Below are 223416 nucleotides of genomic sequence, written 5' to 3'. Positions count from 1 at the left end.
ATGGCGCCAGGCGCCGCGTTTCTTTAAGGGTCTTACCGGCTACACCTACAAACGCAGGAACCGGGCCCCTAGAAAAGAGCGCTGCTTTATACCAGAAAGACTAAAGAGCAACAACAAGCAGTGTGATTTGGTGTAATTAATGAAGCCGCCATTTTAACGCCAATCCACGCCGCGTCTATGCCTTGTGGCGTTTTACCGCTCGTCGCTGGGTGAAAGATTTAAGGTGCTAGCGCCATCTTGTAGCCGCTGCCGAAGGCTGCGATCAAGCGTGCAGCGATCGCGTTTTCACGATTATTCAAGGCCCTGCGGGCCTTGTCGCAGCCTTCGGCAGCGACGACAGGATGTCGAATGCCATTAAAAAGTAGTCATTTAGCAATCAGAACACTAGGGTAAGACTTTTCCAGACTGCACTTGCAGATGGGCCTCATCGACTTGTACAGGAAACAGATCATGCGCCTCGCTGCCGTCCCTTTTTTGCTCACCTTTTGCCTGAGCCCGCTGGTACAGGCGGCCACCTTGAGCGTTTGCACCGAGGCCAGCCCTGAAGGGTTCGACGTTGTGCAGTACAACTCGCTCAGCACCACCAATGCTTCGGCAGACGTGCTGATGAACCGCCTGGTGGACTTTGACGCCAAAGCCGCAAAGCTGGTGCCTTCACTGGCGCAAAGCTGGTCAGTGTCCCCTGACGGTCTTGTGTACGACTTCAAGCTGCGCCCCGGGGTCAAGTTCCACAACACGGCCTATTTCACGCCAAGCCGTGAATTGAATGCCGATGACGTGCGTTTCAGCTTCGAGCGCATGCTTGACCCCACCAACCCGTGGCACAAGGTGGCGCAAAGCGGTTTCCCCCATGCGCAGTCCTTGCAACTGCCCGAGCTGATCAAAACGATTGAAACACCCGACCCGCTGACCGTGCGCTTCACCCTCAGCCGCCCTGATTCGACCTTTCTGCCAGCACTGAGCATGGGCTTTGCCTCGATCTACTCAGCCGAATATGCCGACAAACTGATGAAAGCGGGCACGCCCGAGTTGATGAACAGCCAGCCGATCGGCACCGGGCCTTTCATCTTCAACCGTTTCCAGAAAGACGCCGTGGTGCGCTACAAGGCCAACCCAGACTACTTTGCCGGCAAGCCTGCGGTGGATGGGCTGATTTTTGCCATCACCCCTGATGCCAACGTGCGCCTGCAGAAGTTGCGTCGCAATGAATGCCAGATTGCCCTCTCGCCCAAGCCGCTGGACGTTGCAGCTGCCGCCAAGGATCCGGCATTGGCCGTGACACAAACCCCGGCCTTCATGACCGCGTTTGTGGCCATCAATAGCCAGCATCCGCCACTGGATAAACCCGAAGTTCGTCAGGCTATTAATCTGGCTTTCGACAAGGACACTTATCTCAAGGCCGTGTTTGAAAATGGCGCCCAGGCGGCCAACGGGATTTACCCGGCGACCACCTGGAGTTACGCCAAGGACTTGCCGGGGTATGCCCACGACCCGCAAAAAGCCCGTGAGTTGTTGGCCAGGGCGGGGCTGAAAGACGGTTTCAAAACCACGATCTGGACGCGCCCGACAGGCAGCGTGCTCAACCCAAACCCGAGCCTTGGAGCGCAGTTGCTGCAGGCTGACCTGGCCAAGGTGGGCATCCAGGCCGATATCCGCGTAATCGAGTGGGGTGAGTTGATCCGTCGCGCCAAGGCGGGCGAGCATGACCTGCTGTTTATGGGCTGGGCGGGCGATAACGGTGACCCGGACAACTTCCTCACGCCGCAGTTTTCCTGTGCGGCAGTGAAGTCCGGGACCAACTTTGCGCGCTATTGCGACAAGACCCTGGACGGCTTGATCAGCCAGGGCAAAACCCTGACCGACCAGGACAAACGCAGCGCGTTGTATCAAAAGGCGCAAGCGCAGATCCAGCAACAAGCGCTGTGGCTACCGCTGGCCCATCCAACGGCCTACGCACTGACCCGTAAAGACGTACAGGGATATCAGGTAAGTCCGTTTGGGCGTCAGGACTTTTCAACAGTCAGCGTTAAGCCCTGAGCCTTACATCCAGCCGCGTTCGACCATCGAAAGCGGCTGGCCGTCGCCGACTATAAAGTGATCCAGCACCCGCACTTCGATCAGGTCCAGCGCCTGGATCAGACGCCTGGTCAACGTGCGGTCAGCCTGGCTGGGTTCGCTGATGCCGGAGGGATGGTTGTGGCAGAAAATCACCGCTGCGGCATTATGCGCCAGGGCGCGCTTGACCACTTGGCGCGGGTAGACGCTGGCGCTGTCTATCGAGCCCCTGAAAAGCACTTCAAAGGCCAGCATGCGGTGCCGGGTGTCCAGAAACAGGCAGCCAAACACTTCGTGCGGCTCATGACGCAGCAAGGCCTTGAAATAGTCGCGTACGGCTTGTGGGCTCTCTAGCGCGCTTTCGCGGCGCAAGCGTTCGGCCAGATGGCGGCGGCTCATTTCCAGTACGGCCTGCAACTGGCTGAACTTGGCCGGGCCCAGCCCAAGCTGGCGACAGAAGGCACGCAGATCAGCTTCGAGCAAGGCCCGCAGGCTGCCAAACTCGCTGAGCAGATGGCGCGCCAGATCGACTGCACTTTTGCCCGAAACCCCGGTGCGCAAGAAGATTGCCAGCAGTTCGGCGTCGGAAAGACTGCCGGATCCATGTTGCAAAAGCTTCTCCCGCGGACGCTCCGCCGCAGGCCAATCTCGAATGCTCATAACACCTCCTTGTGAGTGGGCGCCGCTGTTCCCTGGCAGGCGCTGTGTTATCTTAGCCCATCATTTTTGCGCGGCATTTGGCCATTTTCTGCGCAGTCATCATCGAACTAAAAGGCAGGCCTATGCAGCGGCTGTATCGAAAACGCATTGTCTTGGGCGTCGGCGGCGGCATCGCGGCTTACAAGAGTGCAGAGCTGGTTCGCCGTCTCCTGGACCAAGGCGCGGAAGTACGGGTTGTCATGACCCGCGGCGGCAGCGAATTCATCACCCCCCTGACCATGCAGGCGTTGTCCGGGCACCCCGTTCACCTGGATTTGCTCGACCCTGCGGCTGAAGCGGCCATGGGGCATATCGAGCTGGCCAAGTGGGCCGACCTGGTACTGATTGCACCTGCAACCGCTGACCTGATCGCCCGCCTGGCCCAGGGCCTGGCCAATGACCTGCTGACCACCCTGGTGCTGGCTACGGACGCCACGGTTGCCATCGCGCCGGCGATGAACCAGGCCATGTGGCGCGACCCGGCCACCCAGGCCAATACCCGACTGCTCGAAAGCCGCGGCCTGCGCGTGTTTGGCCCGGCGTCTGGCAGTCAGGCCTGTGGTGACGTGGGCTTTGGCCGCATGCTCGAAGCCGATGATCTGGTGCACTGCGCCGCCGAGTGTTTCCAGCGCCAGCTGCTGACCGGCAAGCATGTGCTGATTACTGCCGGGCCGACCCAGGAAAACATCGACCCGGTGCGTTACATCACCAACCACAGCTCGGGCAAAATGGGCTTCGCCCTGGCCGAAGCAGCGGTGGAAGCCGGTGCCCGCGTGACCCTGATCACCGGCCCGGTACACCTGCCGACTCCGGATCGCGTCACCCGCATCGACGTGGTAAGCGCCCGTGACATGCTCGCAGCCTGTGAAGCGGCGATCCCCTGTGACGTGTTTATCGCGTCCGCTGCGGTTGCAGACTACCGCCCGGAAGTCGTTGCCCCGCAAAAACTCAAGAAAGACCCTACCAAGGGTGACGGCCTGCTGCTGCAGATGGTGCGCAATCCAGACATTCTGGCCACTATTGCTTCACGCCCTGACCGCCCTTTCAGTGTTGGTTTTGCTGCAGAAACCGAGCACTTGCTCGATTACGCAGCACGCAAGCTCAAAGACAAAAACCTCGACCTGATTGTTGCCAACGATGTGGCCAACCCCAGCATCGGCTTCAACAGCGAAGAGAACGCCTGCAGCGTGATTGATCGCGAACTGCACGCCACCGTATTTGCCCAGACCAGCAAGGGCAAGATTGCCCGCCAGCTGGTCACTTTTATCGCCGAACGTCTGAACCAGGTTTAACTCGTATGCACGCTTTGCAAGCCAAGATCCTCGACCCACGCATTGGTAACGAATTCCCGTTGCCGCAGTACGCCACCCCGGGCTCTGCCGGCCTCGACCTGCGCGCCATGCTTAAAGAAGACACCGTTCTGGAGCCGGGCCAGACCCTGCTGATCCCTACCGGCCTGTCGGTGTACATCGGCGACCCGGGGCTTGCTGCCCTGATCCTGCCGCGTTCGGGCCTGGGCCATAAACATGGCATCGTGCTGGGGAACCTGGTCGGCCTGATCGACTCTGATTACCAGGGCGAGCTGATGGTGTCGTGCTGGAACCGTGGCCAGACCGCCTTCAACATCACCATCGGCGAGCGTATCGCTCAGCTGGTACTGGTGCCGGTGGTACAAGCACACTTTGAACTGGTCGAAGAATTCGACGAAAGCCAGCGCGGCGCTGGCGGTTTTGGTCACTCCGGCAAGCTCTGATTTTGTATTACAAGGCCAGGCGTCCTGCCTGGCCTTTCACGCATACCCGAACCCCTCTGAACATGGAGTCTCCCCTACAATGAGTAGCCCAGCTTCGGTCGCACCGAAATTCCCTGACAGCATTTTTCGCGCCTACGATATTCGTGGCGTGGTGCCGGAAACCTTGACGGCTGAAACCGCGTACTGGATAGGCCGTGCGATTGGCGCCGAGAGCCTGGCCAAGGGCGAGCCTCATGTGTCGGTAGGTCGGGACGGGCGCCTGTCAGGCCCTGAGCTGGTCGAGCGCCTGATCCAGGGTGTGGCAGACAGTGGTTGCCAGGTCAGTGATGTAGGGCTGGTACCTACACCTGCGCTGTATTACGCGGCTAACGTATTGGCCGGCAAGTCGGGGGTAATGCTCACAGGCAGCCATAACCCGTCGAACTACAACGGTTTTAAAATCGTGATCGCGGGCGATACGCTGGCCAACGAACAAATTCAGGCATTGCATACACGCCTGAAAACCAACGACCTGACTTGGGGCGAAGGCAGCATCGAACGCGTGGATATCCTGTCGCGCTACGCCGATGTAATTGCCCGTGATATCAAGCTGGCCAAGCCCTTGAAGGTAGTGGTCGATTGCGGCAACGGCGCTGCAGGCGTGATTGCACCGCAACTGATAGCAGCGCTGGGCTGTGAAGTGATTCCGTTGTTCTGTGAGGTGGACGGCAACTTCCCCAACCATCACCCGGACCCGGGCAAGCCGGAAAACCTCGTGGATCTGATTGCCAAGGTCAAGCAAACCAATGCCGATGTCGGGCTGGCCTTTGATGGTGATGGCGATCGCGTGGGCGTGGTGACCAACACGGGAACCATGGTGTTCCCGGACCGCCTGCTGATGCTGTTCGCCCAGGATGTACTGGAGCGCAACCCGGCCGCCGAGATCATTTTCGATGTGAAATGCACACGTCGCCTGGCCCCCTGGATCGAAGAATGTGGCGGCCGCCCGCTGATGTGGAAAACCGGCCACTCCCTGATCAAGAAAAAGATGAAAGAAACCGGCGCCCTGCTGGCTGGCGAAATGAGCGGACATATCTTTTTCAAAGAGCGCTGGTTCGGTTTTGACGACGGCATCTATAGCGCTGCACGCCTGCTGGAGATCCTCAGCAAGCGCCAGGTAACTGCTGAAGCACTGTTTGAGACCTTCCCGAACGATATTTCCACACCTGAAATCAATATCGATGTGACGGACGAGAGCAAATTCAGCATCATTGAGGCCCTGCACGATGCCCAATGGGGCGAAGCCGCCGAGCTGACGACCATTGATGGCGTGCGGGTTGACTACCCTCATGGCTGGGGCCTGGTTCGCGCCTCCAACACCACCCCGGTGCTGGTACTGCGATTCGAGGCCGAAACCGAGGCCGAACTGCAACGCATCAAGGATGTCTTTCACGCTCAATTGCAGCGTGTGGCACCTGATCTCCAACTACCGTTTTGACCGACTTGTTCTACCGGAGCCCTGAATGACCCTCGAACGTGATGCCGCCTCCAACGTCGCCAAGGTTTTGTCCGAAGCGCTGCCCTATATTCGCCGTTACGTCGGCAAGACGCTGGTGATCAAGTACGGCGGCAACGCTATGGAAAACGATGACCTGAAAACCGGCTTTGCCCGTGACATCGTGCTGATGAAGGCCGTGGGTATCAACCCGGTCGTGGTCCACGGTGGCGGCCCGCAAATCGGTGATCTGCTCAAGCGTTTGTCCATCGAGAGCCATTTTATCGACGGTATGCGCGTGACCGACTCGCAAACCATGGATGTGGTGGAAATGGTGCTGGGCGGCCATGTGAACAAGGAAATCGTCAACCTGATCAACCGTCACGGCGGCAGCGCCATCGGCCTGACCGGTAAGGACGCGACGCTGATTCGTGCCAAAAAAATGGTCGTGACCCGTCAGACGCCAGAAATGACCAAGCCGGAAATCATCGACTTCGGTCATGTGGGCGAGGTCATCGACATCAACACCGACCTGCTGCACATGCTGACCAAGGGTGATTTCATCCCGGTGATTGCGCCGATCGGCGTGGGCGCCAATGGTGAGTCCTACAACATCAACGCCGACTTGGTGGCGGGCAAGGTTGCCGAAGCCCTCAAGGCCGAGAAACTGATGCTGCTGACCAATATCGCCGGTTTGATGGACAAGGAAGGCAAGGTACTGACCGGCCTGACGACCGCTCAGGTGGATGACCTGATCGCCGACGGCACCATTTATGGTGGCATGCTGCCAAAAATCCGCTGCGCGCTGGAAGCTGTGCAAGGTGGCGTGACCACGGCGCATATTGTCGACGGTCGCGTACCAAATGCCGTACTGCTGGAAATCTTCACCGATACCGGTGTAGGTACGCTGATTACCAATAGCAAACCGGCTTAAGCAGAACTAAAAAGCCCCGCCCGGAGTGATCCGGGCGGGGCTTTTTTATGGGCGGGGGATTAAATCCCGTACTGCGCCCGGTACGCCTCAACGGCTGGCAGGTATTGCTTGAGCGTTTCGTCTTCGGCCAGGTATTGCAGCACCTGATTCAACGAAACGATGCTGATTACCGGAATGCCGAAGTCGCGCTCGACTTCCTGGATCGCCGACAGCTCGCCGTTGCCGCGTTCCTGACGGTTGAGGGCAATCATCACGCCGGCCGCCTTGGCGCCCTGGGCCTGGATGATCTGCATCACCTCACGGATAGCGGTACCGGCCGTGATCACGTCGTCGATGATCAGGATATCGCCTTCCAGCGGCGAGCCAACCAGGCTGCCGCCTTCGCCGTGAGCCTTGGCTTCCTTGCGGTTGAAGCACCACGGCAGGTCGCGGTCGTGGTGTTCGGCCAGTGCCACGGCAGTGGTCGCCGCCAGGGGGATGCCCTTGTAGGCCGGGCCAAAGAGCACGTCGAAGGAAATGCCGCTGTCAACGATGGCCGCCGCATAGAAGCGCCCCAGCTGGGCCAGGGCGGAACCGGTGTTGAACAGGCCGGCATTGAAGAAGTAAGGACTGGTGCGCCCGGACTTCAGGGTGAACTCACCGAAGCGCAGTACGCCGCGATCGATGGCAAAACGGATGAAGTCGCGCTGATACGCTTGCATGAAAAAGGCCCCAGATACCACGGATTTAGCTAATTGGTAAGACGGCGTGTATCATACACGCACGAGATTTTTGGGGCCATTTATGCGGATCATCAGTGTGAACGTCAATGGTATTCAGACGGCAGTCGAGCGCGGTTTGCTCAGTTGGCTGCAAGCTCAGAATGCCGACGTTATCTGCCTGCAGGACACCCGTGCCTCCGCCTTTGAACTGGACGATCCAGCCTACCAGCTCGATGGCTACTTTCTTTATGCCTGTGACGCCGAAGTTCCTGCCCAAGGTGGTGTGGCTTTGTACTCGCGGTTGCAGCCGAAAGCAGTCATCACCGGGCTTGGCTTCGAGACGGCCGATCGCTACGGGCGCTACCTGCAAGCCGATTTCGATAAGGTCAGCATCGCGACCTTGCTGCTCCCTTCGGGGCAGAACGGCGATGAAGACTTGAATCAAAAATTCAAGCTAATGGACGACTTTGCGCGCTATCTCGACAAGCAGCGTCGCAAGCGTCGTGAGTACATCTACTGCGGCTCGCTGTATGTGGCGCAGCAGAAACTCGACATTAAAAACTGGCGCGACAGCCAGCAATCGCCTGGCTTCCTGGCGCCTGAACGGGCCTGGATGGATGAGATTGTCGGCAACATGGGCTATGTCGATGCCCTGCGTGAAGTCAGTCGTGAAGGCGACCAGTACAGCTGGTGGCCGGACAACGAACAGGCCGAGATGCTGAATCTGGGCTGGCGTTTCGACTACCAGTTGCTGACACCGGGCCTGCGCCGCTTTGTACGAAGCGCTCGCATGCCGCGTCAGCCACGCTTCTCGCAACACGCGCCATTGATCGTGGACTACGACTGGACACTGACTATCTAAGTGTTTTTTCGCAGTTAAAAAAAGGCCCGTATCGGAAGATACGGGCCTTTTTTGTACACAACCCATTGTGGTGGCGGGTAATGTGGGAGCGGGCTTGCCCGCGATGGCATCAACGCGGATTACCAGACAGACCGCCTCGTTTGCATCGCGAGCAAGCCCGCTCCCACAAGGCAGGTGTGTTACTTGAGCGGCCGCCAGGTGAAGGGGTAACGATAAGCCACCCCGTCATTGGCCTTGACCCCGGCAATCACCACCAGCACCACCGCACCGATCAGCACCAGGCCCAGCAGCGCAAAGCCGATCAGCACGAACATCAGCACATAGCAAATGGCCGAGGCTATCGCCACGGTGATCTGGAAGTTCATCGCTTCCTTGCCCTGATCGTCGATAAAGGGATCGCTCTCGCGCTTTACCTGCCACAGGATCAGCGGGCCGATCAGGCTGCCAAACGGAAACCACATCCCCAGGAACGCCGAGAAATGACAGAACATGGCCCATTTGCGAGCGTCGCGGCTCGGTCCAGGTTTTGAAAGATCCAGTTCGCTCATGAGATTCTCCAAGTGCTAAGCGTTGGTTCAGGCAATCAGTCAGCCAGTGCCGCTTGTTGCAGGGCAAAAATTTCGTTCATGCCTTTCTGCGCCAGTGCCAGCATGGCGTTCAGCTCTTCAGGCTGGAACGGCGCGCCTTCGGCGGTACCCTGAACTTCAATGAAACCGCCACTGCTGGTCATCACCACGTTCAGGTCGGTTTCAGCGGCCGAATCTTCAGGATAGTCCAGGTCAAGGACCGGTACGCCTTGATACATGCCGACCGATACCGCTGCGATCATTTGTTTGATCGGATCGCCGCCCTTGAGGCCGCCACGCTTCTTGATGATTTTCAGGGCGTCGACCAGGGCAACCATTGCACCGGTGATCGAGGCAGTGCGGGTGCCGCCATCAGCCTGGATCACGTCGCAGTCGACGTACAGGGTGATATCGCCCAGCTTGGACATGTCCAGTGCAGCACGCAGGGAGCGGCCGATCAGGCGCTGGATTTCCAGGGTACGCCCGCCTTGCTTGCCACGGCTGGCTTCACGCTGGTTACGGTCGCCGGTGGCGCGTGGCAGCATGCCGTATTCGGCAGTCAGCCAGCCCTGGCCCTGGCCTTTGAGGAAGCGCGGTACGCCATTCTCGACGCTGACGGTGCAGATGACTTTGGTGTCACCGAACTCGACCAGTACAGAACCCTCTGCGTGTTTGGTGTAGTTGCGGGTGATGCGGATCGGGCGGAGCTGATCGGCAACGCGACCACTTGGACGTTTCATGTGGGATACCTGTACGGGACGGAAAACTGCCGAGCATTATAAAGGAAAGGGCATGGCCGCGCAGGGCGCGTCGGTGGACGCCGGCGCGGAACGGCGGTGAAACGTATTTACGACCGACGCCATTTGGGGCAGTTGCCCGCACTGCGTTACAATCTGTCGTCTAACTTGCCGCCAGGCTTAACTCATCCAATCGCGAGGTACCGTCCATGGTGCACAGCATGACCGCCTTTGCCCGCGTAGAAAGCGCCGGCACTCAGGGCACCCTGAGTTGGGAGCTGCGTTCGGTCAACAGCCGCTACCTGGAGCCGCACCTGCGTCTGCCTGAATCTTTCCGTGATCTCGAGGGTGCGGTGCGTGAAGCGCTGCGCCAGGGCATTTCCCGGGGCAAGCTGGAATGCACCTTGCGTTTCACGGAAGAAACCACTGGCAAGCCGCTGCAGGTTGACCGCGAACGTGCCGCACAACTGGTGGCCGCCGCCGAGACCATCGCCAGCCTGATCAAGCAGCCTGCCGCGCTCAACCCGCTGGAAGTACTGGCCTGGCCCGGTGTTCTGGTGGCCGACGCCAGCGACCCGCAAGCCTTGAACACCCAGGCCCTGGCGCTGTTCAAGCAAGGCCTGCAAGAACTGAAAAACGGCCGTGAGCGCGAAGGCGCGGAACTGGCCCGCTTGATCAGCGATCGCTTGACTGCCATTGAAAGCGATGTTGAAACCCTGCGCGAGCTGGTGCCGCAAATGCTCGCCACCCAGCGGCAAAAGGTCCTCGACCGTTTTGCCGACATGAAGGCCGAGCTGGACCCGCAGCGTCTCGAGCAGGAAATGGTCATGCTCGCGCAAAAGAGCGACGTGGCCGAAGAGCTGGACCGCCTGAGCACCCATATTCTTGAAGTACGTCGCGTACTCAAGTCAGGGGGTGCTGCCGGGCGACGTCTGGACTTCCTGATGCAAGAACTGAATCGCGAGGCCAATACCCTGGGCTCCAAGGCATTCGATCCACGCAGCACCCAAGCGGCGGTCAACCTCAAGGTGTTGATCGAGCAGATGCGTGAACAAGTACAGAATATTGAGTAAGGCATCCCCTGACATGACCCACAGCACTGGCACCCTTTATATCGTTTCTGCCCCTTCAGGCGCAGGCAAGACCAGCCTGGTCAAGGCCTTGATCGACGTTGAGCCGCAGATCCGGGTATCGGTTTCGCACACTACCCGCGCCATGCGTCCGGGCGAGGTCAATGGCGTGAACTATCACTTCGTCGAGCGCGAAGAGTTCGTCAAAATGATCGAGCACGGTGACTTCCTGGAACGTGCCGAGGTGTTCGGCAACCTCTACGGCACCTCGCAAAGCCACCTGCAGCAGACCCTGGATGAAGGCCATGACCTGATTCTGGAAATCGACTGGCAAGGTGCCGAGCAGGTACGCAAGCTGATGCCCCAGGCGCGCTCGATCTTTATCCTGCCGCCAAGCCAGGAAGCCTTGCGCCAGCGCCTGGACAACCGTGGCCAGGACAGCGACGAAATCATTGACGCCCGCATGCGCGAAGCCGTGAGCGAAATGAGCCACTATGTGGACTATGACTACCTGATCATCAACGACGATTTCGCCCTGGCCCTTGAAGACCTCAAGGCCATTTTCCGCGCCAATCGCCTGCAGCAAAAGCGCCAGCAACAGCGTTTTGGCAAATTGCTGGCCGAACTGCTTGGTTAATGAACACTTCCCAAAACCCCTGTAAGGGCTTTACATTGGTGCTTACAGAGGTTTTTGGAGCAGTGGCCGAAAAATCAGCGCTTCCCTAATGGCTGGTGATTTTTTAAACTGTTCAGTCCGCTCGCCCATCCGGGCAGCGCGCATATTGCATTTGCTACGAGGAAGACCATGGCCCGCGTAACCGTTGAAGACTGTCTAGAACACGTGGATAACCGCTTTGAGCTGGTCATGCTCTCTACCAAGCGTGCCCGTCAACTGGCCACCGGCGGTAAAGAGCCTCTGGTGCAGTGGGAAAACGACAAGCCTACCGTTGTTGCCCTGCGCGAAATCGCAGAAGGCCTGATGAGCTACGAGTTTATCGCCAACGCTGAAATCGTCGAAGACGAACCGCTGTTCGCAGCGTTCGAGGACGAGTCCAACGAGGCGAACTAAGCCTATGCCCGGTCGACGTAGCACGGCGAAGGGTAAAAAGTTTTGGCAGGAGGTTTCCTCATGCCGAGCATAGACGCCCTCGCCGATCGCTTGTCGGCGTACCTCGGCCCGGACCAGGTCAATCTGGTCCGCCGGGCGTACTTCTACGCAGAACAAGCCCACGACGGCCAACGCCGACGCAGCGGCGAGCCTTATGTCACGCACCCGCTGGCAGTGGCCAATATCCTTGCCGACATGCATATGGACCATCAGAGCCTGATGGCGGCCATGCTGCATGACGTGATTGAAGACACCGGTATTGCCAAGGAAGCGCTGGTAGCGCAGTTCGGCGAAACCGTGGCCGACCTGGTCGATGGCGTCAGCAAGCTGACGCAGATGAACTTCGAAACCAAGGCCGAAGCCCAGGCAGAAAACTTCCAGAAGATGGCCATGGCCATGGCACGCGACATCCGCGTGATCCTGGTGAAGCTGGCTGACCGTCTGCACAACATGCGTACCCTCGAAGTGCTGTCCGGCGAAAAACGCCGACGGATTGCCAAGGAAACCCTGGAAATCTACGCACCCATCGCCAATCGGCTGGGTATGCACAGCATTCGTATCGAATTCGAAGACCTCGGTTTCAAGGCGATGTACCCGATGCGCTCTGCGCGCATTTATCAGGCGGTCAAGCGTGCCCGGGGCAATCGCAAGGAAATCGTCAACAAGATTGAAGAATCGCTCAGCCACTGTCTGGCCATCGACGGCATTCAGGGTGAAGTCAGCGGTCGTCAAAAGCACATCTACGGCATCTACAAGAAGATGCGCGGCAAGCGCCGTGCCTTTAACGAGATCATGGATGTTTACGCATTCCGGATCATCGTCGACAAGGTCGACACCTGCTACCGCGTACTGGGCGCTGTACATAATTTGTACAAACCCCTGCCGGGCCGGTTCAAGGACTACATCGCCATTCCCAAAGCCAACGGCTATCAGTCGTTGCATACCACGTTGTTTGGCATGCATGGCGTACCGATCGAGATCCAGATCCGTACCCGTGAAATGGAAGAAATGGCCAACAACGGCATCGCTGCCCACTGGCTGTACAAATCCAGTGGCGACGAGCAGCACACGGGCACCCATGCCCGGGCGCGGCAATGGGTCAAGGGCGTGCTGGAAATGCAGCAACGCGCCGGCAACTCCCTGGAATTTATCGAAAGCGTGAAGATCGACCTGTTCCCGGACGAGGTCTACGTGTTCACGCCCAAGGGCCGGATCATGGAGCTGCCCAAAGGCTCCACGGCCGTCGACTTTGCCTACGCGGTTCACACCGACGTCGGCAACAGCTGTATCGCCTGCCGGATCAACCGTCGCCTCGCGCCGCTGTCCGAGCCGCTGCAAAGCGGCTCCACGGTCGAGATCGTCAGCGCTCCCGGCGCCCGCCCCAACCCGGCCTGGCTCAACTTTGTGGTCACTGGCAAGGCGCGCACGCACATTCGCCATGCCCTCAAGCTGCAGCGCCGCTCCGAGTCGGTCAACCTGGGCGAACGCCTGCTGAACAAAGTACTCAACGGTTTCAACAGCGCCCTGGACAAGATCCCGGCCGAGCGCGTGCAGGCCATGCTCCAGGAATACCGCCTGGAACAGATCGAAGACCTGCTCGAAGACATCGGCCTGGGCAATCGCATGGCCTATGTGGTGGCTCGACGCCTGTTGGGCGAAGGCGAAGCGTTGCCCAGCCCCGAAGGCCCGCTGGCGATCCGCGGCACCGAAGGCTTGGTGCTCAGCTACGCCAAATGCTGTACGCCGATCCCGGGGGACCCGATCGTCGGCCATTTGTCTGCAGGCAAAGGCATGGTCGTGCACCTGGACAACTGCCGCAATATCAGTGAAATCCGCCACAACCCCGAAAAGTGCATCCAGCTATCGTGGGCCAAGGACGTTACCGGCGAATTCAACGTTGAATTGCGCGTCGAACTGGAACACCAGCGCGGCCTGATTGCGCTGCTGGCCAGCAGCGTCAACGCTGCCGACGGCAACATCGAAAAGATCAGCATGGACGAACGCGATGGTCGCATCAGCGTGGTCCAACTGGTGGTCAGCGTGCACGACCGTGTGCACCTGGCTCGCGTGATCAAAAAACTGCGCGCCCTTACCGGGGTCATACGCATCACTCGCATGCGTGCGTAGCCATCTAATTACAAGGAGTCACCCATGTCCAAGACTGTTATCACCAGCGACAAGGCACCTGCTGCAATCGGTACTTATTCTCAGGCGATCAAAGCTGGCAATACTGTCTACATGTCCGGTCAAATCCCTCTGGACCCAAAAACCATGGAACTGGTTGAAGGCTTTGAAGCCCAGACCATTCAGGTTTTCGAAAACCTGAAGTCGGTTGCTGAAGCCGCAGGTGGTTCGTTCAAGGACATCGTCAAGCTGAACATCTTCCTGACTGACCTGAGCCACTTCGCCAAGGTCAACGAGATCATGGGCACCTACTTCGAACAGCCGTACCCGGCCCGCGCCGCCATCGGCGTTGCAGCCCTGCCAAAGGGTTCGCAGGTAGAGATGGACGCTATCCTGGTTATTGAGTAACACCCCCCGGCGCAGCGTCTTCATGCTGCGCCAACCCCCGCTCTTCCCGGCTTCAAAAGGATCCCACCATGCGCAAAGCGCTCGTGTTGTCACTGCTCGCCATTGTCTTGGGTGGTTGTGCCAGCGAACCCGCCCGCCGCGACATCAGTGGTGTCTGGATCAACCAGGCCGCAATCGATGCAGCTGCCAATGGCGGCAACCTGCGCGAAGCCCTGCTGGCTTATGGGCCGAACCTGGAATGGGACATCGACGTCAAAAACGCCACCGCCCACTACACCAACGGCTTTGAGTCAGTTGAAGGCAAGCTGCTGCCTGCGGATGATGGCATGTGGCAGGTCAGCTTTTATGGCAGCAGTTCCACCGACTTGAGCCTGGAGGGCGAAACGCTGGTCCAGGCCGAAACGGATGCAGAACCGCGCCAGCCTTTTGTGCGCTCGCAGGTCAAGGTTGCAAGCGATGCGCCATTAGGCACGAGCTTTGAAACGGCGCTCAACGCCGCCTACCTGGGTGGCCAGTGGCGTGTGGTCAGCGGTGCGGGCAAGGGCAATCAGGTGACGTTCTCGGCAGACGGCCAGGTGACGGGGCTGACCAACACCCAGAATTATGTGCTGTGCCTGGCGGGCGATTGCGCATCGATGAGCGGCGAGTACGACAGCCTCTGGCTGCAGCAAGGTGAAACGGGTGCGGCGCACATTTTTGTTCGCGATGGCCGCAAGCTGGAAATCTTCCAGGCGCTGGACGCCTCGGCGCCAGACGACATGCCTCAGTTCTACCCGGGCAAGCTTGAATGGTCGCTGGAGAAACTGTAAGCCAACCTAATCCCCTGACCTGTGGGAGCGGGCTTGCTCGCGATAAGATCGCCGCGATTTTTCTTTCAAACCGCGCCGCCTGAATCGCGAGCAAGCCCGCTCCCACAAGACCACTCTCAGGCCTGCTAGCCCAAAACCGCTGCATAGCCCTCACGGTAACTCGAATAGCGCGGCTCCCAGCCCAGCGCCTTGGCGCGGGCGTTGCTGCAGCGCTTGCTGCCTGCCCGCCGCACGCTCGCTTCGGCAGCCCATTCGGTAATGCCCAAACGCTCACGCAACCAGTCCACCACCTCTGCCAAAGGTGCCGGTGCGTTATCCACACCTATATAGCAATCATCCAGCGCCTTGCCCTGGCGATCCGCCTCAAGCAGAAAGGCCAAAAGCCCCGCCGCATCATCGGCATGGATACGGTTGCCATACAGCGGCGGCTCAACCGCCACGCGATAGCCTTTGCGCACTTGCCCCAGCAGCCACTCACGACCCGGCCCGTAGATCCCGGTCAGGCGTACCGCACTGGCAGCAATGCCACTATCCAGCGCCACCCGTTCGGCATCCAGGATGATCCGGCCCGAGTAGTTGGTGCTCAGGGCGGGTGATGTTTCGTCGATCCACTCCCCGTCTTTTTGGGCGTAAACGCCGCTACTGGAGACAAACAACAGGCGCTTGGGCTGTTGGCCATGCTGCTTGAGCCAGGCCAGGGTGTTTTTCAGGCCGTCTACATACGCCGCCTGATAACCCGCTTCGTCATGCTCGGTCGCCGCCGCGCTGTACACCACATAGTCGGTCGGGCCGGTTGGCCATTGTGCCGGGCATTGCTCACTGAACAAGTCGCCCGCCACACCGATAACCCCCGTGGGTAAACGCTCGATGGAGCGGCGCAGGCCATAGACCTGCCAGTGCGCGTCGAGCAGTTGAGTAGCCAGGCGGCTACCGACATCACCGCACCCGACGATCAATACAGAGGCTTTGGACATCGTAAAAATCCTAATGAAAAGTTACAAAACGACGTGATTTGACACGACCAAAGTCGTGACTTTCGAAAAAAACAGATGCTATTGCTTTTGTTAACAAGAATTACTTGCAATAATAACCCATCATTTTGCCCTTGGTCTTACACCGCGTTGTAGGGCATTACCTCATTACTTTCTCAGGTCCGGCTAGCATGACACGCAATCATCCCACCGCTTCGCCAACCCAGCCTTTGAGCCCAACACGCGTCTGGCGTGGGGTTGCGGCGCTGATGTTCAGCTTGATGTTGGCACCTGTCGCGGCCTTTGCCGACGAGCCTGCTACCCCGGCCGTACACGCGGCCACCGAAGCAGCGGCCCCGGCACCTGTCGCTGCACCAGGTGCGACTGATCCTACACTGGTAGAGGGCGCAACCGCTCCCGCCGATGACGCACCGCAAATCGTTGCCGAAGAAGACAACAGCCTGGGCATGGCCCATGACCTGTCGCCTTGGGGCATGTATAAAAACGCAGACATCATCGTCAAAATCGTCATGATCGGCCTGGCTATTGCTTCGATCATCACCTGGACGATCTGGATTGCCAAAGGCTTTGAAGTGCTGGGCGCCAAGCGTCGTCTGCGCAGCGAAATCGCCCAACTGAAAAAAGCCCGCACCTTGAAAGAAGCCAGCGAAACGGCTGGCAAAGAAGGCACCCTGGCCCACCTGCTGGTGCAGGACGCCCTTGAAGAAATGCGCCTGTCGGCCAACAGCCGTGAGAAAGAAGGCATCAAGGAACGTGTGAGCTTCCGTCTTGAGCGTCTGGTTGCAGCGTGCGGTCGCAATATGAGCAGCGGCACCGGCGTACTGGCCACCATCGGTTCCACAGCACCGTTCGTCGGTCTGTTCGGTACCGTATGGGGCATCATGAACAGCTTTATCGGTATCGCCAAAACCCAGACCACCAACCTGGCCGTGGTTGCGCCGGGTATTGCCGAAGCCCTGTTGGCCACGGCATTGGGTCTGGTTGCTGCGATCCCTGCGGTCGTGATTTACAACGTCTTCGCCCGCTCCATCACCGGCTACAAGGCCCAGGTGGCGGATGCGTCTGCTGAAGTGTTGCTGTTGGTTAGCCGTGACCTCGATCACCTGCCGCCCGAGCGCAGCTCGCAACCGCACATGGTGAAAGTGGGGTAATCGGCCATGGGCCTGCATTTAAAAGAAGGCGATGACGATCTCGCCGAGAACCATGAAATCAACGTCACCCCCTTTATTGACGTGATGCTGGTACTGCTGATCATCTTCATGGTGGCAGCACCGCTGGCCACTGTGGATATCAAGGTTGACCTGCCTGCTTCCAGCGCCAAGCCGGCGCCTCGGCCCGAGAAACCCGTGTTTCTCAGCGTCAAGGCTGACCAGCGCCTGTACCTGGGCGAAGAGCCGGTCACGGTTGAAGCCCTGGGCCCGACCCTGGATGCCAGGACCCACAACAACAAAGACACGACGATCTTCTTCCAGGCCGACAAGGGCGTGGACTACGGCGACCTGATGAGCGTGATGGATGCTTTGCGCGCAGCCGGTTACTTGAAGGTAGGTCTGGTCGGACTTGAGACGGCAGCCAAGAAATGACCATAGCGCGCCAAAAGATGACGCGTTACGCAATCAGCCTGGCCGCGGTGTTGGCCATCCATGCAGTAGCAGTGGCTCTTATGCTGCAATGGTCCAACCCGCGGACAATCGAACTTCCGCCGCAAGCGATGATGGTTGATCTGGCACCGTTGCCAGCACCGCCACCGCCAGCGCCGCCCAAAGTGGTGACACCACCACAACCCCCGGCGCCGGTGGAAGAGTTGCCGATACCCAAGCTGGCCGAAGCGCCTAAACCGAAGATTTCTGTACCCAAACCGGTCAAGCCCAAGCAAAAGCCGCAACCGCCCAAGCCTGTGGAAAAACCGGACCCGGTCAAAGAGAAGCCTTCAGAAGAAAAACCGAGCGACGCAACGCCGACCAAGAACACCAGCGAGAAGTCCGCTGCACCGGCCCCCGGGCCGTCGGCGCAACAACTGGCTGCCAAGGCCAGCTGGGAAGGTACGCTGCTCAATCACCTGGGCAAGTACAAGAAGTACCCGCCTGCTGCGCAATCCCGTGGCAAGGAAGGCCTGAACCGTCTGCGCTTCGTGGTGGACGCTGAAGGCAAGGTGCTGTCCTACGAGCTGGTAGGGCGTTCGGGTAACGCTGATCTGGACCGGGCCACCCTGGAAATGATCCGCCGGGCACAACCGTTGCCCAAGCCGCCGCCTGAAATGCTGACCAATGGCAGTATCGAGATCGTGGCACCCTTCGTTTATTCCATCGATAAGCGTCGGCGCTAACACCACAAAAGGCACCCCAGGGTGCCTTTTGTGCATCTGGGGTCTGGATAAAAAACCAGTTATAGCGTGATTGGCGACTGTAGCTCTGAGGGCAATGTCTGATAACGTGCGTCTATCGATTGCTGCCGCTATGCTTGGCCCGCAACCAAAGGGACGCCCGCTATGACGCTTACAGAATTACGCTACATCGTTACCCTCGCCCAAGAGCAGCACTTCGGCCATGCAGCCGAACGTTGCCATGTCAGCCAGCCGACCCTGTCGGTGGGTGTGAAAAAACTGGAAGACGAACTCGGTGTGCTGATTTTCGAGCGCAGCAAAAGCGCGGTGCGCGTCACGCCGGTGGGTGAAGCCATCGTGGCTCAGGCGCAAAAAGTGCTTGAGCAGGCCCAGGGCATTCGTGAACTGGCCCAGGCCGGCAAAAACCAGCTGACGGCTCCGCTCAAAGTGGGGGCGATCTACACCGTAGGCCCGTACCTGTTCCCGCACCTGATCCCGCAACTGCACCGGGTCGCCCCGCAGATGCCGTTGTATATCGAAGAAAACTTCACCCATGTGCTGCGCGACAAACTGCGTAACGGTGAGCTGGACGCGATCATTATCGCCCTGCCGTTCCATGAAGCCGACGTGCTGACCCTGCCGCTGTACGACGAGCCGTTTTATGTGCTGATGCCCAGCGAGCACCCGTGGACCAAAAAAGACACCATCGACGCCAGCCTGCTCAACGACAAGAGCCTGCTGTTGCTGGGTGAAGGCCACTGCTTCCGCGACCAGGTACTGGAAGCCTGCCCGACCGTGGCCAAAGGCAATGATGGCGCCATGCACACCACGGTGGAGTCCAGCTCGCTGGAAACCATCCGTCATATGGTGGCATCTGGCTTGGGTATCTCGATCCTGCCGTTGTCGGCCGTGGACAGCCATCACTATGCCCCGGGCATTCTGGCCGTGCGCCCGCTGACCCCGCCGGTACCGTTTCGCACCGTGGCCATCGCCTGGCGCGCCAGCTTCCCGCGGCCCAAGGCAATTGAAATCCTCGCGGACTCGATCCGCCTGTGCTCGGTGGCCAAGCCACCTGCCGCGACCTAAGTGCCCGTGCGATGACCGAGTTGTCGAACGTGTCGGTCACCGCGCTCAAGGGCGTCGGTGAGGCTATGGCCGAGAAACTGGCCAAGGTCGGGCTGGAGAACGTCCAGGACGTGCTGTTCCATTTGCCCTTGCGTTATCAGGACCGCACCCGCGTGGTGCCGATTGGCGCCTTGCGCCCCGGTCAGGATGCGGTGGTCGAAGGCCGGGTCATTGGTGCCGACGTGGTCATGGGCAAGCGTCGCAGCTTGCTGGTGCGCATCAACGATGGCACCGGCGGCCTGAGCCTGCGCTTCTACCACTTCAGCAATGCGCAAAAGGAAAGCCTCAAGCGCGGCACCGAGGTGCGTTGCTATGGCGAGGCCCGCCCCGGCGCCTCGGGGCTGGAGATCTACCACCCCGAGTACCGCGCCATTACCGGCGATGAGCCACCACCCGTCGACACCACCCTGACGCCGATCTACCCCACCACCGAAGGCCTGACCCAACAGCGTTTGCGCCAGCTCAGCCAGCAGAGCCTGGCCATGCTCGGCCCGCGCAGCCTGCCCGATTGGCTGCCGCCGGAGCTGGCCAAGGACTATCAGCTGGCCCCGCTGGATGCAGCCATCCGCTACCTGCATCAGCCCCCCGCCGATGCCGACGTTGAAGAACTCGCCCTGGGCCATCACTGGGCCCAGCACCGGCTGGCCTTTGAGGAGCTGCTGACGCACCAACTGTCGCAGCAGCGCCTGCGTGAGAGCTTGCGCTCGCAACAAGCCCCGGCGCTGCCCAAGGCAAAGAAATTGCCAGTGCAGTTCCTCGCCAACCTGGGCTTCCCCCCGACGGGCGCACAGACCCGCGTCGGTAACGAGATTGCCTACGACCTCAGCCAGCCCGAACCCATGCTGCGCCTGATCCAGGGCGACGTGGGTTCCGGCAAGACCGTGGTCGCGGCGATGGCGGCCCTGCAGGCGCTTGAAGCGGGCTATCAGGTGGCCCTGATGGCGCCCACGGAAATCCTCGCCGAGCAACACTTCATCAACTTCAAGCGCTGGCTCGAGCCTTTGGGCCTTGAAGTAGCGTGGCTGGCCGGCAAGCTCAAGGGCAAGGCCCGGGTCAGTGCGCTGGAGCAAATCGCCAGCGGCGTGCCGATGGTGGTTGGCACCCACGCCCTGTTCCAGGACAACGTGCAGTTCAAGAACCTGGCGCTGGTGATCATCGACGAGCAGCACCGCTTCGGCGTGCAGCAACGCCTGGCCCTGCGCAACAAGGGCGTCGGCGGAGTGATGTGCCCGCACCAGTTGATCATGACCGCCACGCCGATCCCGCGCACCCTGGCCATGAGCGCCTATGCCGACCTCGACACCTCGATCCTCGACGAGCTGCCGCCGGGCCGTACCCCAGTCAACACAGTGCTGGTGGTCGATACCCGGCGCCTGGAGGTAATTGAACGGGTGCGCGCCGCCTGTGCCGAAGGGCGCCAGGCCTATTGGGTCTGCACCTTGATCGAAGAATCCGAGGAGATGACCTGTCAGGCAGCTGAAACCACCTTTGAGGATCTTTCCAGCGCCTTGGGCGAGCTGCGCGTCGGCCTGATCCACGGGCGCATGAAAGCGGCAGAAAAAGCCGAAGTCATGGCCCGGTTCAAGGCCGGCGAGCTGCAACTGCTGGTGGCCACCACGGTGATTGAAGTGGGGGTCGACGTGCCCAACTCCAGCCTGATGATCATCGAAAACCCCGAGCGCCTCGGCCTGTCCCAGCTGCACCAGTTGCGCGGGCGCGTAGGTCGGGGCAGCGCCGTCAGCCATTGCGTGCTGCTGTATCACCCGCCGCTGTCACAAATCGGCCGTCAGCGCCTGGGCATCATGCGCGAGACCAACGATGGCTTTGTGATCGCCGAAAAAGACCTCGAACTGCGCGGCCCCGGCGAAATGCTCGGCACCCGCCAGACCGGTCTTCTGCAATTCAAGGTCGCCGACCTGATGCGCGACGCCGACCTGCTGCCCGCCGTGCGCGAGGCCGCCCAGGCGTTGATCGAACGCTGGCCCGGCCATGTCAGCCCCCTGCTTGATCGCTGGCTGCGCCACGGTCAGCAATATGGTCAGGTGTAAAAGACCATTCAGTAAATGGCCCGGCGGCCGATCAAGAGCTAATCAAAATCGAGTTGTACAGAACGGATGCAGACCATGACTGAAGTTGCCAGTGCCCTTGCTGCTGCAAGCACGCCATCTGTTATCGGGCGCTTGCTCGGTGACCTGGCTGTTGCCTATCGCAAAGTCCCGGATCACCCGGGGCTCGACCCTGCGCGCAAGGTGCATGCCGTACTGCTCGACGATTCGATCGGCCCCCTGCTGGTGCTGTTCACCCAGAACCATTTACTGGATCTTAACCGCCTGGCCGACTTGACCGGGCGGCGCATGACCGCCGTTGCGCCGGAACGCCTGCAGGTGCTGCTGGACAAGCATGGCCTGAGCCAGCTGCCGGGCTTGCCGGCGCTGGTCAACTCGCCCTGCCTGTACGAAGAACAGTTGCTGCAACAACCCTCACTGCTGATCAGCACGGGCGAACCGGACCTGTGGCTGGAGATTGCCCAGCAAGACTTCAAGCCCCTGCTCAAAAATGCCAGCGCCGGCCGTTTTGGCGAGCCCCTGGGCGCCATCACACCTGATCTCGGCGGGGACGATGGCGAGGCCATTACCCGGGCGGTGCAGGCCTTCACGGCGCGGCGCATCCAGCAACGGCTGGAGGCGACCATCGAACTGCCACCGCTGACCGAGAGCGTGCGCAGAATCATGCGGCTGCGCTCCGACCCTGATGTGACCATCGATGAAATCACCAGCGTGGTCGAAACTGACCCGGCGCTGGCGGCGCAGGTCATGAGTTGGGCATCGTCATCGTTTTACGCCTCGCAGAGCAAGATTCGCTCGGTCGAAGACGCCATTGTGCGCGTGCTGGGGGTTGATCTGGTGATCAACCTGGCACTCAGCCTGTCGCTGGGCAAAACACTGAGCCTGCCCAAGGACCACCCGCAATCGAGTACTCCTTACTGGCAGCAGTCGATCTACACCGCGGCGGTGATTGAAGGGCTGACCCGGGCCATGCCCCGGGAGCAGCGCCCCGAAGTCGGCATGACTTATCTGGGCGGGTTGCTGCACAACTTTGGTTACCTGCTGCTGGCCCATGTGTTCCCGCCACATTTCTCGCTGATCTGCCGTCATCTTGAGGTCAACCCTCATGTCAGCCACAGCCTGATCGAGCAGCATCTGTTGGGTATCAGCCGTGAACAGATGGGCGCCTGGCTGATGCGCTTCTGGGGGATGCCGGATGAGTTGGCGATTGCCGTACGCTATCAACACGACCCGGCTTATGTGGGGGTGGATGCGCAGTATCCGAACCTGGTGTGCGTAGCCCTGGGCTTGTTGCGCAGCCGCGGAATCGGGCACGGGGCTTGTGCGCCGTTGCCGGATGCGTTGTTCGAACGTCTTGGCGTGCCACGAGAAAAGGCTGAGGCGGTGGTGGGCAAAGTATTGGAAGCTGAAGTGCTGCTGCGCGAGATGGCGGCGCAGTTCGGTCAGGCTTGAATCACTGAAAGCCCCTCACCCTGGCCCTCTCCCGGAGGGAGAGGGTTGGGGTGAGGGGCATTTGACCTTAAACCTTGGCCTTTTTACGCGGCTTGAGGTACTTGGTCAGGCCCTGGAACCAGATCACCAGCGCCGGATTGCCCTTGATCTGAATCGACTTGTCCTGAATCCCGGTCATAAACGCCAGTTGCTTGTTTTTTGCCTGCAGCGTGGCGAAGCCGTAGGCGGCATCTTTAAAGGCGATGGCAAACGCCGGCTCCGGGTACAGGCCGCCGTGGCTGGTGATGCGCTGGTCTTTGACCTTGAAATGACGGGCCACTTTGCCGTCGAGGGTTTGCAGCTGGAACACCAGATCCTTGTCCACCAACTGTTGCTGGAAAGCAGGATTGTTGCGGCTGGCTTTGCCCATCAGAAAGCCCAGCATCCAGAGCAGAAAACGAAATTTCATTTACGCGGCCTCGGGGAATTAAAAAATGGCCGGCGCAGTGTAACGATTTGAGCGAAGAACGCCATATTTCTGAATAGATAGGCGCAGATGGGCTGGATTTTGCCACTTATGGCCGCACAATCGACCCGTGCTTTATCAAGAATGGGCTGCTGGCAGGGCCAGCTTGCCCATTCTTCATGCCGCCAGCGCCTTAAGGGTTCACGCTGTCCTTGAGGAACTTGCCCGGCTTGAACGCGACCGTGTTGCTGGCCTTGATGGTGACCGGCTGACCGGTTTGCGGGTTTTGCCCCGTACGGGCACCGCGATGGCGCTGGATAAAGGTGCCAAAGCCGACCAGCGTGACGCTGTCCTTGCGATGCAGGGCCTGGGTGATTTCTTCCAGCACTGCATTAAGAACGCGGTTGGCTTGCTCTTTGGTTAGGTCGGCCTTTTCAGCGATAGCTGCGGCGAGATCGGGTTTACGCATGATGAAGCCTCTTTGACGGTTTTTTGTTGTTATGTCCGTGCTGCTCTCTACGGAACAGCGCCCAAGGCGCCGCAGGCTCTAAACTGCGGCAGACCGGTGTGAGAATGGCACGCGGCCAAGGTCGGCGCCAGCCTCTGCACAGGCTTTGTTGAGTCAAGGCAATGCCATATACGACAGAGTAGGCCGTGCTTACGCCAAAAGTGCAGGCAGCTCTTTGTTTAGCGCCAGTTTTTCGCGAACGGCTTCCCCCGTCAGGGCATAACCGAGCAACTTGCCCTCTGCGTCGCGGCACAGCGCCTTGATATCGCCACCCTGGCCTTCCACGGTCCACACCCCTTCGCAGCCACGCGGCACAGGTGACACCACGAGCGGGCACACCGGGGTCTTCACCGTAATGGGCATGGCCCCGTAACTGACGGCGGTCGGATTGCCTGCCAGGGTTTGCGCCAGTGCCCGGGCGCAACTCATCAGCGGCATCACATACAGCAGGTTAAGGCCATCAACTTCGGCACAATCGCCCAGTGCATAGATATTGGCGTGGGAGGTTTTAAGCTGACGATCCACTTCAACCCCGCGATTGACCTTGATCCCCGCCGCCGCGGCCATATCGATGCGCGGGCGCAGGCCGATGGCCGACACCACCACATCGCACGGCACGACACTAGCATCGGACAAATGCGCCTCCAGCCCGGAGTCAGTGCGTTGCAGGCGGGTCAGCACCGGGCCCAGGTGAAAGCGCGCGCCCAGGCCTTCCAGACCGGCCTGCACCGCCGCTGCGGCAGCAGGGTGCAACAGGGTGGGCATCACTTGCTCGCAGGGCGCGACCAGGTCGACCTCGTAGCCGCCTGCGATCAGGTCATTGGCGAATTCGCAGCCGATCAGCCCGGCCCCAAGGATTAACACGCGGCGCTTGCCGGCCGCTGCAGCGCGAAAGCGTGCGTAATCTTCCAGATCGTTGATCGGGTAGATGGCGTCCTGGGCATCACCCTCCACCGGCACCCGCACCGTTTGCGCGCCCCACGCCAGGATCAGGTCGCGATAGGGCACGGCCTCTTCGCCGATCCACAATTGCTTGTGGCCCGGGTCGATGCCGCTGATGCGGGTATGGGTGCGCACCTGAGCCTTGAGCTGCGTGGCCATTGCCTCGGGCGTGGCCATGCTCAGGCCGTCGGCCTCCTTGTTCTTGCCAAAGCCGGTGGACAGCATGGGCTTGGAATAAGAACGCCCGTCATCGGCCGTGATCAGCAGCAGCGGGGTTTCGCTGTCCAGCTTGCGAAACTCCCGGGCCAGGTTATAGCCAGCCAGCCCGGTGCCAACGATCACGACAGGTGCGTTCATTCCAATCTCCAAGGGTCAATCAGGTTTTAAAAGGGTCGATCAGTTGATTTCAATCATCTCGAAATCCATTTTGCCGACGCCGCAATCCGGGCACAGCCAATCTTCCGGCACGTCTTGCCACAGGGTGCCGGGGGCGATGCCATCATCCGGCCAGCCGTCGGCTTCGTTGTAAATCAGTCCACATACAATGCATTGCCACTTTTTCATCGGGTTAATTCCTACAGGTTCAGGCATGGACGAGGCCGCGAACTTCTCGATGCGGGCCGGGCTGCTCGTCAAATTCAGGGCGTTTTGTACTGATGACCACAGGCAGATGCAAGCACCAATGCTGGCAACAGTCCCTTGGCCGCTCATTCGAGGAGCAGCGTGATAAGCTCGCTGGCCTCAATGGCTGCCAATTATGACCCACCGTGCCGCACATAACGTCTCCGCTTATCTCCCCCGTCTGGCTTGAGCAAGGCCAGTTGCCTGCGTTGCCGGACGCACAGACCCTGGACTGGCTGTTTGACGAAGGTTCGCTAACTCGGCGTCTCACTATAGTTTCAGATAACTCCTTCAGCGTACTTCCGCTATTTGAGGGCTGGCAGGTGTTGCGCCCGGACGAATGCGCAGCGTTGGCCCTGCCACAAGGCGTTCAAGGCTGGGTGCGTGAAGTGTATTTACGCGGACGCGGCGAGCCCTGGGTATTTGCCCGCAGCGTCGCGGGCAAAAGCTCGCTGGAAGATGGCGGGTTGAACATGGACGAATTGGGTACCCGTTCGCTGGGCGAATTGCTGTTCAGCGACCACGCCTTTGAACGCGGCGCGTTGCAGGTCTGCCGCTACCCGCGTGAATGGCTGCCGCCGGCCGATCAGGCCAATCATCTGTGGGCTCGCCGCTCGCGCTTTGTGCGCGCAAAACTGAGCGTGCTGGTGGCCGAAGTGTTTTTACCCAAACTGTGGGCCGCCCTGGGTGCCCGGTCGGAGAACAACTGATGTACACGCGCCTGCTCAAATCCCTGAACCGCCTCAACCCTCGCGCCTGGGACTTTATCCAGCTGACCCGCATGGACAAGCCCATCGGCATCTACCTGCTGCTGTGGCCGACCCTGTGGGCGCTGTGGGTGGCGGCCAAGGGCGTGCCCTCGCTGGCCAACCTGCTGATCTTCGTGCTCGGGGTGATCCTGACCCGCGCCGGGGGTTGTGTGATCAACGACTTTGCCGACCGCAAGGTGGATGGTCACGTCAAACGGACCGAACAACGGCCGATGGCCAGCGGAAAAATCAGCAGTAAAGAAGCGCTGGTGTTCTTTGCGCTGCTGATGGGGGTCAGTTTCCTGCTGGTGCTGTGTACCAATGCCCAGACCGTGTGGCTGTCATTTGGCGCGCTGGCGCTGGCGGCCACCTACCCGTTCATGAAGCGCTACACCTACTACCCGCAAGTGGTACTGGGCGCGGCGTTCTCGTGGGGCATACCGATGGCCTTCACCGCCGAGACCGGCAGCCTGCCGGCTGCGGCGTGGTTGCTGTACATCGCCAACCTGCTGTGGACCGTGGGGTATGACACCTACTACGCCATGACCGACCGCGAAGATGACCTCAAGATCGGCGTCAAATCCACCGCCATCCTGTTTGGCGATGCCGACCGTGTGATTATCCTGAGCTTGCAGGGGCTGGCCCTGGGATGCCTGCTGCTGGCGGGTTCGCACTTTGAACTGGGTGGCTGGTTCCACCTTGGCCTGCTGGCAGCGGCGGGCTGTTTTGTGTGGGAATTCTGGTATACCCGCGACCGCGATCCGCAGCGCTGCTTCAAGGCCTTCCTGCACAACCACTGGGCGGGGTTGGCGATTTTTGTGGGCATCGTGCTCAATTATGCGGTGGCTTGAGCCCCTGCCCCGCGAGTTTTTTCAACGCTGACCCAACCCCTGTGGGAGCGGGCTTGCTCGCGATGCGGACAGCGCGGTGGCGCTGCAAGACCGCGACGATCCAGTCGCGAGCAAGCCCCCTCCCACATCGGCCTTACCCCGCTGGCACCAGCCGCAAGGTGCTGCGGGTATTGAGCTGGATTTCGTTTTCGTCCATATGCGGTTTGTCGTAATCACCCTCGATGTAGGACTCGGCCTGGTCGCGGTAGTGCTTGTCGAACGGCACGCCACTTTGCCCGACCGGGTTGATGGTCAGCCCGTGGGACGGCTCGGCAAAGTCGATCAGACGCCGGGTAGACGGGCCGTAGCTCACTGGCCACGGGGCATTGCCCAGCTTGGCGCTGAGGTTGTTGGGCACTTCGTGGCCGCCGGGGGCGGCGAAGGGGCCGACGTTGAGCAGCCAGTCCAGGGGCTTTTGCCGCCCCAGCGGATGTTCATGGGTCAGGGTGTGGGCCACGCCCCAGCGCCATTGCCCGGGGTCGTCACCCAGGGTGGCCTTCAAATGGGCGATGCTGGCCTGCCACGCCACCTTGACCGTATCGGCGCGGGTTTCTGTGCGCGCGGTGCTACGGTTGTCCCACCACGGTGAATCCGGGCTGGCCGCCAGGCGCGGCAAGGCAGCATCGATCACACGCGTTGTCAGCATGGCATCAAAAAAATTGTCACCCAGTTTGTCGCGCATGGTGGCCTCTGTGAGGCTGTACAAAAACTGGTTGAACAGGGTCGCCGCAGTTGAGTCCAGTGGGTAATCACCCTTCCACTGTGCCAGTTGCTCCACCAGTTTGCGTTCGCCCGGGTCCGTGACCCCTTCGCGCAGCACCGGCAACAGGGGCTTGAGCACACGCTGCGCGTAACCTGTGGCAGTCCCCAACTGCAGGGCCTGGCTGTTTTTCAGGTTCCACTTCACGCTGGCATCGCTGAGCTGGCGATCAAGCTGCTGGCCGCGATCGGCCAGGTTGTAGTAGCCAGGAATCTCGATACCGGCAGGCGACAGCGGCTGAAAGTTGGCCGACACGATATAGCCCCGCGCCGGGTTTTCTTCCTGGGGGTTGGCGCTGAACGGGTAAAAACCGTCTTTGTCGGCCTGTGAGGTGCTGCCATCGAGGATGAATGCCGGGTTGACCCCCGCCGGGCGTTTGGGCAACTGCGCTGCTGCCCACCATCCGATATCCCCCTTGGCGTTTGCCCACACCAGGTTCAGCCCCGGCGCCTGAATAAACGTCGCTGCCGTACGCGCCTTGCTCAGGGTGTCGGCACGGTTGAGCTGGTAGAAGCCTTCGAGGATCGGATTTTTCGTTTCCAGAAAGCCCCACCACATGGCAATCGGCGTGTTGCCCGCCGTGGCGCCCAGCACGTCATTGATAATCGGCCCGTGGGGTGACTGGCGCAGGGTGAGGGTCACCGGCGCCTCGCCCTTGACGGCAATCTGTTGCTCGCTGCGGGTCATGTCGACCCACTGGCCGTGGTACCACACCTGGTTGGGGTTGGCGGGGTTGGTCTTTTCCGCGATCAGGTCCAGGTCGTCGTTCTGGAACATGGTCAGGCTCCAACCAAAGTCGCGGTTGTTACCCAGAAACGCAAACGGCACCAGCGCCTGATGGTAGCCATACAAATCAAAGTCCGGGGCCGAGAGCTGGGCCTCGTACCACACGGATGGCACGGCAAAGCGAATGTGCGGGTCACCCGCCAGCAGCGGCTTACCGCTTTGCGTGCGCTTGCCCGACACCACCCAGGCGTTGCTGCCTTCAAACTGCGGCAAGCCTGCCTGGCTCAAGGCCTGATCGCTCAGTTGCGCCAACGCCCCCAGGGCTTTCCAGTCACTGGCCGCCAGCGCCGGGGCCAATACACCCTGGGGTTGCCAGTCGAGGTCAAAAATCTTCAGGTAATCGCTGCCCAGTTGGTCACGCACATAGGTCAGCAGTGGCTCTGTGCGAAAGGCGGCGGCAAAACTGTAGGCCATGTACCCGGCGACGCTGATGGTGTCTTCGGCCGTAAAGGGCCGTGGCTTGATGCCCAGCAGGTCGAACTCCACGGGCCTGGCGTGGTGGGCCTGGTACTGGTTGATGCCGTCCAGGTACGCCTGCAAGGCCAGGAATGCTGGCGACTGCGGGTCCAGCTCAGCCAGGTAGCTGGCGGCCCGCTCACGGATCCGCAGGCTGCGAAACAGCTTGTCGGTATCGACCAGCTTTGGCCCCAGCACTTCGGCCAGCTCGCCCCGCGCGAGGCGGCGCATGATTTCCATCTGAAACAACCGGTCTTGCGCCTGGACATAGCCCAGGGCGCGGTACATGTCTGCCTGGTTGCCTGCGCGGATATGCGGCACCCCACGCTCGTCATAACGCACCGTCACCGGCCCTTGCAGCGTCGCCAGCGCAACCTGGCCCTGACGCGTGGGCAGCTTGCTTTGCACATACCAGAACCCGCCACCCGCGAGGGCGGCAACGACAACGGCGATAACGGTCAGGCTGCGTTTCATGGAGCAATTCCTTGTTCGGGTCGTGGGCGCCAGGGCGTTATGGCCGGGCAGAGCGCTCGCCCTGCCACGCGCAGTAACAGCCCACCGCCATCGTGTGCGTGGCCTTGACCGGGCGCCCCTCGCTCAGGGCTTGCAGGATCGGCTCGATAAAGCTGTTGCTGGCATTGCAGGTGGCACCTTCGCTGTAAGGGCCGAAGTAGGCCAACTGGCCGCTGCGGTCCCAGATGGCGACCGCCGGGCTGGCGCTCAGGCGCTCGGCGCCGGGCAGGCTGTGCAGGGGTTTGATGGCGCCCAGGGTGGCGGGGAGCTGACCGCGGCTGCCGGGCTTTTGCAGCGAATAGAACTCGACGCCTTGGGGCGCGTAGTGAGCCAGCAGCTCGCTGAGGTGCTGCTGGTTGCCGACGTTGCACGGGCAAGCCGGGTCCCAGAAGTGCACCACGCGGATTGCCCCGGGGCCGGACAGCTCGGCGGGCAGGCTCAGGATGTCCCCGGCAAATACCGCGGTCTGCTCGCTGAAGGCGCGAATGTAGCGGCCCTGGAACCAGTCATAAGCGGCCCACAGCCCCACCGCGCAGATCAGCGCCAGCAGGCAGGCCAGCAGGGTTTTGGGCGTGGGCAGCGGCATGCAAAAGCTCCTTGAAGGCCGCGTAGCTTGCCATGCCTGACCTGACAGATGAATATCGATGGTCTATAAAGCCTGTTTTGCGCGACCGCGCCCTGTCTGGAAGCCCCTATGCCTGCCCCGTTTTCTCCCGATTCCTTGCGTGCCAGCCTGCAGCCGTTGGCCGCCGGGCAGCCGCTATCGAGTGAGGCGCTGGCGTACCAGCGTTTTTACGGGCTGGATTTCCCTCACCGCACGCCAGCTCCCAAGCGCCAGCTGGGGTGCTTCAGTGCGGGCGGCTATCAACTGGTCAGCCAGGTGTGGTGGCCCGACTCGCCGCCCGTGGCAACGCTGTTTGTGATTCACGGTTTTTACGACCATATGGGGCTGTATCGACATGTGATCGAATGGGGGTTGAACCGCGGGTTTGTGGTGATTGCCTGCGACCTGCCAGGGCACGGCCTGTCCAGTGGCGAGCGGGCCAGCATCGACGATTTTGCACAGTATCAGGCGGTGTTGCAGGGGCTGTTTATCGAGGCGCAGTCGCTGCATCTGCCCCAGCCCTGGCACCTGTGCGGGCAAAGCACGGGGGGTGCAATTGTGCTCGATCATCTGTTGCGCTACGGCGAGCGCAGCCCGGCCCAGGGCCAGGCCATTCTGCTCTCGCCGCTGGTGCGGCCCAAAGACTGGGGCTGGTCAAAACTCAGCTACTACCTGCTGCGCCCGTTCGTCAAAGGCATTGCCCGGCGTTTTAGCGAGAACTCCAACGACCCGGCTTTCTTGCCGTTCCTGCAAGCCGACCCGCTGCAACCGCTGCGTTTGCCCACGGCCTGGGTGGGCGCGCTGGCGCGCTGGATCCCGCGAATAGAGAACGCGTCGCCGAGTGCGCGTCAGCCATTGGTGGTTCAGGGCCAGGCCGATAAAACCGTGGATTGGCAACATAACCTTGAAGTGCTCAAAACCCGGTTCAATCAGCCCCGGGTGCTGTTGTTGCCTGAAGCGCGGCACCACCTGGCGAATGAAACGGCCGCAATACGCGAGCAGTATTTCGGCTTTCTGGACCAGTATCTCTGAGACTGACTCTTGCTGCAGGCGCTGGCTTGCCTGCGATGCCATCGCGAGCAAGCCCGCTCCCACATGGGCACCGTAGATTTATGGGTTCAGGTTTGCAGTACTTTGCCCCACCGCCAATCCAGCGCGAACTGCAGCCAGAGCAGCCTGATAATAGATCTTGCCGTCAGGCGACTGGGCGAAGGTGACGAACTCTTCCAGTTCCGGGTCAGACAGGTCGCGATACACATAGAGCAAGGTGTTATCCAGCTCACCGCCGATCTGGTCCATGAGGCGCTGGCGCTGGCTGTTCAACATGCTTTGCGCTTGCCCGCCGCCCAGTAGCCCCGGGATCATCGAACTCAAGCTGTCTGCGGCAACACCGGCAATTGCCAGGCTGACCTCGGCCCCGGCTTCCCGCGCAGGCAGTGCGCGGGACAAATGATTGATCAACAACTGGCGGGTGGCGTCAGCCTCCATGCGCGGCAGGCCCTGGGCGTGCTGGGCCAATTGGTCGCGGCGGGTGGCCAGCAACTCGGCAGAGACAATCTTGCCGCCCAGGGGCGAGCGAAAAAACATCAAGGCCGGCTTTGGGTCAGGCAAGTTGCTGCGCATCTGGTCCCTGGCCCGCTTGTCCATCGCCGCAGCTTCAAAGCGCTGGTTGCTGTTATTGACCAGCGCCTGATAGACCGCAGGCGGCAAATTGTTGCGGTAGCGTTCCTGGGCAGCGCTCAGTGCGTCATTGAAGTGCGCACGTTGTTGTGGCCAGCCGGCGACCGTAAACAGATCATCGAGGTTGTCTGCCCATGCGGGTAACGTACAAAACATCATTAACAGTAAAAACAAGCGGTGCATGAGGGGCTCCTGTCTGCAGGGCGCTATTGTCCGGGTGTGGCGTAGGACTTGTCGAGAATTCCTCTCGCTCTTGTAGGCTTAAAATGCCCAAGTGTTTTTTTTCGACGTTGGCAGCCAGACGGAGCTGTCAGATTTTGAGGCGGCTCGATACTATGCGCGCCATGCACATACCCTCTGATCACCCGCTGTTGCTACGCATCGTCGACGACCTGTATACGCAGGGATGGTCACAGCAAACTATCTTCCTGCCCGAGGCTCTGACCCTCGAACTGGCGGCTGAGTGCCATAAACGTTCTGCCGAGGGTGAACTGACCCCGGCAGCGGTAGGGCGCGGCGTGACGCAGGAGGTCCGCGAAGGTATTCGCGGGGACCATATTCAATGGTTGGAGCCGGGTGAGGCTTTGGCCTGCGACAGTTACCTGGGGTTGATGGAAAGCCTGCGAATCGCCATGAATCGCAGGCTTTTTTTGGGCCTGGAGGACTTTGAAAGCCACTTTGCCCTGTACCCGCCGGGGGCTTTCTACCTCAAGCATCTGGACCGTTTCCGTGATGATGACCGGCGCATGGTTTCGGCCGTGGTCTATCTCAACCAGGGCTGGCTGCCTGAGCACGGTGGGCATTTGCGCATGTACCTGGACGGCAATGTCGACTATGACGTGTTGCCAACGGGTGGTTGCCTTGTAGTATTTCTTTCGGGCGAAATCCCCCACGAAGTCATGCCTGCGACTCGTGACCGCCTGTCGTTGACCGGCTGGTTCCGCCGTCGCGCCACCGAGGTGTTTGTATGAGCCCCAAAGTATTGGTCAGCCGTTGCCTGCTGGGCCACCGTGTGCGTTACGACGGCGGCGCCAGCGGCCCCTATGCACAACTGGCGCAATGGCAGGCCGAAGGCCGGGTGATTGCCCTGTGCCCGGAAGTCGCGGGCGGCTTGCCCACGCCGCGCGCCGCAGCAGAAATCCCTGGTGGCCAGGGCGTCGAAGTGCTCGCGGGCAAGGCTGCGGTCATCACCACCGAAGGCGAGGACGTGACCGAGGCGTTTGTATCCGGGGCGCGCCAGGCACTGGCGCTGGTTGAGCGTCATGGCATCCGCCTTGCTATTCTCAAGGCCAACAGCCCGTCCTGCGGCAACCGGCTAACCTATGACGGCAGCTTTAGTGGGGTAAAAGTCGAAGGGCAAGGCGTAACTGCGGCCTTGTTGACCCGTGCCGGGGTACAGGTATTCAGTGAACTGGAGCTGGAAGAAGCGGCCAAAGCACTGGGTATTTTGACGGAGAAATGACTTCAGGTAACATCCGCTACCACTTTTGCCCAGGGATACAACGATGACTGACAAGCCTAAACCACAGGCCTCGGCCGCGGCCGAAAGTGCCGACACAGCACTGCACCATATCGTTGATGGCTTTTTGCACTTTCATCACGAAATCTTCCCTGAACAAGAAGCTTTTTTCAAAAAACTCGCCACGGCGCAAAACCCGCGGGCGATGTTTATCGCCTGCGCCGATTCGCGCATCGTGCCGGAGCTGATCACCCAGAGCGCACCGGGTGACCTGTTCGTGACCCGTAACGTGGGCAACGTTGTACCGCCTTACGGCCAGATGAACGGTGGTGTTTCCACGGCCATCGAGTACGCAGTCCTGGCACTTGGTGTGCAGCACATCATCATTTGCGGGCATTCCGATTGTGGCGCGATGCGCGCCGTGCTCAACCCCGCCAGCCTGAAAAAAATGCCGACGGTAAAAGCCTGGTTGCACCATGTGGAAGTGGCCAAGACGATGGTGCAGGACAACTGCAACTGCGCGAATGAATCGGAAAGCATGCATGTGCTGACCGAAGAAAACGTGATCGCCCAACTGCAGCATTTGCGCACCCACCCGTCGGTGGCGTCACGCATGGCCAACGGGCATCTGTTTATTCATGGCTGGGTGTACGACATCGAAACCAGCGCCATCAAGGCCTACGATGCCGACAAGGGCGCCTTCCTGCCGCTGGACGGCACCAGCCCGATCCCGAGCGCGACGCCCAAAGCGCGGTTTTAAGCGGCATGATCGGTGGGAGCGGGCTTGCTCGCGATGGCTTCAGCACGGTCTGTCAGTTAAACCTCAGCGACTGCTTCGCAGGCAAGCCAGCTCCCACAAAAAGCCTGCAAAAATCTTACAACGCCAGGCCAACGCCCAATTGCTTGGACAGGCACGGCCAGCGCTTCCAGGCAGCGCCGGTCTCGGGGCTGGTCAGGCGCTCGCGGTAGGCCTCGACCGACTCCAGGGCAAAGCTCTCTTCGTTGAGCATCATGTCAACGGCGTGATGCACGGCGGCGTCCAGCTGGTTGGCGAAGTCTTCGCCGATCAACTGGTGGGCAATCAGGTTGGCCACGGTCATGTCCAGCGGTATCAGCGGCTGCTGGAAGTGCTTGATATAAAGATCGTTGACCTCTTCAACCAGGCGGTGCGCCAGGTAAGCCTCGTCCAGCAAACCCTCCAGCCCTTCGTGGCCATCGAGCAGCGGCAGTGGCTGGGCAAAAAACTGCTCGGCGATTTTCAGGATCGGCGTGATCTGCGATTCGATACCGGCCTCGCGAGCGACCTCATTGGCCGCATCAAGCAAGTCGGGCACCTGGTCGATATAGGCGCTGACAAAACGCGTCATCACCACATTACGGTCGACTTCAGGCAGTTGGATTGCAGTGTGAAGGTGTGGCAATTGAGCGGCCAGATGCTTGGCGAGCAGGCCCGTGCTGGCCTCATGCTCTTGGGCACGCGAGATCTGCACGCGGATGGCGGCGGTGTTCATGGGAACTCCAGGGGGGGTGTCAGGCAGGGAGGTACTTTAAAAGTAGCCCTCTCAAGTCAAGGAGAGGGCTTTTTCAGGGGGAGTATTGTTATTCATTTTATGACCGGGCAGTGAGTGCCATTTGTCGATGCCCCCTTATTTCATTGTTTTGGCCCCTCGTATGGCGGGGTTGGGCCGGGTGTCTATACTCGTTTTTGTAACCGTTATTTGATGACGCCCGACTGCTTGAGCAGACGAGGCTCGGCGGTAAGAGACAGCTGGTTTGAACACCGCCCCCTTGTAGCGCTGCCCGTGTACCGATGCAGACCGGCGCAATAACAAGAAAAACAAAGGGGAACACCGCGATGCGACATCCACACCTATGGATGGGCCTGCTGTTGTGGTCAGTGTTCGGCCAGGCACAAGCGGCCTGGACCGTGAATATGGCGCCGGGTGCGACCGAAGTCAGCCACGCGGTCTTCAACCTGCACATGACCATCTTCTGGATCTGTGTGGTGATCGGCATCATCGTCTTCGGGGCCATGTTCTGGTCGATGATCGTTCACCGGCGCTCCACCGGCCAGCAAGCGGCCAAGTTTCATGAAAGCACCAAAGTCGAAATCCTGTGGACGATCATCCCCCTGCTGATCCTGATCGTCATGGCCGTGCCCGCGACCCGTACCCTGATCCATATCTACGACACCAGTGAGTCGGACGTCGATATCCAGATCACCGGCTATCAGTGGAAATGGCATTACAAATACCTGGGCCAGGACGTCGAGTTCTTCAGCAACCTGGCCACCCCCGCTGATCAAATCCATAACCAGGCCCCCAAGGGCGAGCATTACCTGCTTGAAGTCGATGAGCCGCTGGTGTTGCCCATTGGCGCCAAGGTGCGGTTTTTGGTGACGTCGGCCGACGTGATCCACTCCTGGTGGGTGCCGGCCTTCGCGGTCAAGCGTGACGCCATCCCCGGTTTTATCAACGAAGCCTGGACCCGCGTCGAGAAGCCCGGCATCTATCGCGGCCAATGCGCCGAGCTGTGCGGCAAGGACCACGGTTTCATGCCGATTGTGGTCGATGTCAAAACCAGGGCCGATTACGACACCTGGCTAACCGAACGCAAGGCCCAGGCGGCGCAACTCAAGGAGTTGACCAGCAAGGAGTGGACCCTCGACGAACTGGTGGCCCGTGGCGACAAGGTCTACCACACCACTTGCGTGGCCTGTCACCAGGCCCAGGGCCAGGGCCTGCCGCCGATGTTCCCGGCACTCAAGGGGTCGCCGATTGCCACCGGGCCTGCCGCCGATCACCTGCACCGGGTGTTCTTCGGCAAGCCGGGCACGGCAATGGCCGCGTTTGGCAAGCAACTGTCGGAAGTCGACATCGCTGCGGTCGTGACCTACGAGCGCAACGCCTGGGGCAACAACAAGGGCGACATGGTGACGCCAAAAGACGTATTGGCGCTCAAACAGGCGCAAGGCAAATGAGCCGCTCAAGAGTGTGCCCACGCAACGGTCGGGGGCACTGTGCCGCCGGCTTCTTGGTCCAGCTGTTTGCAGGAGTCAGGACATGAGTGCTGTTATCGATGACCACGGCCATGCAGACGGCCAGGCTCACGGCCCGGCCAAAGGCCTGATGCGCTGGGTATTGACCACCAACCACAAGGACATCGGCACCTTGTACCTGTGGTTCAGCTTCTGCATGTTTTTGCTCGGTGGCTCGTTTGCGATGGTGATCCGCGCCGAGCTGTTCCAGCCCGGCCTGCAGATCGTGGCCCCGGCCTTCTTCAACCAGATGACCACCATGCACGGGCTGATCATGGTCTTTGGCGCGGTGATGCCGGCGTTTGTCGGCCTGGCCAACTGGATGATCCCGTTGATGATCGGCGCGCCGGACATGGCCCTGCCGCGCATGAACAACTTCAGCTTCTGGCTGTTGCCCGCGGCGTTCCTGCTGCTGGTTTCAACACTGTTCACCGCCGGGGGCGGACCCAACTTCGGCTGGACGTTCTACGCCCCGCTGTCCACCACCTATGCACCCGAAAGCATGACTTACTTTATTTTTGCCATTCATTTGATGGGCATCAGTTCAATCATGGGGGCCATCAACGTGATCGCCACCATTCTTAATTTGCGCGCCCCCGGCATGACCCTGATGAAAATGCCGCTGTTTGTCTGGACCTGGCTGATCACCGCCTTCCTGCTGATTGCGGTGATGCCGGTACTGGCGGGCGTGGTGACCATGATGTTGATGGACATTCACTTCGGCACCAGTTTTTTCAGCGCCGCGGGTGGTGGTGATCCGGTGCTGTTCCAGCATGTGTTCTGGTTTTTCGGCCATCCCGAGGTGTACATCATGATCCTGCCGGCTTTCGGCGCCGTCAGCTCGATCATCCCGACCTTCTCGCGCAAGCCGCTGTTTGGCTACACCTCAATGGTCTACGCCACGGCCAGCATCGCCTTCCTGTCGTTTATCGTGTGGGCGCACCACATGTTTGTGGTGGGCATTCCGCTGGTGGGCGAGCTGTTCTTTATGTACGCCACGCTGTTGATCGCGGTGCCGACGGGGGTCAAGGTGTTCAACTGGGCCAGCACCATGTGGCAAGGCTCGCTGACCTTTGAAACGCCGATGCTGTTCGCCGTGGCCTTTGTGATTTTGTTCACCATCGGCGGGTTTTCCGGGTTGATGCTGGCCATTGCCCCGGCCGATTTCCAGTACCACGACACCTATTTTGTGGTGGCGCATTTCCACTATGTGCTGGTGCCGGGGGCGATTTTCGGGATCTTTGCTTCGACCTACTACTGGCTGCCGAAATGGACCGGCCACATGTATGACGAAACGCTGGGCAGGCTGCACTTCTGGCTGTCATTCGTGGGTATGAACCTGACGTTTTTTCCGATGCACTTTGTGGGGTTGGCGGGCATGCCGCGGCGAATTCCGGACTACAACCTGCAATTTGCCGATTTCAACATGGTGTCGTCGATTGGCGGGTTCATGTTTGGCACCACGCAGCTTTTGTTCCTGTTTATCGTCATCAAATGCATTCGCGGCGGCCCGCCTGCGCTGGCCAAGCCGTGGGACGGCGCCGAAGGTCTGGAATGGAGCGTGCCTTCGCCCGCGCCGTACCACACCTTTACCACGCCGCCGGAAATTAAATGAACGGCTCACATGAAACTCGTGTAGCCGCTGCCGCAGGCTGCGATCGACCGCGAAGCGGGCGCGCTTTCAAGCAACGTCCTGCGGCCGTTATCGCAGCCTGCGGCAGCGACTACAGGTGTGGAGTGCACTGATGAACAACTCAACCCCCATCAAACGCCTGGTGCTGCGCCTGTTGCTGATGGTGGTAGTGATGTTTGCCTTTGGCTTTGCCCTGGTGCCGATTTACGACGTGATGTGCAAGGCCTTCGGCATCAACGGCAAGACCGCCGGGCAATATGAGGGCGAGCAGGTGGTAGACCCGAGCCGTCAGGTGCGGGTGCAGTTTTTGTCCACCAACGCCATCGACATGGTGTGGGACTTCTACCCCAAGGGGGATCAGTTGGTGGTCAACCCGGGGGCGGTCAATGAGATGGTCTTTGTCGCCTACAACCCCACCGACCACCCCATGTCGGCGCAAGCGGTGCCGAGCATTTCTCCCGCCGAAGCCGCTCAGTATTTTCACAAAACCGAGTGTTTTTGCTTTACCCAACAGGTGCTGCAACCGGGTGAACGGATCGAAATGCCGATGCGCTTCATTGTCGATCGGGCCATGCCCAAGGATGTTAAACACCTGACGCTGGCTTACACGCTGTTCGATATCACCGCTCGCCATCCGCCCGTCGCCGCTGTCGCCGGCAAGGACGCTGACCAGCCTTCCCGATAGGAGAACGCCCCATGGCAACTCACGATCAGTACTACGTCCCGGCACAGAGCAAGTGGCCGATCATTGCCACTATCGGCTTGCTGGTCACGGTGTATGGCCTGGGCACATGGTTTAACGATCTTAAGGCGGCGCGGCCTGAGTCCCACGGGCCGCTGATCTTCTTCGTCGGTGGCTTGATTGTGGCCTACATGATGTTCGGCTGGTTTGGCGCCGTGATCAAAGAGAGCCGCGCCGGGCTCTACAGCTCACAACTGGACCGCTCGTTTCGCTGGGGCATGACCTGGTTTATTTTTTCCGAGGTGATGTTCTTTCTCGCCTTTTTTGGTGCCCTGTTTTATGTGCGTCACTTTGCTGGCCCGTGGCTGGGCGGTGAAGGCAGCAAGGCGGTGGCACACATGCTGTGGCCCGACTTTCAGTTCGCCTGGCCGCTGCTGCACACCCCCGACCCTGCCCTGTACCCGCCACCCAAGGGCACCATCAGCCCCTGGGGCCTGCCGCTGCTCAACACCGTACTGTTGGTCAGTTCCAGTATCACCCTGACCATCGCCCACCACGCGCTGAACAAGGGCCATCGCGGCGCGCTGAAGTTCTGGCTGGGGTTGACGGTGTTGCTGGGGGCCGGGTTTCTGGGGTTCCAGGCCGAGGAGTACGTCCACGCCTACAAAGAGCTGGGCCTGACCCTGGGCTCGGGGATCTATGGCGCGACATTCTTTATGCTCACCGGCTTTCACGGCGCCCACGTCACCATCGGCGCACTGATCTTGTTGATCATGCTGATTCGCATCGTGCGCGGGCATTTCAATGCCGAGCATCAGTTCGGCTTTCAGGCCGCGACCTGGTACTGGCACTTTGTAGACGTGGTGTGGCTCGGTCTGTTCTTGTTTGTTTATGTGCTATGACTCACTTTCGCCCCGGTATCGCGCCCACCCTCATGGTGCTGGCAGTGTTGCCACTGCTGGTGTTTCTGGGCTTCTGGCAGTTGGGCCGCGCAGAGCAAAAACGCGTATTGCTCGACAACTACGCCGAACGCAAGGTGGCCGCACCGGTAGCAGTCGGGCAATTGCTCGGGCTTGCCGACCCGGCCTTTCGCCGCGTGCAGTTGCGCGGCCATTTCGACGGGCAACACAGCCTGTTGCTGGACAACCGCGTGCGTGACGGCCAGGTCGGCGTCGAGTTGCTGCAACCGTTTCAGGATCAGGCCAGCGGCCAGTGGCTGTTGCTCAACCGCGGCTGGTTGCCGTGGCCAAGCCGCCGCACCCCGCCGCAGTTCAGCACCCCCGGGCAAATCCTGGATATTCAGGCCTGGGTCTATGAGTCGCCGGGCACGCCCTTCCAGCTACACGCCGACCCGCTAAACGCCCCCTGGCCTCGGCTGGTGACGGCCGTCATGCCCGCCAAACTGTGGGCCGAACTGGGCCGTGAAGGCTTTGCCGACGAAGTGCGCATCGCCCCCGGCCCGGCGGCGTATCAGGCCGACTGGCCGCTGATTGCCACGGGCATGGGCCCGGAAAAACACACCGCCTATGCCGTGCAATGGTTCGCAATGGCACTGGCGTTGCTCGGCCTCTATCTGTACCTCGGTTGGCACACAGCACAGGAGAAACGCCATGGGAACGGCCATCAATCCGCCTGACTCCGCGCCCGCGCCGTCGCCGGTTACACGCCGGCGCGGGCGGTTGCAGCTGGTCCTTATTTTGCTGCTCACCGTCGGCCCGATGGTGCTGGCCACGGGCATGTACAAACTCAAGTTCTGGCTGCCCGAAAGCCGCAGCTACCACGGCGAGTTGCTCGGCAACGGGCAAAGCCGCGCCGCCCTTGGGGTGACGGCTGATGAACAACGCTGGCAACTGCTGGTGACCGCGCCACAAGCCTGCGCGGCGGACTGCCAGCAACTGGTGTACCTGGCCCGGCAACTGCAAATTGGCCTGGGCCGCGATGCCTCCCGCGCCAGCCACGCCCTGGCGGCCGCACAACCGGTGGATGCCGCCTACGCCGCGACACTGCAACTCGAGTACCCGCAATTGCAGCGCTACACCCTGGATCTGCCGACTTATACACAGGGCGCCGAGGGCAACGGTGCGGCGCAACTGTGGATCATCGACCCCCACGGCAATCTGGTGCTGCGCTACGGCCCCGGAGTGGTCGGCAAGGACGTGCTCAACGACCTGCGCCTGCTGCTGAAGCTGTCCAATATCGGATAGAGGGCTATGTCATGGCCAAAGCCGGATTTCGTCTTGCCCTGCTTGCCACCCTGCTGGCGCTGGTGGTGGTGCTGCTCGGTGCCTATACCCGCCTGACCCACGCCGGGCTCGGCTGCCCGGACTGGCCCGGCTGCTACGGGTTTATCAGCGTGCCCAAGAGTGAGGCGCAACTGGCCCATGCCGAGCTGCATTTTCCCGATACCCCGGTGGAAGCCGACAAGGGCTGGAGCGAGATGACCCACCGTTATTTCGCCGGCTCCCTGGGCCTGTTGATCGTGTTGCTGGCGGCCCGGGCCTGGCGGCAGCGGCACTTGCCCGATCAGCCGCTCAAGCTGCCACTGTTTATCTTGCTGGTGGTGATCGCCCAGGCCGCGTTTGGCATGTGGACGGTGACCCTCAAGCTGTGGCCGCAGGTGGTTACGGGGCATTTACTGGGCGGCTTCGCGACCTTGAGCCTGCTGTTCTTGCTGACGTTGCGCTTATCTGGCGTATTGCCCGCGCTGGCAGTGCCGCGGCGCCTGCAGCGCTGGGCCACCGCCGGGCTGGTGCTGGCGATCCTGCAGATCGCGCTGGGGGGCTGGGTCAGTTCCAACTACGCCGCCGTAGCCTGTGTTGATGTACCGACCTGTCATGGCCAATGGTGGCCTGAGGCCGATTTCGCCAATGGCTTTCATCTGACCCAGCACATCGGCCCCAACTACCTGGGCGGGCAACTGGACAGCGAGGCCCGCACGGCGATTCACCTCACCCATCGTTTGGGCGCCGTGCTGCTGACCGGGGTGTTGCTGGGCCTGGCGTGGCAGTTGCGCAAGGTCGGCATGACCCGGTTGGCGGGGTTGCTGCTGGTGGCGCTGGCAGCGCAGATCAGCCTGGGCCTGAGCAATGTACTGTTGGGGTTACCACTGGCCGTGGCGGTGGCCCACAACGCCGGGGGCGCGGCGTTGCTGCTGACCCTGGTGCTGGTCAATTACCACACGCGTACAGTCCTGGTGCGGGTCAAGGCCCCGCGCTTTGCCCGCTGGAGCTACAGCCTTAAAGGAGAGCAGCCGTGGCGACCGTAATGGGCGAGCACGTACAGCGGGCGTTGTGGCGCGATTATCTGGAGCTGACCAAGCCCAAAGTGCTGGCCCTGATGTTGATCACTTCGCTGATAGGCATGTTTCTCGCGACCCGCGCCGGCGTGCCCTGGCCCGTGCTGATCTTCGGCAATCTGGGTATTGGCCTGTGTGCCGGGGCCGCGGCGGTGGTCAATCATGTGGTGGACCGGCGCATTGACGCCGTCATGGCGCGTACCCACAAGCGCCCGCTGGCCCGGGGGCGGGTGTCACCGCTGGCTGCGCTGGCCTTCGCCCTGCTGCTGGCGCTGGCGGGCATGGCATTGCTGCTGGTATTTACCAACCCGCTGACGGCCTGGCTGACGCTGGCATCGTTGCTCGGCTATGCGGTGATCTACACCGGGTTTTTGAAGCGGGCCACGCCGCAGAATATCGTCATTGGCGGGCTGGCCGGGGCAGCACCACCACTGCTGGGCTGGGTGGCCGTCACCGGGCAGGTCACCGCCGAGCCGCTGCTGCTGGTGCTGATTATCTTCGCCTGGACCCCGCCGCATTTCTGGGCGCTGGCCATTTATCGCAAGGAGGAATACGCCAAGGCCGATATCCCGATGTTGCCGGTCACCCACGGCGAGCACTACACCAAGGTGCATATCCTGCTGTACACCTTAGTCCTGCTGGCAGTGAGCCTGCTGCCGTTTGTGATCCACATGAGCGGCTTGCTCTATCTGGGCTGTGCGCTAGGGTTGGGCGCACGCTTTCTGCATTGGGCGTGGGTGCTGTACCGTGGCACCCAGCCGCACGCGGCGATCAACACGTTCAAGTACTCTATCTACTACCTGTTCCTGCTGTTTATCGCGCTGCTTGTCGACCACTATCTGATGTTGAACCTATGACTAAAATTCAAAAAACCGTCTTTATTCTCGTTGCGCTAGTGGCGTTGGTCATGGGCCTGACGTTTAACAAAATGATGTCGGGCAAGAGCCAGGGTGACAACACGTCGCTGATCGATGCCGGGATCATCTTGCTGCCGCAAAGCCGCCAGTTGCCGGACGTGACGATGACCAACCAGGACGGTCAGCCGGTGGTGATGAATGAATTGAAAGGCAAGTGGAGCATGCTGTTTTTTGGCTACACCTTCTGCCCGGACATTTGCCCGACCACCCTCGCCCAGCTGCGCCAGATCAAAAGCGAGCTGCCCAAGCAGGTGCAGGACAAGCTGCAGATTGTACTGGTCAGCGTTGATCCCCATCGCGACACGCCGCAGCAGCTCAAGCAGTACCTGGGCTACTTTGACCCGCAGTTTGTGGGCCTGACGCCGGGCTCCATCGATGAGCTGCAAACATTGGCCAACGCGGTGAGCATCCCGTTTATTCCGGCCGATACCAGCAAGGCGAACTACACCGTGGATCACAGTGGCAATCTTGCGCTGATCGGCCCGGACGGCACTCAGCGAGGTTTTATCCGCGCACCGTTCAACAACCAGAAGATGGTTGCCCAGTTGCCGGGGTTGGTTGAGCGCAAGTAAGAGGGAGAGGGGCAGATTAATCTGTAGGAGCTGGCTTGCCTGCGATACAGGCGACACGGTCTCTCAGGAAAACCGCAATGATGCCATCGCGAGCAAGCCCGCTCCCACAGAGGGGCGGGTTTGCTCCGACAGTCGGTGTTAGAACGCCGGTACGATGGCGCCTTTGTACTTCTCAAGAATAAACGCTTTCACTTCCGGGGTGTGCAGGGCTGCAACCAGCTTTTGCATGTCAGCCGAGTCTTTGTCATCCGGGCGTGCAACCAGAATGTTCACGTAAGGCGAATCGCTGCCTTCGATGACCAGTGCGTCTTTTTCCGGGTTCAGCTTGGCTTCCAGCGCGTAGTTGGTGTTGATCAGCGCCAGATCAACCTGGGTCAGCACCCGTGGAATGGTGGCCGCTTCCAGCTCGCGGAACTTCAGGTTCTTGGGGTTGGCGGTAATGTCTTTGGGGGTCGACAGGATGTTGGTCTTGTCCTTGAGCGTAATCAGCCCGGCCTTATCCAGCAACAACAGCGCACGGCCGCCGTTAGTGGCGTCATTCGGGATCACCACGGTAGAACCGTCTTTGATTTCATCCAGCTTTTTGTACTTGCTCGAGTAAGCGCCCAGCGGCTCCAGGTGAACAGCGGCAACGCTGACCAAATGGGTGCCCTTGGCCTTGTTGAACTCATCCAGGTACGGCTGGTGCTGGAAGAAGTTGGCGTCCAGGCGCTTTTCAGCCACTTGTACGTTTGGCTGGATGTAGTCGGTGAACACCTTGACCTTGAGGTTGACGCCCTCCTTGGCCAGTGCAGGCTTCACGAATTCCAGGATCTCCGCGTGGGGCACCGGGGTGGCCGCAACCGACAGATCGCCCGCGTGGGCCGAGAACGCCGCAACAGCGGCCACAGCAGCAAATAACTTCTTCATCCAGCAACTCCTTGTGAATACCTGATCTCAGGTATCTGCCAGCCGGAGCTGGCGGTTACGTTTATAGAATCGGCTTGCGTTTACTTGCGCGAAAAGTGAACCACCAGCCTGTCGCCAAGGGTTTGCAGAATCTGCACCAGAATCAGCAACAGCACCACTGTGACGATCATCACGTCAGTCTGGAAGCGCTGGTAACCAAAGCGGATCGCCAGGTCACCCAGGCCACCGGCGCCGACCACACCGGCCATCGCGGTGTAGCTCACCAGGGTAATGGCGGTCACGGTGATCGCGGCGAAAATACCGGGGCGCGCCTCAGGCAACAGGGCACTGGTGATGATCTGACGGGTGCTGGCGCCCATCGCCTGGGTCGCCTCGATGATGCCACGGTCCACCTCACGCAAGGCGGTCTCCACCAGACGGGCGAAGAACGGCGTGGCACCGACCACCAGTGGCGGAATGGCGCCCGCCACGCCCAGCGAGGTACCGGTAATCAGCACCGTGAAAGGAATCATCACAATCAACAGGATGATAAATGGCAGCGAACGCAGAATGTTCACCGCCAGCGACAGAAAGGCGTACACGGCCTTTTGCTCAAACAGTTGGCGCGGGCTGCACAAAAACAGCAACACACCCAGCGGCAGGCCCAGCACGATGGTGAACAGCAGCGAACCGCCGAGCATCATCAAGGTGTCGCCGGTGGCCAGCCAGATTTCCAGCCAGTCGATATTGGAGAAAAAACTCAGGAAAGCGTCCATTAGCGCAGCACCTCCATATGAACGTCAGCGGCAACGAAGCGGGAAAACGCCGCTTCCATATCGCCACCGGTGATGGCGAGGGTCAGTTGCCCATAAGGGGTGTCTTTGATGCGGTCGATGCGACCGGCCAGGATGCTGTAGTCCACACCCGTTTCACGAGCGATGGTACCCAGCAAAGGTGCGTAGGTAGCTTCACCCTGGAAGGTCAGGCGCACGATGCGGCCAGGCACATGAGCGAAATCGTCGCGCTGCTCGCTCTCGTCAATCTGCTCGTCTTCCTGCACAAAACGCTTGGTGGTCGGGTGCTTGGGGTGCAGGAACACATCGGCCACCGGGCCTTGCTCGACGATCACACCTGCGTCCATCACGGCCACTTCGTCACACACACGACGGATCACATCCATCTCGTGGGTGATCAGCACGATGGTCAGCTTCAGCTCGCGGTTGATCTCGGCCAGCAGTTGCAGCACCGAGGCCGTGGTCTGCGGGTCGAGGGCGCTGGTGGCTTCGTCGCACAGCAGCACTTTGGGCTTGGTGGCCAGGGCACGGGCAATGCCCACGCGCTGTTTCTGGCCGCCCGACAGTTGCGCCGGGTATTTTTTGGCGTGATCTGACAGGCCCACGCGCTCGAGCAACTCAGCAACGCGCTTATCAATGGCACTGCGGGACAATTCACCTGCCAGTGTCAGAGGCATCGCGACGTTATCGGCCACGGTCTTGGAGGCCAGCAGGTTGAAGTGCTGGAAAATCATGCCGACCTGCTGACGGAAACGGCGCAGGCCGTTGGCGTCCATTGCGGTCACGTCTTCGTTATCGACGATGATCTGGCCGCCGCTCGGGGTTTCGAGGCGGTTAATCAGGCGCAGCAATGTACTTTTACCCGCACCGGAGTGGCCAATCAGGCCGAACACCTGGCCGCTCTCAACACGCAAACTGGTGGAGTGCAGCGCGGGAATGTCCTTACCGGCAACCCGGTAAGTTTTATGAACATTATGAAACTCAATCACGTAGCGAACCTTGTGGGCGCGTAAATAGAAGTACAGCGGTAAGCCGGGCGCGCATTTTAGCCTGTCCGTATAGATGCACTTAGCATTTATTTGCGCGCAAACCTTTGATTTGGCAATAAGACGACTAAAGGTCAGAAAAAAGGAACGACGGTAGAGGCCAGGCGTCAGTACTTAGGCAACTCGCATCCACCTCGGCGGTAATTGTCGACAAGGCCTGATGCACAGGGCTTCGCAAACAAGGAGTTTAGTCTGATGAGCAGCAAAAAACCGTCTTCCAACAAGAGCCAGATGGCCGGCACCGACACCCTGGATCGTGGCAACACCAACGTCAAATTGCAAAGCCTTGAAACCTTTCGCGATGACGCCACGGACCAGGCATTAAGAACCAACCAGGGGGTGAAGATTGCTGATAATCAAAACACCCTCAAGGCCGGTTCCCGCGGTCCGTCGTTGCTCGAAGACTTCATCATGCGCGAGAAAATCACGCATTTTGACCACGAGCGGATTCCCGAGCGCATCGTGCACGCGCGAGGCACCGGGGCGCATGGCTATTTTCAGGCTTACAAGTCCCACAGCGCCCTGACCAAGGCGGGCTTTCTGCAGGATCCGGGCAAGCAAACCCCCGTGTTTGTGCGTTTCTCCACCGTGCAAGGCCCGAGGGGCTCCGGGGATACAGTGCGTGACGTTCGCGGTTTTGCGGTCAAGTTTTTCACCGACGAAGGCAACTTCGATCTGGTAGGCAACAATATGCCGGTCTTTTTCATACAAGACGCGGTCAAGTTTCCTGACTTTGTTCATGCCGTAAAACCTGAGCCGCACAATGAAATCCCTACCGGGGGCTCGGCTCATGACACCTTCTGGGACTTTGTCTCACTAGTGCCGGAATCTGCTCACATGGTTATTTGGGCCATGTCCGACCGGGCCATTCCGAAAAGCCTGAGAAGCATGCAAGGCTTCGGCGTGCATACCTTTCGCTTTATCAACGCTGAAGGCCAGGCGAACTTCGTCAAGTTCCACTGGCGGCCGAGCGCAGGTACTTGCTGGCTGGTGTGGGACGAAGCGCAAAAGCTCGCAGGCAAAGACACTGACTTCCATCGCCGTGATCTGTGGGACGCCATCGAAACGGGCGATTACCCGGAGTGGGAATTCGGGGTGCAGATCATCCCGGAGGAAGACGAACACAAGTTCGATTTTGACATTCTTGACCCCACCAAGCTGATTCCCGAAGAACTGATACCCATCACGCCCTTGGGCAAAATGGTGCTCAACCGCAACCCGGACAATTTTTTCGCAGAAACCGAGCAGGTTGCGTTCTGCCCGGGGCATATCGTGCCGGGGATCGATTTTTCCAACGATCCGTTGCTGCAAGGGCGCCTGTTTTCCTACACAGACACGCAGATCAGCCGTCTTGGCGGGCCGAACTTTCATGAAATCCCGATCAACCGTCCGGTCGCGCCGTTCCACAACAACCAGCGCGATGCCCAGCACCGCAGCACGATCCACAAGGGCCGTGCGGCTTACGAACCCAACTCCATTGACGGGGGCTGGCCAAAAGAAACGCCACCCGCCGCCAGGGACGGCGGTTTCGAGAGCTACCCGGAGCGTATCGATGCCAACAAAATCCGTCAGCGCAGCGAGTCGTTCAGCGATCATTTCTCCCAGGCGCGGCTGTTTTTCAACAGCATGAGCAAACACGAGCAAGAGCACATCATCGCCGCCTACAGTTTCGAGTTGGGCAAGGTGGAGCGCGAGCATATCCGGGCGCGCCAAGTGGACGAAATCCTGGCCAATATCGATTTAGGCCTGGCCGGGCGCGTAGCGCAGAACCTGGGGTTGCCTGCGCCCAAGGCCGGCACAGTGGCCGAGCGCAAGACCAGTATCGCCAAGTCCCCGGCCTTGAGTCAGGCCAATCTGTTGCCGGGCAATATCAAAACCCGCAAGGTCGCGATTCTGGCCGCCAACGGGGTGGATGGCAAAGCGATCGATGCCCTGAAACAGGCGCTGGCCGCCGAGGGTGCCCACGGCAAATTACTGGGGCCGACCTCGGCACCGGTCAAGACAGCTGAAGGCAATTTGCTCGCAGTGGATGCCTCGATGGAAGGCTTGCCTTCAGTGGCGTTCGACGCAGTGTATGTGCCGGGCGGCGCAGCGTCGATCAAGGCCTTGAGCGGCGACGGCGTGGCTTTGCACTACCTGCTGGAAGCCTACAAGCACCTCAAGGCCATCGCCTTGCACGGCGAAGCCGGACAGCTGCTGGACGTGCTGCATTTGCAGGCGGATGAAGGGCTGCTGGTGATCAAGGAGGCCAAGGACCTGAAGGGCTTCTTTGCGGCAATCGGGCAACATCGTGTATGGGCGCGTGAGGCCAGGGCCAAGGCAATACCGGCCTAGTCATCAATAAAAAACCCGTAGCAGCCGGTGGCTACTACGGGTTTTTTTGTGCCCGGGCGATTTACTCCGCCTTGGCAGGGATCAGCACCATTTGTGCAGGCACATGGCGAATGATTTGACGTTCCAGCTTGAGGTCAAACCCGGGATCGAGCTTCTTGACCCGCTTGCTGATCAGTGTGGCCAGCCAGGGGTAGTCCGCGGTACGCGGCACCTGCAGGCTGACAGCACACTGGTAATTGACGATATCTTGCGCGATCAAATCCAGTTGATGGCGAAGTTTTGCAATATCGGCGATGTTCAGTGCAACGGTAGTGCTTTCGGCCGCCGGGTCGATCACCTTGGCTGGCGGTCGGGCTTCGGCAGCCTTGAGCGCCGCTTCGGCCTTGTCCAGCTCGGCCTTGCGGGCCTGGGTGATGGCGCTGTTGACGCCACCGGTCAGCGCAGGCGCCTTGGGCATCAACGCACGGGCACGGCTCAGGGCAGTGGCTGCAGCGTTGACATCACCCTTTTGCAGAACGATCTGGCTGCGTTGCAGGTAGGCCTCGGCCAGTTGGCGCTGGTACTGCACCAATTGCGGATCATCCGGGGTTTGAGCCTGCAAGGCACTCAGTTGGTCTTCGGCGGTCGCGAGTTCGCTGCTGGCCAGGTTTTGCTCCAGCTGTGCGATGGCCGTAGCGCGAGCGTCGGCGGCAGTAGTGTCGGCCGACGGCGTGCTTTGGCAGGCGCCCAGCAGCAAGGAAAATGCGGCCAGGAGCAAGTAACGGGAGTTGAACAGCTTCATTCCTGCGGCTCTCTAAGTGCGCAAAAAACAAGCAAGTCTACACCCCTCGACGGGGCAGAACAAAACTCAGCAAAAACAGTGCAGCGGCACACACCACAATCGACGGCCCTGCCGGCGTGTCCTTGAACCATGACAGTGCCAGGCCACCACACACGGCCAGTATGCCCAGCGCGCTGGCACCCAGTGCCATTTGCTCCGGAGAGCGGGCATGGCGCTGGGCCGCCGCCGCCGGAATGATCAGCAAGGACGTGATCAGCAGCACGCCAACGATTTTCATCGCCACGGCAATCACCACCGCGATCAACAGCATCAAGGCCAAGCGTAACGCCGCCACGGGCAGGCCTTCAACCATCGCCAGCTCTTCATGCACGGTAATCGCCAGCAATGGCCGCCACAGGGCAACCAGCAAGGCCAATACTGCCGCGCTGCCGCCCAGGATCCACATCAGGTCGGTTGGGCTGATGGCCAGCAGGTCACCAAACAAATACGCCATCAGGTCGATCCGCACTTCATGCATGAAGCTTAGTACGACCAGCCCGAGGGACAAGGTGCTGGGGGCGAGAATTCCGAGCAAAGTGTCGGATGCCAGCGACTGGCGCTGCTGCAGCGTAACCAGCAACACAGCCAGCAACAGGCAGCCTACAGTGACGGCAATAGTCGGGCTCACATCCAGCAAAAAGCCCATCGCCACGCCCAGCAAAGCCGCGTGTGACAAGGTGTCGCCAAAGTAGGCCATGCGGCGCCACACCACAAAGGACCCCAGAGGGCCTGCAACGATTGCCAGAGCCAGACCTGCCAGCAGGGCGTAAAGCAGAAAATCAGCCATGCTTGCAGCCTTCTCCATGTACATGAGTGTGTGCAGCCGGGGTGTCTTCACTGACCACCGCGCCATGCAAGTCATGGGCATGGTCGTGATGGTGGTGATAAATCGCCAGGCTTTGTGCATTTTTGCCAAACAGCTCAACAAAGGCCGGGTCGCCGCTCACCTGCTCAGGGTGCCCGGAGCAGCAGACGTGGCGGTTGAGGCACACCACCTGGTCGGTGGTGCTCATCACCAGATGCAAGTCGTGGGACACCATCAGCACGCCACAGCCGTGGCGGTCGCGCAAACGGGTGATCAGGGCATACAGCTCCGACTGGCCGGCCACGTCCACGCCCTGTACCGGCTCGTCGAGCACCAGCAATTGAGGTTTGCGCAGCAGTGCGCGGGCCAGCAGCACGCGCTGCATTTCCCCGCCGGACACGCTTTGCACCGGGCTGTCGATGACCTTTTCGGCGCCCACCTCCTTGAGTGCGTCAAGGGCCTGGGCACGGTCCACGCCGGGCACCAGACGCAAAAAGCGCAGCACCGACAGCGGCAACGTCGGGTCGACGTGCAATTTTTGCGGCATATAGCCCACCCGCAGCTTGGGCTTGCGCCAGACACTGCCGCGGGTAGGCTTGAGCAGGCCGAGCACGGCCTTGACCAGCGTGGTCTTGCCGGCGCCATTGGGGCCGATCAGGGTCACGATCTGGCCCGGTTCAACGCTCAACTCAATATTGTCGAGGACGTTTTGCCCGTCATACGTCACCGTGACGTGTTGCAGGCGAATCAATGCTGCGCTCATCAGGCCTCCCGGCAACCCGAACACAAACCGACCACTTCGACGGTCTGGCCTTCGACAGTAAAGCCGACATCGCGGGCGCTCTGCACAATCGCGTCGCTGATAGCTTTTTGCTCAAGCTCGATGGCCGCATGACAGTTGCGGCAAATCAGGAACTGGCCCTGGTGCGGATGTTCAGGGTGGCTGCAGCCGACGAAGGCATTGAGCGACGAAATACGATGCACCAGGCCATTATCGAGCAGGAAGTCCAGTGCCCGATAAACGGTCGGTGGCGCGGCGCGGCGGCCGTCCTGCTCGCTCAGCACCGCCAAAATGTCGTAGGCGCCCAGCGGCTTGTGGCTCTGCCACACCAGCTCCAGCACCCGACGACGCAATGCGGTCAGGCGCAGGCCCTTTTGTGCGCACAAGGTATCGGCCTCGGTCAGCGCACTGTGGACACAATGAGAGTGGTCATGGGGACGGCTGGCAAGCGGTGTAATAGGCATGGGCGGCGACGATTATTGAGAGAGACGTTATTATGTTACCTGTTTCAGCCCACATGAGTGCTCATCGTGCCCCGTTTTTTGTCTCTTTTTCTTGCTCTAAGCGCCAGTTTGCTTGTGATCAGCCCGGCCCGGGCCGAGGTCAACGTGCTGACCAGCATCAAACCCCTGCAACTGATTGCTGCTGCCGTGCAGGACGGCGTGGGGCATCCGGAGGTGCTTTTGCCGCCCAATGCCTCGCCGCATAACTATGCACTGCGCCCATCCGACGTACGGCGTGTGCAGTCGGCGGACCTGTTGTACTGGATCGGCCCGGACATGGAAGGGTTTCTGCCACGGGTGATCAAGGGCCGGACCCTGCCATCGGTGACGGTCCAGACCCTGCCGGGCTTGAAACTGCGTCATTTCGCCGAAGATAGCCATTCGCACGAAGAAGATGCCGCCGAACATGACCACGATCATCGCCCCGGCACCCTGGATGCGCATTTGTGGCTGGCACCGGACAATGCCCGGGTGATTGCGGCAAAAATGGCCGCTGACCTGAGCGAAAAAGACCCTGCCAACGCAGGCAAATACCAGAGCAACCTCAAGGCTTTCAATGAGCGCCTGGATGCCCTGGATGCGCGCCTCAAGCAGCGTATGGCCGGGATTGCCGGCAAGCCGTTCTTCGTGTTCCACGAAGGCTACGACTATTTTGAAAGTGCTTACGGCCTCAAGCACACCGGAACCTTCAGTGTGGCTTCGGAAGTGCAGCCGGGCGCCCAGCATGTAGCGGCCATGCGCAAGCGTTTGCAGGAAGTGGGCAAGACCTGTGTATTCAGCGACCCGCCGCTGCGTCCGCGCCTGGCGGACACCCTGACTGCCGGGTTGCCGGTCAAGTTGGCGGAACTGGATGCCCTGGGCGGCTACACCCCGGCGACAGCACAGGGGTATGAGCAGTTGTTGGAAAAGCTGGGCAACGACCTGGCGGGTTGCCTGGAGAGTTTGTAAACCAGCTCCGCTGGCATTGCGCTGTACTGCATGCCAGAACTTCTGTGGGAGCGGGCTTGCTCGCGATTGGATCGACGCGGTTGTTCAGATACACCGCGTCGCTACCATCGCGAGCAAGCCCGCTCCCACCGTTGATTTCAGCGTTTGTTACAACGCGAACGGCAGCTGTACGGTTACCGTCTGGCGCAAAGCCAGGCGCTTTTCGAACTCGCCCGGATCGTGAATCAGCACGTCCTGACCGGCAAAGGTCTGGGCTGCGATCAGGCGCGACAACCAGAACCGCACGCAGGCAATGCGCAGCATGGTCGGCCACAACTCGGCTTCAGCGGCAGTGAACGGGCGCAACGCGGCATAGGCGCCCAGCAGCGCACGGGCGCGAGGCGCGTCGATCTGGCCGTCTTCGTCGGCACACCAGTCATTCAGGGCAATGGCCACGTCGTACAGCATCGGGCCCGAACAGGCGTTGTAAAAGTCGATCAGCCCGGTCAGGTGAGTGCCTTCGAACATCGCGTTATCACGAAACAGATCGCCGTGCAGGTTGGCCCGGGGCAACGCCAGAATCTGTGCCTTGCGCTCGGTAATTTCCTGCAATGCCTTTTGCAGCAATTGTGCCGAATCAGGCGACAAACCGGCCATCAGGGCTGGCCCTTCTGTCAGCATCCAGTCCAGGCCGCGGTCGGTCTTGCGCTCCAGCACCTTGTGGCGGGTGGCGGTGTGCAAGTGGCCGAGCAAGTCACCCACCTGGGCGCAATGCTGGGCGTTGGCTTCACGAATATGCTTGCCCGCCAGGCGCGGCTGCAGCAGCGCCGGCTTGCCCTTGAGCTCGCGCAGGGCCTGGCCGTCAACGGTGCGCAAGGCGAAAGGCACCGGCAGATCGGCGTCATGCAGCACATCCAGCAGCTCGATAAAGAACGGCATTTCCTTGACCGGGCCGCGTTCAACCAGGGTCAGGACAAACTCACCCTGCTCCAGGCTGATGAAGTAGTTGGTATTTTCGCTGCCCGCAGCAATCCCCTGGAAATCGAGCAAACGCCCGAGTTCATAAGGCGCAAGGAAGGTTTCCAACTCGCTGCGAGTCAGTGGGGTGAATACAGACATGATTTAAATTGCCAGTACGGGCGCCGCCCCAGGCGGCGCCAATTAAAGTTAAGACGCTACTTCCATTCGAAGATTTTCCACGAAGGAATCAGCATATCCGGCTGGTCGGAACGGATGTAATTGGCATCAGTACCATCAGCGCGTACCAGGAAGTACGGTTTGCCCCCTTTTGGGGTGACCTTGATGGCGTACAGGAAACCGTTTTGACGGTACTCCTGAATGGTTTTATCGCCTTCCGTGCGAATGGTTACATCTGGATCGGCGGTGACTGCTTCATCTGCTGCGAAGGTTACCAGCGGAGTGAGTGCAAACAAACCGGTCAGCAACAGGCGATTGAGTGTGCGCATGATAACCTTGTCCCTTTGTCGTCATTGGTCCGGACATTCTAGCGCCGGACTCGCCGAAAAGGTTGATCCTGCTCATGAGCCAAGCTCCCCTCGTCCTGGTGGACGGTTCTTCATATCTGTACCGCGCCTTTCACGCGCTGCCGCCGCTGACTACGTCCAAGGGGCTGCCGACCGGCGCCGTAAAGGGCGTGTTGAACATGCTCAAAAGCCTGCGCAAGCAGTACCCGGACAGCCCGTTCGCGGTAGTTTTCGACGCCAAGGGCGGGACATTTCGCGATGACATGTACGCCGAGTACAAGGCCAATCGCCCGAGCATGCCCGATGACATGCGCGTACAAATCGAGCCCTTGCACGCCAGCGTGATCGCGCTGGGCTTCCCTTTGCTGTGCGTTGAAGGGGTCGAGGCGGATGATGTGATCGGCACGCTGGCACGCAGCAGTGCGGCAGCAGACCGACCAGTGGTCATCTCCACCGGTGACAAGGACATGGCCCAACTGGTCGATGGCCACATCACCCTGGTCAACACCATGACCGGCAGCGTGATGGACGTCGAAGGCGTCAAAGAGAAATTCGGCGTTTCGCCCGAGCAGATCATCGACTACCTCGCGTTGATGGGCGATTCGTCCGACAACATTCCAGGCGTACCGGGCATTGGTCCGAAGACTGCGTCCGGCTTGCTGGTGGGTGTAGGCGGTGGTTTGGTCGATCTGTACGAAAAGCTCGATATCGTGCCGACCCTGCCCATCCGTGGCGCCAAAAACTTGCCTGCCAAACTCGAAGAACACCGGGAAATGGCGTTTTTGTCCTATCAATTGGCGACGATCAAGATCGATGTGCCGCTGGATATCGGCCTGGAAGACTTGCACCTCAAGGCGCCTGACTGCGAAAAACTGATCGAGCTGTACACCGAGCTGGAGTTCAAAAGCTGGATTGCCGAGGTCGAGCGCGAGGCCAAGCGTGCTGGCCAGGTGATCGTACACGAAGCCCCCGAGGCGCCTGCCGAGGCCGAGCAGCAATACGAAACCATCCTCGATCAGGCGCGGTTTGACGTATGGCTGAAAAAGCTCAATGACGCCAAGCTGATTGCCTTTGACACCGAAACCACCGGCCTGGACGCGCAGCAAGCGCAGTTGGTGGGTTTGTCGTTCGCGGTCAAACCCGGCGAAGCGGCCTACATCCCGTTGACCCACTCCTATATGGGCGTGCCGGAGCAACTGGACCGCGACACCGTTTTGCGTGCCCTCAAGCCGCTGCTGGAAGACCCGAGCAAAGCCAAGGTCGGACAACACGCCAAGTACGACATGAATATTCTGGCCAACTGCGCCATCGGTGGTGATCAAGCGTGCGGGATCATGGTGCAGGGCGTTGCCTACGACACCATGCTGGAGTCCTATGTGCTCGACTCCACGGGCAGCCGCCACGATATGGACAGCCTGGCGCTCAAGTACCTGGGCCACACCACCACCAGCTTCCAGGACATTGCCGGCAAGGGCGTCAAGCAACTGACCTTTGACCAGATTTCCCTGGAGCAGGCCGGGCCGTATGCGGCCGAAGATGCCGATGTGACCTTGCGCCTGCACCATGTGCTGCACGAAAAACTGGCAGCCATCCCCAGCCTCAACAGCGTGCTGACGGACATCGAGATGCCGCTGGTGCCTGTATTGGCGCGCATTGAACGCCAGGGCGCGCTGGTGGATGCCAACCTGCTGGGCATCCAGAGTGTTGAACTGGGTGACAAGCTGGTTGCGCTTGAGCGTGAGGCTTTTGCCATTGCCGGTGAAGAATTCAACCTGAGCTCACCCAAGCAACTGGGTGTGATCCTGTACGAAAAACTCGGTTTGCCGATTATCAGCAAAACGGCCAAGGGCCAGCCTTCGACGGCCGAAGCCGTGCTGGCGGAGTTGGCCGAGCAGGACTTCCCGCTGCCCAAGGTGCTGATGCAGTACCGCTCGATGAGCAAGCTGAAGAGCACTTATACCGATCGCCTGCCGGAGCAGATCAACCCTCGTACTGGGCGGATTCATACGTCCTACCATCAGGCGGTGACGGCTACCGGGCGTTTGTCCTCCAGTGACCCGAACTTGCAGAACATTCCGATCCGTACTGCAGAAGGTCGCCGAATTCGTCAGGCATTCGTAGCCCCAAAAGGCTACAAACTGCTGGCGGCCGACTACTCGCAAATCGAACTACGGATCATGGCCCACCTGGCCAAGGACGAAGGCTTGCTGCATGCCTTCCGCAACAACCTGGACGTGCACAGCGCCACGGCCGCCGAGGTCTTCGGGGTTGAGCTGGCGGACGTGACTACCGACCAGCGGCGCAGTGCCAAGGCGATCAACTTCGGCCTGATCTACGGCATGAGCGCCTTTGGCCTGGCCAAACAGATTGGCGTCGATCGCAAACAGTCACAGGCCTATATCGACCGTTATTTCGCACGTTACCCGGGCGTGCTGGACTACATGGAGCGCACGCGCACCCAGGCTGCCGAGCAAGGCTATGTCGAGACCATTTTCGGTCGTCGCTTGTACCTGCCGGAAATCAACGCGAAAAACCCGGCCCTGCGCAAAGGTGCAGAACGCACGGCGATCAACGCCCCGATGCAGGGCACGGCGGCCGATATCATCAAGAAAGCGATGGTGGCTGTGGATAACTGGCTCAGCGCATCAGGCCTCGATGCCCGTGTCATCCTGCAAGTACACGATGAATTGGTGCTGGAAGTGCGCGAAGACCTGGTGGACCAGGTGCGTGATGAAGTACGGGTACACATGAGCGAAGCGGCGAAGCTGGATGTGCCGCTAGTGGTTGAAGTAGGCGTGGGCAACAACTGGGATGAAGCGCACTAAAGCGGGGATGTGGGAGCGGGCTTGCTCGCGATGCAGGCGACGCGGCCTGTCTAAATGGCCGCGTTGATGCCATCGCGAGCAAGCCCGCTCCCACACTAAAAATTTATTGCTGCTTCAGAGACCGGGCTTATTCCAAAGAGTTTTTAGGCTCCCGGAACTAAATCTGCCAACACCACTCAGATTTATTGAATGGGTGGTGAAGCCCTTCAAAGCTCCTAATGTTGTGTTAAGTGTTGGCAGATATCTGAACCACGCCCTAGCGGTTCAGTACTTGAACCCCGGACCTCCTTCCCCCCATGCGAAGTCCGGGTTTTTTTTTGCCTGCGATGTGTTACTCGTCAGCCTCGACCAGCTCTTCGCCTTTGTTCGGCAGTTCCATCCAGCGCGCCAGCACGGTGTACGCCTCTTCCAGGCCCATGCGCTTGGGCGTGGAGAACAACTGGATGGTGACGGCATCGCCCCATTGCTTGCGAATATCCGACTGGATTTTAAGCAATGTATTTTTTGCAGCGCCGTACGTCAGTTTGTCGGCTTTGGTCAGCAAAATATGCATCGGCATGCCGCTGGACACGGTCCAGTCCAGCATCAAAAGGTCGAAATCGGTCATTGGATGACGGATATCCATCATCAAGATCACGCCTTTAAGGCTTTCACGGCTGCCGAAATACGCCTCAAGGTGACGCTGCCAGTGCAATTTCAGCGGGATCGGCACCTTGGCATAACCGTAACCCGGCAGGTCGACCAGACGACGTTCTTCGTCCAGTTTGAAGAAGTTCAGCAGTTGGGTACGGCCCGGAGTTTTCGACGTGCGCGCCAGGCTGGCGTGGGTCAAAGTGTTGAGGGCACTGGACTTGCCGGCGTTGGAGCGCCCGGCAAACGCGACTTCGTAGCCTTCGTCATCGGGGCATTGATCGACTTTGGCAGCGCTGAGCATGAAGGTGGCCTGTTGGCACAGACCGAGAATGGGGTTCTTGAGTTGCATGGGATTTCCGATGTGAGCGGCGTCAGGAATGGACGCGGCGAGCGTGTCGTTTCCGTTTCAGTGACGCCAGTATATAATGCCGCAGATTTTGTGTGCGCTTTGTCCCAGCGTAGGATGAAGAACACGGGAGCGAAAAACCCAGGTTGCGCATTAGAACGCAGCAGGCTCCCAACCCTGAAAAGGTCGTTTTATGACTGCTGGTGCCGGTGTCTTGATGCCACGTTACAGCATTCAGGCTACACAGGATCCGGAAGCCGTGTACAACCGCGTTTGTATTGTCTGCCATGCAGGTCAGCTTATCGGCCAAGGTTAGAGCAAGGTATGGAGGCGCTGGTGCAACACGTGACCCAGGGTTTCAAGGCGATGCCGCCGCGTGGTTTGTGCATGGACTGCAGTGTCGAGGATCACCGAACTGTCCTACAGTGGATAAGCGAGTGAGCCCGGCCCAGAACTCTTTAACCCTTAGCCGTAGTTGGATTAGCTGATGAACAAATTACTCGTGAGTCTGCTGTTGACCTTGGGCGTCAGCGGTATTGCCCAGGCTGCAGGCGCCGTTGTGGTAGGTGATGCTGCTGCAGGTCAGGCAAAAACCGCTGTATGTGGCGCTTGTCACGGTCCGGACGGCAATAGCATGGCCCCAAACTTCCCCAAGCTGGCCGGGCAAGGTGATCGTTACCTGCTCAAGCAGTTGCATGAAATCAAGGACGGCAAGCGTCAGGTGCTGGAAATGACCGGCCTGCTGGCGAACCTGAACGATCAGGACCTTGCCGACATCGCTGCCTACTACTCCAGCCAGAAAGGCTCGGTCGGCGCTGCTGACCCGGCACTGGTTGCCCAGGGTGAAGCCCTGTTCCGTGGTGGCAACCTTGAGAAAGGCATGCCTGCGTGCATCGGCTGCCACTCGCCAGACGGCCAGGGCCTTGCCGCTGCCGGCTTCCCGCACCTGGGCGGCCAACATGCCAGCTATATCGAGAAACAGCTGACAGACTTCCGCGAAGGCGATCGTACCAACGATGGCGACTCGATGATCATGCGCGGCATCGCGGCCAAAATGAGCAACAAGGACATCAAAGCGCTGGCCAGCTATATTCAAGGCCTGCACTAAGGTCAGCACGGTCGGCGGGGCCGGGTCTTGAAACCCGTGGCCACGTTAACGATCGTTTAATCCTTGAATGTGAACCTCAAAGGGCAGCTTCGGCTGCCCTTTTGCATAGCGTCTACAGTTACACTATCGAACTCAAGCCAGCATGGACCTGTCTGAATACAGGTCACGTTGATATGACCTTATCTGTCCAGGAGTAAAGCATGCGTAATCTGATTCTCAGCGCCGCTCTCGTCAGTGCCAGCCTGTTTGGCATGACCGCTCAAGCTGCCGAGCCGCTTGAAGCGGGCAAACAATATGTAGAGCTGAGCAGCGCCGTTCCGGTTGCCGTGCCTGGCAAGATCGAAGTCGTCGAACTGTTCTGGTATGGCTGCCCGCATTGCTTCGCCTTCGAGCCAACCATCAACCCGTGGGCAGAAAAACTGCCGGCCGACGTGAGCTTCGTACGTATCCCTGCCATGTTTGGCGGGATCTGGAATGTTCATGGCCAATTGTTCATCACCCTTGAAGCAATGGGCGTTGAAAACAAGGTTCACAAAGCCGTGTTCCAGGCCATCCACGACGGCAAGAAGCTGGCTACCCCAGAGGAAATGGCTGATTTCCTGGCCGGTGAAGGCATCGACAAAGACAAGTTCCTGAGCACTTACAACTCGTTCGCCGTCAAAGGCAAGGTTGAAGACGCCAAGAAAAAGGCCCAGGCCTATCAAATCTCCGGTGTACCGACGATGGTCGTCAACGGCAAATACCGCTTCGACCTGGGCACTGCCGGTGGCCCTGAAGGCGCTTTGAGCGTGGCTGACCAGCTGATCGCCAAAGAGCGTGCAGCGGGCGCAAAAAACTAAGCGGCGCCCTCGCCCATGCTCCGCTGGAAAGGCGAGCGAACCGTTGGTCTGCATGAGCCGCAGATCAACGAAGATCATCTGGCGTCCTGCGGGATGCCGGATGATCGGCGTTTACGACTGCTCAGTTTCAATATCCAGGTGGGTAACAGCACCCAGGGTTACCGGCATTACCTGACCCGCAGCTGGCAGCATGTACTGCCTCACAAAGGCCGGGCCGGTAACCTGGAGCGCATTGGCGACTTGCTCGGCGACTTTGACCTGGTTGCCCTGCAAGAAGCCGATGGTGGTAGTCATCGTTCCGGCTACATCAATCAGGTCAAGTATCTTGCCCAGCAGGGCGAATTTCCCTACTGGTATCAACAACTCAATCGCAATCTCGGCCGTCTGGCCCAGCACAGCAATGGCTTGCTCAGCCGACTGCGCCCTGCCGTGATTGAGGATCATCCCTTGCCCGGGCCTGCGGGTCGCGGTGCGATTCTGGTACGTTTTGGCGAAGGCCCTGACGCACTGGTGGTGGTAATCATGCATCTGGCGCTGGGGACAAAAACCCGTACTCGCCAGTTGGCCTACATTCGCGAGTTGATTGGTGGCTATCAGCATCAGGTGCTGATGGGCGACATGAACACCCACGCCAACGACCTGCTGCAGACCTCGCCACTGCGTGACCTCGGGTTGCTGGCCCCGCAAATGGAGGCCACCTTCCCCAGTTGGCGTCCGCAACGTTGCCTTGATCATATTTTGCTCAGCCCAAGCCTGACCCTCGAACGCGTGCAGGTACTGGACCAGCCAATCTCGGACCATCTGCCGGTGGCTGTGGATATCCGCCTGCCAGGTTCTGTCGGCGTCGACTCACAGCTAGCGTTACGTGCGCCTGACAACGAGCCGCAGGCATGACAGACGAGGCCGCGCGCTGGAAAGAGAAATACCTTAAAAGCGTTGAGCTGCAAGACAAGCTTGAGCGCCGCTGGAATGCCCGCCTCGACTTGCTGCGCCGTGGCCTTGTGCGCAGCACCCTGGCCGCTGAGGGTAGCGATCGCACGGTCGACCAGTGCATGAAAGAGATGCGCGAAGTGGTGCGCACCAATGAGATGGACGCCGCCCTTGCCGCCCTGCTGCCGCGCCTTGAAAAAGCCGTGCTCGACTCTGAGCAACGGCGTGAAACCCGGGTTGAGCAAGTCAGCGTGGCACTCAATACCTTGGTCGCGCAGTTGCAGGCCCTGCCCTTGCCCCGCGAGGTCAGCAAGCCGCTCAAAGCCTATGCCAAGCAGCTCGACAACCGGGTGTCCCATGCCCGGGAAATACCGCTGCTGCTCGATGAGCTAAGCCATTTACAGGGACAGGCGCTGGCACCACAACTCAAGGAAGCCGAGCCGTCCAAACCGGGTTTGTTGCAGCGCCTGTTCGGCACCCAGGACAGCGACCCCCCACCCACAGAAACCGCACCGCAGCCGCAACCCGCGGCGGAAAAACCCGTAGCTGCAGCGGTTGTGGTCAAACCGGCCGTGATCATCGCGCCGGCTGAGCCTGTGATCGCCGAAGTCGCGCCGCAGCCCTCGCCGCAGCCCCCGCCTGCCTTGCACGATGCTCAGGCGCCAGCGCTGGTCGCACCAGAAGTGGTAGCCATCAACGTGCCTGATGAGCAGGCATCCAGTGGTGCGCTAGAGTCCGTGGTAGCGCTGGTCGAGGCAGAGAATGACCAGGCCCGGCTCCCTGAAAGTCCCGAGCCTGAACCGGGGCCTGAGCCCGAGCCCGAGCCTGAGCCCGCCGAGATGGATGCCGTCTACGCCCTGCCCGAGGCCCCCGAGCCCACCTACAGCAGCGTTGCGGAGCATATTGAATCCACCCTGCTCGGCCTGCTGAACGACCTGTCGTTGCCCGAACATCATCGGCCCCAGGCCGAGGCCATGCGCAAACGTCTGGAAAAGGGGTTGAACTGGTACGAGCTGCTGCCGATACTCGACGATCTTGCGGTTTTGATGCTGGCCATTACCGACAGCGGCCAGCATGAGTTCGGGGCTTATCTCAAACAGCTCAATGAACGTCTTGAGGCCTTCCAGAACAATCTTCAGGCCGCCAGCGAAGGCCATGCCGAAGGTCGCAGCGCCGCCGACGACCTGCACAGCCAACTGCGCGAACACGTCGACGGCCTGCAAAACAGCGTGCAAGACGCCGTCGACCTCAACAGCCTCAAGCACCTGCTGGAAAACCGCCTCGAAGGGCTGCTGGGTGCGATGGATCAACACCAGCAGCAGCGCAATGCCCGCGAACAGGAGGTTTCAGCCCACCTGCAAGGGCTGGCCGAGCGCATTGCGCAGATGGAACAGCAGGCCCAGGACTATCGCGAGCACCTTGAAGAACAGCGCCAGAAAGCCCTGATCGACCCCCTGACCGGCCTGCCAAACCGGGCGGCCTGGGGCGAACGTCTGCAGCATGAAGTCGAACAGTGGCAAAACCACGGCAAACCGCTGCTGATTGCCATGCTCGACCTTGATCACTTCAAGCGTATCAATGATGGTTATGGGCATCTGGCGGGCGACAAGGTGCTCAAGATCATTGCCGCGCAGTTACGCAAGCACCTGCGCCCGGTCGATTTTATTGCCCGTTTTGGTGGCGAAGAATTTGTCCTGCTGATGCCCGACACACCGCTGGCGGCGGGTGTGCAGGGGGTCGAGAGACTGCGGGCGGCGATTGAAGCCTGCCCGTTCCACTTCAAGGGCGAACCGGTGACCATCACCCTGTCCATAGGGGTGTCGGCGTTCAGGCCGGGGGATCGCAGTGATCAGGTACTCAAGCGCGCGGATGAAGCGCTGTACCAGGCCAAGCACCGTGGGCGCAATTGCGTGGAGACAGCGCCGCTGTAACGACGACATAATTCGTCCGTCCCGCTGCACAACAAGGCCCGTAAGGTATGCTTGCTGATTAACTGTTCAGTCGTGTTGTGCCTGCCCATGAAATTTTCCGCCCTGATCGTGTCCCTTGCCCTGCTGGCCGGTTGCAGCAACGGCCTGCGCATGGATACCAACCATCCTTCGGTCAACCACGACAGCCGCGTGCAGTTTGTGGTGTTGCACTACACGTCGACCTCGCTGGAGCGCTCCCTGGAGCTGTTGACCCACGGCCCGGTCAGCAGCCATTACCTGGTGGGCGATACCCCGCCGACCATTTATAAACTGGTGGATGAGAACCAGCGCGCCTGGCACGCCGGTGAAAGCCAGTGGAAGGGCCGCACCTGGCTCAATTCCAGCTCCATCGGCATTGAAATCGTCAACAAGGGCTTTCGCGATACGCCAGAAGGCCGAGTCTGGTACCCCTACACTGAAGGCCAGATCCAGTCCGTTATTGCATTGCTCAAGGACATTTCCACACGCTACAAGATCGACCCGCGCAATATCATTGGCCACAGCGATATCGCCCCCTTGCGCAAGCTTGACCCCGGCCCGTTGTTTCCCTGGAAGCGCCTGGCCGATGCCGGCTTTGGCATCTGGCCAAACGCCCAGGCCGTTGCCCGCGAGCAAGCGCTGTACGCCAGCAACTTGCCAAGCATTACCTGGTTCCAGCAGCAACTGGCGCTACTGGGCTACGAGACCCCGCAAACCGGCGAGCTGGATGTAGCCACTCGCCATGTTCTGGCCGCCTTCCAGATGCATTTCAGGCCATCGCGGTTCGATGGCACCCCCGATGCTGAAAGTGCGGCCATTTTGAAAGTGCTGAACACGCAAAAGCACTGACGGGCTAGAGCAACGGCAAGGCCATGTAAAATTGCGTGCCTTGCCCGGGGCGTGAATACACCCCGATACGCCCACCATGCAGTTGCACAATCTCCTTGCACAGCGCCAGTCCAAGGCCGGCGCCGCCCTTTTTGCGCCCCACTTGTACAAAGGGTTCAAAAATCCGCCCCTGCTGGCTATAGGCAATGCCCTCGCCATTGTCCTCGATGCTGATGATCACCCGCTCGCCATGACGCCGGGCCTGCAGGCGGATTTGCCCGCCGCTGGCGGTGTGGCGCAAGGCATTGTCCAGCAGGTTGTCCAGCACCCGCTCCAGCTGCACCTGATCGGCCCGCAGCTCGGGTAGCGGCTGCTGCAGTTCCACCAGCAGCTCGATATTTTTCGCCGCCGCACGCTCTGCGAAGCGGGTGCGGGCGTCTTCAAGCATGTGCTCGACGCTGCAAGGGGCCAGCGTCAGTTTTTGCATGCCGTTTTGATAGCGGGAGAAATTCAGCAGGTCATTGATCAACTGCATCAGACGCTGCATTTCTTCGTTGACGGTGTTGAGCAGGTCGGTTTCCCGCGACTGCGGGTCAAAGCGCGAACGCTCCAGAAACAGCCCGAACGCCATATGCATGCCGGTGACAGGGGTGCGCAATTCATGGGAAGCGCGCAGCACGAATTCGCTGCGTACCCGCTCAAAGGCGCGCTGCTCGGTAACGTCATGCAACACCATCACGGCGCCGAGGATCGGCCCCTTGGGCTGGCTGACGGGGGTCAGGCTGTAGGTCAGCAGGCGGGTTTCACCCTCGATATCGACGCTCAGATCCTCCGGCAGGCGCTCAAGGCTGCCGCCGCGCAAGACCGTCTGCAGCTGCTGGTCGAGTTCGGGCCGGTGCATCACATCCCCCAGCGACTGGCCCAGGCGGCTCTCGTCCCAGCCCAGCTGGCGCTGCGCGACAGGGTTCAAGTGCTCAAGGCGGCCCTGCTGGTCGATCATCAATAGCCCGTCATCGATGCTGTCGAGCACGGCCTGCAGCCGTTGCTGGCCCGCCAGCAGCTCGTCGATATTGGTGGCCTGATGCTGACGCAAAGCCTCGGCCATAATGCCAAAGCGCCGCGTCAGCAGGTTCATCTCCGTGGCCGAAGAGAGCGGCAACACCACCTCGAAGTTACCCTTGCCTATATTGTCGGCGGCTTTGGCCAAGGCTTCGATCGGCGCGCCAAAACGCCTGGCAATACCGTGGGCAGTAATAAAGCCGATGATCAACACGGCAAGACCGACCAGGCCGAGCAAAGCGGCAATGACCAGGGCGCGATCCCGGGCTGCAGCCTGGGCGGCATAGATGGTATCGAGCGCGCGGCGGTGCTCGGTAATCAGGCCGTTGCGCAGCTGATTGAATCGGCTGGTCAGCTCCTTGTCATTGCTCAGGTTCAGTTGCGCGTCGTGGGCCTTGTTGAAGGCCAGCAAAAAGCTGCTGTAATCCTCCCGGGCCTGGGCAAAACCGCTGTGCAGATCGTTTTTGCGCTCATGCTCAATGCCCTCGTCGAGCAGCTTCAGATACTGCTGGGCCGATGCCTGCAGCGCCTGGGGGTCTGGCTGGTTGTGCAACATCATGACCAATTGGTCGCCCAGGGACTGGCGCAGCTTAAGGCCAAGGTCGAGGGTAATGAAGTTGTTGCGAATCAGCGCTTCCTGGGTTTTGGCCATTTGCATCACGCTGACGACGCCAAGCAGCAAGCCGAGCAGCGCCACCGTAATCAGCGCCGAAATGCTCAGGAACAAACGGGTACGCAGCTTGATCGCAAGTTTCATCGGCTACTCACAGGTTGTACTGCTTGCGTTTGCGGTACAGCGTCGAAGCATCGATGCCCAGGGTCTTGGCTGCCTGGTCCAGGGTTTCGCTGGTGGCCAGAACGGCGCCGATATGGGCTTTTTCCAGTTGATCCAGGCTCAGTGCCGCACCAATGCGCGGGGCGTTGGGCGTGGCTTGCTCGGCCATCCCCAGATGGCTGACCTCGACCACTTCCTGGGGGCAGATGATACTCGCTCGCTCGACCACGTTACGCAGTTCGCGAATATTGCCCGGCCAACGGTAATTGGCCAGCGCGCGGCGGGCTTCTTCGCTGAAACCACGGGCAGGGCGAGCATATTCCTTGACGAAACGGGCCAGGAACCGGTCGGCCAGGGTCAGGATATCTTCACTGCGCTCGCGCAGCGGCGGCAGATGCAGGGTGATCACGTTGAGGCGGTAGAGCAGGTCTTCACGGAAGCGGCCATCGCGCACCATGTCCTCGAGGTTGAGGTTGGTGGCGGCCAGAATCCGTACATCGGCGCGGCGGGTGACGGGGTCGCCGACGCGTTCGTATTCCTTGTCCTGGATAAAACGCAGCAGTTTTGGCTGCAGGGCCAGCGGGAAATCGCCGATTTCATCGAGGAACAAGGTACCGCCGTCGGCCTGGTTGACCCGGCCCAAGGTGCTTTCACTGGCGCCGGTAAAGGCGCCACGGGTGTGGCCGAACAACTCGCTTTCCATCAGCTCGGCCGTCAATGACGGGCAGTTGATCGTCACGCAGGACTTTTTCGCCCGCTTGCTCCAGCCGTGTATGGCCCGGGCCAGTTCGCCTTTACCGGTACCCGACTCGCCCAAAATCAGGATATTGGCATCGGTGCCGGCAACCTGGCGGGCGGTTTCCAGCACCGCCATCATGGCCGGGCTATGGGAGTCGAGGCCTTCCTTGGGTTTGCGCACCTCACCTTCAAGGGCTTCAAGGCGGGCGGACAACTGGCGCACTTCCAGTTGCTTGGCGGTGGCCAGGCGCAGCTGGTCGGGGCTGCACGGCTTGACCAGATAATCTGCTGCACCGGCCTGAATCGCATCCACGGCGGTATCCACGGCCGAGTGGGCGGTGACGATCACCACCCGCATCCACGGCGCCTGAATGCGCATCTGGGCCAGCACATCCAGGCCGTTGTCTTCACCCAGGCGCAGATCAAGGAAGCACAGGTCGAACACCTGGCGTTGCAACAACGCGTCGGCCTGCGCTGCGCTGTTGGCGGTGGCGACGGTGTAACCCTCGTCTTCGAGGCAATAGCGGAATGTACGCAGGATGGCGGACTCATCGTCGACCAGCAGAATGCGGCCCTGTTGCTCTTTGGCTGACTCCATTTCCTACGTTCCTTTATATGTGGTCTTGGTTAGTGTCGGAATAATCGGGCAAGTTGCATGATTTTTCGGATTGATTCCGAGGCTAGCACCGAAGACTCCGGGCTGCATTGAGTAACTGGCTGATTTTGCAGCTGTTTAGGCTGGAAATCAGGTCTTGATCAATCGTGGGAATTTACCCTCGTAGCAGCTGACTCGCGGAGCGAGGCTGCGTTCGGCGGCGTAGCCGTCGTAAATCCTGAGTCAACGGTTCTCCTGGTACACCATAGAGCTCCGGTTCTACGACGGCTACGCCGCCGAACGCAGCCTCGTTCCTTCGGCAGCTGCTACGGGGTGGACGTGGCTGCGTGATCGTGCAGAACGCACGACAGCCTTGCAGGGCATCGTGCAGGATGCGTGCAAAATCTGTTTTCATATATTTATAAGTTATTGATTTATAAGGATTTTATTCGACTAAAGAAAGTGGCACGACCCCTGCAATTACCCTTGTACAGAGCGTCGCAACACGCGGCACAACCTCACATTGACCACCGGGTGGCAGGAGTTTGAACATGAATCGTCAAGAATTCTCCAACATGCGTGTTACGTCATTGCATCTGCAACAGGGCCTGTTTGCCAGCCTGGCGTTGTCGGTGACCTTGATCGGTGGTCAGCAGTGGGCACGCTGGGAGACTGCAGCGCAGCCCGTTGCCACGGTGGTGCATGCCGCTGCCCCGCAACAGCATTTCCAGGCATTGGGCGCGGTCATTGAAGGCACTGGCCATTACGCACTGGCCGCTTCCGACGACACCCAGATAGCCAACACCCAGCCCCTGCCGGAACGCTGGGTGTTTTAAGTGTTCACAGCCTTGAAGCCCTGATGGGCGTCAAGCACCACCCTGTTTCACACTGTAATAAGGAGAATCACCATGTTGAGTTGGGCCATTACCTTCCTGATTATCGCCATCATCGCTGCAGTCCTGGGCTTCGGTGGTATTGCGGGCACCGCTACCGGTATCGCCAAGATTCTCTTTGTCGTGTTCCTGGTGATGTTTGTGGTGTCGTTTATCTTCGGTCGTCGCGGTCGAGGCTAGCCATGTTCGCCCCCTCCTTTAAGGCAGCGGTTGCTACCCCTTTATCGGGTGGCGACCGCGGGGCATGAAACCGGTTACATCGCGTGTTGCGGCCAAGGTTTTACCTTGGTTTTTTTACGCCTGAAGAAAATCACCCGGCATGCGTAATGCCTTATCAGGGTTCATTTTTTTAAAAACAAATGTGGCCTGAACGGTGCTTCGGAGCGTCGACCGTATATCGACTTGTAGAAAAATAGCCGGGACTTATATCTGATTTGTGTTGTCGGATATTTCTTGGATATAGGCGGCTTTATGCCACCCCCTACCTGACCAAAATGACCTTGAAACAGCCGGTCTACGGCACTTATGTCGTCTATTCTGTGGAATCTCAGAAGGGGCGATTTGAGGTCTTGTCGGACAAAACCCATGCCGATTCGGCATAGGGTAGGCGTTTACGGCATTAGACGGCCACCTCCTGCATGGGAATAGTTGCGCCTTTTTTCGCCTGCCAAAGAGCCTTTCGGGCTCGGTTTGGGCGACCTTCTACGGGGGTGCAGGTTTCTCTCTTTTGCGCTTTCGAGCGCTCTAGCCTGAGCCTGCGCCCGAGTCCACTTGAAGTAAGGGTAATGACATGAAGAAGGCAAAACTTAGCCTCGCCTGGCAGATCCTGATTGGTCTGGTCCTCGGGATTGCAATCGGCGCGCTGCTCAACCATTTCAGTGCTGAAAAGGCCTGGTGGATCAGTAACGTTCTGCAACCTGCCGGCGATATCTTTATCCGTCTGATCAAGATGATCGTAATCCCAATCGTGATTTCTTCACTGGTTGTCGGGATTGCAGGCGTGGGGGATGCGAAGAAACTCGGTCGTATCGGTTTTAAAACCATCATTTACTTCGAGGTGGTCACCACCATCGCGATCCTGGTCGGCCTGGTGCTGGCCAACGTGTTCCAACCCGGTGCCGGGATCGACATGAGCACCCTGGGCACGGTCGATATCTCCAAGTACGCGGCCACTGCTGCCGAAGTAACGCATGAGCATGCGTTTATCGAGACCATCCTCAACCTGATTCCATCGAACATCTTCGCAGCCATGGCGCGCGGTGAGATGTTGCCGATCATCTTCTTCTCGGTGCTCTTCGGTCTCGGTTTGTCGAGCCTGAACGCCGAACTGCGCGACCCGCTGGTGAAAACCTTCCAGGGCGTGTCCGAGTCGATGTTCAAAGTCACCCACATGATCATGAACTACGCGCCAATCGGTGTGTTTGCCCTGATCGCCGTGACCGTCGCCAACTTCGGTTTCGCTTCGCTGGTGCCACTGGCCAAGCTGGTGCTGCTGGTTTACGGCGCCATCCTGTTCTTCGCCGTGGCGGTGCTGGGCCTGATCGCCAAGCTGTTCGGCTTCTCGGTGTTCAAGCTGATCCGCATCTTCAAGGATGAACTGGTGCTGGCGTACTCCACCGCCAGCTCCGAAACCGTGCTACCGCGCGTGATCGAGAAGATGGAAGCCTACGGCTGCCCGAAAGCGATCTGCAGCTTTGTGGTACCGACCGGCTACTCGTTCAACCTTGACGGTTCGACCCTGTACCAGAGCATCGCGGCAATCTTTATTGCCCAGCTGTATGGCATCGACCTGTCGATCAGCCAGCAACTGCTGCTGGTCCTGACCCTGATGGTGACCTCCAAAGGCATCGCCGGTGTACCGGGCGTGTCCTTCGTGGTACTGCTGGCCACCCTGGGCAGCGTGGGTATCCCGCTGGAAGGCCTGGCCTTTATCGCCGGTGTTGACCGTGTGATGGACATGGCCCGTACGGCCCTCAACGTGATCGGTAACGCCCTGGCGGTACTGGTGATCTCCCGTTGGGAAGGCATGTACGACAGCGCCAAGGGCGAGCGCTACTGGAACTCGCTGCCGCACTGGCGCAGCAAGGAAGCCCTGCCAAAAGGTGAGTAACCTCGCCTGGTAGCGCAACGCCCACAAACCCCGGCCTTGGCCGGGGTTTGTTGTTTCTGGGGGTTGGCCGCTATCATTCGCACCATCTTCCAGGAGTTTTCTTGATGCTCAACGGCCTATGGCTCAGCTTTTTCGTCGTCGCTACGGTGTCGGCGCTCGCCCAATGGCTGGTGGGGGGCAACGCGGGGATCTTCTCGGCGATCGTGGAAAGCATCTTCGCCATGGCCAAGCTGTCGGTCGAAGTGATGATTTTGCTCTTCGGCACCCTGACGTTATGGCTGGGTTTTCTGCGCATTGCCGAAAAAGCCGGCATCGTCGACTGGCTGGGCAGGGCGCTGGGGCCGCTGTTCAAGCGCCTGATGCCGGAAGTCCCGCCCGGTCACCCGGCGCTGGGCTTTATCACCCTGAACTTCGCGGCAAACGGCCTGGGCCTGGACAACGCCGCCACGCCCATCGGCCTCAAGGCCATGCGTGCCCTGCAAGAGCTCAACCCCAGCCCGACCAGCGCGAGCAATGCGCAGATCCTGTTTCTGGTACTCAACGCCTCGTCCCTGACCCTGTTGCCGGTCACCATCTTTATGTACCGCGCCCAGCAGGGAGCGCCGGACCCGACCCTGGTGTTCCTGCCGATCCTGCTGGCCACCAGCGCCTCGACCCTGGTCGGCCTGCTCTCGGTGGCCATTGTGCAGCGCCTGCGCCTGTGGGACCCGGTGGTGCTGGCGTACCTGGTGCCTGGCGCGTTGATCCTGGGCGGCTTCATGGCGTTGCTGGCGACCCTGTCGGCCACGGCGCTGGCCAGCTTGTCGTCGATCCTGGGCAACCTCACGTTGTTCGGCCTGATCATGCTGTTTCTGGTGATCGGCGCGCTGCGCAAGGTCAAGGTCTACGAAGCGTTTGTCGAAGGGGCCAAGGAAGGCTTCGACGTGGCGAAAAACCTGCTGCCATACCTGGTGGCGATGCTCTGTGCGGTGGGCGTGTTGCGAGCATCCGGAGCACTGGATTTTGGCCTGGACGGCATTCGCCATGTGGTTGAGTGGCTGGGTTGGGACACGCGCTTCGTCGACGCGCTGCCGACGGCGATGGTCAAACCCTTTTCGGGCAGTGCGGCGCGGGCTTTGTTGATCGAGACCATGCAGACCCAGGGCGTAGACAGCTTCCCGGCGCTGGTGGCGGCCACGGTGCAGGGCAGCACGGAAACCACGTTCTATGTGCTGGCGGTGTACTTCGGCGCCGTGGGCATCCAGCGCGCCCGGCATGCGGTGGGTTGCGCCCTGCTGGCGGAACTGGCGGGGGTCGTGGCGGCGATACTGGTGTGCTACTGGTTCTTCGGTTAATCCGGGGGCCTTTGTGGGAGCGGGCTTGCTCCCACAGTTGAAGTTTTTTTAAGACCTTGTAGTCGCTGCCGTAGGCTGCGATGAGGGTCGCGAAAAATTCAGAATAACGGGTTGCTCCGCAACCCTTCGCAGCCTTCGGCAGCGACTACAGGGCTTGGGGGGCTTTACGCCACACACTCACCAGCCACGGTTGCTGGTCACGGGGCAAGCCAGCCGGGCGGTAATAGTGCTCCAGCTCGGCAAACCCTGCAGCCGTGAGCATCGACCGCCAGTGCTCCAGGTCGTGATACGCCCCATACCGCTCACCGTTCCAGCCTTCACGGTTGTCGCCGCGTGGGTTGGAGCTGAGCAGTACGCCGCCGGGTTTCAAGGCCGCGTGCAGTTTGCTCAAGACCTGGCCCAGTTCCTGGGTCGGCACATGGAACAGCGAGGCGTTGGCAAAGATCCCGTCGAAGCGTTCAGCGGGCAAGTCGAGCTTGAGAAAGTCCTGGTGCCACACTTCACAGCCGCTGTCTTCACGCGCCATTTGGGTGAAGCGCTCGGTGCCGTCCAGGCCAATGGCCACATGACCCAGGCGGGTGAAGGCCTGCAGGTCGCGCCCCGGCCCGCAGCCAAAATCCAGAATCGTGAACGGTGCCGTGCCCGGGATATGGCGCAGCAGGGCATCGATGTTCTGGCTTACATCGTGGTCGCGGGTGCCTTCACGGAAGCCTTCTGCACTTTGTTGATAGTGGCCCAGCGTGATGGCGGCAATCTGTTCGAGGGTTTTAGTATCGAGGGTCATGGCAGGTTCAGTCGGCGGCGGGGCGGGCCGCCGACTATACCTCAGCGTTTGTTCAGTGCCAGGGCCAGGCGGTCACCGCCCAGCTGAATCACGGCCACCAGGATCACCAGCAGGACGATCACCGTGAGCATCACCTGCGAGTCAAAACGCTGGTAACCGTAACGGTACGCGATGTCGCCCAGCCCGCCAGCACCAATCGCACCGGCCATCGCCGACGAGTTGATCATCGTCACCAGGGTGATGGTGAAACCGCCGACAATCCCCGGTAAAGCTTCGGGCAGCAGCACATGCCAGATGATGTGATGGCGCTTGCAGCCCATTGCCTGGGCGGCTTCGATCAGGCCGTGATCCACCTCGCGCAGGCTGACTTCGGCGATGCGCGCAAAGAACGGGGTGGCAGCGATGGTCAGCGGTACGACCGCGGCCCATACGCCGTAGGTCGTGCCCACGATCAGGCGGGTAAACGGGATCAATGCCACCATCAAAATCAGAAACGGGATCGAGCGAAACAGGTTCACGAACGCGCCCAGTGCCTTGTTCAGTTTCGGGGCCTCGTAGATTCCGCCCTTGCCGCTGGTCACCAGGATCACCGCCAGCGGAATGCCCAGCACCAGCGCAATCAGCGACGACACGCCGACCATCAGGAAGGTGTCGATCACCCCCTGCCACAAACGATCAAACCCCATAGCCCACCACCTCGACCTGTTGCGCCCATTGTCCGGCGCGTTTACGCAGCTCTTCAGCGCCCAGCGAAGTGCTGGTCACGCTAAGCAGCAGTTGGCCCAGGGCATGGCCCTGGATATGTTCGACCCCGCCGTGCAGCAGCCGCACCTGCCCCCCCAGTGCGCTGAACAGCGCACCCAGGTCGGGTTCGTGTGCCTGGCTGCCGGTAAAGCGCAAGCGCAGGACCACGCTGGCCTGCGCCGACAGGGGCTGGGCCGTGATGCGGCTTTGCAGCGCGGCGGGCAGGGTGTCTTGCAAGGGCGCGAGCAGGGTTTTGCTGACGTCATGTTGCGGGTCACCGAACACTTGCCATACCGGACCTTGCTCGACCACGCGGCCTTGCTCCAGCACTACCACGCGCTGGCAGATATCGCGGATCACGGCCATTTCATGGGTGATCAGGATGATGGTCAGGCCCAGGCGCTGATTGATTTCGCGCAGCAGGCCGAGGATCGACTGCGTGGTTTCGGGGTCCAGCGCCGAGGTGGCTTCATCGCACAGCAAAATCGCCGGATCGTGAACCAGAGCGCGGGCAATGCCTACGCGCTGTTTCTGCCCGCCCGACAATTGCGCCGGATAAGCCGTGTGCTTGCCTTGCAGGCCGACCAGTTCCAGCAGCTCGCGCACTTTTTGCTCGCGCTGCAGCTTGGGCACGCCCGCCACCTTGAGCGGCAGTTCAACGTTCTGCCATACGGTTTTGGCCGACATCAGGTTGAAGTGCTGGAAGATCATGCCGATCTTGCGCCGCAGCGCCACCAACTGGTCTTCGTCAAAACCGGCGATATCCACCTGATCAATCAGCACGCGCCCGCTGCTGGGCTGCTCAAGGCGGTTGATGGTGCGAATCAGCGACGATTTGCCTGCGCCGCTGCGGCCAATAATGCCGAAGATTTCGCCGCGCTGGATCGCCAGATCGATGCCCTTGAGGGCGTCTACCGGGCCCTGGCGACCGTCATAGGTTTTGCCGATGCCGATAAAACGCACATGGGCGTGGCTCAGCCCGGGGTGCAGCTCGGTGTGATTGGCGCCGGGCTGCGGCTGGTCGAGCCGCTCGCGAGCAATAGCCACATTCATGGTCAGCCTCCCCAGCCAGGCTGGTACAGGGTGCCGTAGGTCTTATCCAGCGAAGCCTTCACGACAGGCGAGTGCTGATAGATATCGATGAACTTGGCCAGACGCGGGTCGTCCTTGTTCTTGGGCTGGATCACGAACTGAATCACATACTCGGGGTGGTCAATGCCGTCGAACAGCAGCGCCGACTCGGCATCGAAGGTTTTGGACAGGCGGATGTAGGCCGGGTAGCCCTGCACCAGGTCGGCATCGTCGTAGGCGCGTACCAGTTGCACGGCCTCAACCTGCAGGATCTTGATGTTTTTCGGGTTGGCGATGATGTCTTCTTCGGTGGCCTTGTAGCCGACGCCCGGTTTGAGGGTGATCAGCCCGGCCTTGGCCAGCAGTTGCAGGCCGCGCCCGCTGTTGATCGGGTCGTTGGCGATGGCCACGGTGGCGCCTTCAGGCAGGGCATCGAGGCTTTTGTATTTTTTCGAATACAGGCCCACGTTGTTGATGATGCCTTTGGCGTAGGGCGCCAGATCAAAGCCGGCGGCGGCCTTGGCGTTTTCCAGGAAGGGGATGTGCTGGAAGTAGTTCACGTCGATATCGCCGCTGGCGAGGCTGACGTTTGGCGCGATCCAGTCGGTGAACTCCACCAGCTCGACCTTGAGCCCTTGCTTGTCGGCCTCGGCCACGGCGGTTTCCAGGGGGATGGCGAAAGCGGCGGTAGTGCCAACCTTGAGCGGCTTGTCAGCCGCGTGGAGCAAACCGCTAAACAGCCCGAGGGCCAGCACCAGTGCGTGTTTTTTGTTCATGGTGTTTTCTCAGTCAAATAGTCGGAATTCGAACCCTGTGGGAGCGGGCTTGCTCGCGATGGCAGCGCTGCGGCTTGCCTGACAGATCGCGTCGCCAGTATCGCGAGCAAGCCCGCTCCCACAAAAAAGCAGTTATGCGCTGTGCCTGAAGGCCGCGCCCGTATGCCGTTGTGGCAAGTGCGCGTCACCATCGGCAAACAGCTTTTGCCGCAGGCTGCCGGTGTCATAAGCCGTCTTGTAGGAACCCCGGCGCTGCAGTTCGGGGACCACCAGGTCGATAAAATCGACGTAGCTTTCAGGGGTGACGATGCGGGTCAGGTTGAACCCGTCCAGGCCCGTTTCTGCAATCCAGGATTCCAGCTCATCGGCCACTTGCTCAGGTGACCCCACCAAGGTGATGTAACGCCCGCCCAGGGCGTGCTGCTCCAACAGCTTGCGCCGGGTCCAGTCGTTGTTTTGCAGCACTTTGGTGGCCGACTGGATCGCGTTGCTCTTCACGTACTGAATCGGTTCGTCCAGTTCGTAATCGGCAAAATCGATACCCGTGGAACTGGAAAAGTGCGCCACGCCGGCTTCGGCACTGGCGTAGCTCAAATACTCATCACGCTTGGCCAGTGCCTCGGCCTCGGTGGGCGCCACGATCACGTTCAGGCCCATAAACAGCTTGATGTCGTCCGGGTTGCGGCCCGCCGCCACGGCGCTGGCACGCACCTTGTCGACCTGGGCTTTGGTCGCGGCCTTGGTCTGCCCGCTGATAAACACGCACTCGGCATGGCGCCCGGCAAACACCAGGCCGCGGTCCGAACTGCCGGCCTGAAACAGTACCGGGGTGCGTTGCGGTGACGGTTCGCTGAGGTGATAACCCTCCACCTGATAGAACTCACCTTCGTGTTTGACCTTGTGCACCTTGTCGGGCCGGGCGTAGATGCGTTGTACCGGGTCGTTGAGCACGGCGTCGTTTTCCCAGCTGCCTTCCCAGAGCTTGTAGAGCACTTGCAGGTACTCATCGGCCTGATCGTAGCGCCGGTCATGCTCGACCTGCTCGGTCAGGCCCATGGCCTTGGCGGCGCTGTCGAGGTAGCCGGTGACGATATTCCAGCCCACACGACCACGGGTCAGGTGGTCCAGGGTCGACATGCGTCGTGCGAACAGATACGGCGTTTCGTAGGTCAGGTTGGCGGTCAGGCCAAAGCCGAGGTTTTTGGTGACGGCAGCCATCGCCGAAACCAGCAGCAGCGGGTCGTTGACCGGCAACTGGATGGCCTCTTTGAGTGGCACATCAACCGATTGTTGATACACGTCGTAGACACCCACGATGTCGGCGATAAACAGCCCGTCAAACAGCCCGCGCTCCAGCAGCTGCGCCAGCTCCGTCCAGTACTCCAGGGTGTTGAAGCGGGTCGAGTTGTCCCGTGGATGGGTCCACAACCCGTGGTTGATATGGCCAATGCAGTTCATGTTGAAGGCATTGATGAGGATTTTCTTTTTGCTCATCAGATGGTCCCCCGCAACGGCGGGTTGGCATCGTTGAGGTAGTAATTGCCCACCGCGTGATACTTCCAGCGCACCGGGTCGTGCAGGGTGTGGACCCGGGCATTGCGCCAGTGGCGGTCAAGGCCGTGCTCGGCCAGGGTGGCCTGGCTGCCCGCCAGTTCAAACAGGGTGCTGCCGGCGGCCAGGGAAATCTCGGTGCTCAGGGCCCGCGCTTCGGCAACGGCAATCGAGGCCGCAGCCACGGTGCTGGCATTGGGGTTGGCCTGGGCAATGTCGAGGAACTCGCCGGCACGCTCCAGCAGGGCCTCGGCGGCATGCAAACGTAAGCTCAAGTGGCCGAAGCTTTTGAGGGTCAGCGGGTCTTCGCTGGCGATATCCGTGGTGGCGTCGATCCAGGGCCGGGTTTTTGTGCGCACAAAGTGCAGGGCGTCTTCAAAGGCGGCGCGGGCGATACCGGTGTCGATGGCCGCGTGCAGAATCTGCGCCAGCGGCCCCACCGGGGTCGGGCGCTCGAAGGCGGTCTGGAAGGGGATCACGTCCTGCGCGGCGACCAGTACATTGTCGAACACCACCGAGCCACTGCCCGTGGTGCGCTGGCCAAACCCGCTCCAGTCGTCGATCACGTTCAGGCCGTCGCTGTCGCGGCGCACAAACGCCAGATGCTGGATACCGTCATCGTCTACGACCGAGGTAGGAATCCGCTGCGCATACAGTGCGCCGGTGGCGTAGAACTTGCGGCCGGTGATGCGGTAACCGTGTTCGGCCCTGGCCAGGTGAGTGGTGCGGTCGTGGGCGGTTTTAGTGCCGATTTCAGCCAGGGCATTGCCGAAGCGCTCCCCGGCCAGCACTTCGGCATACAGCCGCTGTTTTTGCTCGTGGCTGCCATTGACCCGCAGCACTTCGAGTGCATAAAAGTGGTTTTGCGGGATTTGCCCCAGTGAGGCATCAGCCGCAGCGATCAGCGCGATCACGTGTGCCAGGGTGACGTTGGACACGCCCGCGCCGCCATAGGCCTTGGGCACGCTGATGCCCCACAGGCCGGTGTGGGAAAACAGCTCCAGTTCATCATAAGGCAGGCGCCGTTCGCGATCGCGCAGGGCGCTGTCGCGCTTGAAATGTGCCGCGAGTTCACGGGCTACGCTCAGGGCCTCGGCATCGCTGTGGATAACCGGGACCTGTTTGGATATCAGTGACATGGGTGTCTCCAGGGTCAGATCCAGGAATGCCGGGCAGGCAGGGTGCCGTTGAGGCGATAGGCGCCAATGGCGTGGTACTTCCAGCGCACCGGGTCGTGCAGGGTGTGCACCCGGGCATTGCGCCAGTGGCGGTCGAGGTTGAATTCGGCCAGGCTGGCGCGGCTACCGGCCAGTTCGAAAAGCTTTTCGCTGGCCAGCAGCGACAGCTCGGTGCTCAGTACCTTGGCTTCAGCTACCGCAATCGAGGCGCGGGCAGCGCCAGCAGCGTCAATCGGTGCAGCGCTGACTTCATCCAGCACGCGGCCGGCCTTGCGCAGCAAGGCTTCGGCTGCATGCAGCTCAATGTGCAGCTTGCCGATGTCGGCGATCACATAGGGGTCATCACTGTTGCGTTCGACCTTGGCGTCGATCCACGGGCGCGAGCGTTCGCGCACAAAGCTGAGGGTGTCGGCAATGGCGCCGCGTGCAATGCCCAGATCGATGGCGGCCTGGATCAGTTGCGATACGGCGCCCTGAATGTTCGGAGCATCGTTGAGGCGCGAACTGTCGACCACCAGCTCGGCCTCCACCCGCACATTGTTGAGCAGCACGGTGCCGCTGGCGGTGGTGCGCTGGCCAAAGCCGGACCAGTCATCCACTACCCGCAGGCCGGGCGTACCGCGACGCACGAAGGCCATGACCTGCTTGCCGTTATCGTCGAGCGCCTTGACCGCGATCCAGTGGGCAAACAGGGCGCCGGTGGAGTAAAACTTCTGACCGTTTATGACGAAATCATCGCCATCGGCGGTGATCAGCGCTTTCAATTCCAGGGTGTTTTTACTGCCGCGTTCGGGGCCTGCATTGCCGATGCGCCAGCCTTGCAGCACGCTGGCGAACAGGTGTTCTTTTTGCGCCGGGGTGGCCGTGGCAGCAATCAGGCTGAGAATGCCCACCTGGTTCTGCGGGATCTGCCCCAGCGCAGGGTCGGCCGCCGAGATAATGGCGAACACTTCAGCCAGGGTCACGAATGACACCTGGGGCCCGCCAAATTCCCGGGCAATGGACAGGCTGCCCAGCCCGCTACGGGTGAATTCTTCTACCAGCGACCAGGGCAACTTGCGCTGCAGGTCGCGCTTGCCGGCGTGTTCGCGGGCGTTGGCCGCCAGGCTGCGCGCAGCTTCAAGGGCTTCGTTGTCGGTGCGCAGAACCTGCGCTGCGAGCAACAGAGGCGCGACATCCTGGTCGCTTTGCAGGTGTGCATTGGCCAAGTTGGACATTAGTTGCGCTCCTTGGCTGCACTCAATGCCCTGGCGTTATGCACAAGGGTGATTGTGTTACGGACCATACCTACCTCACGTTTCATGGGGGCGCCGCTTGTGCGGCGCAGATAAAAGCCGAGAGTCCGGTGGTCCGGTGCATATACCCTAATCGAGTATAAAAATTTAAAGAACTAACTTTTAGGAATATGAATAGACGATTCCATCGCCCGCCCGGCCCTAGTTGCGCCAGTTGGGCCGCGGCTCTGCAGCCAGCAGTACCTCCCTTGGAGCGGGGTTGAGGTAGCGTTTTGGGGCGCCGACCTTGAGTACCCGCGCCGGGGCCCAGCGCGAGTTGTTGCCCACGCGGTCGATCACGCAGTAAGTCACCTCCAGCCTGGCGTCTTCGCCGGCCTCCTGGATGATATGCGGGGGCACAAACACGCTGACGGGCTTGTCGATATCCACCTTGCGCAGTTTCGGCACGTCCAGGCGTACATCGCCCCAGAGCAGGGTGATTGCGTCATCGCAGGCCATGTTGCGATAGGGTTCGATCGTCAGCGGCACGCCACGCTTCATCTGGCTGGGGTTTACCCCATAACGCTGGATCGGCAGCGGAATCACCAGCGGCGCAAGGCCCTGGTTTTCCTCGCCAATGGCTTCGCCGCCCGGGCAGTCAAGTTTGACAAAGATTTTAAGTTGCGCAGAAAGAGCCGGGCTGCTGCCGATATGCATTACCCGGTAATAGAGGCGCGCCGTACCATTTTGAATAAAACTGTGCGGCACTCTTAACAGGACAGGCTGGCCAATATCGGCCTTGATAATCTGTTGCGAGGCGACATAACAACCGTCCCAGAACAACTCGACCAGGTCGCCTTCTTCCATGTTCGTGTAAGGGTTTATTGTAATAAGCAAGTGCTCGGCGGCGCGCGCGCAAACAGTATGCCTGGCAGGGTTCGACAGTGCAGGGGCGGCCAGTTTGTTGATGCATGAAGTAAAGGGCATATTTAAAGATTCCTTTCCAGTATGTAAGGGAACGCTACACGTCTGCGCAGGCCAGCCCTCGCGCGCAGTCACGCGTGCTGGCTGCACATTGATAACGCGATAAATATTGACTTGAAGAAGTGGCTGGGTGGCTTTGTATTTATTAGATAAGAGTCCGCGAGGATGGGTGTCAAGGGCGAACAGGGCTAATATAAATGTCCCTGTATTATTCAGAAAGTTCCTACTGATAGAGCGCTTTAACATTGCACTTCAAGTTACGCGGGTACAGGGTTGTCGAATCATCCGTCGTATAAGTGTGTCGCATGCTTAATGGCCTGCTATCGCCGAGCGCCTGGAGGGGCTGAATCACTCAGGGCCTGGGGCATGATGAGTTTTTTTGCGTTTTTGCCATTTATTTCACACTCCGTCTGCATAATCGCCAACGGCGAGGCAGCCGGTTTGCCCGCTTTGTGATATTTAGTTCTGGCCCAACCTTTCGGAAGCCCACTCAAATGGCAACAAACCCACAGTTGATACCGCCTGTTCCCCGGCCCTCACGTTTCAGCCTGCGCTGGTACTCCTGGGTGTTGCTGGCGGGCGCATTGCTCTATGGGCTCGCATGGATCATGCATTGGGATGACCGCGGTGCGCTGTGGGTACTGGAGCGGTTTGAAAGCCAGTCCGAGCAGAATGAGAGCATTTGGCTACCCGACTATCGGGCGGTGATTGATGCCAAGGCGTTGCCGGGGATGGAAAAGGACGAAGCGTCGGACCTGGCCTATAACCCGCTGACCAAAACACTGTTTTCGGTGATGGGCAAAAACCCGTTTCTCGTGGAGCTGACCCTCAATGGCGACGTGCTGCGCAAAATCCCGCTGGTGGGCTGGAGCAACCCGGAAGGCCTGACCGTCATGGAGAATGGCCTGCTGGCCATTGTCGATGAGCGTGAGCATATGCTGAGCATCGTCAATATCGATGCCAACACCAAAAGCCTGAACATTGCCGACTTCCCCAAGTACGACCTGGGGCCTTCGAAAAACCAGAACAAGGCCTTCGAAGCCATTGCCTGGGACCCGCGCCGCCAGCAGCTGTTGCTGGGCGAGGAGCGCCCGCCGCAGTTGTTTGTATGGAAGAGCGACGGCAGCCAGGTGCTCACCGGCAGCAAGCAGAAAGTGCCCAGCGATGAGCTGGACCTGCGCAACCTGTCGGCCCTGAGCGTTGATCCGCGTACGGGCCATACGCTGGTGCTGTCGGCCGATTCGCATATGCTGCTGGAACTGGACGAACTGGGTGAGCAAGTCAGCTTCATTACCTTGCTCGGCGGCTTCAATGGGCTGAAGAACACCATCCCCCGGGCCGAGGGTGTTGCGATTGATGAACACGGTACGTTGTATATGGTGAGCGAGCCGAACCTGTTTTATCGTTTTGAAAAGATAGTGAAGTGATTTTCTTTAAATCAAGTAGGAAAAGGCTTTAACGCTAGTTTCTATCTATTTGCGCATTGGGGATTAAGTTTAAATTCAGGCACTGCTGGTATTTAAGCCGCCTGTTAAATTTAGAGTTATTCCCAATGCGTCCTGTCAGCCGCTCTGCTGTTTTTATTATGTGTATCTTGCTGGTGTTACTTATGGTGTGTAGCGTTGCTGCGCAGCATTATCGTTTGCCGGCCCGCCTGTGGTTTAACGCCAGCCAGTTGTGGCAACCCGTCGAACCAGATGCGATCAAACTGGGCGAATACCGCGCCGTATTGCAAGGCAAAGAGATTAAGGGGATTGAAGACGATGCTTCGTCTCTGACCTTCGATCCCATTCGCCAAACCCTGTTTACCGTGACCAATAAAGATGCCGAACTTTTTGAACTGTCCCTGGATGGTCGGATTTTGCGGCGTATAAAGCTGATCGGCTTTGGCGATGCCGAGGCAGTCGAGTTTGTTGGCGAAAATACCTACGTCATTGCCGACGAGCGTGAACATCGGCTGTTTAAAGTCAAGGTTGATGACAACACCCGGGTCCTGGATGCCCGTGATGCTGAACAATTGACGCTGGGGCTCCATAAACCCAGCAACAAGGGTTTCGAAGGCCTGGCCTACGACCCGGTAGGCAAGCGCATGTTTGTGGCCAAAGAGCGCGACCCGATGCTGATTTATGAAGTGAGAGGTTTCCCCATGGACAATTCCAGGCAACCGTCTGCCATTCATGTGGCGACTCATCCACAACGGGATGCGGGCTTGTTTGTACGGGATTTGTCGGATCTGGAGTATGACAAGCGCACCGGGCATTTGCTGGCGCTGTCGGACGAGTCGAAATTGCTGCTTGAGCTGGGCCTGGACGGGAAGCCGATCAGCACACTGTCGCTGAAAAAGGGTCAGCACGGTTTGACCCGCTCAGTGCCACAGGCAGAAGGCGTGGCGATGGACGATGAAGGGACTATTTATGTGGTGAGCGAGCCGAACCTGTTTTACGTGTTCAAAAAACCGTAGGGCCCGTGGGAGCGGGCTTGCTCGCGATGCAAACGACGCGGTGTACCTGTCACACCACAGCGATTCAATCGCGGGCAAGCCCGCTCCCACACGTGTAAGGCGGGGTTACTTGCTCAGGGTTTTCACGCCTTCAGGGGTGCCCAGCAACAGCAGGTCGGCCGGGCGGGCCGCGAACAGGCCATTGGTTACAACGCCGACAATGGCGTTGATCTGACGCTCCAGCTCAACCGGGTTGGTGATCTGCATGTTGAACACGTCGATGATGATATTGCCGTTGTCCGTCACCACACCTTCGCGGTAAACCGGGTCGCCGCCCAGTTTGACCAGCTCGCGGGCCACATGGCTGCGCGCCATCGGGATCACTTCAACCGGCAGCGGAAATGCGCCCAGCACCGGTACCAGCTTGCTGGCGTCGGCGATGCAGATAAAGGTCTTGGCCACGGCCGCGACGATCTTCTCGCGGGTCAGGGCTGCGCCACCGCCTTTGATCAGGTTGAGGTTTTCGTCGCTTTCATCGGCGCCATCAACATAGAACTCCAGGTCGCTGACCGTGTTCAGTTCATACACCGGAATACCGTGGCCCTTGAGGCGCGCGGCGGTGGCTTCGGAACTGGCCACGGCGCCGTCGAAGGCACCCTTGTGCAGGGCCAGGGCGTCGATAAAGCAGTTGGCAGTGGAGCCGGTGCCGACCCCGACGATGCTCTTGTCATCCAGTTTTGGAAGGATGAAGTCGACAGCAGCCTGGGCTACGGCCTGTTTGAGTTGATCCTGGGTCATGCGGGCTCCGGGGCGGGAAGGGTAAACAGAAAGGCGCTGAGTATAACCCAAGCCTTTAAAACCTTTGGATTCGTATGGTCGCCTGCGTAAACGCTGGGGTAGACTCCTTGGTCCCTGCCAACCCGCCCAGAGAAGCTTTCCGATGCTCGAACAGTACGTTAAGAAGGTCCTCACCTCGCGCGTTTATGACGTTGCCGTAGAAACCCCCTTGCAAGCTGCCAACCAGCTCACCGAGCGCCTGGGCAACCAGATTTTGCTCAAGCGCGAAGATTTGCAGCCGGTGTACTCGTTCAAGATTCGTGGCGCTTACAACAAGCTGATGCACCTGACCGACGCCGAGCGCGCGTGCGGCGTGGTCACGGCGTCTGCGGGCAATCATGCCCAGGGCCTGGCGCTGGCAGCCAAGGTGCTGGGGGTCAAGGCCACTATCGTGATGCCCAAGACCACCCCCGAGATCAAGGTTGAAGGCGTGCGTTCCCGGGGCGGCATTGTGGTGCTGCACGGTGACTCCTTCCCCGAGGCGCTGGCCTACTCCCTGCAATTGGTCGAGAAAGAAGGCTACGTCTACGTTCACCCCTACGATGACCCGCACACCATTGCCGGGCAGGGCACCGTGGCAATGGAAATTCTGCGCCAGCACCCGGCGCCGTTGGATGCGATCTTCGTACCGGTGGGCGGCGGCGGGCTGATTGCCGGTATTGCGGCGTATGTGAAGTACCTGCGCCCGGACATCAAGATCATCGGCGTCGAGCCCGATGACTCCAACTGCCTGCAAGCCGCGATGGCGGCGGGCGAGCGCGTGGTGCTGCCAACCGTGGGGATTTTCGCCGACGGCGTGGCCGTGGCGCAGATTGGCCAGCACACGTTCGATATCTGCAAGGACTATGTAGATGAAGTGATCACCGTCAGCACTGACGAGATCTGTGCTGCCATCAAGGATATCTTCGACGATACCCGCTCGATCACCGAACCTGCCGGCGCGTTGGGCGTGGCCGGGATCAAAAAGTACGTCGAGCAGCGCGGCGTGCGCGGCCAGACCCTGGTGGCAATCGACTCCGGTGCCAACGTCAACTTCGACCGCCTGCGCCATGTAGCCGAGCGCGCCGAGTTGGGTGAAGGCCGCGAAGCCATTATCGCCGTGACCATCCCGGAAGTGCCGGGCAGCTTCAAGGCGTTCTGCCAGGCAGTGGGCAAGCGTCAGATCACTGAATTCAACTATCGCTACCACACCGGCAGCGAAGCGCACATTTTCGTTGGCGTGCAGACACACCCCGAGAACGACCCGCGCAGCGCGCTGCTGGCCAGCCTGACTGAGCAGGGCTTCCCGGTGGTCGACCTGACCGAGAACGAGCTGGCCAAGCTGCATATTCGTCATATGGTCGGCGGGCATGCGGCCAAGGTCAGCGACGAGCTGCTGTTTCGTTTCGAGTTCCCGGAGCGCCCGGGGGCGCTGTTCAACTTCCTCAACAAGCTGGGCGGGCGCTGGAATATCTCGATGTTCCATTACCGCAATCACGGCGCGGCGGATGGCCGGGTCATGGCCGGGCTGCAAGTGCCGGCCGATGAGCGCCATCTGGTGCCGGCGGCGCTGGCTGAAATCGGTTATCCGTACTGGGATGAGAGCGATAACCCGGCCTACCAGCTGTTTCTTGGCCGATAGGCGCTACGCTGATTGAACGGCTCAAGGGATTAATCAAATGGAAACGTTCACAGCGTTAAAACTGCTGCATGGCGCAGCGACACTGCTGTTGTTTGTCAGCGCCGTTACCTTGCTGGTGGTGGCTGTCCGCCGTTGGCGGGCTGGGGATAAAAACCTGGCGGGCGGGGTCGTGCAGCGGCCCTGGAGCTTTGTCTGGGCGCTGATGGGCCTGTGTTTGCTGGCGTTGCCGGTCAGTGGCTGGTTTTTGGTGCATCTGGCCGGTTGGCCGCTGAGCCAGATGTGGCTGCTGGCGGGCAGCTGTTTGTATCTGCTGGGCAGCCTGAGCTGGCTGTGGCTGGTGGTGCGGCTCAATCGCCTGCGGTTGGGGCGAGTGGCCAGGTACCCGTGGCTCACTCTGGTGCTGGCGATTTTTTGTGCAGTCTGCTTTATCGCCATCGCCGGGTTGATGGGCGCCAAGCCGGTTTAAGCACACTTGTTTGTGTGGGAGCGGCGGTGCGACGATTCGACTTGCTCGCGATGGCGTCACTGCGGTCTTGCAGAAAAACCGCGGCGATCTTATCGCGAGCAAGCCCGCTCCCACAGGTTGTGTGTCAGTCGCGCAGCGAGATGACTTCCCAGCCACGCTTGATGGCCTCGGCCCGCAAGTTCGGATCCGGGTCGACCGCCACCGGGTGGTCAACCTGCTCCAGCAGCGGCAGGTCGTTCATCGAGTCGCTGTAGAAGTAGCTGTCTTCCAGGCTGTAGCCGTTTTCTTCGATCCAGCGGTTCAGGCGTGTCACCTTGCCTTCACGGAAGCACGGCACGTCCGTGCTGCGACCGGTGTAGCGGCCATCGACGATTTCGCATTCGGTGGCAATCAAGTGTTCCACGCCGAGTTTTTCGGCAATGGGGGCTGTGATCACACGGTTGGTGGCCGTAATGATCACCAGGGTGTCGCCCGCTTCCCGGTGCTTGGCCAGCAGGGCCTGGGCCTTGGGCAGCATCAGGCTATCGATGCAGTCGCGCATGAATTCGCGGTGCCACTGATCCAGTTGCGCCATGTCATGGCGGCCAAAGATTTCCATGCTGAAATTAAGGTAGGCAGCGTTGTCGAGCTTGCCGGCCAGGTAGTCCTGGTAGAACGCGTCGTTGCGCGCCTTGTAGGCGTCGCCGTCGAGAATGCCCCGGCGGCACAGGTAATCGCCCCAGGCGTGATCGCTGTCACCGCCCAGAAGGGTGTTGTCCAAGTCGAATAAAGCCAGACGCATTGAGGTTACCCGTTGAGTTGCCTTAAAAAAGGCCACCAGAATACGGTCTTTTAACAAGAGTGCACATAAGGCAGGCAGGCGCGTTGCTGCTTTAACAACCTTTGTGGAACAATGCGATGACATGCGTTTGCGAGGTTGTTGCCGTGATCGACCCCGATGGTTTCCGCCCTAATGTCGGGATTATTCTGACAAATGACGCTGGTCAGGTACTTTGGGCTCGCCGTATCAATCAAGACGCCTGGCAGTTTCCACAGGGGGGCATCAACCCTGATGAAACGCCGGAAGACGCCTTGTACCGTGAGCTGAACGAAGAAGTTGGCCTTGAACGCGAAGATGTAGAAATACTCGCCTGCACGCGAGGCTGGTTGCGTTATCGTTTGCCGCAACGCCTGGTTCGTACCCACAGCCAACCGCTGTGCATCGGCCAGAAGCAAAAGTGGTTTTTGCTGCGCCTGGTCTCCAACGAGCAACGGGTGCGGATGGATTTGACCGGTAAACCGGAGTTCGATGGCTGGCGTTGGGTCAGTTATTGGTACCCGTTGGGCCAGGTGGTGACATTCAAGCGCGAGGTCTACCGTCGCGCTCTCAAAGAGCTTGCCCCGCGCCTTTTAACGCGCGCCTGACACGGAGTTCGACCCCGAGCCATGCTCAATACGCTGCGCAAGATCGTCCAGGAAGTTAACTCCGCCAAGGATCTCAAGGCGGCGTTGGGGATTATTGTGTTGCGCGTCAAAGAGGCCATGAGCAGCCAGGTCTGCTCGGTCTATTTGCTTGATCCAGAGACAAACCGCTTTGTCCTGATGGCCACCGAGGGCTTGAACAAGCGCTCGATCGGCAAAGTCAGCATGGCGCCCAACGAAGGCCTTGTGGGCCTTGTGGGCACCCGTGAAGAGCCTCTGAACCTCGAAAACGCCGCCGATCACCCGCGCTATCGCTACTTTGCCGAAACCGGTGAGGAGCGCTATGCCTCCTTCCTGGGTGCGCCGATCATCCACCACCGGCGCGTGGTCGGGGTTCTGGTCATCCAGCAGAAAGAACGCCGTCAGTTCGACGAGGGCGAAGAAGCCTTCCTGGTCACCATGAGCGCCCAGCTGGCCGGGGTTATTGCCCACGCGGAAGCCACGGGCTCGATTCGTGGCCTGGGCCGTCAGGGCAAGGGTATCCAGGAAGCCAAGTTCGTCGGCGTGCCGGGTTCGCCGGGTGCTGCCGTGGGTACCGCCGTGGTGATGCTGCCACCCGCGGATCTGGACGTGGTGCCCGACAAGGCCATCACCGATATCCCGGCCGAAATTGCGCTGTTCAAGACCGCCCTCGAGGGCGTGCGCAACGACATGCGCGCGGTGTCGAAAAAGCTCGCCACCCAACTGCGCCCTGAAGAACAGGCGCTGTTCGACGTGTACCTGATGATGCTCGACGATGCGTCGCTGGGCAGCGAAGTCAAAAATGTGATCAAGACCGGTCAATGGGCCCAGGGCGCGCTGCGCCAGGTCGTGACCGATCACGTCAACCGATTCGAATTGATGGACGACGACTACCTGCGCGAGCGGGCGTCGGATGTGCGCGACCTTGGCCGGCGCCTGCTGGCCTATTTGCAGCATGATCGCCAGCAAACCATGGTCTACCCCGACAACACCATCCTGGTCAGCGAAGAGCTGACCGCCACCATGCTCGGCGAAGTGCCCGAGGGCAAGCTGGCGGGTCTGGTGTCGGTACTGGGGTCGGGCAACTCCCACGTCGCGATCCTGGCGCGGGCGATGGGCATTCCAACCGTGATGGGTGTGGTTGACCTGCCGTACTCCAAGGTCGACGGCATCCAGATGATCGTCGACGGCTACCACGGCGAGGTTTATACCAACCCCAGCGAAGTGTTGCGCAAGCAATACGCTGAAGTGGTCGAAGAAGAACGCCAGCTGTCCCAGGGGCTCGATGCCCTGCGCGAGCTGCCGTGCATCACCCCGGACGGCCATCGCATGCCGCTGTGGGTCAACACCGGCCTGCTGGCCGATGTGGCGCGGGCGCAGCAGCGTGGCGCCGAAGGCGTAGGCCTGTACCGCACCGAAGTGCCGTTCATGATCAACCAGCGCTTCCCGAGTGAAAAGGAGCAGCTGGCGATTTATCGCGAGCAACTGTCCGCCTTCCATCCGCAACCGGTGACCATGCGCAGCCTGGACATTGGCGGCGACAAGTCACTGTCGTACTTCCCGATCAAGGAAGACAACCCGTTCCTGGGTTGGCGCGGAATCCGCGTCACCCTCGACCACCCGGAAATCTTCCTGGTGCAGGCCCGGGCCATGCTCAAGGCCAGCGAAGGCCTGAACAACCTGCGCATCCTGCTGCCGATGATCTCCGGCACCCACGAACTCGAAGAAGCCCTGCACCTGCTGCACCGTGCCTGGGGCGAAGTGCGCGACGAAGGCACCGACGTGCCCATGCCGCCGATTGGCGTGATGATCGAAATCCCGGCGGCGGTTTATCAGACCAAGGAGCTGGCGCGCCAGGTCGACTTCCTGTCGGTGGGTTCCAACGACCTGACCCAGTACCTGCTGGCTGTAGACCGCAACAACCCGCGGGTGGCGGATTTGTACGACTACCTGCACCCGGCGGTGCTGCAGGCCCTGCAGTCGGTGGTGCGCGATGCCCATGCCGAAGGCAAGCCGGCGAGCATCTGCGGTGAAATGGCCGGTGACCCGGCGGCGGCGATCCTGTTGATGGCGATGGGCTTTGACAGCCTGTCGATGAACGCCACCAACTTGCCGAAAGTGAAATGGATGCTGCGCCAGGTCAGTTTAAGTCGCGCCAAGGAACTGCTGGCCGAAGTCATGACCATCGACAACCCGCAGGTTATTCGCAGCACCATTCAACTGGCGCTGAAGAACATGGGCCTGACCCGCATGATGAACCCGGCGGCGATCAAGCCGTATTAATAAATGGTCACGTGCGGGAGCGGGCTTGCTCGCAATAGATTCAACCCGGTCAATCTGTCAGACCGTGGTGCTTGCATCGCGAGCAAGCCCGCTCCCACAAAGGATCCTGGCAAGCCGCGAATTCTGCTGCCCATGCATGACCTGTGGGAGCTGGCTTGCCTGCGATGCAGGCGACACGGTCTGGCAGGCACACCGTGTTCATGCCTCTATCCTTACCTCTCCCAACCGCCCCCCATGCGGCCCGAAGCTGTGCTCCACCATCACCCTTGAACCGTCTGCATTCACAATCAGCGCGGTACTGGCACGAGTGCCATAACTTGGGCTGGCGATAAACACACTCGACAGCAAACTCTCCGTGGCCAGCCCCACGCCGGTGTCCGGCAGTTCGCTGAACGGGGCCGTCTGCGCATCCTTGAGCAACGCCAACAGCGCTTGTGGCTGTGGGTTGGCCAGCACTTCGGCCAGCGCAGCCTTGGCCTTGAGCAACTTGGGCCAGGGCGTGTCCAGCCCACCGTTGGACACACCATAAATCCCCGCGCTCAGCGGCTGCGGCGCCAGGTCCCTGGAATTGAAATGCCAGAGCTGATCTGCAGTGCCCAACAACAAATTAAAACCGGCATAGTCGACGGAACGTCGGCCAACGTGCGCGAAATACTCGGCAATAGACTGGTTGCCAGTGAGAAAGTCTGCCACCAGTTCGCCCCGCGAGCGCCGTGACGGCGGCTTGTGCGGCTCACGGATATTGGTCAGGGCCGCAAACCGTCCATCGGCACCGATGCCCAGCCAGGCACCTCCCGCTTCAAGGTCGCGCCCGGCATACACCTGTGGCGCATTGGCCCACTGCGCCAGGGGTTTGGCAGGCCGTGCATAGAATTCATCGCGGTTGGCCGCAACGACCAAAGGCTGTGCATGGCCGGGGCGCCAAGCGAAGACAATCAGACACATGGGCAGTCCTTAATGTTTTTTTAACCACACTACTTATAGATTGCTCGGGCGGCTCGCGCCATACCGTGCAGCGCAGTGGAGCCAAAGCCCTTGCTCCGTTACCATGCGGGTCAAATTTGGGGGGGGCGTCATGGAATTTCTGCTCTATCTGGTACTGGGAGGTTTTGCGGGGGTGCTGGCCGGGCTGTTCGGGGTCGGCGGCGGGCTTATCATCGTGCCGGTGCTGGTGTTCAGCTTCACCTTGCAGGGTTTTGACAGCGGGGTACTGACCCATCTGGCCGTCGGCACGTCATTGGCCACGATCATCTTTACCTCGATCAACTCGATCCGCGAACACCATCGCAAAGGCGCCGTGCGCTGGCCGCTGGTGCTCTGGATGACCCTCGGTATCCTGATCGGCGCCGGCATCGGCGCGTTGACCGCAGAAGCCATTGCCGGCCCCCACTTGCAGAAAATCATCGGCGTGTTCGCCGTGGTGATCGCCCTCCAGATGGCCCTGGGCTTGCAGCCCAAAGCCACTGGCACAGTACCCGGCAAGGTCGGGCTGACCCTGGCCGGGACCGTCATTGGCTGGGCATCGGCGATTTTCGGCATCGGCGGCGGCTCGCTGACCGTGCCGTTCCTGAGCTGGCGCAGCGTGCCGATGCAACAGGCTGTAGCCACGTCGTCGGCCTGCGGGTTGCCGATTGCACTGGCAGGTGCATTAAGTTTCATGATCATAGGCTGGCATAACCCCGACCTGCCCGCGCATAGTCTGGGGTTTGTCTACTTGCCCGCGCTGCTCGGGATTGCCCTGACCAGCATGTTTTTCGCCCGTTTCGGTGCGCGACTGGCCCACAAGCTCTCGCCACGCCTGCTGAAACGGCTGTTTGCCGCACTGTTGTTCTGTGTCGGTTTGAGTTTCCTGATCTAACAAGGAGTCGCAATGCTGCCTTACCCGCAGATTGACCCGGTGGCACTGGCCATCGGCCCGCTGAAAATCCATTGGTACGGCCTGATGTACCTGATCGGCATTGGCGCTGCCTGGCTGATCCTGTCGCGACGCCTTAACCGCTTCGACCCGACCTGGACCAAGGAGAAGCTCTCCGACCTGGTGTTCTGGGTGGCGATGGGCGTGATTGTCGGCGGCCGTTTGGGTTATGTGCTGTTTTACGACCTGAGCGCCTACATCGCCAACCCGCTGCTGATTTTTGAAGTGTGGAAGGGCGGCATGGCGTTCCACGGCGGCCTGATCGGCGTGATGCTGGCGGTGTGGGGCTTTGGCAAGCGCAACGGCAAGTCGTTCTTCCAGATCATGGACTTTATCGCCCCTGTCGTGCCGATTGGCCTGGGTGCGGGGCGCATTGGCAACTTTATCAACGCCGAACTGTGGGGCAAGGCCAGCGATGTGCCGTGGGCGATGATTTTCCCGACAGACCCACAACAACTGGCGCGTCATCCGTCGCAGCTTTACCAGTTCGCCCTCGAAGGTGTGGCACTCTTCCTGATTCTTTGGCTGTACTCGCGCAAACCACGGCCAACTATGGCGGTTTCCGGGATGTTCGCCCTGTTCTACGGCATCTTCCGCTTTATCGTCGAATTCGTCCGTGTACCGGATGCCCAGCTGGGCTATCTGGCGTTCGGCTGGGTGACGATGGGGCAAATCCTCTGCATCCCGATGATCGCGGGCGGCCTGTTCCTTATCTGGTGGGCTTATAACCGCGATCCGGCGGCTCAAAAAGCTGCGTAATACATTCGAATGGCGGGGCTTACAAAGCCCCGCATTCAAACGGTAGGAAAACCATGAAGCAATATCTCGACCTCGTTGCCAACGTCATCAAAAACGGCACCCTGCAAGCCAACCGCACCGGCGTGAAGACCATCAGCCTGCCCGGCGCCATGTTGCGTTATGACCTCAAGGAAGGCTTCCCGGCCATCACCACCCGGCGCATGGCGTTCAAATCGGCCATTGGCGAGATGTGTGGCTTCTTGCGCCCGGTCAACAGTGCCGCGGACTTCCGTGCATTGGGTTGCAAGGTGTGGGATCAGAATGCCAACGAAAACGCCCAGTGGCTGGCCAACCCGTTCCGTCAGGGCGAAGACGACCTGGGCGAAATCTACGGCGTGCAATGGCGCAAGTGGCCGGCCTACAAGCAAGTCGAGCGCAGCAATACGGCCGCCATCGAACTGTGCCTGAGCCAGGGTTACCGCCAGATTGCCGAAGGCGAAGAAGACGGCCAGGCCTATGTGGTGCTGTACAAGGCCATCGACCAGGTGCGCCAGTGCGTCGACACCATCATCAATGACCCGGGCAGCCGCCGCATCCTGTTCCACGGCTGGAACTGCGCCCAGCTCGACGAAATGGCCCTGCCGCCGTGCCACTTGCTGTACCAGTTCCACCCGAATGTCGAGACGAAGGAAATTTCCCTGACCCTCTACATCCGCTCCAATGACCTGGGCCTGGGTACGCCGTTCAACCTGACCGAAGGCGCGGCACTGCTGAGCCTGATCGGCCGCCTGACCGGCTATACGCCACGCTGGTTCACCTATTTTATTGGCGATGCCCATGTGTATGAAAACCACCTGGACATGCTCAACGAACAGCTGACCCGCGAGCCGTACCCGATGCCAAAACTGGTGATCTCGGACCGCGTGCCGGAATTCGCCAAGACCGGCGTGTACCAGCCAGAGTGGCTGGGCCTGATCGAGCCGAGTGACTTTAGCCTCGAAGGCTACCAGCACCACGCGCCCATGACCGCACCGATGGCGGTGTAATACAACAGCCTGTGGCTGCCACAGGCTGTATCAACGCGTCAGGCCGAGCTAGCGAACGATACTCTCGAAGCGGCTCACGCCTGTCAGCTCCAGCACCAGCTCATCCCTCACATTCAGCGGGCCTACGCCTACCGGTGTGCCGGTCATGATCACGTCACCGGCTTGCAGTGAGAAGCATGCGGCCATGTGCTGGATCATCGGCACAATCGGATTGAGCATCAGGGCGCTATTGCCGTCCTGACGCACTTCGCCATTGATGGTCAAACGAATGCCGATATCGGCCAGGTCAGCAAAGGCGCTGCTCTGGACGAAAGGGGCCAGCACACAGGCGCCATCAAACGACTTGGCAATTTCCCACGGCAAGCCCTTGCTCTTGAGCTCGGCCTGTTTGTCACGCAGGGTCAGGTCCAGGCCGGGGGCAAAACCGGAGATCGCGTCCAGCACTTCCTCGGCGCTCGGGTTGTTCGACAGGGGCTTGCCGATCAGCACCGAAATTTCGGCTTCGTAATGCACCGAACCGCGTTCGGTGGGGATCGCAAAGCCGCCTTCCAGAGGCACGACACAACTGCCCGGCTTGATGAAAAGCAGGGGCTCGGTCGGGATCGGGTTATCCAGTTCCTTAGCGTGTTCGGCGTAGTTACGGCCGATGCACACCACCTTACCAATGGGAAAGTGAATCCGGGTACCGTCGACATACTGGTGCTGATAGCTCATGGACCGACTCCGCTGATAACTAATGAACCCGTAGCAGCTGCCGCAGGCTGCGTCCGGCGGCGAAGCCGTCGTAAAGTCGGTGATTACAGTTTGCCAGGCAAACCGCGTATTCAGGATTTACGATCGCTTCGCAATCGGACGCAGCCTGCGGCAGCTGCTACGGGTTATGTGTGGTTAATTAAACCGCAAAAATCTTGCCGGGGTTCATGATGCCTTTAGGGTCGAACACGGCCTTCAGCGCTTTCATGTACTCGATCTCCACCGGCGAGCGGCTGTAGGTCAGGTAGTCGCGCTTGGTCATGCCCACGCCATGCTCGGCCGAGATCGAACCGTTGTACTTCTCGACGGTTTCAAACACCCACTTGTTCACCGTTGCGCACTTGGCAAAGAACTCGTCCTTGCTCAGGTTTTCCGGCTTGAGGATATTCAGGTGCAGGTTGCCGTCGCCAATATGGCCGAACCAGACAATTTCGAAGTCCGGGTAGTGTTCGCCGACGATCGCGTCAATTTCTTTCAAGAATGCCGGGACTTTCGACACAGTGACCGAAATGTCGTTTTTGTACGGCGTCCAGTGGGAGATGGTCTCGGAGATGTACTCGCGCAGTTTCCACAGGTTCTGCAGCTGGGTTTCGCTCTGGCTCATCACACCATCAAGCACCCAGCCTTCTTCCATGCAGTGTTCGAAGGTTTCCAGAGCAGCGTTGGCCACTTCTTCGGTGGTCGCTTCGAATTCCAGCAGGGCGTAGAACGGGCAGTCGGTCTCGAACGGCGAAGGCACGTCGCCACGGTCCATGACCTTGGCCAGCGCCTTGTCGGAGAAGAACTCGAAAGCCGTCAGATCAAGCTTGTTCTGGAAAGCGTGCAGCACCGGCATGATCGAATCGAAATCTGCCGTGCCCAGCACCATCGCCGTCAGATTTTTCGGCGCACGGTCCAGGCGCATGGTGGCTTCCACCACAAAACCCAGGGTGCCTTCGGCGCCGATAAACAGCTGGCGCATGTCGTAGCCGGTGGCGTTCTTGATCAGGTCCTTGTTCAGCTCCAGCACGTCGCCCTTGCCGGTGACCACTTTCATGCCGGCCACCCAGTTGCGGGTCATGCCGTAGCGAATCACCTTGATCCCGCCGGCATTGGTGCCGATATTGCCGCCAATCTGGCTGGAACCTGCCGAAGCAAAGTCCACCGGGTAGTACAGGCCGTTTTCTTCGGCCAGGTTCTGCAGATGTTCAGTTACGACACCTGGCTGGCAAACCACGGTGCGGTCGGTCAGGTTGATGTCCAGCACCTGGTTCATGTAGTCAAACGACACCACCACTTCGCCATTGGCAGCCACGGCTGCAGCGGACAAACCGGTACGGCCACCCGACGGCACCAGCGCCACGTTATGGGCGTTGGCCCACAGCACGATGGCCTGCACTTGCTCGGTGGTTTTCGGGAATACGATGGCCAGCGGGGCCGGGGCGAAATGCTTGGTCCAATCCTTGCCGTAAGCATTAAGGGAGTCGGCGTCGGTCAAAACCTTGCCAGGCTCTACCAGGGTCTTCAGCTCATCAATCAAGGCAGGATGGGTCATCAACAGAACTCTCGAACAATTCATGGTCATCCTGAGAACGCTTCACGTCGCAGGAATGGGTGTTTAGCGGGGCGCTTATGCTAGCATACGACCCCCCCGCAGGATCGAGCCACTGGACGATTCTCGGTGCCGGTCTTCACGCCGGCCAGGTCAGCTCGCGCTGTCCATTCCCTGCCATTTTTTCTCTGGGACACAGGTTTACGCAGATGAGCAAGACTTCTCTCGATAAGAGCAAGATCAAGTTCCTTCTTTTGGAAGGCGTCCACCAATCCGCTGTTGAAGTGCTCAAATCCGCCGGGTACACCAGCATTGAGTACATCACCAGTTCCTTGCCTGAAGCCCAGCTGAAGGAAAAGATCGCTGATGCCCACTTTATCGGCATCCGTTCTCGTACCCAGCTGACCGAAGAAGTGTTCGATTGCGCCAAGAAACTGGTCGCTGTTGGTTGTTTCTGCATCGGCACCAACCAGGTCGACCTCAACGCTGCTCGCGAACGCGGTATCGCTGTTTTCAACGCCCCTTACTCCAACACCCGTTCGGTGGCCGAGCTGGTGCTGGCTGAAGCGATCCTGTTGTTGCGTGGCATCCCTGAGAAAAACGCTTCCTGCCACCGTGGTGGCTGGATCAAAAGCGCGGCCAACTCCTTCGAAATCCGCGGTAAAAAGCTGGGTATCGTGGGTTACGGCTCGATCGGTACCCAACTGTCGGTTCTGGCTGAAGGCCTGGGCATGCAGGTGTTCTTCTACGACACCGTGACCAAGCTGCCATTGGGCAACGCGACTCAGGTGGGCAATCTGCACGAACTGTTGGGCATGTCCGACATCGTCACCTTGCACGTACCGGAAACCGCAGCCACCCAGTGGATGATCGGCGAGAAAGAAATCCGCGCCATCAAAAAGGGCGGCATTCTGATCAACGCTGCGCGTGGCACCGTGGTTGAACTGGACGCCCTGGCTGACGCGATCAAGGACAAGCACCTGATCGGCGCCGCCATCGACGTGTTCCCGGTTGAGCCGCGCTCCAACGACGACGTGTTCGAAAGCCCGCTGCGTGGCCTGGACAACGTGATCCTGACCCCGCACATCGGCGGCTCCACCGCTGAAGCGCAAGCCAACATCGGTCTGGAAGTGGCAGAAAAACTGGTCAAGTACAGCGACAACGGTACTTCGGTATCGTCGGTGAACTTCCCGGAAGTGGCCCTGCCGGCCCACCCTGGCAAGCACCGTCTGCTGCACATCCACCAGAACATCCCGGGCGTGATGAGCGAAATCAACAAGATCTTCGCCGAAAACGGGATCAACATCTCCGGCCAGTTCCTGCAAACCAACGAGAAAGTTGGCTATGTAGTGATCGACGTCGACGCCGAGTCCTCGGACCTGGCGCAAGAGAAGCTGCAGACCATCAACGGCACCATTCGTTGCCGCGTGTTGTTCTAAACGCGCTTCACTAAAAAGGGAGACCCTCGGGTCTCCCTTTTTTATGCGTCGAAAACGCTTATTTCACATTAACCGTGATTTTTTCCGACACGATGCTTGGCTTGAACGGCACATGCACCTGGTTGCCCAGCACCAGTTGCAAGGTGTGCTTGCCAGGTGGCAGGGTGACCTGGGTTTCGGTCTGGGCCTTACCGAAGTGGATATGGTTGGCATCGGCAGGGATCGGTGCGTTCTCGGCCGGCAACTGGTCGACATCGATCAGCAGGTGGTGATGGCCCGCATGTGGCGTGGCCTCGGTGATAGGCGCCAGCGGCATGCCTTCGATGCCGAATTTAACGGTGAAGGTTTGATCAACGGTGGCACCGTCTTTAGGTTCGACGATAAACACTTTGGCACCTTTTGGAGCCGCTTCCGACTCCAGGCCGGCCGCCGTGGCCATGACCGAAGCGCCCATCAACACAGAAGCCAACGCAACACGAGACAGTAGAGCTTTCATTTTTTTCTCCGGTTTTTTGCAAAAATCTTCAGGCTCGGACAACTTTGAGCCAACGCGTTGTCCAACGCCGCAAGTGACCAACATAAAGCAAAGCGAACGTTAAATGCGATTCGCTTGCATCCCAACCAAAGGAGTGACCATGCGTTTATTGCCGGGCCTGATGCTTTTACTGCCACTGGTGAGCCCTTTTGCTCAAGCCGAACTGATCGACGACGTGAATGACCGTGGCGAACTGCGCATCGCCCTTGAAGCCGATATGCCACCGTTCAGCTTCAAACAGGACGGGCGCCTGACAGGCTTTGACGTCGAGTTGGGTGAGTTGCTGGCCCAGGAACTGGAAGTGCATGCCTCCATTCTAGTCACCGACAGCGATGACCTGCTGTCAGGGGTTGAGAGCGGCAAATACGATGTCGCCATCAATCATGTGGCTTTGACCCCTGCGCTGCAGGATCGGTTCGATTTCAGCGAGCCTTACAGCCACCTGCAAGCGCAGGCGATAGCCCGGCAGGAACAGCCGCGCTCACCCAGCAGCCTTGCCATGTTGCAGGGCCAGACGTTAGGCGTAGCTCAGGGCAACACGTTTGTCGACCGCGGGCCATTGGTGACCGTGGCGCAGAAAGCGCCAGATACCGATGAGGAGGTTGCCCTGGCGATCCCCTTCCAGAAAGGCAACCCGGCGTTCCAGGCCAGCCTGGACAAGGCGTTGCAGCGGATCAAGGCAGACGGGAGGCTGGAGGCGTTGTCGCAGAAATGGTTCGGGGCGGCTGCAAGACAGCCCTGAATACCCAATGTGGGAGCGGGCTTGCTCGCGATGGGAGCGACTCGGTCATTCAGGCATACCGAGCCGTTTGCATCGCGAGCAAGCCCGCTCCCACCGAATACTCAGGGTTGACGAATCGCCTTCACATCCCCGGCCTTCACCTCAGCCGCCTGGTTGCCCCAACTGGTGCGGATAAAATTGACCACATCGGCCACTTCCTGATCCGACAAGCGCCAGTCAAAAGCTGGCATGGTGAACGTTGACGGCGCCGTATGCGTCGCAGGCAATGTCCCACCCTTAAGCACGATATGGATCAGCGACGTCGGGTCGGCCGACTGCAACACCGGGTTACCCGCCAATGCCGGGAACACGCGGGTATAGCCGTGACCGTCAGTGCGATGGCAGGCCGCGCAGTTGTCAATGTACACCGCCGCGCCGCGCTTGCTGTCGTCACCGTTCCACAGGGCATCCGCTACAGCCGGATCGTACTGATGGGGTTTGTCCGCCGGATTCACTGCCGGCAACGACTTCAGGTAACGGGCGATAGCCGTCAGGTCTGCGTCAGACATGTACTGCATGCTGTGTACGATCACATCACTCATGCCGCCAAACACCGCGCTGCGATCACTGCGCCCGGTCTTGAGGAACTGCACCAGTTGCTCTTCGCTCCAGCTGCCCAACCCGTCCTTGTGATCACCGCGCAGGTTCTTCGCGATCCAGCCTTCCAGCGGTGCGCTGCCTGACAGGAATGCCGGGCTGTCACTGGCACTCAGGGCTTTTTCCTGCATGGTCAGGGCGCGCGGCGTATGGCATGCGCCGCAGTGCCCAAGGCCCTCCACCAGATAGGCGCCACGGTTAAGCACCACGTCTTTACCGGCGTCGGGCTTGAAGTCTTCAACCGCCGGGGCAAACAACCAGCGCCAGATGGCCAGCGGCCAGCGCATGCTCAGCGGCCACGGAATATCTGCTTCCTGATTCGCTTGTTCGACGGGTTTTACACCCTTCATAAAGTAGGCATACAAGGCCCGCATATCGGCCTCGTTAACCCGCGCATACGAGGGGTACGGCATGGCCGGGTACAAGGTGCTGCCGTTCTGCGCAACACCGTGGCGCACGGCTTTGTCGAAGTCTTCAAAGCTGTAGGTGCCAATGCCGTTTTTGTCGGGCGTGATATTGGTCGAGTAGATCGTGCCGATCGGGGTTTCCATCGCCAGGCCACCGGCGAACGGCTTGCCGCCCTTGGCGGTGTGGCACGCCACGCAATCACCGGCACGAGCCAGGTACTCACCTTGTTTGATCAAAGCTTGCGGGTCACTCTCTTCAGCCACAGCCGAGAAGCTGGCGAACAAGGCCAGGGTCGCGATAACAAATGCTTTCATGGTCATCGCTCCTTATGCCTGAACCAGCGGGCCGGGGTTTTTCAGGTACTGCTCGCGGATTGCCCGCGCCGACCAGTACGTCAATGCCGCCACGAGGCCTGTGGGGTTGTAGCCCAAACCTTGTGGGAAAGCCGATGCACCCGGCACAAATACGTTGTGAACGTCCCAGCTTTGCAGGTAGCGGTTCAGTGCGCTGGTTTTCGGGTTGGTGCCCATGATCGCGCCACCGTTGAGGTGGGTGGTCTGGTAGGAGGCCGTGTTGAAGTGATCGCCTACCTGCTTGCCGATACGCGCAATGGCCTTGGGATTCATCGCCTCAGCGATCTTGCCCATTTTTTCCATCATGAAGCGGTTCATCTTGATGTCGTTTTCTTGCCAGTCGAACGTCATGCGCAGCAGCGGTTGGCCGTAGGCATCGCGATAAACCGGATCCAGATCAAGGTAGTTGCCACGGTAGGACTGATGCGCACCGTGGGCGTCCATCGACACTTGGTGGGTGTAGTAATCGGCGGTTGCACGCTTCCAGGCGCTGCCCCAGGCCGGCGTACCCGGCGGGTTGGACGTGCCTGCAATCGGCCGGCTACCTGCCTGGTTGACCCACATCGGCGAACCACCGACAAAGCCGTGGGGGCCGTGGTCGAAGTTGTCGGCGTTGAAGTCGTCAATCGCCACGCCATTGCCGCCCGCACCGATAAAGTTGTTGGTGTGAACGTCTTTGTCGAAATAGGCCTTGATGGTGCCCATGTTCTGGTAAGCGAAGTTTTTGCCCACCACGCCTTCACCGGTTTTCGGGTCATACGGCTTACCAATGCCCGACAGCAACATCAGGCGCACATTGTGGAACTGGAACGCACCGAGGATCACCAGATCAGCCTGCTGCTCGATTTCGCGGCCCAGGGCATCGATATAGGTCACACCGGTGGCCTTGGTTTTGGTGCTGTCCAGGTTGACCCGGATCACATGAGCGTTAGGACGCAGCTCGAAGTTGGGCAGCGGCTTGAGCGCCGGCAGGATGTTTACGTTGGGCGATGCCTTGGAATACATGTAGCACACGTAACCGCTGCAAAAACCGCAGAAGTTGCACGGGCCCATCTGCGCGCCGTAGGGGTTGGTGTAAGGCCCCGAGGTGTTGGCCGAAGGCAGGTTGTAAGGCTTGTAGCCCACTTCATTGGCCGCTTTCTGAAACAGCTGTGCGGAGTGGGTGTTCTTCTGCGACACCAGTGGGAAGTGGTCGGAGCGATCCGGCGCATAAGGGTTGCCACCCTTGCCTTCACCGACCCGTTGGCCATTGACGGTCCAGGCCTGGCCCGAAGTGCCAAAGACCTTCTCCGCATAGTCGAAAAACGGCTCCAGTTCTTCGTAGCTGACACCGAAGTCCTGGATGGTCATGTCCTTGGGGATAAAGTTCTTGCCGTAGCGCTCTTCGTAATGGCTGCGCATGCGCAGTTCGATCGGGTCGACCCGAAAGTGTACCCCCGACCAGTGCAAGCCTGCACCGCCCACACCATTACCGGGTAAGAAAGCGCCCAACTGGCGGTTTGGCAAAGCCACGTCATTGACGCTATGGCGGATGGTGACGGTTTCCTTGGAGACGTCCTGGAACAGCTTTTTACGCACGCTGTAGGTGAGTTCGTCGATCACCTGTGGATAGTTACCGTCCGGGTAAGTGTCCTGCATCGGGCCACGTTCAAGGGCCACAACATTCAGGCCAGCTTCGGTCAGTTCTTTGGCCATGATCGCGCCGGTCCAGCCGAATCCGACGATAACTGCATCAACTTTTTTCATAACGGTCGACATGCTCAAGCCCTCTCGCCGCGAATGGAAACTGCCGGGAAGGGGTATTGCTCGTTGCGTTCAACCCAGTCCATGAAATCAGCGCGCGCGCCGGGGAAGCCGATCATGGTCCAGCCGACCATGCCTTTGTTGCCACCGTGAATCGGGTCGCAAAAGAAACCTTCCTTGGTGTTTTGCAGCAAAAAGCTGAAAAACATCTTGGCCGGAACGCTATCGAATTTAGGTGTGCCGGCTTCCAGCTGCTTGAGCACTTCGTCTCGGGTAGCGCTGTCTAGCCCAGCAAATGTTGAGTTATAGGTCTTCTTGCACAGCTCCTCCGTGGCAGCGATGCCCAGGCGGTAGATCTGTTTTGGCACCAGTTTGCTCTGCCAGCCCATTTCAGGTGCTGCGTCGGCATTGAAGGGGCCTTGCATAAACCACAGTGCGCCGCTGGCGTAAGGGGTGTTCATTTGACGGTCGATATATTCCGGCACACCGGCTTCCAGAGCGCCCGCGCCTTGCTCGTCGGCCGGGATCAGGCGCGCGACGGCGGCGTTGACGAACGCCCACTCTTCGGCGGTGAAGTAGGTCGGCTCATAAACCGTGCCTGCTGTAGCAACGGACGGCGCAGGGGCAGGGGCGGCCTGGACGTCAGGCGTGGCCATCAGGACGGAACCACCAAGGCCCGTGCTCGCAACAGTGACCACTGGAATCAGGGTCAGGGTTTTGCGCAAAAACTCACGCCGGGGGTTGTCTTGCTCAGACATGCAGGGGGCACCTCATCAGGCAGTCACGGATTACAGCCGCTCAGGGGCAGCTTTTCGTTTTGGCAGCGGTACAGGGCGTTATCGACCCAGGGAACAGGCACGCATGCAAAGTTTGGTTACAAATACTAACAGGCCGGGCGCGCAGATGAATCGTTTCATGCGTAAATTTGCCGCACTACTGGCACAACGCCATCTACGCTGGCGCCATCACGTTTTTTTGACAATTGAGCGACATAGTTTTGATCCGGCATCACGCAATCTTGCGCCTCACCTTCCCAATACCTTGTTAATGGTCGAACTGACATGCCCAAAGCCCGGTTTTTTCCTGCTCTGTGCCTGACCTTGCTGGCAGCATTTGCACTGCCTCAGGCCCAGGCCGACGAAACCACCCAGGCCCGGCCAGCCCAGTGGGCGCAGCCCATTGCGACCCAGTACAACCTGTATCAAATGTCCCCGACCCTGTACCGCAGCGCGTTGCCTGACAGCGCAGCGCAGCCGTTGCTGGAAAAACTGCATATCGCCACCGTCATCAACTTCCTGCCCGATGCCGACAGCTCCTGGCTCACGACCCCGGGTGTCGCGCAAGTCCAGTTGCCTTATCGCACCAACCATGTGGATGACGCTGATGTGCTGGCCGCTTTGCGCGCCATTCAAAGCGCGCAAGCCCAAGGCCCGGTGTTGATGCATTGCAAGCACGGTTCGGACCGCACCGGGCTGATGGCGGCGATGTACCGCGTGGTGGTGCAGGACTGGAGCAAGGAAGACGCCCTGAAGGAAATGACCCAGGGCGGCTTTGGCGAAAACTCGCACCACAAGGATGGCGAGAGCTACATGATGAAGGCCGATATCCCACAGTTGCGTGCAGCCTTGAGCAGCGGGGCGTGCAGCACCAGCCCGTTTGCAACCTGCGTGGTAAAAAACTGGCTCAAATCTGCCAAGTCCTGATTAACGGTCAAATACCCGCTGGTGGTCGCCCCATAAACAATGCGAACGACTCTGACAGCGGGTATTCACTGCCCGGTGCATGAAACGCTTCGCGGTAGGCCATGCCCGCTTGCGGGCTGAACACACCCTCCTGCTCGAATCGCGCAAAAACCTGCTCGGCCAGCGCTGCGGCCTGCTCGCGCAGGTAGTAGCTGGCGTCATGCCCCGCGACCATATAGTCAAACGTATTGGCAAAACGCTCATGTTCAGCCTGGGGTAAAGGCTGGACCTCATTTTGTGCGCTACGCCAAACCGCCTCCACGCTGCGACCATCGCCCCAGGTCCGGTGCAGTTCAAAATCAAACAGCGAACGCGACAGTTCCTGCACCTCTTCCAGCCAACGCTCGGTATCACGGGCCCTCAAGGCCTGGTCAACCTGCTCATAGATCAGGTCACTGTCGTGTTGATGGTGCCGGGCAAACCAGCGCAGGCTGTCCCGCGACCAGCACCATTGTTCTGCACACTTGCCTGCAAACCGCGAGGCTGCAGAGCCCAGGCTGTCCACCCGGGAAAAGGCACTGTAGGGGCTGCGGGTCAGCAGCAACTTCAGGCAATGGCCCAGCTCATGGAACAAGGTGCCCATCTGCACATGGGTCAGCAGCGCAGGTGCGCCCTCGGCTTCGGGGGTAAAGTTGCCATGCACAATGGCCACCGGGGTGGTCAGTTCCCCCTGTGCATTGATTCGACGGCTGCGTGCCGACTGCATCCAGCAGCCATTGATTTTAGGCTCGCGCATATAAGGGTCGATAAAAAGATGCCCCAGCAACACACCGGCTTCGCTTACCTCAAACAGGCGAACATCCGGGTGCCAGGTGCTGAAGGACGTTTGCTCCACCAGATCGACCGCAAACAGGCGCTTGACGACCAGCACAATGCCCTCGAAAACGCGATTGAAAGGGAACCAGGCGCGCAACTGATCGTTGCTCAGTGCGCCAGGCTGCCGGCCATGCCTGCGGGCCAGAAACAAAAGGTCCCAGGGTTGAAGCCGGTCGTACCCCAGCGTGGCCGCCAGATCATGTAACGCCGCCGTTTGCGTTGCAAAATGCGCTGACTTTTGTGCAATGCGGGTGCGCAGCATACCCAGCACTGCATCGGTCGAGGCCGCCTGGTTCTGAATGCTCAGCTCGGCATGGTTACCGTAACCCAACAGCAAGGCCTTGTGATGGCGCAAGCTGAGCAGATCGTTGAGCACCGGGCCATTGTCATATTGCCCACCCGCGGGGCCCAGCTCGGAAGCCCGCGTGTGGTAGGCGGTGAACAGTTCTTCGCGCAACGCCCTGTTCTGGCAACAGCTCATGATTTCAGTGTAAGTGACACGCTCTTCGAGGGTTATCAGCCAGCCCTCAAGACCGGCGGCCCTGGCCGTCTGCGCCAGCTGTGCCTTGAGTGCAGCGGGCAGGCCCGCCAGCATGGACTCATCGTGAACCAGCCGCCGCCAGGCCTTTCGGGATTGCCGGGCATTTTCGAAAAACACCCATTCCAGCCTGGAAATTTCACGGTTGAGCCGGGCCAGTTCCCCCCGGTCTGCGGCGGGCAGCTCACTCCCGGCCAACCGGTAGTCGAGCAGGATCTTGTGCAGCAACGCCTGCTGGGCTCGATCCAGCTCCAGGGCCTCGGGGCTGTGGGCCAGCGCCTTGCAGGCAAGGTAAAGACTGCGATTTTGCAGCACCTGGCTCTTGTAGTCGTAGGCCGCGCGAAAACAATCGCCGATGGTGGTATCCCAGGGCACGTCCCGGGGTACCTGCCCCAGCGTCATGATGACGCCTATGGTGTCGTCCAGCCGCGCCGTCAGGGTTTCCATCGGCAAAATCAGTCCAGACCAGGTGGGTTGTCGGGACTGGGTGGCGACGATATGGCTGATTGCCTGCAGGTTGTCGGCAACTATGTGTTCAATGGCCGGTTTGAGGTGTTCGAGACGCACCTCGCTGTAAAGGGGCAGGAGGGTAGTGCTCAACAGCGGGTTGGTTGGCTCCATAGCTGCATTCCTTGAGAGTTCTGCTTCATTTCGGGCTGAGTAGCTGTGGGGCCTCAGCCTAATGAAGCAGAATTTTCAAGGGCACTATCTATGTAGTACCGCAGGTCAAACCTCAGCGATCAGCCCATTGCTGCAAGGCGGCCTTGCGCTGCCCGGGGGGCAGTTTGCCCAGCTGTTCGACTTCGGCATAAAACCTTGGCCAGTCATTGCCGACGTGCTTGTACAAGGCCGCGAAGGCGGGCACCCATTGATCGTACAGGCCAAAGGGCAGCAGTTTGGCGTTATTCAGCGGGCCATTGACCCACGCGTCATAGCGCGGATTTCCCGCCCATTGCTGATCCCGTAACTGACGATAATCACGGCGCATTCGTTCAAATTCCGCGGCTTTACGCTGCTGCATCTCGGCTGCTGGCAACGACTGTGCATAAAGCGTTTTCAAGCGTTGGCGAGTGTCGAGCACCAAGGCGATAAATTGCTCGCGTTGCTGCAGATTGCTGCTGCCGGAGGGTGGCAAGCCTTGCCTGGCGCGCCATTGGCGGGTGCCTTCCTGTTCCACGAAACTGGCGAAAGACTCATTGAACTCCGTGTCGTCCTTCACATAAAACCGCTGGTGGGCCAGTTCGTGAAAGATCAGCGTGGCCAAACGCTCATCACCCCAATTGAGCATGCTGTTGAGGATCGGGTCATCAAACCAGCCCAGGGTGGAATAGGCTTCGACGCCGCTGACAAATACATCCATGCCTTGCTGGCGTTGCAGGGCCGCTTCACCTCGCGCCGCGCCCTGGGTGTAAAAACCGCGGTAAGCTACGCACCCCGCGATGGGAAAGCAATGAGTCACGGGGTCTAGGGAAAACGCCGGAGTGGCGAACACATTCCAAACGACATAAGGCCGCTTCAGGTCAGCGTACAGGCGATAGCTCTGGTTATCCGGCAAGTGCAAATGCTGACTGGCGAAGTTTCGTGCGGCCTGGGCTTTTACCAATTGGTCTCGCAGTTCAACCGGGCGCTGCGGGTCGGCAATGACCGTGCTCACTTGCTCGCGGGCCTGCAATAACTGCCACTGCCCTCCCGCCAGTTGCGAGTAATACGAAGCACTGGAACAGCCATTGATCAGCGGTATCAGGGCTATGGCAAGCAGGCAGCGAACACGCGGCGTCATAAAGCGATCCCGGCGGCAAAGTGACAATGGTGTGGGAGCGGGCTTGCTCGCGATACAGCCAGCACAGTCCTTCAGACAAGCCGCATCGATGCCATCGCGGGCAAGCCCGGCTCCCACAGAGGGCTGAGCTGCGAAGCGGCATTGCGCGCTATGCTTGTGTAACAAATTATCTGGTAATCATCATGCGCACTTTTTTGCTTGTGTTGACCGTGTGCCTGCTCAGCGCCTGCGCCAGCACGCCGATCCCCCCGGCGAACCCCAGCATGGCCTGGGTCGACCTTGAAACCCAAACCGGCAAGCTGGTGATGGCAGAGCGCCTGGACAACCAACGCCTGACCGACGGCCGCTATTTTCAGGTGCCGCCGGGCAGCCACGAGTTGATGGTGCGTTTTGATTTCGAGGTGTTTGTCGGCGGCATGGGCATGTTCAGCGATCCCCAGGAGCGCTTGTGCTACATCACGCTCAATTATCCGGGCTTCGAGGCCGGCCAGCGTTACCGTCTGCAAGCCCGCTCTCTGGGCTTCAATGCCTACGCCCGGCTGTACAACGCAACGGGCAAGGTGGTGGCCGAGGAGCGGCTGGTCAACTGCTTACCGTGATGCCTGGCGGTCATTATTTTGGTAGATGATTTTTTTGCTACCGAATTCGCACGAACCTACCACCATGTTCTCATCGTGAACTTCTTCATTACTCACGATTTCGAGCGTGTAGGACGACACGTTATTGGCCTGGATCTTGGCCTCAATTTCGGCCTTCAGTTCTTCACAGGGCTTGGGGGCTGCCAGTGCCGAGGTGGCCATGGCGCAGCAAACAACAGCTAGAGCGAAACGTTTCATGGTGAGACTCCCTTGAGGCAGAACGCAAAGTCATGATCTGACGCCAGTGGCAACCATTCGATCACATTTGGCGCAGCGCAGGACTGATCTGTCGCAGCCGGGCATCAACTGTACCCCGCTTGCGGCAAGCGGGGTACACGGGTGTCGTCAGCTCACCAGCGTAGCGTCGAGGGTGATTTTGGCGTTCAACACCTTGGACACCGGGCAGCCTTCTTTGGCTTGGGTGGTCAGTTCGTCAAATTGCGCCTGGGTGGCACCGGGCACCTTGGCCTTGAGCACCAGATGCACGGCAGTGATGGCAAAGCCACCCTCCACTTGATCCAGGGTTACTTCAGCCGTGGTGTCGATACTGTCAGCCTTGAGCCCGGCATCACCGAGAATCATCGACAAGGCCATTGAGAAACAGCCTGCGTGGGCTGCGCCAATCAGCTCTTCGGGGTTGGTGCCCTTACCGCCTTCGAACCTCGCCTTGAAGCCATACGGCGCTTCACGCAGTACCCCGGTTTCAGTGGAGATGGAGCCGATACCGGTTTTAAGGTCGCCTGCCCAATGAGCCGATGCTTTCTTTTTGATACTCATGCGTGCCTCCTGAAGAACGGCGCGAAGGGTTCACGCCTTGAATGAACTAGTGAGGGTAGTTCGTTCCACAAAGTTCACCCTTTCGGACCAATCGTCATTTTTAGTCGCTCAATTCCCAGCCAACCATTGAAACTCGGGTATATGCCCATATTGCAGTAATCACTGGCAGGTCATGCGAGCACCCTGACCTGCATCCCACCTGGAGTAGCCGGCTGATGAAACGACTGTCTGACATCAAATTCTCGACCCTCGACCTGGTCCCTGTGCGCGAAAATGGCAGCGCAGCCCAGTCGTTGCGCAACTCGCTGGATCTGGCACAGCACGTGGAAAAGTTCGGCTACAACCGTTTTTGGGTCGCGGAACACCACAATATGGACGGCATCGCCAGCTCGGCGACCTCGGTGTTGATCGGCTATCTCGCCGGCGGCACTTCGACCATCCGTGTCGGTTCGGGCGGCGTGATGCTGCCCAACCATGCGCCTTTGGTGATCGCCGAACAGTTCGGCACCCTCGAAAGCCTGTACCCCGGTCGTATTGACCTGGGCCTGGGCCGCGCGCCCGGTTCGGACCAGATGACCGCCCGCGCCCTGCGCCGCGAGCGCTCGGGCAGTGCCGATGACTTTCCGCAGGATGTGGCCGAATTGCTGCGCTATCTGGGCCCACGCACCCCCGACCAACGGATCATCGCCATGCCGGGCACCGGTACCCAGGTTCCGGTCTGGCTGCTGGGCTCCAGCCTGTTCAGTGCGCAACTGGCCGGTGAAATGGGGTTGCCTTACGCCTTTGCTTCACATTTCGCACCGCGCCTGATGCACGAAGCGATTCGTGTCTATCGCAACCACTTCAAGCCTTCGGCGGTGCTGGACAAGCCTTATGTGATGCTTGGCGTGCCATTGGTCGCCGCTGACACCGATGAGCAGGCCGAGTACCTGGCCACTTCGGTGTACCAGCGCATTCTGGCGCTGATGCGCGGGCAGAGCCTGGTACAGCGCCCGCCGGTGGAGACAATGGACGGTTTGTGGCTACCCCATGAAAAAGAGGCCGTCATGAGCTTTCTGGGCCTGGCGATGGTGGGCAGCCCGCAGAAAATCAAGGCCAAGCTGGACGTGCTGGTTGAGCAGACCCAGGCTGACGAGCTGATTTTTACCTGTGATTTGTATGAGCACGCAGACCGCATTCATTCGTATGAATTGCTGTCGCAGGTGATGAAAGGGGCCTGACGCAAAGGGAAGTGTGGGAGCGGGCTTGCGCGCGATGGTATCGACGCGATTGATCTGAAACACCGCGGCGTGCACATCGCGAGCAAGCCCGCTCCCACAAGATTTACTACTGCGCTGGACTTATCCGCGCTTGTAGACGATTTCTTTGGTGCCGGCCTCGCAAGAGCCCACTACTTTGCCGTCAGCGGCAGCACCTTTTTCCACGACAGTCAGCGAATAATGCTTGGCACCATTGGCTTCAATCTTCGCCGCGATTTCGCTCTTCAGTTCTTCGCATGGCTTGCCCGCTGCGAACGCCGTTCCTGCCAGACTCAGCAAACCTACAGCCAATAAAATCTTTTTCATCGGTCACATTCCCCGGTCAAAACAAAAAGGGTGCAATGCGTACATGCCGCATTGCACCCAGACGGTGTAGCGGACTTTATGGCAAACGGCCAGTCCGCGGGTCAAAAGCCTTGCGTCAGATCAGCTGCTGGCGATGCGAAAGCCGACTTTGAGTGTCACTTGATAGTGCGCCACCTTGCCGTCCTTGATGTGCCCGCGCGTATCAACCACCTCGAACCACTCCAGATGCTTGATGCTTTTGTTGGCCTCGGCCAGTGCATTACTGATGGCGTCTTCTATGCTGGTCGGGGACGAGCCTACCAGTTCAACTTTCTTGTAGGTGTGATGGTCAGACATAACGTTCTCCTTTGTCGTAAATCAAAGCCTAGCAGCGATTGTGCTAAATACTTTGTAGGCAATTTGAAAGGAAAAGTTCAGGCCAACTGCACTTTCTGGAAACCGCGGAGTCGGACTTAACAAGCACCTCACTCACCAATGCAGGAGAGCCCTAATGGCTAGCAACTCTTTACGTAAAGCCTCATTGCAAAGCATGGAAGCAGAGATCGAGAGCCTGCTCAAGTCTCTGGAAAGCCTCAAGCACGACGCTTCTGACGAGTCCAAAAAGACCCTTGGCATCCTCAAGAACAACGCCGAGAACGCGCTCAAGCATTCGCGTCACCTGCTCAGCGATGCGCTGGAAGAAGTGAAGGACAAAACCCGCGAAACCGCGATCGCTACCCGCGAATACGCGCAAGAGCACCCGTACGCCACCGCTGGCGTTGCCATCGGCGCACTGGGTCTGCTGGCAGCCTTTCTGTTGTGCAAGCGCGGTAATTAATCTGCGCTGCGCGCAAGCTCTGCCTTGAGCCATTGCGCCAGTTGCCCGGCGCGCGCGTCTGCGGCGCGCTTGGGCAGCCATAACGTCAGCTGCGCCGGGGTTTCATTGAAGCCCCAGGGCGCAGCCAGGCGTCCGGCTTGCAGGTCTTGCGCCACCAGTGGCTCGGGCGCAATCGCCACACCCAGCCCCGCAACGGCGGCTTCAAGCAAGTAGTACAAGTGCTCAAACCCCTGCCCGTATTGTAAATCCTTCGCCTCGATTGCGTTTTTTTGCGCCCAGCTTGGCCACGCCTGGGGCCGTGACGCGGTGTGCAGCAAGGGTTCGCCAAGCAAGGCACTGGCCGGAGCGTTGCGCAATTGTTCGTAGTGCGCGTAGCGCGGGCTGACCACCGGGCCGATGCGCTCGCTGGCCAGTTCGTACACCTGCATGTCGGCGGGCCACGGCGGCTCGGCAAACACCAGCAAAGCGTCCAGCCCGGGGCGACGCGGGTCCAGGTCGCCTTCACCGGCCGAGAGGTGCAGGCGCAAGTCCGGCAAGTCGGCATTCAAGCGGCCCAGGCGCGGAATAAACCAGCGCGCCAGCAAACTGCCCGAACAGCCGAGCACGAAAGGGGCGTCAACCTGGCTTTGCGTGAGTTCAGCGCATACGTTGCGCAAACGCTCAAAGGCTTCGCCGCTGGCATCACGCAGACGGATACCGGCCTCGGTGAGCTTTAGCCCGCGCCCTTCCTTGACGAACAGGCTCACCCCCAAGTGCTCTTCCAGCACTTTCAATTGCCGACTGACGGCACCGTGGGTGACGTGCAACTGCTCGGCCGCCTGGCTGACGCTGCTCAGGCGGGCGGTGGCTTCAAAAGCGCGCAGGGCATTGAGGGGCGGGAGGTCGCGGCTCATGATATGTGTGAGTTTTCCTGACAGGTTGTGGCGATCTTATCGGTTTTCATCCCGGGCTGTCACGGGTACAGTCAGGCCCATAGACCTTCGTAACTTTTTATCTGGAGCGTCACATGACTCAATCCACCTTGCGTACCGGCCCTGATGCCAATGGCCTGTTTGGCTCATTCGGCGGCCGTTATGTGGCTGAAACCCTGATGCCGCTGATCCTTGACCTGGATCGCGAGTACGAGCTGGCGAAAAAAGACCCTGAGTTCATCAAGGAACTGGCCTACTTCCAGCGCGATTATGTGGGCCGCCCAAGCCCGCTGTACTTCGCCGAGCGGCTGACCGAGTTCTGTGGCGGCGCCAAGATCTACCTCAAGCGCGAAGAGCTGAACCACACCGGCGCGCACAAGATCAACAACTGCATCGGCCAGATCCTGCTGGCACGACGCATGGGCAAAAAACGCATCATCGCCGAGACCGGCGCCGGCATGCACGGCGTGGCCACTGCCACCGTCGCGGCCCGCTTTGGCCTGCAGTGCGTGATCTACATGGGCACCACCGACATCGAGCGCCAGCAGGCCAACGTGTTCCGCATGAAGCTGCTGGGCGCTGAAGTGATCCCGGTGGTGGCCGGCACCGGCACCCTGAAAGACGCGATGAACGAAGCCCTGCGCGACTGGGTAACCAACGTCGACAGCACCTTCTACCTGATCGGCACCGTGGCCGGCCCGCACCCGTATCCGGCGATGGTGCGCGATTTCCAGGCCGTGATCGGCAAGGAAACCCGCGACCAGATGCAAGCCCAGGAAGGCCGCCTGCCGGACAGCCTGGTGGCGTGCATCGGCGGTGGTTCCAACGCGATGGGCCTGTTCCACCCGTTCCTGGATGACACCAGCGTTGAAATCATCGGCGTGGAAGCGGCCGGCTACGGCATCGAGACCGGCAAGCACGCCGCCAGCCTCAATGGCGGCGAGCCGGGCGTGCTGCACGGCAACCGCACCTTCCTGCTGCAGGACGACGATGGCCAGATCATCGACGCCCACTCGATTTCCGCCGGCCTGGACTACCCCGGCATCGGCCCTGAGCACGCCTGGTTGCATGACATCGGTCGCGTCGAATACACCTCGGTGACCGACGCCGAAGCCCTGGATGCCTTCCACAAATGCTGCCGCCTTGAAGGCATCATCCCGGCCCTGGAAAGCGCCCACGCGCTGGCCGAAGTGTTCAAGCGCGCACCGACCCTGCCAGCCGATCACCTGATGGTGGTCAACCTTTCAGGCCGTGGCGACAAAGACATGCAAACCGTGATGCACCACATGGAACAGTCTCAACAGGAGCAACACTGATGAGCCGCCTGCAAACGCGCTTTACCGCACTCAAGGAACAAAACCGCGCAGCGCTGGTGACCTTTGTCACGGCCGGTGACCCGGATTACGACACCTCGCTGGCCATCCTCAAGGGCTTGCCGGCAGCGGGCGCCGACGTGATCGAACTGGGCATGCCCTTCACCGATCCGATGGCCGACGGCCCGGCGATTCAACTGGCCAACATCCGTGCGTTGGGCGCCAAGCAAAACCTGGCGAAAACCCTGCAGATGGTTCGTGAGTTTCGTACCGGTAACAACGACACCCCGCTGGTGCTGATGGGCTATTTCAACCCAATCCACCACTATGGCGTGGCGCGTTTTATCGCTGAGGCCAAAGAATCGGGCGTCGATGGCCTGATCGTGGTCGACATGCCGCCCGAGCACAACGGCGAGCTGTGCGACCCGGCGCAGGCTGCCGGCCTGGACTTTATCCGCCTGACCACGCCGACCACAGACGACGTGCGCCTGCCGACCGTATTGGCTGGCAGCTCGGGCTTTGTGTATTACGTTTCGGTGGCGGGCGTGACCGGTGCCGGTTCGGCTACCACTGAACAGGTGAGCGCGGCCATTGAGCGCCTGCGTCGCCATACCGATCTGCCGATCAGCGTAGGCTTTGGTATCCGTACCCCTGAACAGGCTGCGGCAATTGCCCGCCTGGCAGATGGCGTGGTGGTGGGTTCGGCATTGATCGACAAGATCGAAAATGCGGCAACGCCTGAGCAGGCGGTGGATGGTGTACTGAGCTTGTGTGCAGCGCTGGCTGAAGGCGTGCGCAGCGCTCGCTAGGTCAAGAGCGCCCTCACCCTAACCCTCTCCCGGAGGGAGAGGCCTGGGGTGAGGGCAAAAGGCCTACGCGGTCTTACTTCTGTGTCCCGTCATCATGCAGCAGGTTGGCCTGGGTCAGGTTGCTGCCGGCCGGTACGCTGCGGGTCAGCCATACATTGCCACCAATGGTCGAACCCTGACCAATGGTGATACGCCCCAAAATCGTCGCGCCCGCATAAATCACCACATCATCCTCAACGATCGGATGGCGTGGATGGCCTTTCTGCAATTGCCCCGACTCATCCGCCGGAAAGCGCTTGGCACCCAGGGTCACAGCCTGATAGATCCGCACACGTTCGCCGATGATCGCGGTTTCTCCTATCACCACACCCGTGCCGTGATCGATAAAGAAACTGCGGCCAATCTGCGCGCCGGGGTGGATATCAATGCCGGTGGCCGAGTGTGCAATCTCTGCGCTGATGCGCGCCAACAACGGCAGCCCTGCACGGTACAGGTGATGGGCCAACCGGTGATGAATCACCGCCAGAATCCCCGGATAGCACAACAGCACCTCATCCACACTGCGCGCCGCCGGGTCACCGTGATAAGCCGCCAGCACGTCCGTATCGAGAATGCTGCGCAAAACCGGCAAGGCCAGGGCAAAGTCCTGAATCAGCAGGGTCGCGGTTGCATCTACGCCTTCATCGGGCAAGCCGCCCTGGCGGGCCACATAACGCAGCTCCAGGCGGGCCTGTTTGAGCAGCGCATTGAGCGCCACATCCAGCGTGTGGCCGACGTAAAAATCTTCGCTCTCTTCACGCAGATCCACCGGGCCCAAACGCATCGGGAACAAGGCACCACACAGGGCCTCAAGAATCTCGGCCATTGCCGCACGGGACGGCAGCTCACGGCCTCCCTGCTCACCACTGACCCGCCCGTTCTGCGTGCGCCACTGGTTTCGCGCCGTGCGCAGCTGGCAGACGATGGCTTGCAATTGCCAAGGATTGGAACGATCACTCACGATGAATACTCCGCACGCTGGCGGCTGGATCGACCAGCCGCGAATTGGCAATGATTTTACGGTATCAAAACGTTTACGACTCGGGCAATCAACGCTTGGTCCGACGCCAGATGCGCCAACTCACCACGGCGATAATCAGCAACGCCAGCCCACTCAGAATGGCCAGGCTCATGCTGTGGTAACTGAACAGCGGTTTTTCGATGCGTACATAGCCCGGCTCGGCCAACAGCTCGCGCAGCGCTACGTTGGCCTGCTTGAGGCTGATGGCTTGCAACTGCCTGGCAGGGTCGGCGAAACGGCCCTCATCGTAGTCACCCAGGGATGCCCAGTAGTAGTCGGCCAACGCGCTGCTGCCTTGCACTGTCCAGGCCTGGCGGGAGATGGCGGTGTTTTTGAGCCGGGCAAAAATCTGCGGGTCCAGCCCGTCCTTGAGCAAACGCGCCTTGAGTTGCTCCATCACCTGCCGGGCTTGCGCCACGTTCTCGCGCTCAAGGTCGGCATTGAGGCTTAAAAAGCTCACGCCACCAAACACTTCCCGCTCGGCCCAGGGACCGTAAGACAAGCCATGCTTGAGCCGCAGTTCGCTGTAGAGCGCCCACTCCAGGTAATCACGCAGCAGGATCCAGGTTTCGTCGGACTGCCCCTCGATCACAGGCTCAGGGAACAGCCAATGCAAGGTCGCGGTATTCCCCACCACGCCCCGCACCAGTTCGCGCTCGGCCTCAGCCTTGGCATCAATCCCGGCCAGTGGCCGGTGCTCGCTGGGCTCAACCGGCTCAAGAGCGCCGTAAGTGCGCTCCAGATAGGCGGGCAGCAGCCGGTCAAGGTCGCCGACGATAATCAGCGTCATATTGTTGGGCGCATACCAGTTCTGGCGCACGGCCTCCAGTTGCTGGCGCGTAAGGTCATGGACTTCGGCCCGCTCGGCGCATTTAAGGCCCAGCTCGACGGCCAGTTGGTTGCTGGCACTGTGGCCAAGGTCCTGGCGGTCGAGCCAGCGCTGCAAATGCGAATAATGGCCACCGTCTTCACGCTCGACCACTTGCTTGGCATCGTTGATGCGTTGTTCGGTCAATTGCGTGCGGGTCAGCAGCCCTAGCAGCAGGTCGAGGATCTTGCGTTGGTTTTTGGCCGGGGCTTCGATCACAAAGGTGGTGTCGGCGCTGCTGGTAAAGGCGTTCCATTCGCCACCCAGGGCCTGCATGCGCTCCTCCAGGCCACCTTCGCCGGTGTCATCGATACCGCTGAAAAGCAGATGCTCCAGCAGATGGGGCAATTGCTGATCGGCACACGAAAAGTCGTCCAGGCCAACCCCCACCACCAAACGGATGGCCACATGTCCGCGATCGTTGTTGGGCTTGAGGATCAGTTGCAGGCCATTGGGCAGTTGGTAGCCCTCGACGCTGTAACGATCCAGGGCAAAACCCTGGGCAGCGCCAAGCAACAAACAGATAAACAGCAGGCAACGCATAAAAAATCCCTGAATTCTCGAATCCCTGAGCCCGTGCAGCTTAGTCGCTGCATAACGGCTGACAACAGCCCAACGTACAACGTTCAAGGCGAATGTTGCGTGTCGGCTGCGTCGTCCAGCTCCAGGGCCCCGGTTTCAGAGGTCTCCAGCACCACGTAAGCGCTGCCGCAAAACAGCGAGTTGAGGCGTTTCATGTCCGCGATCAGCTCCAGGTGCATGGAACTGGTCTCGATACTTTGTGTGACTTTACGCTGCAGACGGCTCACATGGGCGTGGGCCAAACGCCGCTCCTGGGCGCGAAAACGGCGTTTTTCACGCAGCAACTGGCGAGCGCTTTGCACGTCGGAGCTGAGAAAGACCGTGAGCCCAAGGCGCAGGTTTTCGATCAACTGGGTTTGCAGGCCCACCAGCTCCTCCAGCCCTGTTTCTGAAAACGAGCGGCGCTGCGAGGTTTTCTGCTGCTGGACTTTGCGCAGCATGCGCTCGATCACATCGCTGGCAAGCTTGAGGTTGATCGCCAATTCGATGATTTCGGCCCAGCGTCGACTGTCCTGTTCGCTCAGGTCCTCTCGCGGCATTTGCGCCAGATACAGTTTGACCGCGCTGTAGAGTATTTCGACTTCATCACTCAAGGTGCGCATTTCCTGGGTGATGGCGGTTTGCTTGCCGCGCAGAACGTCGAGCATATTGACCAACATGGTATCGATCAGGTCGCCAATGCGCAGGGTTTCGCGTACCGCGTTGGTCAGGGCCAGGCTCGGTGTATCAAGAGCAGCAGGGTCCAGATGGCGCGGTTTGGCAACGCCGTTGGCTTGCTCGCGCTCGGGCAGCAGCCAGGCGCAAATACGCGCCATCAGGCCGACTGTGGGCAACATCAGGAAACAGCGGGCGGTGTTGTAGAGCAGGTGAAAGCCGATCACCAGCTCCTGGGCGCTGTAGCTCAGGCTGTCCATCCAGGCCACCAGCGGGTCGAGCACGGGCATGATCAGCAGCAGGCCGATCAGCTTGTACAGCAGGCTGCCCAAGGCCACCTGGCGGCCTGCCGCGTTCTGCATATTGGTGCTGAGAAACGCCAGCACGCCGCTGCCGATATTGGCGCCAATCACCAGGCCGATGGCGACATGCAGGCTGATAACACCCGCACCGGCCAGTGTGGCGGTCAGCAGCACGGCCGCCAGGCTGGAGTAGGACACCATTGCGAACAGGGCGCCGACCAGAGCATCGAGCAGGATATCGCCGGTCAACGAAGCAAAAATCACCTTCACGCCCTGGGCATGGGTGATGGGCGTGGCGGCTTCGACGATCAGTTGCAGCGCCAGGATGATCAGGCCCAGGCCAATGCCTACCCGCCCCAGTTGCCCGGCGCGGGTTTGCTTGCGGGTCAAAAAGAAAATCACGCCCAGGAAAATCAACAGCGGCGACAGCCATGACAGGTCAAAGGTCAGCACCCGGGCCATCAAGGCGGTCCCGACATCGGCGCCGAGCATGGTGGCCAAGGCAGGGGTCAGTGCCATCAACCCCTGGCCGACAAAGGACGTGACCAGCATGGCCGTGGCGTTGCTGCTTTGCACCATGGCCGTGACCACGATCCCGGCGACAAAGGCGAACATGCGCCGGGAGACGTTTTGCCCGATGACATGGCGCAGGTTGGTACCGTAGACCCGCAGGATGCCGGTTCGGACGATGTGCGTGCCCCAGATGAGCAAGGTCACGGCGGAAAGCAGATTGAGCAGGGTCAGCATGCTGGCTCCCTGTATTGGATGTGTCTAAGGATCAGATAGCTGCGGGCCGTTCCTACAGATGTTTCTTAAGATGTAGTCGGCAAATGAGCAGAGCGCCAGCATCGCATAGCTGGCGGAGGGTTGAAACACTTCTGGACAATGCTGAACCTGTGGGAGCGGGCTTGCCCGCGATGGCTTCGACACGGTTTAACTCAAACACCGCGTCGTTTGCATCGCGAGCAAGCCCACTCCCACACCGGAGGGGGTTACAGCGTGCTGAACACCGGGAACGTCCCCAGCAGCAGCGCCGCAACCATGATGACCAGGCACACCAGGATCGCCCACTTGAGGGTGAAACGCTGGTGGTCGCCAAACTCGATGCCGGCCAAGGCCACCAGCAGGTAGGTGGAAGGCACCAACGGGCTGAGCAAATGCACCGGCTGGCCCACAATCGAGGCACGGGCCATTTCGGCGGCGGTGATGCCATAGTGGCTGGCAGCTTCGGCCAATACAGGCAGTACGCCGTAGTAGAACGCATCATTGGACATGAAGAAGGTGAACGGCATGCTCACCAGCGCGGTAATCACCGCCAGATACGGCCCGAGCGCAGGCGGAATCACCGCCAGCAGGCTTTTGGACATGGCATCGACCATGCCGGTGCCCGACAGGATGCCGGTAAAGATACCCGCCGCAAAAATCAGCCCGACCACCGCCAGCACGCTGCCCGCGTGGGCCGCTACGCGGTCTTTTTGCTGCTGCAGGCACGGGTAGTTGACGATCATCGCGATACTGAACGCGACCATGAACAACACGGGTAAAGGCAGCAGGCCAGCAATGAGCGCAACCATCAGGGCCAGGGTCAACGCACCGTTGAACCAGATCAGTTTTGGTCGACGGGCATCCGGGTATTGGGAAACGCTGATCTCGCTGTGGTCGATTTCGTCACCGTGCAGGTGCAATTCGCCCAGGCGCGCACGCTCGCGTTTGCCGTAGAACCACGCGATGACCAGGATCGCCGCGCAGCCTGCGAGCATGGCCGGGATCATCGGCACAAAGATGTCCGACGGGTCGACATGCAGCGCACTCGCCGCGCGGGCGGTCGGGCCGCCCCAGGGCGTCATGTTCATCACGCCACCCGCCAGGATGATCAAGCCGGCCATAATCCGCGGGCTCATGCCGATGCGGCTGTAGAGCGGCAGCATGGCGGCCACGCAAATCATGTAGGTGGTCGCGCCGTCGCCATCCAGGGACACCACCAGCGCCAGCACCGCCGTGCCCACCGAGATTTTCAGCGGGTCGCCCTTAACCAGCTTGAGGATCTTGCGCACCGCCGGGTCAAACAGGCCGGAGTCGATCATCAAGGCAAAGTAGAGGATGGCGAACATCAGCATCACCCCGGTCGGGGCCAGCTTGGTGATGCCTTCGAGCATCATCGGGCCGATTTTCGGGGCGAAACCGCCGAACACGGCAAACAGGATGGGCACCAGGATCAGGGCGATCAGGGCAGACAGGCGCTTGGTCATGATCAAATACATAAAGGTAATGACCATGGCAAAGCCAAGGAAGGTCAGCATAACAGTCACCATTATTGTTGTAGTAGGGCTCTGACCGCGTGTTTACGCGTGGCAGGCCAACCGGTCTGTTGCCGGCAATGACGTGATGCTAGAGGGGAATGCTTTCAGCCAGCTTTCGCTGGTAAAAGTTCTTACAGGAGAGGGAGGGGAGATTTGCATTACCCCTGTGGGAGCGGGCTTGCTCGCGATGGTGTCGACGCGGTTCAACGGCTGGACCGCATCGTTTGTATCGCGAGCAAGCCCGCTCCCACAGGTTGTGTGGCGGTCAGTCCAGCTTCAGGACTTTGGCCAGGACGATTTTCGGGCCTTTCATCTTTTTGATGATGATGCGCAGGCCTTCAACTTCCAGTTGTTCTTCTTCTGCAGGCACCCGCTTGAGGGTGTCGTAGATCAGGCCTGCGACGGTTTCGGCTTCAACGTGGTCCAGGTCTACACCCAGCAGGCGTTCGATCTTGAACAACGGCGTGTCGCCGCGTACCAGCAGCTTGCCCGGCTGATACGAGAGGATGCCGCGCTCGGCCTTGCGGTGTTCGTCCTGGATATCACCCACCAGCACTTCCAGCACGTCTTCCATCGTCAGGTAACCCACCACCTTGCCGTCAGCCTCTTCAACCAGGGCAAAGTGCGCGCCGCCCTTGCGGAACTGCTCCAGCAACTGGCTCAGCGGCATGTGCCGCGACACACGCTCCAGCGGCCGGGTCAGTTCTTCAAGGTTGAAGGTTTCGGGCAGGTGATCGAGGTCGGCCAGCTCCAGCAGCAGGTCCTTAATATGCAACAAACCGACGAACGTGTTGGTGTCGGCATCGTAGACCGGGTAGCGGCTGAACTTGTGGCGACGGAACAGCGCGAGGATTTCCTTGAGCGGTGCCTTGGAGTCCAGGGTCACCAGGTCTTCGCGGGAATTGGCCCAGTCGACCACTTCCAGCTCGCCCATTTCCACGGCCGACGCCAAAACACGCATGCCCTGGTCACTCGGGTCCTGGCCACGGCTGGAGTGCAGGATCAGCTTGAGTTCTTCACGGCTGTAAGCGTGATCATGATGGGCACCGGGCTCGCCCTGGCCGGCAATACGCAAGATCGCGTTGGCGCTGGCGTTAAGCAGGTAAATCGCCGGGTACATGGCCCAGTAGAACAGGTACAGCGGCACGGCGGTCCACAGCGACAGGGTCTCGGGCTTGCGGATGGCCCACGACTTGGGTGCCAGCTCACCGACCACGATATGCAGGTAGGAAATGATAAAGAAGGCGGTAAAGAACGATACGCCCTTGATCACTTCCGGCGACGACACGCCGATGGCGCCCAGCAGCGGCTCCAGGATGTGCGCAAACGCCGGCTCGCCGACCCAGCCAAGGCCCAGCGAGGCCAGGGTAATACCCAGCTGGCAGGCAGACAGGTAGGCGTCGAGCTGACTGTGTACGGTGCGCAGGATCTGCCCGCGCCAGCCGTTGTCTTCGGCAATTGCCTCAACCCGGGTGGAACGCAATTTGACCATGGCAAATTCCGCCGCAACGAAAAAACCGTTGAGCAGTACCAGGATCAGAGCAAAAAGAATCATGCCGAAGTCGGCGAAGAGTGTCGCGAGGGTCAAGCCAGGGGAAGGGTCCATGATGGAGTTTTACGGGTTCCGTCGTTACAGATAGGGAGATATGGCCAAACAATGTAACGGCTGATGTAGCCCTTGCCTAGTGGGAAAGGGCTACAGGGCCTAGTCAACCAGCGACTTTTGCTGAGGTTTTGCCACCTGAACGGGTGGGAAATGGCAGGTGAACGTACTGCCGTGCCCCAACACACTGCTGATCTCCAGCCGCGCACGGTGGCGCAGCAGCACATGCTTGACGATGGCCAGCCCCAGCCCGGTGCCGCCGGTGTTGGCGTTGCGGCTGGAATCGACGCGGTAGAAGCGTTCGGTCAGGCGCGGCAAGTGCTTGTTGTCGATCCCCACCCCCGAGTCCTGCACGCTCAGGTGCGCGCCCGCGCTGTCTGCCCACCAGCGAATGCGCACGCTTCCGCCATCGGGGGTGTATTTGACAGCGTTGAACACCAGGTTGGAAAACGCGCTGCGCAATTCGCCTTCGCTGCCCTTGAGCGCGCAATCGGCTTCGACGTCGAGGGTGATGGTCTGGTTGCGCTGGCCGGACAACGCCTGGGCGTCACTCTTGATCGAGCGCAGCAAGCTGTCGACGGCCACCGGCTGGTTGTCCGAGGGGTAATCGGTGGCCTCCAGCTTGGCCAGCAACAGCAAGTCGTTGAGCAGGGTCTGCATACGCTCGCCCTGTTGCTGCATCTGCGACAGCGGGCGCTTCCAGCGCGGGTTCACGTCGTCGACGTTATCGAGCAGGGTTTCGAGATAACCACAGATCACCGTCAACGGCGTACGCAGTTCGTGGGACACGTTGGCGATAAAGTCTTTGCGCATCTGCTCCAGCTGATGAATGCGCGTCACGTCGCGCACCAGCATCAGGTGCTCGTTGTTGCCGTAGCGGGTGATGTAGAGCTGGATGCGCAAGTGATCGTTGACCGGCGAGGGGATATCCAGCGGTTCGCCGTAATTACCTTGCTCGAAGTATTCCTTGAAGCGCGGGTGGCGCACCAGGTTGGTCACTGGCTGGCCGCTGTCCTGCGGTGTCTTGAGGCCCAACAGGGTCTCTGCGGCGAGGTTCCACCACTCCAGGTTGCCGTCGCTGTCGAGCATGATGACCGCGTCCTTGAGCGCGGCCGTGGACTCCTGCACGCGATCGATCACCGCTTGCAGCCGCCCGCGCACCCGCTGGTCGCGGCGCTGCAGGTGGTAGATGCTGTCGAATACCTCACCCCACAGACCGTAGCCATCGGGCGGCGCTTCGTCGGGTTTGTGCTGACGCAGCCATTCGTGCAGGCGCAGCAATTGCTTGAGGGTCCAGCCCAGATAGAACGCCAGGCCAATGGCCAGGCTCCAGCCGTAATAACCACTGATCAGGCCGACCACCAGGCAGGCAGCAACCAGAAGCAACAAATGGCGAATCAGAGTGCCATGCCAATTTTGATTCACGTCGCGCGGGTCCTTGCTTGCCGTTGAGTCAGAAAAAGCCGGTATCAGGCCTTGGTCGAAAACCGGTAACCGGTGCCACGCACGGTTTGTACCAGATTTTCGTAAGCCTCACCGAGGGCTTTGCGCAGGCGGCGGATATGCACGTCCACGGTGCGCTCCTCCACATACACATTGCCGCCCCAGACCTGATCGAGCAACTGGCCGCGGGTGTAGGCACGCTCCTGGTGGGTCATGAAGAATTGCAGCAGGCGGTATTCGGTAGGTCCCATTTCGGCCGGGGTGCCGTCGATGGTCACGCGGTGGCTGATGGGGTCGAGCAGCAGGCCGCCGATCTCGATCGGCGACTCGGCATCGGCGGGGCCGGCACGGCGCAGCACGGCCTTGAGGCGAGCCACCAGCTCACGCGGCGAAAACGGTTTGGTGATGTAGTCATCAGCGCCCACTTCCAGGCCCTGAATCTTGTTGTCCTCCTCACCTTTGGCCGTAAGCATGATGATGGGAATATCACTGGTCAGCTCTTCGCGCTTGAGGCGACGGGCCAGTTCGATGCCCGAAGTGCCGCCAGGCAGCATCCAGTCGAGCAGGATCAGGTCCGGTTTACGGTCCACGATAATGGCATGGGCATCCTGGGCATTATCGGCTTCAAGACAATCGTAGCCCGCCATTTCCAGGGCCACGGCGATCATCTCGCGAATTGGCGCCTCGTCATCAACGATCAAAATGCTCCTGCCAACCATGCCGTAATCCTCTCGTCATTAAACTGTCTTGTGGCGCATTAGATAACGCAATTATTGCAGTCGTGTGACAGCTTTGGGGATTGGCCGCGCACTAACGGTTAGTGAACTACGCTTTAGGTTCAAATCGTACAACCACAAAAAGGACGATTCCGATGACCTCTAGCTCGTTTTCCCTAAAGACATTGCTGTTGGCCGCAGCTTTTGCCTTGCCAGGACTGGCGTATGCGGCTGAACCGGCAATGACCAAGGACGGCATGCTCGTTGACCACAAAGGCATGACGCTCTACACCTTCGCCAAGGATGCGGGCGGCAAATCCATGTGCAATGACAAGTGCGCAGCCAACTGGCCGCCACTGGCCGCCGAGAGCACGGCGATGGACATGGGCAAGTGGACGGCCATCAAGCGCGATGACGGCCATATGCAATGGGCCTATGACGGCAAGCCGCTGTACACCTTCGTGATGGATAAAAAGGCTGGCGACAAAACCGGCGACGGCAAAATGGACGGGGCGTGGAAGGTGGCCAAGCCTTAGGAAGATCAAAAAACCTCACCCTGACCCTCTCCCAAAGGGAGAGGGTTGGGGTGAGGGGCTCAGGATCTCAGGCATAAAAAAACCTCGCCTCCCGGTCACGGGGGGCGAGGTTTTTTATGACGCTGCTTTAAACGGCGCTGGTCGACTGCGGACGACGCACGTCCGGCTGCTTCCAGGACTCGGCCGCCGATTCGTCGATGGCCTGCTGGATGGCTTTTTTACGGTGCTCTTCGGCACGACGGCTGAAGAACCACACCATAAAGGTCACCAGCGATACTGCCAGCAAGATCAGGCTGGCCACGGCGTTGATCTCGGGTTTGACCCCCAGGCGCACCGCCGAGAACACTTCCATCGGCAAGGTCGTCGACCCCGGCCCCGACACAAAGCTGGCCAGTACCAGGTCGTCCAGCGACAGGGCAAAGGACATCATCGCGCCCGCCGCCAAGGACGGCGCAATCATCGGGATGGTGATCAAAAAGAACACCTTCCACGGCTTGGCACCCAGGTCCATTGCCGCTTCTTCGATCGACAGGTCCAGCTCGCGCAGGCGCGACGACACCACCACCGCCACATAGGCCGAGCAGAACGTCGTGTGGGCGATCCAGATGGTCACCAGGCCACGTTCCTGTGGCCAGCCAATCATCTGCGCCATCGCCACGAACAGCAGCAACAGCGACAGACCGGTAATCACCTCGGGCATCACCAGCGGCGCCGTCACCAGGCCGCCAAACAGCGTGCGGCCCTTGAAGCGGCTGATACGGGTCAGCACGAAGGCCGCCAACGTGCCCAGTGCCACCGCAGCAATCGCCGTGTACAGGGCGATTTCCAGCGAGCGCATCACCGAGCCCATCAGTTGCGTGTTGTCCAGCAGGCCCACGTACCACTTCAGCGACCAGCCACCCCACACCGTCACCAGCTTGGAGGCGTTGAACGAGTAGATCACCAGGATCAGCATCGGCAGGTAGATAAACAACAGCCCCGCGACCAACATGAAGCTAGAAAAACGGAAGCGATTCATATCTTGCCCTCCAGCTCTTTAGCCTGGCTGCGGTTGAACAGAATGATGGGCACGATCAGGATCGCCAGCATGACCACGGCAAGCGCAGACGCTACCGGCCAGTCACGGTTGTTGAAGAACTCTTGCCACAACACTTTACCGATCATCAGGGTTTCCGGGCCGCCGAGCAGTTCGGGGATCACGAACTCGCCCACCACCGGGATAAACACCAGCATGCAGCCGGCGATAATGCCGTTTTTCGACAGCGGCACGGTGATCTTCCAGAAGCTGTTAAACGTGCTCGAACCCAGGTCAGACGCGGCTTCCAGCAGGCTGGTGTCGTGCTTCACAAGGTTGGCGTACAGCGGCAGGATCATAAACGGCAGGTACGAATACACAATGCCGATATACACCGCAATATTGGTGTTGAGGATCTGCAGGGGTTCACTGATCCAGCCCATCGACATCAGGAAGCCATTGAGCAGGCCGTTGTTGCTGAGGATGCCCATCCACGCGTAAACGCGGATCAGGATTGCGGTCCAGGTCGGCATCATGATCAGCAGCACCAGCACGGTCTGCATCTCTTTGCGCGCATTGGCGATGGCATAGGCCATCGGGTAGCCGATCAGCAGGCACAGCAGCGTGCTGAAGAACGCCATCTTCAGCGAGCCCAGGTAGGCGGCGATGTACAGCTCGTCGTCGCCCAGCATGGCGTAGTTGCCCAGATTCAGCAGTACCTGAATCTTCTGGTCAACGTAGCTGTAGATCTCGGTGTACGGCGGAATCGCGACGTCCGCTTCGGCAAAGCTGATCTTCAGGACGATGAAGAACGGCAGCATGAAAAACAGAAACAGCCACAGGAATGGAATCCCGATGACCATATGGCGGCCACCGGGGGTTATTCGTTGCAGTCGGCGTTTAAGCTTTCGCATGTTCATGAGCGCAGTACCACGCCGCTGTCGTCTTCCCACCACACATACACTTCGTCGTCCCAGGTCGGACGGGCGCCACGGCGTTCGGCGTTGGCCACGAACGACTGCACCAGCTTGCCGCTCGGCAGCTCGACGTAGAACACCGAGTGCCCGCCCAGGTAGGCAATGTCATGCACCTTGCCGCGCGACCAGTTGTATTCGCAGGTCGGCTTTTCGGTGGTAACCAGCATTTTTTCCGGGCGAATGGCGTAGGTGGTGTGCTTGTCTTCCACCGAGGTGCTCACGCCGTGACCGACGTAGATGTCGTTCTCCAGCTCCGGGCACTTGATGCGCGCATAGCCTTCAGCGTCATCGACCACTTCACCGTCGAACAGGTTGACGTTGCCGATGAACTCGCACACCAGACGGCTGACCGGGGTTTCGTAAATATCGATCGGGCTGCCGATCTGGGCAATCCAGCCCAGGTGCATGATCGCGATGCGCTGGGCCATGGTCATGGCCTCTTCCTGGTCGTGGGTCACCATCACGCAGGTCACGCCCACGCGCTCGATGATTTCCACCAGTTCGAGCTGCATTTGCGAACGCAGTTTTTTGTCCAGCGCGCCCATCGGCTCATCGAGCAGCAGCAGTTTCGGGCGCTTGGCCAGCGAACGGGCCAGGGCCACACGCTGACGCTGGCCACCGGACAACTGATGCGGTTTGCGCTTGGCGTACTGGCTCATGTGGACCAGCTTGAGCATCTCGCCCACGCGGGCATCGATCTCGGCGGTCGACATCTTGTCCTGCTTGAGGCCGAAGGCGATGTTTTGCGCCACCGTCATATGCGGGAACAGGGCATAGGACTGGAACATCATATTGATCGGCCGCTCATAAGGCGGCATATCCGTAATGTCCACGCCATCGAGGAAAATACGGCCCTCAGTCGGGCGCTCGAAACCGGCGAGCATGCGCAGCAAGGTGGACTTGCCCGATCCCGATCCGCCGAGCAGGGCGAAGATTTCGCCCTTGTTGATTTCCAGGGACACATCGTCCACCGCAATCGTCTCGTCGAATTTCTTCGTGACCCGGTCGATTTTGACCAGCACCTGCTTAGGTGTCTGGTCGCCCTCGAGGGCTTTCTTATAGGCGCCGGAGGCAACAGCCATTACGTAACTCCCAACAAATTTAGCAGCCCGGCCTTGATGGACGGGCCTTGGATAGGTGGTCTTGCGAGATTACTTGCCCGTTTTGACCTTGGTCCATGTACGCGTCATCAGACGCTGGATCTTGGGGGGCAACTCGGTTGAGACGTATGTCTTGTCCAGCACCGCCTGGGTTGGGTAAACCGCTTCGTCGGTACGAATGGACTCATCCATCACCTTGTCGGCTGCCGGGTTAGGGTTGGCATAGCCGACATAGTCACTGACCTGAGCGATCACTTCAGGCTTGAGCAGGTAGTTGATGAACGTGTGGGCCTCCTTGACGTTGCTGGAATCCTTGGGGATGGCCAGCATGTCAAACCACAGGGCGCCGCCCTCCTTGGGCACGATATAGGCGATATTCACGCCTTTTTTTGCATCCTCGGCACGCGCCTTGGCCTGGAACACATCACCGGAAAAGCCAATCGCAACGCAGATGTTGCCGTTGGCCAGGTCGGAAATGTATTTGGAAGAGTGGAAGTAGGTGACGTATGGACGCACCGACATCAGGACTTCTTCAGCTTTCTTGTAGTCCTTTGGGTTGGTGCTGTTGGCATCCAGGCCCAAGTAGTTAAGGACAGTAGGCAGCATCTCGTCAGCCGAATCCAGGAAGGCCACACCGCACTTGGTCAGCTTCTTCATGTTCTCGGGTTTGAATACGACATCCCAGGAGTCGATGCTGTCGACACCCAGTACTTCTTTGACTTTGTCGACGTTGTAGCCAATCCCGTTGGTGCCCCACAGGTACGGTACGGCGTACTGGTTGCCCGGATCGTTGGCCTGCAGGCGCTTGAGCAGGGCAGGGTCGAGGTTGGAATAGTTCGGCAGTTGCGAAAGGTCGAGCTTCTGGAACGCACCCGCCTTGATCTGCTTGCCCAGGAAGTGGTTAGACGGAACGACCACGTCATAACCGGTACGCCCGGCCAGCAGTTTGCCTTCCAGGGTTTCGTTGGAATCGAAAACGTCATAGATCGGCTTGATGCCGGTCGCGGCTTCAAAGTCAGCCAGCGTGTTCGGCGCAATGTAGTCCGACCAGTTGTAAATATGCACCGTGGGCGCCGCTTGTACGCTGACGGCAAGCGTCAAACCAGCTCCGACCAGCAAGGTCTTGCGAAACAGAGATATAGACACGTGATGGTCCTCTAAATAGTTGGGCCTGAGTTGCCCGCGTCATACGGCAGTCGAACCGCCAAAGACAAAACCGGCGCGCAACTTACCCTCGATAAACCTGCACAGCAAAGTTTTCCGCGAATAATTGCCTTAAAGCCCCGATTTGTATCTGCTCGAGCCCAATTCCGTAGTCGCTGCCGCAGGCTGCGAAGGGGATCGCGGGGCCTTGCGGACAACGGGTTGCTACGCAACCCTTCGCAGCCTTCGGCAGCGACTACAGCGTTTGGTTATTTACCAGACTTGATTTTGGTCCAGCTGCGCGTCAACAACCGCAGGGTGGTCGGCGGCAAATCGCTGATGGCGTACAACTTGGCCTTCACTTCATCGGACGGGTAAATGCTCGGGTCACCCGAGATATCCTTATTCACCAGCGGCGTTGCAGCCTTGTTACCGTTGGGGAAGCGCACGCTGTTGGTGATTTCGGCCATCACTTCAGGCTGCATCAGATAATTCATCCAGGCATAGGCGGCGTCGACGTTCTCGGCATCCTTGGGAATGGCGACCATGTCGTAGAAGCTGCCAGCACCTTCTTTAGGGATTGCATACTTGAGCTTGACCTTGTCACCGGCCTCTTTGGCGCGGGAAATGGACTGCTCAAGGTCACCCGAGTAACCCACGGCCACGCAGATGTTGCCGTTGGCCAGGTCGGAGATGTACTTGGAAGAGTGGAAGTAGCCCACCGACGGGCGAATCTTCAGGAACAGCGCTTCGGCTTCAGCCAGTTGTTTCTTGTCTTGCGAATTGGTCGGGTAGCCCAGGTAGTGCAGGGCAGCCGGGATCATTTCGGTCGGCGAGTCGAGGAAGCTTATGCCGCAGCTCTTGAGCTTGGCAGCGTTCTCCGGCTTGAACAGCACGTCCCAGGAATCGATGGTATCGACGCCCAGCGCGGCCTTGACCTTCTCCGGGTTGTAGCCGATGCCGATGGTGCCCCACATGTACGGGAAGGCATGCTTGTTGTCTTTGTCGCTGGCATCGCCAACGGCCTTGAGCAACGCCGGGTCGAGGTTTTTCCAGTTAGGCAGCTTGGACTTGTCCAGCTCCTGGTAAACCCCGGCCTTGATCTGCTTGGCCAGGAAATTGTTGGATGGCACGACGATGTCGTAACCGGACTTGCCCGCCAGCAGCTTGGCCTCAAGGGTCTCGTTGCTGTCGAACACGTCGTAGACCACCTTGATACCGGTCTGGTCTTCGAATTTTTTAACGGTGTCAGGTGCGATGTAATCGGACCAGTTGTAGATGTGCAGTACTTTATCTGCTGCTTGAGCTGCCCCGGCCATCACACCCATCAAGGAGAGGGCGAGAAGGGTCTTGCCAGCTTTTTTAAAACCTGATGCCTTCATCTGTAATGCTCCAATTGTTCTTTTAAACCACCGATTCAGCGACCTGATCTCAAGGTGACTAAAGCCGGCGGCTAGTCTGGCAAGATCCGGGGCAGGCTTTCAAGGGAAGAGCCTTGATTCTTAAGGCTCTGAGCGCAATTGCCTACTTCAAAACCGCAGTTTTCTTGCGCTCAAAGCCTAGCAGTTAACCTTGCAACGTTTCCAAGGTCAGATCCAGGCACTTACGGGCCTTGGCCACCAGCTCGTCGATCTCGTCTTTGCTGATCACCAAGGGTGGCGAAATGATCATGGTGTCGCCTACTGCGCGCATGATCAGACCGTTATCGAAACAGAACTGCCGGCAGATCATGCCGACACCACGGCCCTCATAACGCTTGCGCGTGGCTTTGTCCTGTACCAGTTCAATGGCACCCAGCATGCCCACACCGCGCACTTCGCCCACCAACGGGTGATCGTTCAGTTCACGCAGACGCTTTTGCAAATACGGTGCCGTTTCGGCGTGGACCTTCTCGACAATTTTTTCTTCGCGCAGGATTCGGATGTTTTCCAGCGCCACGGCGGCGGCTACCGGGTGACCCGAGTAGGTGAAACCGTGGTTGAAATCGCCGCCTTCATTCAGCACCGCGACCACTTCGTCGCGCACGATCAGGCCGCCCATCGGGATATAGCCCGAGGTCAGACCCTTGGCGATGGTCATCATGTCCGGCTTGAGGCCGTAGAAATCGCTACCGAACCACTCGCCAGTGCGACCGAAGCCACAAATCACTTCATCGGCCACGAACAGGATGTCGTACTTGGCCAGGATTTCCTTGATGCGCGGCCAGTAGGTAGCGGGCGGCACAATCACGCCGCCTGCGCCCTGGATCGGCTCGGCAATAAAGGCACCGACATTGTCGACGCCCAGTTCGAGGATTTTTTCTTCCAGCTGGTTGGCCGCCCAGATGCCGAACTCTTCCGGGGACATGTCGCCACCTTCACCGAACCAGTACGGCTGCGGGATGTGGGTGATACCCGGGATCGGCAAGTCGCCCTGTTCGTGCATGTAGGTCATGCCGCCCAGGCTGGCGCCGGCCACGGTGGAGCCGTGGTAGCCGTTCTTGCGGCTGATGATGGTCTTTTTATTCGGCTGGCCCTTGATCGCCCAGTAATGGCGAACCATGCGCAGCATGGTGTCGTTGCCTTCAGAGCCTGAGCCGGTGAAGAACACATGGTTCATGCCTTCAGGCGCGATCTCGGCGATGGCTTTGGACAGTTCAAGCACCGGCGGGTGGGCGGTCATGAAAAACAGGTTGTAGTACGGCAGTTCACGCATTTGCTTGCTGGCCGCTTCGGCCAGCTCGTCACGGCCATAGCCGATGGCAACACACCACAGGCCGGCCATGCCGTCGAGAATCTTGTGGCCTTCGCTGTCCCACAGGTACACGCCCTTGGCGTGAGTGATGATGCGTGGGCCGACTTCTTTCAACTGTTTGAAGTCACTGAACGGTGCCAGGTGGTGATCGTTGCTCAGTTGTTGCCATTCGAGGGTTTGCGGGTTCTTGTTGGTCATACGGCTCTCCTTTAGTCAGTAGAGGAGGGGCGGCGCCTTCCTGGCTCGCCCCTCCAGCGTGTCAGACGGCGAACAGCAGGAATTCCCGCTCCCACGAACTGATGACGCGCTTGAAGTTTTCATGCTCGGCACGTTTGACGGCCACGTAACCGGTAATGAACTTGGTGCCCAGGTACTTCTCGACCGTCTTGCTGTTTTCCATGCGCTCCAGGGCGTCTTCGATGGTCAACGGCAAGCGCAGGTTGCGACGCTCATAACCGCGGCCCACCACAGGTGCGCTCGGGTTGATGCCTTCAACCATGCCGATATAGCCACACAGCAGGCTGGCGGCAATCGCCAGGTACGGGTTGGCATCGGCGCCCGGCAGGCGGTTCTCGACACGACGGTTTTGCGGCCCGGCATCCGGTACGCGCAAGCCCACGGTGCGGTTCTCCTCGCCCCACTCCACGTTTACCGGTGCCGAGGTATCAGGCAAGAACCGGCGGAACGAGTTCACGTTCGGCGCGAACAGCGGCAACAGCTCCGGAATGAACTTCTGCAAGCCGCCGATATGGTTGAGGAACAGCTGGCTCATGCTGCCATCGTCATTGGAGAACACGTTCTTGCCGGTCTCGATGTCGATGATGCTCTGGTGCAGGTGCATGGCGCTGCCTGGCTCGCCGGTCATGGGCTTGGCCATGAAGGTGGCGGCCACATCGTGCTTGAGCGCGGCTTCGCGCATGGTGCGCTTGAACACCAGGATCTGGTCAGCCAGCGACAGGGCGTCACCGTGACGGAAGTTGATTTCCATCTGCGCCGTGCCGTCTTCGTGGATCAGCGTGTCCAGATCCAGCTCCTGCAGCTCGCACCAGTCGTAGACGTCCTCGAACAGCGGGTCGAATTCGTTGGCCGCTTCAATGGAGAAGGACTGACGACCGGTTTCCGGGCGACCGGAGCGGCCCACAGGGGGCTGCAACGGGTAATCCGGGTCGTCACTGCGCTTGGTCAGGTAAAACTCCATCTCCGGCGCCACGATCGGCTGCCAGCCGTGGTCGGCGTAGAGCTTGAGCACCTTTTTAAGCACGTTGCGCGGCGACAGCTCGATCGGGTTGCCCTGCTTGTCGTAGGTGTCGTGGATCACCTGAGCGGTTGGCTCAATCGCCCACGGCACCACAAATACTGCGTTCTGGTCGGGACGGCAGACCATATCGATGTCTGCCGGATCGAGGAGCTCGTAATAGATGTCGTCTTCGACATAGTCGCCCGTAACGGTTTGCAGCAATACGCTCTCGGGCAGGCGCATGCCTTTTTCGGCAATGAACTTGTTGGTCGGCGAAATCTTGCCGCGAGTAATCCCGGTAAGGTCGGCGATCATGCATTCGACTTCTGTGATCTTGTGGTCTTTCAACCAATCGGTGAGCTGGTCGAGGTTGTTACTCATAAATGCCTCTGGGCTGAGTGTCCTGAATTGAATAAGTCAGGCGTTTACTGACGCGTGTGCGTCGCGTTGTGTTGCGCGCCGTCTGCAGGCATCGCCAAATGCCTGGAAGATGGCGAGGTAAATCGGGTTAGAGCTTACCTGCCATTCGGGGTGCCACTGAACCGCCAAAGCAAAAGCCTTGCCGTCTTTGACCGATACGGCTTCGACCAGGCCGTCCGGAGCAATGGCTTCTGCGCGTAAACCGGGGGCCAACTGATCAACGCCCTGGGTGTGAATCGAGTTGACCTCGAACTCCGCCGGCAAGCCCAAGCCGGCCAATACACCGCCAGGCTGGACGCGCATGGCGTGGCTGGGTGCGTATTGCACGTCAACAGGCGCGCTGGGGTCTTCGCGGTGCTCGATATAGCCTTCGACTTCGTGCAATTTCTGGTGAAGTGAGCCACCCAGAGCTACATTCAATTCCTGAAAGCCGCGGCAAATGCCAAGCACCGGAACGCCCGCTGCCAATGCAGCACGGATCAGGGGAAGGGTCGTGCGATCACGGTCGGGATCATGCAGCGTGCCTGGCGCGCTGGCGGGGCCGTGATACAAATGGGGTTCTATATTGGAAGGTGACCCGGTAAAGAGCAGGCCGTCCAGACCGTCAAGAATATCGGTCGGATCAATCAGTTCCGCCAATGACGGAATGATCAGAGGCAAGCCTTTGGCGGCCACCGCAACAGCCCGCACATACTTATCGCCAGTGATGTGATAAGGGTGCAAACCGATCTGCTTGGTGCAGGCGGTGACGCCGATTAACGGCAGGCGTGACATGTAACACCCCGGTATTATTGCTGTTATGGGTTTGAATCGAGCTTAGCCTTGTTCATTTTTTTACACAACACCCCCGTAAAAAATACAACACGGCCCGCTCAAGCCTGCGGGCGGCACGATTTAAAAAGGGTTAATGGCGCCCTAAAAAGCGTCAAAAATGGCCTTTCCGCGCTTTTTGAGGGCAAAAAACAGGCTGCTTGACTTCGGTATGCCGTTCGGGTTGACTGAATCCCGTAGCGCTCAATGATTGATATTTTTAACAACAAAGGTGTTGCATCATGTCGGTACCCCCGCGTGCCGTTCAGCTTAATGAAGCGAACGCGTTCCTTAAGGATCATCCTGAGGTTCTGTACGTAGACCTTCTCATTGCGGATATGAATGGTGTGGTGCGCGGCAAGCGCATCGAACGCACCAGCCTCCACAAGGTTTACGAGAAAGGCATCAACCTGCCTGCCTCTCTATTTGCTCTGGATATCAATGGCTCAACGGTGGAAAGCACCGGCCTGGGTCTGGATATCGGTGACGCAGACAGAATCTGTTATCCAATCCCCGACACCCTGTGCAACGAACCCTGGCAAAAGCGCCCAACCGCGCAGTTGCTGATGACGATGCACGAACTTGAAGGTGAACCTTTTTTCGCCGACCCGCGCGAAGTACTGCGTCAAGTTGTTACCAAATTTGACGATCTGGGCCTGACCATTTGTGCCGCTTTCGAGCTGGAGTTCTACCTGATCGACCAGGAGAACGTTAACGGTCGCCCACAGCCTCCACGTTCGCCGATCTCTGGCAAACGCCCGCATTCGACTCAGGTTTACCTGATCGATGACCTCGATGAATACGTCGACTGCCTCCAGGACATTCTGGAAGGTGCCAAAGAGCAAGGCATCCCGGCTGACGCCATCGTCAAAGAAAGTGCCCCGGCGCAGTTCGAAGTGAACCTGCACCACGTTGCCGACCCCATCAAGGCCTGCGACTACGCGGTACTGCTCAAGCGTCTGATCAAAAACATCGCCTACGACCATGAGATGGACACCACGTTCATGGCCAAGCCTTACCCAGGCCAGGCGGGCAACGGACTACACGTTCATATTTCGATTCTGGACAAAGAAGGCAAAAATATTTTTGCCAGCGAGGATCCCGAGCAGAACGCCGCATTGCGTCACGCGATCGGCGGTGTGCTGGAGACCCTACCGGCTCAGATGGCGTTCCTTTGCCCTAACGTGAACTCCTACCGTCGTTTTGGCGCCCAGTTCTATGTGCCCAACTCGCCGTGCTGGGGTCTGGACAACCGTACTGTGGCCATTCGCGTACCGACCGGCTCGGCCGACTCGGTGCGTATCGAACACCGGGTTGCCGGTGCCGATGCCAACCCGTACCTGTTGATGGCTTCGGTACTGGCAGGCGTGCACCACGGTCTGACCAACAAGATCGAGCCGGGCGCACCCGTCGAAGGCAACAGCTACGAGCAAAACGAGCAAAGCCTGCCAAACAACCTGCGCGATGCCTTGCGCGAGCTGGATGACAGCGAAGTTATGGCCAAATATATCGACCCGAAATACATCGATATTTTTGTCGCCTGTAAAGAGAGCGAGCTGGAAGAGTTCGAACACTCCATCTCCGACCTCGAATACAACTGGTACCTGCACACCGTGTAAGCGCTAGTAGCCCCAAAAAAACGCCGTCGGCCTTGCAGCCTGCGGCGTTTTTTTATGCACACACGTCTACAATGCCGGCTGCCCTTAGGAGACGCTGATGTCCAGCCGCGCCACCCCCCGAAAGCCACGCGCTCGCAGCCAGGGCCGCATCGACACGATACTCGACGCTGCCCGCACGTTGCTGGCAGCCCAGGGCGTGGCCAGCCTGTCGATTTACAGCGTGGCTGAGCACGCGCAGATTCCGCCGTCGTCGGTCTATCACTTTTTCGCCGGTGTACCCGCCCTGCTCGAAGCCCTGACCGGTGATGTTCACGCCGCGTTTCGCGCCTGCCTGCAGGCGCCGATCGAGCATGAGGCGCTGAGTGGCTGGCGCGACCTGTCGCGCATCATTGAGCTGCGCATGCTGGCGATCTACAACGAAGATGCTGCGGCCCGGCAGTTGATCCTGGCCCAGCATGGCCTGATCGAAGTCACCCGGGCCGACCGCCAGCACGACCTTGAGCTGGGGCAACTGATGCATGCGCTGTTCATGAAGCATTTTGAATTGCCAGTACTGCCACAGGACGTGGACGTATTTGCTCTGGCGATGGAGCTGGGCGACCGCGTGTATGCGCGCTCAATCCAGTTGCATGAGCGCATCACCCCGCGCATGGCCGAGGAAAGCATGCGGGTGGTGGATGCTTATTTGGGGCTGTATTTGCCGCCGTTTTTGCCGAAACGTGAAAGCCCGTCAAACACCTGAGCGTCAGCCTGCATCAACGCTTGTGAGCTTGCCTTTGTGGGAGCGGGCTTGCTCGCGATTGCATCGACTCGGCTCATCGAGAGACCGCACCGCCTGAATCGCGAGCACGCCCGCTCCCACAGCAGAGGATGAGCGGCTCAGAACGGCGCATCACCCAAAATTGTCGCACGGTGCATCACGCGGCGGTTGGGGCGGTAATCGTCAACGGCGTAATGCTGGGTCACGCGGTTGTCCCAAAATGCCACGTCGTTCTCCTGCCAGCGCCAGCGGATGGTGTATTCCGGGCGGGTGGCGTGGGCAAACAGCAGCTTCAAAATCGCTTCGCTTTCGGCTTCCGACAGCTCGTTGATACGCGTGGTGAAGCCTTCATTGACGAACAACGACTTGCGCCCGCTCACCGGGTGCGTGCGGATCACCGGGTGCGACAGCGGCGGGTTGTTTTTGCGGGTCTGTTCCCAGCGCGCCAGATCTTCCGGGGTCGAGCCAAAGCGCTCCAGCGGGAATGACTTGGTGAAGTCGTGGGTTGCGGTCAGGCCATCGAGCAGCACCTGCAACGGTTTGGACAACCCTTCAAAAGCAGCAATCCCGGCGGCCCACAAGGTGTCGCCACCAAAAGCCGGCAACTGCTTGGCACTCAACACCGCGCCCATCGCCGGGGTCGGCAAAAAGGTGACGTCGGTGTGCCATACCGCGTTGTCGCGCACGTCGGTCACGGCGGTGTCCAGCACCAGTACTTCTGGCTGCTCAGGCACGTTGGGGTAGATCGGGTGAATATGCAGGTCGCCAAAGTTGGCGGCAAAACGGGCTTGCTGCTGCGGGGTGATCGACTGGTTCTTGAAGAACACCACATGGTGCTCAAGCAGCGCTTGCTCAATGGCATCACGGTGCTCAAGGCTCAACGGTTGAGTCAGGTCGACACCATCAATCTGGGCGCCCAGGGCAGAGCTAATCGGGGTAATGGTCAGGCTCATGATCTATCTCTTTATCAGCGCGCCGATTAATCAGCGTCGAGTTCTGTTGTTAGTGAGCCTGGCCGTGCCACGGCACCAGCTTGCGTTGCAGGGCGCGCAGGCCCATTTCCATGGCGAAGGCGATGACGGCGATCACCAGAATCCCCAACACCACCACATCGGTGACCAGAAACTGCGCGGCGGACTGCACCATAAAACCCAGGCCGCTGGTGGCGGCGATCAGCTCGGCGGCCACCAGGGTCGACCAGCCCACGCCCAGGCCGATGCGCACACCGGTCAAGATATCCGGCAAGGCGCTCGGCAAAATCACATGACGAATCAACTGCCAGCGCGTCGCACCCAACGACTGCGCAGCGCGGACCTTGGCCGGGTCGACGGTGCGCACACCCGTGGCGGTAGCAATCGCGATCGGGGCGAAAATCGCCAGGTAGATCAGCAGTACTTTTGACAGTTCGCCAATGCCGCACCAGATCACGATCAGCGGCAAATACGCCAATGGCGGGATAGGCCGGTAGAACTCGATCAGCGGGTCGAAAATCCCCCGGGCAATGCGGTTGTGGCCAATGGCGATGCCCACCGGCACTGCCGTCAGGATCGCAAAACCCAGACCCAGGCCGATACGGCTCAGGCTCGCGCCCAGGTGTTGCCACAACGTGGCGTCCATATAGCCAGTGGTCGCCAGCAGCCAGCCTTTTTGCAGCACCGCAGAGGGTGGCGGCAAAAACAGCGGCTCGATCAAACCTGCGGCGGTCACGGCCCACCACACGGCGAGCAGGGTGACGAGGGTCAGGACACTGATCCAGCGCGTGCTCAGGCTGCGCTTGACCGGGCGCGGGGCGTGGGGGGCAGCAACCGGGGCGGCCGCGACTGCTTCATAACTGCTCATGCGCGCTCCTGCCGCTGGGCGGCGCCGCGTTGTGAAAACACGCGCTCAAGCACGTGCTCACGGGTTTCGATAAAACGAGGGTCGGACTTGATCGAACGGGCCGACTCGCCCGCGTTGTAGCGCCGGCCGAAATCCAGGGTCAGACGCTCAACGATGCGGCCCGGGTTGGGCGCCAGCAAAATCAGGTCAGTGGCCAGAAACACGGCTTCTTCAATGTCGTGGGTAATCAGGAACACCGGTTTGTCGGTGCGCCGGCACACTTGCAGCAACAGTTCCTGCATCTGCTCACGGGTGAACGCGTCGAGGGCACCGAAAGGCTCGTCCATCAGCAATACGCGGGGGTCGGCCGCCAGCGCACGGGCCAGGCCCACGCGCTGTTTTTGACCGCCGGAGAGTTCCCAGACGCGGCGCTTTTCAAAGCCGGACAAATCCACCAGCGCAAGCATTTCACGGGCACGGGCTTCGCGCTTGTCCCGCGCCACACCCGCCAGTTCAAGGCCAAATGCCACGTTGGCCAGTACGTCTTGCCACGGCAGCAACACATCGTCCTGAAACACCACGCCGCGCTCGGCGCTCGGGCCGTGGACAGGCACGTTATCGAGGGTGATTCGCCCAGCGCTGGGTTCGACGAAACCGGCAATCAGATTCAGCAATGAGGTTTTGCCGCTGCCCGAAGGGCCAAGTGCGACCAGCAGTTGTTGAGGCCCGAGGCTGACGGAAATATCCGACAGCACTGGCTCAGCGGCGCCTGGGTACTGTGCGCTGATGCGCTCCAGTGATAACAAGGCCATGACGGTCGACTCCTCAGCGGCGTTGGTTATTGGGTTACAAAAGTGGCGTTGACCGACGGCGCGTAGTCCGGCAGTACCGCGTCGACCTTTTTCTGCTCTTTCAAGAATGCAGCGGTATCAGCCAGGGCCTTGGTGGTAGGAGCGCCCAGCAATACCACCTGGTCAGCGGCCAGCGGGTAGACGTTACCTTGCAACAGCAGCGGGATATCGGCCGCCTTGGCACCCGAAAGCTTCACGACTTTGTCGATATTGCTCTGATTGGCCAGCCAGGCTTTTGGATCCTTGTGGTAGTCCGCGTAGGCATCCAGGGTCACTTTGGCGAACTGTTTAACCACTTCAGGGTGCTTGGCGGCGTAGTCCTTGCGCACGATCCAGGCATCGAAGGTCGGCGCGCCGAGCTTGCCCAGCTCGCCGGAGGTGATCAGCACCTTGCCGTTTTCCTTGGCCGTGCCCAGTGCCGGGTCCCATACATAGGTGGCGTCGATATCACCGCGCTTCCACGCAGCGACGATGGCCGGCGGCGCGAGGTTAAGAATCTGTACTTTCGCAGGGTCGATGTTCCAGTGCTTCAGCGCAGCCAGCAGGCTGTAGTGGCCGGTGGACACAAAGGGCACCGCGACTTTTTTGCCCACCAGGTCCTGCGGGCCGTTGATGCCCGAGCCGTTGCGGGCAACCAGGGCTTCAGAACCGCCCAGCTGGGTGGCGATCAAAAAGGTTTCGACCGGTACGTTGCGGGTGATGGCCGCGGTGAGTGGGCTGGAACCCAGGTAGGCGATCTGCACGTCGCCCGAGGCGATGGCCGCAATGATGTCTGCGCCGTTATCGAATTTGCGCCAGTTGATCTTGGTGTCGGTGGCTTTTTCGTAAGCGCCGTCGGCCTGGGCGACCTTGGCCGGGTCAACGTTGGTCTGGTAGGCAACAGTCACATCCGAGCTGGCAGCCTGCGCAAAGAAGCTGGCACCCGCCAGGGACAAAGCCGCCAAAAGGCGTAGGGGAGAGTGCAGTTTCATCAGGAAGCTCCTCGGCAGGTGGCCGGATATCGGCTGGATGCGAGGTTAAATGATCTAAGAATCAGTAAATAAATAACTTTTAAGCATTAGCTTATGTAGTTCTGCAACATGCAGACACGCGCCCGCGCAATAACTGCTACGGCGATTTATCCGGCAGGTGATCAGGTCGAAGGTTTAAGAACCAAAGGCTATTAAAAGATTCATGAAATTATGTTTAGAAATTAGACAAAAGACCGATAGCATTCCCACGCGCGCGTGTAGGAGAAACCCTTCTTTATGCCTATTTGATCTGAAAAGATCAGAAACAATTCTTTTTAGGTTTATTAAATAGCCATTAATCTGCGCACAAACGACGGATGACTAGACAAAGGTCGTAGACATGATTGGTTACGATTGACTTGCCGGTCACCGTCTGGCGCTAATCGCGCATCTGTAGCACTCGGACATCAGATCCGGGGCTAAAGAACTACAAAAATTAGAAACGCAAAGGAGCAACACATGAACAAGTCCACCTTGGCCATCGCTGTGGCCGTAGGTTTGCTGGCACAACAAGCAAGCGCTGCCGGCTTTATCGAAGACAGCAAGGCCACGCTGAAGCTGCGTAACTTCTATATCAACAACGATAACCGTGATTCTGACGCAGGCTCTGCTGCCAACAAAAAAGCAGGCGTGCAAAGCAAGGTTGAAGAATGGGGCCAGGGCTTCCAACTGGACTTCACCTCCGGTTACACCCAGGGCACCGTCGGTTTTGGTGTGGACGCCATTGGCCTGCTGGGTGTCAAACTTGATTCCAGCGCTGGCAAGCATGGCAACGCACTGGGCACCTCGTCGGGCGGCTCGGTCTTCCCAAGCGACGGCAACCACGCTGTAGACGATTTTTCCAGCCTGGGCCTGACCGCCAAAGCCAAGATTTCCCAGACCGAACTGCGCATCGGTACCCTGCAGCCAAAACTGCCGGTCATCGTGACCAACGACGGTCGCATGCTGCCGCAAACCTTCCAGGGCGGCCAGATCACTTCCAGCGAGTTCAAGGACCTGACCTTCACCGGCGGCCAGATCGAGCACGCCAAGGGTCGTAACTCGAGCAACAACGAAGGCCTGTCGATTGCCGGCGCCAACGGTAGCTCGAACTACGCCAAAGGCGAGTTCGTCAACAAGTTCTACTACGGCGGTGTGGACTACAAGCTGAACAAAGACCTGTTGCTGCAGTACTACTACGGCAACCTGGAAGATTTCTACAAGCAACACTTCCTGGGTCTGGTTCACAACTGGTCCATCGGCCCGGGCGTATTGAAATCTGACCTGCGCTATTTCAACAGCACCGACGACGGCAAAAACGGTCATGATTCTGCGTATTACACCAGTGGTGATTACGCTCACAGCACGCTGGGCAACGGCAAAGGCAAGGTCGACAACAACCTGATCAGCGGCCTGTTCCTGTATACCGTTGAAGGTCACACTTTCGGTGGCGGCTATCAGGTCAGCAACGGCAGCAGCGACTTCCCGTTCCTGAACCAGGGCGACGGCGCGTCGGCGTATATCCCTACCGATATGCAGATCTCGAAATTCGCCCGCGCTGGCGAACGCACCTGGCAGGCACGCTACTCGTATGACTTCGCCAAAGTGGGCGTACCTGGCCTGACAGCGGGCGCGGTTTACCTGCGCGGCGACAATATCGACACCTACAGCGGTGGCAAGCAGACCAGCAATGGCGCTTCCGAGTGGGAACGCGATATCACCGTGGCTTATGTAATCCAGGAAGGCGCGCTGAAAAACCTCGGCTTTATGTGGAAAAACGCCATGTGGCGCAACGATATTGCCAGCCAGCGCGACCAGGACGAAAACCGTCTGATCGTCAGCTACTCGATCCCGTTGTTGTAAGCGTGATCTAGAGCAAAAGTAAGAAAAATCCTGCCCGGCGCAATGCCGGGCAGGGTGTTTACCGAAGACCTGAACGGTCAATTCGCAACACATTAATAGTCGCAGCTCCCTGCCGCTCCCCTTGCCATGCTGAGTTCACAGTGGACCCGGGGCATTGTTGCGTCCAATGAAACTGTTTTTAATATCCCTTTTAGTTCTAACCAAATCGATATTTATTCTTTTTAATTAGCTGGTGACGCAGGCAGAGTGGCTCCATCACGCCCCGCCATTGCCAATAAAAAGGAGCTGCACCATGAGCCTCAGACTCGGCGACATCGCCCCCGATTTCGAACAGGATTCCAGCGCTGGCAAGATCCGTTTCCATGAATGGCTGGGCGACAGCTGGGGCGTGCTGTTCTCGCACCCGGCGGACTTCACCCCGGTGTGCACCACCGAACTGGGCTTCACCGCCAAGCTCAAGGATGAGTTTGCCAAGCGCGGCGTCAAAGCCATCGCGCTGTCGGTAGACCCGGTGGACTCACACCACAAGTGGATCGAGGACATCAACGAAACCCAGAACACCGTGGTTAACTTCCCGATCCTGGCCGATGCCGACCGCAAGGTGTCTGACCTCTACGACCTGATCCACCCCAATGCCAGCGACACCCTGACGGTGCGCTCGTTGTTCGTGATTGATCCGAACAAAAAAATCCGCCTGACCATTACTTACCCGGCCAGCACCGGGCGCAATTTCAACGAAATTTTGCGGGTGATCGACTCGTTGCAACTGACCGACAGCCACAAAGTGGCCACCCCGGCCAACTGGCAAGACGGTGACGAGGTGGTGATCGTGCCGTCGCTCAAGGACGAAGATGAAATCAAGCGTCGCTTCCCCAAAGGCTACCGCGCCGTGAAGCCCTACCTGCGCCTGACGCCACAGCCAAACAAGTAAAACCAACCTCATACCCTGTGGGAGCGGGCTTGCTCGCGATGAAGGCGCCGCGGTTTCTTCTGATACACCGCGCCGATCCCATCGCGAGCAAGCCCGCTCCCACAAACAGGCAACCGTGTCTTCCACAGGGTTTTGGGCCGTTTCGACGGCCTTTTTTTTGCTTTCGATTTAACAAAAAGGCATATGCATTTTAAGAATAAACAAATGAACAAATATGATTTATGGATATATAAATCACCTGTTATGGTCTGTTCACTCAAGCGAAAACGCTGACAGCGAATTGCACATATTCATTCAAGGAAACGCCTAGATGCTGGTCGTGACACTCGGAGGAAGCCCAAGCCAACGTTCCCGCTCAGGAGTGTTGCTGGATCACGCCAAACGCTGGCTCAACCAGCAAGGCGTTGAAGTGGTGAGTTACCAGGTTCGCGACTTTCCGGCCGAGGACTTGCTGCACGCACGCTTCGACAGCCCGAAAATCATCGACCTGCTGCAACAGATCGAAAACGCCGACGGCCTGGTAATTGCCACCCCGGTGTACAAAGCCTCGTTCAGCGGCGCCCTGAAAACCGTGCTCGACCTGCTGCCCGAACGCGCCCTGAGCCACAAAGTGGTACTGCCCATCGCCACCGGCGGCAGCATCGCCCATATGCTGGCCGTGGACTATGCCCTCAAGCCGGTCCTGTCAGCGCTCAAGGCCCAGGAAATGCTCCAGGGTATTTTTGCCGAAGACAGCCAGATTGCTTACGGCGAAGGCAGCGCACAAGCGCAGCTGGTGCCGGTGCTGGAGCAACGCCTGCATGAGTCGCTGGAACAGTTCTACAGCGCCCTGGCGCGCCGCCCCAAGCCACTGGACCCGAGCATCCTCAACGAGCGCCTGGTCACAGCACGCTGGAGCATTTAAACCTAATTTCCCCCTGTAGAAGCGGGCTTGCTCGCGACGGGATCGGCGCGGTGTATCAGAAAAAACCGCCGCGCCTTCATCGCGAGCAAGCCCGCTCCCACAGACAGAAACACGCTTCACCACCTTACTGAACCGCTAACGGCCCAGCAGGTGCTACCCGAATCCCGAACAACAAAAAGGAGAGCGCCATGCGCCCTGTCATTTTGCGTCGTGGTCTGGTCGCGCTGTTAGCTGCGGCTGTTTCCTTTGGCGCTGTTACCCAGGCTCAAGCCGATACCCTGCGCATCGGTTACCAGAAGTACGGCACGCTGATGCTGCTCAAGGCCAAGGGCACGCTGGACAAGCGTCTGGCCGAGCAGGGCGTAGACGTGCAATGGACCGAATTCCCCGGCGGCCCGCAATTGCTGGAGGGCCTGAACGTAGGCTCCATCGACTTCGGCGTGACCGGCGAAACCCCGCCGGTGTTCGCCCAGGCGGCAGGTGCTGACCTGCTCTATGTCGCCTACGAGCCGCCAGCCCCAACCAGCGAAGCGATCCTGGTGCCCAAGGATTCACCGATCAAATCGGTGCAAGACCTCAAGGGCAAAAAAGTCGTGCTCAACAAAGGCTCCAACGTGCACTACCTGCTGGTGCGCGCCCTGGAAGACGCCGGCCTGAAATACAGCGATATCCAGACCGTATTCCTGCCGCCCGCCGATGCCCGTGCCGCTTTCGAGCGTGGCAGTGTCGATGCCTGGGTGATCTGGGACCCGTACCAGGCGGCCGCCGAACAACAGCTGCAAGCGCGCACCCTGCGTGATGCCAGCGGCATCGCCGACAACCATCAGTTCTACCTGGCCACCAAGCCCTATGCCGAACAGCATCCCAAGGTCATCGAAACCCTGGTCGATGAAGTGCGCAATATTGGCGAATGGGCCAAGGCCCACCCTGAAGACGTGACGACACAAGTCGCGCCACTCTTGGGCCTGTCTCCTGAAATCACCCTCACGGCGGTCAAGCGCCAGGGCTACGGCGCGCAGTTTTTGACCCCGGAAGTGGTCAACGCGCAGCAAAAAATCGCCGACAGTTTTTACCAGCTCAAGCTGATCCCCAAGCCGCTGGTTGTGAAAGACGTGATCTGGACGCCCCCGGCCAATCTGGCCAAAGCCAACTAACGCTTGCTGCCCCTAATTAGGAGACCACTCCATGAGCCTCAATATTTTCTGGTTCCTGCCTACCCACGGTGATGGCCATTACCTTGGCACCTCCGAGGGCGCCCGCGCCGTCGACTACGGTTATCTGCAACAAGTCGCACAGGCCGCCGACCGCCTGGGCTTTGGCGGGGTACTGATTCCGACAGGACGTTCGTGCGAAGACTCATGGCTGGTGGCGGCATCGCTGATCCCCGTGACCCAGCGTCTGAAATTTCTGGTGGCCCTGCGCCCCGGTATTGTTTCGCCCACCGTGGCGGCGCGTCAGGCAGCGACCCTGGACCGTTTGTCCGGCGGCCGTGCGTTGTTCAACCTGGTGACTGGCGGCGACCCCGAAGAACTGGCCGGTGATGGCCTGTTCCTCAGCCACGAAGAGCGTTACCAGGCCTCGGTGGAATTCACCCGCATCTGGCGCCGCGTACTTGAAGGCGAAACCGTGGACTACGACGGCGAGCACATCACCGTCAAAGGCGCCAAGCTGCTCTACCCGCCAATCCAGCAACCGCGTCCGCCGCTGTACTTCGGGGGTTCCTCCGAAGCCGCGCAGGATCTGGCCGCCGAGCAAGTGGAAATGGTCCTGACCTGGGGCGAGCCGCCGGCTGCCGTTGCCGAAAAAATCGAGCAGGTACGGGCCAAGGCCGCCAAATTGGGCCGCACCGTGCGCTTCGGCATTCGCTTGCATGTGATTGTGCGTGAAACCAACGAAGAGGCCTGGAAAGCCGCCGACAAACTGATCTCGCACCTGGACGACGACACCATTGCCCGTGCCCAGGCCTCACTGTCGCGCTTTGACTCGGTGGGCCAGCAACGCATGGCCGCCCTGCACGGCGGCAGCCGCGACAACCTCGAAGTCAGCCCCAACCTGTGGGCTGGCGTGGGCCTGGTGCGCGGCGGTGCCGGCACGGCGCTGGTCGGTGATGGCCCGACCGTGGCCGCACGGGTTCAGGAATACGCCGACCTGGGCATCGACACCTTTATCTTCTCCGGCTACCCGCACCTGGAAGAGTCCTATCGCGTGGCCGAGCTGCTGTTCCCGCACCTGGATATCGAACGCCCGGAACTGCCAAAAAGCGCAGGCTATGTGAGCCCGTTCGGCGAAATGGTCGCCAATGACATTCTCCCTAAAGCCGCGTCGCAGAGCTGAGGTCGCCATGAGTACAGGCAAGGCCTCGGGCCTCAAGAACATCGGACACACCCTGGCGCCCTGGGCCTTGCCGGTCTTGCTGCTGGCCGTGTGGCAGCTGTCCGTGTCGGCGGGCTGGCTGTCGACACGCATCCTGCCCGCGCCCAGTGCCGTGATCACGGCCGGGGTCGAGCTGGTACGCAGTGGCGAAATCTGGAAACACCTGGCCATCAGCGGCTGGCGCGCCGGGCTCGGCTTTGTGATCGGTGGCAGCATCGGTCTGGCGCTGGGCTTTATCACCGGCCTTTCGAAATGGGGCGAACGCCTGCTCGACAGCTCGGTGCAAATGATCAGAAACGTGCCGCATTTGGCGCTGATTCCGCTGGTAATCCTGTGGTTCGGTATCGATGAGTCGGCGAAGATTTTTCTGGTGGCCCTGGGGACTTTATTCCCGATCTACCTCAACACTTACCACGGCATCCGCAACGTCGACCCGGCGCTGGTGGAAATGGCGCGCAACTACGGCTTGTCCGGCTTCAGCCTGTTCTGGCAGGTGATTTTGCCAGGCGCGCTGCCGTCGATCCTGGTGGGTGTGCGCTTTGCCCTGGGCTTTATGTGGCTGACGTTGATCGTGGCCGAAACCATCTCCGCCAGCTCCGGCATTGGCTACCTGGCGATGAACGCCCGGGAGTTCCTGCAAACCGACGTGGTGGTGCTGGCGATTGTTCTGTACGCAGTGCTCGGCAAACTGGCCGACACCGCAGCACGGGGGCTGGAGCGCATCTGGTTGCGCTGGCACCCGGCGTATCAAGTGGTTAAAGGCGGTGCAGCATGACAGCTCAACAACCCCCTCGTTTGCGCCAGGGCATCCCGCTGGCCATCAATGGCCTGCAGAAGGCCTTCGGCCAGCGTCTGGTGCTACGTGATATCAACCTGCATATCCCGGCGGGGCAATTCGTCGCCATCGTGGGTCGCAGCGGATGCGGCAAAAGCACCCTGATGCGTTTGCTGGCCGGGCTGGATCAGCCCACCGCTGGCCAGTTGCTGGCGGGCAGCGCGCCCCTGCAAGAGGCCCGCGAAGACACGCGGTTGATGTTTCAGGAAGCGCGCCTGCTGCCCTGGAAAAAAGTCATCGACAACGTAGGCCTTGGCCTTAAAGGCGACTGGCGCCCCAAAGCGCTCAAGGCACTGGAAGAAGTCGGCCTGGCCGAACGCGCCAATGAATGGCCAGCAGCGCTCTCGGGCGGGCAGAAGCAGCGTGTGGCCCTGGCCCGCGCCCTGATCCACCAACCGCGCCTGCTGCTGCTCGACGAGCCGCTGGGCGCGCTGGATGCCCTGACCCGCATCGAAATGCAGCAACTGATTGAACGCCTGTGGCGCCAGCATGGTTTCACCGTGTTGCTGGTGACCCATGACGTGAGCGAAGCGGTGGCGATTGCTGACCGGGTGATTTTGATTGAGGACGGCCAGGTAGGGCTGGACCTCACGGTCGACCTGCAACGCCCACGGGTACGCGGCTCGCATCGCCTGGCTGCACTGGAAACCGAAGTACTGAACCGTGTTCTTGCACTGCCTGGCTCGCCACCTGAGCCGGAACCCGTTGCACCGCTGCCTACGCAACTGCGTTGGGCGCAATAAACCCACTTTCTATCCCAAGACAGGAATCGACACCATGACCATTAAAGCCATCAACGTTCGCAACCAGTTCAAAGGCCACATCAAGGAAATCGTGCTGGGCGACGTGCTGTCGGAAATCGACGTACAGACTGCGTCGGGCATCGTGACTTCGGTGATCACCACCCGCTCGGTCAAGGAGCTGGAACTGGTGGTCGGTAGCGAAGTGATCGCCTTTGTAAAATCCACTGAAGTGTCTATCGCCAAGTTGTAAAGCGTGGGTTATCCACACCCCTTGTGGGAGCCGGGCTTGCCCGCGATGGCTTCACCGCGCTGCAGCTTATGCGCCGCAGTGTCTGCATCGCAGGCAAGCCAGCTCCCACATTTTCGTGGCGTTTCCTGAGTTTTCTATCCGACACAAATCCCGATGGGAGCGGGCTTGCTCGCGATAGCATCGCCGTCAGGCCTCCCGCAGCGCCAGCACCCCCAACACATCGCAGCCTTGCTGCAACAACAACGACGACGCCTCGCACACTGCGCTCAAATCATGGGGGTCATGGCTGTGGCCGCTCATCAGCGACAAACAGCGCAACAAATTCTTGGCCGCCTGAATGCGCTGCTCGGCACAGGCCAGCAGGGCAGAAACAGAGGCGTTGGGATCGATCAATAAGACGTGGGAACCGACGGGATTGTCGGTTTGGGGAACGTGCTGGGACATGCTTTAACTCCTAAGAAAAGGAGCCACCTCAATCAGCTTGCACGCAGAAAGAGGGTGGCAATTGTGCGCGGGTGTGCAAGACCGGTCCCAGATAACCCGGCAGACCCGAAGATCTCCCGCGCACAACCGCCATAACGCCGATTGCAGGCGCAGAGCCTACCAAGCGAAATGAAAAGTTGGAAATCTGAGAGTCAGGCTTGCACGCCTGATCGCTGATGTTCAGCGATGGAGCGGACTATAGGCAGCCCGCCTGGGGCATCACAATGGGGTAACGCGGGTGAAAGCCCGATCCCACATAAGTGCGCGAAAGGTCTGTAGAAATCGCAGCGCCTGCATCGCGAGCAAGCCCGCTCCCACAGTTTTGACGAGGATCCACACATTGTGAGAACACCCAAAACCTGTGGGAGCGGGCTTGCTCGCGATGGCATCAGCCCGGTGACTCAGGCAGTCACAGCAGCCTGAATCACCGCCAAACCCATCAACGCACCAAATGCAAAAACTGCAGATGGCGTTCGTACTGATCAAGGATGTCGTTGATGATCTGCTCCTTGGTGTAGCCCGTCAGGTCGTAGTCCTGGCTGCCTTCGGCCAGATGCACTTCAGCTCGGTAGTAACGGCGGTTACGCAGTTGCTCCTTTTTGCCAAAGCCACCCCGGGCGAAGGACGGCGTGAAGTAGCCACGCATCTGCACCTGGTAGATAAACGGATGCTCATCACCATGACCGATTTCCAGGCTCACATTGTCGTTGGCCGGGTCCGGCTGGGTGACCACGTTCAGGCCTTTTTCCCGGAACACCGCACTCACTTCCTCAATTGCCGGGCGCACGGTGGTGTCCATAAAGCGGTACACCTCGTCCCGCGACGGGAAGTGGACGGCCTGGCTCAAGCGCTGGCGCCAGCCACCACGGCGCGAGTGCGAAACCGGCGCCAGGGAGTGGGTCTGCGCAATCTTCTTCTGCGACTCAAGGTAGAACGCCTTGTGCAGGCCCCACATCATCAGCAGCAGAATCAGTGAGAACGGCAACGAGGTCAGCACCACCGCTGACTTCAGCGCATCGATACTGCCCGAGAACAGCAGCGCACTGGTGACCAGCGCGGTCATCGCACCCCAGAACACCCGCAGCCATTTTGGCCCGTCTTCGTCGGCGTTGTTGCCACGCGCCGAGAGGGTGGACAGCACCACGGTGCCAGAGTCGGCCGAGGTCACGAAGAACACGAAGCTGATAAACACCGTGACCGCGATAACGGTCTTGCTCCACGGGTAGGTTTCAAGCAGCAGGTACAGCGTGCGCGACGGGTCGTCGATGGCCGACTGGCCAAGAGCGACCATGCCGTGGTTGAGCACCTGGTCGATGGCGCTGTTGCCGAAGATCGACATCCACGCCAGGGTGAAGCCCAGCGGGATCAGCAGCACGCCGAACACGAACTCGCGGATGGTTCGGCCACGGGAAATACGCGCAATAAACAGGCCCACAAACGGCGACCATGCAATCCACCAGGCCCAATAGAACACGGTCCAGCCGCCCAGCCAGTCGCTTGGCTTGTCGTAGGCGTACACATCGAAACTCTTGGTGGGCAACGCGCCCAGGTAGTCGCCGATGTTCTGCACCAGGGTGTTGAGCAAGTGCTGGGTGGGCCCGGCGAACAACACAAACAGCAACAGGGCACAGGCCAGCAGCATGTTGATGTCGGACATCACCCGCACGCCCTTGTCGACACCGGCAATGGCCACCAGGATCGCGGCGCCCATCATCAGCGTGATCAGGCCCACTTGCACCCATTGGGTATGGGGCATGCCGAACAGGTAATCGAGGCCGGAGTTGAGGTGCAGCACCCCGAAACCCATGTCGGCGCCCAGGCCGAACACCGTGGCGATAATGCCGAAACCATCCACCGCATAACCGATGGGGCCGTTGATGCGCTTGCCGATCAGCGGGTAAAGCGCCGAACGCAGTGCCAGCGGCAGGTTATGCCGGTAGGCGAAATAGGCCAGTGCCATGCCGACGAACGCGAACACACCCCAACCGTGCAGGCCCCAGTGCAGGAACAACAGCTGCATGCCCTGGCGCGCAGCCTCGGCATTGCCGGCCGGGCCCTGCGGCGGGTTGAGCATATGGGTGAGGGGTTCGGACACACAGAAGAAAAATAGCGTGATGCTGATCCCGGCGGCGAACAACATGCCCGCCCAGGACAGGTAACTGAACTCGGGTTCGTCGTGGTCGGCACCGAGCTTGATCTTGCCGTAGCCGGACAAGGCGGTGACGACCACGAAGATCAGATACAGGGTCATCGCTAGCATGTAGTACCAGCCGACCGTATTGGCCGCCCAGTTTTGTGCGGCCAGCAGCCATTCGCCGGCGGCGGCTGGCATGGCGATTACCACCAGGCCAAAGACCAGAATGAACGCGGCGGCGAAGTAGAACACCGGCGGGTTCATGCGGATCGAGGACGTCTCGGACGTGATCGGTACACTCATTGGATGTGCACCTTATAGAGGTAAAACGGGATCAAAAAGAGCGGATTCGGCAAGGGTTAGCCTCCTGTTGTGAGCGGGCAGCGGACCACCGGTTTAACTTGATTGCGCGTTCAAGTTAAACATGGATGGCCTTTTAGAACTAATCGCTGCCCGCAGCTGCACGCCTGATACGTTAGCTCATGGCAAGGTATGACACATGGCCATGATCATCGTTCAGCCGTTATAGCGTGGGGCTATCAGGGGATGGCGACGGCAAAAGAAAACGGGAATTTCGGGCGCTGAAAAAAAATCAAAAAAAATGTTCGCAGAAGCGCAGTGATCAAAAAATAGACTGATTTAGACGTCGATCAATAGCGCCTCAGGAAGAAAGTACCGACGAATTTATAGCTGAGGGGGGACCCTATTGATTGAAGCGGTCCCAGAGACTTATCTCGTATTGGCGCCCGCAATCTACAAGCACCAATACGAACAAACAGAGATTCACAAAGAACACCTGATAATGTTACCGATTACAGTTATAAAAAATTTTAGACTACAAACACTCTATTTCATGCATCGAAGTTAACAATAGCCCACAGATAGAAATCCATCGACAGATCAAGCATGCTTTCTTTCAACGGACATTTATATCAATTTAACTTTTCAATGTCTCTGCCGATGGCTCATCGGGAGTTATCGTCGAAAAATTAACGGCCACTGCTTCTTTAATTTCACCCTTTTGAGTAAAACCACTGACACCTACAATATCATTACCATTTCGAGCATCTGCTAATGGCCTTGTATAGTTCAGATCAATCTGTGAAATACTTAACTCGTCCAGCGAATGTAACTCGCTTGGACTAGTCGACTCAATGCTGCTTTGGCCATCATGATTGGCATCAACCCAAACCCTCACATCGCCCCAGCGTTCATCCTGGTTATCAAATTTAAGGTCTTTGTTGCTATCCAGGCTGCGCAGTGCATCAAATGCATTATTAAAGGTTTTTTTACTCGGAGAATCACGGCTTCCTTGTTCAGCACCAAAATACTCTGACATCAACTCCGAGACATTATCAATTTTTCCGTTTCCATCAAGGTCCAAAACAACCATACCTTCGTCAGGGCTGTTCCACCCCGTTTGCACCTTCTCGCCATCATTGTTCATGTCGAAATGAACAGGAGAGGTATGAGGGTTGGTGAGTTTTACTCCGGCCCCACCCAGATCCAAAATCAAAGGGTCTACTTTGTTTTCTAAGACGCATTTCATTCTTGCAATTTGTTCTGGCGTTATATAGTTGAGACCTCCAACACTTTCCAAAGAAATATCAACATTAGCAGCTGGCCTTTCGATATTTGTCACAGGTACCCCTCCGCCTGTGCTGTAGCCGTTCGATGCAGAAGTAGCGCCACCTGCCCCCCCACTTCCGCCACTGTCAAGACTACCAGCCGTACTGTTACTTATACCGCCACCTGGAACTACAGGCAGTGAAATATCAACTTCCACACCTTCTACTAATAAATCTTCAAATACTATCTTTATTACAAAAGGTATAATCATTGAGGCATTGCCAAAATGCTTTTCGAAAATCATCCCAATAGCAGCGGCATTTTGTATAAATACCGTGGCATAATTTTCCATTTGCTCTAAAAAAGTACGGCCCGGAATCTCAACGTAATTATGCCCTAGTCCACCCATCCACACAGGAAACTCATCACCGAGCGTCCCGCCCCATTGCCATGGTTCCAAACCTAGGTGGTTTACTGCGGCTTGCACGTCTCTTTCAATAATCTGTTGAATTGGCAAGATACCTTTAGCATGAATAAACTCCGCAATAACTTGATGGGCTAGTTTATCAGACGCATTTTTATACATACGCGAAGTGAATTTTCTTCCGGAGCGCTCAACTGCATATCGCATGGAATTGGAAACCATTTCGCTTACAAAGGTTCCGTCAATATTGTTGATGGATTTTGCAGCAATAAGCCAGTTAGCCGTCATCAACATCTGGTCTCTCACTTCGCCATCGGCCTGGTTGGCAATGGCTTTTTGAGCAACATTATATAAGTAATGGTATCCTCCCGCGTAGTCTTTCACGGCGAGTCTACGTTCCAGGTATTTGATATCCGCGGGTGTAAGAGGTATTTGCACCATATTGGCGCCTCCTTAGTTAATTAAAAAACGATCCAGAAAACTCAACACAAAATTATCGACTTCTTTAAGGTTGGAAATCTCACGCCTAAACAAATAGTCAACCCCAAAAATACTTTTGTACGCTCTCTTTCCCACATAAATAAGGTCCCACTCATATATGTAAGCATTGCTTCCATCACGACCCGCAACTCTATAAGTCTTTTCACTATCCTCTAACAGTTCAACCCCATCAAAAGACGCAATGGTTTTTAATGTTCGGGTGGCTCGATTTATATCAAACGGAGGAACGGATATAGGAAATAGAACTAGCACCATTACATTGTAAGATTTATTTTTATAGTCAACCAACTTCATGGACGGATACTCAACACGGAGAGTGACCACACTTTCACCTTTAAAATCAATAAGCTCACAATCCTCATCCGAAACATCAAAGGAAAAAACACTGATATTCGTTTTTTTATTAACAAACGTGCAAGCTGCATGGCTGGGCATTGAGCCCCAAGCAAACACCAGTGATATAAGCCCACCTAGAAGATATCTACGCACTACCAGCCTCCAATATTACTGATGTATCGCCTTATCCACAGGAGGATTAAATACAGCCACCTGAAACATTTAATCTCCAGAGCACAGCGCGAAAAATGGTTTTGGACGTGTTATTTCCATACACCATCCAAGATTCAATATTAAAAATCTTATTGCCCTGAAAACTTTAGGCCTAGTATCAAAATATGACCACAGCGAAGCCGCCGTACTTACTGTCGGATATTTCCGTAACTAAAAATAGTATGTAGGAGAGGGTTAAACCGGGCGCTGAACTGCGCGCCCCCGTTTAAAAAACAGACAAGTCCAGCGGCCGAATTGCGCCCATCCAGATAGCATGGTCGGTGTGGTCCAGCAGGTCGTTGCCGGTATCGGGATGCAAGAACACCACCAGGCCGTGCCGGTTGAGCGCCAGCCACGGCAGGACGATGCCGATCAGTTCAGGACCGAAGGCCAGCTGGCAGCTCCAGTCCGGGTGCGGGCCCACCGGGCGTTCGTGGACGCGGCCCATGGTCACGCCAAACAGGCGCCTGGCCTCTTCGCCCAAGGCGCGCGCCTGGTCGATGGTCGAGGCGTCGAAATAGAGGTGGGCGTGGTAGCCCTTGATTCGGTGCATAAGTACCTCGTTGAAAATGCCCTCACCCCAGCCCACTCCCGGAGGGAGAGGGCTGGGGTGAGGGTGTGCCTTAAAGCGCCAGCAATCGCCGCAACTCAGCCAGCGCGGGGGCCGTGTCTGGCCGCACCCCGCGCCACAGGTAGAACGCTTCGCCGGCCTGTTCGGCCAGCATGCCCAAACCATCCATCACCTGACCCGCGCCATGCCCGCTGGCCCACACGCAAAACGGCGTCGGCTCCTTACCGTACATCATGTCGTAGCACAGGGTCTTGCCCGGCTCGATCAAGCTGCTGGCAATGGGTGGCAGTTCGCCGCTCAGGCTGGCCGAGGTGGCGTTGATAATCAGGTCGACCGGCTCGTGCAGCCAGTCAAAACCGCTGGCCGCCACCGGGCCCAGGTCGCTGAACAACTCGGCCAGCAACTCGGCTTTTTCAACGGTGCGGTTGGCGATAGTCACCGCGGCCGGCCCTTCAGCCAGCAGCGGCTCCAGCGCACCCCGCACCGCACCGCCCGCGCCCAGCACGAGGATGCGTTTACCCTTGAGGCTGAAACCGGCATTGACCGTCAGGTCGCGCACCAGCCCCGCACCATCGGTGTTGTCCCCCAGCAAGCTGCCATCGGCCAGTTTGCTCAGGGTGTTGACCGCACCTGCCCGTTGCGCCCGTGCGGTCAGGCGGTCGGCCAGGCGGTAGGCGTCTTCCTTGAAGGGCACTGTCACATTGGCGCCACGCCCCTGCAGGAAAAACTCCGTCGCGCAGCCGGCAAAATCATCCAGCGGCGCCAGCAAGGTGTCGTACTGCATGGCCTGGCCGGTTTGTTCGGCAAACAGGCGATGCAACACCGGGGATTTGCTGTGGGCAATCGGGTTACCAAAAACAACGTAACGGTCCATCAGGCAAGCTCCTCGGGCAGTGTCAGGCGTTGGCCAACCAGTCGCGGTCTTGCAGGAAGTAATCCGTCAGACGCGCTTCCGGGCTACCCGGCTCGGCTTTCCAGTCGTAGGCCCAGCGCACTTGCGGTGGCAGGGACATGAGGATCGATTCTGTACGACCGCCCGATTGCAGGCCAAACAGGGTGCCACGGTCATAGACGAGGTTGAATTCGACGTAACGACCCCGGCGGAATTCCTGGAATTCTCGCTGCTGGGCGGTGTATTCGTCGTTTTTACGGCGTTGAACAATCGGCAGGTAGGCGTCGATATAAGCATCGCCAATGGCGCGAATAAACGCAAAGCAGGTGTCGAAATCCCACTCGTTCAGGTCATCGAAAAACAGGCCGCCGATACCGCGCGGCTCGTTGCGATGCTTGATATGGAAGTAAGTGTCGCACCAGGCCTTGTAGCGCGGGTACACATCGGCACCGAATGGTGCGCAGGCCTGCTCGGCCACGCGGTGCCAGTGTATGCAGTCTTCTTCAACACCATAGTAAGGGGTGAGGTCAAAGCCGCCACCGAACCACCAGACCGGCTCTTCACCTTCTTTTTCGGCGATGAAAAAACGCACGTTGGCGTGGGACGTTGGTACATGGGGGTTGTGCGGGTGGATCACCAGCGACACGCCCAGCGCCTCAAAGCCACGGCCCGCCAGTTCAGGACGGTGGGCGCTGGCGGATGGCGGCAAGCCGCTGCCAAATACGTGGGAAAAGTTAACGCCACCTTTCTCGATGACGTGGCCGTTTTCGATCACTCGTGTACGACCGCCACCGCCCGCCGGACGTTGCCAGGCGTCTTCAACGAATTGCGTGCCGCCGTCTTCCGCTTGCAGTGCGTTGCAAATGCGGTCTTGAAGGTCGAGCAGGTAGGCTTTTACAGCCTCGGTGCGAGTAGTCATGACATCACCTTAAATCGGGCAAAGCGACGCGGCGTGCGGGGCCGGCGGCAAAGGGCCGCTAGCATAACACCGCACCCAGCTTCGCCGCAGTTGACGAAGATCACGCTTAGGCGTTGGATGGTGGCTTCGTGAAATGAGCGAGGACAGTGCAGATGGCAAAGCGTATCCAGTTTCGGGCCCACGGCGGCCCCGAAGTACTTGAGTATGTCGACTACCAACCCGCCGAACCGGGCCCGCAGCAGGTGCGGGTACGCAACCAGGCCATCGGCCTGAATTTCATCGATACCTATTACCGCGGCGGCTTGTACCCGTTGCCTGAGCTGCCGTCCGGGCTGGGCAATGAAGGGGCGGGGGTTGTCGATGCCGTGGGCAGCGAGGTGCGCAATGTCAAGGTGGGCGACCGCGTGGCCTATGGCACCGGACCGCTGGGGGCGTACAGCCAGTTGCATGTATTGCCCGCAGCCAATGTGGTGAAGCTGCCCGAGGATATTTCCTTCGAGCAAGCCGCCGCCGTGATGCTCAAGGGCCTGACAACCCAGTACCTGCTGCGTCAGACTTATGAACTCAAAGGGGGTGAAACCATCCTGTTCCACGCTGCGGCAGGGGGCGTCGGCTCGATTGCCTGTCAGTGGGCAAAAGCCTTGGATGTAAAACTGATCGGCACGGTCAGCTCGGCCGAAAAAGCCGCACACGCCAAGGCCCTGGGCGCATGGGCAACCATCGACTACAGCCACGAGGATGTAGCCAAGCGTGTACTGGAATTGACCGACGGCAAGAAGTGCCCGGTGGTTTACGACGGTGTAGGCAAGGACACCTGGTTAACGTCATTGGACTGCGTGGCGCCACGGGGGCTGATGGTCAGCTTTGGCAATGCGTCGGGCGCGGTAACAGGGGTCAATCTGGGGATTTTGTCGCAGAAGGGTTCGCTGTATGTGACTCGGCCGACACTGGCGTCCTACGCCAATAGCGCCGAAAACCTGCAAGCGATGGCCGATGAGCTGTTTGCGATGATCCGCAGCGGCGCCATCCAGGTTGATATCAGTCAGCGGTTTGCGCTGGCTGATGCGGCCAAGGCGCAGACAGAACTGTCGGCACGCCGAACCACGGGATCGACGATTTTGTTGCCTTAAAACAAATGTCCCCCTGTGGGAGCGGGCTTGCTCGCGATGAGATCGCTGTGGTGTACCTGATACACCGCGGCGGTCCCATCGCGAGCAAGCCCGCTCCCACCACTACGCCGGGCGTACCACTTTGCCGGTCGCCAGATCGCGGATCAGGCTCGGGTTTTTGCGCCCGCCCAGGTTGCCGCCCAATACATGGTCGATTTGCCCGCGGAAATACTGCTCGACCTTCAATCGCGTACGCGCCGCCGGTAAGCCCGCCGGGTTGGCGGAGGTGGATACGATCGGCCCCACCAGCGCGCACAGCTCGCGTACCAGTGGGTGATCGCTTACCCGCAGCGCCACCGTGTCGTGTACCCCGGTGATCCACTCGGGCAACAAGCCCTGATGTGGCACCAGCCAGGTGTTCGGCCCCGGCCAGGTGCTGGCCATACGGTCGATCCATTCCTGGGGGAAGTCTTCAAACAGAAAGTCGAATTGGTGGATGTTGTCTGCCACCACAATCAGGCCTTTATCCACAGGCCGCGACTTGATCGCCAGCAACCGCTCGACCGCTTCCTCATCCCAAGGGTCGCAACCCAAACCCCAGACTGCCTCGGTTGGATAGGCAATCACCGCGCCTGCGCGAATGGCTCTTGCAGCTTGTTGGACGCGCCAGGTGCTGATCATTGAATGTCTCCAGATATATGCTGCGCGCAGTGTACTTAGCTGGCGCGAGCAAACCAACGCCCACCCTCGAGTACAACGTGCCCCGCCAGTTCAAGCTCGGTCAAAGTGGCCAGCAATCGGGGCAGATCCCAACCACTGGCGTTGACCAGCGCTTCGCTGGTGCAAGGCGCTGCCTGCAACAATTGCACTAATGGATGACAGCTTGGTGTAAGCGTTTGTGCTGTGGATATCGGCATCGAGCGCCAACCCCGCAAGCCTTCAAGGATGTGCTCGACGGTTTCGACAAGCGTAGCGCCATCACGGATCAGTTGATGGCAGCCACGCGCCCCCGGGTGATGGATGGAACCGGGCATGGCGTAGACCTCGCGCCCCTGCTCGGCGGCGAGCCGGGCAGTAATCAGCGATCCGCTGGACACGCTGGCCTCGACCACCAGCACGCCAAGGGACAAACCGCTGATGATGCGGTTACGCCGGGGGAAGTTGGCGGCTTGCGGCCCGGCGTCCAGGGGAAACTCCGAAACCACCGCGCCAGCGCCGTGAATCATGGCGTCTGCCAGGGCGCGATGGCGCTGTGGATAAAGTTTTTCCAGACCTGTGCCCAGCACCCCCACCGTCTGCCCGCCAACGTCCAGGGCAGCCTGGTGCGCCGCGCCATCAATGCCCAGCGCCAGCCCGCTGGTAATCACAAAACCTGCGCCTGCCAGGCTGCGGGAAAAGGCTGTGGCGGTGTCCAGCCCTGGCCTTGAGGCGCGTCGGCTACCGACCATCGCCAGCTGCGGCTTTTCCAGGATCGATGGCTCGCCCGCCACGAACAACAGCGGCGGGGCATCGCTCAGCTCACTCAACAACGCCGGGTAAGCGGCCTGGTCATGCAGCAGCACATGGTGTCTGGAGCGCTCAAGCCAGCGCAATGCAGCGCTGGCACCCTCGCGAACTTCAGGGCTGCGCCGCGCCTGGGCGCAGGCCTCGGGCAGCCCCAGGGCGCGCCAGGCACTGGCAGGCGCGCTAAGAGCAGAGCTGGCCGAGCCAAAGGCGCTGAACAGGCTGTAGTAGCGCCGTGGCCCGACGTCGGGCAAGCGGTGCAAACGCAAGCGGGCCTCCAGCTCTGCTGGGGATATTTCTGACGGTGGCATAGGATCATCCTTGATCGATTATTCCATCTAGCTGTAAGGAACAAGCTGTGGATAAGTCTGTTGACAAGTTGTTTGGCAAATCATGAAAAGGGCTGGATTGAGTGCCCCGGCAAAACTTGAAACGCCAGCTTCAAACCCAACATTAGTTGAACGTCACCCATAGGCCGGGCGCGTTGGTTTCAAATTAAGACATGCCGTGTGCAGCCCGGCAGCTAGTCGTTTCATCCGCGGGTGAATCCCTTTATTATGTGTACTCGCGTGAAACGCCTGAGCCCGAGCGGGCTCTCTCTGAAGGAGACGTTTTGCACAGGTTGCTCGAGTCCACCGGACCCACCTGACAACCGTTTTTGAATCTTTCACACAGTGCACCAATCAAACTTATGGCTATTTTGAACATCCTCGAATTCCCAGACTCGCGTCTGCGTACCATCGCCAAACCCGTGGCGGTTGTGGACGACGAAGTCCGTCAGTTGATCGATGACATGTTTGAAACCATGTACGAGGCGCCGGGCATCGGCCTGGCCGCCACACAGGTCAACGTACACAAACGCATCGTGGTCATGGACCTGAGCGAAGACCGCAGCGAACCGATGGTGTTTATCAACCCCGAGTTCGAGATCCTCTCCGACGAGATGGGCCAGTACCAGGAAGGCTGCCTGTCGGTCCCGGGTTACTACGAGAACGTTGATCGCCCGCAGCGCGTCAAGATCAAGGCGCTGGACCGTGACGGCAAGCCGTTCGAAATGATCGCCGAAGGCCTGTTGGCCGTGTGCATTCAGCATGAGTGCGACCACCTCAACGGCAAGCTGTTCGTCGATTACCTGTCTACGCTCAAGCGTGACCGGATCAAGAAGAAGCTGGAAAAACTGCACCGCCAGAACGCTTGATCGACATACCGAGCGGCTAACACTTTCGAACATGCAGTGACCCGATGTGGGAGCGGGCTTGCTCGCGATCGGGCCAACGCGATCCTGCTGATACACCGGGTAACCCTCATCGCGAGCAAGCCCGCTCCCACATTAGAAATGAGCCAGCCTGTCCGTTCGCTGGCTCAATGCCGCCAGTTCCTGCGCCCCCCATTCCAAGTGAGTAACCCATGACTGAGCCATTGCGCATCGTCTTTGCCGGCACCCCAGAATTCGCCGCCGAACATCTCAAGGCGCTGCTGAACACGCCTTACGAGATCGTCGCGGTCTACACCCAACCGGACCGTCCGGCAGGGCGCGGGCAAAAGCTGATGCCAAGCCCGGTCAAGCAGCTTGCGCTGGAACACAACATCCCGGTGATGCAGCCACCCACCCTGCGCGCCCCCGAGGCCCAGGCTGAACTGGCCGCACTCAAGCCGGACTTGATGGTGGTGGTAGCGTACGGCCTGATCCTGCCGCAAGTGGTGCTGGATATTCCACGCCTGGGTTGCATCAACAGCCACGCGTCCTTGCTGCCACGCTGGCGCGGGGCGGCGCCGATCCAGCGCGCCATCGAAGCCGGTGACAGCGAAAGCGGTGTGACCGTAATGCGCATGGAGGCGGGCCTGGACACCGGCCCCATGTTGCTCAAGACCGTGACTGCAATCACCGCCGATGACACCGGTGGCAGCCTGCATGACCGCCTCGCCGAACTGGGCCCACCGGCCGTAATCCAGGCCATCGCCGGTCTGGCGGCGGGAACGCTTGAAGGTGAAGTGCAGGATGACAGCCTGGCGACCTACGCCCACAAGCTGAACAAGGACGAAGCGCGTATCGACTGGAGCCGCCCGGCGGTTGAGCTGGAGCGCCTGATTCGCGCCTTTAACCCGTGGCCGATCTGCCACAGCACCCTCAACGGCGAAGCCCTGAAAGTGCTGGCCGCAGGCATGGCTGACGCTCAAGGCCCTGCGGGGCAGATCCTCGCCGCCAGCAAGGAAGGCTTGATCGTGGGTTGCGGTGAAGGCGCCTTGTGCCTGACCCGTCTGCAATTGCCCGGTGGCAAGGCGCTGAACTTCAGCGATTTTTTCAACAGCCGTCGTGAGAAGTTTGCCGTCGGTACAGTATTGGGTGCCGCACAATGAATCCTCGTCTGGCCGCCGCCAAAGCCCTGACTGCCGTGCTCAACGGCAAGGCATCGCTCAACAGTTCGTTGCCGCTGCAACTGGACAAGGTTGAGGCGCGTGACCGCGGCCTGACCCAGGACCTGGCCTTCGGCACAGCCCGCTGGCAACCACGCCTGTCAGCGCTGGCCAACAAGCTGCTGCAAAAACCCTTCAAGGCTGCGGACGCGGATGTTGAAGCACTGCTATTGGTGGGTTTGTACCAACTGCTCTACACCCGCATTCCGGCTCACGCGGCCATCGGCGAAACCGTCGGTTGCGCCGACAAGCTGAAAAAACCCTGGGCCAAGGCCCTGCTCAACGCCGTGCTGCGCAACGCTCAGCGCGAGAGCGAAGCCTTGCTGGCCGAGCTGGAGCATGACCCGGTCGTGCGCACTGCACACCCGCGCTGGCTACAAAAATCCCTGAAGGCCTTTTGGCCACAGCAGTGGGAAGCCATTTGCGCGGCCAACAACGCTCACCCGCCGATGATCTTGCGGGTCAACCGTCGCCATCACAGCCGCGATGCGTACCTGCAATTGCTGGTCGAGGCCGGGATCGAAGCCCAGCCTTGCACCTTTAGCCAGGATGGCATCGTGCTGGCTGAGGCTTGCGATGTGCGCAACCTGCCGGGCTTTGCCGAAGGCTGGATCAGCGTGCAGGACGAAGCCGCGCAACTGGCCGCCGACCTGCTGGACCTGGCCCCGGGCCAACGTGTGCTCGACGCCTGCTGCGCCCCCGGCGGCAAGACCTGCCACATCCTGGAAGTCGAGCCCAAACTGGCCGGCGTGGTAGCTGTGGACCTGGAAGCCAAACGCCTGGTGCGCGTGCGTGAAAACCTCGAGCGTCTGGGCCTGAGCGCCGAGCTGATCGCCGCTGACGGCCGCGACACCGCCACTTGGTGGGACGGCAAGCCGTTCCAGCGCATATTGCTGGATGCGCCTTGCTCGGCAACGGGCGTTATCCGTCGTCATCCGGACATTAAACTGACCCGCCAACCGGACGACATTGCCGCACTCGCCACCTTGCAGGGCGAATTGCTGGACGCGATGTGGCCAACCCTGGAAGTTGGTGGCATCTTGCTCTATGCCACCTGCTCGACGCTGCCAACCGAAAACACCGAAGTGATTGAAGCGTTCCTGGCCCGTACACCGGGTGCCCGAGAGCTGGATATCGCCGGGCAGTTCGGCATCAAGCAACCTCACGGGCGCCAACTGCTGGCGCAAGAGGGCGGGCACGATGGCTTTTATTACGCCAAATTGATCAAGATCGCAGCCGCTCGCGGCTAACGGATTAAGGATTGCAGGCATGAAAATCATCATCCTCGGCGCGGGTCAGGTCGGCGGTACGCTGGCCGAACATCTGGCCAGCGAAGCCAACGACATCACCGTGGTCGACACCGACGGTGAGCGCCTGCGCGACCTCGGTGATCGCCTCGACATCCGCACCGTGCAGGGCCGCGCCTCGCTGCCCAATGTACTGCGCCAGGCAGGTGCGGATGACGCTGACATGCTGGTGGCCGTGACCAACAGCGACGAGACCAATATGGTCGCCTGTCAGGTGGCCTACACGCTGTTTCACACCCCGACCAAAATCGCCCGGGTACGGGAAGCGGCTTATCTGACACGCGGCGAAGAACTGTTCGATAACGACGCCATCCCGGTCGACGTATTGATCAGCCCCGAGCAGGTGGTCACCAACTACATCAAGCGCCTGATCGAACACCCCGGCGCCTTGCAGGTGATCGACTTTGCCGAAGGCAAGGCGCAGCTGGTGGCGGTCAAGGCGTATTACGGTGGCCCGCTGATTGGCCAACAATTGCGCCAGCTGCGCGAGCACATGCCGAATGTGGATACACGAGTGGCGGCGATTTTCCGACGTGATCGGCCGATTACCCCCCGTGGCGATACCATCATCGAGGCTGACGACGAAGTCTTTTTCATCGCCGCCAAGGCCAATATTCGCGCTGTCATGAGCGAAATGCGCCGTCTCGACGAAAGCTACAAACGCATTGTCATTGCCGGCGGCGGGCAGATCGGCGAGCGTCTGGCCGAGGCCATCGAAAGCCGTTATCAGGTCAAGATCATCGAGATGAGCCCGGCGCGTTGCCGCTATCTGTCCGACACCCTGGACAGCACGGTGGTGCTGCAAGGCAGCGCCTCGGACCGTGACCTGATGCTCGAAGAGAACATCGCCGACGCCGACGTGTTCCTGGCCCTGACCAACGATGACGAGGCCAATATCATGTCCTCGCTGCTGGCCAAACGCCTGGGCGCGAAGAAGGTGATGACCATCATCAACAACCCGGCCTATGTAGACCTGATCCAGGGTGGCGAAATCGATATCGCCATCAGCCCGCAGCTGGCCACCATCGGCACCTTGCTGGCCCACGTGCGCCGTGGCGATATCGTCAGCGTGCACTCACTGCGCCGCGGTGCGGCAGAGGCCATCGAGGCGATTGCCCACGGCGATTCGAAGTCGAGCAAGGTCATCGGCCGTAGCATCGGCGAAATCAACTTGCCGCCGGGCACCACGATTGGCGCGATCATTCGTGATGAAGAAGTGTTGATTGCCCACGACTCTACTGTGATCAATGCCGGCGATCACGTGATCCTGTTCCTTGTGGATAAAAAGCATATTCGCGACGTAGAGAAGCTGTTCCACGTGGGTTTGAGTTTTTTCTAAGGAGTCACGGATGCTGGAATCACTGGAAAAAATGCTCGCCAAGGGTGTGGATAACTCATTGCTGCGCTTTGGCCTGGGCAAGGGTTACCTCGACCTTGGGGATAACCTCAAAGCGGCGGAACACCTGCAGCGCTGCGTGGGGTTTGATCCCAAGTATTCGGCGGCCTGGAAGCTGCTGGGCAAGGCGCAATTGGCGGCGGGGGATCGAGCGGCAGCGCGGGCTGCGTGGGAGCAGGGCATAGCTGCAGCGCAGGCCCACGGCGACAAGCAGGCCGAAAAAGAAATGACCGTGTTTTTGAAGAAACTGGATAAAACCTCGTAAGGCTCCCCCTGTGGGAGCGGGCTTGCTCGCGATGCAGGCGCCGCAGTACTCCAGTTGCACCACAGCGATCCCATCGCGGGCAAGCCCGCTCCCACAACAAGCCCGCCCCCACAATGGGAATATGGCCTCAGTACCAGCGCGCCTCACCCGGCGGACGCTTCTTGAAGCGCTTCATGCTCCACATGTACTGGCTCGGATACGCCCGCACATATTTCTCGACCACCTTGCTCATGGCCGCGCACGAAGTGGCCGTGTCAGTGCTGTACATCTCTTCGGGCGCCGCTTCCAGTATCACTTTGAACCCCGACCCGTCCGGCAGGCGCAGTGCGTGCAGGAACACCCCCACCGCCTTGCCGCCCGCCAGCATATTGGGCACAAACTTGCTGGTCAGGGCCATCGTGCCTAGAAATGGCACAAAAATCCCAGCCGACTCAGCGGGCTCCGGATCTGCCGGAATGCCCACCTGGCCACCTTTGCGCACTTCTTTGATAACGCTCAGGATGCCTTCCTTGGTCGACGCAGCCACACGGTTGCCCAGTTGCACCCGCTGCTTTTGCAGCAACTCATCCACAGCCTTGAGCTTGGGCGGACGGTAAAAGATGATCGGTTTGCACTGGCTGCAATAAAAGTGGTTAAGCACTTCCCAGTTGCCCAGGTGGCTGGTGATGCCGACCACGCCCTTGCCAGAAGCCAAAGCGTCCTTGAGCACGTCCAGGCCTTCGACTTCGCGCACCAGGTCAATCGAGCGCTGGGCTGGCCAGATCCAGGCGCAAGCGCTCTCGGTCAGGCTTTTGCCGATGTCCTTGAGGCTTTGGCCCACCAGTTGCTCGCGGGCGACCGGGTCCATTTCGGGGAAGCACTTGGCCAGGTTGATACGCACCACATCGCGTGAGCGATTGGGCAGCTTCCACATCAGCCAGCCGATGGCCGAGCCCACGCGCTGCACCGCGCCCCACGGGAGCATGGCAAACAACCGCAAAGCCCCGACCAGCAAGGCGCCTTTAAACTTTTCCACAGGGTTCTCTCATTCAGAAATCAGACTCTGTGGGAGCGGGCTTGCTCGCGATGCTGACGCAACGGTGTATCAGGTACACCGCGCCAATCCACATCGCGAGCAAGCCCGCTCCCACATCAGATTTTGCAATTGGCCGGTATTCTAACCGCCGTTTGCCAATTCGGCGTAACGGTCGCAGGTGGTGGCGTGGTCCATGACCATGCCGCTGGCCTGCATAAAGGCGTAGCAAATGGTCGGGCCGACGAACGTAAAGCCCGCCTTTTTCAGGCCCTTGCTCATGGCTTCGGCCTCTGGCGTTACCGCCGGGAATTCATGGCGCTCGGTAAAGTGATTGATCTTCGGCTTGCCGCCCACAAACGACCATAAGAACTCCACCGGGTTGTCCAGCGCCAGCCAGGCCTGGGCATTGCGCCGTGCTCCGGCCACCTTGAGACGGTTGCGGATAATCCCCGGGTCTTGCAGCAATGCCTCGATTTCAGCGTCCGTCATGACCGCCAGGCGCTGCACATCAAAGCCAAACATGACCTTGCGATAGTGCTCGCGCTTCTTTAAAACCGTGATCCACGACAAACCCGCCTGGAACCCTTCGAGCAATAACAACTCGAACAGCCCATGCGCATCGCGCAGCGGCACGCCCCACTCTTGATCGTGATAAGCGACATACAGCGGATCTTCTGAACACCAGAAGCAACGTGGCATATAGGCTCCGAGAGGTAGAGGGGCGACCGAATCGGGTATACTCCCGCTCTTTAAATCGCAGCCCAAGAAACAGGTGAATTTGTGAGCCAGCCTACGCCAGCAGTGCGTACCTTCCAAGACTTGATCCTCGCCCTCCAGCAATACTGGGCCGAGCAAGGTTGTGTGGTGCTTCAGCCCTACGATATGGAAGTGGGCGCCGGCACATTCCATACCGCCACGTTTTTGCGCTCTCTGGGCCCGGAAACCTGGAACGCCGCTTATGTGCAGCCCAGTCGTCGCCCGACTGACGGCCGCTACGGCGAAAACCCCAACCGTTTGCAGCACTACTACCAGTTCCAGGTGGTATTGAAGCCGAACCCGCCAAACTTCCAGGAACTGTACCTGGGCTCGCTGAAACACATCGGCCTGGACCCATTGGTCCACGATATCCGTTTCGTCGAAGACAACTGGGAATCGCCAACACTGGGCGCCTGGGGTCTGGGCTGGGAAATTTGGCTCAACGGCATGGAAGTCACCCAGTTCACCTACTTCCAGCAAGTAGGCGGCATTGAGTGCTACCCGGTTACCGGCGAAATCACCTACGGCCTTGAGCGTCTGGCGATGTACCTGCAGGGCGTGGATTCCGTCTACGACCTGGTATGGACTGACGGCCCGTTCGGCAAAGTGACCTACGGCGACGTGTTCCACCAGAACGAAGTCGAGCAGTCGACCTACAACTTCGAACACGCCAACGTCGACAAACTGTTCGAATTGTTCGATTTCTACGAAAGCGAAGCCAAGCGCCTGATCGAACTCGACCAGCCGCTGCCGTTGCCAAGCTACGAGATGGTGCTCAAGGCATCCCACACCTTCAACCTGCTGGATGCCCGTCGCGCGATTTCCGTGACGGCGCGCCAACAGTACATCCTGCGTGTGCGTACCCTGGCCCGTGCCGTGGCTCAGGCCTATCTCGAAGCTCGCGCCAAGCTGGGCTTCCCGATGGCTCCACCTGATTTGCGTGATGAAGTGTTGGCCAAGTTGGAGGCAGTACAATGAGTGCTCAAGATTTTCTGGTTGAACTGGGCACTGAAGAACTGCCGCCAAAAGCCCTCAATACCCTGGCCGATGCATTCCTCGCCGGGATTGAAAAAGGCCTGCAAACAGCCGGTCTGAAATTCAGCGCGAAAAAAGTCTACGCCGCACCGCGTCGTCTGGCCGTGCTGCTGACCCAGCTGGAAACCCAACAGCCGGACCGCAGCATCAATATCGATGGCCCGCCACGCCAGGCCGCTTTCGATGCCGAAGGCAACCCGACCCAGGCAGCCCTTGGCTTTGCCAAAAAATGCGGCGTTGAGCTGAGCGAAATCGACCAGAGCGGCCCTAAACTGCGCTTCAGCCAGGTGATCGTCGGCAAGCCGACCGCCAGCCTGCTGCCGACCATCGTCGAAGACTCGCTCAACGACCTGCCGATCCCCAAGCGCATGCGCTGGGGTGCTCGCAAGGTCGAGTTCGTGCGTCCAACCCAATGGCTGGTCATGCTGCTGGGCGATGAAGTGATTGATTGCACGATCCTGGCGCAAAAAGCCGGTCGTGAATCCCGCGGTCACCGTTTCCACCACCCGGAAAACGTGCGCATCAGCGCACCCGCCAACTACCTCGAAGACCTGCGCAAAGCCTATGTGCTGGCCGACTTCAACGAGCGTCGCGAACTGATTTCCAAGCGTGTAGCCGAGCTGGCGACCATGCAGGAAGGCACTGCCATCGTGCCACCAGCCCTGCTCGACGAAGTGACTGCGCTGGTTGAATGGCCGGTGCCGCTGGTGTGCTCGTTTGAAGAGCGCTTCCTGGATGTACCGCAAGAAGCCCTGATCACCACCATGCAGGACAACCAGAAGTATTTCTGCCTGCTGGACGTTGATGGCAAGTTGCTGCCGCGCTTTATCACCGTGGCCAACATCGAGAGCAAGGACCCGCAGCAGATCATCTCGGGTAACGAGAAAGTGGTTCGCCCGCGTCTGACCGATGCCGAGTTCTTCTTCAAGCAGGACAAAAAACAGACGCTGGAAAGTTTCAACCTGCGCCTGCAAAACGTGGTGTTCCAGGCGCAACTGGGCAGCGTTTACGACAAGGCCGAGCGCGTTTCGAAACTGGCAGCCTTCATTGCCCCGCGCATTGGCGGCGACGCACCGCGTGCAGCCCGTGCCGGCTTGCTGTCCAAGTGTGACCTGGCGACCGAAATGGTCGGCGAGTTCCCGGAGATGCAAGGCATTGCCGGTTACTACTACGCGCTGAACGACGGCGAGCCTGAAGACGTTGCACTGGCATTGAACGAGCAGTACATGCCGCGTGGCGCTGGCGCCGAGTTGCCAAGCACCCTGACCGGCGCTGCGGTGGCCATCGCCGACAAGCTCGACACCCTGGTGGGCATTTTCGGCATTGGCATGTTGCCTACAGGCAGCAAAGACCCGTACGCACTGCGTCGTGCAGCGCTGGGTATCCTGCGCATCCTGATCGACAAGAAACTCGACCTCGACCTGACTGAAGCAGTGAAGTTCGCTGTCAGCGCTTTCGGCGCCAAGATCAAGTCGGCCGGTCTGGCGGATCAGGTACTGGAATTCATCTTCGACCGCCTGCGTGCGCGTTATGAAGATGAAGGCGTGGACGTGGCCACCTACCTCTCGGTGCGTGCCCTCAACCCGACGTCGGCACTGGACTTCGATCAGCGCGTGCAAGCCGTACAAGCGTTCCGTCAATTGCCGGAGGCCGCTGCACTGGCTGCCGTGAACAAGCGTGTATCGAACCTGTTGAGCAAGGTTGAAGGCACGGTTTCGACTCACGTTGAAGCCCGTTATTTCGACAATGCCTGTGAGTTCTCGCTGTTCTCGGCTATCCAGAAGGCCGACGAAGCCGTACAGCCAATGGCTGCTGCCCGTCAGTACAACGAAGCACTGACCCGTCTGGCCTCGCTGCGCGAGCCAGTGGATGCGTTCTTCGAAGCCGTGATGATCAACGCAGAAGACCCGAGCGTGCGGGCTAACCGTTACGCATTGCTGGCTCGTCTGCGTGGCCTGTTCCTGGGCGTTGCCGATATTTCACTGCTGAGCTGAGGGGTTGCCGTTGAAACTGCTGATTCTCGATCGGGACGGGGTGATCAATTTTGACTCCGACGCTTACATCAAGTCAGTCGAGGAGTGGATTCCACTGCCCGGCGCGATTGAGGCCATTGCGCAGTTGAGCAAGGCCGGCTGGACGGTCGCCATCGCGACCAACCAGTCCGGCATTGCCCGCGGCTACTATGATGTCGCCACCCTGGACGCCATGCACGCCCGTTTACGGGCGCTGGTGGCCGAGCAGGGTGGCGAGGTCGGATTGATTGTCTATTGCCCACACGGGCCCGACGAGGGGTGCGCGTGCCGCAAGCCCAAACCGGGCATGTTGCAAACGATTGCCAAGCATTACGGCGCTGATTTGGCCCAATGTTGGTTCGTAGGTGACAGTTTGGGTGACTTGCAGGCTGCACAAGCCGTCGATTCTCAGCCAGTTTTGGTAAAAACCGGAAAGGGCCTACAAACATTGGCCAAGTCATTGCCGGTTAATACCCTAATATTTGACGATCTGGCGGCAGTTGCCGCAGAACTTATCCACAAATAGAGCATCTTCGAACACCAGCCTGCCCCCTGTGCGCAGGCCTGTCAGGTGATGCTTTATCCGCAACGGTAAAAGTCGCTATGTCGATACTGCAGGCCATCAGAACCTTCTTCTTTTACCTGCTGCTGGGCACCAGCTCTCTGCTGTGGTGCTCGCTGAGTTTTTTTGTCGCTCCGTTTTTGCCGTTCCGTGCGCGCTACCGGTTTATCAACGTTTACTGGTGCCGCTGCGCACTGTGGCTGACACGGGTGTTCCTGAACATTGACGTGCGGGTTACGGGCGCGGAAAACATCCCGCAACGACCCTGCGTGATTCTGGCCAACCACCAAAGTACCTGGGAGACATTTTTTCTCTCGGCCTACTTTCAGCCGTTAAGCCAGGTGCTCAAGCGTGAGCTGCTGTATGTGCCTTTCTTTGGTTGGGCGATGGCGATGCTGCGTCCGATTGCCATCGACCGCGATAACCCGAAGGCGGCGCTCAAGCACATTGCCAAAAAGGGTGATGAGCTGCTCAAGGACAACATCTGGGTGCTGATCTTCCCGGAAGGCACCCGCGTGCCCTTTGGCCAGGTGGGCAAGTTTTCCCGGGGTGGCACGGCTCTGGCGGTCAACGCCGAGCTGCCGGTACTGCCGATTGCCCACAACGCGGGCAAGTTCTGGCCAAAGACCGGCTGGGCCAAAAAGCCCGGCACCATTGAGCTGGTGATTGGCGAACCGATGTACGCCAACGGTACAGGCCCACGGGCCATTGCCGAGCTGAATGACCGGGTACAGGCCTGGAACGAACAGGCTCAGCGTGACATGGGTTCGCTGCCTCCAGTGACTGAACCTGCTGAAACGATTGGCAGCTAAGAAAATGTGGATAACTTGTGCACAAGTTTTTGTTTTTTGCTGAAAAACAGACGTAAGCTTATGATTTGCATGCTTATTTCAGACTGTTACTTTTCACCAAAAAACGTGCATAAGTTTTTCTAAGCACACAAAAAAACCGGCTTATATCAGCCGGTTTTTTTGTGTCTTATACAAAGCTGTGGGGCGTGCTGTTTAGACTTTATTGATATCCACGTTCCTGGTTTCCTTGAGGCACAGCATACCCACCACCAGGCTGACCCCGGTAATCACCACCGGGTACCACAGGCCATAGAAGATATCCCCGGTGTACACCACCAGCGCAAACGACACGGTGGGCAGGAAACCACCGAACCAGCCGTTACCGATATGGTAGGGCAGGGACATCGAGGTGTAGCGGATACGGGTCGGGAACAGCTCGACCATCACGGCAGCCAATGGGCCATAGGTCATGGTGGCAATCAGGGTCAGCAGTACCATCATCAGCACCACCATCGGCTGGTTCACCGAACTTGGGTCTGCCTTGGCCGGGTAGCCTGCCTCGGTCACTGCAGCGCGCATGGCCGCTTCGTCAAAACCGCTGATTTTCTGCTCACCCACCGATACCTGTACTTCTGTGCCGGGTGCAGCCGCTTGCGAGGTATACGGCAAGCCCTGTTTAACCAGGAAGGTTTTGACCTTGTCACACGGGCTGTCAAAGCGCGCCTTGCCCACCGGGTCAAACTGGAAGGTGCAGGTGGCCGGATCGGCCATCACCACAATCGGTGACTGGCGGCTGGCGGTATCGATTTGCGGGTTGGCGTAATGGCTCAGTGCTTTGAACAGCGGAAAGTACAGCACCGTGGCCAGCAACAGGCCCAGCATCAGGATCGGCTTGCGACCCACACGGTCAGACAGCCAGCCGAAGAAAATAAAGAACGGCGCACCAATCACCACGCTGATAATCAGCAGCATGTTCGCCTGGGCCGGGTCCATCTTGAGCATCTGTGTCAGGAAAAACAGCACATAAAACTGCGCGGTATAAAAGGTCACCGCTTGCCCGGCGTTGATACCGAACAGGGCAATCAGCACGATCTTGAGGTTTTCCCATTTACCGAACGATTCGCGGATCGGCGACTTGCTGGTTTTACCTTCGGCCTTCATTTTTACGAAAGCAGGCGACTCGTGCATGCTCATGCGGATCCAGGTCGAGATGCCCAGCAGCACGATGGACAACAGGAACGGCAGGCGCCAGCCCCAGACTTCAAACTGGTCGCCGGTCAGGTAGCGGCAACTCAGAACCACCAGCAGCGACAACAACAAGCCCAGGGTGGCGGTGGACTGAATCCAGCTGGTGTTGAAACCGCGTTTGCCGGGGGCGGCGTGTTCCGCAACATAAGTGGCCGCGCCACCATATTCACCGCCCAGCGCCAGCCCCTGGAGCATGCGCAATACCACGAGCATGATAGGGGCCGCGATGCCGATGCTGGCATAGGTCGGCAGCAGGCCGACAGCAAAGGTCGATAAACCCATCAGAATGATGGTCATGAGGAAGGTGTATTTGCGCCCGATCATGTCACCCAATCGGCCGAATACCAGTGCCCCGAACGGTCTGACCAAAAAGCCGGCGGCAAAGGCCATCAAGGCAAAAATAAACGCCGTGGTGTCGTTCACTCCAGCAAAGAACTGCTTGCTGAGCACGGTGGCCAAAGCGCCATACAAGAAAAAGTCATACCACTCGAAAACCGTCCCGAGGGATGACGCAAAAATGATCTTGCGCTCTTCGCGCCCGGTGCTTCCCTTGGCGGTAGCCGCCTGGTGTGCAATTGCGTCTGACATGTGCAAAGTCCTCGGCCCTGTGGGCCACAGTGATTATTGTTGTTGTCCACTGCCGGTCTCGGGTGACTGCGTCCGAGACCACGATCGCCCTCAGACGACCGGTATTGCTGCCGTGCGGTTAACCCCTGCAGTGTGCTGCGCGGTATCAAGCGCTGACTGCAGAATCAACTGCGCGGCTTTTTCGCCAATCATCAGGGTCGGCGAACAGGTATTGCCCGACACGATGCTCGGCATGATCGATGCGTCCGCCACCCGCAAACCCGGTACGCCGTGGACACGCAATTGCGCATCGACCACGGCTTCGACGTCATGGCCCATGCGACAAGTGCCCACGGGGTGAAATATCGTCGTACCAATACGGGCGGCGGCGTCGTACAGCTCTTGCTCGGTTTGCAGGTCCTTGCCTGGCAGGTATTCCTCGGGCGTAAAGGCCTGCAAGGCTGCGCTGGCCACGATGCGCCGGGTCAGGCGGATGGCATCGGCTGCAACTGTCAGGTCATCAGGGTGGCTCAGGTAATTGGGGTCGATCAGCGGCGCGTCATCCGGGTTGGCCGAGCGGATATCCACGCGCCCCCGGCTTTTTGGCCGCAGGTTGCACACAGAAGCGGTGAAGGCAGGGAAGGTGTGCAGCGGTTCACCAAAACGTTCAAGGGACAGCGGCTGGACGTGGTACTGCAAGTTGGCAGAGGGCTGCTCAGGATCGGATTTGACGAACGCACCCAGTTGGCTTGGCGCCATTGCCAATGGACCACTGCGGTCATAGGCATATCGCAGGCCCATGCCGACTTTGCCCCACAGGCTGTTGGCAACCTGATTGAGGGTGCGGGCCTTGGTCAGCTTGAAGATCAGCCGCAGTTGCAAATGGTCCTGCAGGTTACCGCCTACGCCGGGCAATTCGTGTTGCACCGTTATCCCCAGGCTTTCCAGCAGGGGCCGAGGGCCAATACCCGAGCGCTGCAGGATCCCTGGCGAGCCGATGGCGCCAGCGCACAGGATGATCTCGCGACCCGCCGTGAAGGCCTGCTGTGCGCCTTGCCAGCGCGCACTGACCTGGGTGGCCCGGCCGTTTTCAAGCAGCACCTTGTCGACTTGCACATCGGTCAGAACAGTCAGGTTGGGGCGCTTGAGTATCGGGCGCAGAAAAGCCTTGGAAGCATTCCAGCGCACACCGGCACGCTGGTTGACTTGAAAGTATCCACAGCCCTGATTGTCGCCACCGTTGAAATCATCGACGGTGGCAATCCCGCTTTGCGCGGCGGCGTCACGAAATGCGTCCAGAATCGGCCATGAGTAGCGCTGTTGCTCGACCCGCCACTCCCCCTCGCTGCCATGCAGTTCAGAGTTGCCGGCAAAGTGTTTTTCACTACGCTTGAACAGTGGCAGCACGTCATTCCAGGCCCAGCCCGGATTGCCCTGCTCGGCCCAACGGTCGTAATCACCAGCCTGGCCGCGCATGTAGATCATGCCGTTGATGGAAGAACAGCCGCCCAGCACCTTGCCCCGCGGATAGCTCAGGCTGCGACCTTGCAAGCCGGCCTGGGCCTCGGTTTTGAAGCACCAGTCGGTGCGCGGGTTACCAATGCAATACAGGTAGCCCACCGGAATATGGATCCACGGGTAGTTATCTTGCCCGCCCGCTTCGAGCAGCAACACTTTGTGACGTGGATCGGCAGACAGCCGATTCGCCAGCACGGAGCCTGCCGGCCCGGCGCCCACCACAATATAGTCATACACCTGATCGGCTGATGGCATTTAACACCTCGCGCCTTTTATTTATTGTTCTTGTCCTACACCATCCTATTGATTATTTTCGTGTTGCAAACGCGAGATTTCACCCATGCCATGTGCGTTTTTGCACAGCCAGCCGTAAGCCACGTCTGATGTAGCACTCGGGGAGTTGATCATGTTCGACTGGAATGACATGCGGTACTTCCTGGAGCTGCAGCGCAGCGGCCGCTTGCTGACCGCCGCCAAGCGCCTGAACACCACCCACAGCACCGTGGCGCGACATATCGAGAGCATCGAGCAGCACTTGGGCGCAGCATTGTTTGTACAGCATGCCCAGGGCTACGAACTGACCCCCGCCGGGCAAGCCTTGCTCAAACACGCCGAAGCGATGGAAAACGTCGCATTGCTGGCCCAGGAAGAAATCAACCAGTCCCTCACTCCCTTGGGCAAAATCCGCCTGGGTGTCACCGAGGGTATTGGCATCATGTTTATCGCCCCTCGGCTGCGGGGCTTGTTTGAACGTTATCCAGGGCTGGAAGTGGAACTGGTCGCGGTGCCGCGCTTTGTCAGCATCCTCAATCGCGAGGCAGAAATCAGCATCCACCTGGACCGCCCCAACGCCGACCTGTTGATAACTCGCAAACTCACCGACTACCGACTCGCGCTTTACGCCAGCCGTCTGTATCTGGACAAGGCACCGCCTCTGACCAGCCGCGACGATCTGGCCAACCACTACTGGATCGGCTACGTCGACGACCTGTTATTCAGTCAGGAACTGCTGTTTCTCAACACCTTCTGCCGCACCCCGACCGTGACCTTTCGCAGCACCAGCGTTATTGCCCAGCAACAAGCCGCGCGAGCAGGGCTGGGTATTGCCGTGCTGCCTAACTACATGGCCGCTGACGACCCCGACCTGGTGCGCGTATTACCTGACGAATCTGTGCAGCGCAGCTACTGGATCAGCACCCGCCGTGAACTGCACAAATCGGTAAGGTTGAGAGTGGTGTGGGATTATTTACTGGAGTTGTGTCGCGAGGAGAGGGCGGTGCTGCTGGCGCCATAGTCATTTTTCAGCCATTAAAAAAGGCCAACGCTAAGCGTTGGCCTTTTTGGTACTGCGGGTCAAACCTGGATGTAGGTTCACAAAATAGGTGATAGGCCAGACCCCGTGAAATTGGAAGCTTGGCCATTTTTTTTGTGAAATGAAGGGGTGCTTTTCACAGAAAAGCCGAGAAAGCCCTACTCACCAATCACAAAAGTTGATTGGCCTGGAAAGGGCCAGTGTGTTCTCCCTTTACGACCGACGCGTGACTTTTCGGTAAGGGATGAGGAGTAGTCGCAGCGATCCTTTAGCTCCCAGTCTGGCGACCTTGGGTTCAGAATCCGACTGGCAATGCCCGTCGTCACTACTTCAGAGGAACCAGCTTCCTCTGCTGCCAGAATTGCGGGGGGGCTCATGCTGGTACCCAGGCCCGACAAATGCGCAGTTGCAGCCCTCAATTGCAAGGCTATCCAAGGCGGCACGCGTGTCAATCAAGATCTGATGCATGACGATGGCCGGCCTCACGGAGGTGAAACCGGAGATTCAGAATGACTAAACCGGCCCCGTAGACACCAACCTCCACGAAGGCCGCTATCGATCCAAAGCTGTCCTTGAAGAAAGGTAGCTAACGGCATCTATCTACAGTTTTCGGGGCGATTCAATGAAGTCCTTCTGGCCGGGCCTGAAAGCTCCCTACCTAGAAACCTATCTCAGTTCTGGCTTGAGGAGCTCCAGAATCATCTGGAGAGGTATTTCGACGGTTTGAACTCGGAGTCAGATGCAGAAGAGAAGGATCTCGACATCTCCCTTCCACTCGCAGCGATCATCCACATCTTGTTCGCAAAGAATGGTGGGGAGGAGATATCCGAGAGCTCTGAAAAGCTGTACGAGTATTTCCAAGACTACCGGCTCGAACTGGCCCTTGAAGAGATCACGCGAAAGACTCATGTGGCTGCCGAGGCTGCAACCATTGAGACCATCTTCACCAACCGAGATGTCCTGGTGGAACAAGGCCCCCTTCTTCAATAGGTACCTCCACCGATGCCATCGCCGGCGGGCACGCTCCGAGGCATTGATGGAATGCATTTTGACGGCTGCCGAGATCAGCGAATGAAAGAAATTGCTGCGCCGATGTTCGATCTAATCGCTTTGTCGCTTCCACGAGGGTTGGAGTTTGGGGACAGCCCGCCAGTAGGGGCATGGCTTAGTGAGGACGGAATTTCTTGTGCCGCTCTAACCCGAAATATCCATTCCGGCAGTTTCGGAATTGTCACCTTGCGGCGTCGTGTCGATAGCGTGTGGGTGCTCCTCAGTCATAGTGTAGTGGTCAACTAATCCCGGACACGACGTTAAGTTTTTTCTCGGCCTGAGCCGGCGTTAGCCCGCCATTAAATTGATGAGGCCGTATCCAGTTGTAGCGATGCATCAAATAATGACTGATGTCTCGTTGTGCCTGCTGAACCGACATATAACCCACTGAAGGTATCCACTCGGTTTTCAAGCTGCGAAATACTCGCTCCATCGGCGAGTTGTCGTAGCAATTGCCCCGGCGACTCATGCTCTGGCTGATGCGGTACCGCCACAGACGCTGACGGAAGTGGCGACTTCCATATTGCGATCCCTGATCCGAATGAAACAGCAGCCCTTGAGGCTTCCCGCGTTGCTCATAGGCCATATCCAGTGCTTTGGTGACCAAGTCAGCATCCGGGTTTCCTGATAACGCCCAGCCCACTATCCGGCGAGCATAGAGATCCATAACCACGGCCAGGTAGTGCCATTTCCCTTGCGCCCAGATGTAGGTGATGTCACCGCACCAAACCTTGTTTGGCTCGGGAACATCGAATTTACGATTCAGTGTATTTGGAATGTCAGGCCGCTCGACCGTTGCTTTTTTGTAGGCATGCGAGCCAGGCTGCTTGCTGATCAACCCCAGTTCCCGCATCAAGCCTCGCACCTTGAAACGCCCGATCTGCTCGCCATCATCCTGCATCATCGACACGATACTTCGGCTGCCAGCAGCGTTTCGGCTCTGGGTGAACAGTTCGTTGACTCGACTGCGTAATCGAATTCTCTCAACGCCCGGAGAACGCCGCCTGAGGTGATGGGCGTAGTAAGTCGAACGGGTGATTTCGAACACCTCGCACAAGCAGTCAACAGGTTCATGGGCGCTTAGCTGATGGATCAGTGCGAACGCTCGAGATCTTCCGACATCAAGAGCGCGGTAGCCTTTTTTAATATCGATTTCTCTCGTTCAAGACGGGCGATTCGGGCTTCCAGTTCCTGGATCTTTTGCTGCTCTGGGGTGAGCGCCTTGCTCTGCGGGGTGACGCCTGTGCGTTCCTGCAGAAGCTGACTGACCCAACGGCGCAGGGCCGACTCGCCAATGCCGAGTGAACGACTGGCTTCGATGCAGCTGTAATTTTGTTTGAGTACGAGGTCAGCAGCCTCGCGTTTGAATTCAGCGGAAAAGACACGACGTTGCTTGGTCATCTGACACCTCGATATGGCGAGCATTCTCGCCTAAATGAGTGTCCGGTTTCATTAGACCACTACATAGTGAGTGCACCACTGGCGAGTCCGAAGCCCGCGCCTCAATCAGCCATTTTCTCAGTACCCAAGCCCATCCGCTTCCACTCCCCTCAGGCGAACGACGACGTGCTCCTCTAAGCAGAATGGGTAAGCGCACACCAAGCGTGGTGTTCAAATCACTATTTGATCCAAGCCGCCGTATTGGGGCGTGGGCGCTCAATCAACTGTATCTCGCACTGCCATCCCCAGACAGAAATTGGGTTCCCGATTGCCAGACTGAGAATTTTCACACCCGCCTTTGGGAGGCCCACCTATTAGCGATTTTTCGTGAGCAGGGACTCTTTGTCACCCAGCCTAAAGAATCACCCGATTTTCATATCGAGAATAGGCTGGGAGGTGAGGCCTGGGTTGAAGCAGTGACAGCCAACCCGGAAGAGCGGTATGAGCATTTTGGCGCCTCGCCGGTCCCCCCACCAGCTGACCGACATGAGCGCTTCTTTGGAGCGGCTGCAGAAAGGTTTGCGAGGACCATCCAAAACAAATTGGACAAGCGTTACGAATCCCTACCGCACGTGGAGGGTAAGCCGCTCATTCTGGCCTTAGCCGATTTCCATGCGCCCAGTTCAATGCTGTGGAGCAGGGAGTCGCTCATCAGCTATCTCTATGGCTTTTCAGTTCACTCATCTGCGCATCGTGGAATGCAGCTGATAACTGTGGAGGAAGAGACATCTCTGCTATCAGGGCGCCCCAACGGCCTATTTACGCTAAGGGAAAATGCCCATCTTTCAGCGGTCATTTTCACCAATGCCTGCACAGTCTCAAAGCTCAGCCGAGTGCCGATTTCAGGTGGAGCTCATCTAGACGGGTACCGATACTTGCGGTTTGGTGAGTTTTTCGACCGTTCTCCAGGTGCATCACGAGGTATCCCATTTTTGTTGGATGTAGCGTCCAGCGATTACGGTCAGCTCTGGCCGCAGTATGGCTACGAGCCGTGGTCTGCTGAAGTGGAGGTCTTCCATAATCCTATGGCATTACATCCGGTGCCTAACGAACTGATACCAGAAGTCACCCACTGGAGAGAAGTGAATGGACGAGTCGAGTGCGAATCCTTCTATGAAGTATCCATACTCCGATCCAGGACACTCGTCCTCAGTGCAAACGCTAAGGTTCCGTCACTCGATGAGTTGCTGACAGCAACCAGTCCTCCAGAGCTCTGACGGCGGCGGGGTGGCCGCATCTTTGCCCCGCAGATAGATGAGGATTTTTCAGCAAGATATCCGACCTGGGAAAGACATGAGACCCCCTGCGCAATTCAGAACTGTTGAAGCGTCACCTCTCATCGGGTAAAAGCATGACATTCTTACAACGTTAAAACAGCGTCATCCCCGAGAGCATAGGAAGAGAAATGTCGACCCAAGGACTAAATCGATTCATCGGACGCAAGATTCACGCAGTGATAATGATGGCCCCTCTTAAGCGGGAAATGATACGCCTCGGCATATGCACCGTCATGGCAATTGTTCTGAATGTCATCTTGTATACCGGCGTTGAAATAGACGGTACCATCAAGCCGTGGGCAGAAACGCCGATAAAGCTATTTGCATCGTCGATGCTATTTGCCTTCATGATTAAGGCATTTTTACCACTTCTCGGATGGACCATTTTAAAGGCAGTGCTACTCAGCGCAAACAATGCCTTCAGCGGCATACTGAGTTTTATGGGAAACCAATTCACGGGTGTCATGTACTGCACCGGAATCATCCTGGGATCTATCACGATTAAGCAGTATATGATTTCTGGGGTCTTAGATTTAGAAATGGTTTCTCTGTCTGCTATCGTATTTGCCTCAGGGATTATGTACTTCTTTATACTGCAATGCGCCATTCAAAAAACAATGAGTCCAGCTCTGCGCACACCAGCAGTACCTCGTTCAGCCACTAGGCTGTGACTATCCACCTCTGGTGCTCAGTAGACGCCCGCTCTGTTGAATCCTCAGTCATAAATAACCATTAATGGCCAGGCCCGCCTTCGACTTTATGAAGAAGGCGAGCGTGCGCGTGCCTGATTGCGCATGTATTCCGAGATGAGATTTCCGAAATTGATGTCAGCTTCTTCAACGAGAATGTTGACGTGGCAGTACAGATCTTCAGGACCTCCTAGATAATTGAAAATCCTTGATCTGACGATGCCACAAACCCCTTCTTTGACCGCCGTAGAGGGAAGGTTGATAACATCGCCGACGCACGGAATAAGTGCTAAGCCATGGTCGCTGTTGAAGATAATGTCAGCTGGACAGGCATCAATCCTGGCATGCGATTGACCTTGCGAAACCTGCTGATAATCAATGCTATACCTCATGTACAGCCTACCTCATTTGTTGGGTGAGGAATCAGCGCCGCGGATCGTAAACAGAAACCTCAAGCTCGCAAGCGACGGGAGTGTACAGCCAATTTTCGGTACCTAGAGAGCTTGGCAATTATCGCTTTTCAAGCACATACCCTACGCCCCGAAGCGTATGTATCAGCTTGGTCTCGAATGGGTCATCTATCTTGGCTCTGAGTCTTCGAATCGACACTTCTACAACGTTCGTGTCGCAGTCAAAATTCATATCCCAAACCTGAGAAATAATCTGCGTACGGCTCAGTACCACCCCGGTGTTACGCATCAAGTAGTGCAATAACGCGAATTCTTTTGTGGTCAAATCAATTCGCTGACCGTCCCTGAACGCCCTGTGCCGGCTCTGATCAAGCTCCAGGTCAGCGACGCGAATGACCTCTACGGATGCGGGGTGATCCGACCTGCGCATCAAGGCGCGAACCCGGGCCAACAGCTCAGGGAACTCAAATGGCTTGATCAGGTAGTCATCTGCGCCGTTCTCTAGCCCCCGGACCTTATCCGCCAGCCGGCTTCTCGCCGTCAGCATCATGATGCGGGAAGGGCAATTTTTACGGCGCAACAACTCAAGAACCTGCCAACCATCCATCTCTGGGAGGTTTATATCGAGAATAATCAGCTCGTATTCGTGCTGCTTGGCCAAGAATAATCCATCTGATCCGGTGTGGACGCAATCTACGACATAGCCACACTCCGTCAGACCTTGACGCACATACTCCGCAGTTTTTACTTCATCCTCAATTACCAGAATTCGCATGGGATTTTGTCTCGATATCACTGAGCAATTAACCGCGCACGCGCGCCGGCATTATTGAAAGGGATGGTAAATCAAAATGAGCGTGCCGGGGCTCAAATGACGGATTTGTAATTTCTAGGTAATACAGTTGATAGTCTGGCGGTATATCTTGTCGCGGTTTGGGTTTGACAGTTGCGGACCCTCTCTCCAGCAGGTGACTTGACCTTATGAAGTATTGGGTTATTTTCTTCTTTGTACTGGCTTCGTTCCGCTCAGATGACGGCGAGGTTGCTCACATCGAGGAGACTGGTCATTGGTGTAGCCATGAACTTCACCGGCATGCGATGCGTACAATCGAACGCTTACTTGAATTTTAGGCAAAAAAAAGGCGCCCAAAGGGCGCCAAATATCCACCTTTTACCAAAGGAGCACTTAAGCCACTCAAGGTGAATTCGTAATGCTCGTTTTACTAACAGGATCAGCTAATGAATAACTGGTCCGTTAGCGAATTAAAGAATCGAAAGCGGGTACTCGATGATTACACGAGTTTCATCCAAATCCGATTCGAAAGCAGTGGCACGCGTGGTTGCCTGGCGCAACCGGAAGGACAGATCTTTTGCCGGGCCGGTTTGGACAACGTATTTGACTTCGACGTCACGCTCCCAGCGCTTCTGATTGTCGAGCGGGTTGCCGTTGTCGTCAGTGCGCATGTAGAACTGGTTAGCATTCGAGTAATCCGCGCCCGAGCCTCTGGCGTAGCGGGTCATGAACGTCAGGCCTGGAATGCCGTAGCTGGTGAAGTTCAGGTCGTAGCGCAGCATCCATGAACGCTCTTTCGGCGAGTTGAAGTCGCTGTATTGGATGGAGTTGTCGACGAAGATCGAGTCCGACTGACGCAGGTAGTCGAAGTCGTCGTCGCCGTTGTTGCGCTGATGCGAGAGGGCCAGGGTGTGAGCACCGTAACGTACGCCGACCTTGGCACTCCAGATGTTGTTGTCAAATTCGCCCAGGCGTCGCTTACCTTCATCCACGGCTTTGTAGTAATTGAAGCCGCCGATCAGCGCCAGATCGTCGTTCAAGGGGTAGGCGAAGCTGGTACCGGCGTAGTACTGGTTCCAGACGTCTTTCAACTGGCTTGCATAGGCACTCACGGTCCAGTTGTCGTTGATCGAGTAATCACCGCCACCGTAGCCGATCCATGGCGAGTTGACTGGGCCGCCGTAGAAGGTCACGAAGTTGTCGTTAAGGTTGCTAGAGACCGGTTGGCTCATCGCATGCAGACGACCACCCTGCAGGGTGAGGCCTTGGATGCTGGTGTTCTCAACGGTCACGCCGCGAAAGCTTTCCGGCAACAGTCGCGAGTCACCCGATGCAACGACCGGGGTCGATGGGAAGACATCACCCACTTTCACGATGGTATCGAACAAGCGAACTTTGGCTGCGCCGCCGACCTTGGTGTATTCGTCGCGAGCTTCGCCCTTGTTATCAACAGGCAGCACGTCGAAGGAGCTACGGCCGCCGTTGCGCCCATCACCGGTGTCGAGCTTAAGGCCGATCATGGCGAAGGCATCAACGCCAAAGCCCACTGTACCCTGGGTAAACCCAGAGTTGAATTTGCTGATGATTGCGTGCGCCCAGGCTTCGGAGTAGCCATTGGTATTGCCTTTGCCACTGTTGTAAGTAGGGGCAGTGCTGTCGCGGTTATCACGATTGAAATAGAAGTTACGGTTCAGCACTGTAAGGCTGCTGCCTTCAATGAAGCCCTCTGGCTTGTCTTCAGCTTGTGCCGAAATAGCATAGCTTCCAGACAGCGCAGAAACTGCCGCCAAATACAGTGGTACTTTGATTTTCATCCGATGCTCCTTTGATTCACGGCAGTTTTTATTATGTTTACCTGCGCGGGTGTCGTTAATTGTTCTGACCCGGCGGCGCGCCTAGCGTAGCGCGAGCTCATATTTGCAGGCCGAAGATAACGGGAGGGTGATAGGAAAATTACAATTTCGTCATCTGCCCGTTATTTGGCGCCTTCGCACCGCGTGGTTGCCATCTCCGTTGCTTGTAACGAAATCATAGAGCCGGGTTGGGAATCGCAGTATTTACGGGCATTACAGGGATTTATTACGAAATTGTAATTTTCCAGCCACCCCTCTGATAGCTACCGCTCATTAGAGTGCCATCACCTAATCAAGTGGGGCTTGGCAGCTGTTTCGGCGTTCTCGCCAAGCTTTATCGAAGTTTGTGCACGAGGACCATCAAAGTGCCCCGGTATAACCGCAATGTCTTATCCAAGACCTCCGTCTCGCCCTGGAAGATCGCTGCACTCTGTGCAGTCATCTCTGGATTGATGGCACCTGCAGCCCTTGCCCAAAGCATCAGCTTGCCCCAGGCGCTTTCGACGGCCATGGATGCCAACCCTGATCTAGCTGCAGCCAGGCAAGAGATTGGGATCGCTGACGGCGCTCGCAAGCAGGCCGGACTTATCCCCAACCCCACAATCTCGTACGACGTGGAAGACACCCGTCGTAACACCAGCCAGACAACTGTTTCGCTCAGCCAAACCCTTGAGCTGGGCGGTAAGCGGGGGGCTCGGGTTGACGTCGCCACATTCGGGCAGACCGCCGCACAGCTGGAGTTAGACCGTCGCGTGAACGGACTGCGTGCAGACGTCGTGCAAGCCTTCTACGCCGCGTTGCGGGCCCAGACAGGCCTTGATCTGGCCAAGCAATCTCTCGAACTGACTGAGCGCGGTCTCCGCATCGTCGATGGCCGTGTTCGCGCAGGTAAATCGTCCCCAGTAGAGGCCACCCGCGCCCAGGTGCAACTGGCCGAAGCCAAGCTTCAAGTTCGACGTGCCGAAACGGAAAAGGCGACCGCTTACCAGCAGCTCGCGCAAATTACCGGGAGCTCAGTCACGGTATTTGATCAACTCGAATCGCCAACCCTCTCCCCGGGGCTGCCACCGCAGACTGAAGAGCTGCTGGCAAAGCTCGATCAGACCGCAGAAATGCGCCAGGCCGTGGTGCAGATCGACAAGAGCGATGCCTCGCTCGGTTCAGAGAAAGCTCAGCGTATCCCGAATCTTACTGTCAGCGTAGGCAGCCAGTACGACCGCTCTGTGCGCGAGCGGGTCAACACTGTGGGCCTGTCTATGCCTCTGCCGCTGTTCGATCGTAACCAAGGCAACATTCTTTCCGCTTCTCGACGTGCCGATCAGGCCCGAGACCAGCGCAATGCTGTGGAGCTGCGCCTGCGCACCGAAACCCAAACCGCGTTGAACCAGTGGTCCACCGCAATGCAGGAGGTCGAGTCCTACGACAAGACCATTCTGCCGTCAGCCCAACAAGCCGTAGAGACCGCAACCCGCGGCTTCGAGATGGGCAAATTCGGCTTCATCGAAGTGCTGGATGCCCAGCGCACCTTGATCGTCGCTCGTGGCCAATACCTCGAATCGTTGGCAGCGGCGACCAATGCGCGTGCGCAGGTGGAAAGGGTTTATGGCGAAGTCGGCTCAACTGCCGGCGCTCGCTGAGCGGGCCAAACATTTTCTTCGGCACCCAGCCTTGAACAAGCCGGTGCCTACGATCAGCAGGAGTAGCAATGGATAACAAACGCAAGATCGCCCTCGCGGTAGCCGCTGTGGCAGCCCTCGGATTTGGCAGCCTTGCCTGGAACAATAGTTCCGGACAGCAGGCCGCCAGTACCGCCGAACATGGCGCTAACGATGGCCATGGCGACGAAAAGAAAGCCTCATCTGCCGCCCAAGAGGAAGGTGATGAGGGCCATGGCGAAGAAGGCCACAGCGAAGAGGGCGGTGAAGAAGAGGGCAAACTGACGCTCAGCGATGAACAGATCAAGGCAGCCGGCGTTGCCCTGGAAGCTGCAGCGCCGCGTGACTTGGGTACAGTCGTGAGCTTCCCGGGCGAAATTCGCTTCGATGAAGACCGTACTGCCCACGTGGTTCCTCGTGTTCCTGGCGTTGTTGAAGCTGTCCAGGCCGACCTGGGTGAGACGGTCAAAAAGGGTCAGGTCCTCGCTGTAATCGCCAGCCAGCAGATCTCTGACCTGCGCAGCGAACAACAGGCCGCACAGCGTCGCGTCGAACTGGCGCGTGTGACCTTCCAGCGTGAGAAAGAGCTGTGGCAGGACAAAATCTCTGCAGAGCAAGACTACCTCCAAGCACGCCAAGCGTTGCAAGAAGCGGAGATCTCCTTGGCCAACGCCAAGCAGAAGGTCGGCGCTATCGGTGCCTCGGTTAACTCCGTTGGCGGTAATCGATACGAGCTTCGAGCTCCCTTCGACGCCGTGGTAGTGGAGAAACATCTGACCGTTGGCGAAGTCGTAAGCGAGGCGACCAACGCCTTCATCCTTTCCGACCTGAACCAGGTTTGGGCAACCTTCGCCGTCCCGCCTACAGATCTGGGCAAGGTCACGACTGGTCGTGCGGTGAAAGTCTCTTCGCCTGACATGAACGTCGAGGTCGAAGGGAAGGTGGGTTATGTCGGCAGCCTGCTGGGCGAGCAAAACCGTGCAGCTACTGTCCGCGTCACCTTGACCAACCCCAACGGCGCCTGGCGTCCAGGCCTGTTCGTGAACATTGCGGTCACTTCCCAGACCGATCGAGTTGCCGTAGCGGTCCCCGAGCACGCAGTGCAGACCGTTGAAGACAAACCTTCGGTATTCGTACGCACCCCAGATGGCTTTGACACCCGCCCGGTAAAACTGGGTCGCCGCGACAGTGGGTACGTGGAAATCATCGACGGTATTGAAGCCGGCGCCCAGGTAGCAACCAGTGGCAGCTTCACACTCAAGTCCGAGCTCGGCAAAGCTTCTGCCGAACACGGTCACTGATGCGAACTGACAGGATGATTTCTCATGTTTGAACGTATCATCAGATTCGCCATCGAGCAGCGCATCGTAGTAATGATCGCTGTTCTGATCATGGCGGGTATCGGTATCTACAGCTATCAAAAGCTGCCCATCGATGCGGTACCCGATATCACCAACGTTCAGGTGCAGATCAACACTGCAGCGCCTGGTTACTCGCCCTTGGAAACCGAACAACGGATCACGTTTCCAGTTGAAACGGCAATGGCCGGTCTCCCGGGCCTTCAGCAGACCCGTTCCCTGTCTCGCTCTGGCCTGTCTCAGGTCACCGTGATCTTCAAGGATGGCACTGACATCTTCTTTGCCCGCCAGTTGATCAACGAGCGGCTGCAGGTTGCGAAGGAACAGCTGCCAGAAGGTGTAGAGGCCGTCATGGGTCCGGTATCTACCGGCCTCGGCGAGATCTTCCTATGGACTGTTGAAGCCGAAGATGGCGCGGTCAAAGAGGACGGTACGCCGTACACCCCGACCGACCTGCGCGTGATCCAGGACTGGATCATCAAGCCTCAGCTGCGTAACGTCCCGGGTGTGGCCGAGATCAATACCATCGGCGGTTATGCCAAGCAGTTCCTGGTTGCGCCGGATCCAAAGCGCCTGGCTACCTACAAGCTGACACTCAATGACCTGGTTGCTGCGTTGGAAAGTAACAACGCCAACGTCGGCGCCGGCTACATCGAGCGTAATGGTGAACAGTTGCTCATCCGTGCACCGGGTCAGGTAGGCAATATCGAAGACATCGCCAACATCGTGATCACCAGTGTGGATGGTGCACCGATTCGCATCAGCAGCGTAGCTGACGTCAGCATCGGTAAAGAGCTCCGTACAGGTGCTGCTACTGAGAACGGCCGCGAAGTCGTGCTCGGTACCGTGTTCATGCTGATTGGTGAAAACAGCCGCACCGTATCTCAAGCTGTCGCCGCCAAATTGGCGGACATCAACCGCACCCTGCCAAAGGGCGTGGTGGCTGTGACTGTTTACGACCGTACCAACCTGGTTGAAAAAGCCATCGCGACGGTGAAAAAGAACCTGGTGGAAGGCGCGATCCTGGTTATCGCCATTCTGTTCCTGTTCCTCGGCAACATCCGTGCGGCTTTGATCACCGCGATGGTGATTCCGCTGTCCATGCTGTTCACCTTCACAGGCATGTTCAACAACAAGGTCAGTGCCAACTTAATGAGTTTGGGGGCACTCGACTTCGGCATCATCGTCGACGGTGCCGTGGTTATTGTAGAAAACGCGATCCGTCGACTGGCTCATGCGCAACATAAGCATGGCCGCATGCTTACCAAAACCGAACGCTTCCACGAGGTCTTTGCCGCGGCGCGAGAAGCTCGTCGGCCGCTGATCTTCGGCCAGCTGATCATCATGGTGGTGTACCTGCCGATCTTCGCCCTCACCGGCGTCGAAGGCAAAATGTTCCACCCGATGGCCTTCACCGTTGTGATGGCGCTGCTGGGTGCAATGATCCTGTCCGTTACTTTTGTTCCTGCAGCTATTGCCATGTTCGTCACTGGCAAGGTGAAGGAAGAGGAAGGCGTGGTCATGCGCACAGCTCGACTGCGCTATGAGCCGGTTCTGCAATGGGTGCTGGGACACCGGAACATCGCTTTCTCGGCCGCAGTAGCTTTGGTCGTGCTCAGCGGCGTACTGGCAAGTCGTATGGGTAGCGAGTTCATCCCAAGCCTCAGTGAGGGCGACTTTGCGCTTCAGGCCATGCGTGTGCCTGGAACGAGCCTCACTCAGTCCGTCGAGATGCAGCAGCGTCTGGAGAAAGCGGTGATAGCGGAGGTGCCTGAAGTTGAGCGGATGTTCGCACGCTCGGGTACCGCAGAAATTGCATCTGACCCGATGCCGCCAAACGCCTCTGACGCCTACATCATGCTCAAGCCTCAGGATCAGTGGCCTAACCCCAAGAAGCCACGCGATGAGCTGATTGCTGAGGTGCAGAAGGCCGCGGCAGGTGTTCCAGGAAGCAACTATGAGTTGTCACAGCCAATCCAGTTGCGTTTCAACGAGCTGATTTCGGGCGTACGTAGTGACGTCGCGGTGAAGGTCTTCGGCGATGACATGGACGTGCTTAACAACACCGCCAACAAGATCGCGGCAGCTCTACGAGCGGTACCGGGCTCGTCGGAAGTGAAAGTTGAACAGACATCCGGTCTGCCGGTGCTGACTATCAACATCGATCGCGAAAAAGCAGCACGCTACGGTCTGAATATCGCGGATGTTCAGAATTCGATCGCTATCGCCGTGGGTGGCCGCCAGGCCGGCACGCTGTATGAGGGCGACCGCCGGTTCGACATGGTAGTGCGCCTGCCTGAGACCGTTCGTACCGACGTAGCGGGTATGTCCAGTTTGCTGATCCCGGTACCCGCTAATGCGGCTCAGGGTGCCAATCAAATCGGCTTCATCCCGCTGTCGCAGGTCGCTAATCTGGACCTGCAACTGGGCCCGAACCAAATCAGCCGCGAGAACGGCAAACGCCTGGTAATCGTCAGCGCCAACGTTCGAGGCCGTGACCTGGGCTCCTTCGTTGAGGAGGCGACCGCTTCGCTGGATAAGAAAGTGCAAGTTCCTGCAGGCTACTGGACGACTTGGGGTGGCCAGTTCGAGCAGCTGCAGTCGGCAGCCAAACGCCTGCAGATCGTTGTTCCAGTCGCCTTGCTACTGGTCATGACCTTGTTGTTCCTGATGTTCAACAACCTGAAAGACGGCATGCTGGTCTTCACTGGTATTCCATTCGCACTTACCGGTGGTGTTGTGGCGCTGTGGCTACGGGACATCCCACTGTCGATCTCGGCAGGTGTCGGCTTCATTGCACTGTCCGGCGTTGCAGTCCTGAACGGCCTGGTGATGATTGCCTTCATCCGCGGGCTAAGAGAGGAGGGGCGGACGCTCAGGCAGGCAGTCGATGAAGGCGCATTGACCCGTCTGCGACCTGTTTTGATGACAGCTTTGGTAGCGTCCCTGGGCTTCATCCCGATGGCCTTGGCCACCGGTACCGGTGCAGAAGTTCAGCGTCCATTGGCAACGGTGGTAATTGGCGGGATCCTGTCCTCCACCGCACTGACCTTGCTGGTATTGCCTGCCCTGTATCACTGGGCACACCGCAAGGATGAAGACGGCGACGAGGCCGAAGTGGTTAGCTAACAGCCTCCGCTAAAGAGAAGCCCACAACACGTGGCTCAGGCACAAACTGCGCTGTGTCATCTGGCGACAATGGAAGCAGCCTTCGACGAGGGCTCGCAACCTGATACGGCTGGGGCTGGGTGCAGAGCGTGCCTGTAAATCGACCTCCAATGGAAGGCGGCCATGGTGGAACTCGGGTGCACCACATATGAATCAGGCGCTGCCGAAGAAACTATGGGACGCCTTGGGCTTGTCTCGATACTGGATACGATCAACCGGCTTAGTCGCATAACCTGAACCGCCGTGTACGGAAGCGTACGCACGGTGGTGTGAGAGGACGGCGGGCGTGAACCCGCCTCCTACTCGATTAAAGTGAAGTAGATGCACTTACCTTTCAAAATTGTAAGTTTCTCGTCATGCCGGTGATGCCTATGCATTGCTAAGGTTATGCCCGAGAAGTTTTGAAATTTAGAGGGTTTTATGAAAAAGCTAATTATCGCTGCTGCACTTGTTGTTTTCTCGGTGGCTTCGCAGGCCAACACTTTCTCCGAGAGCAAGCAGCTGCAATACACCAAGGAACACCAGACCGCAGTGGCCAAGTACGCGGAGAAAAATGGCAAGCCAATGCCAGAGATTCAGGATTACAAATATGGCATGAAGATCGACGTTGCTAAGTTCGTACGTCAGTCGCAGGACCCCCGTACCTGCCAGGTCTACCCACGGTTGATGACCTTCGAGGACTCCCAGGGCACGCTGAAGACTGTTCGTTACTCGATGTATTCGCAATGCATCAACAACAAGTAGTAAATGATTTGAACAGTACAATTAGAGATTTCGTAAATGCCAGGCAGTGCCTGGCATTTTTTATTACGCCCGTTGCCTCCATAGGTTCGAAATTTTTGCGCCTGGGCCCGGGCAAACCGTGCAATAGATCTCAGCCAACCAACAGAGACGGCTCTGAGCCAACCCGTTCAGGCCCATCGCCTGGATGCCCAGCAGAGCGCGGTGGCGTTCCAATATGCGAAAGGACCGGAGATAGCATCGAAGGTATTAGGCTCTCAGATGCTCGCGGAGCAGTGGCTTTGTCGGCCGTGCGGTCATTTGATGGGTTTTGTTCCATTCGAGATGCTCGACACGTCGCTCGGGTTCAGCCTAGTAGTGGACTATCTTGAGCGTCTACTCTTGGGTGTCTACCAATAGTTTGCCTGAGGGGGAACGGGTATGCGGTGAAGCCGCAACGCTACCTTCTTCTGCAAGCGGGACTTACAACCTTGTAATCCCCGTATCACTCAATTGACAGCGACCAAACCTTAATCTTCAGTCACGTCTAGTGGAGTGATTGAAATGAAAGTCATCAAAAGTATCACCGCCATCCTGGCCATAGTGGCCTCCTCAGCCGCACTCGCCGAAGGAGGATCCGACCGTCTATACGGGAAAATGATTCAGGCCAATGAGCAAGCTATGCGAGCTTATGCAGCCGCCAATGGTAAGAAGCCACCGGAGGTGATCCATTATCGCTACGGGATGCGGCCCGACGTGGCGAGGGTAATCAGCATGACATCGACCACGGCGAGCTGTGACGTGATGCCGGCACAGATGAACTACGAGGATTCCAACGGAGACGTGAAAATCCTTGAATACCGGACCGCTGGAGTCGGTTGCCGGGGCCAGAACTGAGCACTGAGCGAGCGGACAGGACTTACGCTGATAAAAAGCCGGGTTGAAGCGTCAATTCCGGCGATTGATCGCCTGGTGACCGGCTTACATGACTCGTGGAGTACGATGAGGATTGGTAGCTCAGACAGGAGAGCCTAATGACTGAATCAGTGCGCAGCACGGTAAAGTGCCTGATCCCGGCGACGGCTCCGGCGATGTGATTGTGGAATTACCCGACAATATTCTGCGCGAGCTCGGGCTTACGACGGGCTACATACTCTCCATGGAGCTCATCAACGGCGATATCGTACTCAAACCAGTACGCGAGCGCCGTGAATCTGATTAGCTATCTTTTACAGGCCCACTGTATCGTCGTGTTGAGCAGATGAAGCTTTCTAGCCGGAGCACATGGGACGGCAGTCAGCCTACTGCCGTCCTTCTGGTCGATGTGTTATTTGGCCGGATAGTTGGCGACTACTTGGTCCTCGCCGCTTTTGGTTAAACCAATGACTTGGTAGGTATGGCTTACGCCATCAACCTCCATGCCTGGGGATCCAGCTGGCATTCCTGGTACGGCGATCCCGGCCAGATCGTTCCGCCCCCTGAGCTCTCGAATCTGCTCAGCTGGCACGTGACCTTCGACAAACTTTCCGTCGATCACTGCTGTGTGGCAGGACGCTAACCGTGGCGCTACGCCCACCTTCTGTTTCACTGCGCTCATGTCCGTCTCAACATGGTCGATCACTTTGAAACCATTAGCTTCCAGGTGCGCGATCCACTTCTTGCAGCAACCGCAGTTCGCGTCTCGGTGAACGTTGATGGACAATGGCTCGGCAGCGTAGGCCGCCGAGGTCACCAGAAGCCCAGCGATAGCAGCTAGCCGAACGAAGACCCGGTTAGTTGGCATGAGTGTGCTCCTTACCGTCTTTGTGAACATGCGTCTTAGGCGACGATGCCGGGTGGGGATCCGAATGGGCCTCGGCCGCATTGTGGTCACCGTGATGATCTGCCGCTTGGGCGGAGCCTGCGGGTGCAGTTCCGTGGTCGTGAGCTGCCTGGGCATGATCGTCGTCTGCCGCTTCGTCGTGATCACCATGCTCGGCACGACTGCTTACGCCGTGCTGGCCCTCATGGTTGTGCATATCGCTTTCACCGCCGCCGTGCTTGTGGCCACCGCTCGTGGCCACTAGAGCCTTGTACTGCTCAGGATTGATTTGGGGCAGTTGGTTCAGGAACGCGACGATTCCCCAGATGTACTCATCACCCATGCTCTTGCCCCAAGCGGGCATGCCGGTGGCTTTGATACCGTGTTTGATCGTCCAGAATGCGGCGGCCGGATCGCCTCCGACACCGACCTTGGTGAGGTCAGGTGGCGACGGGTATAGCGCTTGGCTTAGTTCAGTCTGCCCAACGCCTGGGGCGAGGTGGCACCCAATGCACATGGCGTTGTAGTTGCCTGCTCCTGCCTTGATCAACGCGGCATTCTTTAGGTCAGGCACTTCAATGTCTCGCGCTCGAACCTCAATCGACCGGTCGCGAGCCATGGCGAGAAACGAATGGACAGCCGGAAAGTGAGGATCATCGGCGCCGACATTCACCAAGCCGAAATACGCCGTGCCCAATACAGCAGCACTTCCGAAAGTACCGGCCACGAGCAGCGTTGTAATTGTTCTTTTCATGTTGAAATTCTCAGAACCACATCCTGATACCGGCAACGAAGCGTGCCTCATTAACATCTCCACCCTCGTCTCGGATGAAGTCAGCGGTGTTGCCGTAGGAGCGGCTCCAGGTAACGCCTATGTATGGAGCAAACTGGCGGACAATTTCATACCGTAGACGCAGGCCGACTTCGGTATTGGCCAGACCCGAGCCAACACCGCGCTCAGGATCGTTCTTGCCATAGAAGTTCGCCTCGGCCGTGGGCTGCAAAATCAAGCGATTGGTCAGCAGGATGTCGTATTCGCCCTCAAGACGCGCAGCAGTCTGGCCGTTCTCGCCTATGAACGCCGTGGCTTCGGCCTCGAAGTCATACAAGGCCATGCCCTGAATACCAAAGGCTGCCCAGGTCTGTGGGGATTCCGGTTTGAAATCCTGACGGACCCCGGCGACCACATCCCACCATGGACTGACCGAGCGGCCGTAAAGCAATTGCAGCTCGGCGTCTTCGGTTACCCCATTGGTGCGCTCGCCTTCCGAACGAACCCAGAGTCGATTAATGTCACCGCCTACCCAGCCTGAAGCGTCCCAGGCCAGGGTGCTGCCCTCATCGGCGTCCTGGTATTCGAGCTGGTCCAACAGGAAGAAACTGTTGATTCCGCTGTCGTGCACCTGGTGGCCACCCAAAGGCGGAAAGGCTGCCTCACGGTCGGCATCAGTGAGCACTGGAATCGGCGTGCGGCTAGTTGTGGTTGGAGAAGTCGCTGAACCATGATTCATCTGGGAATGGTCCATGCCCTTCATCGAACCGTGATCCATGCCCTTCATGGTTCCATGGTCCATCTTGCTATGGTCCACCGGGCTGGATTTGCTCTGGCTTTGAGCATGCCCCATCTGGCTGTGATCAACAGGGGCAGTCTGTTTCTGATGTTTGCTAACCCCCATCTTGCTGTGATCCATCGCCGGCATCGATTCGGACGGAGCAGCATCCATTTGCATGGAACCGTGCCCCATTTTCGAATGATCCATGCCCGAGTGATCCATTTCTTCAGCGGCGAAGCTGGGCGTTACGCCCAGCATGCCGATTGAAACAGTCAGGGCCAGCAGCGAAGGCCGCCCAAAGCTATTGGCCATCTTTCCCTGCCTTAGCTTTGTCGCTGCCATGCGATTCCATCATTTTGTCGTGGTCCATGCCTTCCATCGAGCCATGGTCCATCCCCTTCATCGAGCCGTGGTCCATACCTTCCATGGAACCATGCTCCATGCCTTCATGGTTCATCCCCTGGCCCTGCTTGTCCTGCGAGCCTTTGGCTTTGCCTGCCTCGGTGGATTTCTGTGAGTGCTGATCATGGTTGTCGCTGGACCACGACGACGGGGCATAAACAGCCAGCATGCCTACCATCGCAGCAGAAAGGAAAAAGGCGCTTCGTTTCATTGGTTTGCTCATCTCAGATCTCCGGTTCATTCGTCCACACGGACTTCTCGGAACATGCCCATTTCCATGTGGAACAGTAGGTGACAGTGATAGGCCCAACGTCCCAAGGCGTCTGCGGTGACGCGATAGCTTCGTTTTGAGCCAGGTGGCATGTCGATGGTGTGCTTGCGAACCATGAAGTTGCCATTCTCGTCCTCCAGATCACTCCACATACCGTGGAGGTGGATGGGGTGAGTCATCATGGTGTCGTTGACCAAGGTGATGCGAAGACGCTCGCCATATTTCAACCGCAGCGGTTCAGCGTCGGAGAATTTGATACCGTCGAACGACCACGCGAACTTCTCCATGTGGCCGGTAAGGTGCAGTTCGATTGTGCGTCCAGGCTCTCGACCATCGGGATCGATGAAGGTGCTCCGCAAATCGGCGTAGGTCAGCACTCGGCGCCCGTTGTTGCGCAGGCCAATTCCCGGATCGTTCAGCTTCGGGGTCGGCGACATGGTCTGCATATCGACCAACGGGTTGTTGGTCTCGGAAGCCGGATGGCTCTGCATTGCCCCGCTCATGCCGGCCATGCCCTCATGACCCATCCCAGCCATCTTGCTGTGATCCATGCCGGCCATATTGCCGTGGTCCATCCCAGCCATCTTGCTGTGGTCCATGCCGGCCATGCTGCCATGGTCCATTCCAGCCATCTTGCTGTGGTCCATGCCGGCCATGCTGCCGTGGTCCATCCCAGCCATCTTGCTGTGGTCCATGCCGGCCATGTTGCCTTGGTCCATGCCAGCCATGCTGCCGTGATCCATTCCGCCCATGCTGCCGTGGTCCATGCCCATGTCGCTCATGGCGATGATCGGGCGCGGATCTACCTCCGGCACGGGCGCTTGCAAGCCTTCACGAACTGCCAGGGTGCCTCGGGAGTACCCGGTACGGTCCATGGACTGCGCGAAGATCGTATAGGCCTGCTCGTTTTCAGGTTCGACGATGACATCGTAGGTTTCCGCAACGGCGATCCGGAACTCATCGACCGATACGGGTTTGACGTACTGGCCGTCGGCAGCCACAACCGTCATCTTGAGCCCAGGAATCCGGACATCGAAATAGGTCATGGCCGAGCCGTTGATAAAGCGCAGGCGGATTTTCTCGCCGGGCTTGAAGATTCCCGTCCAGTTGCCGTTCGGAGCCTGGCCGTTCATGAGGTAGGTGTAGGTATACCCGCTCACATCAGCGAGGTCGGTGGGGCTCATCTTCATTTCAGCCCACATCTTCCGATCCGCTACAGCGGCCGACCAGCCTTTCTCGCTCACATCGTCAACGAAGTCGCCAATTGTGCGCTTGTGGAAGTTGTAGTAGTCAGATTGCTTCTTGAGTTTGGAGAGCACCTGCGCCGGGTCTTCATCCGTCCAATCGCTGAGCATGACGACGTAATCACGGTCATATACAAACGGCTCCGGATCTTTGGCATCGATCACCAAAGCCCCATAGACCCCGGACTGTTCTTGGAAGCCTGAGTGACTGTGATACCAGTAAGTGCCGTTCTGGTGGACCTTGAACTTGTATTCGTACATGCCATCGGGAGCGATGCCGTGGAAGCTCAAGCCCGGCACACCGTCCATGTTGGCGGGCAGGATGATGCCGTGCCAGTGAATGGAGGTGTCCTGTTTCAGCCGGTTGCGTACGCGCAGCGTCACGGTGTCGCCTTCGCGCCATCGCAGGATTGGCCCTGGCACGGAGCCGTTGATGGCCATGGCCGTACGAGCTGCACCCGTGATGTTGACGGGCAGTTCACCGATATACAGATCGAAGTCCGTGCCGCTGAGCACGTTCGGTTGGCCAGGGCTGGTCACGGCCCAGACCGGCGCGCGCCACATGCCGAGCCCACCCAGAAGTCCGGTAGCGGCCAGGCCTTTGACGAAAGATCGTCTCGTGGTTTTGCTTTGCATGCCGTTGCGTCCAGTCAGGTAGATCGCTGATATCCAGGCTGCTCGATGGCGCAGCCCTTGGGTTCATTGGTGCTCTCACCAGTCTCGTAGACTTTCGCCACTGCGCGAGGCTGATGAGAGGCCGTAGTCTGAAACTGCCATAGTTCAGATTCCGGGGTGATTACATTTCTGTAAGCTCGGATCAGCAGCTTTCGTGGCCCGCGTGCTTGCTGGACTGGGCGGCGACTGGCGCCTGCTCTCTCTTCTCCTGCGCAACCTGGTAGCCCTGCATGGAACTTTGGCGAGCCGCTTCCATCCGCGCAAAGGTCCGGTCCGCGCCGCCCTCTGCCAGGGCAATGCCTGCCGTGCCGAAGGTAACGACCAACACAATTGCTTTGACCATGTTCATCTGGAGATCCTCAATGGTTCTGCGCCTCATGGCGTCAGGTACGTGGTCAAGTTAGCCTCGCGGTGCTGTCAGAAAACTGATCTCGACATTACTTTTCCGTCAGCTTCTGGTTGGGCGTCTTTTTTCCTGCAAACTGGAGATGCACCCCGCGTGGATGAGAGCAGATGAAATTACTCGTAGCCGAAGATGAGCCGAAAACCGGTGTCTACCTCCAGCAAGGCCTGACAGAAGCTGGCTTCACCGTTGACCGGGTGATGACAGGCACTGATGCCCTGCAACACGCGCAGAGCGAAGCCTATGACTTGCTGATTCTCGATGTGATGATGCCGGGGCTCGATGGCTGGGAGGTTCTGCGCAAGATACGCGCAGCGGGTAAGGATGTGCCGGTCCTTTTCTTGACGGCCCGTGATGGCGTAGACGATCGCGTGAAAGGTTTGGAGCTGGGCGCTGATGATTACCTAGTGAAGCCCTTTGCATTCTCGGAGCTGCTGGCTCGGGTTCGCACGTTGCTGCGCAGAGGCAACGGTGGTTCTGCTCAAACCACCATGAAAATGGCAGACCTTGAAGTGGACCTGCTCAAGCGCCGGGCTACGCGAAACGGTAAGCGTATCGACCTTACTGCCAAGGAGTTTTCCCTGTTGGAGCTGCTCATGCGCCGACGCGGCGAGGTGCTCCCCAAGTCGCTGATCGCTTCTCAGGTCTGGGACATGAACTTCGACAGTGACACCAACGTGATCGAGGTCGCGATTCGCCGACTGCGGGCCAAGATTGATGACGACTTCGCGCCAAAGCTCATCCACACCGCCCGAGGCATGGGCTACATGATGGATGTGCCCGAGTGATGCGCCCGCAATCATCCCTCGTCAAGCGACTGACACTAATGTTCATGTTCGCGGTGACTGCTGTCTTGGTCGTTGCCGGCGTGGCTTTCTACGGGCTCAGCCAGCACCATTTCCGGATGCTGGATGAGCAGGCGCTTGCCGAAAAGCTGGAGTCAACGCGTCATGTCCTTTCCATTTCAGCAGCGCGAGGCGAGCTCGACGATCAGGAGCAGCAACTGCGGGCATTGCTCGGCGCACATCAGGATCTTTCGGCGAAAATCACCAAGGCTGACGGCACGGTCCTTTTTTCAGACTCCAAAGCCTCCCAAATCCCTCAGCGGTTCGAGCAGGCGCGCCAGGGTGCGGTTTGGGAATGGCAGGATGAAGCGCAGAACTTCCGCGGTATCACCGCCCAGTTGACTATCGCGGGCGAGCCGGAACCGGTAACGGCCGTGCTGATGCTCGATGTCACCACTCACGCGCATTTCTTTGTCACCCTGCAATGGTGGTTCGGCATCGGCTTGGTGATCAGCGCGATTGTGAGCGCAGGCTTGGGCTGGGTCGTGGCCAAAAGCGGACTCCGGCCTGTCAGGCAAATCACCAAAGTGGCCACCGGGATGTCGGCAAAATCTCTCCGCGAGCGCATTCCACTGGAGCCCGTACCGCTTGAGCTTCAGGAACTCATCCTGTCTTTCAACGGGATGCTGGGACGGTTGGAGGATACATTCGTTCGGTTGTCCAACTTCTCTGCCGATATCGCTCACGAGTTGAGAACGCCGGTCAGCAACCTGCTGACTCATACCGAAGTGGTGCTCACCAAGAAGCGTGACCTGGATGCCTATGAGGAAAACCTCTATTCGAACCTGGAAGACCTCAAGCGCATGTCGCGCATGATCGACGACATGCTTTTCCTAGCCAAGGCGGATAATGGTCTGATCGTGCCCGAGCAGATCGATGTGGACCTCTCCGAACTCGTATCCAAGCTGTTCGAGTACTACCAGTTTCTGGCTGAGGACCGGGGCATTCAGCTGACCCTCCAAGGTCGTGGCAAGGTTCGTGGTGATCGCCTGATGATTGACCGAGCCCTTTCCAACCTATTATCTAACGCGTTGCGCTACACCCCGGAAGGCAATGAGATAGCAGTGCAGATCGAGCAAACACGTGAAACCGTGACGCTATCCGTACGTAACAGCGGAGTAACCATCGATCCTCAGCACATTGGCAAGATCTTCGACCGGTTCTATCGGGCCGATCCAGCCAGACGCGAAGGTGGTCCAAGTAATGCGGGCCTGGGGCTGTCGATCACACGTTCCATTATTGAGACTCACAGCGGACGAATTTGGTGTACTTCAGAGGAGGGTGTCACAACCTTCTTCATCAGCCTTCCTGCCTCCAAGCGGTTGGTTGGTGCAGCCCCAACCCCTTAATGCTGAATTCATCCCGGTAACCTATACTCGCCCATCATGAATCGGTTCATTCGACTGCTCACCATCCTGATGATTATCGTGGCGCTTCCGCTTAACGGGATGGCGGGCATCGATTCGGCGACTGAACCTTGCCCAATGCAGACCATGGGCATGGAAATGATGGCGGGCATGGACCATGACTGCTGCCAGGACCAAGACCCGGGCAAGACTGGTGACCATGCCAAATCCTGCAAGGTGGGTCAGGAGTGCAGGACTGCCAGCACAGTGCAGCTCAGCTTCCTGACGCCTGGACTGACCTATGCAAAGCCACGGCCTGCCGATACCTACGCTGTAGGCATAGCGACAGGTTCTCCCCCCGATCCATGGCGTCCTCCCCGCGTCTGACTCCCTCTTAATTTCACACCATCGTTCTGCTTAGAAGCGGGGCGATGGCACGCGCCTGGGCGCTGATCTTTCGAGGAATCATTTTCATGACTCCCCAATGTTTTCAGGGACGGATCACCACGGCCGTCCTTTTCATACTGCTGCCGGCTGTCTCGGCACAGGCTGTAACGCTGTCGCTGGATGAGGCGCTGCAATTGGCTGAACGCAACGCTCCCTCTCTACAGGCCCGCCTGGAGCAGGCATCAGCTGCTCGCAGCTCGGTCATCCCAGCGGGCGAACTACCCGATCCGCGCCTCAATCTTGGGGTACAAAACCTGCCGATTGAAGGCGCTGATCGCTGGAGCATGAACAGAGACTTCATGACCATGCAGGTGGTTGGCCTGTCCCAAGACGTACCGAATCGGGAAAAACGCAAAGCTCGTGTAGAGACAGCTCAGGCCACGGTCGAGCGAGCCGATGCCGAGGCAGTCTTCGAGCGCCTGAAGATTCGGGCGGCAACCGCACAGGCTTGGGTTACGGCGTACACCGTGCAGCGAAAACTTGAACACTTCGACGCTTTCTACAAAGAAAACCAGCTGCTGGCATCTACGGTGCGGGCGCGCCTGGCCGGAGGCGCAGGCTCAACGGCCGATACGCTGGCTCCCAAACAGGAATTGGCACAGCTGGACGAGCAGAAAGATGTTTTGTTGAGTCAGGCAGCTCAAGCGCGATCCGCGCTGAAGCGCTGGATTGGGCAGGACGCCGAAGTAGGCGCGCCGACTTTCCCTGTCTGGCCAGTAGACGCAGCTGAATACCTGCACTCCGTTCATGCCCATCCGGAGCTCAATACCTACAACGCCATGACACGCGAGGCGCAAGCCCAGGTACACCAGGCCCAGGCAGAAAAGAAGTCAGATTGGTCTTGGGGGGTGGATTATCAGCGTCGTGGCCCGGACTTCAGCAACATGGTCAGCCTGCAAGTTAGCTTCCAGTTGCCGTTGTTCACTGGCTCACGGCAAGACCCGATGATTGCGGCACGACGCGCACAAGTTCGCCAGTTGGAGGACGAGCAGGACGCTGCCCTGCGCGAGCATCAAGCCCAGCTAGAAACAGACCTTGCCGAGTACCAACGCTTGCAACGGGCGGTGCGGCGCAGTCGCGAAACGCTTCTACCTCTGGCCGAGGACCGGGTACGCCTCGCTCTTGCGGACTACCGCGCCGGTAAGTCGTCGTTAAGTGAAGTGCTGTCGGCACGTCGGCAACGCGTGGAAGCGCTGTTACAGGATGTGGACCTGCAAGGACAGTTGGCGGCAACAGCAGCGCGTCTGCATTTCGTATATGGAGAGGTGCAGGCATGAGGGGTAGGTCGGTTGGTTTGGTTGTGGCTGCTGCCCTTGCTATTGGGATAGGTGCGGGCTTCTGGCTGGGTGGACGTGGCACGGTTACCCCATCTCAGCCAGATGGTGAGCAAAAAGCGCTGTACTGGTACGACCCGATGTATCCCCAGCAGCATTTCCCGGCACCCGGTAAATCGCCATTCATGGATATGCCGCTCGTGCCCAAGTATTCAGACGACGCGAATGACAAGGGGCAGCTCGCGGTTCAGGTCTCGGCTGGGCTCCAGCAAAATCTCGGGATTCGATTGGCAACGGTGACGGCTGGCCGGCTTGAACGATCCCTGAGCGTGAGCGGCGTTCTGGCGTTCGACGAACGCGACTTCAGCGTATTGCAGGCCCGTACTGGCGGTTACGTCGAACGCGCATATGGCCGAGCGACGGGGGACATAGTTGTCAAAGGGGCTCCTCTAGCCGATGTGCTGACCCCGGAGTGGGCTGGTTTGCAGGAAGAATATCTGGCGTTGCGACATTCCGGCGACGCTCAGCTGACGGCGGCGGCGCGACAGCGGCTCGTGCTCTCCGGCATGCCGGTCGACCTGATCAACCGGGTCGCGAGTACTGGGAAGGTGCAGCTCTCGGTCACACTTTCTGCGCCTACTGCCGGTGTAATCCAGGTTCTCGATCTACGACCCGGCATGACGCTGACGCCGGGGGCTACCTTGGCAAGGATCAACGGAGTGGCCAACGTCTGGCTGGAAGCCGCCGTGCCAGAAGCCCAGGCTCAAGGTCTCCACGAAGGCCAGCCTGTACAGGCGCAATTGCCAGCGTTTCCAGGTGATCCCGTACCGGGCAAGCTGACTGCGCTGTTGGCCGATGCCGACTTGCAAAGCCGTACTTTGCGCCTGCGTATCGAGTTGCCCAACCCGGATGGACGGCTTCGTCCTGGAATGACCGCACAGGTGGCTCTCCATCCCAGCGTGTCCGCCGAGGAGAGTCTCTTGGTGCCTGCCGAGGCGGTCATACGCACCGGCAAGCGGGATCTGGTGATGCTGGCTGAAGACGATGGTCGCTTCCGACCGGTGGAAGTCGTGTTGGGTCAGGAGAGCAAGGGGCAAGTTGCGGTGTTGCAGGGCCTTCAGGCAGGTCAGCGCATCGTCGCATCCGGGCAATTCCTGCTGGACTCCGAAGCTAATTTGAAAGGCATCGAAGCGGCGACGGCGCAGGATGCTCAGCCCAAAGCGGGGCCCGCCCTCCATGAAGCGAACGGCCGTATCGTGCAGATAGACGGAGCCCAGCTCACCGTTGCCCATGGTCCCTTCCTCACCCTGGGCATGCCTGGGATGACCATGACCTTTCCGGTGGCTGATCAGTCGCTCCTTGATGGCCTCAAGGTCGGTGCGCAGATTCGCTTTGGCATACGCGAACGAGACGAGGGCATGGTGGTTGAGCAGATCAAAGTGTTGGAGGGCCAACCATGATTGCCAAACTGATTCGCTGGTCGGTAGGCAACCGCGTGCTGGTGCTTCTCGCCACGCTGTTTCTGGTGGCATGGGGATTCGTCTCGGTGAGGAGCCTGCCAATCGACGCCTTGCCCGACCTGTCGGATGTACAGGTGATCATCCGCACGTCCTACCCAGGACAGGCACCTCAGATCGTTGAGAATCAGGTGACCTATCCGCTGACCACCACCATGCTTTCGGTTCCGGGAGCCAAAACAGTACGTGGCTTCTCCGCATTCGGTGACAGCTTCGTCTACGTGCTGTTCGAGGATGGCACCGATCTGTATTGGGCGCGCTCTCGGGTTCTTGAGTATCTGAGCCAGGCGCAATCGCGATTACCTGCGGCAGCCAAGCCGGTATTGGGACCGGACGCCACCGGAGTGGGCTGGATTTATCAGTATGCGCTGGTTGATCGCAATGGCGGCCATGACCTGTCGCAACTGCGCAGCCTGCAGGACTGGTTCCTGCGCTATGAGCTCAAGACCCTGCCGGATGTCGCTGAGGTGGCCACCATCGGCGGTATGATCAAGCAGTACCAAGTCGTCCTCGATCCGCTTCGCATGGCCAGCCTCGGTATCACCCAAGCTGAAGTGGTGGAGGCTATAGGCAAGGCCAACCAGGAGACCGGTGGCGGTGTGCTGGAGCAAGGCGAAGCAGAATTCATGGTTCGTGCGGCGGGCTACTTAACATCGTTGGACGATTTCAGAGCGATCCCACTGCGACTGGCTGCCAAGGGCGTGCCGGTGAAGTTAGGCGATGTCGCTACGGTGCAGATAGGTCCGGAAGCCCGCAGAGGCATAGGCGAGCTGGACGGCCTCGGTGAGGCCGTAGGTGGAGTGGTTATCCTGCGCAGCGGCAAGAATGCTCGTGAGGCCATCGCGCACGTTAAGGCCAAGCTCGAAACCTTGAAGAAAGGCCTACCTACCGGGGTGGAGCTTGTCACCGTCTACGACCGCAGCCAGCTGATCGACCGTGCTGTGGAGAATCTCAGTCACAAACTTGTCGAGGAGTTTGTGGTAGTGGCGTTGGTATGCGCAGCGTTTCTCTGGCACCTGCGCTCGTCGCTGGTTGCCATCGTGTCGCTGCCCGTGGGAATTCTGATTGCGCTGATCGTCATGCGTCATCAGGGCATCAACGCCAACATCATGTCCCTTGGCGGAATCGCTATAGCCATCGGTGCAATGGTGGACGCTGCCGTGGTCATGATCGAGAACGCCCACAAACGAGTTGAGGCCTGGAATTCCCGGCACCCTAGTCAACTTTTGCGGGGCGAAGCGCATTGGAAGGTTATGACGGAGGCAGCCGTGGAGGTTGGTCCTGCGCTGTTCTTCAGCCTCATGATCATCACGCTCTCGTTCATCCCGGTGTTCACACTGCAAGCCCAAGAGGGCCGCCTCTTTGCCCCCCTGGCCTTTACCAAGACATACGCAATGGCAGCGGCGGCTGCGTTATCGGTGACCCTGATACCGGTGCTGATGGGGTACTGGATCAGAGGGCCACTGCCAGCGGAACAGCGCAACCCGCTCAACAGGGTGCTCATCCGGCTATACCGTCCGGCATTGGAGGTCGTCCTGCGCCGGCCTCTGGTGACCCTCGCTGGAGCAGCGCTTATCCTGCTCAGCAGTCTGTGGCCCTTGAACCATCTCGGCGGCGAGTTTCTTCCCCCCCTTGATGAAGGTGATCTGCTCTACATGCCTTCAGCCTTGCCTGGGCTCTCGGCGCAGAAAGCTTCAGAGCTGTTGCAGCGAACGGATCGCTTGATTCGTACCGTCCCCGAGGTAGCCAGTGTTTTTGGTAAGGCCGGCCGCGCCGAGTCGGCCACCGACCCTGCACCTCTGGAGATGTTCGAGACCACCGTGCGGCTCAAGCCCAAGAGTGAATGGCGTACCGGTATGACCACGGAGAAGCTCATCGAAGAGCTTGACCGTATCGTGCGTGTGCCCGGGCTCACCAACATCTGGATTCCGCCTATCCGCAACCGGATTGACATGCTGGCCACCGGCATCAAGAGTCCAATCGGCGTCAAGGTTGCCGGCAGCGATCTGAACCAGATAGACCGGGCTACCCTTGCTGTGGAGCGGGCAGCGAAAAAGGTGCCTGGAGTGACTTCGGCCCTGGCAGAGCGTTTGACTGGCGGCCGCTACATAGATCTGGACATCGACCGCCATGCCGCTGCCCGTTATGGCCTGAACATCACCGACGTTCAGGCTATTGTTGCCGGTGCAATAGGTGGCGAAACCATTGGGGAAACGGTTGAAGGGTTAGCTCGTTATCCCATCAGCGTGCGCTATCCACGCGAATGGCGTGATTCCGTGGAGGCGTTGCGTCAGCTTCCGATCTACACCTCGCAGGGCGGCCAGCTCACGCTCGGCACCGTGGCCCGCATACGTATTGCCGATGGCCCGCCAATGCTCAAGAGCGAGAATGCTCGCCCCTCAGGTTGGGTGTACATCGATGTGCGCGGCCGAGACCTATCGTCTGTTGTCGCAGACCTACGTCAATCTATCGACAGCGAGGTAAAGCTCGATCCGGGCATGAGCTTGAGCTACTCCGGTCAGTTCGAATACCTGGAGCGGGCGAACGCCCGCCTGGCCTGGGTGGTGCCGGCCACCTTGGCCATTATCTTCGTGCTGCTTTACCTGACATTTGGGCGCTTCGGTGAAGCAATGCTCATCATGGGCACCTTACCTTTTGCCCTAACCGGAGGCGTTTGGCTGCTGTATCTGCTGGGCTACAACCTGTCGGTGGCCACAGGCGTAGGTTTCATTGCCCTGGCCGGCGTAGCGGCGGAGTTCGGGGTGATCATGCTCATTTACCTGAATAACGCTTGGGCTGAGCGTCAGGCCGAATGCGAAACCACACGCGCAGCGCTGCTCGATGCAATCCGTGAGGGCGCGGTGCAGCGCATCAGACCCAAGGCAATGACTGTGGCGGTCATCGTTGCAGGCCTGCTGCCCATCCTCTGGAGCAGCGGTACCGGCAGCGAGGTCATGAGTCGCATCGCGGTGCCCATGGTGGGCGGGATGCTGACCGCTCCATTGCTCTCCCTGTTTGTAATACCTGCGGCGTACTGGCTGGTCCGTCGCCGCGAACTCGCTGTAACAACCCCTCACTTTTCAGGAGTAATCCAATGAAAAAGCTATTCGTCATCGCAGGCCTGGTCACAGTTTTCGCCGCCAGTGTGCATGCCCAGGACATGGATGGTATGGACATGAAGAACATGCCAGCTTCCGCCGAGGGTGGCCAAGGCACCCAGGCGGCATCCACTGCGCATGCTGAAGGGACAATTAAGGCGCTGGATCCGCAAAGCGGAAAAATCACCTTGGCCCACGGCCCAGTAGCAGAGCTCAAATGGCCGGCGATGACCATGGGTTTCCAAGCGGAACCTGCACGGCTGAACGGCTTGAACGTAGGAGACAAGGTGGAATTTGCATTCCGTATGGAGGGAAGCGTCGCGAAAATCGTGAGCATTCAGAAGCAGTGATTTTCCAGCCTTAAATGATCCGGCAGGCCTTCACACCGAGATGCTTCGGACAAGCTTACAGAAATGTAATCAATCTTCAGGACCCCGTCAGGTCGAACGCTACATACCGTTTTGAAACGGTTTACTGGCATCACATCGACCCGATACCGGAGATATGACCATGAACAGTCGCTTTGAAGAATGCATCTCGGAATGCCTGCGCTGTGCGCTGGCCTGTGAAGGCTGTGCGACAGCCTGCCTTCAAGAACAGGATGTAAAAATGATGGCTGACTGCATCAAGCTGGACAGGGATTGCGCAGATATGTGCAAGCTTGCGGCTACCTTGATGGCACGAGAAAGCATGCTTGCCAGAGAGCTATGTGCCCTATGCGCCAAAATTTGCCGGGCCTGCGGGGAGGAGTGCGGTCAGCATAAGGCAGACCACTGTCAGCATTGCGCACAGGCCTGTATGGCCTGCGCAGAATCCTGCGAAGCAATGGCTGCGTAGCGCATCTAGCCCAGTCTTCGCCGGCTTTCCATGCGCCTGATAAAGGACTTGGATACGTCGATAACCGTCGGACTAGGGAGACGGGTAGATCGCTGATGTTGAGTATGCGCTCTGGCGGAGCCTAGCTTGGGCACCTAGCCACCGCTGCCTACGGATCTGGTAGCAAGAAGCCCGCCTCGGCGGCGGGCTATCAGATGTCTCCAAGGGGAGGCTGTAGGCCAACAAGTCTCGGAGCAAGCAGTTGTAGGATACGCCTCTTGGCTGACGCCTGCCAGCTAGCTTCGGCAGGAGCGTATGGTCCTGCTTTCCATCGACCTTAAAAAGCGGCCGTTGTAGGCCCCGCCAATTGGTAGGGCAGTCCGCCAAGACATAGCAGGCCGATTGTCCCCAGGCGGTGTACCCTTCGCCAGAGTCATAGACAGAGCTAGAGGTGTAGTGGTCAACTAATCCCGGACACGACGTTAAGTTTTTTCTCGGCCTGAGCCGGCGTTAGCCCGCCATTAAATTGATGAGGCCGTATCCAGTTGTAGCGATGCATCAAATAATGACTGATGTCTCGTTGTGCCTGCTGAACCGACATATAACCCACTGAAGGTATCCACTCGGTTTTCAAGCTGCGAAATACTCGCTCCATCGGCGAGTTGTCGTAGCAATTGCCCCGGCGACTCATGCTCTGGCTGATGCGGTACCGCCACAGACGCTGACGGAAGTGGCGACTTCCATATTGCGATCCCTGATCCGAATGAAACAGCAGCCCTTGAGGCTTCCCGCGTTGCTCATAGGCCATATCCAGTGCTTTGGTGACCAAGTCAGCATCCGGGTTTCCTGATAACGCCCAGCCCACTATCCGGCGAGCATAGAGATCCATAACCACGGCCAGGTAGTGCCATTTCCCTTGCGCCCAGATGTAGGTGATGTCACCGCACCAAACCTTGTTTGGCTCGGGAACATCGAATTTACGATTCAGTGTATTTGGAATGTCAGGCCGCTCGACCGTTGCTTTTTTGTAGGCATGCGAGCCAGGCTGCTTGCTGATCAACCCCAGTTCCCGCATCAAGCCTCGCACCTTGAAACGCCCGATCTGCTCGCCATCATCCTGCATCATCGACACGATACTTCGGCTGCCAGCAGCGTTTCGGCTCTGGGTGAACAGTTCGTTGACTCGACTGCGTAATCGAATTCTCTCAACGCCCGGAGAACGCCGCCTGAGGTGATGGGCGTAGTAAGTCGAACGGGTGATTTCGAACACCTCGCACAAGCAGTCAACAGGTTCATGGGCGCTTAGCTGATGGATCAGTGCGAACGCTCGAGATCTTCCGACATCAAGAGCGCGGTAGCCTTTTTTAATATCGATTTCTCTCGTTCAAGACGGGCGATTCGGGCTTCCAGTTCCTGGATCTTTTGCTGCTCTGGGGTGAGCGCCTTGCTCTGCGGGGTGACGCCTGTGCGTTCCTGCAGAAGCTGACTGACCCAACGGCGCAGGGCCGACTCGCCAATGCCGAGTGAACGACTGGCTTCGATGCAGCTGTAATTTTGTTTGAGTACGAGGTCAGCAGCCTCGCGTTTGAATTCAGCGGAAAAGACACGACGTTGCTTGGTCATCTGACACCTCGATATGGCGAGCATTCTCGCCTAAATGAGTGTCCGGTTTCATTAGACCACTACAAGGTGAATCTAGCGGGCACCTACATTTGAGGGCAGAATCGCTAGCTCGCCTACATTGCACTGGGTTGAGGGGAAAGGTGTGGGAGCAGAGCTAGATCGGGTAAAGGATCGCAAGAGGAGCAGAGCTTTAATCGAAGACCTCTACCTCGACGCGAACCGAGTTTACGTAATCCACTACTCCTGCGAATCGTTTTATCAGAACGATACCGGGGAGTCGAAACGTGTGACATCCATCGCCACACGAAACCTAAAAACCGGCCAGACCAAGTCATGGTCCATCCATAAAGAAGCAGAGCTCAGTAAACAGCTCTCTAGCATGCAAGCAGAGCTCAATAAATTCGAAAAGTCGATGCTGAAAGGCTTTTTCCAGTGGCTTGATAAGCACAAGGATTGCCGGTTCCTGCACTGGAACGTAAACGGCCAGCCGAAGCGTCAGTGGTCATCGAGTTGCCCATGGCCGGGCAAGTAATCACATTGAAATGGCCAGCCTCGGATCCCGAGGGCTGCGCGCAATTTATCCGGGCTGTGGCCCAATGATCCGCATCGATGCGATCTGGCTGTCCACCGAGCCGATGGACATGCGCGCCGGAACCGAAACGGCATTGGCCCGAGTGATCGCGGTGTTCGGTGCGGCGAAGCCGCATTGCGCTTATCTGTTCGCCATTCGCCGCGCTAACCGGATGAAAGTGCTGGTGCATGATGGCGTGGGCGTCTGGCTTGCCGCGCGGCGCCTGAATCAAGGGAAGTTTCACTGGCCCGGCATTCGCCATGGCTGTGAGGTCGAACTCGACAGCGAGCAACTCCAGGCGTTGGTGCTGGGCCTGCCGTGGCAGCGGGTCTGCTCGTCGTCGTTTCGGGCCTGCTCTGGCACAATCAGCGGCATGACTTCCTCGCCCAACCTCGACCATATGACCCCGGAACAGCTTCGTGCCTTGGCGGCACAGGCGTCGCAGTTGCAGTCCCAAGTCGAGGCGATGAGCAGGAAGATCCAAAATGATGAAATTCTCATCGAACAGTTCAAGTTCGAGATCGCCCTGCTCAAGCGCCACAAATTTGCCAAGCGCAGCGAGCAGATCAGCCAAGCACAAGGCAGCTTGCTGGATGATCTGCTCGACACAGATCTTGAAGCTATCGAAGCAGAGCTGAAACAGCTCCTCCCAGCTTCGTCACAGGTCGAGCCACGGCAATCGCCGAAACGTGCACCATTGCCGCCGCAGTTTCCACGCACGGTGATCCGTCACGAACCGGAAAACACTCAGTGCGCTTGAGGCTGCCAACTTCAACGCATCGGCGAAGACGTTAGCGAGTAGCTGGATTACACGCCGGGCGTGTTTACCGTCGAGCAGCATGTACGTGGTAAATGGGCCTGCCGTCAGTGCGAAACCCTGATTCAGGCGCCTGTTCCGGCCCAGGTCATCGACAAAGGTATTCCAACCGCAGGCCTGCTGGCCCACGTGATGGTGGCCGAGTTTGCCGCTCACTGGGTCTGACCGGAGAAAGCAATGCGGAAACGCCACGCGAGAACGAAGGCTAAATTCCAAGCACAAAAAAGCCAGGTTTTACCCTGGCTTTTTTGTCAATTACTTTTGTCATTTGAAGTCCTATTTAACCGCCGATTAATTGTCGGCTTGTTCCCTACCATCCTTGCTTTCTTTCTTTTGCTCTTGAGCGACTTGTTGTTTGTTCTGGTCCGAAGCGTCATCGCTCCATAGGCGAGCCTGTTCGGTTCGGAAGTTCTCGTTGAACTGTTTCGCTCGCTCGAAGCCGCCTTCAGCGTAAGCGGTACCCATGAGACCCAGCAGCAGGCTGCCAATAGCGATAGATTTGACAAATTTCATTGTGAACCTCGGTTCATACTAGGCCTACCTGATTAGCGGCCTTTGTTGGTTTGTAGTTTAGGAACACGAAGCTAACGACAAGGTGAGTCAATAATTACAATTCCGTAATTTAGGCTGCAGATAGGATGTGTTAAATCGTCAAATCTGGAAGGATCATGTCTATCTCGGCATTGTCGAGGTGGATTAAGAATTTTCTCTCAAATTACAATTTTGATATCTAGCGCGTTAATTCAGCGCGGCGTTGTTGGCCGCCCTAGGAGATAGCCATGAATTACATAGAGCCCTGGGCAGTTGCTATCGGTGACTTTCGCCGCTGCACTGAAAAACTCACTGTCCAGCTCGATGAGCTGACCTCGCAGACGCGCACCTCCAGCGCTGTTCTGGAGAGGTCGAACGAACTGGTGGAGCAGGTGGACGCTGTCGGCCGGCAGATTCAGGAGGAGGTGCGAAAGGCAGAGAAGGCTTGGTCGAATGCGGAAGAGGTTGCCTTGCGCGCCGCTGCAGCAGCGTATTCAGCTGCATGCCGCGGAGTCGACACCGCCATCCAGCCACTGATCTCAGAGCTAACAGCAGCGGCAAAGGTAGCGGACGCCTCTATCCAGGAGCTCAAGCGGGCACCGGTGCTGGCCAAGCGTTATGTGATGGTGGTCGCCACGGCATTCTTCATCTTGGCGCTGATCTGTGTCTACTCGACCATGCGCCTGATCGATGCCGCCGGCAGCGTAAGTGCTCAAGAGAAAGTGAATGCTCAGTATTTCTCCCACCTGTGAAAGAACGCCAATCCTGACGAACAGAAGATTATTAAGTCGGTGATTCTGCGGTCGCCCATGGACCCTGTGGTCCTCCGGCACTGATGCAGTGAGGCAGACAAAAAGGCCCGTCGATTGACGGGCCTAATCATGTCTGCGCGGTTTAAGCGGCGGTCATTGCCGGCTGCAGTTGCTGGGCTGCAGGAAAGTGAAGGTGGAACCAAGTGAAGTTTTCTTCGGTCACCTCCACGCTCGCCGATCCCTGGTGCAGGCTCATGATCGACTGAACGATGGCCAAGCCAAGACCGGTACCGCCTTCGCTCCGTGCTCGGCTCTTGTCCACACGGTAGAACCGCTCAAACAAGTGCGCGTGGTGTTCCTTGGCGATACCGCGGCCGGGGTTGCCGACACTCAACGTCGTACCGCTCGCACTATGCTGCACCTTCACGTAGACCGTGCGGCCACGAGGGCAGTAACGGATCGCGTTCGAGACCAAATTCGAGACGGCACGTTGAACCATCAGGCGGTTCCCGCGCACCACGTCATCACTGCCAGAGATCTGCAGCTGGATCTCGCCTTCTTCTGCCGAAATGCTGAAGAGATCGCACACTCGCTGAACCTCGTCGACCAAGGAGACGGGTTCGAACTCCACCATTGATGCTGGATGACTGACCTGGGCCAAGAACAGCATGTCCGAAACCATGCGGCTCATGCGGTCCAGCTCTTCTGTGCACGACTCCAGAACCTCCCGGTATTCGGAAAGTGATCGTTCTCTGGTCAAGGCTACCTGAGCCTTACCCATAAGGTTGGAAAGCGGTGCTCGAAGTTCATGAGCGAGATCGTCAGAGAACTGCGAAAGCTGCTGAACCCCATCATCCAGGCGAGCCAGCATGATGTTGATACCGTCGGCGAGCTTCTTGAGTTCTGCTGGCATCCCATCAGTTGGAAGGCGATGGTCGAGGCTCTCGGTTGAGATCTTTGACGCTACCTTGAGGAATTTGGTCAGAGGCAGCAGGCCTCTGCGCACAGTCCACCAGCCAATGGCCAGGATCAACGCGAGGATGACAGGGGACATCATCAGCCCCCAGGTTAGCAAAGCATCGAGTAGTGCTTCATTGGATGACTGATCAGCAGTCATGTAGACGCCGACCTCCGTACCATCGCCCAGAGTCATGGCCTGAGAAGCACTGAGCAGGGGCCGTCCATTATAGTCGCTCCACTCGTATTCCGTGGTCTGCGCCGCAGCTTGGAACCTATGAACCTCTCGATTGATCTGTTTGGAACCGATGGTGAGTAAAGGATCTTCACTCTCTGCGGACCTGTAGATGCTTACGTAGAGGTTGTTCTGGCCTGTGACCAAATCCACCAGCTTGTGCGAATCTGAACTGACATCGGCAATATCAGTAATTTCGGAAAGGCTGTGCGCCATTGCCTCCATTTTGACGCCGAGATCGATGCGAGCATTTCTATCCAGTGCTTGCCCAACCATCATGTAACCGAAGGTAGCGAACATCAGCAGCAGCGCTGCGCTCATCAATCCAACTTTTAATCCCAGCTTTGCAGCCAGGCTGAATGGCCTCATGCGCGTTCCTCAAAAACGTACCCAACGCCACGGAGCGTGTGAATGAGCTTGGTTTCAAACGGGTCATCGATCTTAGAGCGCAGGCGCCGGATGGCGACATCGATGACATTGGTGTCGCAGTCGAAATTCATATCCCAGACCAACGAGATGATCTGAGAGCGAGTCAGCGCTTCGCCCGTTCGGCTCATAAGCAGGTGCAGGAGCGCAAACTCCTTGGTGGTGAGATCGATGCGTGTGCCACTGCGGAAAACGCGATGGCGGACGGAGTCGAGTTCCAGGTCGGCAATTTTCAGTGAGCTCTTCTCGACTAACTCATCACCACGGCGCTGTAGCGAACGGATGCGAGCAAGCAGTTCAGGAAATTCGAATGGTTTCACAAGGTAGTCATCCGCGCCGCCGTCCAAGCCCTTGAGCTTGTCATTGATGCGTCCGCGGGCGGTCAGCATGATGATACGGACCCGGCTGGTTTTACGGATGGTTTCCAGCAGGTCCCAGCCGTCGATACCTGGGAGGTTCACGTCCAGCAGGACCAACGAATAGACATTAGTGTTGAACAAGTGCAGGGCATCTACACCGTTGTGCACGATATCTACAACATACCCGCTTTCGGATAGGCCCTGCTGAAGATATTCGGCAGTTTTAATTTCGTCTTCCACAACTAGAACGCGCATAACTTATCTCAAGGTATGAGGAAGGAGTTGGCCTAATCCGCCAAGATTATGGTTGCAGGCTGTTGGAAAGTTTGGCTGGGGGTATGGCATGTGGTAGTCGCTACCTCTGTCCATACGCCGGGTCACCTGAGGACGCTTGAATCTTAACGCGAAGAAGCTGGCCGCGGCGAAATCCTACAAATTTGTAATGTAGCCGCAAGATTTCTGACAGTCATGCAGGCTCCATCTCTTAGCTTAGCGGATTCTGGGGCCTGCGACGGAGTACGACAGCTTCGCCTGATAGGTGGAATCGGCCAGGACAGGCAGCATTTCGGTCGCTAGCTTGCAAGGACTGGTAATGGCCTTGGATCGAGGGCGCCACGCAGGCAGTCCCCATGCACGGCCGTAAACTGCAGCGCCTTTCTGCAAATTAGTTCACGTGGCGGCTCGATATTCTCTCGAATATTTATCTTACAATCTATTACATGTCCAAATTGTAATTGCGCGATCATCTTGGTGTTAGCCTCCTTTGCTAGTTTAAGGGCAGCGGAAGAGGCATCGCTGCTTTGGAAATTGTCTCATTTCAAAGCAGCTTGGCAAGAGCATCGAGCAGTTGTTCGCGCCAGTGCATTCACCTGTAAACCATACGCTCCTTTGGTAGGTGAATTTTAGCGCCCCCTACGGGCGCTTTTTTATTAAGGGACTTCTTATGAACACTACAGTATCAGCGATCGCCGTGTTTATGCTCTTTACATCACTAACAGCCAATGCCCAAAGCGGTATGGAGATTAATCAACGCATCGAGCGTTCTGCTAGAGAGGCTACTGCGGATTATGCTCAACGCGTAAAAAAGCCCATGCCTCAACTAGAAGACTACGCCTACGGCATGGACCTGGACGTTGGTAAGTTGGTGTATGTATCACCCAGCGTGCGGTACTGCGGGGATGTAAGAAGCATGATGACCTACGAAGACTCGAAAGGCGAACTGCACATGGTTCGCTACCTAGTGAAGGGCGAGTGCGTTAATAGCCGTTAAGACTCATCAAGATGATCCCTACGGCCACCGGATCACAGAAGCTCAATGCCGAACCGGCGCAGCAGTATCACGAAGCCCCCGAAGCTGGCCATTGTGATGAGGATGCTGCAGATCAGTGTCGGCCAAAAGCCGAGCTTAGGTAGCAGCAACGGAAAAGCGATAAACATCGGCAGGGTCGGAAGCACGTACCAGAACGTGTACCAGGCATGGTTGGCGATCTTCTCCATGCTCTGGTTCTCCAAGTAGAGCCAGACCAGCGTCAACACCGTGACCAAGGGTAGGGCGGCGACCAGGCCGCCCAGCTTGTCACTGCGTTTCGCCAGCTCTGATACGAGAATCACTATACCGGCAGTGAGTAGGTACTTCGTGATGATCCAAGCCATCGCTGAGCCTTCTGGAGGTTGTGGACGGGGGCAGGCGAAGCCATTCACCAACCCCTCTCGAAGCGCTCCTGCCGTTTACGCCATCCCTCACCGCATTTCTATTGCAGCATCACCCTCAGCCAGGAAGGTGATGTGTTTGCATGGTGTTACCGATCGATCAGTGCGAAGGCGAGGGAACGCTCTCGTGGAAAGCTGCCCGCTCGATCTGGATGGTGCAGTGATGGATTTCGAATGCATCGCTGACAGCTTCCACGACGGCCGCCAGCACAGCATCCCCATCTGCAGAATCCCGTATTACTACGTGCGACGTCATCACGTTGCTGCCACTGCTGACGGCCCAGACGTGCAAGTCATGTACGTCCGTGACGCCATCTACCCCGAGGATCGTGGCCTCGATTGCCGTAACGTCGAGCCCCCTCGGCACACCCTCCATGAGGATTCCCAGGCTTTCGCGAAGCAGTTGCCACGTCCGCGGAAGTACCCAAAGGCCGATTGCCACAGCGACAATCGTGTCGACCCAGGTCCAGCCGGTGAAGCGGATGATGAGCGCCGCGATGATTACGCCTAGCGAGCCGAGCATGTCGCTCCAAACTTCGAGGTAGGCTCCTTTGACGTTGAGGCTTTCGTTGCTCGCTGATGCCAGAAGGCGCATCGAGATTAGGTTGATGATCAGGCCGGCGATTGCGATCCACATCATCGCTCCCGTAGCGATCTCCGCCGGCATGAAGAAGCGCTGGTAGGCCTCGTACAAGATGTACATTGCCACGAGAAAGAGCAGCACGGCGTTGAACGTCGAAGCCAGAATCTCCAGACGCGCATAGCCGAAGGTTCTTTTTTGATCCGCCGGCCGCTTGGCTATCTGAAGTGCAATCAGTGAGATCGCCAAGGCGGCAGTATCTGTAAACATGTGAGATGCGTCCGACAGCAGCGCCAGGCTGCCGGTAATCCACGCACCGATCACTTCTGCAATCATGAAGCTGCCAGTCAAGGCGAGCGCCATGATTAGCTTCTTCTGATGCCCCTCGCGTACTGCGGCGCTGCCATGGTCATGATTTGAACCCACGTATTTCTCCTTGCGCAGGGTTGTGGTCTCGTTGGCCTTCCTGTCTACCTAGCCTTAGAGCGTCGCTTGGCCACACTGACTGCAAAATCTTGCCCCTGCACTCAGCAGCGAGCCGCAGGCGGTGCAACCACTCGATAGCGGTGTTCCGCAGTTTAGACAAAAGCGTGCTGACGGATCGTTGGCCGTCCGGCACTGCCTGCAGCCCTGCAGATCTTTGATGGGGGCAGGAGTGGCAGGGCGCCCGCCGTCATACACCTGATTACCGCCGTCGCAGCCCTGCTGCCGGCCATGGCGATCATACTGCTCGGCCCCATGTCCCCCGCTGTGGTGCTTGCCTCCACCGTGGTTTCCACGGCCATGGTGCTCGCCCAGGATGTTTTTGAAAAAGCTCATGGTATTCGCCCCTCATTGATGGGTGACATATTAACGAGCAAAAGTTGAAAATAATGTTCTGCTCGCGAAAAAGACTTGTAAGTTTAATTGGAAGTTCAAAATTAGCCTACGACAAAACGAAACCGTTTTGTTTGTGAAATTAAATTTATCTAGCTGAGCGGCGTATTGCTTTTAGTGGGTGGTATCCCCCTAATTTTGATCATAGCGTGATCAATGACAATCAAAACAGCTGTTATTGGATTTCTGTCAGCATTGTAATCCCGAGGTCATCGTGTCGTTATCAGGTCCCGGAAATAATGCGCTCAGCGAGATTCATTTCTCTTTTTATCCCTATGCCTCACACATACTAAGCGTCTCCAACGCCTAGGGGCCTAAGGCCTCTGGCGCTCCGCACATTGCGCAATCGCTTAGCATCTGTCGACGGCTTGCCTTGTAGCTCCCGCTAACTCCATAGCTACCGCCATGGATAAGCAGCTTCCAGAGTTTGATAATGACACCTTCCAAATCCATTGTTCACACCCTGTTAAGCAAATGGATCTTTGCTATTCGCAATGCGCGGCAGAAAGGCATCAGTACTAATTTGCTAATCGGCCTGGTGACTTTTTGGTTGCTGCTATTCGCGAACGCAGAGCTCCGGAACGTGCTCTGGAAGCTGGTATTCAAAACCGATGAAGTGAACTGGCTGCTAGCGGCCAGCCTCCCAGTCATAGTATTCGCATGGGTGCCTGAAGCGTCAGCTGGCCTCACCTAAAACGCTGACGGCCATTGGTACTGATGCGGTAGTTAATCGACAGGGTGCGGCTCGTAAACCCAGGCTGCTGGTACTGGCAGTAGGAGAGACCGCTCGCTCCGCCAACTTCTCCCTCAACGGCTACTCCCGTGAAACGAATCCGGAACTAGAAAAGCGAAATGTCATTAGCTTCACGAACGTGAGCTCCTGCGGCACCGCTACCGCGGTCTCGCTGCCATGCATGTTCCTGGACGTGGGTAAGGCCCAGTACAAAGATGGCTTGGCCAAGAGCCGAGAAGGGCTGCTCGACGTGCTTCAACGCGCTGGCATCAGTGTCATGTGGACTGACAACAACTCGGGGTGCAAAGGGGTCTGCGACAGGGTTCCCAACCACAAGGCTGCCTCTCACGCGGATTCCCAACTGTGCACCAGCGAGGAGTGTAAGGACGGGGTGCTGCTCACGGAGATGCAAGACTTCATCAAGCGCCAGGAAGGCGATGCTGTCCTGGTGCTCCACTACAAAGGCAGTCACGGCCCGGCCTACTACAAGCGCTACCCCTCGCAATTCAAGAAATTCGCACCGGTGTGCGAGACCAACGAGCTCGACAAATGTAAGCAGGAGGAGGTGGTCAATGCCTACGACAACTCAATCCTCTATACCGATTATGTGACTGCAAATCTCATCGATATCTTGGCGGCCAACACCAAGTTCGACACTGCGCTGATGTACGTTTCGGACCACGGCGAATCGCTGGGGGAGGGTGGGCTCTATCTGCATGGGCTGCCTTACGCGATGGCTCCTGACGAGCAAACAAAGGTGCCGTTGGTACTTTGGATGTCTGACTCGCTCGCGAAGAGTGAAAAGGTCAACGTGGGTTGTTTGAAAGCTCAAACCACGTCATCGCTGAGCCACGACAACCTGTTCCACACCGTGCTCGGCATGATGAACGTCCAGACGTCTTCGTATCGCTCAGCGCTGGATTTTACAGCCCCTTGCAAGCCCTTGGCCGGAGGCTTTTATTCTGGCCTCTGAATGTTCGATGTGGACCGGATCATCGGCCAGGCGGTTCTGCACCAGCCTGCTTTGACAGCTGAGAGAAGCTGGACTAATTACATAGCTGCATTCAACAACCCAAGCGGAAAAGGAAGTTTTGCATGAGCATCAAGCCAGGCCCAAAGCGCACCAATGAAGATGGCACTCCGGACAAAAGGCAGCGAGTCACCCCTGAAAAGCAGAAGGACCATCCGGACCTGAAACCCCACAAGCACAAAAAGGGCGAGTAAGAAAAAAGCAGCTCTCGGGAGCTGCTTTTTTGTTTGGGCTGTGTGCAAACCTTCCCGACTGTCTCGCTGATCAATCGGACCCAGTCGTGAGTCTTCCGCTTGGCTTGATGGATTCTGAAGCTACCTCCGGATCGGTTATCCCTTCAGTGCGGACGACGAGACTGATATCCCAGAGCGTTGAGCTGATACTCGCTGACAGCCCGAAATTGTGATTCTGCGATTTGACGCAGGCGCTCAACCTCTTCGGCAGATGAGCCAGAAGCCTGCGCCTCGTGGTATTGCTTCATCGCATCCACTGCGTCGGTATACATGGGGTGGTCGGGGAGAAGAGCTGGTATCTTTTTCGTCATGTAGCGGCAGGTCCTCACTGGATAGTCGACGGTGGTTTACCTGCTTTGAGGAGCTGAAAATCAATGACCGCCTGATAGAGCGAATCTGCCAATAGGTGAAGACGCTGTACCTCAAGGTCTGGCAATCCAGCAGCCTCCGCTTCGTGGGCCTGTCGGATAGCTTCAAGCGCTTGCCTCATCAGTGGCTCACCAGCCTCGACCATTCCAATGAATGTGCGCTTCACAACATTTTGCTCCATTCAGCTGAAGATGAATTATAGGACACCGCGGCGTGGCAAGGCCCCGAGCAGCACAGGTGTTCGACGTCCGGCTGAACGAACCAATGAGGAGCGCGCTGGCCTGGGGAGTGGCCAGGGCGCGTGTCATAGCTACGTTGTAAACCACTTTTTTCACTGTAAACCACTGTGGTTTACAGTGAAAAAAAGTGGTTTACAGCAGGCCTCCTCAGGCCTGAGTCAGCTCCAGCAGATCGCCCAGTTCCTCCCGGGCCATCTTCACTCTATCCATTCTGCGATAAGGATGATCAACCGGCATCCGGATAAGAGATTCGAACCAAGCCGAATCGAATTTGATGACTTCCTTGTGAATGTGCTCAAGCTCACCTCCGCGAGGCTGTGACACTACAAACTCCATGCTTTCAACCAAGCCAGACGCTTCACTGTCTTTGACGATTCGATGGCGGATGAAACTCATTTTGAGATCAAAATATGCCGCCTTCGAACCAGGCACCTTCTTCGATTCCAGCCGACCCGTGCTGCTGATTTCCGCCCCCGGCACCTCAGCGGCAATAGCTTTCACCAGCTCAGCATTTCCACTGACCTTCTGGCCAAACAGGCGGGTGGCGTCCGACATGTAAGCAAAGATCCATGGCACATTGCGAAGCGTCGCGCCGGTATAGAGGTAGCCACGCTCTCCCTTGTAACGCTGCAGCATGCCTCTCAACGCGTTCTCGGAAAGGACCAGTTGGGTCTCTTTCTCCAGGATGTAAACCACGCGATCGAACTGTTCGATCAATAGCTTGAGAATCTTCCGCGGGACGCCGTCAAACCTGGTTTTTCGTTCTGTTTTCTTATGCTGGCGAGGCTTGAAGTACGGGCAATCGTTACGGGCCTCACTATCAAATGGAGCGATGCCGCGAATGCTCTTAGTAGCATGTTTCCCGAATGGGTTCTTCACGTTAGGCGGTAGCTCATACAGCCCAACCAGCTGGACAGGGTTGTCGCATGCCGGGCATACAGCAAACTGAGCTAGCTTGCCCGCACTTCCAGGCTGGTACCACGGATCTCTGCGGAAGGTCTCGGCCTCGAAACCTTCCTTGTCGATGATCTTGCTTTCTGTGTCTTCGATGCGGAGCTTATAGACATCCATCTTTGCTGAAACCGTATCAATAGAGGGTTTCTGGATGGTAACGAGCGAGGATAGGCAGCAGTAGGCCTAACTGACCCTTTTGGTGGTCACCCACTGGTTTGAGGCCAGCCCAAAGCATGCCTGATCGACCTGGGCGGGCCCTAGAAACAACTAACCCCCTGATGCGCAGTACAGGTCTGGGACCTGCCCGAGGCGTGGGGGCTATTCTTGGAGCGACAGTGACACCGGCTCCGGAGAAAATCAATTGGTTTGTAGAGCAGCCGGTCAGCTAAGGTCAAACCCAGATCCTAAAGGGGAGGCCGATAGCAGCTCAGTCAGCATCATCGGCACCTTCTTCATCTTCATCGGTATCCCCAACACTGAGCCAGTCGTGAAGGTTGTACCGCACGAAGTCTTCCGCATCGAGCATGGTAAAGTCTTGTAGCACCGTGACGTCTGCTCCACCGAAGTACAGCCCATCGTTGAGATTTCTGGCCACCCCGAGCACTTCATTCAGCTGGTCGTGCAGCTCATTTGCGCGCCTGGCGTGCTCTCGTTTGGTCAAAAACCGGAACACCACCTCGTAGGGCTCAGCCGGGTCGCGAATCTCGCCCTTGGGGTTGAAGGAAACCCAAGCACTAGCGAAAAATTGGTTGTTCTGATGGAGGAAATCGTCGACAAGCACGGCGATGCCCTTCATGCCGTCGTCACCTTGGTCTGCCTTCAGGCGGTTGACCAACTCGTCCGGCATCGCAATACGGTTGTAATGGTGGGACATCCAGTATGAGAAATACTGACCGTTTTCTTCGCTCAGCGTGATTACCGGATTTCGGTGGAGCGTCGGAAGCACGGCTCTCTTGGTCCACACACGCTTGTGAATCTTGAGCTCCATAACCTGCTTTTCCGCGTGCTGCAGGTGCAGCGTACGTGGATTGAGGGCGTGCAGCTGCTTATCGAAGGCCTTTTTCTTTACCTTAACGGCAATCCACTCTATCCACGGCGCATCACAAAGGTTGCGTGCATGCACCGTGCAGGAATGGGAGGCCAACATCCAATAAGCTGGAGCCACCCCCTCGAATTGGCCTTTCAGGACCTCCTCGGATATGTGTTCAATCAAGGCGTCACCTGAGACGGTATCTCCTTGCAGCCAACCAGCAGCGCTAATGGCACTTACGATCTCTTGCTCAGGTGTATCAGCCATAATCAAACCAAATTCGAACCGCCCGATTTTTCTAACCTGGCGATGGTTTTGAGGTCCCTATCACGTAGCTGCTGCGCCTTGCCAGCCAACTCCGCAACCATTCCGTACACACCTTTAGCGCCATTTCGATTCCACGCTTCATCCGAAAGCGCATCCTGAATCAGGCGGCCATCGGCGGTTGGATAGAAAAGCACCCGATGCAGATACTGCGCTTCTTCGGCGTTAACTTGGCGCAACGCCTCAGTTAAAGCCGCAAGCCTCTCGGGAAAACCAGTGGCGGTTTTTCCAGTCCGCCAATTGTACACGGTCTGACGAGACACGTTGAAGATCTGCGCGATGGAGCTATCTGACAACTTGAAGTCGCTCCTAAGCTCCTCGATTAAGGCCGGCGCTACGTCTTCGGTAACATTGGCATCCTGGCTGGTGTCCACCTCGGTCCAGGCACCAGCATGCACGCCATGAAAGCTCATGCCTGCTGAGCCGATAAGTTGTGGATAGGGCAGGGAGGCAGTCCCAGGAGCGACTACTACCGAAACGGCCAGCATCGCTGTGAAAGCAATCGCCAATACAGGGTTTGCTGTCGTGCTACCTACACGCGGAGCAATTTCAGGGTTTTCCCAAGTAGAAGATCTGCTTACAGCAGCCCCGGTAGGATCAATCCATTGCCCATTCATTGCTGTAGTCATTTCGCCTTCCCCCAAACCTCAAAGGCATGATCTTTCGCGACTGTCCTAAAAGCAAAGTTAGCAGTCTTATGCAAACCGTCGAGTCTCGTGCAGATCTCCTCGGTTCCCAGTCGTTCGGCTAACTGCAGCGGCCAATGCGCATCCGTATCGAGAAGAGCACCATTTTCGCTAACAGGCACAAATGCACCTTGCAGAGGAGCACCATGCTTGGATGAATTCCTCGATTGCTTAGCAATTTCGAAAACCATGGCCGGCTCGACCAAATCTTCCGGTATCCACATACCAGTCTGCCGCCAGCATCTGATGTGCAGATACTCCGGATCTAGATGGTAGGTGGTAGTAGAGATTCCAAGCTGCTCCTTGGGGACTTTCCCATGCGCCGCTAGCTCATCGCATTTAAGTGGGAGCATGGCTTCCGGAAGGTAGTCGGCTAGGGTCTCACCTTCAGCTGGTTCAATTTTATCGACGTACCGCATCCCGATAGCGGTGATATCCAATGCACCTGCTTGCCCTACCAGCGCCTCAATGCACTCACGGAAAAGCGCTAAGTGGTTATCAAAATGAAGATAATTTGTGCTTTGCAGGATCATGTGATCCATGGCCAGCACGCACGCGTAGTCAGCATCCCGATTAAGGAACGCCCAAGAATTCGGTTCTCCGCTGTGCATCACTCCAGGCGGCACGCCCTTGACCATCTGGAAGAAGCCCGGGAGGCTCTGACGGATCGTGTGCTGAATGTCTGGGATCAGCTTTGGCAGCTTAAGAATCGGTGCAAATCTGATTACGCTCAACGCATAGATAAGCGGCGCCCTTGCTAAGACCCCTTCGCGTTCTGACATGTTAACTCCTCCACCGCTCCCCAACGAGGGACCGGATTCTACATCATTTGACAAATCCTTTGACAAGAACTGTATAGCAGGGCCTTTCGATTTGACAAGCGGTCCCCGTGAGGAATGGAGTGCAGAAAACGCCTCCATCAGGAGCTTACTCGTCATTCCAGAAAAGCCTCTACAGACACCATCGCTAAGCCTCTGAGGAAGCACGAATTTTTAATCAGAGCTCTTCCTAGCAGTGAGAAGAAACTCAACGAATCGTCACCAGATAGCTCAATCCAGGGGAACGCTTGCTCTGATGGGGTGGTTCAGAAACGTGCTGTCTGGTCCAGATTTCTCATCTACGAAGAGCACGAAGAGCTCTTGGATCCAGAGTTTGAGGCCGTGATTGGCTGAATGGAGAGGTCGGAAAGAGGAGGGGTGATCCAGTGAAGCACAAGCGCAGTCAGGAGGCTTGCGATGGTGTTCACTGAGATTGAGACGAGAGCATTCCGCATTTTGGAGAGTCCATTTTTTGAAGTGGACCTCTATTTAATGCGCATAAACTGTGTGTCACCACCACCCGCAGAAAATTTCGTCACGCCCCAGAATGGGAATTTGCATTCGGGGCGCACCACGATTCATCTCGTGCCAGAAGCCGCCTGCAGTGCAATCAATTGGCGAGCCAAGACTCGACTACCTCAGCGCCATACTCGTTTTTCCAGGCCTTAAGCGTACGCTGATTACCACCCTTGGTCTCAACAACCTCTCCGCTGTGTGGATTCTTGTAGACCTTCACTTCGCGTGGTTTCCGAGAGGTTTTTGGGGCCATATCAGTGGAAGCCACCGCTTGCGGATCGAGGATCAGCACCACTTGGCGCAGGCCGTAGCCATACTCGTTGAGCAAACTGCGCAGCTTCGTTTCAAATTCCATTTCCTGCTTCAGGGCAGAGTCATTTTTCAGCGCTTCCAGCTCCGCCAGTTGGGCTGCGAGCTGTTGTTCGAGCAGGCGGAATTCAGCGAGACGGGACATAAGATTCTCCAAAATGGGTTCGATGATTTTAGCAATCAAGAAAGAAAGCGTGCTAACTATCTTGATCCCACATGCCTGAATCGGCAATCACGAGGCTGAGCGATCGGTGTGGATAAAAACGTGATGGCTTCAGGATCGTCGATCTGGGCGGCTTCACTTGCGAGGTAATCGATCAGCTTTTTGCTTCTTACCCAAACGTACTGCCGGCAAGCCGCGTTTGGAATGGATGGCCCCGCAACGGGGCGAAACCTGGCCTCCCAAAGGTGCTTGAACGCCTCCCTGGTCGACTTCCCCAAATACACCGCAATCTCCGGTCCCAAGATATAGCCACGCCTGAATCTGTCGATGGCTTGAGGCTTAACCATCAATTGCGTACGCCGGCCTCGTTCGACAGCAGTGCTCCATAGCAGACCCAGTCGAACGAACGCGTATGCGCATTGTTCTTTGACGCCTAACAGCGCAGCAGCCTTGACTACCGACAGGCCGGGAAAGACCGGACTCTTGTTCTCAGCTCGGGCTTGTTGCCACGCTGCAAAATCTTGCGGCTTGAGTAACCACGCCCCTACCGCAACCGAGCCATTCTCAGCTGGGCCGTAAGCGCGAAGTTCACCTGCACGTATTGCCTGAACCAACTCGACCAACCCACCCCCCTTGGGCAGAGAATGCTTGGCCAAGTAGTTGATCGACACCAGGCTCTGGTCAGAGCTGGTAGGCAGCTTCTCATCAATCAATTCGTTGATCGAGCGGCAGTCAATCAGCCACCTTTCGCCTGGGCGCGGTTCTCCACCAAAGAACTGGAGGGTACCACCAGCTAGCAGCTGCCTAACCCGATTGCGACAGAGGCTTAGCAAAGTCGAGGTTTCTTTCATATCAGCCACGCCCTGGAGATGCTGCGAGATTGCCTTCAAATGATCCAGGTCCACGACCGTAAAGACTCGATCTTCATGGACCTTCTCCCGATAGGCGATTTGTCCCTCCTGATGAAGGCGTTTTATGACTGATACCCCGAGACCACAAGCTTCAGCAGCAGAATCGAACGACACCCAACGATGTCTCTCAATCGTCTCCTCACTCAAATTGCGATTTCGCTTCGCTAACGGTGCTTCCCACGCATGCTGCAGAAATGATTCGAACTCTCGACGAAGAAAGTCAAAACAAGAGTCATCCAGATCACGGTGGATGTCGTGGTATATCGGGCCGAACGATCTGCTGAGCGTCCAATGTTCGTTATCGGAATGGACTGCCTTGAGGCCACTCAGCAGTTCTCTGAATGCGAGAGGCCAGTTCATGAGAACCACGCCCGCCGCGTTTGCCATAAGCCGCGATATCTCTAGCGAACCCGAATCAGCAACCTTCAGCGGCTGGGTTCTTTCCGTAGGCAAACTTCTGACAGCGAGACGCGATGACAACTCGTGAAACTGTTCGTAGGTGAGGGCCGCCAATCCCGCGTCAGCTGGCAACGAGTCGGCGTAAAACCTATCTTCAAAGCCAGAGGTGAGCCAGGCGGCCGTATCACTCGCCGGCGCGATCTCAAAATTGGTCCCACTCAATGAGGTGCCACACGCTTGGCAACTATTCGCACTCATTGCGCTTGGATCGGTTTCCTTCAGACAGTTGGGGCACCGCCCGTGGAGTTCAGTGCCGTGGACAGAACACGTCGTAACCAGGGTCAAGCCCCAGCTTTCTCTCCAATAACCGGCTTCGCCCAAACAGATCGGACAGTAACGAGCGTGATGAGTCGTCCATAACTTGACCCCCTTGGGCCTTGGATCACGAAACTCAGCAGATACCGCAGGCCAGCTCAGTGGTCCTTCCATCATCTGCAGCCAGTCCGCAACATCGGTCTCGTCGGCTCGTGCAAAGGCGGTGAGCAGTTCCTTTCTGGGTAATCCGTTGGCTTTCGCCAGGCGCTGCAGGTACCCCAAAAGACTTTCGTCTTGGTGTGGTCGTGGGTTGATTAAAAGACCAAACATTCCTACACATCCATGAAATCGAAGACATAAAAATCAGGGGAGTAGAGCCGGGCCGATAAGCCCGGCCCTTGGCCGTCAGGTACTGCTCTCTTCGAACGTCTCAAACGGCTCCCGCTTCCCGAACAGAGGCTGGAAATTGAAGCTCGCACTGAAGGGGTTTCGATCCTCGGTGGCGTAGCTCCAAACCTCGTCTTCAAAAGCCTGGGCCAGCACAGGAAGTTCAATCCCGACAAGGTCCTGGACTTGAACCAGCCAAACAGCCCTGTCCACAATCTTGATGAGGTAGTCGATCAATCCATAGGAAGCCAGGTAGAAGCGTTTAATCATCGCTGGCTCTACAAAACTGATGGTTTGAACAGGCAGTTCGCCCTCGATTGCCTGCAACAACATCACGAAATGAAGAGACGTATTAGCGGAGAAGGTGAAGCGATCGTATGCCACCGTGGCCGAAAACCTGCGTCGCAGTTGCTCGTTTGCTAGCAGGAGATTTTCGGTGCGCTTCAGCCCAATCAGAACAAACGCGATACTGGTTTCATTCATCAGACTCTTGATCCAGTCTGCTGCCTCATACGCACCATTACGACGATAATCGACCAGGTGCTGCGCCTCATCGAGGACCAACATCTCCACGCCAAGGTTCTTCAGCAGCAGGACTACTCGCGCAAATTTAACCTCTGCCGAATGTCCTCGTGCCTCTGCGAAGGGATCCTTCAGCTCTGCCAAAATGGCTGCTGCCAGGTTCTTTTTGGTTGGAGACGAAGGCATCTCGACGAACAGAACTGTCCGCTTCTGTGGGTCATGGCTCTCCAATTCCTCCAATGACCGAATGTACTCCTTGACCAATGTGCTCTTGCCCACTCCGCTTGGACCTTGGATCAGCAACCCTTTACTTGCTCTGGTACGCCGACTATCGCCGTGGATATCGCCTAGTCGCGTCAACGCTCGCTCGACTTGAGGGCTGTGAATAAAACGATCGCGGAGCGTAAAGCTGTATTCACCATGCTCGTAGCATTCGTACAGATTGATGGCGTTCATGGCTTAGAACTCCCAGCAGGGCGACGAACCGAGACCTTGAAGGCTGCTGGCGGAATGTTAGGAATAGAGTCACCGGTCCATTCCACTTCAGCGAGTACCTTGGGTGGAGGCGTGCTTTCGGTCACTCGACCCTCCTTGTCGATTTTCGCTATGGCAGCTGCGCGTCGTTTTCTGAGCGTCTGCGAACGGCGGGCCTCGTCTGCATCTTCCATAATTTCCTGGTAGCACCTGTGCGTAGCCTCGAAGCTAGGCTGCTCATTATATTTTTCTCGCAGCGCTTTCTCGGCAGCCTTCCACACCTCCCTGCTCTTACCGGCCATTCGCTCATCTTTGGCGGGCACTTTGAAGAACAAGTTTCTGAAGCGGTCGTGAACCCAAACGTGCCCGGCTTCGTCTCGATAGCGGACGTTTACCTTTTCTCCGTCTGCCAAACGCATACGGAGCTCAGCAAGTTCCGTAGAGTGGTAGCCCACTTTGGCAACCTCGATGCCGTAATGGTGAACCTTCACCGAGGCCCGCTTGGCCAGAATGCACTCCAACGAGTCCAGGTCGACGGGAAGGCTGATGACATGGTTCGCCTCGCTAGTCCCCCAGACTTGAGCCGGTGTTCTGTTGTCCAGCCCCCGATGAGGAGTCTGGTGGTAACCATCGACGATCCATTTCACTACCACCGCCTCCAATTGAGGGAGCGTGAAACATGCATTCTTCTCCGAGTCGTAATCGCCACGCTGCTGGATATTCGAGAAGGTGGTACCCGGGAGGTTGTGGATAAGCCCCAGGTTCTGTGTGCTGAAAAAGCGTTCGACGGCACCTTTCCTTTGAGGGGCCCTTGAAGCGGGATACATGATCTCGATACCCAACTCGTTGAATCCCATGATGAGATCGCCCGCGTGAAATTCCGCTGCGTTGTCTGGGACTATTCGAGCCGGCAGCCCACGTGCCCACCATTCATTTCTCACTTTCGGAAAGCGCTTCAGCAATTCGGCTTTTGGACGGATTGAGCGTTCGATCACACGAAGCACGGTTTCCGTATTTGGCGCCGACAGGTGGAGCAAATATCCCATCACCATTCGAGAGAAGCGGTCGAGGACGATCGTCAGATAGGGGCGCCCAATGCACAGCCCC

213 protein-coding genes and 6 pseudogenes (1 of these 219 only partly in view) are annotated in these 223416 nt (G+C 58.7%); 111 read left to right on the top strand and 108 right to left on the bottom strand.

The window, feature by feature from the left end; genetic code table 11:
• The first annotated feature begins 450 nt into the window (after positions 1-450).
• Positions 451-2037, top strand: a complete 1587-nt coding sequence (locus tag BFC21_RS19465; protein ID WP_088378679.1) for an ABC transporter substrate-binding protein — start codon at positions 451-453, stop codon at positions 2035-2037.
• 3 nt (positions 2038-2040) lie between these two features.
• Here the strand turns inward: BFC21_RS19465 and radC are convergent, their stop codons facing one another.
• Complete coding sequence (gene radC / locus BFC21_RS19460; RefSeq protein WP_016782692.1) at positions 2041-2715, bottom strand: DNA repair protein RadC; 675 nt, start codon at positions 2713-2715, stop codon at positions 2041-2043.
• Positions 2716-2837: 122 nt separating this feature from the next.
• Here radC and coaBC point away from each other — a divergent pair, with 122 nt between their 5' ends.
• The 4 genes and pseudogenes from coaBC (at position 2838) to argB (ending at position 6915) form a co-directional block, all read left to right on the top strand.
• Positions 2838-4046, top strand: coding sequence for a bifunctional phosphopantothenoylcysteine decarboxylase/phosphopantothenate--cysteine ligase CoaBC (gene coaBC, locus BFC21_RS19455; protein ID WP_016782693.1), 1209 nt, complete (start codon positions 2838-2840; stop codon positions 4044-4046).
• A 5-nt stretch (positions 4047-4051) separates the two neighbouring features.
• Positions 4052-4507, top strand: coding sequence for a dUTP diphosphatase (dut, locus tag BFC21_RS19450; protein ID WP_016782694.1), 456 nt, complete (start codon positions 4052-4054; stop codon positions 4505-4507).
• Positions 4508-4607: 100 nt separating this feature from the next.
• Positions 4608-5984, top strand: a pseudogene (locus BFC21_RS19445) (phosphomannomutase/phosphoglucomutase); the annotation flags it as partial.
• A gap of 25 nt (positions 5985-6009) precedes the next feature.
• A complete protein-coding gene (gene argB / locus BFC21_RS19440; protein ID WP_016782696.1) occupies positions 6010-6915 on the top strand; it encodes an acetylglutamate kinase in 906 nt (301 codons plus the stop codon).
• Positions 6916-6974: 59 nt separating this feature from the next.
• Here the strand turns inward: argB and pyrE are convergent, their stop codons facing one another.
• Positions 6975-7616 (bottom strand): orotate phosphoribosyltransferase, encoded by a 642-nt coding sequence (gene pyrE / locus BFC21_RS19435; protein WP_016782697.1) that lies wholly within the window; start codon positions 7614-7616, stop codon positions 6975-6977.
• Positions 7617-7698: 82 nt separating this feature from the next.
• On the opposite strand from pyrE, the gene BFC21_RS19430 reads away from it, so the two are divergent.
• Entirely contained in the window at positions 7699-8478 is a 780-nt protein-coding gene (locus tag BFC21_RS19430) for an exodeoxyribonuclease III (protein WP_016782698.1), read from the top strand.
• Between the two features lie 179 nt (positions 8479-8657).
• On the opposite strand, the gene BFC21_RS19425 is transcribed toward BFC21_RS19430, so the two are convergent.
• On the bottom strand, positions 8658-9026 hold the full coding sequence (locus tag BFC21_RS19425) for a DUF4870 domain-containing protein (protein ID WP_016782699.1): 369 nt from the start codon (positions 9024-9026) through the stop codon (positions 8658-8660).
• Between the two features lie 35 nt (positions 9027-9061).
• Positions 9062-9784, bottom strand: a complete 723-nt coding sequence (gene rph, locus BFC21_RS19420) for a ribonuclease PH (protein WP_016782701.1) — start codon at positions 9782-9784, stop codon at positions 9062-9064.
• 206 nt (positions 9785-9990) lie between these two features.
• Between rph and BFC21_RS19415 the strand changes: the two genes are divergently transcribed.
• From BFC21_RS19415 to BFC21_RS19390, 6 genes are all read left to right on the top strand, one after another.
• A complete protein-coding gene (locus BFC21_RS19415; protein WP_088378678.1) occupies positions 9991-10854 on the top strand; it encodes a YicC/YloC family endoribonuclease in 864 nt (287 codons plus the stop codon).
• A 13-nt stretch (positions 10855-10867) separates the two neighbouring features.
• Positions 10868-11488 carry a guanylate kinase gene (gene gmk / locus BFC21_RS19410; RefSeq protein WP_016782706.1) on the top strand — a complete coding sequence of 207 codons (621 nt, stop codon included), beginning with the start codon at positions 10868-10870 and terminating at the stop codon, positions 11486-11488.
• Positions 11489-11656: 168 nt separating this feature from the next.
• Complete coding sequence (gene rpoZ / locus BFC21_RS19405; RefSeq protein ID WP_016782707.1) at positions 11657-11920, top strand: DNA-directed RNA polymerase subunit omega; 264 nt, start codon at positions 11657-11659, stop codon at positions 11918-11920.
• Between the two features lie 60 nt (positions 11921-11980).
• Entirely contained in the window at positions 11981-14086 is a 2106-nt protein-coding gene (gene spoT, locus BFC21_RS19400; RefSeq protein WP_016782708.1) for a bifunctional GTP diphosphokinase/guanosine-3',5'-bis pyrophosphate 3'-pyrophosphohydrolase, read from the top strand.
• Positions 14087-14110: 24 nt separating this feature from the next.
• Entirely contained in the window at positions 14111-14491 is a 381-nt protein-coding gene (locus tag BFC21_RS19395; protein ID WP_016782709.1) for a RidA family protein, read from the top strand.
• 68 nt (positions 14492-14559) lie between these two features.
• A complete protein-coding gene (locus BFC21_RS19390) occupies positions 14560-15300 on the top strand; it encodes a hypothetical protein (protein ID WP_088378677.1) in 741 nt (246 codons plus the stop codon).
• A 125-nt stretch (positions 15301-15425) separates the two neighbouring features.
• Here BFC21_RS19390 and BFC21_RS19385 read toward each other — a convergent pair whose 3' ends face one another.
• Positions 15426-16274 carry an NAD-dependent epimerase/dehydratase family protein gene (locus BFC21_RS19385; RefSeq protein WP_088378676.1) on the bottom strand — a complete coding sequence of 283 codons (849 nt, stop codon included), beginning with the start codon at positions 16272-16274 and terminating at the stop codon, positions 15426-15428.
• 188 nt (positions 16275-16462) lie between these two features.
• Between BFC21_RS19385 and exbB the strand changes: the two genes are divergently transcribed.
• From exbB to BFC21_RS19355, 6 genes are all read left to right on the top strand, one after another.
• A complete protein-coding gene (gene exbB / locus BFC21_RS19380) occupies positions 16463-17443 on the top strand; it encodes a tonB-system energizer ExbB (protein WP_088378675.1) in 981 nt (326 codons plus the stop codon).
• A gap of 6 nt (positions 17444-17449) precedes the next feature.
• Positions 17450-17875: a TonB system transport protein ExbD gene (exbD, locus tag BFC21_RS19375; protein ID WP_016782713.1), complete on the top strand. Its 426-nt coding sequence runs from the start codon at positions 17450-17452 to the stop codon at positions 17873-17875.
• Positions 17872-18618: an energy transducer TonB gene (locus BFC21_RS19370; protein WP_088378674.1), complete on the top strand. Its 747-nt coding sequence runs from the start codon at positions 17872-17874 to the stop codon at positions 18616-18618. The genes exbD and BFC21_RS19370 overlap by 4 nt, the downstream gene beginning before the upstream one ends.
• 162 nt (positions 18619-18780) lie before the next feature.
• Positions 18781-19701, top strand: coding sequence for a hydrogen peroxide-inducible genes activator (locus BFC21_RS19365; RefSeq protein ID WP_016782715.1), 921 nt, complete (start codon positions 18781-18783; stop codon positions 19699-19701).
• 11 nt (positions 19702-19712) lie between these two features.
• Positions 19713-21788 (top strand): ATP-dependent DNA helicase RecG, encoded by a 2076-nt coding sequence (recG, locus tag BFC21_RS19360; protein ID WP_095004046.1) that lies wholly within the window; start codon positions 19713-19715, stop codon positions 21786-21788.
• A gap of 75 nt (positions 21789-21863) precedes the next feature.
• The gene (locus BFC21_RS19355; protein WP_177342597.1) at positions 21864-23258 is read left to right on the top strand and encodes an aminoacyl-tRNA deacylase and HDOD domain-containing protein; all 1395 of its coding nucleotides are present in this window, start codon (positions 21864-21866) and stop codon (positions 23256-23258) included.
• A gap of 67 nt (positions 23259-23325) precedes the next feature.
• On the opposite strand, the gene BFC21_RS19350 is transcribed toward BFC21_RS19355, so the two are convergent.
• From BFC21_RS19350 to BFC21_RS19335, 4 genes are all read right to left on the bottom strand, one after another.
• The gene (locus tag BFC21_RS19350) at positions 23326-23706 is read right to left on the bottom strand and encodes a hypothetical protein (RefSeq protein WP_016782718.1); all 381 of its coding nucleotides are present in this window, start codon (positions 23704-23706) and stop codon (positions 23326-23328) included.
• A gap of 190 nt (positions 23707-23896) precedes the next feature.
• Positions 23897-24172 carry an HU family DNA-binding protein gene (locus BFC21_RS19345; RefSeq protein ID WP_016782719.1) on the bottom strand — a complete coding sequence of 92 codons (276 nt, stop codon included), beginning with the start codon at positions 24170-24172 and terminating at the stop codon, positions 23897-23899.
• A gap of 189 nt (positions 24173-24361) precedes the next feature.
• Positions 24362-25510, bottom strand: coding sequence for an NAD(P)/FAD-dependent oxidoreductase (locus BFC21_RS19340; RefSeq protein ID WP_088378672.1), 1149 nt, complete (start codon positions 25508-25510; stop codon positions 24362-24364).
• 39 nt (positions 25511-25549) lie between these two features.
• On the bottom strand, positions 25550-25717 hold the full coding sequence (locus BFC21_RS19335) for a rubredoxin (RefSeq protein WP_003437744.1): 168 nt from the start codon (positions 25715-25717) through the stop codon (positions 25550-25552).
• Positions 25718-25920: 203 nt separating this feature from the next.
• On the opposite strand from BFC21_RS19335, the gene BFC21_RS19330 reads away from it, so the two are divergent.
• Positions 25921-26484: a chorismate lyase gene (locus BFC21_RS19330; RefSeq protein WP_088378671.1), complete on the top strand. Its 564-nt coding sequence runs from the start codon at positions 25921-25923 to the stop codon at positions 26482-26484.
• Positions 26484-27374 carry a 4-hydroxybenzoate octaprenyltransferase gene (ubiA, locus tag BFC21_RS19325; RefSeq protein WP_088378670.1) on the top strand — a complete coding sequence of 297 codons (891 nt, stop codon included), beginning with the start codon at positions 26484-26486 and terminating at the stop codon, positions 27372-27374. Before BFC21_RS19330 ends, ubiA begins: the two co-directional genes overlap by 1 nt.
• A 133-nt stretch (positions 27375-27507) precedes the next feature.
• Here ubiA and BFC21_RS19320 read toward each other — a convergent pair whose 3' ends face one another.
• Together BFC21_RS19320 and BFC21_RS19315 are read right to left on the bottom strand one after the other, a co-directional pair.
• Positions 27508-29889, bottom strand: a complete 2382-nt coding sequence (locus BFC21_RS19320; RefSeq protein WP_088378669.1) for a penicillin acylase family protein — start codon at positions 29887-29889, stop codon at positions 27508-27510.
• A gap of 37 nt (positions 29890-29926) precedes the next feature.
• Positions 29927-30514, bottom strand: a complete 588-nt coding sequence (locus BFC21_RS19315) for a DUF6436 domain-containing protein (RefSeq protein ID WP_088378668.1) — start codon at positions 30512-30514, stop codon at positions 29927-29929.
• Between the two features lie 108 nt (positions 30515-30622).
• Here BFC21_RS19315 and BFC21_RS19310 point away from each other — a divergent pair, with 108 nt between their 5' ends.
• On the top strand, positions 30623-31564 hold the full coding sequence (locus tag BFC21_RS19310) for an alpha/beta hydrolase (protein WP_095003977.1): 942 nt from the start codon (positions 30623-30625) through the stop codon (positions 31562-31564).
• A 78-nt stretch (positions 31565-31642) separates the two neighbouring features.
• Here the strand turns inward: BFC21_RS19310 and BFC21_RS19305 are convergent, their stop codons facing one another.
• Positions 31643-32395 (bottom strand): hypothetical protein, encoded by a 753-nt coding sequence (locus tag BFC21_RS19305; RefSeq protein WP_088378666.1) that lies wholly within the window; start codon positions 32393-32395, stop codon positions 31643-31645.
• 152 nt (positions 32396-32547) lie between these two features.
• Here BFC21_RS19305 and BFC21_RS19300 point away from each other — a divergent pair, with 152 nt between their 5' ends.
• From BFC21_RS19300 to BFC21_RS19290, 3 genes are read left to right on the top strand one after another with little or no spacing between them, the layout of a single operon-like run.
• Positions 32548-33183 (top strand): 2OG-Fe(II) oxygenase, encoded by a 636-nt coding sequence (locus BFC21_RS19300; protein ID WP_016782727.1) that lies wholly within the window; start codon positions 32548-32550, stop codon positions 33181-33183.
• Positions 33180-33674: a DUF523 domain-containing protein gene (locus tag BFC21_RS19295; RefSeq protein WP_016782728.1), complete on the top strand. Its 495-nt coding sequence runs from the start codon at positions 33180-33182 to the stop codon at positions 33672-33674. Before BFC21_RS19300 ends, BFC21_RS19295 begins: the two co-directional genes overlap by 4 nt.
• 43 nt (positions 33675-33717) lie before the next feature.
• The gene (locus BFC21_RS19290; RefSeq protein WP_016782729.1) at positions 33718-34431 is read left to right on the top strand and encodes a carbonic anhydrase; all 714 of its coding nucleotides are present in this window, start codon (positions 33718-33720) and stop codon (positions 34429-34431) included.
• A gap of 115 nt (positions 34432-34546) precedes the next feature.
• Here BFC21_RS19290 and BFC21_RS19285 read toward each other — a convergent pair whose 3' ends face one another.
• Positions 34547-35182, bottom strand: a complete 636-nt coding sequence (locus BFC21_RS19285; RefSeq protein ID WP_088378665.1) for a hypothetical protein — start codon at positions 35180-35182, stop codon at positions 34547-34549.
• 344 nt (positions 35183-35526) lie between these two features.
• Between BFC21_RS19285 and coxB the strand changes: the two genes are divergently transcribed.
• The 9 genes from coxB to BFC21_RS19240 all read left to right on the top strand — a co-directional run bounded on the left by coxB (position 35527) and on the right by BFC21_RS19240 (position 43807).
• On the top strand, positions 35527-36651 hold the full coding sequence (gene coxB, locus BFC21_RS19280) for a cytochrome c oxidase subunit II (protein ID WP_095003978.1): 1125 nt from the start codon (positions 35527-35529) through the stop codon (positions 36649-36651).
• A gap of 82 nt (positions 36652-36733) precedes the next feature.
• On the top strand, positions 36734-38323 hold the full coding sequence (gene ctaD / locus BFC21_RS19275) for a cytochrome c oxidase subunit I (protein ID WP_088378663.1): 1590 nt from the start codon (positions 36734-36736) through the stop codon (positions 38321-38323).
• Positions 38324-38453: 130 nt separating this feature from the next.
• Complete coding sequence (locus BFC21_RS19270) at positions 38454-39026, top strand: cytochrome c oxidase assembly protein (protein ID WP_088378662.1); 573 nt, start codon at positions 38454-38456, stop codon at positions 39024-39026.
• Positions 39027-39037: 11 nt separating this feature from the next.
• Positions 39038-39925 carry a cytochrome c oxidase subunit 3 gene (locus BFC21_RS19265; protein ID WP_088378661.1) on the top strand — a complete coding sequence of 296 codons (888 nt, stop codon included), beginning with the start codon at positions 39038-39040 and terminating at the stop codon, positions 39923-39925.
• Positions 39922-40659 (top strand): SURF1 family protein, encoded by a 738-nt coding sequence (locus BFC21_RS19260; RefSeq protein WP_088378660.1) that lies wholly within the window; start codon positions 39922-39924, stop codon positions 40657-40659. The genes BFC21_RS19265 and BFC21_RS19260 overlap by 4 nt, the downstream gene beginning before the upstream one ends.
• Positions 40634-41227 (top strand): hypothetical protein, encoded by a 594-nt coding sequence (locus BFC21_RS19255; RefSeq protein WP_088378659.1) that lies wholly within the window; start codon positions 40634-40636, stop codon positions 41225-41227. Before BFC21_RS19260 ends, BFC21_RS19255 begins: the two co-directional genes overlap by 26 nt.
• 11 nt (positions 41228-41238) lie before the next feature.
• On the top strand, positions 41239-42288 hold the full coding sequence (locus BFC21_RS19250) for a heme A synthase (protein ID WP_088378658.1): 1050 nt from the start codon (positions 41239-41241) through the stop codon (positions 42286-42288).
• Positions 42276-43175: a heme o synthase gene (cyoE, locus tag BFC21_RS19245; protein WP_088378657.1), complete on the top strand. Its 900-nt coding sequence runs from the start codon at positions 42276-42278 to the stop codon at positions 43173-43175. Before BFC21_RS19250 ends, cyoE begins: the two co-directional genes overlap by 13 nt.
• A complete protein-coding gene (locus BFC21_RS19240; protein ID WP_088378656.1) occupies positions 43172-43807 on the top strand; it encodes an SCO family protein in 636 nt (211 codons plus the stop codon). Before cyoE ends, BFC21_RS19240 begins: the two co-directional genes overlap by 4 nt.
• Before the next feature lie 138 nt (positions 43808-43945).
• Here the strand turns inward: BFC21_RS19240 and BFC21_RS19235 are convergent, their stop codons facing one another.
• The 3 genes from BFC21_RS19235 to BFC21_RS19225 form a co-directional block, all read right to left on the bottom strand.
• On the bottom strand, positions 43946-44716 hold the full coding sequence (locus tag BFC21_RS19235; protein WP_086795609.1) for a MetQ/NlpA family ABC transporter substrate-binding protein: 771 nt from the start codon (positions 44714-44716) through the stop codon (positions 43946-43948).
• 80 nt (positions 44717-44796) lie between these two features.
• The gene (locus tag BFC21_RS19230; protein WP_120266435.1) at positions 44797-45471 is read right to left on the bottom strand and encodes a methionine ABC transporter permease; all 675 of its coding nucleotides are present in this window, start codon (positions 45469-45471) and stop codon (positions 44797-44799) included.
• The gene (locus BFC21_RS19225; RefSeq protein ID WP_088378655.1) at positions 45471-46478 is read right to left on the bottom strand and encodes a methionine ABC transporter ATP-binding protein; all 1008 of its coding nucleotides are present in this window, start codon (positions 46476-46478) and stop codon (positions 45471-45473) included. Before BFC21_RS19225 ends, BFC21_RS19230 begins: the two co-directional genes overlap by 1 nt.
• Before the next feature lie 201 nt (positions 46479-46679).
• Here BFC21_RS19225 and katE point away from each other — a divergent pair, with 201 nt between their 5' ends.
• Complete coding sequence (gene katE, locus BFC21_RS19220; protein ID WP_269768139.1) at positions 46680-48869, top strand: catalase HPII; 2190 nt, start codon at positions 46680-46682, stop codon at positions 48867-48869.
• A gap of 61 nt (positions 48870-48930) precedes the next feature.
• Here the strand turns inward: katE and BFC21_RS19215 are convergent, their stop codons facing one another.
• The 4 genes from BFC21_RS19215 to BFC21_RS19200 are packed head-to-tail and all read right to left on the bottom strand — an operon-like array spanning position 48931 to position 51739.
• A complete protein-coding gene (locus BFC21_RS19215; RefSeq protein WP_088378653.1) occupies positions 48931-49650 on the bottom strand; it encodes a PA5502 family lipoprotein in 720 nt (239 codons plus the stop codon).
• 37 nt (positions 49651-49687) lie between these two features.
• The gene (znuB, locus tag BFC21_RS19210) at positions 49688-50476 is read right to left on the bottom strand and encodes a zinc ABC transporter permease subunit ZnuB (protein WP_016782745.1); all 789 of its coding nucleotides are present in this window, start codon (positions 50474-50476) and stop codon (positions 49688-49690) included.
• Positions 50469-51257: a zinc ABC transporter ATP-binding protein ZnuC gene (gene znuC / locus BFC21_RS19205; RefSeq protein WP_088378652.1), complete on the bottom strand. Its 789-nt coding sequence runs from the start codon at positions 51255-51257 to the stop codon at positions 50469-50471. Before znuC ends, znuB begins: the two co-directional genes overlap by 8 nt.
• Positions 51257-51739: a Fur family transcriptional regulator gene (locus BFC21_RS19200; RefSeq protein ID WP_016782747.1), complete on the bottom strand. Its 483-nt coding sequence runs from the start codon at positions 51737-51739 to the stop codon at positions 51257-51259. The genes znuC and BFC21_RS19200 overlap by 1 nt, the downstream gene beginning before the upstream one ends.
• 57 nt (positions 51740-51796) lie before the next feature.
• Here BFC21_RS19200 and BFC21_RS19195 point away from each other — a divergent pair, with 57 nt between their 5' ends.
• Positions 51797-52726: a zinc ABC transporter substrate-binding protein gene (locus BFC21_RS19195; protein ID WP_371914920.1), complete on the top strand. Its 930-nt coding sequence runs from the start codon at positions 51797-51799 to the stop codon at positions 52724-52726.
• 147 nt (positions 52727-52873) lie between these two features.
• Here the strand turns inward: BFC21_RS19195 and BFC21_RS19190 are convergent, their stop codons facing one another.
• Positions 52874-53824: a homoserine kinase gene (locus BFC21_RS19190; RefSeq protein WP_088378650.1), complete on the bottom strand. Its 951-nt coding sequence runs from the start codon at positions 53822-53824 to the stop codon at positions 52874-52876.
• Between the two features lie 56 nt (positions 53825-53880).
• Positions 53881-54171, bottom strand: a complete 291-nt coding sequence (locus BFC21_RS19185; RefSeq protein ID WP_016782750.1) for a DUF2782 domain-containing protein — start codon at positions 54169-54171, stop codon at positions 53881-53883.
• A 74-nt stretch (positions 54172-54245) separates the two neighbouring features.
• Here BFC21_RS19185 and polA point away from each other — a divergent pair, with 74 nt between their 5' ends.
• Complete coding sequence (gene polA, locus BFC21_RS19180; protein ID WP_088378649.1) at positions 54246-57014, top strand: DNA polymerase I; 2769 nt, start codon at positions 54246-54248, stop codon at positions 57012-57014.
• Positions 57015-57345: 331 nt separating this feature from the next.
• Here polA and yihA read toward each other — a convergent pair whose 3' ends face one another.
• Positions 57346-57996 carry a ribosome biogenesis GTP-binding protein YihA/YsxC gene (gene yihA, locus BFC21_RS19175; protein WP_016782752.1) on the bottom strand — a complete coding sequence of 217 codons (651 nt, stop codon included), beginning with the start codon at positions 57994-57996 and terminating at the stop codon, positions 57346-57348.
• A 190-nt stretch (positions 57997-58186) separates the two neighbouring features.
• On the opposite strand from yihA, the pseudogene BFC21_RS19170 reads away from it, so the two are divergent.
• From BFC21_RS19170 to BFC21_RS19145, 6 genes and pseudogenes are all read left to right on the top strand, one after another.
• Positions 58187-58434 (top strand): annotated as a pseudogene (locus BFC21_RS19170) (cytochrome c5 family protein).
• 46 nt (positions 58435-58480) lie between these two features.
• Positions 58481-59101, top strand: a complete 621-nt coding sequence (locus BFC21_RS19165) for a cytochrome c (RefSeq protein ID WP_016782753.1) — start codon at positions 58481-58483, stop codon at positions 59099-59101.
• 200 nt (positions 59102-59301) lie between these two features.
• Positions 59302-59940, top strand: coding sequence for a thiol:disulfide interchange protein DsbA/DsbL (locus BFC21_RS19160; RefSeq protein WP_016782754.1), 639 nt, complete (start codon positions 59302-59304; stop codon positions 59938-59940).
• Positions 59941-59955: 15 nt separating this feature from the next.
• On the top strand, positions 59956-60834 hold the full coding sequence (locus tag BFC21_RS19155; RefSeq protein WP_088378648.1) for an endonuclease/exonuclease/phosphatase family protein: 879 nt from the start codon (positions 59956-59958) through the stop codon (positions 60832-60834).
• Positions 60831-62801 carry a GGDEF domain-containing protein gene (locus tag BFC21_RS19150; RefSeq protein ID WP_120266434.1) on the top strand — a complete coding sequence of 657 codons (1971 nt, stop codon included), beginning with the start codon at positions 60831-60833 and terminating at the stop codon, positions 62799-62801. The genes BFC21_RS19155 and BFC21_RS19150 overlap by 4 nt, the downstream gene beginning before the upstream one ends.
• Positions 62802-62888: 87 nt before the next feature.
• The gene (locus BFC21_RS19145; RefSeq protein WP_088378646.1) at positions 62889-63668 is read left to right on the top strand and encodes an N-acetylmuramoyl-L-alanine amidase; all 780 of its coding nucleotides are present in this window, start codon (positions 62889-62891) and stop codon (positions 63666-63668) included.
• A gap of 4 nt (positions 63669-63672) precedes the next feature.
• Here BFC21_RS19145 and BFC21_RS19140 read toward each other — a convergent pair whose 3' ends face one another.
• Positions 63673-65463 carry an ATP-binding protein gene (locus BFC21_RS19140; RefSeq protein WP_088378645.1) on the bottom strand — a complete coding sequence of 597 codons (1791 nt, stop codon included), beginning with the start codon at positions 65461-65463 and terminating at the stop codon, positions 63673-63675.
• A 7-nt stretch (positions 65464-65470) separates the two neighbouring features.
• Complete coding sequence (gene algB / locus BFC21_RS19135) at positions 65471-66817, bottom strand: sigma-54-dependent response regulator transcription factor AlgB (RefSeq protein WP_016782759.1); 1347 nt, start codon at positions 66815-66817, stop codon at positions 65471-65473.
• Positions 66818-67365: 548 nt separating this feature from the next.
• Here algB and BFC21_RS19130 point away from each other — a divergent pair.
• The 4 genes from BFC21_RS19130 to BFC21_RS19115 all read left to right on the top strand — a co-directional run bounded on the left by BFC21_RS19130 (position 67366) and on the right by BFC21_RS19115 (position 71151).
• A complete protein-coding gene (locus BFC21_RS19130) occupies positions 67366-67650 on the top strand; it encodes a hypothetical protein (RefSeq protein WP_016782760.1) in 285 nt (94 codons plus the stop codon).
• Between the two features lie 72 nt (positions 67651-67722).
• On the top strand, positions 67723-67887 hold the full coding sequence (locus BFC21_RS19125) for a DUF1328 domain-containing protein (RefSeq protein ID WP_019828122.1): 165 nt from the start codon (positions 67723-67725) through the stop codon (positions 67885-67887).
• A 610-nt stretch (positions 67888-68497) separates the two neighbouring features.
• On the top strand, positions 68498-69817 hold the full coding sequence (gene gltP, locus BFC21_RS19120; protein ID WP_016782761.1) for a glutamate/aspartate:proton symporter GltP: 1320 nt from the start codon (positions 68498-68500) through the stop codon (positions 69815-69817).
• Between the two features lie 104 nt (positions 69818-69921).
• The gene (locus tag BFC21_RS19115) at positions 69922-71151 is read left to right on the top strand and encodes a nucleoside recognition domain-containing protein (protein ID WP_088378644.1); all 1230 of its coding nucleotides are present in this window, start codon (positions 69922-69924) and stop codon (positions 71149-71151) included.
• 145 nt (positions 71152-71296) lie between these two features.
• Here the strand turns inward: BFC21_RS19115 and BFC21_RS19110 are convergent, their stop codons facing one another.
• The 8 genes from BFC21_RS19110 to BFC21_RS19075 all read right to left on the bottom strand — a co-directional run bounded on the left by BFC21_RS19110 (position 71297) and on the right by BFC21_RS19075 (position 79456).
• Entirely contained in the window at positions 71297-71935 is a 639-nt protein-coding gene (locus BFC21_RS19110; RefSeq protein ID WP_120266433.1) for a bifunctional 2-polyprenyl-6-hydroxyphenol methylase/3-demethylubiquinol 3-O-methyltransferase UbiG, read from the bottom strand.
• A 41-nt stretch (positions 71936-71976) separates the two neighbouring features.
• Positions 71977-72621 carry a methionine ABC transporter permease gene (locus BFC21_RS19105; protein ID WP_016782764.1) on the bottom strand — a complete coding sequence of 215 codons (645 nt, stop codon included), beginning with the start codon at positions 72619-72621 and terminating at the stop codon, positions 71977-71979.
• Entirely contained in the window at positions 72611-73732 is a 1122-nt protein-coding gene (locus BFC21_RS19100) for a methionine ABC transporter ATP-binding protein (RefSeq protein WP_088378643.1), read from the bottom strand. The genes BFC21_RS19105 and BFC21_RS19100 overlap by 11 nt, the downstream gene beginning before the upstream one ends.
• Positions 73733-73734: 2 nt before the next feature.
• The gene (locus tag BFC21_RS19095) at positions 73735-74526 is read right to left on the bottom strand and encodes a MetQ/NlpA family ABC transporter substrate-binding protein (RefSeq protein WP_083369707.1); all 792 of its coding nucleotides are present in this window, start codon (positions 74524-74526) and stop codon (positions 73735-73737) included.
• Between the two features lie 132 nt (positions 74527-74658).
• Entirely contained in the window at positions 74659-76020 is a 1362-nt protein-coding gene (locus tag BFC21_RS19090; protein WP_088378642.1) for an LLM class flavin-dependent oxidoreductase, read from the bottom strand.
• On the bottom strand, positions 76020-77216 hold the full coding sequence (locus BFC21_RS19085; protein WP_088378641.1) for an SfnB family sulfur acquisition oxidoreductase: 1197 nt from the start codon (positions 77214-77216) through the stop codon (positions 76020-76022). Before BFC21_RS19085 ends, BFC21_RS19090 begins: the two co-directional genes overlap by 1 nt.
• Before the next feature lie 14 nt (positions 77217-77230).
• Positions 77231-78472 (bottom strand): SfnB family sulfur acquisition oxidoreductase, encoded by a 1242-nt coding sequence (locus BFC21_RS19080; RefSeq protein ID WP_088378640.1) that lies wholly within the window; start codon positions 78470-78472, stop codon positions 77231-77233.
• Positions 78473-78691: 219 nt separating this feature from the next.
• A complete protein-coding gene (locus tag BFC21_RS19075) occupies positions 78692-79456 on the bottom strand; it encodes a hypothetical protein (RefSeq protein WP_095003997.1) in 765 nt (254 codons plus the stop codon).
• 491 nt (positions 79457-79947) lie between these two features.
• Between BFC21_RS19075 and BFC21_RS19070 the strand changes: the two genes are divergently transcribed.
• Positions 79948-80880 (top strand): SdiA-regulated domain-containing protein, encoded by a 933-nt coding sequence (locus BFC21_RS19070; protein WP_088378638.1) that lies wholly within the window; start codon positions 79948-79950, stop codon positions 80878-80880.
• Between the two features lie 125 nt (positions 80881-81005).
• A complete protein-coding gene (locus BFC21_RS19065; RefSeq protein WP_120266432.1) occupies positions 81006-81914 on the top strand; it encodes an SdiA-regulated domain-containing protein in 909 nt (302 codons plus the stop codon).
• A gap of 105 nt (positions 81915-82019) precedes the next feature.
• Here the strand turns inward: BFC21_RS19065 and rpiA are convergent, their stop codons facing one another.
• Positions 82020-82691, bottom strand: coding sequence for a ribose-5-phosphate isomerase RpiA (gene rpiA, locus BFC21_RS19060; RefSeq protein WP_016782772.1), 672 nt, complete (start codon positions 82689-82691; stop codon positions 82020-82022).
• 142 nt (positions 82692-82833) lie between these two features.
• Between rpiA and ilvA the strand changes: the two genes are divergently transcribed.
• Both ilvA and BFC21_RS19050 read left to right on the top strand, forming a co-directional pair.
• Positions 82834-84351: a threonine ammonia-lyase, biosynthetic gene (ilvA, locus tag BFC21_RS19055; protein WP_088378636.1), complete on the top strand. Its 1518-nt coding sequence runs from the start codon at positions 82834-82836 to the stop codon at positions 84349-84351.
• Between the two features lie 37 nt (positions 84352-84388).
• A complete protein-coding gene (locus tag BFC21_RS19050) occupies positions 84389-84817 on the top strand; it encodes a DUF2269 family protein (protein WP_088378635.1) in 429 nt (142 codons plus the stop codon).
• Positions 84818-84941: 124 nt separating this feature from the next.
• On the opposite strand, the gene BFC21_RS19045 is transcribed toward BFC21_RS19050, so the two are convergent.
• Positions 84942-85598, bottom strand: coding sequence for an HAD family phosphatase (locus BFC21_RS19045; RefSeq protein WP_095004001.1), 657 nt, complete (start codon positions 85596-85598; stop codon positions 84942-84944).
• A gap of 143 nt (positions 85599-85741) precedes the next feature.
• On the opposite strand from BFC21_RS19045, the gene BFC21_RS19040 reads away from it, so the two are divergent.
• Together BFC21_RS19040 and ptsP are read left to right on the top strand one after the other, a co-directional pair.
• The gene (locus tag BFC21_RS19040; RefSeq protein ID WP_019828104.1) at positions 85742-86221 is read left to right on the top strand and encodes an RNA pyrophosphohydrolase; all 480 of its coding nucleotides are present in this window, start codon (positions 85742-85744) and stop codon (positions 86219-86221) included.
• 21 nt (positions 86222-86242) lie between these two features.
• A complete protein-coding gene (gene ptsP, locus BFC21_RS19035; RefSeq protein ID WP_088378633.1) occupies positions 86243-88522 on the top strand; it encodes a phosphoenolpyruvate--protein phosphotransferase in 2280 nt (759 codons plus the stop codon).
• A gap of 198 nt (positions 88523-88720) precedes the next feature.
• Here ptsP and BFC21_RS19030 read toward each other — a convergent pair whose 3' ends face one another.
• Positions 88721-89467 (bottom strand): NRDE family protein, encoded by a 747-nt coding sequence (locus tag BFC21_RS19030; protein ID WP_088378632.1) that lies wholly within the window; start codon positions 89465-89467, stop codon positions 88721-88723.
• A 130-nt stretch (positions 89468-89597) separates the two neighbouring features.
• Here BFC21_RS19030 and BFC21_RS19025 point away from each other — a divergent pair, with 130 nt between their 5' ends.
• The 3 genes from BFC21_RS19025 to BFC21_RS19015 are packed head-to-tail and all read left to right on the top strand — an operon-like array spanning position 89598 to position 92221.
• Positions 89598-90380: a sulfite exporter TauE/SafE family protein gene (locus BFC21_RS19025; RefSeq protein ID WP_088378631.1), complete on the top strand. Its 783-nt coding sequence runs from the start codon at positions 89598-89600 to the stop codon at positions 90378-90380.
• 12 nt (positions 90381-90392) lie between these two features.
• On the top strand, positions 90393-91196 hold the full coding sequence (lgt, locus tag BFC21_RS19020; RefSeq protein ID WP_088378630.1) for a prolipoprotein diacylglyceryl transferase: 804 nt from the start codon (positions 90393-90395) through the stop codon (positions 91194-91196).
• A gap of 53 nt (positions 91197-91249) precedes the next feature.
• On the top strand, positions 91250-92221 hold the full coding sequence (locus BFC21_RS19015; protein WP_016782781.1) for a thymidylate synthase: 972 nt from the start codon (positions 91250-91252) through the stop codon (positions 92219-92221).
• A gap of 48 nt (positions 92222-92269) precedes the next feature.
• Here BFC21_RS19015 and BFC21_RS19010 read toward each other — a convergent pair whose 3' ends face one another.
• Together BFC21_RS19010 and BFC21_RS19005 are read right to left on the bottom strand one after the other, a co-directional pair.
• On the bottom strand, positions 92270-92935 hold the full coding sequence (locus BFC21_RS19010; RefSeq protein WP_088378629.1) for a fumarylacetoacetate hydrolase family protein: 666 nt from the start codon (positions 92933-92935) through the stop codon (positions 92270-92272).
• 178 nt (positions 92936-93113) lie between these two features.
• Positions 93114-94508, bottom strand: a complete 1395-nt coding sequence (locus tag BFC21_RS19005; protein WP_016782783.1) for an FAD-binding oxidoreductase — start codon at positions 94506-94508, stop codon at positions 93114-93116.
• Between the two features lie 206 nt (positions 94509-94714).
• On the opposite strand from BFC21_RS19005, the gene serA reads away from it, so the two are divergent.
• Complete coding sequence (gene serA, locus BFC21_RS19000; protein ID WP_083369705.1) at positions 94715-95944, top strand: phosphoglycerate dehydrogenase; 1230 nt, start codon at positions 94715-94717, stop codon at positions 95942-95944.
• Positions 95945-96002: 58 nt separating this feature from the next.
• On the opposite strand, the gene BFC21_RS18995 is transcribed toward serA, so the two are convergent.
• Complete coding sequence (locus tag BFC21_RS18995; RefSeq protein ID WP_016782785.1) at positions 96003-96440, bottom strand: DUF4399 domain-containing protein; 438 nt, start codon at positions 96438-96440, stop codon at positions 96003-96005.
• A 139-nt stretch (positions 96441-96579) separates the two neighbouring features.
• On the opposite strand from BFC21_RS18995, the gene BFC21_RS18990 reads away from it, so the two are divergent.
• On the top strand, positions 96580-97221 hold the full coding sequence (locus tag BFC21_RS18990; RefSeq protein ID WP_016782786.1) for a transporter substrate-binding domain-containing protein: 642 nt from the start codon (positions 96580-96582) through the stop codon (positions 97219-97221).
• 101 nt (positions 97222-97322) lie between these two features.
• On the opposite strand, the gene BFC21_RS18985 is transcribed toward BFC21_RS18990, so the two are convergent.
• Genes BFC21_RS18985 through BFC21_RS18975 form a run of 3 tightly spaced genes read right to left on the bottom strand, consistent with a single transcriptional unit; the run spans position 97323 to position 101119 of the window.
• On the bottom strand, positions 97323-98579 hold the full coding sequence (locus tag BFC21_RS18985; protein WP_088378628.1) for a cytochrome c: 1257 nt from the start codon (positions 98577-98579) through the stop codon (positions 97323-97325).
• Between the two features lie 12 nt (positions 98580-98591).
• On the bottom strand, positions 98592-100376 hold the full coding sequence (locus tag BFC21_RS18980) for a GMC family oxidoreductase (RefSeq protein ID WP_088378627.1): 1785 nt from the start codon (positions 100374-100376) through the stop codon (positions 98592-98594).
• Positions 100377-100378: 2 nt separating this feature from the next.
• Positions 100379-101119 carry a gluconate 2-dehydrogenase subunit 3 family protein gene (locus BFC21_RS18975; protein WP_088378626.1) on the bottom strand — a complete coding sequence of 247 codons (741 nt, stop codon included), beginning with the start codon at positions 101117-101119 and terminating at the stop codon, positions 100379-100381.
• A gap of 303 nt (positions 101120-101422) precedes the next feature.
• Here BFC21_RS18975 and BFC21_RS18970 point away from each other — a divergent pair, with 303 nt between their 5' ends.
• The gene (locus BFC21_RS18970; protein WP_088378625.1) at positions 101423-102064 is read left to right on the top strand and encodes a tyrosine-protein phosphatase; all 642 of its coding nucleotides are present in this window, start codon (positions 101423-101425) and stop codon (positions 102062-102064) included.
• A gap of 7 nt (positions 102065-102071) precedes the next feature.
• Here BFC21_RS18970 and BFC21_RS18965 read toward each other — a convergent pair whose 3' ends face one another.
• Together BFC21_RS18965 and BFC21_RS18960 are read right to left on the bottom strand one after the other, a co-directional pair.
• Complete coding sequence (locus tag BFC21_RS18965; protein WP_120266431.1) at positions 102072-104078, bottom strand: M3 family metallopeptidase; 2007 nt, start codon at positions 104076-104078, stop codon at positions 102072-102074.
• Positions 104079-104190: 112 nt separating this feature from the next.
• Positions 104191-105237, bottom strand: a complete 1047-nt coding sequence (locus tag BFC21_RS18960) for an aminopeptidase (RefSeq protein ID WP_095004009.1) — start codon at positions 105235-105237, stop codon at positions 104191-104193.
• 182 nt (positions 105238-105419) lie between these two features.
• Between BFC21_RS18960 and BFC21_RS18955 the strand changes: the two genes are divergently transcribed.
• Positions 105420-105836 carry a hypothetical protein gene (locus BFC21_RS18955; protein WP_088378622.1) on the top strand — a complete coding sequence of 139 codons (417 nt, stop codon included), beginning with the start codon at positions 105420-105422 and terminating at the stop codon, positions 105834-105836.
• Here the strand turns inward: BFC21_RS18955 and BFC21_RS18950 are convergent.
• Together BFC21_RS18950 and BFC21_RS18945 are read right to left on the bottom strand one after the other, a co-directional pair.
• Positions 105828-106073, bottom strand: coding sequence for a DUF1161 domain-containing protein (locus BFC21_RS18950; protein WP_088378621.1), 246 nt, complete (start codon positions 106071-106073; stop codon positions 105828-105830). The two genes, BFC21_RS18955 and BFC21_RS18950, sit on opposite strands and share 9 nt — an antisense overlap.
• Before the next feature lie 147 nt (positions 106074-106220).
• Positions 106221-106652 (bottom strand): OsmC family protein, encoded by a 432-nt coding sequence (locus BFC21_RS18945; protein ID WP_088378620.1) that lies wholly within the window; start codon positions 106650-106652, stop codon positions 106221-106223.
• A 215-nt stretch (positions 106653-106867) separates the two neighbouring features.
• On the opposite strand from BFC21_RS18945, the gene BFC21_RS18940 reads away from it, so the two are divergent.
• Entirely contained in the window at positions 106868-107872 is a 1005-nt protein-coding gene (locus BFC21_RS18940; protein ID WP_088378619.1) for an LLM class flavin-dependent oxidoreductase, read from the top strand.
• Positions 107873-107992: 120 nt separating this feature from the next.
• On the opposite strand, the gene BFC21_RS18935 is transcribed toward BFC21_RS18940, so the two are convergent.
• Both BFC21_RS18935 and BFC21_RS18930 read right to left on the bottom strand, forming a co-directional pair.
• On the bottom strand, positions 107993-108217 hold the full coding sequence (locus BFC21_RS18935) for a DUF1161 domain-containing protein (protein WP_083369703.1): 225 nt from the start codon (positions 108215-108217) through the stop codon (positions 107993-107995).
• A 120-nt stretch (positions 108218-108337) separates the two neighbouring features.
• A complete protein-coding gene (locus BFC21_RS18930; protein ID WP_016782798.1) occupies positions 108338-108553 on the bottom strand; it encodes a dodecin in 216 nt (71 codons plus the stop codon).
• Positions 108554-108707: 154 nt separating this feature from the next.
• Between BFC21_RS18930 and BFC21_RS18925 the strand changes: the two genes are divergently transcribed.
• Positions 108708-109034, top strand: a complete 327-nt coding sequence (locus tag BFC21_RS18925) for a YqjD family protein (RefSeq protein ID WP_016782799.1) — start codon at positions 108708-108710, stop codon at positions 109032-109034.
• On the opposite strand, the gene BFC21_RS18920 is transcribed toward BFC21_RS18925, so the two are convergent.
• Complete coding sequence (locus BFC21_RS18920; protein WP_088378618.1) at positions 109031-109927, bottom strand: LysR family transcriptional regulator; 897 nt, start codon at positions 109925-109927, stop codon at positions 109031-109033. The genes BFC21_RS18925 and BFC21_RS18920 overlap by 4 nt on opposite strands.
• A 113-nt stretch (positions 109928-110040) precedes the next feature.
• Here BFC21_RS18920 and trpB point away from each other — a divergent pair, with 113 nt between their 5' ends.
• Both trpB and trpA read left to right on the top strand, forming a co-directional pair.
• Positions 110041-111261 carry a tryptophan synthase subunit beta gene (gene trpB / locus BFC21_RS18915; RefSeq protein WP_016782801.1) on the top strand — a complete coding sequence of 407 codons (1221 nt, stop codon included), beginning with the start codon at positions 110041-110043 and terminating at the stop codon, positions 111259-111261.
• Positions 111261-112067 (top strand): tryptophan synthase subunit alpha, encoded by an 807-nt coding sequence (trpA, locus tag BFC21_RS18910; protein ID WP_088378617.1) that lies wholly within the window; start codon positions 111261-111263, stop codon positions 112065-112067. The genes trpB and trpA overlap by 1 nt, the downstream gene beginning before the upstream one ends.
• Positions 112068-112140: 73 nt before the next feature.
• Here trpA and epsC read toward each other — a convergent pair whose 3' ends face one another.
• The 7 genes from epsC to phoB all read right to left on the bottom strand — a co-directional run bounded on the left by epsC (position 112141) and on the right by phoB (position 121598).
• Entirely contained in the window at positions 112141-113067 is a 927-nt protein-coding gene (gene epsC, locus BFC21_RS18905) for a serine O-acetyltransferase EpsC (protein ID WP_120266430.1), read from the bottom strand.
• 88 nt (positions 113068-113155) lie between these two features.
• Positions 113156-114538 (bottom strand): pitrilysin family protein, encoded by a 1383-nt coding sequence (locus BFC21_RS18900; protein ID WP_088378615.1) that lies wholly within the window; start codon positions 114536-114538, stop codon positions 113156-113158.
• An 83-nt stretch (positions 114539-114621) separates the two neighbouring features.
• Entirely contained in the window at positions 114622-116280 is a 1659-nt protein-coding gene (locus tag BFC21_RS18895; RefSeq protein WP_088378614.1) for a Na/Pi cotransporter family protein, read from the bottom strand.
• A gap of 245 nt (positions 116281-116525) precedes the next feature.
• Complete coding sequence (locus BFC21_RS18885) at positions 116526-117833, bottom strand: CitMHS family transporter (RefSeq protein ID WP_088378613.1); 1308 nt, start codon at positions 117831-117833, stop codon at positions 116526-116528.
• Between the two features lie 265 nt (positions 117834-118098).
• Positions 118099-119439, bottom strand: coding sequence for a hemolysin family protein (locus tag BFC21_RS18880; RefSeq protein WP_088378612.1), 1341 nt, complete (start codon positions 119437-119439; stop codon positions 118099-118101).
• 99 nt (positions 119440-119538) lie between these two features.
• On the bottom strand, positions 119539-120861 hold the full coding sequence (gene phoR / locus BFC21_RS18875) for a phosphate regulon sensor histidine kinase PhoR (protein WP_088378611.1): 1323 nt from the start codon (positions 120859-120861) through the stop codon (positions 119539-119541).
• A 44-nt stretch (positions 120862-120905) separates the two neighbouring features.
• Positions 120906-121598: a phosphate regulon transcriptional regulator PhoB gene (gene phoB / locus BFC21_RS18870; protein WP_016782809.1), complete on the bottom strand. Its 693-nt coding sequence runs from the start codon at positions 121596-121598 to the stop codon at positions 120906-120908.
• A 152-nt stretch (positions 121599-121750) separates the two neighbouring features.
• On the opposite strand from phoB, the gene BFC21_RS18865 reads away from it, so the two are divergent.
• Positions 121751-122131 carry a hypothetical protein gene (locus BFC21_RS18865; RefSeq protein WP_088378610.1) on the top strand — a complete coding sequence of 127 codons (381 nt, stop codon included), beginning with the start codon at positions 121751-121753 and terminating at the stop codon, positions 122129-122131.
• Positions 122132-122258: 127 nt separating this feature from the next.
• Here BFC21_RS18865 and BFC21_RS18860 read toward each other — a convergent pair whose 3' ends face one another.
• The 8 genes from BFC21_RS18860 to BFC21_RS18825 all read right to left on the bottom strand — a co-directional run bounded on the left by BFC21_RS18860 (position 122259) and on the right by BFC21_RS18825 (position 131530).
• Positions 122259-123149, bottom strand: coding sequence for an ABC transporter permease subunit (locus BFC21_RS18860; protein ID WP_016782811.1), 891 nt, complete (start codon positions 123147-123149; stop codon positions 122259-122261).
• The gene (locus tag BFC21_RS18855; protein WP_029611643.1) at positions 123146-124066 is read right to left on the bottom strand and encodes an ABC transporter permease subunit; all 921 of its coding nucleotides are present in this window, start codon (positions 124064-124066) and stop codon (positions 123146-123148) included. The genes BFC21_RS18860 and BFC21_RS18855 overlap by 4 nt, the downstream gene beginning before the upstream one ends.
• Complete coding sequence (gene potA / locus BFC21_RS18850; RefSeq protein WP_088378609.1) at positions 124063-125205, bottom strand: polyamine ABC transporter ATP-binding protein; 1143 nt, start codon at positions 125203-125205, stop codon at positions 124063-124065. Before potA ends, BFC21_RS18855 begins: the two co-directional genes overlap by 4 nt.
• 69 nt (positions 125206-125274) lie before the next feature.
• Complete coding sequence (locus tag BFC21_RS18845) at positions 125275-126369, bottom strand: polyamine ABC transporter substrate-binding protein (RefSeq protein WP_088378608.1); 1095 nt, start codon at positions 126367-126369, stop codon at positions 125275-125277.
• Between the two features lie 266 nt (positions 126370-126635).
• Complete coding sequence (locus tag BFC21_RS18840; RefSeq protein ID WP_095004015.1) at positions 126636-127748, bottom strand: polyamine ABC transporter substrate-binding protein; 1113 nt, start codon at positions 127746-127748, stop codon at positions 126636-126638.
• A 184-nt stretch (positions 127749-127932) separates the two neighbouring features.
• On the bottom strand, positions 127933-129297 hold the full coding sequence (locus tag BFC21_RS18835; RefSeq protein WP_083369701.1) for an aspartate aminotransferase family protein: 1365 nt from the start codon (positions 129295-129297) through the stop codon (positions 127933-127935).
• A 61-nt stretch (positions 129298-129358) separates the two neighbouring features.
• Entirely contained in the window at positions 129359-130717 is a 1359-nt protein-coding gene (locus BFC21_RS18830; RefSeq protein ID WP_016782817.1) for a glutamine synthetase family protein, read from the bottom strand.
• A gap of 36 nt (positions 130718-130753) precedes the next feature.
• A complete protein-coding gene (locus tag BFC21_RS18825; RefSeq protein ID WP_088378606.1) occupies positions 130754-131530 on the bottom strand; it encodes a gamma-glutamyl-gamma-aminobutyrate hydrolase family protein in 777 nt (258 codons plus the stop codon).
• Between the two features lie 278 nt (positions 131531-131808).
• Between BFC21_RS18825 and BFC21_RS18820 the strand changes: the two genes are divergently transcribed.
• Together BFC21_RS18820 and BFC21_RS18815 are read left to right on the top strand one after the other, a co-directional pair.
• Entirely contained in the window at positions 131809-133185 is a 1377-nt protein-coding gene (locus BFC21_RS18820; RefSeq protein ID WP_016782819.1) for a glutamine synthetase family protein, read from the top strand.
• A gap of 97 nt (positions 133186-133282) precedes the next feature.
• Complete coding sequence (locus BFC21_RS18815; RefSeq protein WP_120266428.1) at positions 133283-133927, top strand: TetR/AcrR family transcriptional regulator; 645 nt, start codon at positions 133283-133285, stop codon at positions 133925-133927.
• Positions 133928-134064: 137 nt separating this feature from the next.
• Here the strand turns inward: BFC21_RS18815 and tauD are convergent, their stop codons facing one another.
• Genes tauD through tauA form a run of 4 tightly spaced genes read right to left on the bottom strand, consistent with a single transcriptional unit; the run spans position 134065 to position 137585 of the window.
• Positions 134065-134898: a taurine dioxygenase gene (gene tauD, locus BFC21_RS18810; protein WP_088378605.1), complete on the bottom strand. Its 834-nt coding sequence runs from the start codon at positions 134896-134898 to the stop codon at positions 134065-134067.
• 49 nt (positions 134899-134947) lie between these two features.
• On the bottom strand, positions 134948-135784 hold the full coding sequence (gene tauC, locus BFC21_RS18805; RefSeq protein WP_016782823.1) for a taurine ABC transporter permease TauC: 837 nt from the start codon (positions 135782-135784) through the stop codon (positions 134948-134950).
• Positions 135781-136575, bottom strand: coding sequence for a taurine ABC transporter ATP-binding subunit (gene tauB, locus BFC21_RS18800; RefSeq protein ID WP_016782824.1), 795 nt, complete (start codon positions 136573-136575; stop codon positions 135781-135783). The genes tauC and tauB overlap by 4 nt, the downstream gene beginning before the upstream one ends.
• Before the next feature lie 26 nt (positions 136576-136601).
• On the bottom strand, positions 136602-137585 hold the full coding sequence (gene tauA / locus BFC21_RS18795) for a taurine ABC transporter substrate-binding protein (RefSeq protein ID WP_016782825.1): 984 nt from the start codon (positions 137583-137585) through the stop codon (positions 136602-136604).
• A 498-nt stretch (positions 137586-138083) separates the two neighbouring features.
• On the opposite strand from tauA, the gene BFC21_RS18790 reads away from it, so the two are divergent.
• The 8 genes from BFC21_RS18790 to BFC21_RS18755 all read left to right on the top strand — a co-directional run bounded on the left by BFC21_RS18790 (position 138084) and on the right by BFC21_RS18755 (position 145502).
• The gene (locus tag BFC21_RS18790; RefSeq protein ID WP_120266427.1) at positions 138084-139466 is read left to right on the top strand and encodes an OprD family porin; all 1383 of its coding nucleotides are present in this window, start codon (positions 138084-138086) and stop codon (positions 139464-139466) included.
• Positions 139467-139758: 292 nt separating this feature from the next.
• Positions 139759-140397 carry a peroxiredoxin gene (locus BFC21_RS18785; protein WP_083369699.1) on the top strand — a complete coding sequence of 213 codons (639 nt, stop codon included), beginning with the start codon at positions 139759-139761 and terminating at the stop codon, positions 140395-140397.
• Between the two features lie 310 nt (positions 140398-140707).
• A complete protein-coding gene (ssuE, locus tag BFC21_RS18780; RefSeq protein ID WP_088378604.1) occupies positions 140708-141301 on the top strand; it encodes an NADPH-dependent FMN reductase in 594 nt (197 codons plus the stop codon).
• 188 nt (positions 141302-141489) lie between these two features.
• Positions 141490-142455 carry a sulfonate ABC transporter substrate-binding protein gene (locus BFC21_RS18775; RefSeq protein ID WP_088378603.1) on the top strand — a complete coding sequence of 322 codons (966 nt, stop codon included), beginning with the start codon at positions 141490-141492 and terminating at the stop codon, positions 142453-142455.
• 31 nt (positions 142456-142486) lie between these two features.
• Positions 142487-143635 carry an FMNH2-dependent alkanesulfonate monooxygenase gene (gene ssuD / locus BFC21_RS18770; protein WP_016782830.1) on the top strand — a complete coding sequence of 383 codons (1149 nt, stop codon included), beginning with the start codon at positions 142487-142489 and terminating at the stop codon, positions 143633-143635.
• Between the two features lie 7 nt (positions 143636-143642).
• On the top strand, positions 143643-144449 hold the full coding sequence (gene ssuC / locus BFC21_RS18765) for an aliphatic sulfonate ABC transporter permease SsuC (RefSeq protein ID WP_086795576.1): 807 nt from the start codon (positions 143643-143645) through the stop codon (positions 144447-144449).
• Positions 144446-145252, top strand: coding sequence for an aliphatic sulfonates ABC transporter ATP-binding protein (gene ssuB / locus BFC21_RS18760; protein ID WP_016782832.1), 807 nt, complete (start codon positions 144446-144448; stop codon positions 145250-145252). Before ssuC ends, ssuB begins: the two co-directional genes overlap by 4 nt.
• A gap of 34 nt (positions 145253-145286) precedes the next feature.
• Positions 145287-145502 carry a molybdopterin-binding protein gene (locus BFC21_RS18755; protein ID WP_003444581.1) on the top strand — a complete coding sequence of 72 codons (216 nt, stop codon included), beginning with the start codon at positions 145287-145289 and terminating at the stop codon, positions 145500-145502.
• A 186-nt stretch (positions 145503-145688) separates the two neighbouring features.
• On the opposite strand, the gene BFC21_RS18750 is transcribed toward BFC21_RS18755, so the two are convergent.
• The 7 genes from BFC21_RS18750 to hemF all read right to left on the bottom strand — a co-directional run bounded on the left by BFC21_RS18750 (position 145689) and on the right by hemF (position 153544).
• On the bottom strand, positions 145689-145946 hold the full coding sequence (locus tag BFC21_RS18750) for a hypothetical protein (RefSeq protein WP_120266426.1): 258 nt from the start codon (positions 145944-145946) through the stop codon (positions 145689-145691).
• Positions 145947-146424: 478 nt separating this feature from the next.
• Positions 146425-148422: a choline transporter BetT gene (betT, locus tag BFC21_RS18745; protein WP_086795575.1), complete on the bottom strand. Its 1998-nt coding sequence runs from the start codon at positions 148420-148422 to the stop codon at positions 146425-146427.
• A 634-nt stretch (positions 148423-149056) separates the two neighbouring features.
• The gene (locus tag BFC21_RS18740; protein WP_120266425.1) at positions 149057-150553 is read right to left on the bottom strand and encodes a hypothetical protein; all 1497 of its coding nucleotides are present in this window, start codon (positions 150551-150553) and stop codon (positions 149057-149059) included.
• A 12-nt stretch (positions 150554-150565) separates the two neighbouring features.
• Positions 150566-151102 carry a hypothetical protein gene (locus tag BFC21_RS18735; protein ID WP_143519025.1) on the bottom strand — a complete coding sequence of 179 codons (537 nt, stop codon included), beginning with the start codon at positions 151100-151102 and terminating at the stop codon, positions 150566-150568.
• 286 nt (positions 151103-151388) lie between these two features.
• Positions 151389-151715 carry a DOPA 4,5-dioxygenase family protein gene (locus tag BFC21_RS18730; protein WP_088378599.1) on the bottom strand — a complete coding sequence of 109 codons (327 nt, stop codon included), beginning with the start codon at positions 151713-151715 and terminating at the stop codon, positions 151389-151391.
• 70 nt (positions 151716-151785) lie between these two features.
• Positions 151786-152607, bottom strand: a complete 822-nt coding sequence (aroE, locus tag BFC21_RS18725; protein WP_120266423.1) for a shikimate dehydrogenase — start codon at positions 152605-152607, stop codon at positions 151786-151788.
• Positions 152608-152629: 22 nt separating this feature from the next.
• Complete coding sequence (gene hemF, locus BFC21_RS18720; RefSeq protein WP_016782840.1) at positions 152630-153544, bottom strand: oxygen-dependent coproporphyrinogen oxidase; 915 nt, start codon at positions 153542-153544, stop codon at positions 152630-152632.
• A 152-nt stretch (positions 153545-153696) separates the two neighbouring features.
• Here hemF and BFC21_RS18715 point away from each other — a divergent pair, with 152 nt between their 5' ends.
• On the top strand, positions 153697-154674 hold the full coding sequence (locus BFC21_RS18715) for an NADPH:quinone reductase (protein ID WP_088379554.1): 978 nt from the start codon (positions 153697-153699) through the stop codon (positions 154672-154674).
• 102 nt (positions 154675-154776) lie between these two features.
• Here the strand turns inward: BFC21_RS18715 and BFC21_RS18710 are convergent, their stop codons facing one another.
• Together BFC21_RS18710 and dprA are read right to left on the bottom strand one after the other, a co-directional pair.
• Positions 154777-155334, bottom strand: coding sequence for an L-threonylcarbamoyladenylate synthase (locus BFC21_RS18710; RefSeq protein WP_088378597.1), 558 nt, complete (start codon positions 155332-155334; stop codon positions 154777-154779).
• 35 nt (positions 155335-155369) lie between these two features.
• Positions 155370-156467, bottom strand: coding sequence for a DNA-processing protein DprA (gene dprA, locus BFC21_RS18705; protein WP_088378596.1), 1098 nt, complete (start codon positions 156465-156467; stop codon positions 155370-155372).
• Positions 156468-156847: 380 nt separating this feature from the next.
• Here dprA and def point away from each other — a divergent pair, with 380 nt between their 5' ends.
• The 5 genes from def (at position 156848) to BFC21_RS18680 (ending at position 161539) form a co-directional block, all read left to right on the top strand.
• Entirely contained in the window at positions 156848-157354 is a 507-nt protein-coding gene (def, locus tag BFC21_RS18700; protein ID WP_016782844.1) for a peptide deformylase, read from the top strand.
• Between the two features lie 209 nt (positions 157355-157563).
• On the top strand, positions 157564-158514 hold the full coding sequence (gene fmt, locus BFC21_RS18695) for a methionyl-tRNA formyltransferase (protein WP_120266422.1): 951 nt from the start codon (positions 157564-157566) through the stop codon (positions 158512-158514).
• The gene (gene rsmB, locus BFC21_RS18690; protein WP_086795568.1) at positions 158511-159821 is read left to right on the top strand and encodes a 16S rRNA (cytosine(967)-C(5))-methyltransferase RsmB; all 1311 of its coding nucleotides are present in this window, start codon (positions 158511-158513) and stop codon (positions 159819-159821) included. Before fmt ends, rsmB begins: the two co-directional genes overlap by 4 nt.
• A gap of 10 nt (positions 159822-159831) precedes the next feature.
• Positions 159832-161217, top strand: coding sequence for a Trk system potassium transporter TrkA (gene trkA, locus BFC21_RS18685; protein WP_324187942.1), 1386 nt, complete (start codon positions 159832-159834; stop codon positions 161215-161217).
• Between the two features lie 10 nt (positions 161218-161227).
• Positions 161228-161539, top strand: a complete 312-nt coding sequence (locus tag BFC21_RS18680; protein ID WP_088378594.1) for a tetratricopeptide repeat protein — start codon at positions 161228-161230, stop codon at positions 161537-161539.
• A gap of 127 nt (positions 161540-161666) precedes the next feature.
• On the opposite strand, the gene BFC21_RS18675 is transcribed toward BFC21_RS18680, so the two are convergent.
• Complete coding sequence (locus BFC21_RS18675; RefSeq protein WP_016782851.1) at positions 161667-162554, bottom strand: lysophospholipid acyltransferase; 888 nt, start codon at positions 162552-162554, stop codon at positions 161667-161669.
• 141 nt (positions 162555-162695) lie between these two features.
• Positions 162696-163253: a DNA-3-methyladenine glycosylase I gene (locus BFC21_RS18670; protein WP_088378593.1), complete on the bottom strand. Its 558-nt coding sequence runs from the start codon at positions 163251-163253 to the stop codon at positions 162696-162698.
• Between the two features lie 81 nt (positions 163254-163334).
• Between BFC21_RS18670 and glyQ the strand changes: the two genes are divergently transcribed.
• The 4 genes from glyQ (at position 163335) to BFC21_RS18650 (ending at position 167731) form a co-directional block, all read left to right on the top strand.
• Positions 163335-164288: a glycine--tRNA ligase subunit alpha gene (glyQ, locus tag BFC21_RS18665; RefSeq protein WP_029611650.1), complete on the top strand. Its 954-nt coding sequence runs from the start codon at positions 163335-163337 to the stop codon at positions 164286-164288.
• Positions 164285-166339: a glycine--tRNA ligase subunit beta gene (glyS, locus tag BFC21_RS18660; RefSeq protein ID WP_095004029.1), complete on the top strand. Its 2055-nt coding sequence runs from the start codon at positions 164285-164287 to the stop codon at positions 166337-166339. Before glyQ ends, glyS begins: the two co-directional genes overlap by 4 nt.
• A gap of 4 nt (positions 166340-166343) precedes the next feature.
• The gene (gmhB, locus tag BFC21_RS18655) at positions 166344-166883 is read left to right on the top strand and encodes a D-glycero-beta-D-manno-heptose 1,7-bisphosphate 7-phosphatase (RefSeq protein ID WP_016782856.1); all 540 of its coding nucleotides are present in this window, start codon (positions 166344-166346) and stop codon (positions 166881-166883) included.
• Positions 166884-166960: 77 nt separating this feature from the next.
• Positions 166961-167731, top strand: a complete 771-nt coding sequence (locus BFC21_RS18650; RefSeq protein ID WP_088378591.1) for a 1-acyl-sn-glycerol-3-phosphate acyltransferase — start codon at positions 166961-166963, stop codon at positions 167729-167731.
• Positions 167732-167923: 192 nt separating this feature from the next.
• Here the strand turns inward: BFC21_RS18650 and BFC21_RS18645 are convergent, their stop codons facing one another.
• The gene (locus tag BFC21_RS18645) at positions 167924-169546 is read right to left on the bottom strand and encodes an MFS transporter (protein ID WP_088378590.1); all 1623 of its coding nucleotides are present in this window, start codon (positions 169544-169546) and stop codon (positions 167924-167926) included.
• A gap of 90 nt (positions 169547-169636) precedes the next feature.
• Entirely contained in the window at positions 169637-171298 is a 1662-nt protein-coding gene (locus BFC21_RS18640; protein WP_088378589.1) for a GMC family oxidoreductase, read from the bottom strand.
• 151 nt (positions 171299-171449) lie between these two features.
• On the opposite strand from BFC21_RS18640, the gene BFC21_RS18635 reads away from it, so the two are divergent.
• Together BFC21_RS18635 and BFC21_RS18630 are read left to right on the top strand one after the other, a co-directional pair.
• Entirely contained in the window at positions 171450-172337 is an 888-nt protein-coding gene (locus BFC21_RS18635; RefSeq protein WP_029611652.1) for a LysR family transcriptional regulator, read from the top strand.
• Positions 172338-173078: 741 nt separating this feature from the next.
• Entirely contained in the window at positions 173079-173345 is a 267-nt protein-coding gene (locus tag BFC21_RS18630) for a hypothetical protein (RefSeq protein ID WP_169836147.1), read from the top strand.
• A 298-nt stretch (positions 173346-173643) separates the two neighbouring features.
• On the opposite strand, the gene BFC21_RS18620 is transcribed toward BFC21_RS18630, so the two are convergent.
• A protein-coding gene (locus BFC21_RS18620; protein ID WP_087148787.1) for an IS3 family transposase occupies positions 173644-174806 on the bottom strand; the annotation gives its coding sequence in 2 pieces (ribosomal slippage) (positions 173644-174551 and positions 174551-174806; 1164 coding nt in all).
• A gap of 182 nt (positions 174807-174988) precedes the next feature.
• Between BFC21_RS18620 and BFC21_RS18615 the strand changes: the two genes are divergently transcribed.
• Both BFC21_RS18615 and BFC21_RS18610 read left to right on the top strand, forming a co-directional pair.
• Positions 174989-176062, top strand: a complete 1074-nt coding sequence (locus tag BFC21_RS18615; protein ID WP_256557593.1) for a hypothetical protein — start codon at positions 174989-174991, stop codon at positions 176060-176062.
• A 188-nt stretch (positions 176063-176250) separates the two neighbouring features.
• Positions 176251-176793, top strand: coding sequence for a hypothetical protein (locus tag BFC21_RS18610; protein ID WP_044270172.1), 543 nt, complete (start codon positions 176251-176253; stop codon positions 176791-176793).
• A gap of 86 nt (positions 176794-176879) precedes the next feature.
• On the opposite strand, the gene BFC21_RS18605 is transcribed toward BFC21_RS18610, so the two are convergent.
• The 3 genes from BFC21_RS18605 to BFC21_RS18595 all read right to left on the bottom strand — a co-directional run bounded on the left by BFC21_RS18605 (position 176880) and on the right by BFC21_RS18595 (position 179828).
• Positions 176880-177203, bottom strand: a complete 324-nt coding sequence (locus BFC21_RS18605) for a hypothetical protein (protein WP_044270171.1) — start codon at positions 177201-177203, stop codon at positions 176880-176882.
• A gap of 118 nt (positions 177204-177321) precedes the next feature.
• Entirely contained in the window at positions 177322-177996 is a 675-nt protein-coding gene (locus BFC21_RS18600; RefSeq protein WP_003253420.1) for a heavy metal response regulator transcription factor, read from the bottom strand.
• Between the two features lie 488 nt (positions 177997-178484).
• Positions 178485-179828, bottom strand: coding sequence for an OprD family porin (locus tag BFC21_RS18595; RefSeq protein WP_047279633.1), 1344 nt, complete (start codon positions 179826-179828; stop codon positions 178485-178487).
• A 404-nt stretch (positions 179829-180232) separates the two neighbouring features.
• Here BFC21_RS18595 and BFC21_RS18590 point away from each other — a divergent pair, with 404 nt between their 5' ends.
• From BFC21_RS18590 to BFC21_RS18555, 8 genes and pseudogenes are all read left to right on the top strand, one after another.
• Positions 180233-181504, top strand: coding sequence for a TolC family protein (locus BFC21_RS18590; RefSeq protein WP_139047608.1), 1272 nt, complete (start codon positions 180233-180235; stop codon positions 181502-181504).
• Positions 181505-181572: 68 nt separating this feature from the next.
• The gene (locus BFC21_RS18585) at positions 181573-182823 is read left to right on the top strand and encodes an efflux RND transporter periplasmic adaptor subunit (protein ID WP_047279635.1); all 1251 of its coding nucleotides are present in this window, start codon (positions 181573-181575) and stop codon (positions 182821-182823) included.
• Between the two features lie 24 nt (positions 182824-182847).
• A complete protein-coding gene (locus BFC21_RS18580; RefSeq protein WP_047279636.1) occupies positions 182848-186009 on the top strand; it encodes a CusA/CzcA family heavy metal efflux RND transporter in 3162 nt (1053 codons plus the stop codon).
• Between the two features lie 31 nt (positions 186010-186040).
• Positions 186041-186285, top strand: a pseudogene (locus tag BFC21_RS27620) (group II intron reverse transcriptase/maturase); the annotation flags it as partial.
• Between the two features lie 183 nt (positions 186286-186468).
• On the top strand, positions 186469-186792 hold the full coding sequence (locus BFC21_RS18570; protein ID WP_003253432.1) for a DUF2790 domain-containing protein: 324 nt from the start codon (positions 186469-186471) through the stop codon (positions 186790-186792).
• 201 nt (positions 186793-186993) lie between these two features.
• Complete coding sequence (locus BFC21_RS27870) at positions 186994-187188, top strand: MbcA/ParS/Xre antitoxin family protein (RefSeq protein WP_255032616.1); 195 nt, start codon at positions 186994-186996, stop codon at positions 187186-187188.
• A 144-nt stretch (positions 187189-187332) separates the two neighbouring features.
• The gene (locus BFC21_RS18560) at positions 187333-187665 is read left to right on the top strand and encodes a DUF2790 domain-containing protein (protein ID WP_047279638.1); all 333 of its coding nucleotides are present in this window, start codon (positions 187333-187335) and stop codon (positions 187663-187665) included.
• Between the two features lie 166 nt (positions 187666-187831).
• Complete coding sequence (locus BFC21_RS18555) at positions 187832-187990, top strand: AbrB/MazE/SpoVT family DNA-binding domain-containing protein (protein ID WP_338148397.1); 159 nt, start codon at positions 187832-187834, stop codon at positions 187988-187990.
• 105 nt (positions 187991-188095) lie between these two features.
• On the opposite strand, the gene BFC21_RS18550 is transcribed toward BFC21_RS18555, so the two are convergent.
• The 6 genes from BFC21_RS18550 to BFC21_RS18525 all read right to left on the bottom strand — a co-directional run bounded on the left by BFC21_RS18550 (position 188096) and on the right by BFC21_RS18525 (position 193063).
• Complete coding sequence (locus BFC21_RS18550) at positions 188096-188551, bottom strand: DUF411 domain-containing protein (RefSeq protein WP_047279639.1); 456 nt, start codon at positions 188549-188551, stop codon at positions 188096-188098.
• Positions 188541-189323 carry a cytochrome c gene (locus tag BFC21_RS18545; RefSeq protein ID WP_047279640.1) on the bottom strand — a complete coding sequence of 261 codons (783 nt, stop codon included), beginning with the start codon at positions 189321-189323 and terminating at the stop codon, positions 188541-188543. The genes BFC21_RS18550 and BFC21_RS18545 overlap by 11 nt, the downstream gene beginning before the upstream one ends.
• A 10-nt stretch (positions 189324-189333) precedes the next feature.
• Entirely contained in the window at positions 189334-190434 is a 1101-nt protein-coding gene (locus BFC21_RS18540; protein ID WP_047279641.1) for a copper resistance protein B, read from the bottom strand.
• On the bottom strand, positions 190424-190747 hold the full coding sequence (locus tag BFC21_RS18535; protein WP_080960264.1) for a hypothetical protein: 324 nt from the start codon (positions 190745-190747) through the stop codon (positions 190424-190426). Before BFC21_RS18535 ends, BFC21_RS18540 begins: the two co-directional genes overlap by 11 nt.
• Positions 190748-190761: 14 nt before the next feature.
• Positions 190762-192675, bottom strand: a complete 1914-nt coding sequence (locus BFC21_RS18530) for a copper resistance system multicopper oxidase (protein ID WP_047281597.1) — start codon at positions 192673-192675, stop codon at positions 190762-190764.
• Between the two features lie 181 nt (positions 192676-192856).
• Positions 192857-193063, bottom strand: coding sequence for a co-regulatory protein PtrA N-terminal domain-containing protein (locus BFC21_RS18525; protein WP_047279644.1), 207 nt, complete (start codon positions 193061-193063; stop codon positions 192857-192859).
• A gap of 164 nt (positions 193064-193227) precedes the next feature.
• On the opposite strand from BFC21_RS18525, the gene BFC21_RS18520 reads away from it, so the two are divergent.
• The 7 genes from BFC21_RS18520 to BFC21_RS18485 all read left to right on the top strand — a co-directional run bounded on the left by BFC21_RS18520 (position 193228) and on the right by BFC21_RS18485 (position 202481).
• The gene (locus tag BFC21_RS18520) at positions 193228-193905 is read left to right on the top strand and encodes a heavy metal response regulator transcription factor (protein WP_047279645.1); all 678 of its coding nucleotides are present in this window, start codon (positions 193228-193230) and stop codon (positions 193903-193905) included.
• The gene (locus tag BFC21_RS18515) at positions 193905-195311 is read left to right on the top strand and encodes a heavy metal sensor histidine kinase (protein WP_047279646.1); all 1407 of its coding nucleotides are present in this window, start codon (positions 193905-193907) and stop codon (positions 195309-195311) included. The genes BFC21_RS18520 and BFC21_RS18515 overlap by 1 nt, the downstream gene beginning before the upstream one ends.
• Before the next feature lie 470 nt (positions 195312-195781).
• On the top strand, positions 195782-197032 hold the full coding sequence (locus BFC21_RS18505) for a TolC family protein (RefSeq protein ID WP_047279687.1): 1251 nt from the start codon (positions 195782-195784) through the stop codon (positions 197030-197032).
• The gene (locus BFC21_RS18500) at positions 197029-198489 is read left to right on the top strand and encodes an efflux RND transporter periplasmic adaptor subunit (protein WP_047279648.1); all 1461 of its coding nucleotides are present in this window, start codon (positions 197029-197031) and stop codon (positions 198487-198489) included. Before BFC21_RS18505 ends, BFC21_RS18500 begins: the two co-directional genes overlap by 4 nt.
• Entirely contained in the window at positions 198486-201644 is a 3159-nt protein-coding gene (locus BFC21_RS18495) for an efflux RND transporter permease subunit (RefSeq protein ID WP_047279649.1), read from the top strand. Before BFC21_RS18500 ends, BFC21_RS18495 begins: the two co-directional genes overlap by 4 nt.
• A complete protein-coding gene (locus BFC21_RS18490; RefSeq protein WP_047279650.1) occupies positions 201641-201994 on the top strand; it encodes a copper-binding protein in 354 nt (117 codons plus the stop codon). Before BFC21_RS18495 ends, BFC21_RS18490 begins: the two co-directional genes overlap by 4 nt.
• Positions 201995-202154: 160 nt before the next feature.
• On the top strand, positions 202155-202481 hold the full coding sequence (locus tag BFC21_RS18485; protein ID WP_371326763.1) for a four-helix bundle copper-binding protein: 327 nt from the start codon (positions 202155-202157) through the stop codon (positions 202479-202481).
• A gap of 439 nt (positions 202482-202920) precedes the next feature.
• Here the strand turns inward: BFC21_RS18485 and BFC21_RS18480 are convergent.
• A protein-coding gene (locus tag BFC21_RS18480; RefSeq protein WP_087148787.1) for an IS3 family transposase occupies positions 202921-204083 on the bottom strand; the annotation gives its coding sequence in 2 pieces (ribosomal slippage) (positions 202921-203828 and positions 203828-204083; 1164 coding nt in all).
• Positions 204084-204369: 286 nt separating this feature from the next.
• Here BFC21_RS18480 and BFC21_RS27430 point away from each other — a divergent pair.
• The 3 genes and pseudogenes from BFC21_RS27430 to BFC21_RS18465 all read left to right on the top strand — a co-directional run.
• The gene (locus BFC21_RS27430; RefSeq protein WP_169862263.1) at positions 204370-204615 is read left to right on the top strand and encodes a hypothetical protein; all 246 of its coding nucleotides are present in this window, start codon (positions 204370-204372) and stop codon (positions 204613-204615) included.
• A 10-nt stretch (positions 204616-204625) separates the two neighbouring features.
• Positions 204626-204973: pseudogene (gene tnpB, locus BFC21_RS27865) on the top strand (IS66 family insertion sequence element accessory protein TnpB); the annotation flags it as partial.
• Positions 204974-205027: 54 nt separating this feature from the next.
• Positions 205028-205627, top strand: a pseudogene (locus BFC21_RS18465) (IS66 family transposase zinc-finger binding domain-containing protein); the annotation flags it as partial.
• Between the two features lie 135 nt (positions 205628-205762).
• On the opposite strand, the gene BFC21_RS18460 reads toward BFC21_RS18465, so the two are convergent.
• A complete protein-coding gene (locus BFC21_RS18460) occupies positions 205763-205984 on the bottom strand; it encodes a hypothetical protein (RefSeq protein ID WP_047279652.1) in 222 nt (73 codons plus the stop codon).
• A 266-nt stretch (positions 205985-206250) separates the two neighbouring features.
• Here BFC21_RS18460 and BFC21_RS18455 point away from each other — a divergent pair, with 266 nt between their 5' ends.
• On the top strand, positions 206251-206754 hold the full coding sequence (locus BFC21_RS18455; RefSeq protein ID WP_169862265.1) for a hypothetical protein: 504 nt from the start codon (positions 206251-206253) through the stop codon (positions 206752-206754).
• 142 nt (positions 206755-206896) lie between these two features.
• On the opposite strand, the gene BFC21_RS18450 is transcribed toward BFC21_RS18455, so the two are convergent.
• Together BFC21_RS18450 and BFC21_RS18445 are read right to left on the bottom strand one after the other, a co-directional pair.
• Positions 206897-208315: a heavy metal sensor histidine kinase gene (locus tag BFC21_RS18450; RefSeq protein ID WP_047279653.1), complete on the bottom strand. Its 1419-nt coding sequence runs from the start codon at positions 208313-208315 to the stop codon at positions 206897-206899.
• Positions 208312-208986: a heavy metal response regulator transcription factor gene (locus BFC21_RS18445; protein WP_047279654.1), complete on the bottom strand. Its 675-nt coding sequence runs from the start codon at positions 208984-208986 to the stop codon at positions 208312-208314. Before BFC21_RS18445 ends, BFC21_RS18450 begins: the two co-directional genes overlap by 4 nt.
• Positions 208987-209674: 688 nt before the next feature.
• On the opposite strand from BFC21_RS18445, the gene BFC21_RS18440 reads away from it, so the two are divergent.
• A complete protein-coding gene (locus BFC21_RS18440) occupies positions 209675-210001 on the top strand; it encodes a DUF2790 domain-containing protein (RefSeq protein WP_095041100.1) in 327 nt (108 codons plus the stop codon).
• A 32-nt stretch (positions 210002-210033) separates the two neighbouring features.
• Here the strand turns inward: BFC21_RS18440 and BFC21_RS18435 are convergent, their stop codons facing one another.
• From BFC21_RS18435 to BFC21_RS27600, 3 genes are all read right to left on the bottom strand, one after another.
• Positions 210034-210384 carry a DUF3147 family protein gene (locus BFC21_RS18435; RefSeq protein WP_095041101.1) on the bottom strand — a complete coding sequence of 117 codons (351 nt, stop codon included), beginning with the start codon at positions 210382-210384 and terminating at the stop codon, positions 210034-210036.
• Positions 210385-210541: 157 nt separating this feature from the next.
• Positions 210542-211447, bottom strand: coding sequence for a cation diffusion facilitator family transporter (locus BFC21_RS18430; protein WP_095041102.1), 906 nt, complete (start codon positions 211445-211447; stop codon positions 210542-210544).
• Positions 211448-211501: 54 nt separating this feature from the next.
• Positions 211502-211702 carry a zinc ribbon domain-containing protein gene (locus BFC21_RS27600; protein ID WP_256557662.1) on the bottom strand — a complete coding sequence of 67 codons (201 nt, stop codon included), beginning with the start codon at positions 211700-211702 and terminating at the stop codon, positions 211502-211504.
• A 33-nt stretch (positions 211703-211735) separates the two neighbouring features.
• Here BFC21_RS27600 and BFC21_RS27595 point away from each other — a divergent pair, with 33 nt between their 5' ends.
• From BFC21_RS27595 to BFC21_RS27590, 3 genes and pseudogenes are all read left to right on the top strand, one after another.
• Positions 211736-211888 carry a hypothetical protein gene (locus BFC21_RS27595; protein WP_228394108.1) on the top strand — a complete coding sequence of 51 codons (153 nt, stop codon included), beginning with the start codon at positions 211736-211738 and terminating at the stop codon, positions 211886-211888.
• 442 nt (positions 211889-212330) lie between these two features.
• Positions 212331-213603, top strand: a pseudogene (locus tag BFC21_RS18420) (phosphoethanolamine transferase).
• Positions 213604-213725: 122 nt separating this feature from the next.
• Complete coding sequence (locus BFC21_RS27590) at positions 213726-213854, top strand: hypothetical protein (RefSeq protein WP_003253468.1); 129 nt, start codon at positions 213726-213728, stop codon at positions 213852-213854.
• A 143-nt stretch (positions 213855-213997) separates the two neighbouring features.
• Here BFC21_RS27590 and BFC21_RS18415 read toward each other — a convergent pair whose 3' ends face one another.
• The 10 genes from BFC21_RS18415 to BFC21_RS18365 form a co-directional block, all read right to left on the bottom strand.
• Complete coding sequence (locus tag BFC21_RS18415; protein WP_011953104.1) at positions 213998-214204, bottom strand: hypothetical protein; 207 nt, start codon at positions 214202-214204, stop codon at positions 213998-214000.
• Positions 214205-214218: 14 nt separating this feature from the next.
• Positions 214219-214443, bottom strand: a complete 225-nt coding sequence (locus BFC21_RS18410; protein ID WP_011953103.1) for a hypothetical protein — start codon at positions 214441-214443, stop codon at positions 214219-214221.
• Between the two features lie 205 nt (positions 214444-214648).
• Positions 214649-215572, bottom strand: a complete 924-nt coding sequence (locus BFC21_RS18405) for a hypothetical protein (RefSeq protein ID WP_011953102.1) — start codon at positions 215570-215572, stop codon at positions 214649-214651.
• A gap of 310 nt (positions 215573-215882) precedes the next feature.
• Positions 215883-216752: a hypothetical protein gene (locus BFC21_RS27425; RefSeq protein ID WP_153443019.1), complete on the bottom strand. Its 870-nt coding sequence runs from the start codon at positions 216750-216752 to the stop codon at positions 215883-215885.
• A 2-nt stretch (positions 216753-216754) separates the two neighbouring features.
• Positions 216755-217438: a transcriptional regulator gene (locus BFC21_RS18395; RefSeq protein WP_126404318.1), complete on the bottom strand. Its 684-nt coding sequence runs from the start codon at positions 217436-217438 to the stop codon at positions 216755-216757.
• A complete protein-coding gene (locus tag BFC21_RS18390; protein WP_010951432.1) occupies positions 217435-218277 on the bottom strand; it encodes a TIGR04255 family protein in 843 nt (280 codons plus the stop codon). Before BFC21_RS18390 ends, BFC21_RS18395 begins: the two co-directional genes overlap by 4 nt.
• 646 nt (positions 218278-218923) lie before the next feature.
• Positions 218924-219283, bottom strand: a complete 360-nt coding sequence (locus BFC21_RS18380; protein WP_010951431.1) for a histone-like nucleoid-structuring protein, MvaT/MvaU family — start codon at positions 219281-219283, stop codon at positions 218924-218926.
• Between the two features lie 56 nt (positions 219284-219339).
• Entirely contained in the window at positions 219340-221256 is a 1917-nt protein-coding gene (locus BFC21_RS18375; protein ID WP_010951430.1) for a TniQ family protein, read from the bottom strand.
• A gap of 75 nt (positions 221257-221331) precedes the next feature.
• Positions 221332-222291: a TniB family NTP-binding protein gene (locus tag BFC21_RS18370; RefSeq protein ID WP_010951429.1), complete on the bottom strand. Its 960-nt coding sequence runs from the start codon at positions 222289-222291 to the stop codon at positions 221332-221334.
• On the bottom strand, positions 222288-223416 hold the 3' portion of the coding sequence (locus BFC21_RS18365; protein ID WP_011953078.1) for a DDE-type integrase/transposase/recombinase. 830 nt of this gene lie beyond the right edge of the window; only the last 1129 of its 1959 coding nucleotides appear in the window; its start codon lies beyond the right edge, outside the window; its stop codon occupies positions 222288-222290. Before BFC21_RS18365 ends, BFC21_RS18370 begins: the two co-directional genes overlap by 4 nt.

This window comes from Pseudomonas sp. TMW 2.1634, from assembly GCF_001703595.1.
GTDB classification, from domain to species: Bacteria; Pseudomonadota; Gammaproteobacteria; order Pseudomonadales; family Pseudomonadaceae; genus Aquipseudomonas; species Aquipseudomonas fragi.
The sequence above is the reverse complement of the archived record's forward strand: the minus strand, read 5'-3'. Positions and strand labels throughout refer to the sequence as shown.

What these genes read in the sequence shown, in the direction of transcription:
- BFC21_RS19465 (WP_088378679.1), top strand. Translation starts at nt 451, where the DNA reads ATGCGCCTCGCTGCCGTCCCTTTTTTGCTCACCTTTTGCCTGAGCCCG.
- radC (WP_016782692.1), bottom strand. Translation starts at nt 2,715, where the DNA reads ATGAGCATTCGAGATTGGCCTGCGGCGGAGCGTCCGCGGGAGAAGCTT.
- coaBC (WP_016782693.1), top strand. Translation starts at nt 2,838, where the DNA reads ATGCAGCGGCTGTATCGAAAACGCATTGTCTTGGGCGTCGGCGGCGGC.
- dut (WP_016782694.1), top strand. Translation starts at nt 4,052, where the DNA reads ATGCACGCTTTGCAAGCCAAGATCCTCGACCCACGCATTGGTAACGAA.
- argB (WP_016782696.1), top strand. Translation starts at nt 6,010, where the DNA reads ATGACCCTCGAACGTGATGCCGCCTCCAACGTCGCCAAGGTTTTGTCC.
- pyrE (WP_016782697.1), bottom strand. Translation starts at nt 7,616, where the DNA reads ATGCAAGCGTATCAGCGCGACTTCATCCGTTTTGCCATCGATCGCGGC.
- BFC21_RS19430 (WP_016782698.1), top strand. Translation starts at nt 7,699, where the DNA reads ATGCGGATCATCAGTGTGAACGTCAATGGTATTCAGACGGCAGTCGAG.
- BFC21_RS19425 (WP_016782699.1), bottom strand. Translation starts at nt 9,026, where the DNA reads ATGAGCGAACTGGATCTTTCAAAACCTGGACCGAGCCGCGACGCTCGC.
- rph (WP_016782701.1), bottom strand. Translation starts at nt 9,784, where the DNA reads ATGAAACGTCCAAGTGGTCGCGTTGCCGATCAGCTCCGCCCGATCCGC.
- BFC21_RS19415 (WP_088378678.1), top strand. Translation starts at nt 9,991, where the DNA reads ATGGTGCACAGCATGACCGCCTTTGCCCGCGTAGAAAGCGCCGGCACT.
- gmk (WP_016782706.1), top strand. Translation starts at nt 10,868, where the DNA reads ATGACCCACAGCACTGGCACCCTTTATATCGTTTCTGCCCCTTCAGGC.
- rpoZ (WP_016782707.1), top strand. Translation starts at nt 11,657, where the DNA reads ATGGCCCGCGTAACCGTTGAAGACTGTCTAGAACACGTGGATAACCGC.
- spoT (WP_016782708.1), top strand. Translation starts at nt 11,981, where the DNA reads ATGCCGAGCATAGACGCCCTCGCCGATCGCTTGTCGGCGTACCTCGGC.
- BFC21_RS19395 (WP_016782709.1), top strand. Translation starts at nt 14,111, where the DNA reads ATGTCCAAGACTGTTATCACCAGCGACAAGGCACCTGCTGCAATCGGT.
- BFC21_RS19390 (WP_088378677.1), top strand. Translation starts at nt 14,560, where the DNA reads ATGCGCAAAGCGCTCGTGTTGTCACTGCTCGCCATTGTCTTGGGTGGT.
- BFC21_RS19385 (WP_088378676.1), bottom strand. Translation starts at nt 16,274, where the DNA reads ATGTCCAAAGCCTCTGTATTGATCGTCGGGTGCGGTGATGTCGGTAGC.
- exbB (WP_088378675.1), top strand. Translation starts at nt 16,463, where the DNA reads ATGACACGCAATCATCCCACCGCTTCGCCAACCCAGCCTTTGAGCCCA.
- exbD (WP_016782713.1), top strand. Translation starts at nt 17,450, where the DNA reads ATGGGCCTGCATTTAAAAGAAGGCGATGACGATCTCGCCGAGAACCAT.
- BFC21_RS19370 (WP_088378674.1), top strand. Translation starts at nt 17,872, where the DNA reads ATGACCATAGCGCGCCAAAAGATGACGCGTTACGCAATCAGCCTGGCC.
- BFC21_RS19365 (WP_016782715.1), top strand. Translation starts at nt 18,781, where the DNA reads ATGACGCTTACAGAATTACGCTACATCGTTACCCTCGCCCAAGAGCAG.
- recG (WP_095004046.1), top strand. Translation starts at nt 19,713, where the DNA reads ATGACCGAGTTGTCGAACGTGTCGGTCACCGCGCTCAAGGGCGTCGGT.
- BFC21_RS19355 (WP_177342597.1), top strand. Translation starts at nt 21,864, where the DNA reads ATGACTGAAGTTGCCAGTGCCCTTGCTGCTGCAAGCACGCCATCTGTT.
- BFC21_RS19350 (WP_016782718.1), bottom strand. Translation starts at nt 23,706, where the DNA reads ATGAAATTTCGTTTTCTGCTCTGGATGCTGGGCTTTCTGATGGGCAAA.
- BFC21_RS19345 (WP_016782719.1), bottom strand. Translation starts at nt 24,172, where the DNA reads ATGCGTAAACCCGATCTCGCCGCAGCTATCGCTGAAAAGGCCGACCTA.
- BFC21_RS19340 (WP_088378672.1), bottom strand. Translation starts at nt 25,510, where the DNA reads ATGAACGCACCTGTCGTGATCGTTGGCACCGGGCTGGCTGGCTATAAC.
- BFC21_RS19335 (WP_003437744.1), bottom strand. Translation starts at nt 25,717, where the DNA reads ATGAAAAAGTGGCAATGCATTGTATGTGGACTGATTTACAACGAAGCC.
- ubiA (WP_088378670.1), top strand. Translation starts at nt 26,484, where the DNA reads ATGTACACGCGCCTGCTCAAATCCCTGAACCGCCTCAACCCTCGCGCC.
- BFC21_RS19320 (WP_088378669.1), bottom strand. Translation starts at nt 29,889, where the DNA reads ATGAAACGCAGCCTGACCGTTATCGCCGTTGTCGTTGCCGCCCTCGCG.
- BFC21_RS19315 (WP_088378668.1), bottom strand. Translation starts at nt 30,514, where the DNA reads ATGCCGCTGCCCACGCCCAAAACCCTGCTGGCCTGCCTGCTGGCGCTG.
- BFC21_RS19310 (WP_095003977.1), top strand. Translation starts at nt 30,623, where the DNA reads ATGCCTGCCCCGTTTTCTCCCGATTCCTTGCGTGCCAGCCTGCAGCCG.
- BFC21_RS19305 (WP_088378666.1), bottom strand. Translation starts at nt 32,395, where the DNA reads ATGCACCGCTTGTTTTTACTGTTAATGATGTTTTGTACGTTACCCGCA.
- BFC21_RS19300 (WP_016782727.1), top strand. Translation starts at nt 32,548, where the DNA reads ATGCGCGCCATGCACATACCCTCTGATCACCCGCTGTTGCTACGCATC.
- BFC21_RS19295 (WP_016782728.1), top strand. Translation starts at nt 33,180, where the DNA reads ATGAGCCCCAAAGTATTGGTCAGCCGTTGCCTGCTGGGCCACCGTGTG.
- BFC21_RS19290 (WP_016782729.1), top strand. Translation starts at nt 33,718, where the DNA reads ATGACTGACAAGCCTAAACCACAGGCCTCGGCCGCGGCCGAAAGTGCC.
- BFC21_RS19285 (WP_088378665.1), bottom strand. Translation starts at nt 35,182, where the DNA reads ATGAACACCGCCGCCATCCGCGTGCAGATCTCGCGTGCCCAAGAGCAT.
- coxB (WP_095003978.1), top strand. Translation starts at nt 35,527, where the DNA reads ATGCGACATCCACACCTATGGATGGGCCTGCTGTTGTGGTCAGTGTTC.
- ctaD (WP_088378663.1), top strand. Translation starts at nt 36,734, where the DNA reads ATGAGTGCTGTTATCGATGACCACGGCCATGCAGACGGCCAGGCTCAC.
- BFC21_RS19270 (WP_088378662.1), top strand. Translation starts at nt 38,454, where the DNA reads ATGAACAACTCAACCCCCATCAAACGCCTGGTGCTGCGCCTGTTGCTG.
- BFC21_RS19265 (WP_088378661.1), top strand. Translation starts at nt 39,038, where the DNA reads ATGGCAACTCACGATCAGTACTACGTCCCGGCACAGAGCAAGTGGCCG.
- BFC21_RS19260 (WP_088378660.1), top strand. Translation starts at nt 39,922, where the DNA reads ATGACTCACTTTCGCCCCGGTATCGCGCCCACCCTCATGGTGCTGGCA.
- BFC21_RS19255 (WP_088378659.1), top strand. Translation starts at nt 40,634, where the DNA reads ATGGGAACGGCCATCAATCCGCCTGACTCCGCGCCCGCGCCGTCGCCG.
- BFC21_RS19250 (WP_088378658.1), top strand. Translation starts at nt 41,239, where the DNA reads ATGGCCAAAGCCGGATTTCGTCTTGCCCTGCTTGCCACCCTGCTGGCG.
- BFC21_RS19240 (WP_088378656.1), top strand. Translation starts at nt 43,172, where the DNA reads ATGACTAAAATTCAAAAAACCGTCTTTATTCTCGTTGCGCTAGTGGCG.
- BFC21_RS19235 (WP_086795609.1), bottom strand. Translation starts at nt 44,716, where the DNA reads ATGAAGAAGTTATTTGCTGCTGTGGCCGCTGTTGCGGCGTTCTCGGCC.
- BFC21_RS19230 (WP_120266435.1), bottom strand. Translation starts at nt 45,471, where the DNA reads ATGGACGCTTTCCTGAGTTTTTTCTCCAATATCGACTGGCTGGAAATC.
- BFC21_RS19215 (WP_088378653.1), bottom strand. Translation starts at nt 49,650, where the DNA reads ATGAAGCTGTTCAACTCCCGTTACTTGCTCCTGGCCGCATTTTCCTTG.
- znuB (WP_016782745.1), bottom strand. Translation starts at nt 50,476, where the DNA reads ATGGCTGATTTTCTGCTTTACGCCCTGCTGGCAGGTCTGGCTCTGGCA.
- znuC (WP_088378652.1), bottom strand. Translation starts at nt 51,257, where the DNA reads ATGAGCGCAGCATTGATTCGCCTGCAACACGTCACGGTGACGTATGAC.
- BFC21_RS19200 (WP_016782747.1), bottom strand. Translation starts at nt 51,739, where the DNA reads ATGCCTATTACACCGCTTGCCAGCCGTCCCCATGACCACTCTCATTGT.
- BFC21_RS19190 (WP_088378650.1), bottom strand. Translation starts at nt 53,824, where the DNA reads ATGTCTGTATTCACCCCACTGACTCGCAGCGAGTTGGAAACCTTCCTT.
- BFC21_RS19185 (WP_016782750.1), bottom strand. Translation starts at nt 54,171, where the DNA reads ATGCGCACACTCAATCGCCTGTTGCTGACCGGTTTGTTTGCACTCACT.
- polA (WP_088378649.1), top strand. Translation starts at nt 54,246, where the DNA reads ATGAGCCAAGCTCCCCTCGTCCTGGTGGACGGTTCTTCATATCTGTAC.
- yihA (WP_016782752.1), bottom strand. Translation starts at nt 57,996, where the DNA reads ATGCAACTCAAGAACCCCATTCTCGGTCTGTGCCAACAGGCCACCTTC.
- BFC21_RS19165 (WP_016782753.1), top strand. Translation starts at nt 58,481, where the DNA reads ATGAACAAATTACTCGTGAGTCTGCTGTTGACCTTGGGCGTCAGCGGT.
- BFC21_RS19160 (WP_016782754.1), top strand. Translation starts at nt 59,302, where the DNA reads ATGCGTAATCTGATTCTCAGCGCCGCTCTCGTCAGTGCCAGCCTGTTT.
- BFC21_RS19155 (WP_088378648.1), top strand. Translation starts at nt 59,956, where the DNA reads ATGCTCCGCTGGAAAGGCGAGCGAACCGTTGGTCTGCATGAGCCGCAG.
- BFC21_RS19150 (WP_120266434.1), top strand. Translation starts at nt 60,831, where the DNA reads ATGACAGACGAGGCCGCGCGCTGGAAAGAGAAATACCTTAAAAGCGTT.
- BFC21_RS19145 (WP_088378646.1), top strand. Translation starts at nt 62,889, where the DNA reads ATGAAATTTTCCGCCCTGATCGTGTCCCTTGCCCTGCTGGCCGGTTGC.
- BFC21_RS19140 (WP_088378645.1), bottom strand. Translation starts at nt 65,463, where the DNA reads ATGAAACTTGCGATCAAGCTGCGTACCCGTTTGTTCCTGAGCATTTCG.
- algB (WP_016782759.1), bottom strand. Translation starts at nt 66,817, where the DNA reads ATGGAGTCAGCCAAAGAGCAACAGGGCCGCATTCTGCTGGTCGACGAT.
- BFC21_RS19130 (WP_016782760.1), top strand. Translation starts at nt 67,366, where the DNA reads ATGAATCGTCAAGAATTCTCCAACATGCGTGTTACGTCATTGCATCTG.
- BFC21_RS19125 (WP_019828122.1), top strand. Translation starts at nt 67,723, where the DNA reads ATGTTGAGTTGGGCCATTACCTTCCTGATTATCGCCATCATCGCTGCA.
- gltP (WP_016782761.1), top strand. Translation starts at nt 68,498, where the DNA reads ATGAAGAAGGCAAAACTTAGCCTCGCCTGGCAGATCCTGATTGGTCTG.
- BFC21_RS19115 (WP_088378644.1), top strand. Translation starts at nt 69,922, where the DNA reads ATGCTCAACGGCCTATGGCTCAGCTTTTTCGTCGTCGCTACGGTGTCG.
- BFC21_RS19110 (WP_120266433.1), bottom strand. Translation starts at nt 71,935, where the DNA reads ATGACCCTCGATACTAAAACCCTCGAACAGATTGCCGCCATCACGCTG.
- BFC21_RS19105 (WP_016782764.1), bottom strand. Translation starts at nt 72,621, where the DNA reads ATGGGGTTTGATCGTTTGTGGCAGGGGGTGATCGACACCTTCCTGATG.
- BFC21_RS19100 (WP_088378643.1), bottom strand. Translation starts at nt 73,732, where the DNA reads ATGAATGTGGCTATTGCTCGCGAGCGGCTCGACCAGCCGCAGCCCGGC.
- BFC21_RS19095 (WP_083369707.1), bottom strand. Translation starts at nt 74,526, where the DNA reads ATGAACAAAAAACACGCACTGGTGCTGGCCCTCGGGCTGTTTAGCGGT.
- BFC21_RS19090 (WP_088378642.1), bottom strand. Translation starts at nt 76,020, where the DNA reads ATGAGCAAAAAGAAAATCCTCATCAATGCCTTCAACATGAACTGCATT.
- BFC21_RS19085 (WP_088378641.1), bottom strand. Translation starts at nt 77,216, where the DNA reads ATGTCACTGATATCCAAACAGGTCCCGGTTATCCACAGCGATGCCGAG.
- BFC21_RS19080 (WP_088378640.1), bottom strand. Translation starts at nt 78,472, where the DNA reads ATGTCCAACTTGGCCAATGCACACCTGCAAAGCGACCAGGATGTCGCG.
- BFC21_RS19075 (WP_095003997.1), bottom strand. Translation starts at nt 79,456, where the DNA reads ATGCCCTTTACTTCATGCATCAACAAACTGGCCGCCCCTGCACTGTCG.
- BFC21_RS19070 (WP_088378638.1), top strand. Translation starts at nt 79,948, where the DNA reads ATGGCAACAAACCCACAGTTGATACCGCCTGTTCCCCGGCCCTCACGT.
- BFC21_RS19065 (WP_120266432.1), top strand. Translation starts at nt 81,006, where the DNA reads ATGCGTCCTGTCAGCCGCTCTGCTGTTTTTATTATGTGTATCTTGCTG.
- rpiA (WP_016782772.1), bottom strand. Translation starts at nt 82,691, where the DNA reads ATGACCCAGGATCAACTCAAACAGGCCGTAGCCCAGGCTGCTGTCGAC.
- ilvA (WP_088378636.1), top strand. Translation starts at nt 82,834, where the DNA reads ATGCTCGAACAGTACGTTAAGAAGGTCCTCACCTCGCGCGTTTATGAC.
- BFC21_RS19050 (WP_088378635.1), top strand. Translation starts at nt 84,389, where the DNA reads ATGGAAACGTTCACAGCGTTAAAACTGCTGCATGGCGCAGCGACACTG.
- BFC21_RS19045 (WP_095004001.1), bottom strand. Translation starts at nt 85,598, where the DNA reads ATGCGTCTGGCTTTATTCGACTTGGACAACACCCTTCTGGGCGGTGAC.
- ptsP (WP_088378633.1), top strand. Translation starts at nt 86,243, where the DNA reads ATGCTCAATACGCTGCGCAAGATCGTCCAGGAAGTTAACTCCGCCAAG.
- BFC21_RS19030 (WP_088378632.1), bottom strand. Translation starts at nt 89,467, where the DNA reads ATGTGTCTGATTGTCTTCGCTTGGCGCCCCGGCCATGCACAGCCTTTG.
- BFC21_RS19025 (WP_088378631.1), top strand. Translation starts at nt 89,598, where the DNA reads ATGGAATTTCTGCTCTATCTGGTACTGGGAGGTTTTGCGGGGGTGCTG.
- lgt (WP_088378630.1), top strand. Translation starts at nt 90,393, where the DNA reads ATGCTGCCTTACCCGCAGATTGACCCGGTGGCACTGGCCATCGGCCCG.
- BFC21_RS19015 (WP_016782781.1), top strand. Translation starts at nt 91,250, where the DNA reads ATGAAGCAATATCTCGACCTCGTTGCCAACGTCATCAAAAACGGCACC.
- BFC21_RS19010 (WP_088378629.1), bottom strand. Translation starts at nt 92,935, where the DNA reads ATGAGCTATCAGCACCAGTATGTCGACGGTACCCGGATTCACTTTCCC.
- BFC21_RS19005 (WP_016782783.1), bottom strand. Translation starts at nt 94,508, where the DNA reads ATGACCCATCCTGCCTTGATTGATGAGCTGAAGACCCTGGTAGAGCCT.
- serA (WP_083369705.1), top strand. Translation starts at nt 94,715, where the DNA reads ATGAGCAAGACTTCTCTCGATAAGAGCAAGATCAAGTTCCTTCTTTTG.
- BFC21_RS18995 (WP_016782785.1), bottom strand. Translation starts at nt 96,440, where the DNA reads ATGAAAGCTCTACTGTCTCGTGTTGCGTTGGCTTCTGTGTTGATGGGC.
- BFC21_RS18990 (WP_016782786.1), top strand. Translation starts at nt 96,580, where the DNA reads ATGCGTTTATTGCCGGGCCTGATGCTTTTACTGCCACTGGTGAGCCCT.
- BFC21_RS18985 (WP_088378628.1), bottom strand. Translation starts at nt 98,579, where the DNA reads ATGAAAGCATTTGTTATCGCGACCCTGGCCTTGTTCGCCAGCTTCTCG.
- BFC21_RS18980 (WP_088378627.1), bottom strand. Translation starts at nt 100,376, where the DNA reads ATGTCGACCGTTATGAAAAAAGTTGATGCAGTTATCGTCGGATTCGGC.
- BFC21_RS18975 (WP_088378626.1), bottom strand. Translation starts at nt 101,119, where the DNA reads ATGTCTGAGCAAGACAACCCCCGGCGTGAGTTTTTGCGCAAAACCCTG.
- BFC21_RS18970 (WP_088378625.1), top strand. Translation starts at nt 101,423, where the DNA reads ATGCCCAAAGCCCGGTTTTTTCCTGCTCTGTGCCTGACCTTGCTGGCA.
- BFC21_RS18965 (WP_120266431.1), bottom strand. Translation starts at nt 104,078, where the DNA reads ATGGAGCCAACCAACCCGCTGTTGAGCACTACCCTCCTGCCCCTTTAC.
- BFC21_RS18960 (WP_095004009.1), bottom strand. Translation starts at nt 105,237, where the DNA reads ATGACGCCGCGTGTTCGCTGCCTGCTTGCCATAGCCCTGATACCGCTG.
- BFC21_RS18955 (WP_088378622.1), top strand. Translation starts at nt 105,420, where the DNA reads ATGCGCACTTTTTTGCTTGTGTTGACCGTGTGCCTGCTCAGCGCCTGC.
- BFC21_RS18950 (WP_088378621.1), bottom strand. Translation starts at nt 106,073, where the DNA reads ATGAAACGTTTCGCTCTAGCTGTTGTTTGCTGCGCCATGGCCACCTCG.
- BFC21_RS18945 (WP_088378620.1), bottom strand. Translation starts at nt 106,652, where the DNA reads ATGAGTATCAAAAAGAAAGCATCGGCTCATTGGGCAGGCGACCTTAAA.
- BFC21_RS18940 (WP_088378619.1), top strand. Translation starts at nt 106,868, where the DNA reads ATGAAACGACTGTCTGACATCAAATTCTCGACCCTCGACCTGGTCCCT.
- BFC21_RS18935 (WP_083369703.1), bottom strand. Translation starts at nt 108,217, where the DNA reads ATGAAAAAGATTTTATTGGCTGTAGGTTTGCTGAGTCTGGCAGGAACG.
- BFC21_RS18930 (WP_016782798.1), bottom strand. Translation starts at nt 108,553, where the DNA reads ATGTCTGACCATCACACCTACAAGAAAGTTGAACTGGTAGGCTCGTCC.
- BFC21_RS18925 (WP_016782799.1), top strand. Translation starts at nt 108,708, where the DNA reads ATGGCTAGCAACTCTTTACGTAAAGCCTCATTGCAAAGCATGGAAGCA.
- BFC21_RS18920 (WP_088378618.1), bottom strand. Translation starts at nt 109,927, where the DNA reads ATGAGCCGCGACCTCCCGCCCCTCAATGCCCTGCGCGCTTTTGAAGCC.
- trpB (WP_016782801.1), top strand. Translation starts at nt 110,041, where the DNA reads ATGACTCAATCCACCTTGCGTACCGGCCCTGATGCCAATGGCCTGTTT.
- trpA (WP_088378617.1), top strand. Translation starts at nt 111,261, where the DNA reads ATGAGCCGCCTGCAAACGCGCTTTACCGCACTCAAGGAACAAAACCGC.
- BFC21_RS18900 (WP_088378615.1), bottom strand. Translation starts at nt 114,538, where the DNA reads ATGCGTTGCCTGCTGTTTATCTGTTTGTTGCTTGGCGCTGCCCAGGGT.
- BFC21_RS18895 (WP_088378614.1), bottom strand. Translation starts at nt 116,280, where the DNA reads ATGCTGACCCTGCTCAATCTGCTTTCCGCCGTGACCTTGCTCATCTGG.
- BFC21_RS18885 (WP_088378613.1), bottom strand. Translation starts at nt 117,833, where the DNA reads ATGCTGACCTTCCTTGGCTTTGCCATGGTCATTACCTTTATGTATTTG.
- BFC21_RS18880 (WP_088378612.1), bottom strand. Translation starts at nt 119,439, where the DNA reads ATGGACCCTTCCCCTGGCTTGACCCTCGCGACACTCTTCGCCGACTTC.
- phoB (WP_016782809.1), bottom strand. Translation starts at nt 121,598, where the DNA reads ATGGTTGGCAGGAGCATTTTGATCGTTGATGACGAGGCGCCAATTCGC.
- BFC21_RS18865 (WP_088378610.1), top strand. Translation starts at nt 121,751, where the DNA reads ATGACCTCTAGCTCGTTTTCCCTAAAGACATTGCTGTTGGCCGCAGCT.
- BFC21_RS18860 (WP_016782811.1), bottom strand. Translation starts at nt 123,149, where the DNA reads ATGAATCGCTTCCGTTTTTCTAGCTTCATGTTGGTCGCGGGGCTGTTG.
- BFC21_RS18855 (WP_029611643.1), bottom strand. Translation starts at nt 124,066, where the DNA reads ATGAACATGCGAAAGCTTAAACGCCGACTGCAACGAATAACCCCCGGT.
- potA (WP_088378609.1), bottom strand. Translation starts at nt 125,205, where the DNA reads ATGGCTGTTGCCTCCGGCGCCTATAAGAAAGCCCTCGAGGGCGACCAG.
- BFC21_RS18840 (WP_095004015.1), bottom strand. Translation starts at nt 127,748, where the DNA reads ATGAAGGCATCAGGTTTTAAAAAAGCTGGCAAGACCCTTCTCGCCCTC.
- BFC21_RS18835 (WP_083369701.1), bottom strand. Translation starts at nt 129,297, where the DNA reads ATGACCAACAAGAACCCGCAAACCCTCGAATGGCAACAACTGAGCAAC.
- BFC21_RS18830 (WP_016782817.1), bottom strand. Translation starts at nt 130,717, where the DNA reads ATGAGTAACAACCTCGACCAGCTCACCGATTGGTTGAAAGACCACAAG.
- BFC21_RS18825 (WP_088378606.1), bottom strand. Translation starts at nt 131,530, where the DNA reads ATGTCACGCCTGCCGTTAATCGGCGTCACCGCCTGCACCAAGCAGATC.
- BFC21_RS18820 (WP_016782819.1), top strand. Translation starts at nt 131,809, where the DNA reads ATGTCGGTACCCCCGCGTGCCGTTCAGCTTAATGAAGCGAACGCGTTC.
- BFC21_RS18815 (WP_120266428.1), top strand. Translation starts at nt 133,283, where the DNA reads ATGTCCAGCCGCGCCACCCCCCGAAAGCCACGCGCTCGCAGCCAGGGC.
- tauD (WP_088378605.1), bottom strand. Translation starts at nt 134,898, where the DNA reads ATGAGCCTGACCATTACCCCGATTAGCTCTGCCCTGGGCGCCCAGATT.
- tauC (WP_016782823.1), bottom strand. Translation starts at nt 135,784, where the DNA reads ATGAGCAGTTATGAAGCAGTCGCGGCCGCCCCGGTTGCTGCCCCCCAC.
- tauB (WP_016782824.1), bottom strand. Translation starts at nt 136,575, where the DNA reads ATGGCCTTGTTATCACTGGAGCGCATCAGCGCACAGTACCCAGGCGCC.
- tauA (WP_016782825.1), bottom strand. Translation starts at nt 137,585, where the DNA reads ATGAAACTGCACTCTCCCCTACGCCTTTTGGCGGCTTTGTCCCTGGCG.
- BFC21_RS18790 (WP_120266427.1), top strand. Translation starts at nt 138,084, where the DNA reads ATGAACAAGTCCACCTTGGCCATCGCTGTGGCCGTAGGTTTGCTGGCA.
- BFC21_RS18785 (WP_083369699.1), top strand. Translation starts at nt 139,759, where the DNA reads ATGAGCCTCAGACTCGGCGACATCGCCCCCGATTTCGAACAGGATTCC.
- ssuE (WP_088378604.1), top strand. Translation starts at nt 140,708, where the DNA reads ATGCTGGTCGTGACACTCGGAGGAAGCCCAAGCCAACGTTCCCGCTCA.
- BFC21_RS18775 (WP_088378603.1), top strand. Translation starts at nt 141,490, where the DNA reads ATGCGCCCTGTCATTTTGCGTCGTGGTCTGGTCGCGCTGTTAGCTGCG.
- ssuD (WP_016782830.1), top strand. Translation starts at nt 142,487, where the DNA reads ATGAGCCTCAATATTTTCTGGTTCCTGCCTACCCACGGTGATGGCCAT.
- ssuC (WP_086795576.1), top strand. Translation starts at nt 143,643, where the DNA reads ATGAGTACAGGCAAGGCCTCGGGCCTCAAGAACATCGGACACACCCTG.
- ssuB (WP_016782832.1), top strand. Translation starts at nt 144,446, where the DNA reads ATGACAGCTCAACAACCCCCTCGTTTGCGCCAGGGCATCCCGCTGGCC.
- BFC21_RS18755 (WP_003444581.1), top strand. Translation starts at nt 145,287, where the DNA reads ATGACCATTAAAGCCATCAACGTTCGCAACCAGTTCAAAGGCCACATC.
- BFC21_RS18750 (WP_120266426.1), bottom strand. Translation starts at nt 145,946, where the DNA reads ATGTCCCAGCACGTTCCCCAAACCGACAATCCCGTCGGTTCCCACGTC.
- betT (WP_086795575.1), bottom strand. Translation starts at nt 148,422, where the DNA reads ATGAGTGTACCGATCACGTCCGAGACGTCCTCGATCCGCATGAACCCG.
- BFC21_RS18740 (WP_120266425.1), bottom strand. Translation starts at nt 150,553, where the DNA reads ATGGTGCAAATACCTCTTACACCCGCGGATATCAAATACCTGGAACGT.
- BFC21_RS18730 (WP_088378599.1), bottom strand. Translation starts at nt 151,715, where the DNA reads ATGCACCGAATCAAGGGCTACCACGCCCACCTCTATTTCGACGCCTCG.
- aroE (WP_120266423.1), bottom strand. Translation starts at nt 152,607, where the DNA reads ATGGACCGTTACGTTGTTTTTGGTAACCCGATTGCCCACAGCAAATCC.
- hemF (WP_016782840.1), bottom strand. Translation starts at nt 153,544, where the DNA reads ATGACTACTCGCACCGAGGCTGTAAAAGCCTACCTGCTCGACCTTCAA.
- BFC21_RS18715 (WP_088379554.1), top strand. Translation starts at nt 153,697, where the DNA reads ATGGCAAAGCGTATCCAGTTTCGGGCCCACGGCGGCCCCGAAGTACTT.
- BFC21_RS18710 (WP_088378597.1), bottom strand. Translation starts at nt 155,334, where the DNA reads ATGATCAGCACCTGGCGCGTCCAACAAGCTGCAAGAGCCATTCGCGCA.
- dprA (WP_088378596.1), bottom strand. Translation starts at nt 156,467, where the DNA reads ATGCCACCGTCAGAAATATCCCCAGCAGAGCTGGAGGCCCGCTTGCGT.
- def (WP_016782844.1), top strand. Translation starts at nt 156,848, where the DNA reads ATGGCTATTTTGAACATCCTCGAATTCCCAGACTCGCGTCTGCGTACC.
- fmt (WP_120266422.1), top strand. Translation starts at nt 157,564, where the DNA reads ATGACTGAGCCATTGCGCATCGTCTTTGCCGGCACCCCAGAATTCGCC.
- rsmB (WP_086795568.1), top strand. Translation starts at nt 158,511, where the DNA reads ATGAATCCTCGTCTGGCCGCCGCCAAAGCCCTGACTGCCGTGCTCAAC.
- BFC21_RS18680 (WP_088378594.1), top strand. Translation starts at nt 161,228, where the DNA reads ATGCTGGAATCACTGGAAAAAATGCTCGCCAAGGGTGTGGATAACTCA.
- BFC21_RS18670 (WP_088378593.1), bottom strand. Translation starts at nt 163,253, where the DNA reads ATGCCACGTTGCTTCTGGTGTTCAGAAGATCCGCTGTATGTCGCTTAT.
- glyS (WP_095004029.1), top strand. Translation starts at nt 164,285, where the DNA reads ATGAGTGCTCAAGATTTTCTGGTTGAACTGGGCACTGAAGAACTGCCG.
- BFC21_RS18650 (WP_088378591.1), top strand. Translation starts at nt 166,961, where the DNA reads ATGTCGATACTGCAGGCCATCAGAACCTTCTTCTTTTACCTGCTGCTG.
- BFC21_RS18645 (WP_088378590.1), bottom strand. Translation starts at nt 169,546, where the DNA reads ATGTCAGACGCAATTGCACACCAGGCGGCTACCGCCAAGGGAAGCACC.
- BFC21_RS18640 (WP_088378589.1), bottom strand. Translation starts at nt 171,298, where the DNA reads ATGCCATCAGCCGATCAGGTGTATGACTATATTGTGGTGGGCGCCGGG.
- BFC21_RS18635 (WP_029611652.1), top strand. Translation starts at nt 171,450, where the DNA reads ATGTTCGACTGGAATGACATGCGGTACTTCCTGGAGCTGCAGCGCAGC.
- BFC21_RS18615 (WP_256557593.1), top strand. Translation starts at nt 174,989, where the DNA reads ATGGGTAAGCGCACACCAAGCGTGGTGTTCAAATCACTATTTGATCCA.
- BFC21_RS18610 (WP_044270172.1), top strand. Translation starts at nt 176,251, where the DNA reads ATGTCGACCCAAGGACTAAATCGATTCATCGGACGCAAGATTCACGCA.
- BFC21_RS18605 (WP_044270171.1), bottom strand. Translation starts at nt 177,203, where the DNA reads ATGAGGTATAGCATTGATTATCAGCAGGTTTCGCAAGGTCAATCGCAT.
- BFC21_RS18600 (WP_003253420.1), bottom strand. Translation starts at nt 177,996, where the DNA reads ATGCGAATTCTGGTAATTGAGGATGAAGTAAAAACTGCGGAGTATGTG.
- BFC21_RS18595 (WP_047279633.1), bottom strand. Translation starts at nt 179,828, where the DNA reads ATGAAAATCAAAGTACCACTGTATTTGGCGGCAGTTTCTGCGCTGTCT.
- BFC21_RS18585 (WP_047279635.1), top strand. Translation starts at nt 181,573, where the DNA reads ATGGATAACAAACGCAAGATCGCCCTCGCGGTAGCCGCTGTGGCAGCC.
- BFC21_RS18580 (WP_047279636.1), top strand. Translation starts at nt 182,848, where the DNA reads ATGTTTGAACGTATCATCAGATTCGCCATCGAGCAGCGCATCGTAGTA.
- BFC21_RS18570 (WP_003253432.1), top strand. Translation starts at nt 186,469, where the DNA reads ATGAAAAAGCTAATTATCGCTGCTGCACTTGTTGTTTTCTCGGTGGCT.
- BFC21_RS18560 (WP_047279638.1), top strand. Translation starts at nt 187,333, where the DNA reads ATGAAAGTCATCAAAAGTATCACCGCCATCCTGGCCATAGTGGCCTCC.
- BFC21_RS18550 (WP_047279639.1), bottom strand. Translation starts at nt 188,551, where the DNA reads ATGCCAACTAACCGGGTCTTCGTTCGGCTAGCTGCTATCGCTGGGCTT.
- BFC21_RS18545 (WP_047279640.1), bottom strand. Translation starts at nt 189,323, where the DNA reads ATGAAAAGAACAATTACAACGCTGCTCGTGGCCGGTACTTTCGGAAGT.
- BFC21_RS18540 (WP_047279641.1), bottom strand. Translation starts at nt 190,434, where the DNA reads ATGGCCAATAGCTTTGGGCGGCCTTCGCTGCTGGCCCTGACTGTTTCA.
- BFC21_RS18535 (WP_080960264.1), bottom strand. Translation starts at nt 190,747, where the DNA reads ATGAGCAAACCAATGAAACGAAGCGCCTTTTTCCTTTCTGCTGCGATG.
- BFC21_RS18530 (WP_047281597.1), bottom strand. Translation starts at nt 192,675, where the DNA reads ATGCAAAGCAAAACCACGAGACGATCTTTCGTCAAAGGCCTGGCCGCT.
- BFC21_RS18525 (WP_047279644.1), bottom strand. Translation starts at nt 193,063, where the DNA reads ATGAACATGGTCAAAGCAATTGTGTTGGTCGTTACCTTCGGCACGGCA.
- BFC21_RS18520 (WP_047279645.1), top strand. Translation starts at nt 193,228, where the DNA reads ATGAAATTACTCGTAGCCGAAGATGAGCCGAAAACCGGTGTCTACCTC.
- BFC21_RS18515 (WP_047279646.1), top strand. Translation starts at nt 193,905, where the DNA reads ATGCGCCCGCAATCATCCCTCGTCAAGCGACTGACACTAATGTTCATG.
- BFC21_RS18505 (WP_047279687.1), top strand. Translation starts at nt 195,782, where the DNA reads ATGACTCCCCAATGTTTTCAGGGACGGATCACCACGGCCGTCCTTTTC.
- BFC21_RS18500 (WP_047279648.1), top strand. Translation starts at nt 197,029, where the DNA reads ATGAGGGGTAGGTCGGTTGGTTTGGTTGTGGCTGCTGCCCTTGCTATT.
- BFC21_RS18495 (WP_047279649.1), top strand. Translation starts at nt 198,486, where the DNA reads ATGATTGCCAAACTGATTCGCTGGTCGGTAGGCAACCGCGTGCTGGTG.
- BFC21_RS18490 (WP_047279650.1), top strand. Translation starts at nt 201,641, where the DNA reads ATGAAAAAGCTATTCGTCATCGCAGGCCTGGTCACAGTTTTCGCCGCC.
- BFC21_RS18485 (WP_371326763.1), top strand. Translation starts at nt 202,155, where the DNA reads ATGAACAGTCGCTTTGAAGAATGCATCTCGGAATGCCTGCGCTGTGCG.
- BFC21_RS18460 (WP_047279652.1), bottom strand. Translation starts at nt 205,984, where the DNA reads ATGAAATTTGTCAAATCTATCGCTATTGGCAGCCTGCTGCTGGGTCTC.
- BFC21_RS18455 (WP_169862265.1), top strand. Translation starts at nt 206,251, where the DNA reads ATGAATTACATAGAGCCCTGGGCAGTTGCTATCGGTGACTTTCGCCGC.
- BFC21_RS18450 (WP_047279653.1), bottom strand. Translation starts at nt 208,315, where the DNA reads ATGAGGCCATTCAGCCTGGCTGCAAAGCTGGGATTAAAAGTTGGATTG.
- BFC21_RS18445 (WP_047279654.1), bottom strand. Translation starts at nt 208,986, where the DNA reads ATGCGCGTTCTAGTTGTGGAAGACGAAATTAAAACTGCCGAATATCTT.
- BFC21_RS18440 (WP_095041100.1), top strand. Translation starts at nt 209,675, where the DNA reads ATGAACACTACAGTATCAGCGATCGCCGTGTTTATGCTCTTTACATCA.
- BFC21_RS18435 (WP_095041101.1), bottom strand. Translation starts at nt 210,384, where the DNA reads ATGGCTTGGATCATCACGAAGTACCTACTCACTGCCGGTATAGTGATT.
- BFC21_RS27595 (WP_228394108.1), top strand. Translation starts at nt 211,736, where the DNA reads ATGGCGATCATACTGCTCGGCCCCATGTCCCCCGCTGTGGTGCTTGCC.
- BFC21_RS27590 (WP_003253468.1), top strand. Translation starts at nt 213,726, where the DNA reads ATGAGCATCAAGCCAGGCCCAAAGCGCACCAATGAAGATGGCACTCCG.
- BFC21_RS18415 (WP_011953104.1), bottom strand. Translation starts at nt 214,204, where the DNA reads ATGACGAAAAAGATACCAGCTCTTCTCCCCGACCACCCCATGTATACC.
- BFC21_RS18410 (WP_011953103.1), bottom strand. Translation starts at nt 214,443, where the DNA reads ATGGAGCAAAATGTTGTGAAGCGCACATTCATTGGAATGGTCGAGGCT.
- BFC21_RS18405 (WP_011953102.1), bottom strand. Translation starts at nt 215,572, where the DNA reads ATGGATGTCTATAAGCTCCGCATCGAAGACACAGAAAGCAAGATCATC.
- BFC21_RS27425 (WP_153443019.1), bottom strand. Translation starts at nt 216,752, where the DNA reads ATGGCTGATACACCTGAGCAAGAGATCGTAAGTGCCATTAGCGCTGCT.
- BFC21_RS18395 (WP_126404318.1), bottom strand. Translation starts at nt 217,438, where the DNA reads ATGACTACAGCAATGAATGGGCAATGGATTGATCCTACCGGGGCTGCT.
- BFC21_RS18390 (WP_010951432.1), bottom strand. Translation starts at nt 218,277, where the DNA reads ATGTCAGAACGCGAAGGGGTCTTAGCAAGGGCGCCGCTTATCTATGCG.
- BFC21_RS18380 (WP_010951431.1), bottom strand. Translation starts at nt 219,283, where the DNA reads ATGTCCCGTCTCGCTGAATTCCGCCTGCTCGAACAACAGCTCGCAGCC.
- BFC21_RS18375 (WP_010951430.1), bottom strand. Translation starts at nt 221,256, where the DNA reads ATGTTTGGTCTTTTAATCAACCCACGACCACACCAAGACGAAAGTCTT.
- BFC21_RS18370 (WP_010951429.1), bottom strand. Translation starts at nt 222,291, where the DNA reads ATGAACGCCATCAATCTGTACGAATGCTACGAGCATGGTGAATACAGC.